Here is a 223,514-nt window from a genome sequence, read left to right as displayed (position 1 = left end):
ACTATTTCAAACCAAACTATCAGCAACACGCAAACCAAAGATGAATAGCGTGGTAACCGTAACTAGGACACTGAGGATGCTAGATCTACGTGTTTTCGTCGTCGGTTCGCCATGACGACCGGGTGTGCGAGACAATGAGGACATGGCATATTCTTCCTCCCCTAATAACGGTCGATCTGGCGGAGAGCGGCGAGGTCAGGGCCGTAAGGGATGGTCCGGTAAGTCGGGCAGACGCGGCGGTTGGAACTCGAATGGTCGTGGCGGGGGCGCACGTCGTGACGGTGGTGGATCGTGGTCCGGTAGTCGCGGTCACGGACGCGGGGAAGACGGCGGTAACCGGCGTCGCGATGGCCAAGGATCTGGGTATCGTCGCTGGGACAAGGACCGTCAGGGCAATCACGGGGACTTTAAGAGGGGACATCGCAAGAACTTCCGTAATGATCGTCGCCATGGTGATCGGCCGGATCGTCGCAGCGATGAGGCTTTGGCGGACGAGAAAGTGACCTCAGCCGCCGATGAGCCTATGGCTCCGTTAGACTTTGATGAGAAGGCGCTACCTGCGTCGGTGCGCGCGGAGCTGCGCGGTGTTCCAGCTGATACCGCTCACATCATCGAAGGGCATTTGGTCGCTGCTGCTGAGCTGCTCGACGAGGATCCGGCTCAGGCTAACGCTCATGCTCAAGCGGCTCGTCGACACGCTCCACGACTACCTGTACTGCGTGAGGTGGCTGCAGATACTGCGTACCAGGCCGGTGAGTACTCGTCGGCCCTCAACGACTACCGTGCGCTTCGCCGCATGACTGGTAATGACAACTTCTTACCGGTAATTGCTGACTGCGAGCGCGCCCTCGGGCGTCCCCAAGCCGCTTTACGTCTCATTCGAGAGGGTTTGGAAGCCGAGTTGTCCCCCTCACAGCGGGTCGAGCTGGTATTGGTGCAGGCGGGTGCCCGTCGTGATCTTGACCAGAAAGCTGAGGCCGTCCGGTTGCTCCGCGACGCCGTGAAGAATCTCAAGGCGCCTACGGAGGCTACCGCTCGTCTGCACTATGCGTATGCCGAGAGTTTGCTCGAAGACGGGGACACCGAGGGGGCGCGAAAGTGGTTTGTGTCTGCCCGCAGCCACGATCCCGCCAATTTCTTGGACTGCCAGGACCGCATCGACATTCTTGACGGCAAAGACCCAAGTGAGGCTCCGGAGGCTGCCGACGACATGGTTTTCATCGAGACGGACGACGGGGAGGCCCAGCAATGAGTGGCGCTCTCATCGACGGGTATGACGCTGCTCTTTTTGACCTGGATGGAGTCGTCTATCTGGGACCTCACGCCGTACCGGCCGCCCCGGAGACGATTGCGGAACTGCGTCGTAGAGGGGTGAAGGTTGGTTTCGTTACCAACAACGCAGCCCGTTCGGCAAGAGTTGTGGCTCAGCATTTGACAGATATCGGTATTCCTACGGATACCAGCGATGTCGTCACCTCGGCTCAGGCCATCGCAGATCTCGCGGCTGAGAGGCTGCCGGACGGGGCTAAGGTGCTTGTCGTTGGCACTGAGGCGTTGCGCGAGGAGGTGCAAGCTCGCGGGTTCGTCCCAGTGGGTTCGGCGCAGGACGATCCGGTGGCCGTCATTCAGGGTTACGACCCGCACATCGAGTGGTCTTTGTTGGAGGAAGCAGGATTCGCTCTGCAGGCCGGAGCCACATGGTACGCGGCCAATCCGGACATCACCCGTCCCACTGATCGCGGGATCGTCCCCGGGATCGGCGCTCAACTTCAGGTTGTTTCGACATCCTGTGAGGCTGAACCAGTGATCGCCGGCAAGCCTTACCGTCCGTTGTTAGAGGCCACCGTTTCGCGTCTGCGGTGTAAAACTCCGATTTTCGTTGGGGACAGGCTGGACACCGACATCCGTGGTGCCAATGCGATGGGGATGGACTCCTTGTTCGTCTTTACCGGAGCTCATGGCGTCGCCGATCTGTTGGCGGCAACGCCTGAGGAGCGACCGCATAACATCGCGGCCGACCTGTCGGGCCTTTTGGAGCCGGAACGGGAAGTTGAGGTGTCGCACGAACACGCCCGTTGTGGTGACGTTGAGGTCTCATTGACGACTGGCGGCGATGTTATCGCGACCGATGTGCCCACCGATGTCTCCGGACAGCTTGACACGGTAATGGCCATGATGGGCCTGATCTATCAATCCAGCGCAACTGTTCCCGACAAGCCTGCGGAGCCATTCGACAAGCTACACTGAACGGTGTTCAATTAATCCTGGCGGCCGACAACCGGGGCGGTCGCTTCATCCCGCGTTGGGAGGAACACCAATGTCGTCACATAAAGGCTTTCAGGCTACTGATCTGGCACTCATCGCCGTGTTCGCGGCTCTCATCGCAGTGCTGGCCGTCATCCCACCGATATTCATGGTGGGGGCGGTACCTTTCGCTTTGCAGATGATTGCGATCATGCTGACACCGATGGTTCTGGGCAGCGTCCGCGGCGGATGTGCCGTGGCGCTGTACATCCTCGTCGGCGCGTTGGGGCTTCCGGTCTTCAGCGGAGGCTCCAGCGGAGTCGGCGTTCTCATCGGCCCAACCGGAGGCTACTTGTGGGGCTGGTTGCTGGGAGCGTTTGTGTCGGGCGCAGTGGCGACGGTGGTGCTGCGTCGGCGTCCACGCAAGTCAATGCTTCCAGTGTGGCTGTTCCTTGTCGCACTTGTGGACCTGGTGGTGGTCTACCTCGGCGGTGTCCTCGGGTTGATGGGTTTTGCGAAGCTGAGCCTTAATGCGGCGCTGACTACCAATGTCGCGCTTTTCGGGCTGGACTTGGTTAAGGCCATTCTGGCCTGTCTCATTGCTACTGCTGTGCTGACCGCGTTCCCCCGTTTCATGCCGTGATTGAGTTCAGGAATGCAGGCCTCGACGTTGATGAGTATGACGTCGAGGGTCATCGTCGGTGTGTGACGGTCCTGAGCGGGGTTAACCTCACCTTGTCTGAGCGGCGGGTGGGTGTGGTCGGTCCCAACGGGGCTGGCAAGTCGACCTTGCTCAAACTCGTCAATGGCTTGATGGAGGTCACCAGCGGCACCGTCACCGTGGATGGAATTGATCCGACGATTGACGGCAAAGCTGCGCGGCGACGGGTGGGATACATCTTCACCAACCCCATGAGTCAGCTTGTCATGTCAACCCCTATCGCTGACGTCGAGTTGTCCTTGCGTCAGCGCATCCGCGACCGCGCTGAACGTCACGAAACCGCCATGAGAATCCTGGCTGGCCAGGGGCTAGAGGACATAGCCGGGCGCAGTGTTCATGCCCTGTCAGGTGGAGAGCGGCAGTTGGTGTCTTTGGCGAGTGTTCTTGCCGTGGAACCCTCGGTCATCCTCGCTGACGAGCCGACGACCCTGCTGGATCTGCGTAATCGAGAGATGGTTCGCCACGCCTTTGAACGTCTCGAGCAACAGATTCTGTGCTGCACCCATGATCTTGAGCTGGCGGCGTCGTTCGATCGAGTGTTGGCGGTCGAGGGAGGCCGGGTAGTTGATGACGGCGATCCCAAAGAGGTGATCGCGAGATATCGCAGACGAATGATGATCGAGGGACAGTCGCGATGAAGGCTGATGTCTCGACTTTCTTGGGCGGTTATCGTCCTGGCCACAGCCTGGCTCACCGGATGCCGGTCTGGCTGAAATATCTGCTCGTCCTGGTCGTTGGCGTCACCCCATTCTTTGTCAAGAAATGGTGGTTCTCCCTGAGTTGTTTGGTGATGGCCATAGCTATTGACGTGGTTGTTGCCAAGATGTCAGTCCGCACTGCGCTGTCTATTGGTGTACCACTGTGGATTGCAAACGCCCTCATCCTTGCGTACCACTGCGTGTTCACCACTTGGCAGCGAGGAGTGATTTACGTCGCGGGGCTGCTCGCGTGTTTATATATTGCTCGTTTGGTCACCTGCACAACAGATCCTGGTGCTCTTATGGATGTCATCGTCACGATGGTGCATCCGTTACGTCCGCTGGGGGCCAAGCCCGAGAAGTTTGCGCTCACCCTGGCGTTGATGTGGACCACAATTCCTTACCTCATTGGTTCGGTGGGGCAGGTGAGGGAGGCCGCCAGAGCTAGAGGACTGGAGCGTTCCAGCTGGAGATTCCTTATCCCGATGTTCATCGGTGCAGTGGGCCATGCCTTGGAGATGGGAGAGGCCCTCAAAGCTCGCGGTCTCGGTGACGAGGAGTGAACGCACCAGAACACCATATGGTCAAAGTGTGAGACGCCAGAAATGGGTAGCTGGCGGCGCGGAAGTTGGCGACCTTCATATTCGAGGCGCATGGTCCCATTAGTTATCCCAGCGGTCAGTATCCGTTTTTCCTGTCGGCGGGTAAGACTCAACGGCCAGTTTTTCGCGCGATTTGCAGCTGAAAACTGTAGGTTCCCTGATTGCGGGTAGGCCACGTCAGTGGGAGGTGGCAGGCTTAGCGCGTGAGACTCGACCAGGCCCTCGTCAATGCCGGACTTGTGCGTTCGCGCACTTTAGCCACGCGCCTGGTTCGAGAAGGGCGGGTGACCGTCAACGGAGTTGTCGTCATCAAACCCGCCACGAAGGTCAACGAGTTCGACGCTTTGACTGCCGAGGAGGAGGTGTGGGTCTCCCGAGCTGCTCACAAACTCCTCGCAGCTTTGGACACCCTGGGCGTCAACGTTCCCGCCCGTGTCCTTGACGCCGGAGCCTCAACCGGTGGATTCACTCAGGTTGTGCTTTCGCGGGGAGCCCAACTCGTTCACGCCGTCGACGTCGGTCATGACCAGCTCTCTACGGTGCTACGCGACGATCCAAGGGTGATTGTTCACGAAGGACTCAACCTGCGCGACCTCACTCCTGATGACCTGATGATGGACGGGACCTTCGAGCCGATGGAACTGGTGGTCGGCGACGTTTCCTTCATCTCCCTCACAATGATTATGGAACCCCTGTCGGCAGTGATGAGCGCGAACGGGCTCATGTTGTTGTTGGTCAAGCCTCAATTCGAAGTGGGACGCAAGGCCCTTGGTGCCCACGGTGTCGTCACTAATCCACAGCTACGCGCTCAGGCTGTTGCCACCGTCATTGATAAGGCTGACCATTTGGGATGGTCAGTGCGTGACGAGTGCGATAGCACCTTGCCTGGTCAAGACGGAAACGTTGAACACTTCGTTCTGTTGGAACGGTCTGGTCGTCGAAAGAGGATCTGACTGGTCGTACCGGACCGCTACTGTGGTGACGTGAACGACACGAGCCCTTCTCGATATGTTGTCGTCGTCACCCATGCCACTCGTGACGACGCTTTTGACGCGGCTGCTGAGTTCATCGCGGAGATGGATACCAGGAGCATTAACTGTGCCGTTCCCGACGACCAGGTTGAGCCGATGGCAAAGAAGTTGCCTGGAACTGTGGTCCAGGGACTCGCAAAGCTCAACCATGAGGCGGAGGTTGTCGTTGTCTTCGGTGGGGACGGCACGATCCTCCGGGCCGCCGAGTGGTCCCTGCCGCGTCACGTCCCCATGATTGGTGTCAATCTGGGCCATGTCGGATTCCTTGCTGAACTCGAACGCTCCGACATGGCAGATCTGGTCAACAAGGTCTGTTCACGCGACTACACCATTGAGGATCGCCTGGTCCTCAAAGTCACCGTCACCGAGCACGCCGGGCAGCATCGCTGGAACTCTTTCGCCCTCAATGAGCTGTCCTTGGAAAAAGCAGCACGACGGCGCATGCTCGACGTGCTGGCGTCGGTGGACGAACTGCCAGTACAACGCTGGAGCTGCGATGGGATCCTGGTCTCCACCCCTACTGGATCCACTGCCTATGCGTTCTCCGCCGGCGGCCCAGTGATGTGGCCCGATCTCGACGCCATGCTTATGGTGCCAGTCAACGCCCACGCCCTTTTTGCCCGTCCTCTTGTCATGAGCCCAGCTGCTCGCGTCGACCTTGACGTTCAGCCCGACGGGTCCGAATCGGCGGTGTTGTGGTGTGACGGACGCCGTTCCTGCACGGTGCGACCGGGGGAGAGGATTACCGTCGTGCGTCATCCCGATCGGCTGCGGATCGCTCGCTTGGCCGCACAACCGTTCACCTCTCGTCTGGTCAAGAAATTCGAGCTGCCGGTCAGCGGGTGGCGTCAAGGGAGAGGACGCAACCATGCGGGGGAGAACTTGTGATTCATAGTGTTCGGATTCGCGGGCTGGGCGTCATTGACGAAACCGTTCTGGAACCGTCTCCCGCGCTGACGGCGGTGACCGGCGAGACAGGGGCCGGCAAGACGATGGTGGTTACTGGTATCGGGCTGCTGCTGGGGGACAAGGCCGACACTGGACTGGTCCGCCGAGGTCGTGATCGCGCGGTTGTCGAAGCCGTCCTTGACGCTCCTGACGCAGGGCACATTCATGACTTGGGCGGAACAGTTGAAGACGATGAAGTTATCTGTGCCCGCCACATCACGACGCGCCGTTCCCGGGCCTTGCTGGGGGGAGCCCAGGTTACTGCCAGCCAGTTGGCCCAGGTTGTTGGAGACCAGGTGACCATTCATGGCCAGTCCGAGCAGGTCCGGCTGGTGGATGCCTCGCGTCAACTCGACGTCGTAGACCGTGCCGCCGGGAACAAACTGGCAGATCAGTTGAGTCGACATTCCGAGTTATGGGCGCACTTTCGCACTGCGTCCCAGCGACTGCGTCGTCTCAATGAGGATCGTGCCGGGGCTGAGATGGAACGCGAGGTGCTCTCACGTCGGGTCAGAGAGGTCGACGCCGTGGACCCACAACCCCACGAGGACGATGACCTCATCGCCGAGATGGCCGATCTGCAAGCGGCTCAATCAATTCGAGACGCGCTGCGCAGGGCCGACACCCTTATCAACGGTCTGGAAACTTCGAGCGGACCTCAACCGGGAGCGCTGGCTTTGTTGGAGCAGGCTGTCCACGAGCTCGACGGCACCGGAGACGTCGATCCGGAGGCTGCTGAGCTGGCAGAGCGCGCCCGTCAGATGTCGTATGACATGACTGATCTCGCCGCCTCGGTGGCCGGCCATGCGGCCCATGCTGAGTCCGATCCGCAGCGTCTGGAGGAATTGGGCGGACGGCTAGCCGCGATTCAGCACCTGTTGAGATCTCGCACGACGACCCTTGATGATCTGCTCGAGACCACCGCTGCTGATCGACAACGACTTGCTGAACTTGATCCTGCTGCCACTGACCTCGATGTTCTGGGCCGACAAGTGGAGCAGTTACGGTCCCAGTTGCGGGAATCTGCCGACCGTATTAGCGCTGTTCGACGTCGCACAGCTGTACGGTTGGCCGCCGAGGTGAAGCCGGAGTTGGCGGCTTTGGCCATGCCGCAGGCTCGGCTGGAGTTTCGTGTCGAACCAGCCCCGATGGGGCCACGCGGGGCCGACGCAGTGACGATCATGCTGGCAGCCAACCCCGGGGCGGACCCGGCACCGCTGTCCAAAGCAGCCTCAGGTGGAGAGCTTTCGCGGGTGCGACTTGCTCTGGAGGTCGTTGCCGCGCAAACCCAGACCCCGCAAACCTTCGTCTTTGACGAGATTGACTCGGGAGTCGGTGGGGCTGTGGGTATCGAAATTGGACGGCGGCTGCGGCAACTGGCACGACGTCACCAGGTCATTGTCGTCACCCACCTGGCTCAGGTTGCCGCTTTTGCCGACAGACACGTCGTCATCACAAAGGCCTCCGACGGAGCTGTTACGAGTTCAGGTTTGCGAGAGGTGAGTGGGTCTGACCGCGAGGTCGAGTTGTCCCGGATGATGAGTGGAATGGTGGATTCGGAATCAGGTCTGGAGCACGCTCATGATTTGTTGCATGAGGTGGCTGGGCAAGGCTGACATGGTGAGGCGGAATGCCTGTTAGTCGAGCTGCCTTGGCCGAAACCGTGGATCATCCGTTAGGCTGGAGGTCCGTGGGCACCGACAATCACTCCAGCAAGCACGTTTTCGTTACCGGAGGAGTCGTCTCCTCCTTGGGGAAGGGGCTCACGGCCTCCTCCCTTGGGTCTCTTCTCAAGGCTCGTGGCCTCAAGGTTACGATGCAGAAACTTGATCCCTATCTCAATGTCGATCCGGGGACGATGAATCCATTCCAGCACGGGGAGGTTTTTGTCACAGAGGACGGTGCTGAGACTGACCTGGACATCGGCCACTACGAGCGGTTCCTTAACGAGAACTTGTCTGGACAGGCCAACGTCACCACCGGCAAGGTTTATTCTGCGGTGATCGCGAAGGAGCGTCGCGGTGACTACCTGGGTGACACCGTCCAGGTGATTCCTCACATCACCAACGAGATCAAGGAACGTATGTTGGCGATGGAGGAGGGCAATCCTGACGTCGTCATTCATGAGATCGGCGGCACCGTCGGCGATATCGAGTCGCTGCCGTTCTTGGAGGCTGCCCGCCAGGTTCGCCACGAAATCGGTCGGGAGAATGTGTTCTTCCTGCACGTGTCCTTGGTTCCCTACATCAAGCCGTCCGGTGAGATGAAGACCAAGCCCACCCAGCACTCCGTGGCGGCCCTACGGGAAGTCGGTATTCAGCCTGACGCCATTGTCTGTCGCGCCGAGCGCCCGCTGGGCAAAGGTATCAAAGCCAAGATTGCCCTGATGTGTGACGTTGAAGGCCAGGCTGTCGTGTCCTGTCCGGACGCTCCGTCGATCTACCTCATTCCCAAGGTTTTGCACCGTGAGGGCCTCGATGCCTATGTGGTGCAGAAGCTCAGTCTGTTCTTCCGCGACGTCGACTGGACGACGTGGGATGATCTGCTGGATAGGGTCCGTAAACCGCGTAGTGAGGTGACGGTGGCGCTGGTCGGCAAGTACATCGACCTGCCGGACGCCTACCTGTCTGTGACGGAGGCTCTGCGGGCCGGCGGATTCGCCAACAAGGCCAAGGTGAATATTGTGTGGGTGGCTTCGGACTCCTGTGCGACCTCCGACGGTGCTGCCCGGCAGCTCAAGGATGCCGACGCTATCTGTGTCCCCGGCGGATTCGGTATCCGTGGCGTTGAGGGCAAAATCGGTGCTATCCGCTACGCCCGCGAGCACAAGGTGCCCTTCCTCGGGCTGTGCCTGGGTATGCAGTGCGCGGTCATCGAGGTCGCTCGCGACCTGGCAGGTATCGAGAACGCTGCCTCCAGCGAGTTCGACCCGCAGACTCCCGACCCTGTCATCGCGACGATGGCTGAGCAGGTCGACGCTGTGTCCGGCAAGGGAGATCTGGGCGGCACCATGCGTCTGGGGGCATACCCAGCCAAGCTGGCCAAGGATTCCTTGGTGGCTGAGCTCTACGGCACGACGACGGTCTCCGAGCGTCACCGGCACCGCTACGAAGTCAACAATGCCTACCGAGAGCGTCTCGAGCAGGCAGGTTTGCGGATCAGCGGTACCTCTCCTGATGGGGGTCTGGCGGAGTTTGTGGAACTCGATCGTCAGGTCCACCCGTATTTCGTCGCGACTCAGGCCCATCCCGAGCTGAAGTCTCGTCCGACCCATGCCCATCCGCTGTTCCGTGGACTTATCGCTGCCGGTATTGAGCACGCCAAAGCCGCTGGCAAGCCCAAAGAGGCTGCCATCAAGGAGGCTGAGAAGTGAATCACCAGCGCTGGGACCACGACGAATGCTGGCAGGTTGTTGACCACCAGGTGAAGGCGACCGGTCGGGTATGCGACTTCGTCGATGACGCGGTCGTCACCCCGTCGGGGGAGCACATCAATCGTCAGTACATGAGTCATCCCGGCGCGGTGGGCATTATCGCCCTTGACGACCAGGACCGTGTCGCGGTGGTCAGACAGTATCGCCACCCGGTGCGGATGGTGCTTGTTGAGCCTCCCGCCGGCCTGCTTGACGTCGAGGGCGAGGACTTTTTGGCAGCAGCCCAGCGCGAACTGGCCGAGGAGGCCATGCTGGCAGCTGATGATTGGCGCATTCTGGTTGATATCGTCACCACTCCGGGAGGGTGTCAGGAATCCTTGCGGATTTACTTGGCTCGTGGACTTCACAAAGCGCCACGCCCCGACGGTTTCGTGTTGGAGGGTGAGGAAGTGTCGATGAAGGCCGGATGGGAGCCACTGGACGATCTTGTCGAGGCGATCTATGCCGGAGACTGCCAGTCACCGACCTTGGTTACCGGAGTCATGGCTCTTGACCTGGCCCGTCGTAGTGGCCGGATCGATCAGCTGCGTCCTGCTGATTCGCCGTGGCCGATTCGTCAGCGTCCCGGTGGCATTAATGGAGTTCTTTCCGCGTGACGTCGTGCGTCGGTGACCAGGCCGAGGATTATTTGCGCCATCTGGTCGTCGAGCGAGGATTGTCCGACAACACGGTCCAGGCTTATCGGCGCGACCTTGCACGCTATGAGGACTTTCTTGATTCGCGCGGGATACGCTCTTTGCGGCAGGTGACCCGCGTCGACGTTGAGGAATTTCGTCGACATCTTGGCGATCTGGAATTGGCACCAGCATCGGTGACCCGGTGTTTGGTTGCGGTGCGCAACCTCCATCGCTTTGCGACCGGTGTTGGGCAAACCTCCACCGACGTTACTGCCGGGATTTCTCCGGGAACTCGCTCTCGCAGACTGCCCAAAGCTCTCTCCGTGGAGCAAGTCGAAGCGCTGTTGGCGGCACCTGATACCGAGACAGTTGAAGGCTTACGCGACGCTGCCTTGTTGGAATTGCTCTATGGCACGGGGGCGCGTGTCTCGGAAGTGTGTGCCCTCGACGTTGATGACATCCGTCCGGTCCTCGATGATCCAGATCTGGGGCTGAGAATCATCGGCAAAGGTAACAAAGAGCGCATCGTCCCGCTGGGTAGTTACGCCGCGAAAGCGGTACATGCATGGCTGGTGCGTGGGCGTCCATCCTGGGCTGGAGTCGGGAATGGCGATCATGCTCTACTGCTCAACACGCGGGGGCGGAGGCTGTCTCGGCAATCAGCGTGGGCGGCTATTCGTCGGGCCGGACAGGCGGCGGGCCTGAACGTTGAACATTTGTCACCGCACAGTTTGCGTCATTCCTACGCCACCCACTTGCTTGACGGCGGGGCTGACGTGCGAGTGGTGCAGGAGTTGTTAGGTCATTCTTCGGTGACGACGACCCAGATCTACACCTTGGTGACCGCAGACCACCTCAGGGAGGTCTATCGGTCTTCCCACCCACGGGCGGTGTGACATATCCCCATCGACCGGTAAGGCTCAGGCCTGTGGTGAGCGTTGGAATGAAGGATTCTTCTGAAGGCGGCCAGAGGTGCTTGACCAGGGTGATAACGGCTTATGACAACCCACGAGCGAGTGTGAGTAGCGTCATTCACGTGGCGAAGACATCTACGCTGTGGCTCGATTGTCTGATCTGCCCACTATCGTTAATGGAAGCACGGAGTCTTTCCGTGATGCCGAGAGGAAGGTCACCACGTGTCCGAGACAGACCCTGAACCGCTGTTCCGCGTCCCCGGGCCGGGCCGGGAGGCCCAGGAGGCTGCCGAGAACTCCGTCGGTCCGACCGGACGCCCGTTGCCCGACCTTCCTGAACCGACGCCGGTTCCCGATGGCCCGAAACACGCCACCGTTATCTCGATGTGTAACCAGAAAGGTGGAGTCGGCAAGACCACCACGACGATCAACCTGGGTGCCGGTCTCGCGGAATATGGCCGCAAGGTGCTGCTGGTCGATTTTGATCCGCAGGGGTCCCTGTCGGTGGGGTTGGGAATCAACCCACATACTCTCGACAAGTCGATCTACACCCTCCTGATGACCCGGGACGACGACATCCACGATGTCATTCAGCCCACCGAGACCGAGGGGATGGATCTTCTACCAGCCAATATTGACTTGTCGGCGGCAGAGGTACAGCTGGTCAGCGAGGTGGCTCGCGAGCAGACCCTCAAGCGAGTCATTGATCGAGTCCGCGACGAATACGACTTGATCCTGATCGACTGCGCGCCTTCGCTCGGGTTGCTCACCATCAACGCTCTGACCGCCTCTGACTACGTCATCATGCCGCTGGAGTGTGAGTTCTTTGCGCTGCGCGGTATCGCCCTGCTCACCGACACCATCGAAAAAGTGCAGGATCGTCTCAACCCAGATCTGGAAATCCTTGGCATCCTTGGCACGATGTTCGATGCGCGTACCCTCCATGCGCGCGAGGTTATGGAGCGCGTCGTCCAGGCTTTCGGAGACGTCGTCTTCCACACCGTTATCAAGCGCACCATCAAATTCCCCGAGACGACCGTTGCCGGAGAACCGATCACTACGTACGCCTCTTCGTCATCGGGGGCTCAGGCCTATCGCGATCTGGCTAAGGAGGTTCTGGCCCGATGCCGCGACGAGTGAGCCTGCCAGGGGCCAACGAGCTTTTCCGGCCGACCACTGATACCCACGAACCGCAGCAGGCAAAATCCTCCAAGAAGACGACGGCTAATCCGTCCCAGCCCAGTTCTGCTGGGCGACGACGCGCAGGTAGCGGGAGAGTCCGCCATGATGAGAAGATCACCGTCTACGTTTCCACCGAGGAACTCATTGCTCTGGAGACCGCCAGACTGACTCTGCGATCCCGGGGAGTCAACGCCGACCGTGGCCGTATTGTGCGCGCCTCGGTCGCCATGGCCTTGGCCGATCTGGAGGAGAATGGTCAGGACTCCCAACTGGCCCGTCTCCTCACCACTGACTGAATAAGGAACGATATGAGCGACGAGCAAGGCATCCGGCTTCAAAAGGTGCTGGCCCAAGCCGGGCTGGCGTCCCGCCGTGGCGCAGAACAGATGATTGCGGATGGACGAGTTGAGGTGAACGGTGAACTCATTATTGAGCAGGGCCGACGCGTCGACCCCGAGCGAGACGAGATTCGCGTCGACGGATCCCGCATTCCTACCGCGCGACGTCACGTGTACTACGTCCTGAATAAACCGCAAGGTGTGGTGTCAACAATGGACGACCCAGAGGGCCGGCCCTGTCTGTCCGACATCGAGGGCGTTCCACATGGCATTCGCCTCTTTCACGTCGGGCGGCTCGACACCGAGACCTCAGGTCTTATTCTGCTGACCAACGATGGCGAATTTGCTAACCGTATGACTCACCCGTCGTATAAGGTGCTCAAAACATACCTGGCTGATGTTGAGGGCCGAGTCACTGACAAGGTCATCCGCCGTCTGACCAAGGGCATTACTTTGGAGGACGGCCCGGTCAAGCCCGACGCCGTCCGACTTGTGCAGGCCGAAGAGGAACACTCCTTGGTTGAAGTCAGCCTTCACGAGGGCCGAAATCGGATCGTGCGCCGCATGATGGACTCGGTTGCTCACCCGGTGCGTCGACTGTCGCGAACCGCGATTGGTCCGGTGCGACTAGGGCGTTTGGGACGCGGCGATATGCGCGAACTCACCCGCGATGAACTGGGGAAGCTTCTCGACCTGGTCGAATTGTGAGGCTGCGCTGAACACAAGACTTTGTCATCGGCACGGCTCGGGTAGGGTTACGCAGGTGACTTCGAATAAGCATCGTCTGGTCAGCGCCGCCGCACTTGCCGCCGTAGTGTGTGTGTCGTCACTGGCTCTCGCCTCGTGCAGCAAATCATCCACTGACGCCACTCCCTCCCCGAGTGCCTCTCCAAGCGCCTCGGTTTCGACTTCTGCGAGCGCCAAGGCCTCGGCCACTCCGACCAAGAAACCAACCATGGTCACGAACTTGGATCAGATCAAGGTTTCCGGTGAGGACGGCAAGGCGCCCAAGATTGAGGGGGCCTGGCCGCTGGCAATCGCCAAGACCCAGTCGAAGGTGCTCAAGAAGGGCAACGGGGAGACGGTCAACAAGAACGCCACCGTCAAGGTGAATTATGTTGGCGTCAACGCGCGCACCGGCAAGATGTTCGATTCCTCCTACCAGCGTGGAGCTACCGTGGACTTCCCGTTGGCCGAAGGTGCTGTGATTCCGGGGTTCTCCAAGGGTCTCACCGGTAAGCACGAGGGCGACCGAGTACTCATCATGATCCCGGGGTCCGACGGCTACGATTCCCAGGGCGGTGCTCCGCAGGCCGGCATTATGAAGGGTGATTCCCTGATTTTCGTGGTCGACATTGTGGGTGTACCGCTGACGAAGGCTAAGGGTGCGGCTGTCACTCCGGCGTCGGGACTGCCGACCGTCAAGGAGGTTCAGGGAGTTCCCGTCGTGACAATCGGCAACGCCAAGAAGCCGTCGAAGCTGGTGGTTCAGCCCCTCATCAAGGGAGATGGCAAAAAGGTCACTGGCAATGACGCGATTGACGTCAAATACCGCACCTATGCCTGGTCGACAAAGGAACTCATCGAGGATGGGTTCTCCGAGCAAGCCATTACCGGTTCCATGACTTCGGTCATTTCGGGGTGGAAGAAAGGCTTGACCGGTCAGACTGTCGGTTCGCGAGTACTGCTCATCGTCCCGCCAGCCGATGCCTATCCGAATGGCAACACCAATCCGCCGGTGAAGAAGGGCGAGACCTTGGTGTATGTCATCGACATTCTCTCGGCTCAGAAAGAGTCCTGAGACACCGAACTAAGTCGCTGACTCGTCGGTCCTGTGATGACAGGGAATTCATGCGCCGTCACACCTCGTCAAGGGAAAGGACTGCGTCGCTCCACCATCCCACCGGGCCGTCGAGACGAGCAGAATCCAGTGGGGTTGTGATCGCCGGGGGAGTGGGAGGAGTGAGAGCTGCAGCACCGATGAGCTCATGGGGGTCACTGACCTCTGGGAGTGCCAAGGATCGACACAGCCATGCCAGGATTCGGCTGCGGTCGATCCCGCAATGAATCAAGTCAGTCAGCCCTACAGCTCCTGCTGACTTCGAAAGACGCTTCCCCGCCGGGCCTGTGACGAGACCTGTGTGTGCATAGGTGGGCGCGTCAAACCCCAACAGTTCGGCCAGATGAGACTGACGTGGTGCCGAGGACCACAGATCCCTGGCTCGAACCACCTGATCGACTCCTTGGAGTCCATCGTCGACGACGACCGCGAGGTTGTATGCGGGAGTGCCGTCATTGCGTACCAGGACGAGATCATCGACTCGTCCCCGGCAACGTCCCCGAGCCAGATCGGTGACCTCATAAGAATCGGCGTTGCTGGCCAGACGGATGGCTGGCGGGCGCTTTATCGCACGCTGTTGACGCTGAGAGGCGGTCAAGAATCGGCACGTGCCCGGATAGGGCCGCCAATCAGCCTCATTAGGAGCTGTGGCCGCTGCCGCGATCTCCTTACGAGTGCAATAGCAGGGGTATGTCTGCAAGCCAGATACGGCGTCTGTATAGAGATCGAGGCGCTTCGACTGCCGAACGACCGGCCCGTCCCAATCGATTCCGAGTGTTTCCAAGTCCCGTAACTGCGTCGAGGCGATGTTTCCGGCAGCTGCTACTCGCGCCTGGTCCAGATCCTCAATACGCACCACGAACCGTCGTCCTGAGGAGCGGGCCAGCAGCCAGGCTGCCAACGCGGTGCGGAGGTTTCCCAAGTGCAAAGCCGAGGTAGGGGATGGGGCGAATCGCCCCGCTGCCGCCGATGGCTGCGCTACGGAATGGATCGCGGCAAAATCGGTCACGAAGGGCAGTGTAGGCAATTGGTGCCACGGAAGACATGGGTAGGCTGTAATGCTGGAAGGAGGGTGCCGATGGCTGCGCAGCGTTCGGAAAGGTTGGTCAACCTCGTTATAGCTCTCCTGGTCACCGATCGTCCCCTCACCCGTGCGCAACTGCGCGACATGATCGAGGATTACCGCAAGGTCTCCGAGGTCGCTTTCCAACGCTCCTTTGAGCGTGACAAGGAGGAACTGCGTCGCATTGGCATAACGGTGGAGTCCGTGACCCTCGACACCTTCTTCGGCGACGAGGTCGGCTACCGTATTCCCCGCGCTGATGTCGAGCTACCTCCTGTGCAGTTCACCCAGGCCGAGGCCGACGCTCTGGCCACTGCGGCGAGGGTGTGGCGCGAATCCGTTCTCGACGAATCCTCCACCTCAGCCTTGGTGAAGCTACGCGCTGCTGGTGTTGAGCCCGACACCGAAGCCGGTATTGCCACACAGGTTGTCACCGGAGCTGACGCGCCATCATTTTCCGATTTGTGGCGCGCCACCATCGATCGATCCCGGGTGAAGTTTGGGTACCGAGGGGGTAAGCAGCGTACCGTCGACCCGTGGCGTATGGCTTTGCGACGCGGTCGGTGGTACCTCGTCGGACGTGACGTCGACCGCGACGAGCCACGACTGTTCCGGCTGTCGCGAATCAGTTCGGCGGTGACGACCGTCGGGGAACCCGGTGCCGTCACCAGCCCGGAGCCTGAGGTCATTGAGGCCCACCTTAATCGTCTGGAACCGCCGGAACCTGAGGAGGTCGACGTCACTATGGCCGTCGCTCCCGGTGTGCGTTTGGGAGTGATGACGACTCGTGCGCAGTGGAATGAACCGGTACCCGAAGGCTACGAGGTGGTCACCGGCTGTTTCGGCGGATATGACGAGGCTGCCACCGCAGTGCTGCGTGCGGGGGGACGCATCATCCTGCTGGCCCCTGAGGAGGCTCGCACAGTTCTGGCAGAGCGTATTCAGGCGGTATTGCGGTTGGAGGAGGGTTCCTCATGACCGCACGTACTGATACCGCGCGCCTGCTCGCGCTCATTCCATATTTGCGTTCCCATCCCGGAGTCGCCGTCACCGAGGTTGCTCGGGTTTTCGGTGTCAGCACTGATCGAGTGATCGCGGATCTCAAGATTCTCTGGATGGTCGGCTTGCCAGGCGGTATGCCTGACGATCTGATCGACATTGACATGGACGCGGTCGACTCCGATGGCACGATCACGATCACGAATGCTGACGCGCTGCCGCGTCCCATGAGGCTGACCCCTGACGAGGCATGGTCGTTGCTGGCCGCGTTGCAGGTCATCGCCGATCTGGCAGACGACACCGTCCGTCCAGCCGTGGAATCCGCAGTTGAGAAACTGCGGCAAGTGTGTCCGCAATCTGGTCCAGACCCGGTGGAGGCTAGCCTGGAGGCCGATTACGATCCGCGCTCAGAGTGGTTCACTGGGGCTTGCGCCAACAAGTGGCGCATTGAGATCGTTCACAAACGAGGCGACGATCCGACTCCGCACACCCAGATAGTCGACCCGGTCCGAGTCGAGGTTCGCGACGGTCATCGTTATCTCGTCGGGTGGTCGATGTCTCGCAAACAGTGGCGAACCTGGCGCCTCGACCGCATTGTGACAGGCAAGAGGGTGGGACACGCCACAAATCATGGCCGTCCCCCTAAGACACTTCAGTGGTTTTCTGATGTCGTCGACGAGGTGACGCTGACCCTCGCCCCGCAGGCCGGGTGGGTTGCTGAATACCATCCAGTTCGGCACGTCGACAAGGATGCCGACGTGTGGAAGGTGACGTTCGCTGTTGCCTCACCGACCTGGCTGGCTGAACTCATGGTTGGTCTGGGATCCGATGTCCTTGCCGTAGATCCGCCGCGTGCGGCAGCCCCAGCGATTCAGCTGGCACGCGCGGCGGCCCTGGCCAATGGCATTGAGGTGCCCGACACTGAGGTGTCCAACGGTATTGAGGTGTCGCAGAGCGAGACCGGGGGTGAATCCTGATGTGGTGGGTGTGGGTCCTGGTGTTCGCTTTTCTGCTGTTCATCGTCGAGATCGTGGTTGGCCCAATCTGGTTGTGGCGCAAGGTTGCTGCGCTGATGGGCGACGTAGAACGGGCGACCGGCAGACTCGATGAATTGGCTCACATTCTGGAGGATCTCGACACCACTGCTAATAAGGGGCCGGGAAGGTCCAAGGTATCGTAATCGGCGTGGTAGCCTGAACGCCGATCGTCGAGTTGGTGACTGCCCTGTGTGGTACGGGGTTAGGTGCCAGCCAAGTCTGAAAGGAGAGCCGCAATGGCTCCTCTGCTCATCGCGAATGAGATGACCATCCTCATCATCGTCGTCCTCGCGCTTGTTCTTTTCGGCGGTTCCCGCATCGCCGGCGTCGGTAAGGGTGCCGGTCGCGCCATCCGTGAATTCAAGGAAGAGACCGCCGGCCTCGACAAAGGCAAAGATAAAGAGGCCGAAAAGGACATCAAGGCCGTCGAGGCTGACGTCGCCAAGGACCAAAGTAAGCCGACAGAGTGACTCATGGCCACGGATACTCCGGTCGAGCAGGCTGAGAGCGAGCAGGATCACCGTCGATTCGCGCGGTTCCGCCCGCCCCAGGCTGGGGAGGGCGGCACAATGTCGCTCCTGGACCATATTCGGGAGCTCCGCTACCGGATCATCGTGTCGTTCATCGCGGTGGTCATCACAAGCTCCGTGGCTTTCGTGTTTTACCGGCCGTTGGTTGAGATCGTCATGTATCCCTACCAGCAGGCCGCCCATGCGATCAAAGCAAAAAACCCGACGGCTTCACTGCAGGTCGTCAATACCGGTGTAGCCGCCCCGTTTCTGTTGAACTTGAAGGTGGCCATTGTTGCCGGACTCATCGCCGCCTGCCCCGTCTGGCTGTACCAAATCTGGGCTTTCATCGTTCCGGGCCTGCTGGTCAAGGAGAAGAAATGGGCAATGCGATTCTTGGGGTCGGCCATCCCGCTGTTCTTGATTGGTTCAGCGCTGGGGTACTGGGTTCTTCCCAAGGGTATCGCCCTGATGTTGAATTTCACCCCGGACGGCATGGGTATCACCAACCTCCTGGACATGAATGCTTTCCTGGCTCTGGAAATACGTGTCATCCTGCTCTTTGGGGTGAGCTTCCTGCTGCCAGTGGTCCTGGTTATGCTCAATTTGATTCACGTACTGTCGTCGGCCCAGTTGAAAGCGGCTCGTAAGTGGTCCATTTTTGGTTTCTTCTGCCTGGGTGCCTTCGTCAATCCGTCGGGTGACCCCATCTCCATGTGTGCCCTCGCTGTCCCGTTGAGTGTGATGTACGTGATTGCTGAGTGGATATGCCGCACCAACGAACGCAAACACAAGACTGACGACATGGGAATCGACAAGTCCGAATTCGAGATTCAGGTTGACTGAGACGGGCTAGTTCACGCGGCAGGGGCTGCTGTACCGCGACACGACTACTGGTCAGCTTTGGATGGTGTCGTTGTCGGCTTGCTCTGACGGTCGTACCTGGTCGCTAGGTTGGAAGTATGAGCGAGACTCTTGACCGGTTCATCGCAGCCTTGTCCTTTGAACCCGACGACTACCAGGTGGAGGCCTGTCAGGATCTCGACGACGGCGCAGGCGTGTTGGTGGCGGCCCCCACAGGTGCTGGCAAGACAGTGGTCGGGGAGTATGCCACTGATCTGGCTCTGGCCTCGGGTCTGAAGTGCTTCTACACCACCCCCATCAAGGCGTTGTCGAACCAGAAATTCCATGATCTCGTGGCTCGTCACGGCGAGGACCAGGTGGGTCTGCTGACCGGTGACACCACTATTAACCCGCAAGCCCCGGTGGTCGTCATGACGACCGAGGTGTTGCGGAACATGATCTATCGGAATTCCCGCACCCTCGACACCTTGGGATGGGTGGTTCTTGACGAGGTGCATTATTTAGCTGATCGTTTCCGTGGCCCGGTGTGGGAGGAGGTCATCCTCGGTCTGGATCCGCAGGTCAAGATTGTCGGACTCTCAGCGACCGTCTCCAATGCTGAGGAATTCGGAGAATGGCTTGACGAGGTGAGAGGGGATGTTCGGGTCGTAGTCTCCGAACGTCGTCCTGTCCCGTTGACCCAGCACGTGGCCGTCGGGCGACGTCTCCATGATCTGTTCGATCCGAGCCGCCACAACGAGGTTAATCCGGAGTTGGTCGCCATCGCCAAGGAGGAGTCCAGGTTCCACCGTGACGACTCTCGTCGCCCCCGAGGTCGCTCTGGTAAGGGGAAACGCAGTGTCTCTTATGGCAGTGGCAAGTTTGGGGGAGCCTCTGCCCAGCGTCGCGGACCAGGCGGGCGTGACAGACCGCGCGGTCCTCGCAATCAGCCCAGTCGTATCCAAGTCGTGCGATCCCTTCAGAAAGCCAACTTGCTGCCCGCCATCATCTTCGTGTTCTCACGAGCCGGGTGCGATGCCGCAGTGAGCCAGTTGCTCAACACCGACGTGGTGCTCACGAGTGGCCAGGAGGCCCACCAGCTGCGCCGTATCGCCGAACGCCATGGCCAGGGGCTGACTGACGAAGAGCGCCGTGCGGTGGGCTGGAACCATTTCGTGGCGGCCTTCGAACGCGGAATTGCCGCCCATCACGCCGGATTGTTGCCGGTACTTAAAGCCATTGTCGAAGAAGGGTTCGCCGCAGGGTTCCTCAAAGTCGTTGTTGCCACGGAAACGTTGGCCTTGGGTATCAATATGCCTGCCCGCACCGTCGTGTTGGAAAAACTGGTCAAGTACAACGGTCAGACCCATGCGGACATCACCCCGGGTGAATACACCCAGCTCACTGGCCGCGCTGGACGTCGTGGTATCGACACCCAAGGACACGCCGTGGTGTGCTGGCAGGCCGGTATGGACCCTCGGGCGGTGGCAGGGTTAGCTTCTCGACGCACCTATCCGCTCAATTCGGCCTTCGTCCCGACCTATAACATGGCCGTCAACCTCGTTGGGTCCATGGGGCGTGACAAAGCGCGCAGGCTGTTGGAGCATTCCTTTGCCCAGTTCCAGACTGATCGCAGGCTGGGAGGTTCAACGGTGCGCAGCCGTCGGACCCAAGCCGAGATTGACAGTTACCTCAAAGCTGCCCACTGCGACCACGGCGACTTCGTGGAGTACGCGCGTATGCGTGAGGAGATTCGCGAACTGGAACACGAGCAGGCTCGTCTGCGCAAGGCGGACAAAACCGCCCAGGTCGCCGATTCCCTGTCCCGTCTCGATCCTGGCGACGTCATCGCGGTACCTTCTGGTCCGCACGCCGGATGGGTTGTTGTCGTCGATCCCGGTACCCATGGCAGGCGGCGTCCACACCCGCTCGTCATGACCCCGAATCGTACGATGATTCGCCTCGGTCATGAGGATATTGACGCCCCCGTCAACAGGGTTGCCGGAGTCCAGGTTCCGCGCCATTTCCACCCAGGAAATCAGGCGGATCGGCGGTCCTTGGGCAAGGCTTTTGACCGAGTACTCACCAGATTGACAGAGCCGGTTATCCAACCGAGACGCCCTGAAGTGGACGCTGAATTGGCTGAGCGCATCAGCGACCTGAGGACTCGAATGAGGCACCATCCTTGCCACTGCTGTCCAGATCGGGAATCCCACGCTCGCTTCGCCGAGCGTGCCATGAGGCTAATGCGGCGCAGCGAAAGGGAGCTGGCGAAAGCGCGTGCCAAGGCTACGTCCATTGCGACCCAGTTTGAACGAATTGTGCTCGTTCTAGAGGCGCTGGGATACCTCGGGGAAGGGGGCCAAGAGGTCACCGACGCTGGCCGAATGCTGTCAGGAATCTATTCCGAACTCGACCTTGTGACAGCCGAGGCCATTCGGCGTGGTGTTTTCGACGAGTTGGACTGTCCCCAGCTGGCTGCGGTGTTGTCGACCATTGTTCATGAATCCCGCCCTGGCGATCGCGGCCACCTGCACCGGATGCCCGATCACACCAGCGAGTCTGCAGAATCCCGGCTTCGCGCCGTGCGTGCTGAGATCGGCTTACTGGAGCGCGATCACCGTATCGAGCGCCCCCGTGATCTGGACATCGGGTTCGCGGAAACGGCCTATGCCTGGGCTGCCGGGGCCGGATTGGAGACTGTGCTTGACGACATGAGTGCCGGCGACTTCGTGCGGCGGGTGCGTCAGGTCTGCGATCTGGCAGGTCAGATCGCTCATGCCGGAGTTTCTGAGGAGCTCGCCCATACCTGCCGACAGGTGGTGGGGGCTATGCAGCGTGGTGTTGTCACTCTGGACCAAGAGGAGTAAGGCCGTCGCAGCCGGTCACAATCAGTGGCGGTAGCCTGTGGCCATGGCTGTGGCTGTGCGTGTCATCCCGTGTCTCGACGTCAAGGACGGACGAGTCGTCAAGGGAGTCAACTTCGTGGGTTTGCGTGATGCCGGTGATCCGGTGGAATTAGCAGCCGAGTACGGACGCCAGGGAGCCGACGAAATCACGTTTCTCGACATCTCCGCGTCGAGTGAGGCGCGAGCCACCACTCGCGACATGGTCACCAGATGTGCGGAGACGGTTTTCGTTCCCTTGACAGTGGGCGGTGGAGTGCGTGGGGTCGCCGACGTCGATGTCCTGCTGCGTTGCGGTGCCGACAAGGTGGGTATCAACACCGGCGCCATCGCACATCCGGGAATTATCGACGAGATTGCCGATCGATTCGGCAATCAGGTCATCGTGCTGTCGGTCGACGCTCGTCGCGAACCAGACCAGCCGTCTGGATTCGGTGTCACAACTCATGGCGGACGTCGTTCAGCTGGCCGTGATGCCGTCGAGTGGACTCGTCAGGCTGTCGACAGGGGAGCCGGCGAGATTCTGCTCAACTCGATGGACGCCGACGGTACGACCGGCGGGTTCGACATCGAAATGATCGAAGCAGTGCGTCGGGCGGTCGATGTCCCGCTCATAGCTTCAGGCGGCGCGGGCAAGGTGCATGACTTCGTTCAGGCGGCGCGGGCCGGTGCCGACGCCGTGCTAGCTGCATCGGTGTTCCACTACCGCACCCTGACTATCGCCCAAGTCAAGGATGCTTTGCGCGGGGCTGGCTTCGAGGTTCGCTGAGCGGACAGAGACATGAGACGGAGCCATTGTGGTAGTCATGATTCATGGATTGCCTTTTCTGCTCCATCGCTGCGGGGGACATCCCTGCAACGATCGTTGATTCTGACGACACCTCGGTCGCGTTCCTCGACATCGAGCCCTTCCAAGATGGCCACACCCTTGTCATTCCACGAAAGCATGTCACGAGCGTTCTTGATGATGATGGGGAATTAGCCCGTATCAGTCCGATGGTGACGAAAGTGGCTCGCCACCTCGTCGATTCATTGGGCGCATCTGGGGTCAACATTGTGTCGAATGCTGGTGAGGTCGCTGGTCAGAGCGTCCACCATCTTCACGTCCATGTCATTCCACGATATGACCGCGAGCCTGGTATTGACGCCATGCGCTCGGCCATGCCACGGCGTCCCGTCGAGGAAGTCGCTGCCCTCGTGGCCGACAACACCAACAGCGAGTAGTCCTCAAACAGTCAAGTGTTCATAATGTGAGACGTTTGTCCGTAAATGTTGACGGCTGGCCGTTCATGCACAAAGATCAAGGCCATGAGCGGCCAGCTTCTTGTTATTGGCTAGCGTCCTCATCCTCGGATAGGGCGCTCCCTCGTATGCCTGATCGGCAGCGAGGGTTTTTTCTTGTTCGGGGTTAGGCACCACCAATGGAAGGGCACCGTTTCACAATCACGGATGGAGGATGACATGGCCGACAAATCCCGGCAGCAACGAATGATGACTGGCGCACAGATCGTCATTGAGAGCCTTGAGAAACTCGGTGTAGATGTTGTCTTCGGGCTTCCGGGCGGTGCCATCATGCCGACTTACGACCCACTGATGGATTCCGTCAAAGTGCGTCACATCCTCGTGCGTCACGAACAGGGGGCTGGCCATGCCGCCGAGGGGTACGCCGTTGCGACCGGAAAGGTGGGTGTGTGCATGGCGACCTCGGGGCCAGGCGCAACCAACCTCGTCACCCCGCTCTACGACGCCTACCTCGATTCGGTGCCACTGGTGGCCATTACTGGTCAGGTGGGCAGCAGCCTGATTGGAACTGACGGCTTCCAAGAGGCTGATATTCGCGGCATCACAATGCCGATCACCAAGCACAACTTCCTCGTCACACGCGCTGAGGACATTCCGCTGTCGATCGCTGAGGCCTTCCACATCGCGTCGACCGGACGTCCCGGCCCGGTCCTCATCGACATCACCAAAGACGCTCAGACCTCGGTCGTTCCCTTTAAGTGGCCTAAGCAGTACGACTTGCCTGGCTACAAGCCGACCACTCGTCCGCATAACAAGCAAATCAAGGAGGCCACCGAGCTCATCCGTGCTGCTCACCGCCCCGTGCTTTATGTCGGTGGTGGAGTGGCGAAGGCCGATGCCGCTGGCGAATTGGCTCGCGTGGTGGACATCACGGGAATCCCGGTTGTGACCACCCTCATGGCCCGCGACGTGTTCCCGGCCAGCCATCCGCTGGCTCTGGGGATGCCGGGTATGCATGGTGCGGTGGCGGCGGTGGGGGCGCTGCAACGCGCTGATCTGCTTATTGCTGTCGGTACCCGCTTCGATGACCGTGTGACAGGACGGCTTGACACGTTCGCTCCCGACGCGAAGGTCATCCACGCCGACATTGATCCTGCCGAGATTGGCAAGAATCGTCATGCCGATGTTCCGATCGTCGGCGACGCTCGGCTTACTTTGTCGCGGTTGGCTGAATCCCTAGAAGGCAAGGAATTGCCGGACATTTCGGCGTGGGTCCGCCAGCTGCAGCGCATGAAGGCCACCTATGCGCCGTCGTGGGAAGAGGTCCCCGAAGGCGAGATCTCACCCCAGCAGGTCATTCAGCGCATTGGTGCTCTGGCCCCCGAGAACACCGTGTTTGTGACGGGAGTGGGCCAGCACCAGATGTGGGCCTCCCATTTCCTGCCACATGATAAGCCGCGTTCTTGGTTGACTTCCGGTGGTGCTGGAACGATGGGGTATTGCGTTCCGGCAGCTGTGGGGGCCAAGGTGGGACGCCCGGATGCCACTGTGTGGGGTATCGATGGCGACGGCTGCTTCCAGATGACGAACCAGGAACTCGTCACGGCTGCTCTTAACGGTGCCCCGGTGAAGATCGCTGTCATCAACAACAATGTTCTGGGCATGGTCCGACAGTGGCAGAACCTCTTCTTCAATTCCCGGTTTTCCCAGACAGACCTGCACTCGGACCGTCTCCCGGATTTCGTGAAGCTGGCTGAGGCCATGGGTTGTGCGGCCTTCCGAGTGAGCGATCCAGCCAAGGTCGATGAGACTATCAAGGCGGCCAACGAGATCAACGATCGTCCGGTGGTGGTGGAGTTCGTTGTCCACACCGACGCCATGGTATGGCCTATGGTGGCTGCCGGAGCCAGTAACGATGACATCAAGATCGCCCGCGACCTTGCCCCGGTGTGGGGAGACTCTGGCGACGAGGTCGCACCCGTCGACGACAAGGACGACGCAGACGACGAAACCGAGGAGAACTGAGATGACCGAACACGTGCTGTCGGTGTTGGTGACGAACCGTCCGGGCGTGCTGACTCGGGTGTCGGGCCTGTTCGCCCGCCGCGGTTACAACATCGAGTCTTTGACGGTTTCGCCGACTGATGATCCCGGGGAGTCTCGAATGACGATCGGGGTGAGCGTTGTCTCGGCTCAAGCACTCGAGCAGATGGTCAAGCAGCTCAACAAACTCATCGAGGTCCACAAGATCGTGGAGCTGAGTCCCGGAGCGGTGACCCGCGAGCTCATCCTCGTCAAGGTGCGCTCCAATGTCGAGAATCGATCGAAGATCATCGACACCGTTGGGCTATTCCGAGGCAAGGCCGTCGACGTCTCATTGGATTCACTGACGATTGAGGCGACTGGGGGACGTGAGAAGCTTGATGCGTTGCTACAGATGCTCGAGCCGTTCGGAATCATCGAACTCGTTCAATCTGGACAGGTGGCCCTCAATCGTGGTGCCACCGCCCTCGGGGCAAAACGCTCCGCGTGACCAGAAGTGCTTCAGACCGCAACAGAACAAGGAGAGAAAGACAACATGGCAAAGATCTACTACGACGACGACGCTGACCTGTCCATCATCCAGAACCGCCAGGTTGCCGTCATTGGTTACGGCTCCCAGGGACATGCCCATGCCCTCAACCTGCGTGACTCTGGGGTTGATGTGCGTGTCGGCCTGCGCGAGGGTTCCTCGTCGATCGCCAAGGCCGAGGCTCAGGGCCTGCGTGTGCTGCCCATCGAGGAGGCCTGTGAGGAGGCTGACCTCATCATGGTTTTGGCCCCCGACCAGAACCAGCGTCAGCTCTATGCCGAGCAGATCGCTCCGCACCTCAAGGACGGCGACGCCCTGTTCTTCGCCCATGGTTTCAACGTTCACTTTGGCTACATCAAGGCCCCTGCGGGTGTCGACGTCTGTATGGTCGCTCCGAAGGGTCCCGGCCACATCGTGCGTCGTGAGTACGCCGACGGGCGCGGTGTCCCGGTGCTGGTCTGCGTTGAGCAAGATGCCTCGGGTAAAGCTTGGGATCTCACCAAGTCCTACGCCAAGGCTCTTGGCGGTCTGCGTGCCGGTGGTATCGAGACCAGCTTCCGCGAGGAGACTGAGACCGACCTCTTCGGTGAGCAGGCAGTGCTGTGTGGTGGTCTGTCCCACCTCATCGAGGCCGGATTTGAAACCCTCGTCAATGCCGGGTATCAGCCGGAGATGGCCTACTTCGAGGTGTGCCACGAAATGAAGATGATCGTTGACCTCATCATCGAGGGTGGTATCTCCAAGCAGCGTTGGTCGATCTCCGACACCGCCGAGTACGGCGACTATGTTTCGGGTCCGCGCGTCATCGACGATCACGTCAAGCAGAACATGAAGGCTGTTCTGGACGACATCCAGAGTGGTGCCTTCGCCAAGCGTTTCATTGCCGATCAGGACGCCGGTGCCGTGGAGTTCAAGGAGCTGCGCGAGAAGGAGGCCAAGCATCCGATCGAGGCCACCGGTAAGGAGCTGCGCAAGATGTACTCTTGGCTGGCTGTCACCGACGACGACTACACCGAGGGCAGTGCCGCTCGCTGACTTCGCTGAGAGTTCCTGACATCTGTGACCACGAGGGCCCGTAGTTCTGCGGGCCCTCGCGCCGTGTTCTGAGCACCTCGCTGCGCTGTGTTATAGGCTCTTCGCACTTGGGGTAGGTGGGGTTGATGGCGTGGGCGAGGTAGCCCGACCCCACCGCTATGCCGTGCCAGTGTTCCCAAATGGTTCCGTTGCCAGGGTGTCAACAAGGTGGCACCTGTGTGGCTAGGTGTAGAGCAGATCGCCTGTGCGTCCACGATGACCATTGAACTCGGCAACGGTCTAGGGCGTCACCAGCCACACGAACCACATGGAACGAATCCATCACTGTGGTCGCTTCGGGTATTTCTTCGGCCGCAGCAGTTGTGTAGCCGGTAAACCCATCGGTCGCCACCACTTCGATACCCTCACGCCAGGGGTGGGGGCGGGCAGCAAGCCAGGGTTGAAACGCTTTCTTAGAGCCTCCTGGAATTATGTCGCCTAGCCGGCCCGGTGCCCTGGCGTACTGGGGTGAGGTCGATGACCACGGTCACATACTTGTCGGCAGTACCGGTGTGGGATCACACGCCTTCTGGATAGACAGTGTGACAACGTCCATCGTCGAGGGGCCTCGACCCCTACCCCCCAAAAAACGCCATTCCATCACCCACCCACACCTCGTTTGTGATGAGCCTACAAACCTCTTTGCAAACTCCTTATCGACCTCGATCTGAATAAGACACAACTCCAGGAACAATCCAGCATCAGCGCTGCCACCATGGCAAAACTCGGAAAAGGAGAAAATGTAACTAATGAAATGCTCGCCCGGATTTGTGAAACGCTCGAGCGACATTGCCGACACCTGCTTAGTTGTGCCTAGTTGAGTGTGATCTGCATGGCAGGTCGCATCTCTTAAAGTGAGCAACCAGACGAATGTAATTGGACATTCGTTAAAGAAGCCTGACCTTAGCCGTCCCTGTCTGTGAGAGCAGCCCGCCACTCTTCAACAATTTGAGGAATTTCTGTTTCCACTTCTGCCCCGACTATCAGATTGTCAATTGCTCCCCTCTGAAGGAGATCAACAATTCGACATAGATAACTCTTGCCTTGCTCCATCCATGTCGAGTATGCATCAATGAATAGAGTCAACTGAATAGGCATCCCAGTTTGCCCCTCAGCATCGGCTCTTTCATATCCGTCGAGATCTGCGATATAGACTGCGTCACTGATTTTTGACCCGAAAGTTGTCGTATAGTAGTAACACTTGAATTCCCAGAGTGCGACTTGGTTAACGCAATCAGGAAATGCGCCGTCCATACGGCGGCTCATTGAACCTACGACTACACCATCCTCTGTAAAAGCAGGAACTTTCCTCGGGTTCGGATCAAAATAATCCCCCCTAAGGTAGTAGGAGATTAGAATATTCGATGTAGCCGTCAGAAAATCAATGTCCCGCTTGTCGCCTTTTTGTTTGTTGTACGGCGCAATTGCAGGTACGCCGCCTCGAACTCTATATAGCCTGGAGTTTTCGAGAACATTTTTAGCTGAGAGGTGTAGCCGGTAGTGTACTCGTCCGCAGTTTTTTCGAACAGGCTCTTTGCCTGGGCTGCACTCTGAAGATGCCGTGCAACGTCTCCCTCAATTAGCTCTGCTTGGAACGCAAAGTAGTCAACAAGATCACCGATTGAGACGGACGTGTCATCGGACTTCTGAAGTGGTACTGCGCTTAGTCCCAATGCTTCCAGGCCGCGCGTGATGGTTTCAGCGTCATGTCGCATAACAACTTTCCGCCGAGAATACCCGAGGTGCTCAGATAACACACGGACGTAGTGCCAGAACTCGGGTGGCATTTGGTTCCAAGGTGCAGCGCTCTTCATTAGACGTCTGTTGCCTCCATGGCAATTATTAGGTCGGACGTGGAAACACCGAGAACAGAGGCGAGCTCGATCAGCTCAGCGACGTCGACCCTCCTAGCACCCGCCTCCACATTCGAGACCCACGACTGGGGCACGCCCAAGGCGGATGACACGTCAGACTGCGTCAACTTGCGCTGTAGACGCGCAGACCTGATGGCTTGCGCAAGTGATACGCGGCGAGCGCGTAGTAGGTCGCTGTCCACGTGCACAGTCTATGAAGCGGTATCCAATTATGTGAAAATCGGATATCAGACTAAGGTGGGGATATGTCGATAGCGCCTCGGAAACCTCCTGCTCAGCTGCTGAAGTGGGTGGGCAATAAACAACGTATGGCCTCTCTGATCGTGGGGAGCTTTCCACATGAATTTAGTACTTACTATGAGCCGTTTCTGGGTTCAGGAGCTGTACTTGGCGCGTTAGCACCTGATTCTGCGGTAGCCTCAGACGTTCTGAAACCACTGATCGATATCTGGCAGATGTTGGTAGATGCGCCTGACGAGTTGATTAATGCTTACGACTTCTATCGGTCGCAGCTTGAACGGGGAGTTGATAAGGCTATTGTATATCGGGAAGCCCTGGACAGGTTCAATATGTCGCGAGATTCGCGTGACTTCATTTTTCTGACGCGATCCTGTTATGGAGGTATTGTCCGATTTAGAAAAACAGATGGATATATGTCTACCCCCGTCGGGGCGCACATGCCTATCACAACTGAGAGTTTTGCTCAAAGAGTCGTGGCATGGCGAAAGCGCATCTCGGGTACGAAGTTCTTTCACATGGATTATCGTGAAGCTTTTGAGCTTCCTAAGGCTGGAGATCTGGTCTACTGTGATCCGCCATATGTGGACACGCAAAAGATTCTCTATGGTGCCCAGTCGTTCGATTTCATGGATCTCGTCGAGCGGATTCGCAATGCAAAAGAGCGTGGCGTCTTCGTAGCACTGTCTATTGATGGCTCAAAGAGAAACGGCAAGCATCAAATTCACCTCGACCTACCTGAGGGTCTGTTCGAAACGGAAGTCGCGGTTTCGGTAGGAAAATCAATGCTTCGTCGATTTCAGTTGGGTGGAAGTGTGTTAGATAGTGAGCATGTAACGGATCGCCTGTTGCTCACCTATACTCCTGAAACTGGCGAGGATACGCTTTTCTAGTTGTTGCGCTTCATGAGGTTGTTGACGCTACCGGGGTGACGGAGGGGCAGGCCCGCGTCAGGATAGGAGTTGCAAACATAACCGGCTCATCGCAAACGAGGGGGGTAGGTGGGGTTGATGGCGTGGGCGAGGTAGCCCGACCCCACCGCTATGCCGTGCCAGTGTTCCCAAATGGTTCCGTTGCCAGGGTGTCAACAAGGTGGCACCTGTGTGGCTAGGTGTAGAGCAGATCGCCTGTGCGTCCACGATGACCATTGAACTCGGCAACGGTCTAGGGCGTCACCAGCCACACGAACCACATGGAACAGGTCTATGACCGCAACCGACTCTGGGATCTCTTCAGCGACTCCACCCTGATAGCCGGTGAACCGGCACCCCAGCAATTGCGATGAGCCTGTTACACCTTGCGTCGGGTACAAACGGTTCAATATCAGTTCAGCCGCGCGAGGACAGGCGACAGGCGACGATGGCCGCCATGTCGGAGGCAAGCTGGATCTCGGTGGCATTGACTTTGGGATGGGTAAGCCACGCTAGCCGGGTGGTGTCGACGGTGCCGTTGATGTCCCGGGGCGGGAATCCATGGCTAGGAGGCATGTCGTCGATGACGACCACACCGCCTACAGCGACCGCCTTAAGAATCTCGTCGACCTGGCGCACCCGAGCCACTCGAATCGGGACCGACAGCAGACTGAAAGGTCCGCGCTCCAGCAGATCGTCCCAGGTGCCCTCGATGATGTCGATGTCGAGACCGGCCAAGACTTCGCGGGCACGGGCGCACACTGTCGGATCGGGTTCGTAGCTGACGACCTTGGTACGTTTGCGCGCGCCTAAGCGCAACCAGGCTGCCCCGGCACCAGAACCCGTCTCGCATTCCCCGATGGAACCACGCACCCCGGCAGCCAAGGTGGCCATGAAACGACCGGTTTCATTACGAGTGGTGGTGAAGTAGCCCATCTCCAGCGCATTGTGGAGAGCCTTCGTCACAGGTGCAGGAGTCTCGGGAATAGGTAGCACGGGGGATATTCTGCCAGCACGCGGAACCCGTCTGATCGACGACTGGGCACCGGAAACCCTCGGACTTTGCAGACCAAGGCTGATGACGTGTCTTACAGCCGCTCGGCGATATCTCGCCCGATCTCGCTGGTGATACGTGATGGTCCAGTAGCCCGGGCAGCTATGTCGTCGGCGACAGCCTTGCGGATGCGCCCAGCGTCATTGGGGCGGCCCAGATGGTCCAAGAGCAAGGCCATCGAGAGGATCGCCGCAGTCGGATCAGCCTTCCCCGTCCCAGCGATGTCGGGGGCAGAACCGTGTACCGGCTCGAACATCGACGGGTAGTCACCGGAGGTGTTGATATTCGCGCTGGGAGCCAGGCCGATACCGCCTGTCACTGCCCCAGCAAGGTCTGTAATGATGTCTCCGAACAGGTTGTCGGTGACGATGACATCAAAGCGCTGGGGTTCCTTGACCAGTGCGATGGTCACGGCATCGACGTGCATGTAATCGGTGGTGACTTGCGGGAACTCCGCAGCGACCTCATCGACGATTCGCCGCCACAAAGATCCGGCATTGACCAAGACATTGTGCTTGTGGACCAGAGTGAGATGACCACGGCGAGCGGCGGCTCGAGAGAAAGCGTCACGCACGACCCTCTCGACTCCGAAAGCTGTGTTGATACTCACCTCAGTGGCAATTTCGTGAGGGGTCCCAGTCCGCACCGATCCACCATTGCCACAGTAGAGGCCTTCGGTGCCTTCCCGGCACACAACGAAATCGATCGGTCCAGCGTCAGTGACCTCGGAGGCCAGCGGAGTCGGGGTGCCGGGATACCAGGTTGACGGACGCAGATTGACCCCTTGGTCAAGGGCGAACCGAAGTTTGAGCAACAAGCCTCGTTCCAAGAGTCCCGACGGCACCTCGGTAGATCCGGGAGCGGCGCCAACAGCTCCCAGAACGATGGCGTCCGCCTTCGAGATTTCGGCCAGGGTGGAGTCATTGAGGACCTCTCCGGTGGCCTTCCAATGGTCGGCGCCGAGGTGGTATTCGTGGGTGGTGAAGGCATCGGAGCCGATGGCCCTTTCCAACACGCAGAGAGCCTGCTCGGTGACCTCGGGGCCGATTCCATCGCCGCCGATGACAGCGAGGCGCGTCACGTCGTTCGTCATGTCTGAAACCCTACCGGGATAGTCCACGATGCGATCACGCGATGTCATGAATTGGAACGGGGGGTTCTTCCGCGGTGTAGCTTGTGGTCATGAGTTTGCGCTTTGCTTCTGCTGACGATCTGACGTGGTCCTCCGACGAGCGGATCGCGCTGGAACATGCCAATCCCCGGTTTGGTGAGGTGTTTATCGACCATATGGCCGTAGCCACCTGGCAGGTCGGTGAAGGTTGGGGAGACGATGGCGTGGTTGCGTACCACGGTCTCGACGTCAATCCCGGCTGTGCCGTGCTCCACTACGCCCAGGAAATCTTCGAGGGTCTCAAGGCCTACCGCCATGCTGACGGTTCCATCTGGCTTTTCCGACCCGACCAAAACGGTAAGCGTTTTGCCCGGTCAGCTGAGCGTCTCGCCTTGCCAGAATTGCCGGTCGATGACTTTGTCCATGCCTGTGTGCGATTGGCGCAGGTCGATTCCCGTTGGGTTCCTGAACCCGGAGAAGATGGCGAGAAATCCCTTTACCTGCGTCCGACCATGATTGCCTACCAGGACTTTCTTGGCGTAGCTCCGGCGACGAAGGTTCTGTTCTTCGTCATGGGTTCCCCAGTGGGTGCCTACTTCGCCGGGGGAGTGAAGCCGGTGCGAATCCTCATCGAGCGCGAACAGGCTCGTACTGCCCCAGGTGGCACTGGTGAGGCGAAGTGCGGTGGTAACTATGCCGCCTCGCTGCGCTCCCAGATTGAGGCCCAGGCGCGCGGCTGTGCCCAGGTGCTTTTCGTCGATGCAGTGGAACACCGCTGGATTGAGGAGCTGGGTGGGATGAACTTCATGGCCATCAGCAAAGATGGACAGCTCATCACCCCCGAGCTCAGCGGCACGATCCTGCACGGCGTGACCCGTAGGTCCATCCTCGAGGTGGCCCCTGACCTTGGTCTGGAACCCGTGGAGCGCAAGCTTGGTATCGACGAGATGCTTGACGGAGTGCGGTCGGGGGAGTTTCCGGAGGTCTTCGCGTGCGGCACTGCTGCGGTTGTCACGCCGATTGGGTCCTTCCTCGATGGTGACAATGAGGTGACGGTTTCGCAACCAACCGGAAAGACCACAATGGAGATCCGTCGCCGTCTCCTTGACATCCAGTTCGGCCGTGCCGAGGACACTCACGGCTGGCTCAAGCGGGTGTGCTGAACACCGTGACAACTGTGGCCGGTTCACCGCTGGTGAATCGGCCACATCTGCGTCAAGGATTTCCGAGTTGACGTTCGCCGATGGTGTCAATAACCGATGGTGTCAATAACGATGTCACGGGGCTGGAAATCCGCCCCGATCGTGAAGGCATTCGCCAGGGCCTCCTGGGCGCTTGGAATGACATCAGGGGTATCGGTGAGCAGAGTCGCCACCGGCTGGCCAGCGACCACTCGATCGCCGGGACGAACGCGCAGCATGACCCCGGCGGAGGCCTGCACTGGGTCCTCTTTGCGGGTTCGTCCTGCCCCTAGACGCCAGGCAGCCACTCCGACCGACATGGCGTCAATTCCAGTGACGACGCCAGCCTCAGGGGTGATGACATCCTGGGCATGGCGGGCCACCGGCAACGGAGCGTCTGGATCGCCGCCCTGGGCGCGAACCATGTCGCGCCACACGTCCATGGCTTTTCCGCTGGTAAGCAGGTCGGCCGGGTCGGTGTCGTCTAGACCGGCAGCCTTGACCATTTGACGAGCCAGGGCGACGGTGAGGTCTACGACGTCGGCGGGTCCACCGCCGGACAGCACCTCGAGAGCCTCTGCTACCTCGATACCGTTGCCGCAGGCATATCCGAGTGGAACGTCCATCCTGGTCAGGAGGGCAGTGGTGCGCACTCCGGCGGCCTCTCCAAGACTGACGAGACGGCGTGCGAGCTCTCTGGCGTCCTTCTCAGTCTTCATGAATGCCCCCGAGCCTGTCTTCACGTCGAGAACAAGGCTGTCGGTGCCCTCGGCGATCTTTTTACTCATAATGGACGAGGCAATGAGTGGAATTGATTCGACGGTGCCGGTGACGTCACGCAGGGCGTAGAGCTTCTTGTCTGCGGGGGCGAGTCCGGGGCCGGCAGCGCAGATGACGGCACCGACTGTGTTGAGTTGGGCGACCATTTCGTCGCGGGAGAGGTCGGCACGCCAGCCCGCGATCGCCTCCATCTTGTCGAGGGTGCCGCCGGTATGGCCCAGGCCGCGACCAGACAATTGCGGAACGGCTGCGCCACAGGCGGCGACGAGGGGAGCTAGTGGCAGAGTGATTTTGTCACCGACTCCGCCGGTGGAATGTTTGTCGACGGTCGGACGCGACAGCCCGGTGAGTTTCATCCGCTCGCCGGATTCGATCATGGCGGTCGTCCAGGTGGACAGCTCGTCGTCATCGAGACCCCGGAAGAACACCGCCATCGCCATGGCGGACATCTGTTCATCGGCGACAACACCATCGGTATAGGCGCGAATAAGCCAACGGATTTGATCGGAGTTGAGGGTCTGGCCTGCGCGCTTGGCGCGGATGAGATCGACGACGGAGTAGGTGGTCATGCTGGAAAGTATGGCAGTCTCAGTCCGTTCTCGGTTTGTAGATGCAGCGGTTGTGTCGCGGATCGCCATTAGTCTTGAGGTATGCGTATTGCTCGGTTTGTGACAGCTGGTTCCGACCCCGCCTTCGGGATTGTCGAACTCGCCGCCGACCACGGAGATCACCCCGACACTATTGCCGTGATTACTGGAGATCCAGTAGCGGCTCCAGTCCAGTACACCGGTGCTCGTCATGATCTTGCCGATGTTCGGCTGCTGTCTCCAGTGATTCCGCGTTCCAAGATCATCGGAATCGGTCGTAACTACGCTGACCACGCCAGCGAGCTGGGTAACGAGGTGCCGTCTGCGCCCTTGCTGTTTCTCAAACCGAATACCTCAGTGATTGGACCTGATGAGGCCATCATTCGACCGGCTGCGTCTTCGAATCTGCACTACGAGGGAGAGCTGGCCATTGTCATTGGTCGTATCTGCAAGGATGTCCCTGAGCAGAGGGCCCAGGAGGTTATCTTTGGGTTTACCGTCGCCAACGATGTCACTGCTCGTGACCTGCAGAACTCCGATGGTCACTGGGTGCGTGCTAAAGGCTCTGACACCTTCTGCCCGCTTGGTCCCTGGATGGTGACCCATTTCTCCGTTGCCGAGGCCTCGCACCGCCAGATTGTCACCCGTCTGGATGGCGAGGAGGTTCAACGCGGTAACACTGACCAGATGATCCACACCATTCCCCAGATCATTTCCCACGTATCGTCTTCCATGACACTGCTGCCCGGTGACGTCATTCTCACCGGAACTCCTGCCGGAGTCGGGCCGATGGAGCCTGGTCAGCGCGTCGAGGTCGAGGTTGAAGGAATCGGAACTTTGGCCAATACCCTCGTGGAGGCATGATGGCGACTCGCGCCGTTCCCCCTCGAGGGGCGTCTTCACGCGATGTGCTCCACCGTGGGATGGTGACCGATCCTGAGCCGGGGGTCGACTACACCCGGGCCCTTGTTGATTCCTCGGCTGGCCCGGGGTCGGGACTCGTCGGCCTGATCGGACTTCTGCTGGGGTACGCCATCGTCGTACCAGGGCTGCTGTACGCCTTTCTGGGAGTCGGTTTCTTCCTGGAGCGCAACCCTGGCGAGGAGTTCAGCGCTTACTACACGCGGGCGGCTGGTTTTCACACCGTTGGGGGTCTCATTGCCACCCATCTTGCTTTGGCGAGCCTCATCGTTGTCGTGTTGATGCTGGCGCGGTACGTGAACCATCGTGCGCCTCGATGGGTGGCGTCAGTCCAGCCGGGCATTAGATGGCGGTTTGGGCTGATTATGGCTTTGGTTGCCGTCGTTGTGCTTAATCTGACCCAGCTACTCGTGCGGGGTGGAGCCGATACTCACGTCACGGTTCCGAGGGATTGGTGGATATGGCTGCTGGCGATCATCATTACCTCGCCCTTCCAAGCCGTTGCCGAAGAGCTGTTCTTCCGGGGCTACCTCATGAACGTCATCTCCGGACTGGCCTTGAGCCTGCCGGACAAGGCGGGTAAGTGCCTCTCGGTCATCGTCTCCGCCCTCATCTTCGCCTTAATGCACGGCACTCAGAATGCCTGGCTTTTCGCCGACAGATTCGCCTTCGGATTGATTGCAGGATGGCTTGTCATTGTCACCGGCGGGTTGGAGGCAGGGGTGGCGACCCATGTCGTCAACAACCTGTTGGCCTTCGGATATGCAGTCTTCTTGGGTGGAGTCTCGAAGGCTCGGGGCATGACCTCGATGGGATGGGTCGATGCGGCTTGGGACATTGGTGGGTTCCTGGCTATTGCCCTGGCCGGGTGGTGGATTGGGAGCCTCATGAGAGTCGCTCGTAAGACACCATCACTGATTCGTCCTGATTTGCAATGTTGAGGGGGAGTCAGTTAAAGTTTTCCGACGTTGCGCCACTAAGGTTCATCAAGGTGGAACGGCAGTGGGGTATAGGGTAATTGGCAGCCCGACTGATTCTGGTTCAGTTAGTCCAGGTTCGAGTCCTGGTACCCCAGCTCGGGAGACCGAAATCATGAAGTTGCGAAGGCAACAGAATGATTGCTAGGGTTTCTCAGCCTGGTTCTCACACGACCCAGGAATAACAGAAGAAGGTTTCAATTCCTGAAATTGACGGGAATTGATCCCGGAATGGCCCCGTAGTGCAGCGGCCTAGCACGCGGCCCTCTCAAGGCTGAAACGGCGGTTCGAATCCGCTCGGGGCTACCACTAGCATGACCCAGGTCCAGGAGGATCTGGGTCATGTCATTGTGCATTGTGTCGTGGTGGATTGTGTCGTGGCATTGTTCAGCACCGTTGGTACTCAGATACTGCGCTCAGGTATTGCGTGCCCAGATAGTGGATGGCGTCGAATAGTGCACGAGATGGAGACGCCGCCCATGGGCAGGTACCGTCGGCACGACTGCCCGGGCCATCATCGAAAGGAAACTCCACCCGGCACGTACTGAGATGTGGCGCATACCAAGACGTCGGTGGTCTCACTTGGCAGAGCGACGCAGCACCTCCGAGAGACGCCCACCGGCAGCAACCACAGCAGGGGCGTGGATACGGCCAGGCTGGCGAGTCAGGCGCTCGATTGGCCCGGAAACCGACACAGCTGCGATGACTTTCCCAGAAGGAGAGCGCACAGGGGCAGAAACTGAGGCGACTCCGGCTTCGCGTTCACCCACCGATTGAGCCCAACCGCGCTTGCGCACGGCAGCCAAAGTGACCTCGGAAAAAGCGGAGTTGCTCAACTCACGGCGAACCTTTTCAGAATCCTCCCATGCCAGCAAGATCTGGGCTGCGGATCCAGCATCCATCGACAAGATGGATCCCACCGGAATGGTGTCCCGTAACCCCGTCGGGCGCTCGGCGGTGGCGGCACAGACGCGGTTACTGCCTTGACGGCGGTAAAGCTGGGCGGATTCACCGGTGATGTCACGAAGTCTGGCCAAGATAGGTCCAGAAGCAGCTAAGAGACGATCCTCGCCCGCTGCTGCGGCAAGCTCAGAGAGACGCGGTCCAAGGATGAAGCGGCCCTGAAGGTCGCGACTGACGAATCGATGATGCTCCAGCGCGCGGGCCAGGCGATGAGCCGTCGGGCGGGCCAGACCCGTCATCTGAACCAATCCTGCCAGGGACGCTGGACCCGTCTCCAAGGCAGCCAATACGAGGGCAGCCTTGTCCAGCACGCCCACACCACTTGATTCGTCCATATGGCGATACTAGCGTTCCAAATCCTGGCCGTCGAGTCAGAATGGGAACTTGCCAAGTGGCGGAGCTGATGACGTCACAGTAGCAGTGTTCACAAGCCGACAAGTAATGAAAGGGAAAGTGCGATGGGGAGGACGCTGAGCGAGAAGCTCTGGGACGCCCACGTTGTCAGACACGGACAGAACGGGGAGCGCGATCTTCTCTACATCGACCTTCACCTTGTTCACGAGGTGACCAGCCCCCAGGCCTTCGACGGACTGCGGCTGGCAGGCCGTAAGGTTCGTCGCCCAGATCTGACGATTGCGACCGAAGACCACAACATTCCGACCCTTGACATTCTCAAACCGATTGCCGATCCGATCTCGCGGGCTCAGGTTGAGACGTTGCGAAAGAATGCCCCTGAGTTCGGCGTGCCTCTGCACTCCCTCGGTGACGTGGACCAGGGTGTCGTACATATCATCGGGCCTCAGCTGGGCCTCACACAACCGGGCATGACGATCGTGTGTGGTGATTCCCACACCTCGACTCACGGCGCTTTCGGTGCGCTGGCCTTTGGTATCGGCACCAGTGAAGTTGAGCACGTGCTGGCCACTCAGACCCTGCCTCAGGTGAAGCCGAAGACGATGGCGGTGACGGTTGATGGGCAGCTTCCGGAAGGAGTGACTCCGAAGGATCTCATCTTGGCCCTTATCTCCACAACCGGTACCGGGGGCGGTCAGGGCCACATGGTGGAGTATCGCGGCGAGGCCATCGAGAAGATGTCGATGGAGGGCCGCATGACCATCTGCAATATGTCGATCGAGTGGGGAGCTCGCGCCGGCATGGTTGCCCCCGACGAGACGACCTTCGCTTACCTCAAGGACCGTCCGCACGCCCCCAAGGGCAAGCAGTGGGATGAGGCAGTCGAATATTGGCGCACTTTGCGCACTGACGATGACGCTACTTTTGACGCCGAGATTCACCTTGACGCCTCTCAGCTCACGCCTTTTGTGACGTGGGGAACGAACCCGGGTCAAGGGGTCCCGTTGGACGGAGTTGTCCCGGCTGCCGATGACTTCCATGACGAGGTGGACCGCAGCGCAGCCGCTCGGGCTTTGGAGTACATGGACCTCACCCCGGGCACAAAGATGCGCGATATCGCCATTGACACCGTTTTTCTGGGGTCATGCACTAACGGTCGTATTGAAGATCTTCGACTGGCCGCCGAGGTCCTCAAGGGACGCCACATTGCCGAGGGAACTCGGATGCTCGTTGTCCCTGGGTCAGCCCGAGTACGTCTGCAGGCCATGGAAGAAGGTCTGGACGAGATCTTTACCCAGGCTGGAGCCGAGTGGCGCGGGGCTGGTTGCTCGATGTGCTTGGGAATGAACCCCGACCAGCTGTCACCAGGAGAGCGTTCCGCCTCCACCTCGAACCGCAACTTTGAGGGTCGTCAGGGCAAGGGCGGACGAACCCACCTCGTCTCACCGGCCGTCGCTGCTGCCACCGCTGTCATCGGACGGCTTGCCAGCCCTGCCGATCTGTCACCCGTTGCCCAGGAGGCCTGAGATGGACGCATTTACCACCCACACCGGAGTTCCCGTCCCGCTGCGAAGGGCGAACGTCGATACTGACCAGATAATCCCGGCGGTCTACCTCAAGCGCATTACCCGCACCGGTTTTGAGGACGGCCTGTTTGCTTCCTGGCGTTCGGAGCCCGACTTCGTGCTGAACAAGGAGCCGTGGCGCACCGGATCAATCCTCATCGTGGGGCCCGATTTCGGGATCGGATCCTCCCGAGAGCACGCAGTCTGGGCCCTCCAGAATTACGGATTCAAAGTCGTCATCGGATCTCGGTTTGCCGACATCTTCCGTAACAACTCCGGAAACAACGGACTGCTGTTGGCCCAGGTGGACCCCGAGACCGTGGAAAAGCTGTGGGACTTCGCCGAACAGAAACCTGGGGAGGAGCTCACCGTCTGCCTCGAGGACAAGACGATCAGCCAACCTGACGGCACCTCCTATCCATTCCAGATCGACGACGTTACCCGTCAACGTCTGCTCTCCGGCCTGGACGCCATTGGCGAGACTCTCACATACGCCGACGACATCGCCGCCTACGAGGCTCGTCGACCATCCTTCCTGCCGACGACATTGTGACCCGGTGAAACCGACGCAAGCCGATAAGGTGAGCTAGTCCGTATCACTTAGGAGAGACACCGTGGTGCTGCCCGCCGTGACTAATCCAGCCGACACCCCTGGTCACGCGTTCCGGATGGGTGCGCGGGTGCTGTGCCCGCTGGCCCGTACCTTGACGCGATTCGACCATCACGGTGGTGAGAATCTGCCCGGACCAGGGCCAGTCCTCATCGTCAGCAATCACGTCTCTAACTACGACCCCGTCGTGTTGGGAGCCTTCTTGATTGCTCATGGCCGTTGGCCACACTGGTTGGCCAAGCGGGAGCTGTTCTCAGTGCCGATCGTTGGGTGGTGGGCCTCTGCCACCGGTCAAATCCCGGTGGACCGCAAAGGCCCGAATCCGGCGAAGGCTCTCGACTACGCCAAGGCTGCTCTGGACAAAGGCATGACGGTGGTGATGTATCCGGAAGGCACGATCACTGCAGATCCCCTGCACTGGCCGATGACGGGGAGAACAGGTGCAGCGCGGCTGGCCCTAGAGACCGGGGTCCCCGTCATCCCGATCGGGCAGTGGGGTCCTCAAGAGGTTATGGGATACAAGAAGATGACCTTCCCTAAACTGTGGCCCCGCAAGACCATGAAGCTGTACTGCGGGACTGAGGTTGAGCTGTCTGATCTGCATGGCTGTGAAGATTTCGCGGCGGCCAGAGAAGCTACCAATCGCATTATGGACGCCATCGACGCCCAGGTAGCTCGCGCTCGCGATGAGTTGCCGCCTCCGGACCGCTATGACATCCGCAAGGGGACGCGGGTTCCCAAGTAGGTTGCCTCACTAGGTTGTCCCAGTAGGTTGTCCTGCGCGGCCAGTCGCCGACCCTCAATACATGGTGGGTCGGTAGGCTGGAATGCCGATATAGCGAAAGGACTTCACATGAATCGCACCCACGTTGCTGTCATCTTCGGTGGGATGAGTTCGGAGCATTCGATCTCCTGCCTGTCAGCGGCAAACGTGGTAGCTGCGATTGACCGGGACCGATATGACGTCTCGGGTGTGGGGATCACCCCTGATGGGGTTTGGGTACGCTATGGGGTCGACGAGATCCTCGATCTGCCTAACACCGGCCAGCTTCCGGTCGTGGAGGTGGGGAATCGTTCCCTGGTTTCGGTTACACAAATGCCAGAAGGTGCCTGCATTGTCGACACCCAGGGCAATACCGACCCCATCCAGGTCGTCTTCCCGGTACTCCACGGACCTTTCGGTGAAGATGGCACCATCCAGGGGCTGTTGGAGATGGCTGGGGTGCGCTATGTGGGGTGTGGTGTTGCGGCCAGTGCCAACTGCATGGACAAGCACCTCACCAAGATGATCCTGGCTGAGGCTGGGGTTCTGGTAGGACCCTATATCGTCGTGCGCGACCACGAGTGGCGAGAGGATCGCAATGGTGTCCTTAAGGCTGCCTCCCGTTTGACCTACCCGCTGTTCGTCAAACCAGCCCGTGGCGGGTCCTCCATTGGTATCTCAAAAGTGGCAAGCCCCGACCGGTTGGAAGCTGCCATCGAGATGGCTCGACGGCACGACAAGAAGGTCCTCATCGAACAGGGGATTGTAGGCCGAGAAATCGAGTGCTCCATTCTCGATGGCCACCACGGGGCTGTTCCTCGAGCCTCGGTACCGGGTGAAATCGTCGTCCATGACCCCGACGGGTTCTACGACTTCGAAGCCAAGTACCTCACCGGGGAGCAGAAAGCGTCTGTCCAGCCACGAGCCGCGCTCGACGACGAGACCCGCGCTCGCGTCCAGGAAGTAGCGACCAAGGCGTTCAGGGTTCTTGGCTGCGAAGGACTTGCCCGTATTGACACCTTCGTGACCTCGGACGGCGCCGTCTACGTCAACGAGCCCAACACCATGCCCGGATTCACCCGAACCTCGGGATTCCCCCTCATGTGGCAAGCCAGTGGCATGACCTACGCCCAAATCGTCAGCGAGCTCATCGAACTGGCCTTAGAACGCCCACTTGGACTTCGCTGATTACCGGCGGGGTCGATGACTGACAGGGCTGATTACTGACAGGGGCGCACGACCGGCATCTTTTTGACGGCAGTTGACAAATCAACCAAGGCGTCGGCTTCGGGCGCATACATGGCCGGAACGCTTACTTCGATGTTGCCGGCCCTCCCGATGGTCGTGAATCGCCAGCCTTCCTCGATCTGCTCGGCGAACCAGCCCACATCGTTGATGACGTCACAGCGAGAGGTCGGTTCCAACGCAGAAGGTTTGTCCACACCACAACGAAGCACTATGCGCGGGTCACCCCAGGTAGCCACCGTCGTATCGTGATCCTCGAGCCCCACCCCGGCAACCGTCTGAGGCAGATCAGCCATGACAGCCTGACATCCGGCAGCGGCCGAACCGCTGGGAGACGGATGGGCAATGGGCTGCTGGCCTGAGCACGCCGCCGTGCCAGCCAGCACAGCTAGCAGGGCGGCACATCGGGTTGCATGATGGATGGGCACGCTTTCACGGTAGCGTGTTATCGACAACCAGCCCTCAAGGAGATCCCATGGCCACCACGACGACCATTTCCCAGGTGGGGGAGTTCCCGCTCATTTCCGCCCTCGTCAAGGATCTACCCATGAGCCGGGCGGTCACTCTTGGGCCAGGGGATGACGGTGCTGTCTTCCAGATTGACGGTTCTGCCGTGGTATCTACCGATGTCCTGGTAGAAGAGGTACATTTCCGTCGCCGCTGGTCGACAGCGAGTGATGTTGGCCGGAAGGCCGTCGCTGTTAATGTCTCCGATATCGAGGCGATGGGCGCTGTCCCGGTCGCCCTCGTTGTCGGTTTCTCTGCGCCAGGAGATCTGGCGGCTTCCTGGGCCCAAGAGTTCATGGCGGGAATGGCCGCCGAGGCTGAGAAGGCCGGAGTGAGCGTCGTGGGAGGAGATACGACTGCTGGTCCGGTTATCAGTATCGCTGTCACCGTCATCGGTCAAACGGCGGGAATGGCTCCAGTGCGTCGTGACGGCGCCGTTCCGGGTGACGAAGTAGCAGTTATCGGGCAGCTCGGCCTGGCCGCTGCTGGGCTGGTGCTGCTCGGCCGCGGTTTCCGCTCCCCGCGTGCGGCAGTTTCGGCCCAACGGTGCCCTGAAGTCCCTTATCGGCAGGGACGAGTGGCCGCTGAGGCTGGTGCCCACGCCATGATTGACGTCTCAGACGGTTTGTTGGCCGATCTGGGTCACATTGCAGAGCAGTCTGGATTCGCCATCGACATCACCACCTCGAGTCTTGACATCGAGGAATCGGTTCGCACCGTCGGTATGGCAACCGGCATGGATCCGCTCAACTGGGTTCTCGCTGGAGGAGAGGATCATGCCCTGGCAGCGACCTTCACTCCCGGCACTGTTCCGCAGGGATGGACGGTTATCGGACGGGTGCTTCCTCCCGGCGAAATGGGCGACCCCACGGTTCTCGTCGATGGCCAGCCATGGCAGCATGAGCGAGGCTGGACGCATTTTCAGTCCTGAGATGACCACGGCATTCACATCCACGGCGCGATATGCCTTAATCATCTGACTCTCCGCCTCGCCTGCCGGATGGTGGCTGCCATGGTTGATAACGTCAATGACATGGCGACTCGTGCGTCTTCCCCAGCTCGGTCCCGAAATACGACGGCGAAGAAATCGTCGCGTAGTTCGGGAACACGCTCGAACAGAAGTAACAAAAAGACGTCGACCAGTTCGAGAAGCAGGTCGACGCCACCGAGTGCACCCAGTTCCGCGAATCCGGTGGCCCGAGCGTTGTCGGCGACCTGGTCGGGTATTGCGCGCGGACTGGGGACCATGGTCCGCAGCATTGGTGGACGTCCAACTGAGCCGGAAGTGACCCGAGACGGCACAGGTCTGGTGCTGCTGGTGCTATCTGCCCTGATCGCTGCCGGATTTTGGTTCGATCTTCCAGGTGGATTCGGCAATGGTCTGCGAATGGGGGTCGCAACGATCTTTGGGTCGTTATCATACGCCTTGCCATTGTTGGGTCTGGCCATGATGTGGCACATCCTGCGTCACCCGGCGACCAACGGCACAGGTGGACGCGAGGTGCTGGGTTGGGTGTGTTTCTTCCTCGGCCTTCTCGGAGTCATCAACATTGCCCACGGACTTCCGCGTCCAGATCATCCTGAGGCGGTCCGCTCTGCCGGAGGTATGCTCGGTTACATTTCTTCGAGCCTGCTGGCGGATCTCCTGACGAAGTGGGTCGCATTGCCTCTGCTCATTCTCGTGACGGCTCTGGGGATTCTGCTCATCGTGGGCCGCCCCCTCGTCGACTGGATAGCGCGAGTCCGCAGTGCCTCCCACCGAGCAGTCGTCAACCCTCGCGAGATCGAGTCTCGACGGGCCTATGACAGCCCGCTGGTGGGAGACACCCTGGTCGATATGAATCCCGACGAGGTTGCCACGCAGCAGATGACCCCTGTCAAGGATCGTCGTTCCAAGAGGTCCAAGAGCAGCGCCGAGCGCACCAATGAGAGTCTCGACGCTATTTTTGACGCTGAGATCGTCGACGAAACGTCCTCGGACTCTCAGAAGGGTTCTGCGGCCCCCGAACGTGGGAGTGACAACGAAGTGGCCCAGGAACCCACAAGTGCCGGGTTGCCGCAGGGATTTACCGTTCACGAGCACGCTGATCTCGAACCGCCGGCGCACCAGCCGATTCCGGCTCGCGTCGAGCAATTGCAGCTGTCCGGTGACATCGCCTACACCTTGCCCGCTTCTGAACTTCTTCGTCCCGGCACGGTGCCACAGGCTCGTACTGAGGCCTCTGACGCCGTCGTGTCCAAGTTGTCGTCGGTCTTTGACGAGTTCGGGATCGACGCGCAGGTCACTGGATACTCGCGTGGCCCGACGGTCACTCGTTATGAGGTGGAGCTCGGGGCTGCTGTCAAGGTCGAGAAGGTCACCGCATTGAGTAAGAATATTGCCTACGCGGTGGCGTCTCCGGATGTGCGTATTCTGTCGCCCATCCCTGGTAAGTCAGCGATCGGTATCGAGATTCCCAACCGGGACAAGGAGATCGTCTCCCTGGGCGACGTCCTACGTTCCTCGAAGGCCCGCAGCGATCACAACCCCTTGGTTGTAGGGCTGGGCAAGGACGTTGAGGGTGGATTCGTCATTGCGAACGTCGCGAAGATGCCCCACCTATTAGTGGCAGGCGCGACGGGTTCTGGTAAGTCGAGCTTCGTCAACTCCCTCATCACCTCCGTGATGATGCGAGCTACCCCTGATGAGGTTCGCATGATGCTTGTTGATCCCAAGCGAGTGGAACTCACTCAGTATGAAGGGATTCCTCACCTGGTGACCCCCATCATCACCAGCGCCAAGAAGGCCGCTGAGGCTTTGCAATGGGTGGTTCGCGAGATGGATCAGCGTTACGACGATCTGGCCGCCTTCGGCTTCCGCCACGTCAAGGATTTCAACAAGGCTGTGATGGCAGGAGAGGTCACTCCTCCGCCTGGTTCCGAGCGGGTGCTGGCCCCGTATCCTTACCTGCTAGTCGTGGTGGACGAATTGGCCGATCTGATGCTGGTGGCCCCGCGCGATGTCGAAGACTCCATCGTTCGTATCACTCAGCTGGCTCGAGCCGCCGGCATCCACCTGGTGTTGGCCACCCAGCGTCCATCAACTGACGTGTGTACCGGCCTCATCAAGGCTAATATCCCGTCGCGATTGGCTTTCGCAACCTCCTCAATGACGGATTCTCGAGTCATCTTGGACCAACCGGGTGCTGAGAAGCTGGTCGGTCAGGGTGACGGACTGTTTCTGCCGATGGGAGCGTCCAAGCCTGTACGTGTGCAGGGTTCCTGGGTGTCGGATTCTGAAATCCACCAGGTTGTCGCTCACGTGAAGTCTCAGATGGAGGCCCACTACCGCGATGACGTCGCTGCCCCGACAGCCGAGAAGAAGGTTGCCGAGGATATTGGCGATGATCTGGAGCTTGTGCTCGAGGCGGCCAAGCTCGTCGTGGAGCTGCAGCTCGGATCGACGTCGATGTTGCAGCGCAAATTGCGTGTCGGATTTGCCAAGGCCGGTCGTCTCATGGACATCTTGGAGACCCGCAATGTTGTCGGTCCTTCAGAAGGGTCGAAGCCTCGCGAGGTGCTGGTACGCCCTGACGACCTTGACGATGTGCTGGCACATCTGCAGGCCGAGGCCTGACCAATCAAATATGGGGTCCACACCATGTGGTGTGGACCCCGGTAGTTGTGAGACACCTGATGTATCACTCAGTAGCAGGCAGTGGCTCCTTGTCGTAGGTCTGCCATGCATCCGGGTGAGAATCCAGGAGGAAGTAGATCAGTATCCAAATCTGGCCAACGAGCGGGATGAGGTTGATAAGTACCCACCAACCAGAGCGATTGGTGTCGTGCAGGCGGCGCACTTGGATCGCCAATGAGGGGATGAGCGTGCCCAGACCCCAGATAGCGTACAGGACCAGATACAGTGACGACTCGTGTCCTGGAGATGCCGTGACGGCGTTGATGGCCTCCAAGACGGATGAAACCAGTACCAAAAAGAGGAAGGTCCACCAATACTCGGAGCGCGAGGCCCGGCCACGGAAAACAGCGTAATTCTTGAAGAAGAGCTTGATGGCGCGGCCGAAACTCACGTGCGGTCTGCGGTGGTCTTGGCCGGAGGGATCGTTATATTGAGAGTAAGGGTCCGGGACCTGATAAGGGTTGCCAGTTGAAGGCTGTCCGAACGAGTCGCGTCCGTCATTCGTAGGGGTCTGGCTGGGCCATTGGGGGGGGTTCGACTGTGTCATCTGGGTTCCTTATTCGCTAATGAACATCGGGAATGCTCATACTACCGGAATGGGGGGGTCCGCCACAGAGCGAAATATAGATGAACGAATGTATGTTCCCGGCATTAAAGATAGTATTTTTGGATGAGTTTTGGCGTGCAGGCGACCAAGGGTGGGCGTAGCCGGGTTCGAACCGGCGACCTCCAGCGTGTAAGGCAGGCGCTCTGACCAACTGAGCTATACGCCCCGGGCGCTTCATTCTAACGAGTCACAAGAATGTCGCGAACTCGTGCAAGTGTATCGAGGCCGGAACATGCCTGCATCATCCGGGCCAGTGACGGCGGACTTGTCGTTGTGTCCCTGTAGAGTTGATCGACGTGGCATTGGTAGATCTTCAGCAGACCGTCGAGGAGCTCGACACGTCCCTTTCCTCGATTGAAAACGTCCTCGACCCCGAAGCCAAGAAGGCCGAGATCGCGGATCTCGAAAAGCAGGTGGCCGCTCCCAACCTGTGGGACGACCAGGAAAACGCTCAGCGGGTAACCTCCCGGTTGTCTGCCCTGCAAGCTGAAATTGAGCGTCTGGCTCGGCTTCGTTCTCGGATCGAGGACGTTCAGGTTCTGCTGGAGTTCGCCGCTGAGGACGAGGACTCTGAGTCTCTGGAAGAGGCGACCAGCGAGACAGCTAAACTTCGACAAGAGATTGACGCCCTCGAAGTTCGTACCCTGTTGTCTGGCCAATACGACGAGCGTGAGGCCGTTGTGACGATTCGTTCTGAGGCTGGTGGGGTCGACGCAGCTGATTTCGCCGAAATGCTGCTGCGGATGTACTTACGGTGGGCTGAACGCCACGATTACAAGGTCGAAATCCTCGACACCTCATATGCTGAAGAGGCGGGTATCAAGTCAGCGACTTTCGTCGTCCATGCTCCCTTTGCGTACGGAACCCTGTCGGTGGAGCAGGGGACACACCGTCTGGTACGTATCAGCCCCTTCGACAATCAGGGACGTCGCCAGACCTCTTTCGCTGGTGTCGAGGTACTGCCTGTCGTCGAGGAGACCGACCACGTTGACATTCCCGAGTCGGACCTGCGCGTCGACGTCTTCCATGCCTCCGGCCCGGGTGGGCAGGGTGTTAACACCACTGACTCGGCTGTCCGACTGACCCACCTTCCCACCGGCATCGTGGTGAGCTGTCAGAATGAGCGATCTCAGATCCAGAACAAGGCTGCTGCCCTTCGAGTCCTTCAGGCCAAGCTGCTGGAGAAGGCTCGTGAGGAGCAGGAAGCCGAGATGAACTCGCTGAAGTCCGAGGGCAATTCGTGGGGTGCTCAAATGCGTTCCTACGTGCTGCACCCGTACCAGATGGTCAAGGACCTGCGCACCAACTACGAGGTTGGCAATACCGAGGCAGTCTTTGATGGCGACATCGACGACTTCATTGACGCTGGCATCCGGTGGCGCCGTAAGAACGAGACAGACTGACGGGACACACGTGATTACCTTCGACAACGTCACGAAGACCTACTCCGGACAGAGCCAGGCTGCTTTGTCCGGCGTCAACGTCGATATTGACAAGGGAGAATTCGTCTTCCTCGTTGGCCAGTCCGGATCGGGCAAATCGACTTTTATTCGGCTCATCCTGCGCGAGTACCGGCCGACGAAAGGAACCCTCTACGTCGCTGGCAAAAACCTCAACCAGCTGAGGTCGTGGAAAGTGCCGGCCCTGCGTCGGCAGATCGGCACAGTCTTCCAGGATTTCCGCCTACTCCCGGGCAAGACCGTCTATGAGAACGTCGCCTTCGCGATGCAGGTCATTGGGAGGCCAACCAAAGAGATTCGCAATGTCGTTCCCGAGACGTTGGAACTCGTCGGGCTGGAAAACAAGGAGAAGCGGATGCCCGACGAACTCTCCGGTGGTGAGCAGCAGCGAGTTGCACTGGCGCGCGCCTTCGTGAACCGTCCGAAAATCCTCATTGCCGATGAGCCGACCGGAAACCTTGATCCTGATACAGCTGTGGGCATTATGAAGGTCCTTGATCGTATCAATCGCACGGGTACGACGGTTGTCATGGCCACTCACGATCCGACGATCGTTGACCAAATGAGACGACGAGTCATCGAACTCGACTCCGGACACGTCGTCCGAGACGAGAACGAGGGCGTTTACCGTAACTCCTGACATCCCCGATACCAGACAGAACGAGGACATATATGCGTCACACCTTGCGAGAGACATGGTCTGGACTGCGCCGCAACGCGACGATGACCCTGGCCGTCATCGTCACGATGTGGGTTTCCCTGTCCCTGTTCGGGGCGGCCTTGCTTGCCAACCAGCAGGTCGATCTGCTCAAGGGCAAGTGGTACGACAAAGTCGAGGTTTCGGTCTTTTTGTGTGTCGACGGTGTTTCAGGGGCACAATGCTCGGGAGAGAAGGCTGCCACTCAGGCCCAGAAGGACGCCATTCGTCAGGCATTGGAGAGCAATCCGCAAGTTTCGCACGTCTATTACGAGTCCAAGGGTGAAGCCTTTCAGGAGTACCAGCGGATCTACGCGGACTCTCCGGTGAGGGACGTTCTGACTGAGGACACTATCCAGGACTCCTACCGTGTCAAACTTGTCGATCCGCAGAACTATGAGGCAGTTGTGACGGAGGCGCAAAGTCTGCCTGGTGTGCAGTCAGTCGTCGATCTGCACAACGTGTTGGACCCGATATTCATGTGGATGAATGCCCTGAAATGGGTGACACTCGGGATGTCGGTGCTCTTGCTCGTTGCGGCAGCCTTGCAGATTGGCAATACTATGCGGATGGCCGCTTTTGCCCGGCGTCGCGAACTGGGAATCATGAAATTGGTGGGGGCGTCAAATACATACATCCTCATGCCGTTTCTCCTCGAGTCTCTCATCTCGGGGCTCATTGGAGCGCTGCTGGCTTGTCTGACCCTTGCTGTGGGTGCCGATCTGGTTGTCATGGGCAAGATGGCTCACTCCATCACGACGGTCGCGTGGATTGGCTGGCCTCAGGTGTGGACGTCGATTGCCTGGATGATTGTGGTGGCGATCGTGCTATCTGCGGCACCGGCCTACATCGTGACTAAGAAGTATCTGAGGGTCTGAGTTTCTCCATATAGGATGGAATGTCCTGTGTTGAAGGAGGTCTGCCATGCCCAGGGAACAGGGAGTCAAAGTCGTTGCGCGTAACCGTCGGGCTACCCACGATTACACCATCGGTGACACATGGGAGGCTGGACTCGTTCTGCAGGGCACCGAGGTGAAGTCTTTGCGCGCAGGCAAAGCCACGTTGAGCGACGCTTTTGCGCAGGTTGACGAGCGCGGTGAGGTGTGGATGTACAACCTCCACATTCCCGAATACGCCTTCGGCACGTGGCGCAACCATGACGTCATGCGCAAGCGCAAGTTGCTGCTCAACAAACGTGAGATTGCCAAGCTTTCCAGAGAGGTTGACGGCCCCGGAAAGACCATCGTTCCGCTGCAGTTGTATTTCAAGGACGGGTACGCCAAGGTCGAGATCGCCGTTGGCACCGGTAAAAAAGAGTGGGATAAGAGGCAGGCCATTCGGGAGCGCGACGCCAAGCGTGAGGCACAGCGGGCGTTGGCGAATCGCCTTCGTCATCGCAAGCGCTGAAGTGGTGAAGGCCGCCACCGCACTCTCAGTGTGGTGGCGGTCGTGTTGTAGTCACATCGTGAATGTGAGTTGGCCAAACATACGATCCGGTGTATAAATATGCGCATGAGCGCAAAAGAATTCAACGTCGCCGTAGCCGGGGCGTCCGGATACGCCGGAGCTGAGGTGGTGCGTCTGCTGGCGGGACATCCTGGGCTGAGGATGGGGGACCTTGCCGCGCACAGCCAAGCTGGCCTCTCGGTGGCTCAGGCGATGCCGCACCTGGCGGGGGTAGCGGGGGAGCGAACTCTTTGCGAGATTGACGTCACCCGGTTGGCACGTCATGACGCCGTTGTGTTGGCCCTTCCTCATGGTGCTTCCGGAGAGATCGCCAACGGTCTTAGCACGGTCAACCCGGATATTGTCATTGTTGATGCTGGTGCGGACTTCCGGCTGGCGTCGGCGTCGGACTGGCAGCGCTGGTACGGCGGTCATCATGCCGGTACCTGGACCTACGGTCTCCCAGAACTTCCGTTGGCCAGCGGCGGGTCTCAGCGCAGCAATCTTGTCGGCGCGACGCGGATTGCTGGCCCCGGCTGCAATGCCTCGGCCGTTGCTCTTGGGCTGTCGCCGCTGGTGAACCTCGTGGACACCTCTCAGACGGCAGTGACCCTGGTGGTCGGAACCTCGGGAGCCGGGAAGTCGAGTCGTCCAGATCTCACGTTTTCCCGCATGAGCGGGGGAGCCCACCCCTATTCCGTCGGTAATGCTCATCGTCACATTCCCGAGATCATGCAGTCTTTGCGCACTTCCGGTGCCAAGGACCCGCATCTGAGCGTCAGTGCTGTCCTGGTACCGATGACCCGGGGAATCTTGGCGGTGTGCACCGCACCGTCGCAGTGCTCGACCGAGACCCTTATGGGGCGGCTTCATGAGGTTTATGACAATGAGCCGCTCATTCACGTCACCGACACCCACCCCGATACCCACGATGTCGTTGGGTCAGCGCTGGTACATATCACTGCCGCCGGCGACCTCGACAACGGTCTGGCCACCGTCATCGTCGCCCTCGACAATCTCGTCAAGGGAACTGCGGGCGCCGTCATCCAGAGCCTCAACCTAGCCCTGGGACTCCCTGAAACTCAGGGGCTGCCCATGGTTGGCCTTAACCCCTGACAGGAGTATTCATGTCCGTTACCTTTCCGCTAGGTTTTCGCGCTCGTGGTATTCGTGCCGGGCTGCGGAACGCCCCAGTACCCGATCTTGCCCTCATCATCAACGACGGTCCGCGCGACTGTGTTGCCGGAGTGTTCACCACCAACCGTGTCTGTGCTGCACCCGTGCGGTGGTCACGTGAGGTTGTTGCCGATCACAAGGCACGTGCAGTCATTGTCAACTCGGCTGTTGCCAACGCCTGTACTGGAAATGACGGGCTGGCCGACTCCAAGCGTGAAGCCGAATATGTCGCTGCCCTAGTTGGCTGCGAACCGCATGAGGTAGTTGTGGCCTCAACGGGGGTTATCGGAGTGCGCCTGGATATGCCGTCAATCCTCAAGGGTGCTGCGATTGCGCATAGCTCCCTGGGCAAGGGAGATGTCGTTGACGAGTCGGCGGCACGAGCCATCATGACGACCGATACCGTTCCCAAAACGGCCACCGTGGAGAACAATGGTGCACGATTTGGCGGAATCGCCAAGGGTGCGGGCATGTTGGCTCCCCAGCTCGCAACGATGCTCGTCTTCGTGACCACTGACGCCGTCGTGGATGCTGAAGAGTTTCAGGATGCCTTGGCCCAAGCCTGCGAGGTCACGTTTAGCCGAGTCGACTCCGACGCTTGTATGTCGACCAATGACACTGTGGTCGCGATGGCGTCCGGGGCCTCTGGGGTTACGATGTCCAAGGAGGACTTGGTCTGTGCTCTGACGCAGCTGTGTGCGAACTTGGCCCGGCAGCTGGTTGCCGATGCCGAGGGATCTCACCACGACGTCAAGGTGACGGTCCGCGGTGCGACAACCACGAAGGCGGCCGTGGCAGTGGCTCGTGAAGTCACCCGATCCAACTTGGTGAAGACCGCCATCGCCGGTAACGACCCCAACTGGGGACGAATCCTGGCAGCTGTCGGATGTGTACCAGAGAGTGTCGCCCCCTTCGACCCTGACGCAGTGGATGTCTCGGTCAATGGCATTCAGGTGTGCAGATCGGGGGGTATTGGCGACGACCGAGATCTCGTCGACATGAGTTCGCGCGAGGTACACATCGACATCGAACTACACGCCGGTGAGGCTGAGGCCGCCGTGTGGACTAACGACTTGACCCACGAATACGTCGAAGAGAACAGCGCATACACATCATGACCCTCGCTCTTGACATTCCTCTCAACGACTCGCAGTTTTCGGCCCAGCGGAAATCTGAGGTGCTGGTGGAAGCACTGCCTTGGATTAGAAGGTTCCAGGGCCGGACCGTGGTCGTGAAATATGGCGGCAATGCCATGGTCGATCCCGGTCTACAGCAGGCCTTCGCCGACGATATCGTCTTCATGGCGTCGGTGGGTATTCGTCCAATCGTCGTCCATGGCGGCGGGCCTCAGATCAACGCCATGCTGGCCGAATCCGCGACACCGGTGGAGTTTCGTAATGGATTGCGCGTGACCTCCCCAGAAGTGATGGATGTCGTCCGGATGGTACTTGTCGGCCAGGTTGGACGTCAGCTGGTCAACCGGATTAACACCTACGCACCTCTGGCAGCCGGGATGTCCGGGGAGGATTCTGGGCTGTTGTCGGCGCGCAAGTCACGAGTCATCGTCGACGGGGAACAGATCGATATGGGTCTGGTTGGAGACATCGTTGACGTCAACACTGAGCTCATCAACTCCATGCTGGATCGGGGGCAGATTCCCGTCATTGCCCCGGTAAGTCCTGAGGTCGACGAGGCTGGCCGCCCGACAGGGCAGGTGCTCAACGTCAACGCCGACACCGCTGCGACGGCTATCGCCCAGGCTCTACGCGCCGAAAAACTCGTCATGTTGACCAATGTGGCCGGCATTTATGGCACCTGGCCAGACCCCCACACCCTCATATCGGAGATTTCGGCTACGGACCTACGCGCCATGATTCCCCGACTAGGGGAAGGCATGAGACCCAAGGGTCAAGCTCTCCTCGACGCGATTGACGGGGGAGTCTCGAGTGCAGCAATCGTTGACGGGCGGATTGAACACGCGCTGCTGCTCGAGATCTTCACCACCAAGGGAGTCGGAACCATGGCACGCCGTGATGACTACGCCTGAAAGGAAGCCAATGACTCACGACCAGACGTCTAACACTTGGCAGGGGCGGTACCGTCACAGCCTGCTCGGCGTATTCGGTAGCCCCCAGATGTGTCTGGAACACGGTCACGGCTGCGTCGTTGTCGATAGCGACGGCAAGGAATACCTTGACCTGCTAGGCGGTATCGCCGTCAATGCCTTGGGTTATGCCCACCCGGCATGGGTCGAGGCAGTCAGCCGCCAAGCCGCCACACTCGCTCATGTGTCGAACTTCTTCACTACCGGGCCACAGCTCGACCTGGCCGAGAAACTCTTGTCGCTGGCCAATGCACCGCAGGGATCGGCGGTTTTTCTGTCGAACTCAGGGACTGAAGCCAATGAGGCCGCCGTCAAGATCTGTCTCGCTCGCACACCTGGCGGTCGAATCATCGCGCTTGAACATGCCTTCCACGGTCGGACCCTGGGCGCCCTGTCGTTGACGCACAAGATCGCCTACCGTCAGCCTTTTGGGCCCTCAGCGGTCGACGTCACATTCGTTTCTCCAGAGGATTCTGACGCTCTCGCCGTCGAATTGGACAGGGGGAACGTAGCCGGCGTCTTCGTCGAGCCGATACAAGGAGAAGCTGGGGTTGTGCCGCTGTCGGTCGAATACCTGCAGCAGGTTCGCAAGTTGACGGCCTCGCACAATGTCCTGATGGCCGTCGACGAGGTGCAGTGCGGAATGGGACGTACCGGTCAGTGGTTCGCTCACCGTGAGGCTCACATCACTCCCGACATCATGACCCTTGCCAAAGCCCTGGGCGGAGGATTCCCCATCGGGGCGACGATGACCTTCGGACCCGACGTGTCTGGAATCCTTACTGCTGGTCAGCATGGGACCACCTTTGGCGGGAATCCGCTGGCATGTGCTGCCGCGTTGTCGGTTATCAGCACCATCGAGTCCGAGGATCTGCTGTCCCACGTCCGTCAGATCGGGGCCTTCCTGACGACAGCCTTAAGACACTGCCATCCGCGCGTCACCGAGGTCAGGGGGAGAGGTGCCCTCATCGGTGTCCAGCTCGACTCCGCCATCGCTACGGACCTTGTTGTTGCAGCCCGCGAGGCTGGATTCATCGTCAATGCCGCCAATCCATCGACACTAAGACTTGCTCCTCCCTACATTCTCACCAAGGAAGAAGCTCAGACCTTCGTTGCTGCCCTTCCAAGCCTCATCGATTCAGTAACAGCCTGACACCTCCTGTGGAACGCGACAGGTTGACGGGAGTGGGTGCGGAGGTAGGTAAGCTACAACGACGTACCCGAGTGAGGAGTTCTTCGTGACCACTGAACCGCACGACCACACCCAGAACAGCCCTGACCGTCCGATGGCGTTGTGGGGTGGACGCTTCTCTGGTGGGCCGTCAGAGGCATTGGCCGCCCTGTCCGTGTCGACTCAATTTGATTGGCGGCTGGCACGCCACGACATCGCCGGTTCCAAGGCTCACGCCGGTGTTCTCCACACCGCCGGACTGCTCGATGATGACCAGTACCAGGGCATGATCGAGGCCCTCAACACACTCGAAGAAGATGTCGTTTCCGGGCGATTCGTTGCCAGTCCTGATGACGAGGACGTTCACACCGCGCTGGAGCGTGGTCTCATGGAGCGTGCCGGAGATGATCTCGGTGGCCGCTTGCGTGCCGGGCGGTCCCGCAATGACCAGATCATTGCCCTGCTGCGACGATACCTGCGCGAGGAGTCTCGCAGTATCGCTGGCGAGGTGCTGGGACTGGTCAATGTGCTGGCCCGTCGAGCAGAGGAGGCTGGTGACGCTGTTATTGCCGGACGCACTCATATGCAGCACGCCCAGCCGGTGCTGTTGGCCCACCATCTGCTTGCTCACGCCTGGCCTTTGGTGCGCGACGTGCAGCGTTTCCGCGATCTCGACGCCCGAATGGATTGCTCCCCCTATGGCTCGGGGGCCCTCGCCGGGTCGTCACTCGGCCTCGATCCGGAAGCCGTCGCCCGTGACCTCGGTTTCTCCTCATCGGCTCCCAACTCGATCGACGGCACTGCAGCCCGCGACGTCGTTGCCGAATTCGCCTTCGTTGCAGCTCAGGTAGGCGTCGACCTCTCTCGCCTCAGCGAAGAAATCATCATCTGGAACACCCGCGAGTTCAACTACGTCACCCTTGATGACTCATTCTCGACAGGGTCATCCATCATGCCGCAAAAGAAGAACCCCGATATCGCGGAGTTGGCACGCGGCAAGGCCGGACGACTCATCGGCGACCTCGCCGGCCTGATGACCTCCCTCAAAGGAGTGCCGCTAGCCTACGCTCGAGATCTGCAAGAGGACAAGGAGCCGGTCTTCGACCAGATCGATCAGCTCCATCTGCTGCTTCCCGCAGTGACCGGAATGATAGACACTGCGGTCTTTAACACGGAACGCATGGCCGAGATGGCGGGCCAGGGATTCTCCTTGGCTACCGACGTCGCCGAGTGGCTGGTGCGCCAGGGCGTGCCGTTCCGCGTCGCCCATGAGCTGTCCGGGGCATGCGTGCGACAGGCGGAGTCGCAAGGTAAAGAATTGGCTGATCTGACTGACGAGGAGTTGGCAGCGATCGATCCGCGTCTCACCCCGCAGGTACGACAGGTCATGACGGTCGAGGGGTCAGTACGCTCCCGGTGTGGGCGCGGTGGAACTGCCCCAGTGCGTGTCGCCGAGCAGATCACCGAGTTGCGCGACGCTGTTGCTCAGTTGAGTGAGTTTGGACAGGAGGTCTCGTGATGAGTACCCCGTGGCAAAAAGACACGTCTTCTTTGCGGGTGACGAACGAGCAGCGTGACAGGGTTCTGGACCACATCAACGACGCTTACGCCCAAGGGGTAATAGACGACTCAGACCGCGAACGGCGCGTCGAAATGGCCTTATTGGCGCGAACTCGTGCCGAACTTGACCAGAGTTTCCGTAACCTGCCGTCTTTCAAACCATCCGTTCCGGAGGCTTTCAGGGCACCGTTGCCTGACACTCGCGAGAACAGACCGACGAAGGGCGTTGGGCTGTGTAGTCTGTCAAGTTTTGTTGCAGGACCCATCGGTCCGGCCATCGGCGTTGGGGTGACAAGGAAGGGTTCTTGGGCGCGGCGCAGCGTCACACGCCAGCTCGTTACCCAGGTCGGATTCCTCGGCTTGGGGGGTGTTGCCCTTGTGCTGTCGGGTTTGTTCTTTTTTGGCCACAGCGTGCTCGTCGATGTGGTTGGGCTGGTGTGGGTGGCCGTGACTATTGTCCAGGCCGTTCGTGGATTTCAAGGACGGGACTGAGACGCGGTTATGGAGTGAATGCCCGCAGTCTGCCTCGACAGTTCGCTTATCAGTGCATGAACACATGGCAGACGTCGCAAGGCGACGGCTGGCGAGGGGGTGAACGGTGTGAACTTCTGGTGCGGTGCGACGTTGAAGATCGCCGCTGGCGGACAGGTTCCATGACTGGGCAATGTTGAGATAAACTTAGCCGGTACAACACCATAGAGGGGATGACTGGTTTCGACTTGGAATGGTTGTTCCAGGAGAAGCGGGCCGAGGACCCAAGGTCAACTCGTTAACGATCCTTGGAAACCTATAAGTGCCGAGAACACTCGCACTGACTTCGCTCTCGCCGCCTGATCGGCGATCGAAGGGTCAGCCCGGATGTAGCCTTCCGTCCGGAGTCTGGCCTCGTTAAGAAGGCTTGCTGTACAGCTGTGGTCACGGGGGCTGTACGGGGCTTTTCCGTGACTGGGCTTGTCTGCACCATGTCGATGTGAGTGCAGGAGCCGAGTAACAACGACAGCATCGACTGCGCCCGGAGAATGTCTGGACTGTCTTTCAAGGACGCGGGTTCAATTCCCGCCATCTCCACCACTAGGAGGCTCATTTTGATACAAAGTGAGCGTCCTTTTGTATTGCCCGGAAGGGTTGCGTTTTGTCTTGTCAGGGGTGGTTTTGGGGGAGTGGCAACGTGCTCAGAGGACGCACGGTTGCTGTTCAAAAGTCTCTACTGGAGTCAATTTGGCTGCCTGGTGGGTGGCCTCCTGCTTCGAGCGCCTGAGCGCGTCAAATTGTGCGGAGCATCGTCAAAATGTGTAGGGTCTACGTCAATTGGTATGGGTTAGGGCGTCAAAAAGTCCTGCGAGTACTAATCCATGAACGACTAGTGTGCAGCCAGAGCTACTTCATTTCCGGCATAAAGGCAAGGATTGATGCCTGGTTTGTGTATCATAAGGCGAAACAATCTATTGAAAGTTCTTCAGTGAAGACCAAGCAGTATTTGGGTGAGATTGGCTCGGATGGGCGCCGCCAGATGCAAGATTTTGAAGACATCAAGAGAGGAATCGCAATGAAATTAAAAATCATGAGCCTGCTGGCTGTGTGTGCGCTTGCGCTTGCAGGCTGTGCTGGCGGAAAAGAGGAGTCTAAGGTGCCTGAGGGTTGGGTGACGGATACTGTGGCAGATTTGGTAGAGTTTGCATATCCTGAAGATTTTGATAATCCTGATGGCTACTTGCATGGGTGGAGTAACGTTCATGCGTCGGAGAACCTGTTAAATTATGTGGTCGGTAATCACGATCCTGAGCAAAAAACTGTTGATGATATCGAAGGTCAATTTAGGGCTGATACTGGCGGAACCGTTGGCGGTGGTGGTACACGCCATACTGAAATGGAAATTGATGGATATAAAACTGTAGTTATGGATTTTTGGATGAGCAAAAAATATAAGCTTCCTGCTCGTTTGTATATGATTCAGATTGATGATGATACGGCTGTAGTAGTTGGTGGTTTTTTTGAGGAGTCTCGTAAGGCTGATTTGGATAAGGTGGGCGAGTCTATTCGTGTGTTGAAGTAGTTCGTGGGTTGTGGAGCTCTGTGAGGGATGAGTATGTGGAGGGGCTTGGTCGGTTGGCGTTGAAGGATGTGTATCGGCCTCGTGGTGAGCGTGCTGCTTTTAATGATCGGCGGTATGTTTTGTGCCTGATCTAGGAGTGACGCCTGCTGCAGGGATTGCGCAACGGTAAGTTTGTGTAGTTTTTGAGTGCTAATCCAGAGAATTTTTCGCTGTGGCGTATATGCGCAGATGTACGCAACCCAAGCGAAAGGCTACCGCGATTCTGAACAAGACTAAGTATCGCGGCGTGTCACGATGCCGTTGTCGCAGGGGGAGGACAGGCAGACTCGAACACTCCAGATGATAGAAAGTGGTCTGCGTCTAGCATCTAGCCGATAGGTCGTTCTTTTCCTAGCTTTAGGCGAAAACTTCTAACGGATCAGATGTAAATGCGCATTGAGTGCGATGGTCACGACCTGTGGTCATCCGGGAATTGTCTCAAATAGATCTTCGACTTTGCAGTTGAGTGCAGTTGCGATTTTCATGAGTACGTCCATGCGGAGGGGTTCGTTTTTGCCGAGTTTGGCTAGCGAGTTGCTGCTGATGCCTGCGGCTTCTTTGAGCTGGACTTTGTTCATGTTTTTGTCGATCAGGATTTTCCAGAGTTTGTTGTATTGGATTCTCATGGGCGTTCCTTTCGGCTCCATTTCTCGCCGAATAGTGCGTGTTCGTTGTTGTCAAGCTTGAGCACCTTTGTATCCTCCAGTAAATTCGTCGTTGATCGCCTCCATCTGGCTGTTGATGACAATTTCGATTTGAGCTAGCACAGTGTTTAGCTGTTCTTGATAGCGGTGGTTCGCTTCTTGTTTCTCTTTTTGAAGTTTGGCGCGTTTATCGAACGCGTCGTTTTCGTCTTGCAGTTTGTTGATTCTGCGGTCAAGAGACGTATATGCGTCAAGGAACTCTTGTGTGAACGCTTTGGAGGGTGGGATGGCGTCCATCTGAGAAATTAGCCGAGCTTTCTGGCCTTTGTATTCTTCGAGCGCTTGAGTTACTTGCGTGAGTGCTTCTTGGAGTTCTTTGCTGAGGATTGTCTGGATCTTGGTGTGGAACTTTTCAATCTTTACGAGCTTGGTCAGGTTGGCTTCTGGGAAGAATTTTTGAAGGCTCTTGAGGTCTGCTTCGGTTGGATATGCGCAACCACCACACTGCAAGCCTTTCGCGATGGTAAGGATCTTTATTGCGAGACCGCGAGCAGAATGTTCGGTATACCGGTCGACAAACACGGCGTCAACAGCGAGCTGCGCCAGAAAGGTAAAATCGCGGTTCTCGCCTGCGGGTACGGCGGATCGGTAGGTGCGCTGAAAGCCATGGGAGCCTTGCGCATGGGGTTAGCCGGACACGAGCTACGACCCATTGTGGACGCGTGGCGAGCCGCGAACCCCAACATCGTCGACTTGTGGGCGCAGATCAATTCCGCTGCGATTGAAGTCATCTCTACCCGCCAGCCCACACGTGTCGGGCCACTGACATTTACGGTCGAGTCCGGGATCTTCTTCATCGAGCTGCCATCCGGGCGCAGGCTCGCCTACGTGAAGCCCCGGCTTGGTGAGAACCAGTTCGGCGGCACCTCGATCCTCTACGAAGGTACGAGTACCGGACGGAAATGGGGCGCGCTGGAGACCTATGGTGGCAAGGTTACAGAGAACATCGTCCAAGCCATTGCCCGCGACCTGCTCGTCTACGGCATGTACCACGTCGCGAATGGTAAGCATCGGATCGTGATGCACGTCCACGACGAGATTGTCGTCGAAACCACCACCGCCAGCGTGGACGAGATTTGTGCTCTCATGGCTACTGTGCCAGATTGGGCGGAGGGGTTACCGCTCGCGGCTGACGGGTATGAGTGCGACTTTTATCGTAAGGATTAACAGTTAGAAGCTGTGATTCCAGTTTTCTGGTAGGCCCAAACTGGTGGGGTTGACAAGAGGGTTTGCTAAGAACTCGTTGTTAATGAGGCTGCTGATTTTGTTTGGCCAGGTTGTTCCTGGAGATGTGACGCGGATGAGACCCGCCATAACAGTGAGGACACCGAATATTTGTCCGCTTTGCCCGAGGGGCAGCGACGCGAATTGCGGGAGCGTTCGTAATGCTGCCGTCGGTGCCGGGGCGAAGGATTTGTTCCACAGCCTGGCGTGGTGTGCACAGAAGTTACGGACGATAGTCAGTTGTTCCATCCATCGCACGAGCGGTGATTGGAGTTTGGTTTTGCGTTGCTGGTTTTTCGACAGTGCTGTCAAGTCGGTGATGAGTCCCATGTCCTCGGCGATTTTTCGCTGGTCAGATGCCGGTAATCCTTCGTAAAGGCGTGAAATGTCAGCGAAATCGAGCACCTCAGCTAGTACCCAAAACGGGTATTGGCTGTCGTAGGAGTCTCGGTAATGCTTGATTGCTTCATTGTTTCTGCCTGCACGGTTGATGCGTTTGTCGAGTGTCGTCATCCATTTCGTGTGGTTAAACGTCGGGCGAAACCGTTGCGGATCGGTGTAAGCGAGTGGGTCGGTTGCGGTCAGCGCTTCCCCTATGCGGGTGCGCATCGCAATTTCGACGCGTTCCATTCCGTCATGTACAAGTGCACGTAGTTTGCGATCTGCTTCGTAAAGCGCAACAGCATCACTGAAACGAGTGCCCGGTGTGAACGTATCTTGGCGTACGTCGTGTGCCGAGACGTGTCGGGCAGGATACCAATACGCTGATAGCCGGTAATAGCTGACGAAACTAAGCCATTGGGATGCGACGTCGGTATCGACTTGCATACCGCGAGAACGTAGCAGATCGATGTGTTGAGCGATTGTCGCTGCTCGTTTTACCGGCTTGCTCAATATGTTGGCTCCGACCCTGAATAGAGATCCAGCCCACTCCCGACCGAAGTCGAGGCGGGCTGAACGATTGAGTCAAGTATAGCTCGATCGATGCTCCGGGAGTCAACTGGAAGGTGATTCCGCAGGCGCAGGTTGCGGTTGCGGCTCCAACACCCCGGTGACCTTGGTTGAGAACAACGAAGACCGGCCCTGGACTCCCACCTGGGCGGGTAGCGGAACCGGTCATGTTGCCATTCAGGTTATGTCACAGCTCAGAGCCGTGCCAATCCAGTTTTCGGTGTGTGGTTGAGCTACTAACTGTGCCAGCAGATTTAGCTGACTATCGAGAGGCTATCGCTCAGGCACTCCAACGCGGCACCCGGCGAGCAATCATGACCGAGACCCCAGACCCAAAAGGGCAAACCAAGGAAAAGGACACCTAATAGATAGTGACGATGCAATCTTTACCCGTGTGACCTATATCGGGTTCGCCCACCTGGGACTGACCCGCAGGCAAATCGACCTGACTATATTCGGTGAACTATCAGATCTGGTGAACTGCTGGGGCATCGTAACCGGCAGAGCCGTACCGAAACGCATCTGGTTTATTGATGATGTGCTACCTGATGGGGTCTAGGCGTCGTCTGGGGTGAAGATGTCTTCTATCTTGCAGTTGAAGGTTTTCGCGATAGTAAAGGCTAAGGGCAGGGAGGGGTCGAAGCGGCCTTTTTCGATGGAGATCACGGTTTGGCGGCTGACTCCGAGTAGTTCGGCTAGTTTTTCTTGTGACCAGCCGGCCTGTTTGCGGAGCGTGACGAGATTGTTTTTCATGACTTACCTGTGTTTCGCCCACAAATAGGAAACCCCATAGACAAGGAATTCGAACACGACGATTCCTGCCAACACGAATGAGACGTTACCTGATGTTACTGCTGCGCCGATTCCTGCTGCTGCGATGGTGATTAGGAAAGTGTTCGTGGCTGCGAGCGAGTGCCAGTGGTGCTCCACGGCTTGTTCTGGATGGGCGGTCGCCCCCGGCAGACTTGAGCGGTCAACGATTAGTATCCACACCAAGGCGATGAGAGGACCGGCCAAACAGGCTGCGAGTATCGCCACCGCCGCCCATCGGTACGGGCCAGTCGGGTTGACTGCCACCCGGAACACGGCGGCACCAATCGCCAGTAACGCCCCTACGGGCACCGCCGGGAAGATCGCTGGAATCTTCGTTTTGCGCACATACCCCCACGTTGGTTGTTTGGTAGTTACCTCTTCCATGATGGGCTCCATTCTCCTGATCTGCTCTAACACCCACCACCCTAATGTCAAAGACGCTTTACGTCAAGTGTGTTTGACAGGTTTTATGAAGGGATCCCTCTCCTGGCTGATTCGTCTTTTGGTTGACTTCACGGCCGATCAGAGTGATGTATAGACGTGCAAACGATACAAAACCCCTAGTCATACAAGGAAAATCTATGGCAAGGATGGAACGGGTCACCGCGCCACCCCAGAGTGCACGGGCCAGGAAGGTCGCGGCGTATGCCCGCATCTCGATGGAAAACGACCGCACCCCAAAGTCGCTGTCGGCACAGATTTCCCGCTACTCTGAGCTGATCCAATCCACCCCCGGCTGGGAGTATGCGGGCGTCTACGCCGACTCAGGTATCTCAGGCACCACCACCAACCGGCCCCAATTCCAAGCCATGCTCGCCGCTGCCCGCTCCGGTCAGATTGACCTGATCTTGACCAAGTCGATCTCCCGGTTCGCCCGCAACACCCGTCGACCTGCTGGAAACAATCCGGGCACTGAAAAACCCTCGGCGTCGAGGTTCGCTTCGAAAAAGAGAACATCTCCACGTTCTCCGCTGATGGGGAGCTGGTGCTCACCCTGCTCGCCTCCTTCGCCCAGGCCGAGTCCGAGCAGATTAGCCAGAACGTGAAATGGCGGGTGAGGAAAGGCTTCGAGCAAGGCAAAGCCAACGGCTTCCACCTCTACGGCTACACAGACTCCCCGGATGCGACCGACGTCGAGATCGTTGAAGACGAAGCGAAGGTGGTGCGGTGGATTTTCGCCCACTACATGCTGCCGACCTCGTGTGAGGCGATGGCCGCACAGCTCATCACCGATGGCCGTGTTCCGCACTTAGCCAGCAACAAGATGCCCGGCGAGTGGGTGCGTCACATCCTGAAAAATCCCTCCTACACCGGCGACCTGTTGCTTGGCCAATGGGCGACCCCGGACGGCAAACCCGGCAGGGCGGTGCGCAACACCGGCGAGCATCCCATGTACCTGGTCGAAGGGGCGATCCCCGCGATCATCGACCACGGCACGTTCACCACAGTGCAGGCCGAGATCGCTCGCCGCCGTGACTTGGGGGCACGCGCCAACTGGTCGATCGACACGGTGGCGATGACCTCGAAAATCAAGTGCGCCGCCTGCGGCTGCTCCTTCGTGCGCACCGCCCGCAAGCCCCGCACCCAGAACTCAATCACCACCGAACACTGGATCTGCACCGAACGCAAGAAAGGACGTGCCACCAGTTGCAGCACCAGCGAAATCTCCGACACCGCCCTCAAGACCTTCATCGCCACCATCCTCGGTATCGACGAGTTCGACGACGACGTGTTCACCGCCCATCGACCACATCGACGTGGCCGGGAAAGACCACTACACGTTCCACTACACCGATGGCACCACCAGTAGTCATACGTGGCGGCCAAACCTGAAGAAGTCCTCCTGGACCCCGGCGAAGAAAGCCGCCTGGGCCGAACTCGCCAAAGTCCGCTGGGACAATGCCCGCAAACTCGGCATCGACGGTCGCAGCGCATCCACCCCTCCGGAAGCTCTCGCGAAGTACCGGGCCGTCGCCAAAGCCGAAGCCGAAAGGCTCCGCGCCGAGCGGAGTGAACGCTAAATGGCGCGCACCATCACCGCGATCCTGGCCACCCGCCGCCTACACACCGGCACACCCTTGGGACAGACCACGATCCGTAAAGTCGCAGGCTACGCCCGCGTCGCCACCGATCACGAGGACCAAGTGACCTCCTATCAGGCGCAGGTCGACTACTTACACCCGCTACATCACCGACCACGCCGGATGGCAGCTCGCCGGAATCTACACCGACGAAGGCATCACCGGCACCACCACCAAACACCGCGCCGGATTCCAATCCATGGTCACCGACGCGCTAGCCGGGAAGATCGACCTGATCGTCACCAAGAGTGTCTCCCGATTCGCCCGCAACACCGTCGATTCTCTGACCACCATGCGCCAGTTGAAGGACGCCGGAATAGAGGTGTTCTTCGAAAAGGAGAATACCTGGACGTTCGACGCCAAAGGCGAACTCCTCATCACCATCATGAGTTCGCTCACGCAGGAGGAAGCACGCTCCATCAGTGAGAACGTCACCTGGGGGCACCGGAAACGCTTCGCCGACGGGAAAGTCACCGTCCCGTTCAGCCGGTTCCTCGGCTACGAGCGAGGCGAGGACGGCAACCTCGTTATCAACCAGGAACAAGCCAAACTCGTCCGCCACATCTGCACCCTCTACCTCGACGGCGGCTCCCTGACCGGCATCGCAAAACAACTCCAAGCCGAAGGCCATCTCACCGCATCCGGGAACCCGAACTGGTCGGCCCACCACGTGCGCAGCATCCTCACCAACGAGAAATACAAAGGCGACGCGCTACTTCAGAAGTCCTACATCACCGACTTCCTCACCAAGAAGCAAGTCAAGAACCAAGGTGAAGTACCCCAGTACTACGTCAACAGAAACCACGAGCCGATCATCACCCCAGCCGTGTGGGACTTCGTCCAAGCAGAACTCGCCGCCCCCGCCACCGGGCGACGCTCCTCCTCCCGGCAACGGAGCTTCTCCGGCAAAATCAGATGCGCCCAGTGCGGGGCCTGGTACGGCTCGAAAACCTGGCATTCAGGCACCAAATACGAAAAAACGCATCTGGCGGTGCAACCACAAATACGCAGGCACCACCCCGTGCAGCACTCCGCACGTCAGCGACGAACACATCACTACCGCCTTCCTCGACGCCGTCCACCACCTCCTCGCCAACCGGGACCAGGTCGACGAGCTGGTCGACCAGGCGGTGCGTGCCGAACTCGACACCACCGACCTACAGATCAGCGACCTCGACAACCGGCAAGCCGCCTACCGCTACTACAAGGAACAGCTCGCCACCCTCGACCCAACCAGCATCGAGTTCACCCCATACCTATGGCACACCCTCGTCGACCACGCCACCGTCATCGCTGACGGCGCTATCGAGATTCACTTCAAAGCCTGACACCCAGCGATCTATGCCGTGGATCCACGTCACTTAGTCTCGGTGGAGCCATAGTCGCTTCCGTCTGAGCAAGAGGCAAGCGCACCTAGGCATCAGGGAAAACCAGCGCACATAAGCGAAGTGTCCCCATGCACCGACCCTCGCGGGTTCTGCACCCACCCTCACGACTTTTGCACCCACCTAGAGCCATGTATCAAAATGAACGTCTAAGTAACCAGAAAAGGAAGCGTTGAAGTCTATTTCGGTGAGGACTGAGTTCGCGTTTAGTTATGTTTCCTGACAAGCAACGCAGATGAGGCTCTCATAGCTGTGCTTCATGAGGTTGTTGACTGTTGATTCAACGAACGGCCTGCCTCTACGTGGTCCCGTCATCATCAACAACCCCACGAGCGTGAACGCTTAGTGCGTCTTGGCGTATGCGGCAGCGGCATCTTGTACCCAACTAAGACGTGCGTCATCAATGTTGGTAGGAACGGTGCAGTCCGCGCCGAGCATGGTGCCGACCTGACCCGCTTCATCAAGAATCCTGAACACTTCGGCTTCAACTTCTTCTCGAGTCCCCTTGGCAATGACGCCATTTTGCTCGAATCCACCGAATACGGGCTTTCCGTTGAAGATTTTCTTGCCTTCGGTGAGGGAAACACCTTCTGCGTGGACAGCCCAGTTGTATGCAGCGGCTTCATAGTCTGAAAAGGTGTCTAGGTGATTTGGCTTCCCCATGTATCCGCAGATGTGGAGAACGTTCATCGAAGAGTTTTTATTGGCTCTTTCTAAGATGTATTTATCAGCGGGGGATATTATTCGTTGATATTGTGCTGGCGGGAAGAAGTCGTTTTGATTGTTGACGGAAAAGTAAATACCGTCGATACCGACCTCTTTAAACAGTCGATCGTTAAAGTTCGCTACTTCCTCAGAAATCCTGTCGACGCAGGCCTTAAACTCAGCTTCGTCTTCAGCTATGAGCCGCTTGATCTTGCTTTCCATGAAGGAGTTACCCATCATAAGGTTGCCGATACGGGCAAAATTGGACCGGAGGATGTAGGCTGGTCCGAAGCTTGTAAAGAGTATAGGTGCTTCGCTATTGGCATATATCTCTTTTACTCGCATGGCTAGCTCTATTGACTTCTTTTGCCAGCGGGAGTTGATTCCTTGAGGGAGGACAGTCTTTAAGTCAGAGGCATGCTTGACCTTAGCCATTTTCAGTGGCATAATCATGAGAGAGTCGTTCATGATTTTTAAGAGATCAGGGTGAAAATTTGCCAAAGCTTTGCGGTGGCTCTCGATATTTCTTTCGAAAAGTTTGGACTTAGTTAGACCCAGATTCATATTGAAAAGCATACGGCTATCTAAAAAGTGATGATAGAAAGCAACAGGAACTCTATCAACCTCTTTACTGGCCAGAAAGTTTTCAATCCTTTCTCTTTTGTTCATTGTGTCCTCCTTTTCTCATGCGTCGTGTAAGTCGTGTTCTTGTGTATCGTGAAAGTCGTGTGGCGGATAGGATTCTTGCCGTGCAGCTCAGGGGTTACGAATTGTCAGTGTATGGGTTGACGTACATGTTGTGATTTCATAGGAACTCACAAAATGGAATATTAAATCGTGGGGACGTCGTGCTCGACCGACAGGTAAGCGCCGCTTGTGTGGCTGGCTGGAAGACGTATCTGACGCTGCCGGTGGAACCTTGCAACTTAGATACGTGACCACAGGTGATCGACGGCGACATGGGAATGCAGTCGCACGCCAGTAACGAGCGTCTCGTCATCAGCGTAAAAGGCGGGGTGGTGATTAGGCACTCCGCCTCGTCCGCCATCGACCGGTTGGAGCTGCCCGTCGACGAAGTGGGTGTCTTGCACGCCGAGACCCACGTAGACGCCGCCGAACGCATTGATGAATTCAGACACGTCGTCATAGCCGAGGGTGGGATGTGGCTCAAAAACATTGTCTGCACCGACGACATCGGTTAAAGACCCTGTGACTGCCTCTACCCATTCTGGGGTATTTGTTACAGCAGGCACAGGCTGCAGGAAGTCCACTTCGGCGCGGCACCCCATCGCGGCGGCACTGCCCTCAGCTAGATCACGAACCTGCTGCTGGGCTCGGGCCATGACGGTATCGCTGAGGGAACGAATGGTGCCCCACAAGGTTACCTTGCCACCGACGACGTTGAACCGGCCGACGTCCTCCACGTGGCCGACACTGATAGTCATGGGATCAGTGGCGTCGTTGCGACGGTAGATCTGACCAATCCCGGTGAGAATCGCGCCAACGGCTGGCATCGGGTCGTGCCCCGCCCACGGCGTTGAGGCGTGTACCTGCTCACCGGTAACCGTGATGCGCATCATGCACGACGCTGCGAATTGGTTTCCCGAACGGATCGAGACCGTACCCTTCGGCTGAGGCTGCACGTGCATACCGAAAGCCATCGTCGGGTTCAGTCCGTCCAAAGCTCCAGCCTCAAGCATGGCCTTTGCGCCGCCAATCTCATTGACTGGGGCGCCTTCCTCGGCCGGTTGGAACACTGATACGACAGTGCCGGGTAGCCGGTCAGTCTGTTCACTCAGCACCCGCATGGCCCCCAGCAACATGGCCGTGTGACAGTCGTGTCCACAAGCATGTGAGACTGGAAACGGTCCGCCAGGATAGTCATGGTCAACCTCCCGCGAGGCGAAGTCGACGCCTGACTCGTCGGGCACCGGAAGAGCGTCGATGTCAGCGCGCAACACTATGACACCGTCGCCGCTTTGGCCACCCCGTAAAATGCCTACCACGCCATGCCCGGCGATCCCGGTGCGGATGTCGTCTATCCCCATTTGTTGCAGAGTTTTGGCAATAAACGAAGCGGTGTTCTCTTCACGATTGGAGAGTTCTGGATGGGCGTGTAAGTGGTGCCGCCACGAGATCATATCGGGTCCGGTCTCACTGGCACGACGGTCAAGATCTGCCAGGAGTTGTGCGCGTGAATCAGCAGTCATGGAAATCCTCACAGTTGACATGTCAACGGGTGTCTTTAATATAACTCATATCAAACTTGAGGCAAAGGACGAAGCGGGTTGCTAAGGCATAAATGGAACACTTGGTGAACGCGCAACACGTGGTGACCGCAATGTCAGCGCTTTTCGCGACGATGTGACGATTCGTTGTCGACCACGCCGCGAAACCGCCATCGCGGGTGACACAATGGGTGTCGTGAGACTCGCGAATCCTCTCAAGGCAGGCGACCTGCTGGTGGCAAGTCGCCAGATCGACGAGGGCATTTTCCACGAGTCTGTTGTCTACCTCATTGACGTAGCCTTTGATGGAGTACTGGGCGTCATCGTCAATGAGCCGTGCACCCCGGGAACGCTCCGTCGTCAACTACCGGGCTGGGTTCATCTGACGACTCCACCGCAGGACCTTTTCCTTGGAGGCCCGATGTCTCCCAGTGGAGCCATCTGTCTTGCCCGTGTGCAGCGGTCTAGCGAGGAGCCGCCGGGATGGCGACGGGTCCAAGGCATGACTGGCCTGCTCCACCTGGACACCCCGACCGAATTGGTGGAGGGAGCGTTCACCGATATCCGGATTTTTGCTGGATACGCGGAATGGGGTCCGGGCCAGCTTGAGGCTGAACTCATTCGCGGTGACTGGATTCGAGCTATCGCGCACCCGGAAGATGTCTTTTCCTCAAAGCCACGAGGTCTGTGGCGAGCCGTCCTGCACCGCCAAAACGGCGCAGCAGCTATGCTCGCTACTGCTACAGATACCCCTGCCCTGAACTGATCGATGGGCACAAGTCACTGAGGGCTACGATATCGATCATCCGGGAATGAGTGAGGAGGTCTGTGGTGGGTGCGACCGATGAGCAAGGGCCAATTCTCGTCGTGGATGACGACCCGGCCTTGGCCGAGATGCTTCAGCTCGTCCTTGCTAAAGAGGGATTCTCGACTGTATGGGTTGGCGACGGCAATGACGTCATGAACATCTTCCGACAGTGCAAACCTGCACTTGTTCTGCTCGACCTCATGCTTCCAGGACGTGATGGCATCCATGTCTGTCACGACATTCGACGTGAGTCCGGGATCCCGATCATCATGCTGACAGCACGCTCTGACACCACTGACGTCGTTCATGGGTTGGGAGCAGGTGCCGACGATTACGTCTCAAAGCCTTTTCGCTCTGCTGAACTTGTTGCCCGTATTCGTGCCCGTCTGCGTACTCCGCAACGCGATGAGGGCGGAATTATCAGCGTCGGGGACCTGACTATCGACCCAGCGGCCCATGTCGTGCAGCGCGGTGGGGAAGAGATTTCCTTGACGCCGCTGGAATATTCCCTGCTTGTGACGATGGCTCAGCATCCCAACAGGGTTTTCAGCCGAGAAACCCTGCTTCGAGACGTCTGGGGATACACAAGTAATGCTGACACCCGTTTGGTGAATGTTCACGTGCAGCGGCTGCGCTCAAAGGTGGAGATAAACGCTGATTGCCCGCGCATGATCGTGACCGTGCGTGGGGTCGGATACCGCATTAGTGCCCCCGGGGAGGAGAGCTGATCCCCCGAGTGCGGCGTGCTGGCCGCTGCCCACGCCCTAGTTGGTTAACATCCTGGCTTGCTGGACCACGGCGACTGTGGTGGTCATCACTGCCGTTGCGCATGGTGATTATCACGTTGTCGAGCAGTTTGGTCATTCTTATCGTCGGTGGGTTTTTCCTGATGCGCCAAGCCACCGCAGGAATCGTTGAGGCAAAACGCGCTTCAGCCATTGCGGAGACGACCACGACAATTAACCGTATTCAAGGTCAGCTGCGCGACACCGATCTGAGAACTGCCTCCCTTTACGAGCTTCTCAATCAACTTGCCGACGACGCCGCAGAACAGTCTGGGCAGTATCACGTTCTCATTCAGGGGCCTGTTTCCGGACTCATCTCCCAAGGAGTCTCGCCGGACTCCGTCCCCGCTGAGCTCACCGCGAAGGTAGGGGAGTCCAACGGTATGTGGACTGCGCCGACCACAGTTCATTACACCGATCACCTGCGTCCTGACGCTCCTGCAATCGTCGTCGGCTCCACCCTATGGTCCCCTGGAGCCAGCCAGTCCATTCCGGTCTACCTCATTTTTCCCGAGACCCAGGAGGTTGCTACCGTCGAACTGCTACGCCGCAGCGTCATCAGTGTCGGAGCCCTCATGGCTTTGGCTATTGCGCTTGTAACCTATGTCGCGACGCGTCATTTATCTCAACCTATTCGACAAGCTTCGATCACAGCCTCGAGACTGGCTGGCGGGGCGCTGGATGAGCGGATGGCAGTGCGGGGAACCGATGAGCTCGCGACCCTTGCCAGGTCGATGAATGACATGGCAGCTCAGTTGGATCGGCGAATTGGCGAATTGGAGAGGTTGTCGACGCTGCAACAGCAGTTCGTTTCGGACGTTTCTCACGAGTTACGCACCCCCATGACGACAATGCGGATGGCCGCCGACATGATTGAGGCCGATCCTGACGACCCAGTCCAGGCACGCTCGGTGGAGCTGATGCGAACTCAGATGGAACGCTTCGAGATTCTGCTGGCCGATTTGCTGGAGATCTCCCGGTATGACGCGGGCGCTGCCCAGCTGACGTTGGAGGACTGCAACATTAGCGAGCTCGTGCGTGCCGAGATTACCGACGTGACTCCGCTTGCAGAACGTCTAAGAGTTCCCATCACACTGAGCGCTGAGACAACTCAGACCGCTGAAGTCGATCCACGACGCATTAGCCGGATCATCAGAAACTTGTTGTCGAACGCTGTCGAACATGCCGAGGGAAAACCCGTTGAGGTGACCGTTGTCGGCAACGACTGTGCTGTGGGCGTTGCCGTTCGTGACCATGGAGTCGGGTTCGAGCCATGGCAGGCAGACAAAGTGTTTGGTCGATTCTGGCGTGGAGATCCCTCCCGAGTACGCACCGTGGGAGGTAGTGGTCTTGGCCTGGCTATTGCTCGTCAGGACGCCGAGCTCCACCACGGCTGGTTGACGGCGTGGGGACGTCCCGGCCAAGGAGCCTTTTTCCGACTTGTCCTTCCGAGAGAGGCTGACGGAGTCATCGTCGAATCCCCTCTGCCAGCCGCACCGAGTGATGTCGGCGACACCGAGTCAATGGAGGAGCGATGACATTGCGTCCCACACGCCGCGCGGTGCTGTCGGGGGCCGCCCTCCTGCTAGCAGGGTGCGCCGAGGTGCCATCCACGGGACCGGTCAAGCGTGTTGACAATCCCAATGATTCTGCTGCTCAACGGGAGGGGATTGATGTCGCTCCCGAGCCTCCTGCGGACGGAGCGTCAATTGACCTTGTGGTAGGCGGTTTTCTGCAAGCCATGATGAGCGCCCGCGACGACTATCGCGTCGCCCGTGCCTACCTCACGAAAGACATGGCGGACCGCTGGGATCCCCATGCCGGAGCAACCATCTATGAGGCCACCAACCACAAACCGACGAGCACGGTGGCGACGGCCTCTCTCCAGGCTCCAATCGTTGGGACGATTGATGGCGACGGTCACTATCACCCGGCCCATTCCCAAACCCTGAAACATGACTTCGGCATGGCCCAAGAAGCGGGGCAATGGCGAATATCCCACCCGCCCAAAGGGCTGTTGGTCTCGCAATACACCTTCCAACGCGCGTGGTCGACGATTCCGATCTATTTCTTGGCTGCCGATGTGGACCGTCTGGTTCCCGACATCATTCACCTGCCGAGTTTGGCGGCCACCCCTGACGCAGCACTCAGGGCGATGGCGGCAGGAGTGCCGGAACACGTGAAACCAGCACTTCGAACGGCATTGCCATCAGAAGTGAGAATCCTCGGCACGACCTCAGTTGACGCAGTAGGCGTCGTCACTGTGCCATTGAGCGCGTCGGCTGCTCAGCTCTCGGAGGCTCAGCGTCGGCTGCTGGCCAGCCAAGTCAGCTGGACCCTCAGCGGGTTCGCGGCTATCTCGCGTATCCGATTCACCGCAGGTGGGTCTTTGCTGCCCCTCCCTGAGGCTGCTGAGGACAACACCGTGTCGGCAGATCTCTACGCCGACTTCATACCGCTTCCTACAGCCGTTTCCCCGACCGTTGTGGCTGTCGTCAAGGGCCAGATGGGACGTGTCAACACATCCGGGCAACCCTTTCAGATCATGCCCGGAGCACTGGGTAAGAATGCCCGCCCGAAGACCGGCGTATCAGCTGTTGCCTCGACTCAATTCGCCATGCCCGGTGCCACTGTGAGTGACCCAGGTGGAGTGTGGCGCGCCGTCTCGGCAGATCGACGATCACTGCTGTCATGGCGGGAAGGCAGTGCCCAGACTGATGTCATTGCCACAGGGAAACATCTGCTCCGTCCGCAAATTCTCGTCGATCACAGCGTGATGACATTCTCGACCATCGATCCGACACTCATCGTCGTTGGCCCGGACGGAACCCGGTTGTCGACCGTCGTTGACCTTGGGGGCCGAACAGTGACGTCGTTCAGCGTCTCACCCGACGGCATCCGTGTTGCCCTGGTCCTCACGCACGGGAAGAAGTCTGGACTGGGTATCGGCCTGCTTTCCAGAAAGGATAACGTCGTCCATCTCGGCCACATCGTCGATATGCCGCTGTCCTCATCAGACGCGAATCTGTCAAGGATCACCGACGTCGCCTGGCTTTCTCAAACCCGGTTGTGCCTGCTGGGCAGCGCAATAAAGGCTGGGGTGACGGCACCATATGAGGTGATCGTCGATGGCTCAGGGGCGACCTCTATGGGGCCGCTCAGCGGAACGGATGTGCAATCCGTGGTAGCAGTACCGATGAAAACCGGAACCGAAGCTGTCGTACTCACTGCGGACGGAAAGCTCCTTCGTCACGAGGAGAGATTCCGGTGGCGCCAGATTCTGCAAGGGGCTAGTGCAGTCGCGATGACAGCTTGACTCTTCCGAAAGACCACGATGACGCGCGACACTGGTTCATTGTGAAGTCACTCGATTGCTTGGCCGACTTGCTGCTGGGGGCATGTTGTCCGGGCTGTGGAGAGCCGGGCGTCGGTGTGTGCGCGGCCTGTCGGAGCGCAATTCACCCAACTCCACGGGTCATTACTGATGGCCCGCCTCCTGTCATTGCCTGTATGGGTTATCACGGTCCCGTTCCTGGGATCGTCACAGCTCACAAAGATCGTGGTGCCACATGGTTAGCCGACGAACTGGGCCAATGGCTGGCCTATGGACTTGCTCCGGCGATAGCGGCCGCCCCCGGCCACGTCGACGTCGTTCCGGTGCCCTCATCGGCGAGGGCAGTGCGGCGACGAGGTGCTGACCATGCTGCGGATATGGCGAGATCAGCTCTTCGGGCCTTGGGCGCTGGCAATGCTTCGCTCGCTCAGGTGCTGCATAGAACTCGACGGGTGGCCGATCAGCTTGAAGTCCGTGATGAGGATCGCGGCACCAATCAGAGCGGATCAATGAGGGCTGTGGCAGGAGAGGGAGATGTCATTTTGGTTGACGATGTTCGTACCTCAGGGGCAACGATTGACGAGGCCTGCCGAGCTTTGAACCAAGCGGGCCGAACAGTGCTGTCGGTTGTTGTGCTTGCCGACGCTGCAACCCCAATGAGATGGCCGTGACAGTATCGGGACATGACCATGATGAGTTGACTGGCGTTGAACCTTGCCAAATACCTGTTGTGAGGCCCTGTTATGGGCTAGCGTAAATGCATGGCACGACCGATTGACGCTCTGACCTCCGCCAGGGGGATGGCGAACGGTCGTGCTTTGTGTATCAGCGTCGGAAACACCGATGCGAACCCCACCACAGGAGGTTGTCATGGATGTCATCGTTTCGGGACGGCACTGCCACGTCAGTGACGACGTGCGCACCCAGGTCGAGGACAGGCTCTCCGGGGTCGAGAAATTAAGGGACCGGGTCCAGCGCGCTGAGGTGGTTTTCACTGCCCAGGGCACCAAGGGCCCCAAAGATCAGGCCATGACGTGCGAAATCACACTGCGGGCAAAGGGGCCGGTAGTGCGAGCCGTTGGGCAGGCAGAGGACAAGATGGTTGCTTTTGACATGGCAGCCGACCGACTCCGCACCCAGCTCGTCAAGGCTGCTGATCGTCGTCGCAGTCGCCGTGGACTGCGTGTCTCGCAGGTTCTGGACGTCCCGCCCGAGGAAAGCACCGATGATGCTCCCGAGATTCTTGCCACCAGGAAGATCGCGGGTGACGTGGAAGTTACCGGGGACAGCCCCATCTATGTCAAGGAAAAGGTCTTCCAGGCCGTACCCCTGACTCTTGCCCAGGCTCTCGACGAGATGGAACTGGTCGGACACGACTTCTTCCTCTACCTCGATCAGGAATCCAAGCGACCCAGCGTCGTTTATCGACGTAAGAAGGGTTATAACTATGGCGTGATCCATCTGGATCTCGACAAAGAATGATTTTTGATCGTCACGACGCGACATCGGCGGCGGTGCGGGATTATCCGTACCGCCGCCGAATCGTTGGTCGTAGTGGTCAGAAAAAGGAGGGTTACGACGAGGATCTGCACCCCCCAAGTGGTCATGGCGGAAAACCGTTGTTCTTGGTTTGGCCACAGACCCTCTAGGATAGGGGAGGCGGCTTTACTGGGCCGCTCGTCCGGCATGGGCTTGGACGACACGATGTCTACTCCTTGAAGGACCCTCCCTGTGAACCTCATGGATCGCGTGCTGCACGCCGGTGAAGGCAAGATCATCCGCCGACTCAACCGCATTGTTGGCCAGGTCAACAGCATCGAGGAGGATTACGTCGCCATGAGCGATGACGAGTTGGCGGGCCAGACTGCCGACTTCCGTCAACGTCTCGACAATGGTGAGAGCTTGGATCGGTTGCTCCCAGAGGCTTTCGCAACGGTGCGTGAAGCGTCCCAGCGAGTGCTCGGCAAGCGTCACTTCGATGTGCAGATTATGGGTGGGGCGGCTCTTTACCAGTGCAATATTGCTGAGATGAAGACCGGTGAAGGTAAGACCCTTGTCGGTCTTCTACCTGCCTACCTAGAGGGCTTGCTCGGCAAGGGTGTCCACGTCGTGACCGTCAACGACTACTTGGCTCGAATCCAGTCCGAGCAAATGGGGCGCGTACATCACTTCCTGGGCCTGACGATTTCAGCGATTCTGTCCGACATGGCCCCCATGGAGCGCAAGGAGGCGTACAAGTCTGACATCACCTATGGCACGAATAACGAGTTCGGCTTCGATTACCTGCGCGACAACATGGCCAGCTCGCTGAGTGACTGTGTGCAGCGCGGCCACCACTTCGCCATCGTCGACGAGGTCGACTCGATCCTCATTGACGAGGCTCGTACCCCACTGATTATTTCCGGGCCTGCTGAGGAGAACAAGCAGTGGTACCCGGAATTCGCGAAGATCGTCGCGAAACTTCAACGTGACGTTGACTACGAGGTTGACGAGAAGAAGCGCACCGTCTCCGTCCTCGGACACGGCATTAGTGTGGTGGAGGAACGGCTCGGCATCGAAAACCTCTACGAGTCGGCCAATACTCCGCTTATCGGGTACCTCAACAACGCCATCAAGGCCAAGGAACTCTTCCATCGCGACAAGGACTACGTCATCATTGGCGGCGAGGTCCTCATCGTCGACGAGCACACTGGTCGAACGTTGGCAGGACGGCGTTATAACGAGGGTCTTCACCAAGCTCTCGAAGCCAAGGAACACGTCGAGATCAAGGACGAGTACCAGACCCTCGCAACGATCACGCTGCAGAACTATTTCCGTATGTACGACAAGCTCGCCGGAATGACGGGTACTGCCAAGACCGAGGAGAGTGAGTTCCAAAAGATCTATGGTCTGGGCGTCATCCCGATTCCGACGAACCGGCCTATGATCCGCAGAGACCAGAAAGACCTCATTTACCGTACCGAGGATGCCAAGTTTGACGCCATCATCTCTGACGTTGTTGAGCGACATGAGGCCGGTCAACCGATTCTGATCGGTACCGCATCGGTGGCCAAGTCAGAACTGCTTTCGGATAAGCTGAAACGCGCTGGTGTTCCTCACAAGGTGCTGAATGCCAAGCATCACGAGTCTGAGGCTGCGATCGTCGCTCTGGCTGGCCGTAAGGGAGCTGTGACGGTGTCGACCAATATGGCTGGCCGTGGTACCGACATCATCCTGGGCGGGAACCCAGAATTCCTCACTGAGCTGGACCTTCGTGACAAAGGACTCGATCCGGTGGAGGATGAAGAGGCCTACCGAGCCGCGTGGAAGACCACTCTTGCCCGATACGAGGAGCAGTCCAAAGCCGAGCACGAAGAGGTCGAGAAACTCGGTGGCCTTTACGTCATCGGCTCTGAGCGTCACGAGTCCCGCCGTATCGACAACCAGTTGCGTGGTCGTTCCGGCCGTCAGGGTGACCCGGGCGAGTCCAGGTTCTACCTGTCGTTGCAGGATGAGCTCATGCGGCTGTTTAAGCCAGAGGTCATCGACCGTGCCATGGTGACTCTCAAGATGCCTGAGGATATGCCCATCGAATCGAAGTGGGTATCTCGTCAGATCGAGAGTGCTCAAAAGCAGGTCGAGGCTCAGAACTTCGAAATGCGTAAAAACGTCCTGAAATACGACGATGTCATGAACCGCCAGCGCCACGTCATCTATGGCGATCGGCGCAAGGTTCTTGAGGGAGCTGACGTCGAGGCTGAGCTGCGCGCTACCACTGACCGAGTTGTCGAGGCCGGTGTTCGTAAATACACCGACGGTTATTCCGAGGACTGGGATCTTGAGGCCATGTGGAACGAGATCGGTACCGTCTATCCCGTTGGGCTGGATATCAGTGAGTATGCCGACTGCCAAGATGCCGAGGAGCTTGTTGAGGACTTCAAGGCCGACGCCCAGGAGGCGTACGACCGGCGCGAAGCTGAACTTGGTGAGGCGACAATGCGCCAGCTTGAGCGTGAGGTCTTGCTGACGGTGCTCGATCGCAAGTGGCGCGAACACCTCTACGAAATGGACTACCTGCGTGAAGGCATTGGGTTGCGCGCGATGGCGCAGCGAGACCCCTTGGTTGAGTATCAACGTGAGGGCGGCGACATGTTTAACTCGATGATGGACTCCTTCAAGGAGGAGGTCGTCGGGTTCCTGTTCAACCTCGAAATTGAGACTGGTCCGCAGGTCGGTCTGGTGACTGACGGTGACGGAAAGCCGGTGACGGGCGATTCGGTGCTGCCTCAGCAATACCGTCCGCGTCGATCGCTCAGCTACTCGGCTCCCGACGAACAGGGTGAGGCCACGACGACCTCTGAAGGTGGTGCGCCGAAGAACCCCAAAGCTGAGGGCAACCGTGCCAGTCGTAGGGCTGCGAAGAAGTCCAAGAAGAGCCGGAAGAAGCGGTGATGTGAGTGATTGGTCGGCACTGGTGCGAGAGTGTTGACACCGCCCGGTGCTACGCCATTCCGACGGCCTCCTGTGTGATGCGTTTTGCGCTGAGGAGGGCGGCCACTTTGGGATTGACAACGAGTTCAACGGCGTCGAGGTGCCAGACGTGCTCGTGCTGAACGAGGTTGGTGGCCAATGGTAACCTTCTGCCTCGCAGATCTATCAGGCCGACCCCTTCAACATGATCGTCGTCGAAATTGACGTGGGGCACACCAACAAGGAGCATTCGGCTCCAGCCCGGACCACGGGGCCACCCGCGCATGGTCGCCGCCGCACAAGGGCTGGAAGCTTGCATAAGCTGATACATGGGGCGTCGCCTAGCCATAGTCTCAATGATGATGATGTGAATGGCACGGGTCAGTTTGACAGCTTGTTGATAAGCCTCCGGATTGCTTTCTGTCGCGCTCGGCGCTGGCGCTGCCGAGACGATACGTAATTCATCGGGCCACCAGTCCCGGTCAAGTTCCAGGAAGATGTCTGAATACTGGCGTTGTGCCGAAGGCGTGGCTGATGGGATCGTCGTCATAAGCCCTAGGACAGCGCATGACATGCCTCGGAGGGAAGGGTCGATGAGAAATCTGTGGACAACTCGCGTGAGCGAATTATTCCAGACCCTCGGGTCGCCCGAAACAAGATATGACTTATAAGCTTCCGTTGTGAGCTGAGTACCGGTGCACCAAGGGCTACGCTGACCTAGGAGGGTTCAATTGTCGACGTCCACTATCGTTTTCATCCCGACGAGTGCGAAAAGAGCTCACGAGCTCGTTACTGCGCCCGGCAAACAGGTCACGGCCTTCACCGTTAACAAGGAGCTGCGTTCCATCCTCGACGTTACTGATCCGGAGGAAACCGAACACGCTGCCATGGTCATCGGGTCAGTATGGGGCTTAGCTCATACCGGTCGCCGACTGGTCCTTGTCGCTCATGTCCCTGCCGAGCAAATTACCGATCACGAAGAGGTCGACAATGGCGGAGTGACGTTGACCCGTCTCGAACCCTCCAACGTTACGGCGTGGTTTGCCGATGACGATGATGCTGACTCACGGGTTGCCGCGGCAGCAGTCAAGGGTATGACCATTGACGACGCATGGAATGACGTCACCGTCCAAACTCTCATCGGTGAGCACGAGCTGTCCTGGCATGACATCACCGAGGAGCTTCCGGCGGTCGGCACCGATCCCGAAGGTTTTCCCGGAGTGGAGTGACGTCGACCGCCGTGGCAGGCAAGGGTGATTTCAGTGAGAGACTAACCAATCGTCGCCCGCCTGCTGCTGCATGGTAAAGGCCTGAGTGATATGTGGGCCGGCGGCCTTTTCCAATTTCTTGCCCACCAGCGGCACTGACACAGTGAAGGTGCCAGTGTAAACGACCTCGGTGCCGGTGCCGTCGGGGCGTACGCAGGCACGTCCGTCAGCCTTGGCTGGCATACCTTGAGGAACGATCTGTAGGGTACCTTCTCGCGATCCATCCGAATGAGCAGGCTGCCAGGTCAAGGTTTGCTTGGCAGTGAGGGTGGGGCCGACGAACTTCGCCACCTGGCTGGGAGCCGGCATGGCCACGTCCAGAATCAGCGCGTCGTCAGTGACAACGGGATTGCTGGTGGTGGCTCTCGTGCGGCGGTAGACGTCCTGCCACCATGCTGGATCGCTCATCATGGCGACGACTTGGTCGGGGGTCGCGTCGAAATGGGCCCGTGAATTGATGTCCATATCCCCATGATGCCTGACGATGGCGACACAGTTCACACATAACCTTGCCTGGTGGGTCACGCGGAGCCATCGACCCTTGTAGAGTTCTTCTCGAGGACTACATCGAGGTGGCCTCGCCACCGTGACGAAGGTGATGTGATCGTGTCAGAGACGGACAGAGTCATCCCGGCTCTTGTCGCATCGGTACTCGACCAGCAAGCTGCGGGAGATCATTGCTGCGAAGAAGCGATTCGTCAGGCAATGGAACGGCAGATAGAGCTTGCCGCGAAGCCTGGCCCAGTTCGCGTCGACGTCATCGTTGACCCGCCGTGGTCCGATGGCCAGGTCAACTGTGTGCAAGTCGTCATGGATGATCGCCCTTTCCTCGTGGACACTGTTGTCTCGTGTCTGCTTCGTCATGGGTGGCGAGTTGAGGACGTTCGGCATCCGATTTTTGGTGTCAAACGTAACGCAGAGGGAGTTGTTGAGAGGGTCGAGGCTCCCGGCTGCAAAGGCTTTGAACCGGAATCGTGGATACATATCGATGTCAGGGCACCGCTTGGTGTCGACACCGGTAAGGCTGCCGCTGAGCTCGATGATGATCTTCATCGTTGCCTCCAACAGGTCGTTCGGGCTACCGACGATTGGGCAGCCATGCATGAGGCGATGGTGCGAACAGCTGAGCTGGTGAGTGCCTCCGCCGGACCTGCCGATGACCGCGACTCGACTCATGAGCTCTTGGAATGGCTGGCCGACGACCACTTCATGTATTTGTCTTATGAGGAGTTCCGGGTTGACGGGGACACCATGACTCCGGTTCCGGGTACCCGGCTGGGCATTGCCGACGATGAACCACGATTTGACGCGGTCCCACGCAGCGATGATGAATCCACCATCGTCGTGACCAAGGATTCTGTCCGTTCGACGGTGCGGCGCAACGGATATTGGGACTACGTTGGCGTTCGGATTCGCGATGACCATGGCACTGTGGTGGGCGAACATCGCTTCATTGGTCTGCTGGGGTCCGCAGCCTATACCGAGTCGGTCACGCACATTCCGGTCCTTCGGGCGAAGGCTTCCCGAATCTTGGCCCTGTCGGGGTACCGAGCCAACTCTCACGGCGGCAAGGCCGTTATCCGTACCGTTGCCGAGTTTCCACGTGACGACCTTTTCGAGGCTTCGGCCGAAGAACTCGTGCCACTCATCATGACGATCGTCAACCTACGCGAGAAACAGCGTCTGCACGCATTGGTTCGCCGTGGCCCGTGGGGGCGTTTCTTCCATCTACTTGTGTTTATTCCCGCCGATCGTTTCGACGCCAACACGGTTGGCGTTGTGGAAGGGATCGTCGCGAAACGTACCGGGGCTGTGGACATCGACTCGACCACCATGATGGGCGAGTCCTCCCTAGTCCGGATTACGTTAACGGCCAAGGTTGCTGACGGTGAGGTTCTGCCTCCCATTGACGATGACGAGTTGCAGGCTGAGCTCGCCGACGCCACCTCGAACTGGGATGACGAATTCGTGGCCTTGGCCAGTGGTATTGACAGTAACCGTCGCGGAATCGATTTTGGTCCTGAGTACAAGCAGGAATTCACGGCTAAACAGGGGATGTTGGATCTCGAGCTGCTCAATGGGCTGGCCGATGACGATCTGGGACTGGTGATGTACCGTCCGAATGATCCCGCCGATCCCTCTGATCTGCGCCTCAAGATCTTCAATCAGCACGCACCGATGACGCTGTCCCAGGTCATGCCGCACCTGTCGAGCCTGGGCGTCCAGATCGTCGACGAACATCCTCACCGGATCGTATTACGCGGTCGGGATATCTGGTTGTTCGATCTTGGGCTGCAGACCCCCCGGGGGCCATGGAAGGACTCCGATCGGCAGCGGTTTACCGAGGCATTTGCTGCGTCGTGGCGCGGAGAGTGCGAGTCTGACACTTTCTCCGGTCTCGTGACCGAAGCGGGCTTGTCGTGGCCCCAAGTGGCCATGCTTCGTTGTATCGCCCGGTATTTGCGGCAAGTTGGTAGTCCGTTCTCGCAAACGTACATGGCGAAAGCCCTGCGGGCGAACCCGACTCTGGCTGGCGACCTGGTGAGAATAGTCGAGGCCAAGTTCGATCCCTCGGCATACGATGACGGTGCTGACGCCGGACCCGAGAGGCTGGCCACGGTGGAAGAGCTGTCGCAGACCTTCCTATCTCACCTCGACGAAGTCGCCTCCTTGGACCACGATCGCATTCTGCGCATGATGTATGCCGTTATCAAGGCCATGATCCGTACGAACTGGTGGCAGGATGATCGACGCGCGCTAGCTTTCAAGGTGCGCCCGAGTGTGCTCGACTTCGCCCCGGCGCCTCGTCCTAAGTTTGAGATCTTCGTCGACTCGCCGCGTGTTTCGGGAACTCACTTGCGATTCGGCGCGGTAGCGCGAGGCGGTCTTCGCTGGTCGGACCGGCCGGAGGATTTCCGGACCGAGGTCCTCGGCTTGGTCAAGGCCCAGATGGTCAAGAACTCGGTCATCGTTCCTGCCGGAGCCAAGGGGGGTTTCGTACCCGCTCATCTGCCTGATCCGACGACCGATCGTGCGGGATGGGCTGCGGAAGGCAAGGAGTGCTACCGCATCTTCGTGTCGTCGCTGTTGTCTCTGACCGATAATGTCGTGGAGGGCAAGGTCGTCGCACCTGCCCATGTGGTACGTCACGACGGGGACGATCCCTATCTCGTCGTTGCCGCTGACAAGGGCACGGCGACCTTTTCGGACACGGCGAACGCTATTGCCGCTGAGCACGGGTTCTGGCTCGGTGACGCTTTTGCCTCGGGTGGATCGCATGGTTACGACCACAAGGCCATGGGCATCACAGCTCGCGGCGCATGGGAATCGGTGACTCGTCATCTGGCAGATTTGGGGATTGACCAAGCGGCTGACGACTTCAGTTGTGTCGGGATCGGCGACATGTCCGGTGACGTCTTCGGCAATGGCATGTTGCTGAGCAAGCACATCAAGCTGGTTGCGGCCTTCAACCACCGACACGTCTTCGTTGATCCGAATCCGGACCCCGCAGCCTCGTGGCAGGAACGTCGCCGTCTTTTTGATCTTCCGCGCTCAAGCTGGGGCGATTACAACTCGTCTCTTATTTCTGAGGGCGGTGGTGTCTGGGATCGTACTTTGAAGTCAATCCCGGTGAGCCAACAAATGCGCGAGGTGCTCGGCATTGAGAGCTGCGTTGAAACAATGACACCCGACGATCTCATCTCGGCAATCTTGCGAGCCCCAGTTGACTTGCTATGGAACGGCGGAATCGGAACGTACGTGCGCGCGACGAGTGAGACCGACGCTGAGGTTGGCGATCGCGCCAATGACCCGGTGCGCATTACTGCCAAGGAAGTGAGAGCCAGGGCCGCTGGTGAAGGCGGAAACTTGGGATGGACTCAGGCGGGCCGAATCGAATATGCCCGCAACGGAGGCCGGATTAACACTGATTTCATCGACAACTCTGCTGGCGTCGACACCTCCGACCATGAGGTCAATATCAAGATTTTGCTTGATGCCGAGGTTGCTGCGGGCCGCCTCAGCACCCAGGAGCGCGACGAGATACTGCCGGCCATGGCCGAGGATGTCGCTTCTCTGGTCTTACGTCATAACCGCTCGCAGAACCTTGCGTTGGCCAACGCACTGAGTCCGTCGGGTCCGACTCCCGGAGTCATGGAAGCCTGGATGTGCGAGCTCGAGGAGTCTGGCCATCTCGATCGGGTCGTCGACACCATGCCCTCGACTGCTGAGATGAATCGTCGGATGGCTGCGGGGGAGGGGCTGGCCAGCCCGGAGCTGTGCACTCTGCTGGCATGGACGAAGATCGCGCTGTGTGACGCGGTTCTGGCTACGGACCTTCCGGAGGATCCTTTCGTGGCTGATCGTCTGGTGAGGTATTTCCCTCCGCTGCTGCGTGAGAGGTTCGCTGATGGGATGCCCAGTCACCGTCTACATCGTGAAATCATTACTACCGAGGCCGTTAACCGGTTCGTTGACTCCCAGGGCATTACGGCCTACCACCGCTTGCATATGCAGACCGGGGCTGACATTGCTCAGGTCATCCGTTGTCAGTTGGCGGCTCGGTCGGTTTTCGGACTGGGGAGGGTCGAAACGAACCTCAGCCACCTTGGATTGGACGCCATCCGTATCGCGAAGATCAGGCTTGCGCTGAGAGATCTTGCGATGGTCGCCACGCGATGGTTCCTCAACCACGGTGGTGCGGACGATATCTCCGCGACCATTGAGACATATCGTCCCGGCGTTGAGAAACTTGTTGATAAGCTCTCACGGCTGTTGGGAGACGGCGTCGGCACCTGGCAGGAAAAGCTTGACGAGGTTATGGAGTTGGGGCTGGATCGTTCTGACGCGGCGGTAGTCGCCTCTCATGATTGGGGCCCAGTGTTGTTGAGCGTTGTCGAGATCTCGAATGAGGGTCATCGCCTTGATGAGGTTGCCGAGGCTTACGTGACGCTGGCGCGCAGGGTGGACATGATCCGGTTGACCCGTCTTGTCGAGCAGTTACCTCAGGACCGCCCGACCGATGCTCGGGTGCGGGCAAGTCTGCGAGAAGACCTCCTTCAGGTAATGTCGCAGGCAACGCGAAGGGCCTTGGAACGCGGAACGGACAAGGTTCTAGCGAATGGCGGACGTATTGTTGAAGCGATGACGACAACCCCGGATCTCGCGCACTGTGTCGTGATGGTTAGCGACTTGCGGGCCGCTGTGGGGCAGGAGGCTAAACAATGAGGATCGATCTCCATACCCATTCCACGATTTCAGACGGGACGGACTCCCCGACCCGCCTCATGATGAAAGCTGCCACGAGTGGTCTGGACGTTATTGCTCTGACTGACCACGACACCTTTGATGGGCTGGAGGAGGCTCAGGCAGCTGGGCAACGGTTCGGCGTCCGGCTGCTTCCCGGTCTTGAGATGACGTGTCATATTGGTGACCGCGATGTCCACCTTCTCGGTTACGGGTCGCGTCCTGACGATCCCGCTCTGAGTAAGGAGTTGCAGATCACTCGTGCCTCGCGACTGGGTCGTCTAGACGCCATCTGCCAGAAACTTACTGAGGCCGGAATGGCCTTGACGACGCAGGACGTGCGTGGAGCTGCTGGCTCGGCCTCAAGCTTGGGCAGGCCACACATCGCCGACGCCATGGTGGCCAAGGGATACGTCGAAGATCGCGACGAGGCTTTCCGAGACTGGCTTTCTGACGGTAAACCTGCATATGTGCCGCGGCACAGCGTGGCGCTGGAGGAGGGTATTGACCTGATCCACAACGCCGGCGGCGTCGTCATCCTCGCCCATCCGTGGGGTAGAGGAGCTCAGCAGGTTCTCACCCCTCAAGTCATCGCTTCGTTGTCTGCATATCACCAGCTTGACGGTATTGAGGTGGAACACCAAGACCACGATCAGGTAACCCGGCGAATGCTTTTTGACTTGGGTGGACGGCTCGGATTGGTCCGCACTGGCGCCAGCGATTACCACGGCTCGGGCAAGAAAGGTCACGAACTGGGATGCAATCTCACCCGTGAGACTGCCTACCGGGAGCTTGTGACGAGGATTCAAATGCGCGGTGGAATTCTTCGCGTCCGGTGAGACTGCTACAGTGACCGCTATGACGACTGCACCTGCGAATGCCACCTCATGGTGGCGTCGCTGGGTGCGGCACTGACGATGTAACGGCCGCCCTCACTCGGCGGCGTCCCCTCGTCGCCAAGGAGAGAGCGGCGAGGAAGGATTATCGATGACCGGCGACGTCTCTGAGATCGGTTCGAACGCTGCTACCTTGGCGCGCTCACAGGCTCGCAGCGACAAAGTTGAGGCCGATTTAGCCATTCACCCCGAGAAATGGCGGATTCTCACTGGAGATCGTCCCACCGGAAGTCTGCACATCGGCCACTACTTCGGGTCCCTGGCTAATCGGGTGCGTCTACAAAACAAGGGTATCGAGTCCTATCTTGTCATCGCCGATTACCAGGTCATTTATGACCGTGATGGCGTCGGTGATCTGCAGACCAACGTGATGTCAAACATCGCCGACTATCTTGCTATCGGCATCGACCCGAGCCGTACCACGATATTTACTCACTCGGCTCTGCCAAGCCTCAATCAGCTGCTGCTGCCCTTCCTATCCCTGGTCACCGACGCTGAGCTGCGTCGCAACCCAACTGTCAAAGACGAGTTGGCCACCTCAGACCGCCCGATGTCGGGTCTCATGCTCACCTTTCCAGTACACCAAGCCGCCGACATTCTCTTCTGCAAGGCAAACCTTGTCCCGGTGGGCCGAGATCAATTACCGCACATCGAGCAGACCCGTGTCATCGCCCGACGTTTTGACGAGAGATACGGACGTGCTGACGTCTCCAAGCCGGTCTTTCCCGAGCCTGAAGCCTTGCTGTCGGCGACCCCACACGTGCTTGGTCTGGACGGCACCAAGATGAGCAAGTCAAAAGGCAACACCATCGAGATTGGTATGACCGCCGATCAGACGGCCAAGCTCATTAAAAAGGCCAAGACGGATTCCGAGCGTCACATCACGTGGGACCCGGAGAACCGTCCGGAGGTCTCGAATCTGGTACTGCTGACGGCACTATGCGAGAACGGTGATCCGGCCACCATCGCTGAGGAAGTTGGCGACGGTGGTTCAGGCACCTTGAAAAAGCGGCTCACCGCTTCTCTCAATGACTATTTCGCACCGATTCGTGAACGTCGAGCGGAACTGGCGGCCGATGAAGGCTATCTCCGTGAGGTTCTTCGAGCTGGTAATGCGAAGGCCGCAGTCGTGGCAGATCAAACACTGACAGAAGTGCGCAAAGCTATGCAGATGGTGTACTGACGCTTAGCATTCGCCCAGTGTTGTAACGATTCTCGGAACCTCGTCAGAACGTGATGCTTTCTTGGGCGTTGAGTTCGGGATGGCGCGCCTTGTTACGTTTAACGGCTGGCCACGCGAGGAACATGACCGCAATGTATATCAAGGATGCTGCCAGCACGATTCGGTTCTGAGGATCGAGCACCATGAGAGCCGTGACTCCGACGAGGCTGACGATGCCGAAAATCCCCGTGATCGGGTATCCCGGCATATGAAAACCGGAATCAGCGATCAGACCTTGATTCACTCGTCTGCGCAACCTCAGTTGGCACCAGAAGATCGTCGCCCATGTCCAGATCACGCCCACCGCAGCGGTGTTGATCGATATCTCGAAAGCGCGTTCGGGAACGATGTACTCCAGCCCGACGCCGAGGAGGAAAACGCTTGCAGTCAAAAGGATTCCACCGGCGGGTATCTTGTATCGGTTGAGGGTGCCCGCGAATTTTGGAGCTTCTCCCGCAGCTGCCAATGATTTGAGTACCCGACCCGTCGCGTACAATCCGGAGTTGACCGACGAAAAAGCTGCGGTAATGACGACCACATTCATGGCGTCCCCTATCCACCCCACTCCCATAGCTGAAAAAGCTGTGACAAAGGGGGATTCGTCAGCAGAGTATTCGTTGTATGGCAGCAACATGGCTAGCAAAGCCAAGGACCCTAGGTAGAACACGATGAGCCGGAATACGACCGCGTGGACAGCTTTAGGGATGACCTTGCGAGGATTCTGAGTCTCTCCGGAGGCAGTGCCAACTAACTCGATGGTGGCATAGGCGAAGATGACACCTTGGATGACAAGGATCAACGGCAGGACCCCCTGCGGGGCGAATCCGCCGTCAAAGTTCCAGAGGTTTGACACCGCCGCTCGGTGGCCGCCGACATTGACGTGAGCGGCAACGAGACCAATGGCGACGACAATGAATGCCGTCAAGGCCAACACTTTGAGTAACGCGGCCCAAAACTCAAATTCTCCAAAAGCCTTGACGCTAATGAGGTTGACCGTCACAAGGATGACCAAAGCGATGAGCGAGGGTATCCACATTGGTAGATCGGGCCACCAGAATTGCAGATACGTACCTATGGCGGTCAGCTCGGCGATGCCCGAGGTCATCCAGTTGAGCATGTACATCCAACCGACCGCGTAAGCCCAGCGGTCGCCGAGGAGTTCTCGAGCATAGGACACGAAAGAACCGCTAGAGGGACGATGAATAACCAGCTCACCGAGCGCTCTCATGACAAGGAAAGCGATGAGTGCGCAGAATGCGTACGATATGAGGACTGCCGGCCCGGCGCTGCGTAACCGACTGCCTGCCCCAAGAAAGAGACCGACGCCAATTGCCCCGCCGATCGCCATCATCTGAACCTGGCGATTACTCAAGGTTGCGGCATACCCCTGGTCGCCGCGATCGACGACTCCGTTGGTTGCTGCGCTGGTAGTTTTTTGCTGGTCTCCACACGTTGCTCCGGCGGGGGTTTGCGGAGCATTATCACGTAACCGCTGCGGTGCGTGGGTCATCGACGACCTTCCAGAATGCCTGATTGAGTTGGTATGCGGAACCTTCCAGGACATTGGAAAGGCCACATGTTTCGATCAGTGTAGAAGGTAGTGAGGTCACTTTTAGAGCTTCATCCCCGATCACATCGTGAATCACCAGGCTGCTTGGACGTCAGTTATGCAAGGCATTCCGAGCTCGCCGGTGCTGGGGGCGTGCCGCGCGCTCAGTACTCACGACGTGGTCACTGCCCTTGCGTTGTTCCCGTCGGGTTTCGTGCTTGGTCTCGCGAGGCTGGCGAGTATCTGCAGCAGAGCCTCTAATCACCTTGCCATTGCGGCGTCGAATGCGCTTACGGCGTGGCCTGTCATTGTTCCTGGCACTGGAGTCTTTGCGAGAACGACGACCGTCGCCGTGGTCACCATGGTTGTGGTGGTCCTCATGCTTGCGGTGACGATGGTCGGCGTCAGCTAGAGAACCCTTGGTGCCCTGGGGAATATCGAGGTCGGTGTAGAGGTGAGGGGAGGTCGAATAGGTCTCAACCGGCTCAGGGATACCGAGGTCGAGCGCCTTGTTGATGAGCTTCCAACGGGTGACATCCGCCCAGTCAACGAGGGTGACAGCGACACCTTTGGCCCCGGCGCGTCCGGTACGACCAATGCGATGGATGTAAGTCTTCTCGTCCTCGGGACACTCATGGTTGATGACGTGTGAAACTCCGGTGACGTCTATGCCACGGGCAGCGACATCGGTGGCGACAAGAATGGTGGCATCACCACTGCGGAATCTCTTTAGGGCCTTCTCACGAGCGATCTGGGTGAGGTCTCCATGGATAGCTCGGGCTTTGAAACCACGATCGTCGAGGTCGTCAGCCAGACGCTGACAGGCGCGTTTGGTACGGCAGAAGATGATGACCTTCTCAACGTCGCGAGACTGCAGGACGCGTCCAATGATCTCGATCTTGTCCATGGGGTGAGCTTGATAGACAAACTGCTGGGTGTCCGGAACGGTCGCCTGGGCGTCGGCACCCTCGGCACGCACATGCACCGGGCGGTTGAGCTGGGAACGAGCCAGAGCCATGATTGGCGCCGGCATGGTCGCCGAGAAGAGCATGGTCTGACGGGAAGTCGGGGTACGACCGATAAGGTTCTCGACGTCGGGCAGGAACCCTAGGTCAAGCATCTCGTCAGCCTCGTCGAGCACCACGATACGTACGTGGCTCAGGTCAAGATCCTTGCGCTGAGACAGGTCGAGCAGACGTCCTGGAGTACCGACGACGACGTCGACCCCCCTCTTGAGGGCGTCGACTTGCGGGTCGTAGCCGACTCCGCCGTAAACCGTGAGGACTCGCGCGCCGCGGACGGAGGCGGCAGTCGAGATGTCCTTGGAAACCTGGAGAGCGAGCTCACGGGTAGGGCACATGACAAGAGCCTGCGGCTTGCCCTTATGCTCGAGCTTGCCCCAGTCTTCGTCACCGGGAAGCGTGATGCGCTGCAGGATGGTGATACCAAAGGCGAGGGTCTTACCCGTGCCAGTGCGAGCCTGTCCGATGAGGTCGGTGCCCTGAATCGAAATCGGGATCGACATAGCCTGGATGGGGAACGGGGATACGATTCCCACCCCCTCCAGCGCCTGACAGATATCTTCTCGGACGCCGAGATCGGCGAAGGAGGTGGAAACGGAAACAGTGGTCTCGGTCAGTGTCATGGCCTCTTCGTGCGTGGACCCGTCAAGGCCCGGTGTCATTCTTGAGTCGTTGGTCATTCTTGAGTCGTTATTCGTGACGTCGCCGCAGGAGCAACGGTGTCACGCAGTGTTAAATGTGTTGGTTTACAGTGTGGGTTGTACTTTTTTGTAACGGTGGACATTTCGGTGCCGCAGCCAACACACCACGGGGCATTCTACCTCCAGTGCCGTTGACCCTCTAAAATCTAGGGGCGTGAGCATCGACGACACGAACCCCAATGACTCCAGGGTTGTGACGGTTTTCTGGTCCGTTGTGGCTTCCTGTGCCTTGCATGGATTCTCCGCAACGGTGTCCGCTATGAGTCTGGCTCCCGGTCTGCCAGAACGGTTCCTCCTCGTCGATCGCAGCGCTGAGGTGCAGAAGGTCTTGGCGGAAGCCAGAACCCACCTGACAGATAGCGCAGTTCTGGCAGAGGTGGAACCCCTCATTGGGTCCGTTGAGGAGTACGTGCCCTCTCGATCGTGGTCTCAGGTCTTGTTGCGCGATCACATCATTGTTGAACTCATCGCCGACTTCCTGGATCGGGTCGAGCCAAATCTCGAACCCGAACTCTGTCCGGCTTGTGGATCTTTTGGACCCTGGCTAGGACGCGGCACTGGAAGCCGCGTGCCTTGGGATACTGCGATGCGTCATATCATCGCCGCACAACACAATAAGTCGGCGGAGTCATTGTTCGCGCGCCGTCTCGTCGGAGAGGTACTGTCGGTGGCTCAACGCCTGTTCGCCCGTTATCAAGCACTGACCTCGGCTCTGACGAAGGCTGGCGGGGGAGAGTTCGATGACCTCGATCTTATCAATGAGGTCATGGCCGGTGTCTTGAGTGCCCACGACGAACGCATGATCGATCTTGGCCTTGAGCCGTGAATGATGTAGGACGTCGGTAGGTAAGAGTGGGAGCTTCTGTCATGATCGGAAGCTCCCACAACGTTTAACTGTGTGTGGTGTTTACCTGTGCGTCGGGTCAGAGGGTTCCAAATCCTACCTGACGGCTGTTGGGCTGCCCCAGGTCGAGATAGGCGATTCCACGGGCGGGAACGAGAACTTTGCGGCCCTTGGCATCAGTCAGGGTAAGGACGGCGTCGGGTTCGCGGATACTGTCCCTGAGCTGCTGCTCGATGGCCTGTGCGCTTTCCTGGGCGTCAATGCTGACTTCACGTGCGGTGTTAGTGATGCCGATCTTGATCTCCATAGTGACAAACCTACCGTTAGATCAAGCGTCGCGACGCCACAATGCCACGGTGATGTTGTCGTGGCCGCCGCAGCTATTGGCGTATCTGATAAGTCCGGCGGCGAGACCTTCAGGGTCAGGACGTCCCTGGTCATTGTGTCGCGCTGTGCTCACCAGGTCAGCGATGAGCGCGGTAAAGTCGTCAGGATCGGGAACGTGATTCCACAACCCGTCACTGCATACCAAGAGCCAGCCAGAATGCTGCGGCTGATAAGCCACTACGCGAGGAGCAAGGTCGGTGGCACAGGCACCAACCCATTTGGTGATGGCATGGGCGCCGGGTCCTGCTTCGGCCTCTTCGCGGGGCATCCCCAGATCCATTTGCGCTTGAGCTACGGAATCATCGATAGACAGTCGAATACAGTCGCCGCCGTCAGGGAACCAGTAGGTTCTGGTATCACCGATGTTGCCAACGACAATGCGTTCCGGTGTCGCCACAGCGACGGCAAGAGTGCACGCACCAACGGGAGGTGTTGCATTCACCACTGCCTCGTGAGTCTTCCGGAATGCCCGCTCAAACAAGGCAACGACGTCATTGTCATTGTCCGGCATTCCCTGCCCCATTGTGGCTGTCAGGTAATCACGGGCCGTATGAGACGCGATTCTGGCACATTCCTCAGCACCCTGCGTTGAGGAAACACCGTCAGCGACGACGAGGACGACATGGCGCCCGGAGCTGTCGATACCAAGGGCCGCAGCGTCCTGGTTCGTGTCGTGGTGCAGCCCAATGTGCGATGCGCACGCAAGATCGTCGCGAGCTGCAGCCTCATCGGTGAGGTCCACTCGTGTGATGGCGGAGGTATCGGGCGTCACAATTTTGGCCGCTGACTGATCCGATTCATTCATGAAAGTCCTCAGGCTGGGCGGTTGTCGTCCGCATGGCTCCGACCGGGTGTAGCGCTCGCTGTGGCACGGCGGTGGTGGTAAATAGCGGTAGCGGTAAATATACGTCAACCGACATCTAACCACGACGGTGCGGACGCATCTCATTGGCCCGGAACCATCTTCTCCACTTTCTCACACGCCGGGACGATCGGCCAGAAAGGGGCCTTTGACAGCGTTGTTCTGTCAGAAGTAGGCAGTCAGACGATAACTGTGTCTCAGTCCAGTGGTGGGATGTGTGTCATGCACGGATGGGATGACGCTCAAACTCAGGTGCTTGACGATGAGGCTGGCACAGTTCTCGTCATGGGAGGGCCGGGGACCGGTCGTACCAGCCTGTGCCTTGAAGCGGCGGCTCGGTACGTTGAAGCTGGCGGGTCGGTGTCTGATGTTTTGCTACTTGGGCAGACAAGACCGGCTGCTCAGTTATTACGCAACGGACTAGCGCGACGACTCGGCGGTGCCCATCTGGATCCTCATGTCATGACGGTTCATGCTTTGGCACGGCGCATACTTGCATATCGGCAGTTCTCGGGACACTTGTTGACTGCCCCCGAACAGGAGTTCCGTATGAGGGAGCTGCTCGCGGTTCATGACATGTCGGATTGGTCGGAAGAGTTGCGGGCGTGTGCAAAGACCTCTCAGTTTGCGTCTGACGTACGTGTTATGGCGGCGCGACTGCGTCAAGAAGGGCGCGACCCTCAGGACCTCACTGCTGCTGGAATGAGATGGGGAGTGCCGGAATGGAAAGTCCTAGGACCGTTCCTGGCGGACTACCTCGATGTTCTTGATTTGGAAGGAACAGTCGATTATGCCGAGGCAGTTCACCGTGCTCGGATTGCTTTGACGCGTCCAGAAGCATCCGCCGCCGTGAGGTCACGGGTCAAACTGCTTGTGTGTGACGACCTCACTGAATGTGATGTGTCCCAGATCCACCTCATCGCCCAGATTGCTCAATGCCATGTCCGCTGTGTGCTGGCTGCGGACCCGGATCAGACGATTTACGGTTTCCGTGGGGCTGTTGCAGACCGTCTCGATGACGTGATCGATGAGTTCCCAGAGGTATCAGTTCATCACCTGCAGACCAATTACCGGAACCATAAGCATATTGCTGATGTTGTTGAGTCCTTGCGTACGGGTATGCCGACGCTACCGTCATCGAGGCGTCTGCGACGCCGGGCAAACAAGGTTGTGACTGCAGAGACGGGCACAGTAGCTGCTGTTCGAGCTGGCAGTACGACCCGGTTGATAAGAAAGATAGCCGGAAGTCTTCGCCATGCCCATGTGGCTGATGGTGTCCCCTGGAATGAGATGGCCGTAGTGACTCGTCATGGGGCCGAGGTGGGAGTGATGGCGACAATCCTTACCTCCGAGGGCATACCGGTCATCCGCTCCCGAGACGAGCACGCGTTGTCTGATGTACATGGTGTCACTCAGATTCTCAATGCTCTTGAGGCGGCAGTGTGTCTCGCAGCAGGATCTCAGCCGAGCCAGCGAGAGGTGGCGGCCCTGGTAGAGAACCCATTGGCGGGGATCGATCGCAACGTTATCCATCGGCTTGAAACGTGGTGCCGACTTGTCCGCGGTGATGAGCTTAATTGGCAGATACTCCAAGAACTGGCTACTGATACAGGTGCAACAAAGAAAGAGGTGGACGGCGACGCCGGTGACGGTGGTGGATCTGATAACGACATCGGTACGACCACTGCGTCTACAGGGGTCTCGAGTAACACTGCGTCTCCGGTGCGCGAAAACACTGTGCCACCGGTGGGCGAAAACACTGCGTCTCCGGCGCGCGAAAACACTGTGCCACCGGGACTGCAAGAACGCGCCCAGCCGCTCGCGGCGTTGGTGCGGCGAGTTCAACGGTCGGCCCGCATTTTGGACTCTGGCGGAACGTGCCATGAAGCTCTGTGGGCCTTGTGGCAGGGGGGTTCGTGGGCGCGGACGCTACGCGATCGCGCCTTGGCCGGCGACGCGTCTGCCAATCGTGATCTCGATGGACTGTGCTCGTTGTTCGACATGGTTGAGTCGGCTAACACCATGCGTGGTGTCTCAGGGGCACGTCGTCTCATTGACATAGTGAGACGAGAACAGATTCCCGCAGACCGGGCCCGTGAGTCCGACCAGGATCGCGATGGGGTCACGGTTGCCACTGCGTACCGTGTCAAGGACAGGGAATTCACTGTGGTAGCGGTCTGCGGCCTGCAAGAGGGCAACTGGCCAGCCGATAACCACACCGGTTCGCTGGTCGGGGCAGATAGGTGGTCTCCAGATGGTCCCGTGGCGGCACCTGGATGGTCGGAGAACCTTCGTGCTGAGACCAGGTTGTTGCTTGTGGCGTGTTCACGAGCGACAAATCAATTGCTGTTGTGTTCTGTCGAATCTCCCGACGACGGTATTCGCCCTTCTGGGATATTGATGAGGATTCCCCACCTGGAAGACAGCGCCGCTGTCTTGAACACCGCAAGCCTGACCGAGCTTGTCGGCGAACTACGCCGTGTCGTCGGGGACGAGAGCGAGTCACCCGCGCTGCGAGGCGAGGCTCAGAAGCTTCTCGATGAACTGCGCGTTGCCGAGCACTATGGACATCCTCTTGTGCCACAAGCTGATCCGCACACGTGGTGGCGCAAAGGAGTCCCCCCGCAAGCCGATATCAGTGGTGAAATTGAGCTGGGAGCCTCGCACATTGGGGAGTTGCTCACCTGCCCGCGGCGGTGGTTCATGTCTCGTCGTGCTGGGGCTAGTAGCGGTGCTGCGCTGCGTGCAAGTATTGGCACGCTCGTGCACCGGATCTGTTCGGAAAACATGGATGAATGGTCCTTGCCCGGGGCAATTGCCGAGTTGGAAGCGGCATGGCCCAGCATCGAATTGGCCGCGGAATGGCAACGAGACAGTGAACTCGACGGCGCAAAAGCCGCACTGAAGCGTTTCGACAGTTGGTTGGCCTCGCGTAACCGAGAACTCATTGGTACTGAGGTGCGAATCGACGGCACGATCGTAGTTCCGTCTGGTATAGCCCGGGTGCGCGGAAGCATAGATCGGCTGGAACGAGACGCAGAAGGCGCGTGCTACGTGGTGGATCTCAAGACCGGAACGAGCACATCGGCTGAAACGAAGAAGGCCCACCATCTACAAATTGGGGTGTACCAAGCTGTCGTCCAGTCCGGCGGAGTCGCTGACCTTGGTAAAACATCAGTCAGTGGCGCGGAATTAGTTCATCTTCGGATAGGGGCGGGCAAAGGGCACGTGAATGCAAAGATTGACCGGCAGAATGGGCTTTCTGAGGTTCCTTGGCCCGAGCCTACAAAGCCAGTCGCTGGCTGCCGAAACTGGATCGAGGCGAGTGTCGACAAGGCGATCAAGATCGTCAAGTCGGGCAAGTACTCCGCAATTGTCAATGCCGGGTGCAGCCATTGTCCTGCCAGAGCTGGATGTCCAGCACTGATTCCGAGGGACGCTTCAACCAATGAGTCTCGACAGCAAAGGAGCGCCTCATGAGTGATCCTACTGACGGCAACGTCGACATCGCAGCTCTGCTTGGGATTCCCATCTCCAGTGAACAGGGGAAGGCCATTATGGCCCCTCTCAAACCGTGCGTCGTTGTCGCTGGAGCGGGTACAGGCAAGACAACGGTGATGGCTGCTCGGGTCGTCTGGCTCGTTGCGAGTGGTCTGGTCAGGCCCGAGGAAATCTTGGGACTGACGTTTACCAACAAGGCCACATCCGAACTGTCGGAGCGGATTGAAAACAACCTCACTAGCGCAGGTCTTCTCACCCCTGAGCAGCCCAGGCCCACAGTGTCGACGTATGACAGTTTCGCCAGCACTCTGGTAACCGATTACGGGGCGTGGGACGGCATCGATACCGGGGCCCAACTCATAACGGGGGCCAGGGCTTACCAGCTAGCGATGGAGGTCGTCTCAGAGCTGGACAGGCCACCGCTGATGAGCACTCATCTGGCTCCCACGTCTATTGCTCAAGGGATCGTGTCACTGGCGGGAGCGATGGCTTCGCACGACGCGAGTGAGGACGAGGTGCTAGCCGCGGACGCTCGGTGGCGCCAGATGCTTGTCGACGCCCCGACTCGGCGTGATGGCGAACAGTACGCCAGCGTGAAGAAGAACCTTGTCACGGTGGACGAACGCGATGACTTGCTCAACCTCGTACACGCCTACCAAGATCTCAAGCGGCAACGCGGATTTGTCGAGTTTGGCGACCGCATGATGCAAGCTCTGCACCTCGTGAGACATCATCCGAGAGTCGGGAAAGAATTGAGAGCCCGATACCGTGTTGTTCTTCTCGACGAGTATCAGGACACCTCGTCTGCACAAGCAGATTTGTTAACTGCCCTCTTTTCTGGTCCCGATGCCGATCATGGAATGGGCCATCCGGTGATGGCCGTCGGTGATCCGCTGCAGGCCATTTATGCGTGGCGCGGGGCAGCCGCGAGCAACATCCTGGATTTTCATCGGCGCTTCCCGGACGCGACGAATCAGCCTGCGACCATGTTGTCCCTGACCACGAACCGACGATGTGCCAACCAGATCATCAACGCGGCGAATGTGGCGTCGAAAGAATTGCGCGAATCACTGGCGGCATCGCTGGAATCTGCAGGAGGCTGCCCGGGTGACGATCAAATCGAACTTGCGGTAGGTAGGCCCTTGGTTGCGCCAAGGGGTAACCGGCACGGGGACGTCAGCGCTACTGCATATGTGACCTGGGCCGATGAGTGTCGACACTGCGCTGACATGCTGGTGGAGGCCAAAGAACGCGGAGAGATCGCACGATGGTCCGACGTCGCGATTCTGGTAAGACGGAACAGCGACATTGCCGACCTTTATGACGCGATAAGTTCTCGTGACGTCTCGGTAAGGGTGGCAAACCTCTCCGGGTTGTTGTCGCTTCCGGACGTCGCGATGGTGGTGGCTCACCTTCGGTTGCTGGTCGATCGCCACGATGATGCTGCGATGGCCACTCTGCTCGCTGCTCCTCGACTTGGACTAGGGACGGACGATCTCGCATTGGTCTACCGACGGGCTCGGGCCTTGACCAAGGCACAAGCCATCGCCGACGGCCTGGATTCCAAAGACGTCGATGTCCATCTGGACGGTGCCGTCATGGAAGATCGACCGGTAGGAGACGGACGAGTGCAATCTGCACTCAAGCGTCTCGCTGCAGAGATCCGCGAGGTTGATGCTCATCGGGGGGATAGCCCTGACGACTTGATTTTGCGTATCGAAGTCATTACCGGACTCGTCGACGACATCGCTGCCGACGCTCCAGAGCGGGGTCAGGCGCGTCGTAGCCAACTCGACGAGTTGTGGAACGAAGTGCGAGAAATACGCCGAGGTGATCCCGACATGACCGTCGCGGGGATCGTTGCGTGGCTTGCGGCCGAAGAGGACTACGGGCAAGGTCTTAGCCGAGTCTCTGAGGACCAGAGCGACGCCGTCACGATATCGACTGTTCACGCAGCCAAGGGTCTGGAATGGCCATTCGTGATTATTCCTGACATGGCCAAAGGCGTGTTTCCATCCGGATTGAGTCCCGACAATTTCGTGACCAAGGCCGCTGTCATGCCATCTTTTGCCAGGGGAGATGCAGATGAGATCAGTCACCCCGCATCCGGAAGTGAAGCCGACGCCAAGGCTTACGTCGCGGCGCTGAAGGACGATTCTCAATCATCAGAGGCCAGGTTGGCCTATGTGGCCCTCACAAGAGCAAAAGAGAGACTGGTGGTGTCATGGCACAAATGGGACCCTCGACGCACAAAGGGTTGTGAACCCGGTTATTACGCAGATCTTGTGGCTGATCTGCTCGGCGTGAAGTGGCCTGCGCTTGACGAAGAGCCTCAGGAAGATACCCAAGAAGGGATTCCATGGCCTGATCTGGCCGATGAAAGCGCCATCGCACCAATACCAACGGAGTGGTCACGCAGCGGTGGACATCCAGCTGTTGACGATCCTGAGGACGCTGATCGAGTGGCGTCATGGCGATCTGATGCACAGGCTTTGATCGCAGAGGCTCGACGTCAGCGCGATGGAAACCACGATCTTGTCATTCCATCGCGGCTGACAACCTCTCAGATGGTCGGGCTCCACTCGAATCCGCAGAAGTTTTGGGCGGATCTGCGACGCCCTATGCCTCGACGTGCGGATAAGGGAGCGAACATTGGAACGGCATTCCACGAGTGGGTGAGTCAACGTCTTGCACCCACCGAACCGGCCCCACTTTTTGCTGCCGAAGAGATTGCCGATTTTGATACCGAAGAGATTGCCGACTGGCCGGACGGCGACGCGGAGCGGTGGCCGGAAGACAGTGCAAACACTAAGCCAGCAGACAAGCGCAGATTGCAGACGCTTTGCGAGGCGTTCGAGAACTGTCGATGGGCAGATGCCACATTTTTGGCGGTGGAGAAGCCGTTCGTCATGACGATTGGGAACATAGTTGTTCGGGGACGTCTTGATGCGGTGGTGAAAGACCCCGATCATCCCGGTGATGAGCTCGTTATTGACTGGAAAACGTCGAAGCCGAAATCAGCCGACCCTCTTCAGTTGTCTATTTACCGTTTGGCGTGGGCCCAAGCCCGAGGGATAGACCCATCTCGGGTGCGAGCGGTCTTTCACCACGTAGGTGCCAACAAGACCGTCGCGGCAGACCCATTGCTGGACGCCGATCAGGTGGCCGCAATGTTGCACGAGGCGGAACGCACATCAGACGGTTAGTAGAACCTGGCCTTCGAGTCGTCCTCGGCAACCGGATTACAGTGACACTGTGACTGAGGCCAGCGAGATGCACATCGTGGCTCGACCCATGCTGGATCGGTGCCATTCGGACCGCGACGACAACGAGGCCAATCGAGTTCGGTGGGAAAATCCGAAGGCCCGGCTGTTGCTCATCGATCCGCACGACAAGGTCGTTATGGCCAGCGGACGACTCGTGGCTGGCCCTACCGTTGGGGAGCGTGACGATCAGAGGGACCTGTTTCTCGGAGTTGTCGGTGACGTGCCCTGGTTCGCCCGACGAAATACCCAGGCGCGTCCAGAAGCGCGCAGTCTGCGTAGCGTCGACCTTGAGCCGACCGATCGTGAATTGGTGATGTCAGCAGTTGCCGCTCTCGCCTGGCACGAGAGCAATCCAACATGCCCGCGCTGTGGGCGGCCAACACGCATTACCAGTGGCGGCCCGGCTCGGGTTTGCCCGGACGGGCATCAAGTCTTCCCGCGCACGGACCCGGCGATCATTGCTGCGGTCCTCGATACCGAGGACCGTATTGTGCTGGCCAGACAGCATTCCTGGGCCGCACATCGTCGGTCCGTAGTCGCTGGATTTGTCGAGGCTGGGGAACCCGCTGAGCATGCTTTGGTCCGCGAGGTCGCCGAGGAGACGACCCTGACAATTACTGCGGCACGCTATGTGGGTTCGCAGGCATGGCCTTTCCCACGCTCACTGATGTTCGGTTACGTTGCACGAGCAACCGGGTCTATTGATGTGGCCGAGGACGAGCTGGCAGAGGCCGACCTGTTCACCCGCGATGAGGTGCGTCAACAGGTCCAGTGTGGCGCGCTGCAGCTGCCACCAACCTTGTCGATCGCCAGGGCACTCATTGACGCTTGGTTGGCGCGACGGCTCCCTGAACCGGAAAGTGGGTTCGACTTATCGTCTCCGCTGGCTTAACTGACCCGACAGTTCCGCCGGTCATCATGCGCGATTCTCTTCCCACCGGCGCTGGATACCAGAGCGGCGGTCGTTCGCTCGGTCGATGGCTCGTTCCACAGATTCTTTCGTCCCAACAACTGTGAGATGTTCGCGAGCCCGAGTGATGGCCGTGTAGAACAATTCCCGGGTGAGGAGCGGGGATTCAGGCGGCGGTAAGATCACCGTGACATTGGTGAATTGACTGCCCTGAGCTTTATGAACCGTCATTGCCTGTAGGGGCTGCAAAGACGGGATGAGGGAGCAGGGTAATCGCCGAGGAGTACCGCCCGGGCCGGGAAGAGTCACGATGGGAACCGGTCGGGTCTCCACAACAACTCCGCAGTCGCCATTGTTTACTCCCAACTGAGCGAGGTTGTGCGTGACCATGGCGGTTTCACCGAGGGCCCATCGGCTCTGATCGATGCCAGGGAGGACATCAGCAAGGACAGACACCATGCGCTGAGACCACTCGTCGACGCCATAAGGTCCTTCCCGATGAGCACACAGCAAGCGATGGGCGTCGACCAGTTTCAGAGCAGCTGCGTCTGATCCTGACCGGGCCAGCTCGAGCATTCGCGACCCAGTGTGTGTGATGACGTCCGCGACTGCTGGAAGGTCAGTCATAGTGATGTCAGCCGGATCGGCGTTAATCCAAGAAATGCTTGGCACGACCGCCCCTGCCGTTGCCGCACCGTGGCCAAGCGCGGCTTTGCTGAGAACCATTAAAGCGGTGCTTTTATCACCTTCACGAACGGCTTCCGACAGATCGGCGATATCTCCTCGCGAGCGGTGGTTTCGGGTGAGGATCGTGACCGGAAGACGAGTGTCGAGCGCACCAGCCGAAGACACAATGTCAGCCAAAACGCTTCCGGCGTCCACCGACACGAGCTGGCCTGGGTCTCCTACCAGGACAAGGCGAGTCCCGGAGCCAATAGCGGCTAGCAGACTGGCTGCCAGAGGGAGCGAGAGCATAGACGCCTCGTCGACGACAATCACCCCGAACGGAAGTTGGCGCTGCTCGTCGTAGCCGAAGGACGATCCTGGCCCCTGCCATTTCAAAAGAGAATGGATGGTTGTGGCATCAGCAACGACCGGTTTGAGGTCATCAGGCATGTGTGCTGACATCTCCGAGACAGAGTCGCGAAGGCGGGCCGCAGCTTTACCGCTGGGGGCTGCGAGGGCGATAGCCCCGAGGTGAGGATCCGCTTTCTGAAGCGAAGCCAATAGTGCGCATACTGTCGTCGTCTTGCCCGTTCCAGGCCCACCAGCAAGGATACTGATCCGATGAGTGATAGCCGCAATGGCGGCTTCGGCTTGGGCTGGGTCCAGGATGATGTCGGCGGATGCAAGAGCGGCGCTGACCTTTGAGACGATCTGGTTGGCAGCTACGGGCCCTTGACGTGGAGGGTCGGCAGCTAATAAAGCCAAATCACGTGCGACGTTGTGTTCAGCCTGCCAGTACTTTTCCAGGTAGAGCAGGTCATCGTCCAGGCGAGCCGGCAGCCGGTTGAGTGGATCGTTGCGCCCGGCAATGACGGGGCTGTCTGCCAGCGCAGACAGCCACGTGTCGGGGTCAGGCCATTCCAAAGCGTCAAAGAGGTCAGCCTGGTCGCTGTCGTCAATGTTCGGAATGGCGGGGTCGAGGACCTGGCGTCGGATGGATCCGGCGATCTCACGAGGATCCCAAAATACGGACCCACGACGTAGCTCGCGGCACGACAACGCGATAGCTAAACCTACGTCAGGGTTATGCTCTCCGCCAATACGGCATACCAGATTGGCAAGGTGAATATCGCTTGGTTCCAGAACGCCGGCGCGCGCGAAAGGTTCCAACCTGTTTCCAGCCCCGACAGGTATGAGTTCAGGCATGGCGACCTCCCAAACACTCGCTGATAGCCTCGATGAGATCCGGCTTTGGATGCCATGTGAACACTCCTTGCGGCATCCCGGTCTCAGGAGCTGAGCCGCCGGTCATCCCTCGAACGAAGAGATATCCGATAGGTCCAAGATGGCGGGCAGGGTCGTATCCGGGAAGGCTCGACACCAAGAATCGATGCAAGGCCGCTGAATACAGCAGTCCCTGTAGGGGATAGTGAGAGCTGAACATCATGGCGCGCATAGTGTCGGTGTCGTACATCTCGGCTCGTAGCTTTCGAGCGCCAGGAACTCGGTTTGTCTTGTAGTCGACGACAAGGTAACGATCATCCGGCCGTCTCAAAACCGCGTCAATTGAGCCAGTGAGGAAACCTCGCAGAGTCTGGTCACTGTTAGGTATGTGGGACAGTGCATCTCCGTATCCACTGATCGGATCATCCGACGGAACTAAGCCCGGATCCCTGAGCAGAGCCGCTAGGTCGGCCATTGTTTGTGCCGTCTTGGATTGGCACATCGCCAACTCGAAATTCATCTCTGCAAGTCTGTTGTCGGGGGAGAAGCTCGCCAGTGTCATGCCCTGTGCCAGGTCACCAAGATCTGTCCGAAGAACCTGTTCCAAGCCGGCTGCAAGAACTGGCGCAGGAACGTCCGGTAATGGCGCTGTCCGTAGGATTCTTCGGGTGATAGCGAGGACCTCGTGAGACAGGTTCGAAGAACTGGTGTCGATGTGCTCGAGTACCTCGTGTACCACAGTGCCAAAGGATGTGCCGCCGGGAAGTCCGCAGAGTCCGGTAGCAGTGATGTCGGTGGATTCATCTTCCTCAGGCTCGTCGGTAAGCGTGGCCGCCAGGGGAGTAAGGACACCGCCATGAATCTCGGTAGTCAATCCTGAATATGAGGTTCGAACGAAGTCAAGCTCCAAAGGTCGTGTCAGCTGGCGTGGTGACGCGACGTCCCGATATTTGATGCTCGGTGTTCGACTGAGGTGTTTCTGATTGGCCGGTGCGGTAGCCGTCATGATGGGTCCTGAGTTGAGCCAGGGGAGGATCCTCGGATTAGTTCCTTCCCTGCCAAGGCCAAGTTCGCCACTAGAACGATCCATCTCGACCAACCGCTGGAAAGCCGATCCTTGATTACGAGATGAGCAGGGCCACCACCACAACCGAACGGCCGATCGGGCTCGGGTGAGAGCTACGTAAAGAAGCCGAAGATTCTCGCCCCGTTCATCTTCTTGATGGCTCTCAACCGCCGTATCGCGATCGGGACCTTGGGAAGAAATACTAAGAACTCGGCGATGTCCGTCATGCCAGACGATCGGCCCGCGATTACTCAGACTCCAGCCATGAGAAATGTCAGGTAGTAAGACAACTGGAAAGCCCAGCCCTTTCGCCTCGTGGATGGTCATAACATTGACGGCCTGTTGGTCGCTGTCGAGACGACGAGGCTCGTCGTCTCCGACGCGTTGTTGCTGGTCACGAATCCATGCCGCTGCCGCAGTCGGCGTCAACGCAGCGTCGCAGCTTGCGGCGTGGGCTTGTTGCGCCACCTGACGAAGGTCTGTGACGTAGCGCTCACCGTCGGTCATACTGACCAGACGAGCCAATACCCCCGGCCTGTGAAGTGCTGCTTCAACGGTGCCCCAAACTCCGGTGCTGGGCCACACGCTTGCCCACCGGGCCACATCGATGGCCAAATCAGAACGTACCCTCGAATCCGATGCGGCAAGATCGGCAGGAGTGGCACCAATGAGGTCGGACAAACACAACCGGGTGCGCAGTCTTTCGTCGGTGTTGTCGAGGGCTTCCAAGAGGGTGACGAGATCTTTGGCAGCCTGGGACGTCCACACCGGCGAGTCGCCGGAAAAGACAGCAGGTTGGTTGGCTTGTGACAAAGCGGCAGCGATCGCAGCACCCCTTCTGCGCGTCCTGACCAAGATGGCGATATCGTTGGGGCGAAGTGGTCTGTCTTGGCCGTCGTCATCATGGATGACGGTGCCGCCCTCCAACATCATGATGACTTGGTTGACCACATCCTCAGTAACCATGCGCTCCGAGGTCGCAGCGTCCATCCGAACATCTGCCGGGGCTTCAAGACAACGGATTTGGAAGGGCTGAGACCAGCTGTATCGATGATTGTGCGTGGTTTGAGTGCCGATCCGAGATCTCTGGTGGTCGGCGGTGACCGGCTCCATGGCGATTCCTCGCCCTAGTTGTGCGTTGCCGAAAAGGGTACTGATGGCCTCGACGATGGGCTTGTCAGCCCGGTAATTGACGTCGAGATGGAGGACGTGTTCAGCAGATTCCGCAGCGTCCTGATAAGCGTAGATGTCGGCCCCGCGGAACGCATAGATGGACTGTTTGGGATCACCAATGAGCCACAGGTTGCTGCGTTCATGGAAGGCCAGACGCAGTATTTCCCACTGTAAAGGATCGGTGTCCTGGAACTCATCGACCATCACCAATGCAAAACGTCGTGCCAAAGTTTCGCGTGCTAATTGGCCTCGGACAGGGTCTCGCAGCGCTCTGAGTAAATCTGCGATGAGGTCGTCAAAGGTGTGAACCGCCCTCGCCCGGGAACGCTTTCGTACTTCGGCTCGCACGGATTGAGTCCATTCAAGATCAGGTGATACGACGTCGGTGTGTGGCGCAATTGGTACCTCACCATATTTGACGGCGACATCCCTTGACAGCTTGCGCTTGTCATTCACAGATGGAGGTTGGGCAACGTCGAAATACCGAGCCAGGTAAAAGTCGTCAGACACCTCGGTAGCTAGCGGGGTGAGGTCAGCCATGAGGACTGACGAGGGATCATGATCTGACAGGATTCCCAGCTCGACGAGCATCCGAGACGCGAATTCGTGGGTGGTTGTAATAACAGCACGGTCAAAGGAGTCCAGGGCTGCTCGTACCCGGTCCAGTCCTTCCGTCCCGAGATTCATCAAGGATTCATCGCAGGCATCATTGGACGGTCTGTCACCTGCCAGCAAGGCCGCAGTGCTGACAAGACGTTCATACACTCGCCCACGCAGTTCCCGAGCTGCTGACCGGTTGAAGGTGACCAGGAGAAGATTCTCAATGTTCTTCACCATCCCGGTTGCAATCGCCTTGGCGCATACTGCCGAGATTGTCCAGGTTTTCCCAGTTCCCGCACTCGCCGCCAGAAGGACAGTTCCTTGTGGTAGTGGGTCAGTGATGCTGAATGATGTCTTCGTACCCATGTCATGCTCCGGGGCGGGCAATACGAGCCATCGCCGGTTGACAACCCCTTGTCCCTTGGGATGCCGCAATGATGGGGTTGAAAAGCCAGCCAGACAGATTTTCAAGGGTGGTGCCAAGTTCGTGACATCTCGTGATGAGCTCGTTGACGTCAGGACCGAGAAACGCTGCCCAGTTCGGGTCGTACTCCTTCGACCACTTTTGTTGCAGTGGAGTGGTTTGCCAATTGCGACGTGGCATGGGAGACAGACCTACCAGGGCATGGGCTAGTTTGACGGGTAACGGGATGAGCTGTTGATTACTCCACCACGCTAGACGCGCCAGACCGGCGAGAATATCGCGTGCACGAACGGGATCAGGGGCCATCATCTTCCAGACCTCATCATTGGACACCAAAGCTCCGCACCATCCAGTCTCGTTAGTGGCAATCGTGACTGCCAGGACATCAACCCACAGGTCAAGAAGCGGCCTGGCATGTGCGCGACTCGCTACAGCATGGACGATCTGCTTGTTTCTCACCCCGACTCGACCTCTCAGGGTAACCGTATGCATGGGATCGACGATGAGTCCGTCAGGCCATGTCAGTGGCGGCGTGTCGCCGTCAGTGAGATCAAGGTTGATTTCGACGAACCGTTCATCATGGTCACCACGAAGATTATTGGCCGTTTTCGAGATATTGCTCGCCTGCTGCGCCAAGGCATCGACCAGATTCTGTCCATACCGACCGGGGGGAGTTGATCCTCGTAGTCGCTCTGCGTCAATGGCGTCTTGCGGATCCGAACCATGTTCAAGGTCCGCGAGTATCCGAGAACGAATCCAATATTTGTCCAACGGCCCTGGGGCAAGGGGCAGGTCAGTTGGAAGATCCGTGTTTCTGTCATTGGCCGGAGCACCTGCCCGTGCTCGAAGCAATGTTCGGGCAGGGTGAGACAACGCCAAAGTGAGATCAGTTGGCGACATCCGTGATTCGGGAAGCTCCGTCACCGGAGGTAGAACAATGCGGTTACGGCGTGATCGCGAACCAGGTTGGCATCGCGCTGCTTCTGCCGCAGTCTGGTCGAAGCTGCGCCACGACGCTCCGGTGCTGTCACTGAACTCATCAGGGGAGAAGGGCTGCAAACCGTGGTTGACGACGCAGTGTGCGGTGGCGTTCTTTGCCTTGAGTGCCTCGGTCAAGGTGGTCGTAAAGGGACCAGGCAGCACAGGGAGGTTGGTCACAGCGTTTCGATCCTGTCGCACAACGATGAGACGGTTCTTTGCGGACAGGGCGACATCGAAAAGATCCTGACGTGCTCTGGTACTTGGGTCGAGGCAGTCATCGCGCAGCCCGTGAAGCTGGTCGGTCCGAACGACGTCTTGATCGGGGTCAACAATGATGACGACCTTATGGTCGACAGGAGAAAGATCACCAGGCCGACAGACGTGAAGCGAGCCGTCAAACCATGAATGACGGATATGGTATGTCCCTGACAACCACGTCAGAAGGTCAATGATCTCCTGGCGATTAAAATCCCTGTCCTCGGAAGCTGAATCAAGATTGGCCAGAAGGGAGAGGGTATCCAGTACCGATCGGGGAGCATCGCTAGGTGCGGCGGTCAGGTTGTCAACGATGTCGCTGATACGAGTGGACCACACTGTCAGTGGTGCGGGGACCTCGGTATCGAGGAACGCTTTACGCAATCGCGAGACCAGCTCGGCCAGTTTCCCCACGACTGGAATCGTGGTGGATCCAACATCAGTAATGGGTGTGACAGTACCCAGATGGGTGGGAGGGGCAGATGACATCGCGATAGCGAGAACCATGCGCTCAATTCCAGCCAACCAGGTTGACTGCCTAATTCGTGCTAGCCCGGCCTTTTCGCGAGCTGCTGGGTCTACTCCCCAGCGAATGTCAGCCTGGCTTATCAATCGTTCGATCGTTTCCTGGTCATCGTCGGAAAATCCGAAACGTGCTCTGATAACAGGCATGGCGCAAAGATTGAGAAGATCTTGTCCGGTCGCGCGGGCAGTTGCCAGCCCAAGGACGGTGGTGACAGCTTCGGTCACTGGATTGACGCGATTCTGGGGCGGCGGTGTCGTAAATCGAATTCGATTGGCCGGATGATTGGTCTGCGCCATGGTGCTCGCGGACAACAAATGCGCCGCATCCTGACGTCCCGAGCACACCACGACGATGTCCCTTGGTTCCACTGTTTCGTCGTCGGCCAGGACTTCACACACGACGTCGCGAACAACCTCTGCTTGCCGGTCTGGCCCATGACAGTTGTGAATGTCAACCGGGGCAAGTTCGTTGGCCGGTGCCTCCGTCGTATCCCCGAGAACGGGAAGTGATGACGAGACCCACCTCGCCGTGGTTGCGGCGCGTAGGCGATCGAAGGTGCGCCATGGGTCATGGGGTTGAAGGGCATGATCGAGGTGGATGATCGTGATGGTGCGCGACACCGCCAGAGCCTCGGCCAACTCAACGTCGTGCTGAGGTACCGCTGCCGACGAGAACCAGACAATAGGCGCACCGCACGAGGCTTGTCGTCCTCGCAGCGCGTCAACCAACGCCTCATGCCTGGTCACCGGGTCGGTAACCGGGCAGGGTTCGGCGAGCAGGGTGCGCCACAGCGGAGCCCACCAGGATCGGGCTGGGTCCAACGGGCTACCGGTGAGGTCGACGTCATACTCATTGTCAGCTTGGGTGCCGTGGCCGCGAGCCCAGATCCGCAAGACATCATGGGAATCTCGGGCAATTGCTGTCAGCGCCTCTGCCGCCTGCCGGGCTGTTGTCCATGATGCGCGAGGAATGCCTTGGCGTCGACAGGAATCAAGGTGGGTAGAAACGATTTCGAAACCCGGAGAATCGATGATGCGTGCGATTCGTAAGGCTAACGGTCCAGGACGCCACGGATCGTCAGCGCGATCAATCCCGAGGACGTCTTCTTCGAGGCCGGTTCTCAGCTCGAAGGGAGTCGTCGATGGGATTCCAGCAGCGATGCCATAACGACAAGCATGAGACTGCAGCAGAGCGCGGGAATGAGCCGTGCTGGGTGCTACAAGGATTGGACGAACGAAAGGATCCTCAGTGGGTTGTGACAAAGCCGTCGACACAGCTTCGCTGACGTGGCCCCAGGAATGAACGACCTTCACCGCACCTGCCATCGGGGCACCTCCTTGTGACGACTCGACTGGGTCTGGGACTGTTGAAGAGCTGGTAAGTCAGTATAGGAACGCCGTCCGACGAGTTTTCGTGACAGCTGATGGCACACACGCAGAACAGACCATCGTCAATCTGTCGGTGCGTGTCCCTATGGTGATCGCTGTGAGAACTCAACCGGCAGATGTGATCTTGGCAGCGCTGGATCCTGAACAGGCGAAGGTCGCCAAAACCTTTGACGTTCCAGTCTGCGTCATCGCCGGTGCCGGGACGGGAAAGACTCGCGCTCTCACGCACCGTATCGCCTACGGAGCTGCGACAGGAAAACTCAACCCGCGTCGAACCCTAGCAGTGACCTTCACCACCAAAGCTGCCGGCACTATGAAGGGACGCCTTGCTGACCTTGGCGTGGTGGGTGTCCAGGCGCGCACCATTCACTCAGCCGCGCTGCGACAGATCAAGTTTTTTTGGCCGCGCGCCTACAACTGCGAATTGCCGCCAGTGAGTGAAGCCCGATTCTCCATGCTTGCCGAAGCGACCCGACGTATCGGCTTGGGAAGTGACAAGGCGCTGTTACGAGATTTGTCTGCCGAGATTTCTTGGGCAAAAGTCTCGAATGTTTCCTGTGACGATTATGCAGCTTTGGCTCGAACAGAAGGGCGAGTGGTGGCGGGGGTCTCGGCTACCGATGTCGGCAGGGTGTTTGCTGGATACGAGGCGGTCAAACGTGAGCGTTGCGTCATTGACCTTGACGACATTCTGTTGTGCGCTGTCGCCATGATGGTTCAGCACCGCGACATCACAGCGGAAATCCGAGCTCGCTATCAGCACTTCGTCGTTGATGAGTATCAGGATGTTTCTCCCATTCAGCATAGATTACTCGAGCTATGGTTCGGTGATCGCAATGACGTCTGTGTCGTCGGGGACCCGCACCAGGCTATTCATTCCTATGCTGGCGCGAGGGCCGATTATTTGTTGGATTTCGTGACAGATCATCCGGGTACGAAACGCATTGACTTGGTGCGGAATTATCGGTCTTCTCCGGAGATCATCCGGTTAGCAAATGAAGTTCTTGTCAACCGTCTGTCTTCGGAAGAAGCCGCCGAACATGGCAGGGGAGTGAATCTGGTAGCTCGACGACCTTCGGGGCCTGAGCCGGTTTTCCAAGTTCTCGGTGATGACTCTACTGAAGCTTCGGCAATTGCTATGTGGATTGAATCTCGTCACGCTGCCGGGATCCCGTGGTCTGAGATTGCCATTTTGTACCGGATCAATTCGCAGGCCGCCCATCTCGAAGCTGCACTGAGCGAGCGGTCCATTCCGTATTTGGTCAGGGGATCCGAGAGGTTTTACGACAGACCCGAGGTACGTCGCGCTATGGACGCGCTTGCCCGGCTGGTCGCCGACGAACCCGACGCCGATGCGCTGCCAGCCTTCGACCGGCTCCTTGCTGCTCAGGGATGGACCGCCACACCGCCCCAAGGGGAAGGCGAGTTAAGGCAGCGCTGGGAATCCCTGCAGGCGCTTCATGATTTGGCTGCCTCGATCGTCGATAAGGAGAAGGCGCGTCTGGCAGACGTGGCTGCGGTGCTTTCCCGGCGGAACGCAACTCAGGAGGTCCCGGTCGGCGAAGGGGTCACCCTCGCCACCTTGCATGCCTCCAAGGGACTCGAATGGGACGTTGTTGCCCTGTACGGAATGAGCGACGATATGGTGCCGTTCATTATGGCGGAGACTCCTGCTGAGATTGCCTCGGAACGGCGTCTGTTGCATGTCGGGATTACCCGCGCACGCCGAGATCTGTGGGTTTCGTATTCGTGGTCAGGATCGAACCGTGATCGACAGGGGATTTCGCGTTTCCTGCGTGGGTTGTCTGGGGCTGGGGAGGCGTCCAACAAGCCACCACGTCACCGCAGACGACGCACAACCGTTGCGAGGTGTTCGGTCTGTGGTGAGGCCTTGATGGCCGGCCGAGATCGCAAGCTTGGCCACCACATTGCGTGTGAAGTGGGGGTCGACCCGGCATTGGTCGAGAGACTGCGTGAATGGCGCAGTGGACGAGCAGAGACTGATCGTGTCCCCGCGTTTGTCATTCTCACCGACGCGACCTTGCTCGGCATCGCCGAGAATCGGCCATATTCGGTTGAGGGATTATTGCAAGTTCCTGGGATTGGGCGACGCAAGGCCGATCTTTATGCCGCTGATCTCATCAAGGTACTGCACGACGCATCTTCAGGTGACCAGCAATGACATCCGGGTTGAATCGGCACATGGAGACTGCGCTCGCCGGCGGTGGTACGAACGTGGAGAGACTTTAAGTGACGTCGGTCTGAGTGATCGTGCAGAGCCCTAGCGGTAGTCTCGATGCGGTTGACCAACCAGGCAGTCACAACCGGGTCATGGTTGTCTCCGATCGCCGTACGGGCTATCACTACCCAGTCTGGGTCGTGCGCCGCCAGCGCCATGTCTGCGCAGTGCTGGCATCCTGGGTTGCGATCATTAACCGGTCCGACGACACCCCAACGATGGCGTCCCCAGGCAATGATGGAAGCTATGCCGGCGCGTTGACACTGTTCAGCGATGTCACGGCCTCCCAGCAGGGTCCTCGGGCATATCACGACAACATCGGCCTCGGGACAGGACGCCCCGGACACCCATCGAAGGTTTCGAGAGCTTCGAGGTTGCTGATCGCGCATCCACGTCGTCACCTCGATATGTCTCGCCGATAGACCGCAGACGATGTCTTGGGAGATGTAGCCGTCACTGATGACTGCTACCCGAAGTCCGCTCGGTCGTGTCGCCAGTCCAGACTCATGAAGGCGCTGCGCGACGTTCGCAGGGACGTCGATGTTCCCGTCATAGGTTGCTTGGACTCCCATCAGTCGAAATGATCGACCGTCTGGAGCAAGTAGACGCAACCCACCCGGTACAGGAGTCCAAGGACAATCAAGTTCAACGCGCATACTCTGAGGATTTCGGAAACCCCGAAGCGTGGGGAAGGGCCGCCGGGACGACGGGCAACACATCACTGCAGACGGGCAACACATTGCCCTTCACGGACAACATATATCGGCGTTCGAACAACACTGAACCTGGCACATCAGGCCAGAGATCCGGGATATAGAACCCCCGGACCACTACGATGTGCCTTCCCCTGCACACCCGAGATCCGGGGGTTGTCTCCAAATGTAGGACAGGTCATGGTTCTCGTCAACCGCGTACCGAGCAGATTCCATTATGCATGTAAATAGAGAACAGTCTGCCGCCGGAAGTGTCCTTCCTATCGGGCATGATGGGTCTCATGGCTGGCAGGGCAACCACCGATGAAGTCATCGCAGCTCGCGACGGTAGGCCGGAAATCATTATTCGACGCAGTTCGCGACGCCACCGCACCTTGAGTGCGCGGATGGAGGGCAACTCCGTTCTGGTCATGGTTCCTATGAGTATGCGGAATGCCGAACAGGACCGTCAGGTGCTGGAACTGGTCGACAAAGTGACTCGATCTCAGGCCCGACGATGTTCCGGCCCGACTTCGGATGAGCTGACACGTCGTGCTCGTCGGCTGTGCCGAACCCACCTTGAACCGCGTGTGGGGCACACTATCGGACTCACCTCAGTGAGGTGGGTGTCGAACCAGAACACCCGGTGGGGATCATGTACGCCGACCACGGGAGAAATCAGACTCTCAGACCGGATGATTGGATTTCCCGCTTGGGTGATAGACCATGTACTCGCCCACGAACTGTGTCATCTGGTAGAAGCCAATCACACCCGGCAATTCCACGAGCTGCTATCTGGATTCCCCGATGCAGAGCGTGCAGAAGGTTTCCTCAACGGGTACGAGTGGGCTGTTGCCGGAGGAGTCACTTCCCCTGGACAGTAGAACCTCGTGCCTCATTCGTCCTGACCGTGATCGCGCAGCAGCTCCTCCAGCTCAGCATCCAGATCGTCGCCGCCTTCAGCGCTGTCCTGACGTTCGCCTGAGACATAGCCCAGCGGGTCGTCGAGGTCTGCGGTGGTCGGAACGATGTCTGGGTGGTTCCACACCTGATCGCGGCCGACTGTGCCACGAGCATCACGGAGTGCCGCCCACAAGTTCGCAGCGTCACGAACGCGACGAGGACGAAGTTCCAGACCAAGCAGGGACTGAAAGAACACCTCAGCCGGTCCTGAGGTGGCGCGACGTCGACGTACCGCTTCGGCAAGTTGATCGTGGCTAGGAAGCCACGTGCGGGCGACCTGTGACGTCACCTCGTCGACCCAACCCTCGATGAGGGCGAGCAACGTTTCCAATCGCTCAAGGACGCCTTCTTGCTCCGGGGTGCGAGTCGGCTCGAAGAGACGCCCCTGCAAATGCTCGGACATCTCCTGGGCCTTCTCAGGGGTCAGCTGGGACAGGTCGTCGATATTGATGGCGTCCTCAATAGCCGAGGAATCGATACGGATCTCGCGCGCATAATGCTCGACCAGGGCTAACAGCTGCGGTCCCAGCCAACTCACCGCATTGAACAGCCGCTGGCGCGCCGACTCACGCAGTACGAGATACAGCTCAACGTCTCGTGGATCGAGGTCAAGATCATTCCATGCTGCGGCAATATTGGTCGGGAGCAGAATGACTTGAGGCACCGACAATACCTGGAGACCAATTTCGGTTCCCGTCACTGTTGAGGTTGACAGTTCACCGAGGCCCTGAGCCAACTGGGCTCCGTAAAGCATGGCTGACATCCGACGAAGTACCGGACCCATCATCTGAGTCAAAGCGGCCATCGGGTCGTTGGGTTCACCAGACGACATCAGTCCACTCATCGCCTCGGTCAAGGACACTAGCACCGGCTCGACGACGGACTGCCAAGAGGAAAAGGTGTGCTCAATCCACTCCGCACGGCTCCAACAGGCCGGCTGCGTGCTGACCTGGGCAAATTCGCATTCCCTGTCCAGCCAACTCTCGGCAAGACGCGATGCGTCCAGTAAGGCAATACGTTCTTGCTGACCCGGCGTCGGATCAGGGCCGTGGGATGCCGTAATGTGCCGGGCCATGTCCTTGATGTGAGACCAGTCGACCGGTCCACTACTCGGATCGGCTCCCGGCATACCGAATCCGACCTGACCGCCGAACATCTGCGACAACTGGGTCATGAACGAGGCGAAGTCACCATTAGCGGGCAAGCCTAATTGCTGCATCATGCGTCGCAGCTGCTCGGCCATCTCCTCGGGGTCGGGCTGCCCAGGATTCTGGGGTCCATCATTCATTCCCGTCTCCGTTCGCTCGTTGTGGTGTCCTAGTCAAGTCTAGAGCGGTCACCGGCGCGGAAAAGTGATTGCCCATTACGGCTACCATGGCCATCATGTCCGAGTCGACCACGCCCAATCCACCGGTGCATGACTCCGATACGTCCACAGTGGTTAGTACTGCGGTCGGTACCGGGGAGCACAAAGGGGAGCGATTTCTCACTCGCTGGACGGCGATCTCGTCAGCTCTTGTGGTGCTGTTGTGTGTGTTGGCCCTGATTTTGGTACCCATTCCGTTCGTGGCTAGGTCCCCCGGACAGACCGTGAATCTGCTCTCGACGAACGAGCAGGGCAAGCCAATGATCCAAATCGATGGCCTGACTACCCGGCACAGCCAAGGTGAGATCAAGATGACCACAGTGTCGGTCACACGGGCGGATTCGCGTCTAAGCCTTCCAGAGGCCTTGGTCGACCACATTCGTCCAGACCACGATGTCTTACAGCGGGAGGCCGTCTACCCACCAGGCCAGTCCCCTCAGCAGGTGAATGCTGACGAGTCATACATGATGGACACTTCCCAGCGTGACGCCGCCGTGGCGGCTCTGCGTGCGGCTGGCCTGCCCGTCACGGAAATGCCGATGGTCAATGCCGTGAGTGCGGCTGGTCCGGCCCGTGGAAAGTTGCAGCCCGGTGACCTCATTGAGAAGGTCGACGGGAAACCGGTGACCTCCGTTCTTGACGTCGGCAAGGCGGTGAGCAGGCACACTGTGGGTGACACCGTGGTGTTCGGGGTACTGCGGAACTCCACTGCCAAGACGATTGCCGTAACGACGGTATCGTCAGTCAGTGACCGCAAATCTCCCGCCGTCGGTATCACAGTCGATACTGGATACCGATACGCCCCGACGATTACCTATGGAATCCCGGCAGATATCGTCGGTCCTTCGGCTGGTCTGGCCATGGCGCTATCGATTTATCAAATGGTTGCTCCTAATGACCTCATTGGTTCGTTACGGATAGCCGGGACCGGGACTATCTCTCCGGACGGCAACGTGATTGCCATTGGCGGCATCCAGGAGAAAATCGCCGGAGCCGAGCGGGACGGAGCCAAGACCTTCCTCGTTCCGGCAGGCAATTGCCGGGATGTCACAGGGGTTCAAACGTCGATGCGTCTCGTCAAGGTTTCGAGCCTCAAGGATGCCATCGCGGCCATCCAGAAGATTCGCGGTGGTGGAACCGGAGTACCGCATTGCTGAATGATGAGGACGAGAATATGAGTCAGGACGCCGATAATGCCGAGGCCGAGACGTCCTCGGTCAATGATGCTTTGGTGGCATGTTTGACTGAGATCGAAAGGTTCGTGGGGACATCGAGTTGGGGCGGGCCACCTCGTCTGTTTGCCTTGGTGCGCACCGTCGACCTCATGAAGGCTGAACCAGCCCTCGTCGGTCAACTCGCAGTCGGCAGTCCAGACAGCCTTTCCAGTATCGAGCAAGATGACTTCCGTCCTGGAGAGGATTTGGCTCGTGCTCTTGCTGGGACGGCGTGGGGTGAGGCGGTAGACGGGGCAGCTATCTGTGTCGAGCGGGTGTTTTTGTCCGACCAGTATGCCAACGAGATTCCGGACGACCCGGACAAGGCTGCGACCTTCGTTGCAGCCCATCCACAACATCAAGAGGTTCGGGTTGTCGCTGGCGCGTTGCGTGATGGAAGCCACTACGGGGTCGCGCGGCTCGTCGATCATCCGCAAGACCTACTCGGATCGGTGAATCTCGTCCCAGCCTTGGAAGCTGCAGTCCTCGGTACGTTGACGTGACAATCAGTCACGAGGGCGTCTGACAGCCGGTAATGTGCGCGATGTCGGTAGTGTGCCGCCACATCTAGGAGACGATCATGACGGAGCTACAGTCCGAAAAATCATCGCTTAGCAATGAAGTGCTTAGTAATGAAAACCGTACAGCTGTGAAATATGAGCGGTCACCGCGAGGAACGATGAGAGGCCGTCCGGTCATCGTCGCGATCATGCCGGACATCCCCCGGGCTGTACTGGCGACTGGCGTCGAACACGCTAAGGCCATGGGCAGCAAGATTGTCTTCGCTTATGTTGCGACCGATCGGGTACCGAATCCGTCTGACCCCGATCAGAGCCATCCACTCGACCCGACCGCTCAACGCATTTCGATGATGGCTGCCAGGTCCTCGATCCAGGGTGCCTTAGACGCTTTCATGGCCGATTACCCGGAGATGGAGTGGGAACTCATTTATCTGCCGGGATTGCCGGATCAACAGCTTGCACACCTCGCTCACAACATCGGCGCAGGGTGCTTCGTGCTAGGTACCCGGCGTCCCGGGTTTCGTGCTGGGCTTCAGGAATGGCTCGACGGGTCAGTGGCAGTCCAGTTGGGTCGCCGGCAGCTTCGCCCGGTCATCATCGTTCCGCTGCGAGGTGAAGACTGGGATGAGCCGCTGTGCCAGTGATGGCGGGCAGGCGATGAGTGACGGCTATGAGGCTTGTCAGTCTTGAGACGTCCCCGGCGCTTGCTCACAGAGTGTCCCCTTGGTGTCGGCAGAAGATTACGTCAACGGTAGTGACGCACAAACGCATATGAGTAAGGCCGCATATGAGTAAGGCCGGTTCATGGGGGTTTACCCTTGTGAACCGGCCTTTCGGTGGTAGCGGGGACAGGATTTGAACCTGTGACCTCCGGGTTATGAGCCCGGCGAGCTACCGAACTGCTCCACCCCGCGTCGGCTCGTTTCACTATACAGATGACATCGATGTCGTACAAATCGACCCTTGCGAGGCCCCTGATACTGGCTGCACTCCCGTCTTGGCGTGCTGTGGTGCTGTGCACATCCGATATCGATGTACACGCGATGATTCGGGGAAGGGTAAAGTTCGCCGGCGAGCGTGTAGCTCAACAAAGGAGCATAATTAGACGATGCGAGTGCAGTTGAAAGCTGCGGGAGTTGCCGCAGCAGTGGCCCTGTCAGCTACCGGAATTGCCGGTTGCCAGTCAACCGATGAGGGAGCTTCAGCGGAAGAGAAAGTCATCACGATCGGGGCGACAGCCGCTCCATCCACATTGGACCTGATGACGAACAATGCCGCCGCGATTCCACAAGTCCTTCTGTACAACGTGTATGAGACCCTTGTTCGCGTCGACGATTCCGGCAAGCTCGTGAGTCTGCTCGCAAAGTCATGGCAACTGTCTGGAAACGGACTCCAGCTCACCTTCCATCTCGATCCCGCAGCGCATTTCGCTTCCGGAAGCCCGGTGACCTCTGCTGCGGTGAAGTCATCGTTGGAGCGGATGGCGAAGTCGACGGCTAACCAAGACAGCTTAAAAGCAATCAAGGCCATCCGTACGCCTGATGACAACACCGTCATCCTTGACCTGGCCCACCGCGACAACTTCTTGTTGTTCAATCTGGCTAGCACCGCAGGTGTCATCATCGACCCCGAAGTGAAGGATCTTGCCACTCAAGCGCAAGGTTCTGGCCCCTATGTTGTGAGTGAATTCACACCAGGCCATTCAGTGACGTTGTCTCCATCCCCGAAACCGTGGCATGAGGGGGGACGCCCCACCATCAAGTTTTCGTACTACTCAGACGCAACGGCACAGACGGCCGCCCTGATGTCTGGAGACCTTGACGTCATCTCCGATTTGACGACCCCCGAAGCTCTCTCGCGGTTCACTGGAAACTCGGATTATCGGGTACTGCGCGGAACCACGAATGGCGAGGTCGTGCTTGGCATGAATAACGACGTGAAAGCGTTGTCGGACAAACGAGTCCGACAGGCCATTCTTATGGCAATCGACCGTAAGGGATTGCTGGATTCTGTCTGGGATGGTCAGGGAACTCTCATTGGCTCAATGGTCCCTCCCACTGATCCCTGGTACAAAGACCTGTCCAAGACTTGGCCCTATGACCCGGCCCGGGCACGCAAGCTTCTTGCCGAAGCCGGGTATGCCAATGGGCTGAAACTCAGGCTGCGTACTGCGGCCTTGCCCTATGCCACGTCAGCGTCTCGGGTAGTCACTTCCGATTTGGCTAAAATCGGTATCACTGTCGAAACTGAGGAATTGGAATTTCCGGCCCGCTGGCTTGATGTCGTTTATAACCATGCGGACTACGACTTGACGATCGTCGCCCACGTGGAAGCTCGCGACATCGTCAACTGGGCCAACCCCGACTACTACTGGCGCTACCACAACAAGGAATTCAACCGTCTCATCCAATCTGCTCAAACCGGCCCCGCCGAACGCACCAACGAGAACCTGATGAAGGCGAGCCAGATTCTGGCGACTGACGCTGCCGGGGGATTCCTCTACCTCATGCCGAAGATCACTGTCAGCAAATCTGACATCACCGGGTTGCAGCACAACGCTGCCTCGCTGAGCTTTGACCTGACCAAGGTCAGGAAATCGAAGTGACCTTCCTGAAACGTGTGCTCTTGCCCTTGGGGGAGTTGCTGGTATGGCTGCTGGCTGCGTCGCTGATCGTTTTTGCCTTGCTCACCTTGCTACCAGGCGACGTCGCTCAGGTCATCCTGGGCACCAAAGCCGATCCAAAGGCCGCAGCAGTCGTGCGTGCCCGGTTGGGCCTAGATCTCCCATGGCCCCAGCGTTACTGGGATTGGCTAAGCTCCTTGCTCAGGGGGGATCTGGGTACCTCCATCGTTTCTGCTGAACCGATCGGTCCCCGCATTGCTTCGCGCCTGGCGGTGACGGGTTGGCTCGTCGGACTGTCGTTGCTATTGGCGTTAGTGGTCTGTCTGCCGGTAGGAATCTATGCGGCTGTTCACCGTCGTCGATGTCGCGGATTTGTAGCCTCAGCGCTGTCACAGATTCTCATGAGTGTTCCGGCATTCCTGGCTGGAATCCTTCTCATCGTCTTGTTCTCGGTGACTCTTGGCTGGCTGCCGGCCGGAGGTTATGTCCCGCTGCACGAGGATGTCGGGGAATGGGCCTCTCATCTCGTGTTGCCGGTATTGTCCCTGTCCATCGTTCAGGCTGCAGTCATGACTCGCTATGTACGCAGCGCCTTCATCGACGTGCTTGCCGACGATCACCTACGCACTGCACGCGCCGTCGGCTGGCGGCTGCGGCCTGCGCTTCGTCGTCATGGGTTGCGCAATGCCTCGATCAGCTTGGCTACTGTCCTCGGGCTGCAGGCCAGCGCAATGCTTGTAGGATCGATCGTCGTTGAAGAAGTGTTTGTCATTCCAGGTTTGGGGTCTTACCTGCTGGATGCGGTGAGCACCCGCGATCTACTCGTCGTCAGCGATGTCGTCATGATAATCGTGGCATTCGTCTTGGTGATCTCTTACCTTACGGATCTCCTCATCGTGGCCCTTGACCCCCGGCTGCGTACGAGTTCTACGTCCAAGCAGTGAAGGAACACTTATGCGGAGGGCAAGTCTGGTTATTGGTTGTGTTCTGGTCGGCTTGGTGATCGCGGCAGGAATCATCTCTACGGTGTGGACACCATATGATCCCAATCTGGCCGTGCCAGCGGATCGCCTTCTTGGCCCCAGTAGCCAGCACTGGTTAGGTACTGACGGGTTCGGGTCCGATATTGCCTCTCGGATGTTGGTGGGTGCGCGCACCTGTTTACTCGTCGGCGTGGTGTCAGTTGTGATCGCCGCTGGAATCGGCGTGCCGTGGGGCATGACTTCTGCAATGCTTCCTCGCCCCTGGTCCACGGTCGTCGGACGAGCCTCTGACCTGCTCTACGCTTTCCCGGCACTGTTGTTGGCCATCATCCTGGCTGCGGCGGTGGGCGGGTCGACCCTGACCGGCATGGTGGCGATTGGTATCTCGACGATCCCGGTTTTCGCGCGTATCACGAGAACGGCTACTCGACAGATTCTCGCCCAAGATTACGTCGTTGCGGCGCGAAGTTCGGGAATGACGTGGCATTGGGTGGCCTACAAGCATGTGCTCCCCAATATCGCTCCGCTGATCGGCGTCCAAGCTTCGGTTTCCTACGGCACGGCGATCTTGGCGGAGGCCGCACTGAGTTATCTCGGTCTGGCCACTCCCGCAACGGTTGCCACATGGGGACGAATGTTGCGTGATTCCCAGGCGTACCTGTTCGACGACCCCGGGTTAAGCGTGGCTCCGGCGCTGGCGATTGCCGGAGCCGTAATGGGATTCACTCTCCTGGGAGACGGCTTGCGCGATTTCTTGGATCCCAAATTGCGGGAGGTCCGCTGATGTCACTTCTGGAAGTCAATGATCTCGTTGTCGATTTCGGACGGCACCGTCGCGTCGCTGTTGACCACGTCAGCTGGTCTCTGGACCCTGGTGAACGTCTCGGTCTCATTGGTGAGTCCGGATCAGGGAAATCCGTTACCGCCTTGGCGATCATGGGTCTGCTCCCTGACAACGCCCACATCTCAGGATCAATCCGTTGGCGTGGCCAGGAGTTCATAGGGGCTAGTGATCGGGCTATGTCATCGTTGCGAGGCAGCAGTATCGGCATGGTTTTCCAAGAACCCATGACAGCCCTCGATCCGACAATGAAGGTGGGACGTCAGGTCGGCGAAGTTGCCTTGCTGCACCGTACTGTTGCGCGCGGCCAGGCTCGCAGCCGTGTCCTTGAGATGCTGGATGAGGTAGGTATTGAGGACCCGGTTCGAGTGGCTGACTCCTACCCACATCAGCTCTCCGGTGGTCAGCGACAGAGAGCTCTCCTCGCCATGGCCTTGATAAATTCTCCGGATCTGCTCGTGTGTGACGAGCCGACGACGGCCCTTGACGTTACGGTACAGGCCCGCGTCCTCGCGACCATTGACGAGGTTCTTACGTCAGTGGGTGCAGCTTGCGTGTTTATCACCCACGATTTGGCGGTGGTCTCCCAGATCTGCCATAACCTCATCGTCATGACTTCGGGCAAGATCGTGGAAACCGGTTCGACGCGCAAGGTGCTGTCCGACCCTAAGCACCCCTACACTCGCCGGCTGCTGCGAGCCGCCCGACTCGATCTCGTTGAACCTGGTGCCACCATCATGTTGGAGGATTCATGATCTCCGAAATTGAGGTTGAGGATCTACATCTTCATTTGGGACCACGCAGCAGCGGAATTGACGCCTTGGACGGCGTGTCACTACACGTCGACAGGGGGGAACGACTCGGTCTGGTGGGGGAGTCCGGGTCTGGAAAGTCCACCCTTTTGAAAGTCATGATGGCGTTGCGAGAGCCAGATTCCGGTGTGGTTCGGTTTCGAGGCCGACCCTTGAGTGACGCCGCTACGGTGCGTGATTTGCGCCGCTCAGTCGCGATCGTCTTCCAGGATCCCCGGTCATCCCTCGACCCCCGTATGAATATCGGTCAGGCCATCACTGAGCCGCTGCGGTCCCCGGTTGCACTCCGAATGACTCGCCAGGAGCGCAAAGACCGATTGACAAAGGTCATGACCGACGTCGGCTTAGACCCAGAGGCTACCAGCCGCTTTCCCCACGAGTTTTCGGGAGGTCAAAGACAGCGCATTGCCATCGCCAGAGCGTTGGTTACTGAGCCTGACGTCTTGCTGGCCGACGAGCCGGTTTCGGCTCTCGACGTATCAGTGCGTGCCCAAGTTCTCAATTTACTCAACGACTTGGTGAGTGAGCGCGGACTGACGATGGTCTTTGTTTCTCATGATCTGACGGTGGTGCGCCATCTGTGTGACACCGTTGCCGTCATGAGCGCTGGACGTATTGTCGAGAGAGGTCGTCTTTCTGAGGTCTACCGTGACCCGCAGCATGAGGTCACCCAGGAACTGTTGGCAGCAATTCCCCACCTCCGCGTGGACGATTCCACCCTCTGAGACGAGCGCAGTAGTACGTCCCTACCCTCTTCATAAACTGATCGCCATGAAGGCGCTCCTGCTCGAAAATATCCACGATGAAGCCGTTAGAACACTGAAACAAGCTGGTTATGAGGTTGAGCGGGTGAGTGAGGCCCTCGAGGAGGACGACCTCATCAGCGCTCTTGATGGGGTTGATCTACTGGGTATCAGGTCACGAACTCGCATCACCCGTAGAGTGGTCGAGGCTTGCGGAGACAGCCTTACTGCTGTAGGTGCTTTCTGCATTGGCACGAACCAGATGGATTTGGCGGCCATGGCCCAGATCGGTGTTCCAGCATTTAATGCGCCCTATTCCAACACGCGATCAGTGGTTGAACTGGCCATGGGAGAGATTATTGCGTTGGCCCGTCGCCTTGGCGACCGTAACACGCAAATGCACAACGGCGTATGGCGTAAATCAGCTATCGGCTCCCACGAGATTCGTGGCCGTCGTCTCGGGATCATCGGATACGGAAATATCGGTCAGCAGCTGTCCGTGGTGGCTGAGGCCATGGGTATGCAGGTCTTCTTCTACGACATTGCTGATGTTTTACCCATGGGCAATGCCCACAAGTGCGAGTCCATGGAAGAACTGTTGGGCACTGTCGAAACGATCTCGTTGCACGTGGACGGACGTCCGAGCAACAACAACCTTATTGGTGCGCGAGAATTCGCCATGATGAGGCCGCGCTCGCTGTTTCTCAACCTTTCTCGCGGCAAGGTTGTCGATATCGACGCCCTGGTCGACAACCTGCGGACCGGCCACATCGCGGGTGCCGGGATTGACGTCTATCCAGAGGAACCGGCCTCGGGTAAGGAGCCGTTCCTGTCCCCCCTAAGGGAGCTGGATAATGTCATTCTGACTCCCCATGTTGGAGGTTCCACCCAAGAAGCGCAGATTGATATTGGTCGTTATGTAGCCGGAAAGCTCATCGATTACGTCGAGGACGGGGCGACGGGGATGAGCGTCAATATTCCAGAAATCACACCGTCCCCGCGTACCGGTGCGCGTATTGGCCATCTTCACCGCAATATCCCCGGTGTCATGGCTAAACTCAACCGACTTGTCGCAGATCATGGGGGCAATGTCACGTATCAGGCTCTGGCGACCAAGGGAGAACTGGGTTATTGCGTCCTTGACATCGCAGAAACTGACCGCGGGTTATTGTCCAATGTCACGAATCTCGAGGGAACGATTCGAGCTCGGATTCTGTGATATCCGGCTAAAGCAGAGACGAAAGGGCGTCCCTCAGCGGTGGCTCCTTCGGTTTTGGGATCGCTCTAGAGTGGTTGAGTCCGTGGCTCAATGCTCAGGCTGGACCATCGCCAAGGCTTCGTCGTGAAGGAATCCGTTTGACGCCATGGCGTTTCCCGACCAGGGACCATCGTTGCCGTCAAGTCCGGTGAATCTTCCACCAGCCTCGGTGACGATGACGTCAAGAGCAGCCATGTCATGCAGGCCCAATTCCGGTTCGCATGCCAGGTCAACTACTCCCTCGGCCACCATCATGTATGACCAGAAATCCCCAAATGCTCGGGTGCGCCATACCGACCTCATCAATTCGCCAAACCCACGGCCACGGCCGGCTTCCACCCATCCGTGGAGGGAGGAATAGGACAGGAAAGCGTCGTTAAGGTTACGCACATTCGATACGTGAATGGGTGTTGCCGAAGCGAGTGACTTCCCGGTCCAAGCTCCGGAATCCTTGGACGCCCACCAGCGGCGTTTCAAGGCTGGAGCCGACACCACAGAGGCGACGATGTCGTCTTCAATACTTAACGCGATGAGGGTTGCCCACACCGGAACACCTCGCAGGAAATTCGCGGTGCCGTCAATCGGATCGATAATCCAGCGGCGCGGGCTGTCTCCAGTATCGGCGCGTTCCTCACCATGTACGGCATCCCGGGAGCGCATCCGAGACAAGGTGCGGCGAACCGAATCTTCAACTGCCAGATCGGCGTCGGTCACTTCAGAGCGATCAGGTTTGGTGGAAACCGTCAGGTCACGGGCACCGAATCGAGACATGGTCAAAGAGTCGGCATCGTCGGCAAGGATGTGTGCCAGACGGAGATCGTCGGTGTGGTCAGCCATATCCTCACCCTAGTGGTGTGCAAATGGCATTGAGGGCACCAAAACCCGGATGGCTCGCTGTTGGTGTGTTCTTCGCAATTGAAGGTGTAGTCGGGTAGCGGTTCACCGGCTACATCCTCACGTATGAATAGTCGCTCTCCTGCAACTCTACCGGCAGAGGAGGCCGCGGTCGCCGCGCCGTTCATCGCGAGGCGGCAGCGTTGAGCAGACGGCGCAGCGAATCCACCCGAGATTGCTGCACCATTCCCGCCATGAGTGCGTCATTAATGGCGCATTGGGGGCTGTCGTCGGCGTGGCGGCATCCGCGTGGACAGTCGAGTGCAACCTTGTCAAGTTCTTCGAATCCAGCGAGGATGTCCTCGGGGTCGACGTGGGACAAGCCGAATGACCGCACCCCGGGGGTGTCGATGATCCATCCGCCCTGTGGCAACGGGATGGCCTGTGCACTGGTGGAGGTGTGTCGGCCGCGCCCGGTGACGTCATTGACGTGTCCTGTGGCTCGGTGCGCACCGGGAATCAAGGCGTTGATGAGTGTCGATTTTCCGACACCCGAATGGCCGACGAGCACGCTGACCTTGCTGTTGAGCAGCTCATGCAGGTCGCGCAGATCACTGCCAGGTCGGCTGGTGACGACAGGGACACCCAACGTTGAGTAGAGTTTGACGAAATCGTCTCCCGACGCCAGATCGGCTTTCGTAAGACAGAGGATGGGGCAGACCCCGGCAACATGAGCGGCCACCAGGATTCGGTCGATCATTCCTGGGCGCGGTGGCGGATCAGCGAGGGCGGTGACGATGACCACTTGGTCGGCGTTGGCGACGATGGGACGTTCATAAGGGTCGGTGTCGTCAGCTGTCCGGCGCAAAACGGTGACCCGAGGCTCGGTGTAGACGATTCTGGCAAGTGTCCCCTCACTACCCGAGACGTCCCCGTCAAGACGTACCTTGTCGCCGACAATCACTGCCTTGCGACCCAGCTGCCGTGCCTTGGCGGCAATGACCTCGACGCCGTTATCAAGACGGCAACGATAGCGACCTCTGTCGATCGTGATGACGGTCCCGATGGGCAGTGACGAGTGGTCCGGGCGCTGTTTGGTTCGTGGTTTGGTTCTGCGACGAGGCCGGTCGTAGGAGGACCACTCGCCGGTGTCGATTCCCGAGGACGCTAGACGGCGCGGTGACACTCAGCCCTCCTTGACAAGATCAGCCCACATCTGTGGGAACTGTGGCATGGTCTTCGATGTGCATGCAATGTCGTCGAGTTCGATCCCGGCGACTGCCAAGCCCAAGAGCGCCCCAGCGTGAGCCATCCGGTGATCGGCATGGCACCCGAACACTCCACCATGCAGCGAGTTGGCCCCATGACCGTCGATCTCTAACCCGTCGTCGGTCTGCCGGACAACCGCACCGAGACCAGACAATTCATGCTCAAGAGCGGCAAGACGATCGGTCTCATGGCCACGAATATGGGCAACCCCACGGATTCGCGACGGCCCGTGGGCAAGGCAGGCCACGGCAGCGACCACAGGGGTGAGTTCGCTGGCCTCGTGCAGGTCAACATCAATGGGTTGGAGGTCGTGCCATCCGCACGCTTCTATCGTCATCGACCCTTCGGCATGAGTGGCCGAGGCTCCCATTGACTGGGCGATGCGGATGAACTGTGCGCCGGGCTGTGTGGTGGAAGCCGGCCACGCCGGTACCGTCACGGATCCGCCAGCCACCATGGCCGCAGCGAGGAAAACGGCAGCATTGGTGAGATCGGGTTCGATAAGGTGGTCAAGAGCGTGAATCGGGCCAGGCCGTACTACCCAGTGGCAGGGTTCGTCATTAATCACCGTGACTCCACGCTCAGCCAACATCTCGCAGGTCATGGCGATGTGGGGAGCGGACGGCACCGACGTGCCATCGTGGCGAAGATCAATGCCGTGCGGAAAATGGGCGGCGGCCAGCAATAACGCTGAGATGAACTGGCTTGACGTTGAGGAATCAATCGTCACTTCAGGGCCATCCAGGCGTTCGGGAGCTGTCATGGTGAAGGGAAGCTGGTCGGCGTCGACAGCAACACCAAGCTGACGCAACCCGTCAAGGACGGGTCCGATGGGACGTCGAGAAGCCTGCTTGTCACCAACAAATCTGGTGGTTCCCGGCACAAGGGCGGCAACCACGGGCAGGAACCTCATGACGGTCCCGGCAAGACCACAGTCAATCGTACCTCCCGAATGTGCCACACCAGGTACCACCCGGACCGAGGCCGGTCCGGCGGGCTGGATGTCCGCACCGAGGCGCTTCAACCCTGCGGTCATGAGGTCAGAGTCACGTGAGGTGAGAACACCGTCGAGAACACTGGGTCCGTCGCCGAGAGCGGCGAGGACAAGGGCGCGGTTGGTCTGGGACTTCGATCCCGGGACGACGACACGCCCCGCGAGACGATGGTCGACTCGCGGGGCGGTCCAGGAGTACTGGTCAGTCAACAATCTTCTTCTGAGCCTTCTTCGCCTTCTTCTCGGCCTTTTTCTGAGCCTTGGCGATTTCCTTTTGAGCCTGATCCTGGGCCTTCTTGAGTTTCTTGCGAGTCGACTTCGACAGGTCGTCAACGGAGGAGCTGATGGCCTTGCGCTGGCTGCTGGCAGCTGACGAGACGCGACGCTGAGTGTCAGCAGCGCGCCAAGCCAGGCTGGGACGACCAGCGGTATCGCGGGAAGCCATCATGGCTCCGCCCAACAGAGCAATGTTTCGCAACAGGACTGACCGGGCTGCGGCACGCTCGTCCTTCGGAAGGGACTTGTCCGGAATGGAAGCGAGCACGTGCGGAATCATCGTGGCGGCGACAACCCCAGCACCGAGACGACGGGCAAGACCCGTCGCCATAGCGACACCGCCAAATGCCTGCGCAGTGCCGGTAGCGCGAACCAGGGTCCTGGTGTCTTCAGGGATGTAAGCGCCGACAGATGACGGCAATGCGCGCTGCACCACAGGAAGGAGACGGTCAACAACCGGCTCGGCATCCTCAACGAAAGAATCGGGCTTCATCGCGGAGTTTGTTCCCTTGACGATGAAGTAACTGGCGAACATGGTCCGGCCCAAGCCTCGGATGATACTCATGCACATATGTCTACCGCGCCAAAGGCGTCCATGGTAGCCAGATGGGCAGTATTTTTCGTCAGATGCGCATGTGTGGTGGGAATAGATCACACTTTGTGATGTGTTGACCGGCTATGAACGCTGTTCTTGCCGAGCCGAGAACCGGGTGCCGCTCCGGTCGTCGCTGTGCACTAAGCTTGACAGTGATGACCACACGAGAACCCAAGATGGATCGACGCGGACACGCGCCGGGCACCGTGGACGTCGCCGAGGAAACCGAGGCTGAAAGAGCAGAGCGGTTCGAGCGTGATGCCCTCGAGTATCTCGATCAGCTTTACGGCGCCGCACTGCGGATGACTCGCAATCCTGCCGACGCTGAAGATGTCGTCCAGGAGACTTATGCGAAGGCGTTCGCCTCTTTTCATCAGTTTCGGCCCGGAACTAATCTCAAGGCCTGGCTGTATCGCATTCTGACGAATACCTACATCAACTCATATCGCAAGGCCCAGCGCAGACCGCAAACATCGGACGACCAAGACGTCGAGGACTGGCAGATCGCGCGGGCAGCGTCCCACGACAGCAATGGTCTTCGGTCCGCCGAGGTGGAGGCTTTGGAAGGTCTACCCGACCAACAGATTCTTGACGCTCTTGACGGGCTGTCGGACGAATTCCGACAAGTTGTCTTACTGGCTGATGTCGAGGGATTTGCGTATAAAGAAATTGCCGAGATCATGGGCACACCGATTGGAACCGTGATGAGTCGGCTCAACCGAGCCCGTAAGAGGTTGCGACACGAGCTGGTTGATGTCGCTGGGGCGCGGGGGATTGGCCCCCATGCCGGTCAGGTCGACGAAGAAGATCTCGGGCGCGCGGAACTGGTTAATAGTGCAGGAAAGGAGGGATCACAATGACGCAGCCAACTGGGGACGAAGAATCCTGTTGTTGGGTCATCGACCACCTCCAGGAGTTCCTGCATGGCGAGATGAACGAGCAGGATGCTGACGCCTTTCGCCGTCACATCGCCGCCTGCGAGAATTGCATGGACGAGACAGACATGGAGGCAGCCGTGTCCCGGGCTCTCAAACGCTGTAATCGCACCGTTGTTGCGCCAACAGAGTTGAGGACCCGCATTGTTGAGTTGCACGTGTCGTGCCGTTGGCAGGCGTGATTCCGCCTGCGATCACGAGACACTATGCATAATCACGAGACACAGCGCATGATGTGACCTCACAAGAAAATGCCCCCATCCCCCCGTGAACTGCTCCCCATTAGTTGGACTGAGAAATCAGACACCTACTAGTGGGGAGTAGTTCTTTGAGAGCACGAAGTTCCTTGACCGAGCATCAGCGTCTGCGACTTGTTGAATTGTTTGAGGAAGGTATGGGATACAGGGCAGCGGCGCGGCGAATCGGTGTCAACCAGGACCCGGTGAAAAAGCTTGCGCGTCGATTCACGCTTCATGGCAAGCTATGTCTTGTGAAAAAACCAACTAAGCAGCAGTTCTCTTTCGACGTGAAAAAGGAAGTCGTCGACCGGTTTAACGCAGGACAGTCGAAGATGGATCTTGCCCGCGAATTCGGGTTGTCGTCCGACCAGCTTGTCACGAGTTGGGTCCGTGCCTGGCGAACAGGTGGTGATCAGGCATTGCGCCCTAAACCGAAAGGACGACCCAAGGGTAGTTCACCTTCGAAGGTGATAACTGAGGAAGACAGGCTGCGCCGCGAGGTAGAGAAACTGCAGGCAGAAAACGCATACCTAAAAAAATTGCGGGACTTGAGGAACCAAAGGCGAGGCTAAAAGTCGAGGCTATCGTCACCCTCACGTCAACCCACCGCCTGGAGGACCTGCTCGCTGCAGCCGGTCTTGCCCGGTCGACGTTTTTCTATCACCAACAACGCCTCACCGCAGCTGACAAACATGCCCAGCTTAAGCAGGCTATCCGAGACATCTTCGAGCGGATGAACCGTCGTTATGGTTACCGACGGGTGCATGCTCACCTTCGACGCCAAGGATGGGTGGTTAACCATAAGCTGGTCTACAAGCTCATGGACGAGTTAGGGCTGAAATCCAAGGTCAGGGTGAAAAAGAAGTACAACTCATACAAAGGTACTGTCAGCCACATTGCAAAGAACGTGCTGGATCGACAAGTTCACACCCGATAAACCAAACATGGTGTGGGTCAGTGATGTCACGGAGTTTCGTGTTGCTGGTACCAAAGTCTATCTGTCACCGATCATGGACTTATACGATCACTCGATCGTGTCGTATAGCGTGTCGACCTCACCGAATACAGCGTTTACGTCGCAGTCTTTGCGTGATGCCATCGCACAACAATCTCCAGGAAAGGGTTTGCTGGTGCATACGGATCAAGGGTTCCAGTACCAGCATTCCAGCTGGCGCGAACTCATCAAAAGTATTGGTGGTGTGCAGTCGATGTCACGCAAAGGCAACTGCTACGACAACGCGGTGATGGAAAACTTCTTCGGACATTTGAAAACCGAGATGTATCACGGTGAGTCTTTTGCCGACTTGGCAAAGTTCTATCAGACCCTTGATGATTACATCTACTGGTACAACAACGACCGTATCCAACAACGACTCAAGGGCCTGGCCCCGATGCAATACCGCAGCCAGACCCTTGCGCCTCTAATCGCCTAGAATTAAACCAGTCCAACTTTCGGGGGCCAGTTCAATGGGATGGGGGCTTCGTCATCCCAAAAACTCAGGCGTTGGGACGCTTGCCGTGGTTGGCGCCCTTCTTGCGACGCGCACGACGCTTACGACCAGTCTTGCCCATGGCGCTCTCCTTCCTGAGGGGTCATAAACCTCCCTACTGATGAAGGAGGGTCCGCGCGGATGCGCGGCAACGACCGTCAATTCTGCCGTATGGAATGGACTTGACCCAAATCGAAGCGCACATTCGGCGACACGTTCGTGCCGGTTGGAACTGGCCCGATCCTGGTCACTAGAGTGACGACATGCCTGCCATGAATCGCTTGGTCGCTGAACGAACTACTCTCGCTGCTGCTGACATCACGTGGCTCGAGGAACTTGTTGACGACTGGCAGATGCTGGCTGATACGTCATTTTCTGATCTCATTCTCTGGGTTCCCGACAAGGATCCCAACGTTTTCTGGGCCGTCGCTCAGGTGCGCCCCGATACCGGTCCGACCGCACTAGAAGATGACGTCGTCGGCGACTCGATCGCCTATGACGACGAGAGTCTGGTGACCGAGGCGTTCATGAGCGCACAGATGTGTGAGACCAGCGACAACAAGCTGTCGGCAGGTATCCCCGTGGATGTCTGGGCCATTCCCCTCATCCGACATGATGAGGTCATTGCAGTCGTTGAGAGACATACCAACCAGATGGGAGTGCGAGCTCCTGGAACCACCGAGGACAACTACCTCGAAATCGCCGACATCCTCTCAGAGATGCTCCACCACGGCAGGTTTCCGCTCTTCCCGGACTCCGATCGCGCGCTGGCCCCCAAGGTCACTGATGGTGTTATTCGAGTCGCATCGACGGGAATGGTGACGTTTGCCAGCCCGAACGCCCTGTCGGCTTTCCGACGTCTGGGCCTGACCGGGGATCTGGACGGCGAATACTTCATTCCGACGGTCCGGGATCTGTGTCCCAAGGTGCGCGACGTTGGGCAATCCTTCACCGTTGATCTGGAAGGTCGTTGGCTTTCCGAAACCGATATTGAGAACTCCGAGGCGACTTTGCGTGCCCGAGTCATACCCTTGCAGACCTGGCTTGATGGACTCGAAGTTTCGGCCGGGACGATGATTCTCATCCGTGACCTCACCGAGTTGCGGGATCGAGATCGTCAGCTTGTCACCAAGGACGCGACGATCCGCGAGATTCATCACCGAGTCAAGAACAACCTGCAAACCGTGGCCGCTCTGCTGCGTCTGCAGTCACGACGGATGACCAACCCAGACGCCAAGGAGGCTCTCAAACAGGCCGTAGGCCGGGTTTCAGCTATCGCTGTGGTGCATGAGATCTTGTCCCAGAACTTCGAGGAGCAGGTGGCCTTCGACGAGGTTTCCGATCGTATTCTTCATATGGTCGGTGATGTCGCCGCCTCGTCGGGATCGGTCGTGGCTCGACGCGAGGGGACTTTCGGCGATGTTCCCGCTGAGACCGCTACAGCCTTGTCCTTGGCGACAACGGAGCTGTTGCAGAACGCGATTGAGCACAGCCTGGATTCCTCGTCAGGAAACGTCGTCGTGCGTCCTTATCGTGTCGAGGATTCGCTTGTCGTCGACATCATCAACGACGGTAATCCTCTGCCAGAGGGATTCTCACTCGACCAGCATCGCAGTTCCTTGGGACTGTCGATCGTTACTACCTTGGTCCAGGATCTCGGTGGCACCTTCACGCTCGAGAACAATCCGGACGGGGTGGGAACGTGCGCCAGGCTCGTGATTCCGCCTAGCCGGTTATAAGAGATACGGGTGTTCGAGCGGAGGATCAAATATTCGTGAACTGGTTAGGAACGGCGAACGCGGGAGCGAGACTGACGACGCTTGATAGCGCGCCTCTCGTCCTCGCTCATGCCACCCCACACGCCGTGATCCTGGCCTGCCTCCAGAGCCCAGGCCAAGCAATCGGCGCGAACCTCACACCGGGCGCAGACCTTCTTCGCCTCTTCGATCTGCGCAAGGGCTGGGCCAGTGTTCCCAATGGGGAAGAACAGCTCGGGATCCTCACTCAGGCAGGCAGCCCTATGGCGCCAGTCCATGCCTCTTCGACTCCTTCTCCCCGGTGCAACCCGGGGCACGTGCGATGTGCGGGTGGATAACCCGTCGGACCGTGCGGCCGACGAGTGGCCGTCCAGCGGGGCAACCATGAAAGTGTGGCAACCGCCAAATGGTTTGGCAAGAGCATTTACCGAAGGACGAACATCCTCTCACGAACCACTTGGACCTCATGAACGTTGGTCCAGGCGAGAACGGTTCAAAGAGTTCGCGGCCAGTTCGATTATGATACGGCGTCGGTCCACTCGTGCAGGAGTAAAACAATGATTCCCCCAAGTGAGCAGAATCCGCGATCGTCTGCGCTGCACCGAGGTCTACCAGCGTCGATTGTGGTCGGTGCGGTTGCGACCTGGGGAAGCACAGTTGCTCTTCTCTCGGTAGCTATCGCGGTGATGGTGAGCGGGCACAGCATCTTCAGCGCTGGAGTCGCAGCCATGCTCGTCATCTATGCCATCCTGGTGGCGCTGGTCGGGTGGTTGGCCATCAAGGGACGATCATCGGCTCAAGGGCTGATGGTTGCCAGCGGCCTGCTTCACGTCATTGTCTTGGTATCCCTGCAGCGTTCTGGCGGCCCGGCGTGGTTTTGGGTCCTTGCGGTCATCCCAGCGGCGGCCGTCGTGGCGGCTCTCCTGCCTCAGTCTCGAGCCTGGCTGCGGGACTGACAACCGTCACGTCTCAGTCATCCTCGTCGTCAAGTCGGGCGAGGAAGGTGGCCAGACGCTCCACCGGTACTTCAAATTCTGGGTTGAGGTCGACGAAGTGACGAAGCTCATCTGCCAGCCACGCAAAGGTGATCTCTTCATCCCCGCGCCGACTCTCCAGTTCCTCAATGCCCCTGTCGGTGAAATACATGGGCACCATCATGCACCATGAATACCCACAGCACGCGCCACGGCACCACCTCTGGTGAGATGGTGCCGTGGCGGGGTAGGTCAGGCCATGGCCTTCTTGAGCAGTTCCTGCTCCTCGCGGACGTGTACGCTGTGCTGACCCACTGAGGGAGCCGAGGCCGGCGGGCGTGTCACGGCAGTTAGGCCGTCGAGGAACCCAGGCAGCTTGTCAGACATCGCCTGTGGCAGGTGAGTGAGGATGTAGTACCAAGCCCCCTGATTCTCCGGTTCCTCCTGCACCCAACGGACGTCGGTGACATTGCTGTAGGGCTGGAGCACTTCGGCCAGTTCCTTGTCGGGCAGCGGGTAGAGCCTTTCCAGTGGAATGATCGCTAACTGACCGTCAAGTCCGGCAGCCTTGCGTTGTTTGACGAGCTCCCAACGCACCTTGCCCGAGCAGAGAATGATCCTCGTCACGGCTGACGGATCAGTAATGGACGGATCAGGCAACACCGGACGCCACTTTCCGGTGGTGAACTCCTCAGGATCCGAGGTCGCCATCTTGTTGCGAAGCATGGACTTCGGGGTCGCGATGACGACGGGTCGGTGCATATTTACGTAAGCGTGCTGGCGCAACAGATGACCGTAGCTGGCCGGGGTAGAGGGCTGGCAGACAGCCAGAGCGTCCTCACTGCACAAATTGAGGAAACGCTCCAGGCGAGCAGAGGAGTGGTCAGGACCCTGGCCCTCGAAACCATGAGGAAGGAGCAGGACGACACCGGACTTCTGGCCCCACTTCGAACCAGCCGACGCAATGAACTCGTCAATGATCGTCTGCGCACCGTTAACGAAGTCACCGAACTGGGCCTCCCACAGGACCAGGGAGTCCGGACGAGCGACCGAGTATCCGTACTCGAAGCCCATCGCCGCGTATTCGTTCAGCGGGGAGTCGAAGACGTCCAGATGGGCTTGCTCACCACCCAGATGGTTGACGGGAACATAGAACTCGCCAGTTTCACGATCGACCAGCGCCGCGAACCGTTGGGAGAACGTACCGCGTCGGCTGTCCTGACCGGCCAGGCGTACGTGGATACCGTCGCGTAGCAGGGAGCCCAGAGCGATCATCTCACCGGTCGCCCAATCGATACCGCCCTGTCGGATGTGCTTGGCACGGCGAGTCATCTGCTTTGCGACCTTGGGATGGGCGGTGAAGGTCTCGGGCAGGTTTTCGTGAGCCCTTGCGACCGCCTCCAAAATGTCGGGTTCAACCTTGGTCGGGTGTAAACCAGTGTGCTTGACCGGATAGTCCGGAACGCCACTGTAGGGTTCGGGCTTCGAGGTGGCATCGCGAACTTCCTTGAAGACCGTCTCCAAGCGGGAACGGAACTTCGACATCACAGCTTCGGCGTCCTCGAGAGTGATGTCACCACGTCCGATGAGGCTCTCGGTGTACAGCTTGCGAGTCGAGCGCTTCTCGGCGATGAGGTCGTACATGTGCGGCTGGGTAAAGCTCGGATCGTCACCCTCATTGTGACCGCGACGTCGGTAGCAGACCACATCAATAACGACGTCACGGTGGAACGTCTGACGGTACTCGTAGGCGATACGTGCAGCCTGGACGACGGTGGCAGGGTCGTCCCCGTTGACGTGGAGGACAGGAGCCCCAACGGCCTTCGCGACGTCGGTGCAGTAGGTGGAGGAACGTCCGTCACGAGGCGAGGTGGTGAATCCGAGCTGGTTGTTGACAACAACATGGATGGTGCCGCCGGTACGGTAGCCATTCAGCTGACTCATCTGAAGAGTCTCGTAGACGACCCCCTGACCAGAGAAGGCAGCGTCGCCGTGCATGAGGATCGGCAGTACCGGGAAATTATCAGGGTTACCGAGGGCGTCAAGCTTGGCTCGGCAGATACCCTCAAGGACCGGATCAACGGCTTCCAAGTGGCTCGGGTTAGCAGCAACCGAGGCCTTGACGGTGTTGCCGGAGGCCGCAGTGAACTCACCCTCATCACCGAGGTGGTACTTGACGTCACCAGAACCCTGGGAGTTTACCGGCTCAGCATTTCCCTCGAACTCACGGAAAATCTGTCCGTAAGACTTACCAATAATATTGGCCAGCACATTGAGGCGGCCTCGGTGAGGCATACCGATACACACCTCATCGAGGCTGTCATCGGCGGCGAGGCTGCACAGCGCGGCCAGCAAGACGATGGCGGACTCGCCGCCCTCGAGGCTGAACCTCTTCTGACCGACGAACTTGGTTTGCAAGAAAGTCTCGAAGATCTCAGCCTCGTTGAGTTGGTCGAGGATCTGCAAGTGCTTTTCGCGGGAAAGGGGTTGGTGCGCCTTCTCGAATCGATCCTGGAACCACTTACGTTGCTCATGATCGGCGATGTGCATGTATTCAATGCCCATTGTCGAGGCGTAGGAATCACGCAGAATCGTGAGGATCTCACGCAACGTCATGATGGCCCGGCGCTGCCCGGCAAAGTTCGCGACCGGGAAGGTACGGTCCATGTCCCACAGAGTCAAGCCATGACTGTTGAGCATGAGGTCGTGGTGGAACCGAGGTCGATATTCGATGGGATCCAGATCGGCCGACAGATGACCGAAACGACGCCAGGAGTCAATGAGCTCGATGACACGGGCTTGTTTGCCGACCTGGTCCGCACGACTGGCCTGACGGTCGCTGGCCCACTGAACCGGAGCGTAGGGGATACGCAGGGACTCAAAGATGTTCTCGTAGAAGCGATCGGCTCCCAGCAGTAGCTGATGTATGCGACGCAAAAACTCACCGGATTGGGCACCCTGAATGATTCGGTGATCGTACGTTGAGGTGAGAGTCGTCACCTTAGAAATACCCAGCTCCGCCATACGGGTGGGGGAGTTGCCCTGGTAGGCCGCCGGGTAGTCAATCGATCCGACGCCGAGGATTACGCCCTGGCCAGGCATGAGGCGGGCGATGGAGTGGTTGGTACCGAAACCCCCGGGATTCGTCAGGGATGCTGTGACCCCTTTGAAATCGTCAACGGTCAGCTCGTTGTTGCGCCCCCTGCGCACGATCTCCTCGTAGGCACGCCAAAAATCGAGGAAGTCCATTTGCTCGGCACCCTTGATGGCGGGCACCACGAGTTTGCGGGATCCGTCCTTGTTAACGACGTCAATGGCCATGCCCAGGTTAATCTGGTGGTTCTCGATGAGGTGCGGCTTACCATTAATCTCTGCGTAGGCATTATTCATGGCCGGAACGGTCTTGAGGGCCTGAACCATCGCGTAGGCCAAGATGTGGGTGTAGGAGACCTTTCCACCCTTGGCCTTACGAAGGAAGCTGTTAATCATGGTGCGCTGCTCGATGACCAACTGCATCGGCACGTCACGGACGGTGGTGGCCGTCGGCATGGTTAGCGACTGATCCATGTTCTTGGCGGTGCGCATTGGCGCACCTTTCATCTTCGTCACCGTCGGCTCGACGGTTTCCAGCTTGGCGCTGTGACGCGGTGCGTCAGCGGTCAAGAGCGGACGAGTTGTTTCGGTGGAGGTTTTAGCTGATTCGGGCTTCGTTGCCATGTCCTTGACCTTCGGTGTCGGGGTGGGGGCGGATGTCGCAGCGGGCTTGCGGGCCTCTACCTTTGCAGCTGGAGCGGGCTGCGGCTTCTTAACTGGCTCAGGCTGTCCGCCGGCCGCCGCTGCAGCAACCTCATCGGCAGGCTGCGCGGCCTCGTGCCGAAAAAACGTGGCCCAGGCCGGATCAACCGAGTTCGGGTCTTCCCGATACTGGTCACGCATCTCCTCAATAAGCCAGTCGTTGGCTCCGAAATCAAGAGAGTCGTTGGACTTGTCGTGTGGGGCGGGACTCACCACTGCCTTCTTCCGTCAAACCGTCGTGTCAAGCACTCGCGGAACCTACTGGGAAAGGCCCTTCGAGCTGCGCTGCTCCGTCTGCGTCCACGGGACCCAGACGTGATGATCGTAGCTGGATTGACCAGGCCATCCCAACAATTTGGGCACATCGGGAAACACCCATCCCCGATCACCAAAATGTGATATTGGTCACCGCTCCTTCAGGATAGCGTGACGTGGCGCGCTGGGGGCCGATGTCGGCTGAGCGGGACGGTGCATTCGAAGACTTGCCACCAGCGCAACAACGCACACTGCAAAAGTCACGATGGTCATGACATTGCGACCAACCAAGAGAATCGTGCTGGTACGACCGGGCGGCAAACCAATGATCCCGGCGTAATTGAGCGGGTAAAGCTGCTGGGTCAAGAACGCCGTGAGGAGAAGGAGTAACGCGACGACCCAGCACCATGTCCGAACCCACGGATTCGGGTGAGGAGGCTCCTCAGAAGTCTGCTCGCCAGAGACTCGATCGAGAATCATGGCAGCTGGCGCAGCCCACCACACGAAGTACTGGGGGGACAACGTTTTGTTGGCAACGATGAGAGCACCAATGATGACGAGGTCGGCCAGGACGGTGCTGCGGTGGTCGAGGCCGTCGCGACGCCACGAGACCAAGGCCAGCCCAACCGCCAACGCCACGGCGAGAGCCATGAGGATCGTCGAGATCGACTGCCATGCAGACACCCCAGAACCGAAAACCTCAAAGGCGTTGTACTTCGACATCTCGACTTTGTATCCGCCTGCCGGATTCTTAAAGTGTTGGTACATGGGGATGGTCGCCAACACCGATTCAACTTGGAGTCCACGACCCGACTGCCACGTCAAGGGGGATACCAGCCGACTCCATCCACCCGCCAACAACGAAGCCAAAGCAAGTGCGATCCCAGTCACCGCAAATGCAATGAGGCGACGAATGGCCGCCTTGTGCCGCGAGATCATCGGCAGAATGAGAAGGGCCGGCCACAACTTGACTGCAGCGCCCAAGGCGATCATGACTCCGCACGCGGCGGGATGACGTCGGTACCACAGAGCTGCCAATCCCATGCAGACAGCGGGCACCATGTCAAAACGGTTCCACATGATCGGCCCGAGAAACGGCACCAGGACTATCCACCACAGTGCGCCGGCACGGTGACCGTCGAGCCACATGGCCACAGCGAGTAAAGCGTCAAGGAGCAACATCGTGGTGGCGAACGCCGGTAAGAAGTACGAATCACCCGCAGACCAATGCAAGGCTTTCAGAAACCACACCACAGGAAGTGGATATTCCGGAAGAACAGCCGAATCGGGCTGACCGCTCTGCACCCACGACAAGTAATACTGCACGTCACCGGTGATGTAATTAGACGAGGGCTTGACAAAGACGTGCAACATAATCATGCGCCCGATGACCCACACCAGGAGGGCGCCGACCCCGGAAAACAGGGCGGCTCGGGATCTCTGGCGAGGGGATTCAGTCTCGAGGCATTGCACGAGGTGAAACCCTACCCGGTGAAAGCCGGTAAACATGATTTCACCCCGTTAGGCGCTCCCGGAGGGATTCGAACCCTCGCTCCCGCCTCCGGAGGGCGGTGCTCTATCCCCTGAGCTACGGGAGCCGGTGGGTCCATGGACCCCGACCGTCCGTCGACTCTAGCGCACTCGTGGGGTGGTTTGCTATTCATGGCTCCGAAGATGGACACCCGCCAATCCGGTCGTCAGCCTCTGGCAAGGTGGAAGCATGACGCATATGCACGTTGCCGGCTCGGTTCACGCCGACGTCGCGGCCGCCGGCCCCCAGTGGTTGACTGTGCCCGATGACGTCAACGCCCTGAACCCTGCCCTGTGGTCCGGATCCACTGGACGTGACAACGACGGTATCGTCGGCATTGCAGGCGTCCGCGTGACAGATCTGCTGGCCAGGTACGGCTCGCCGCTCTACGTCCTCGATGAGGCTGATTTCCGCCAGCGTGTCAGAGCTTTCCGCGATGCCTTCGCAGGATGGGACGTCTACTACGCCGGTAAAGCATTTCTCACTCGCACAATCGCCTCATGGATCCATGACGAGGGTCTGTGTCTGGATACCTGCACCGGCGGTGAACTCATCACTGCTCTTCAAGGTGGAATGGATCCGGAACGTATCGGTTTGCACGGGAACAACAAATCACTTGCCGAGCTGAAACTGGCCCTAAGCACCGGGGTCGGGCGGATTATCGTTGATTCGCTCGATGAGATTACCCGCATTGAGCTCCTGTGTCGCGAGAACAATTGGCACGCACGAGTCATGGTGCGGGTGACTGCTGGCGTCGAGGCTCACACCCACGAGTACATCGCCACCGCGCATGAAGACCAAAAGTTTGGTTTCTCAATCACCAATGGAGCTGCCATGGTGGCCATGGTGAGGTGTCATACCAGTGACGTTATTGACCTTCTTGGCATCCATTCTCACATTGGGTCGCAGATTTTCGACACCGCCGGTTTTGAGGTTGCGGCCCGGCGCACTATGAAGCTGCTTGAACAGTTCAAGCAAGCTACCGGAACCGCCCTGCCTGAACTTGACCTTGGCGGCGGATTCGGCATTGCCTACACCATTCAGGACTCTCCGGCCACCCCAGAGAGATTGGCTGAATCTCTCCGCGAGATCGTCACCCTGGAAGCTCGAGGGAGGGGGATGGAGGTACCCCACATCTCTCTGGAACCCGGTCGTGCCATTGTCGGCCCGACCACGATGGCCCTTTACACCGTTGGCACTGTCAAGCCTGTGGACCTGGACACCGGTGCTCAGCGAATCTATGTGTCCGTTGACGGGGGTATGAGCGATAACATTCGTCCGGCTCTTTATGCTGCGGAGTACTCTGCAGTCGTCGCCAACCGGGCCTCGACGGTCACCCCGGTGTTATGCCGTATCGTCGGAAAACACTGCGAGGCCGGCGACATTCTGGTTCGTGACGTTTACCTTCCGGGTGACGTTTCCCCGGGTGACGTCATTGCAGTTCCTGGTGCCGGAGCCTATTCCAGGTCCATGGCCTCGAACTACAACCACGTTCCGCGTCCTGCTGTCGTCCGCGTCGGTACGGGAACTCCTGCGGACACGTCGGTGTTGCTGAGGCGGGAGACTATCGACGATCTGCTCTCTCTGGACACAGGCCCGGTCAAGGCTGAGGTGCAGTGGCCGTGTTAGAAGACAAGAATAAGTGGCTCAACTGCCTTAACCAACGATCCGCTGACAACAACGAGAAGAGGATGAGATGACGAACACCGCCGGTTCCGCGTCAGCCCAGCCGATCCGCGTGGCCCTACTCGGGTGCGGTGTCGTGGGCTCCCAGGTAGCCCGGATGATTCAGTCACGCAGCGATGACATCGCAGCTCGGGTGGGCCGTGACGTCGAGCTCGCTGGCATTGCCGTTGCCCATCCTGATCGGCCACGTCAAGGCCTTGACTCCAGGCTGTTCACGGATGATCCGACAGCTCTAGTCAATCGCAACGACATCGACATCGTCATCGAACTTATCGGCGGTATCGATCCCGCTCGCCAGCTCCTGACGGCGGCCTTGGAAAAGAGGCATTCCGTCGTCACCGCCAACAAGGCTCTCCTTGCCGCCCATGGCGCACAATTACACGCAGTCGCTGAGGACAACAAGGTTGACCTCTACTACGAAGCCGCTGTGGCCGGAGCCATTCCGATCGTCAGACCACTGCGCGAGTCACTTGTCGGTGACCAGATCACCCGGGTGATGGGTATCGTCAACGGCACAACGAACTACATCCTCGACCAGATGACGACTACTGGAGCAGGTTTCGACGAGGCTTTGGCCCAGGCACAAGCTAGGGGATACGCTGAGGCAGATCCGACGGCCGACATCGAGGGATATGACGCGGCCGCCAAGGCAGCTCTGCTATCCGGGTTGGCTTTCCATACTCGTATGCGCGGCGACCAGGTATATCGGGAAGGCATTACGGCCATTACCCGCGAAGACATTGGTGCTGCGCGAGACATGGACTGCGTTATTAAGCTCCTAGCAGTGTGCGAGGCTGGCCCTGACGGTATCTCTGCTCGCGTTCATCCGGCTTTGGTTCCTGCCGCCCACCCACTAGGAGGGGTTTCAGGTGCGTTCAATGCTGTCTTCGTCGAAGCTCGCGAGGCCGGTCATCTCATGTTCCTGGGACCGGGGGCAGGTGGCTCTCCGACGGCCTCCGCTGTCATGGGTGATCTGGTAACGGTCGCTCGTAACTTGGTTCGAGGAGTCGCCGGACCGCCCCAGGACGTCTACGGGAAATTCCCGATTCTGCCCATCGACGAGGTTCGTACCAGATTCCACCTACGTCTGCAGGTACGTGACCAGCCAGGTGTCCTTGCTGAGGTCGCCAAGATCTTCGCGAGCCATAGCGTCTCCTTGCAGACCGTCCAACAATCAGCGGTGGAGGCTAACGATCGCGCCGACGGCTGGTCCGCGACCCTCAAGATCCTCACCCACGAAGCCCGAGAGTGCGACGTCAAGCAATGCGTCAATGAACTCACCGGGCACCATTACGTCAACTCTGATCCCCGCGTCATTCGAGTGGAGGGAATGTAATCATGGCCCAGCGTCCGTTCGGCGTCATTGAAAAGTACCGCGATCGACTCCCGCTGGACGGGATCGACGAGATCGTCACCTTGGGAGAGGGATCTACGCCATTGGTGCCGGCCCCTCGTCTGGGCGCTGAGCTCGGTTCATCGGTCTGGATTAAAGTCGAGGGTGCCAACCCGACTGGTTCCTTCAAAGACCGGGGAATGACAGTGGCCATGACGAAGGCCCTCGCTGACGGGTCGAAAGCTGTCGTGTGCGCCTCCACCGGCAACACCTCGGCTTCCGCCTCGGCCTACGCGATTCGGGCTGGCATGACCCCTGTGGTGCTGCTTCCTCAAGGAAAGATCGCGGCCGGCAAGCTTGCCCAGGCCGTTGTCCATGGCGGTCGCATTATTCAGGTTCTCGGTAATTTTGACGATTGTCTTCGTATCGCTCGCGAATTGGCTGAGAGTTTCCCGGTGTCCTTGGTCAACTCGGTCAACCCATACCGTATTGAAGGGCAGAAAACGGCCGCTTTCGAGGTTGTCGATGTGCTCGGCGACGCCCCCGACATCCACGCCCTGCCGGTCGGCAATGCCGGAAACATCACCGCGTACTGGAAGGGCTACCGCGAATACGCCGATGACGGTCCTGCCCGTCATACCCCGAGGATGTTTGGTTTCCAGGCCGCCGGAGCTGCCCCGCTGGTACTGGGTCACGACGTCGATAATCCGGAGACTGTGGCCACGGCCATTCGTATTGGTAGGCCGGCGTCGGGCCACCTCGCGCTGGCCGCTCGTGACGAGTCGAATGGACTCATCCAGGCTGTTACCGATGAGCAAATCCTCGACGCTCAGGCATTCCTTGCCGCTCAGGAGGGTATCTTCGTGGAACCGGCTTCGGCTGCGGGTGTCGCTGGGCTTCTTAAGCTGAAATCGGAAGGCAGACTGGAGTCCGGACAGCGCATCGTCATCACCGTCACGGGCAATGGCCTCAAAGACATTGACACTGCGCTGAGCCGCACCACTTTGTCCACTGAAGCCGTCGAGGCATCGACCGACAAGGTCGCAGCCCTGCTGGATTTCCAGTCCTGAGAGGTTGATGATGGCTGACAGCGTGCGGGTGCGTGTTCCTGCCACCTCAGCGAATCTTGGCCCTGGATATGACTGCATGGGTCTGGCCCTGGATCTTTGGGATGAAGTTGGAGTCGAGGTCCTTGACCGCCCGGGCGTAGAGATCGAGGTGACGGGAGAGGGTGCCGATACCGTCCCCCACGACGAGTCTCACCTCGTCGTTGCTACGTTGCGACAAGGTCTGGTGGAACTGGGTTACCCTCACCCCGACGCTGGCTTGCACCTAGTCGCTGTCAATGCGATACCGCAGAGCCGTGGTCTTGGGTCCTCGGCTGCGGCGATCGTGTCCGGATTGGCATTGGCTTGGGGTTTGGCACGTCCAGGAATTGCGCTAGACCGCACCGAGCTGCTGACGATGGCCGCAGCTATCGAGGGACATCCTGACAATGCTGCCCCCGCCATCCTTGGAGGAGCCCAGCTGGCGTGGTTGAGCGGGGATACCGTCAATCACATTGGATTGGCGGTTAACCCATCAATCATTTTCCGAGTTTTCGTTCCCGATCGCCATGTCCCTACCGCGCTGGCCCGCCAGGTTCTCCCCGAACGGGTTGATCGTGCTGACGCCATTCACCAGGTTTTGGCCGCTTCTCTCCTGGTGACGGCCTTGACGACAGCGCCGGAGTACTTGCTGGCCGCTACCAACGACTGGCTCCATCAGCCATATCGGCGCACCCTCATGCCCGAATCAGCAACCCTCATGGATACCCTGCGTTCCCGAGGTATCGCCTCCGTAATATCCGGTGCCGGCCCTACCGTCCTAGCTTTGGGGACTCGCGATCAGTTTGAGGCAGTTTACGACGTTGACGCTACGGGTTTCGCGGTTCATGATCTCGTTCTCGGCGAAGGTGTTCATTTCCTCTGACCTGTTGTGTGAGCGAGATCCGGTATGTGCGTTATAGTGGTTCCGTAAGCGCGTTCAACGCGCAATTCCCCACTGACGAGCGAGCCGTGACACGGCCATAGGCCCGTCCTTGGGGACCATGTCCTCGGCGTTCGAGGGCCTCGAACGCCGCACCTCGGCCGAGGGTCTCACTCAGCAGACCATCCCGGAACACCGTGGTGTCAGCCGCCCGACCCATTGTCGATTCCGACGGCAGGCCCGATGAAACCCGCCCGCCGGGAGTTGCACCGGCCGGGGCAGTTTGAAGGGACTTACGTGACTCAAACCTCACAGCCGGGCGGATCCTTAGATCTGTCCACGAAGTTGCTGCCTGAGCTTCGATCCATCGCTGCGCAGATGGGTATCAAGGGAGCTCGCAGTATGCGCAAGGCTGACCTTGTGGCCGCAATCTCTGATGGGGGATACCCCGGAACAGGGAAGTCAACCTCTCGTCATGAGGGGGGACAAGAGCCTCACAACTCTGGAGACAACGCCCGTCCGCAGCGTGCCCGGCGTCGCCACTCGCCCGAACCCGATACGCACGCCTCGCAGGCAGAGAAAACCCCGTCAGTGGGTGACCTCCTTGACGCTGCAGAGGCGCAAAAGCGCACTGCCGAGGCGAAGAAACCAGAGGACCGGCGAAGCGAGGACGCTACCAACGATCATCAGCACCGTGGCAATAGCGGCCGAGTGGAGTCGCCGCGTCGTCGTGCTCGCAACACTTCCCGCGACAATTCCAACGCTCACTTTGGCGACAACACCGTTAATGACGAAGTTGGCGCTCGGTTGGAGGCGCTGTCTCGCGGGAAGAATAGTGAGCGTTCCCAATTGGATCGCGGGACTCGCGGAGAGCGCAACAATAACGACTACGACTCGAACCCCAACGACGATTACGGGCGCTCGTCAGATTACGGAAATGGTGGGCGGCGCTCACGTCGCCGTCGTCAGCGCGATCGCCAGAATCGTCACAAGCGTTTCAATGAGCGGTACTCGGATTCCGAGCCGAATCTCCGCGAGGATGACGTCCTCGTGCCGTGTTCCGGCATTCTCGACATACGCGATCAATACGCCTTTGTGCGCACCTCGGGGTATCTGCCTGGATCCAATGACGCTTATGTTTCGATGGCAATGGTGCGTCGCCACGCTCTGCGCAAGGGGGACGTTATCGTCGGTCAGATGCGTGCTCACCGCGAGGGGGAGAGGCGCGAAAAGTTCGCACCTCTGGTCAAAATTGAGCAGGTCAATGGTGCTGATCCCGAGCAGATGAGGCAGCGTCCTGAGTTTTCCAAGCTCACCCCGTTGTACCCGCAGGAGCGCCTACGCCTCGAGGATGACCCCAAGAACATGACGGGGCGGATCATCGACCTGGTCAGCCCGATTGGTAAGGGCCAGCGTGGTCTCATCGTCTCGCCTCCTAAGGCTGGCAAGACGATGATTATGCAGTCGATCGCGAACTCCATCACCAAGAACAATCCTGAGGTTCACCTCATGGTTGTCTTGGTCGATGAGCGCCCCGAAGAAGTCACCGACTTCCAGCGCACCGTCAGCGGGGAAGTTATTGCCTCGACCTTCGATCGTCCTGCCGACGACCACACGCAGCTGTCCGAGTTGGCCATTGAGCGAGCCAAGCGTCTGGTGGAGCTCGGTCACGACGTCGTTATTTTGCTTGACGGCATTACCCGCCTAGGGCGTGCCTACAACCTGGCTGCTCCCGCCTCTGGACGTATCCTCTCCGGTGGTGTCGACTCAGCCGCTCTGTACCCACCTAAGAAGTTCTTCGGCGCAGCTCGAAACATCGAACATGGTGGATCCTTGACGATCCTGGCAACAGCCCTCGTTGAGACCGGTTCGAAGATGGATGAGGTGATCTTTGAAGAGTTCAAGGGGACCGGAAACATGGAGCTTCGCCTGCGCCGTGAGTTCGCCAACAAGCGGTTGTTCCCGGCTATCGACGTCGACGCTTCCGGGACTCGTCGCGAAGAGCTTATTCTTTCGCGCGAAGAGACAGCGATCATGTGGAAGCTGCGCCGCGTCCTGTCTGGGTTGGAGGGGTCTCAGGCCCTTGAGATGATGCTGTCGAGGCTGCGCAAGACTCAGACCAACGTCGAGTTTCTGTATGCAATCTCCAAGACCACTCCCAACCAGGAGTGACGGCATCAAGTAGACCAAGGCGAGTTAATCGGTGTATCGTCAATCGCCGGCTCCGGTTCACGTCCGGATGGATGAGTCAGGCGACCCGGGGCACGTTAGACAAGGAGATCGCACATGAAGCAGGGAATTCATCCCGACTACCACGAGACGACCGTGGTGTGCACCTGCGGAAACACTTTTACCACCCGCAGCACCGCACCGTCTGGCACCCTCAACGCCGACGTGTGCTCGAAGTGCCACCCGTTCTACACCGGTAAGCAGAAGATTCTTGACACCGGCGGTCGCGTCGCCCGATTCGAGCGCCGCTACGGCAAGAAGAACTGACGTCGCAATGATGTATCGCTATGGCGCCGGGCTAACGCTCGGCGTCATCGTTGTTTCAGGGGCCATGAGGCGGCTCCACTATCGTTGGCCAGGAGGGTCATGAGCGAATCCACGCAGCAAGCGGTTGACGAGGTTCGTCGTCGTCTGCGGGACATCGAAACTCAACTCGCAGACCCGAAGGTGCTCGCCGATCCTGCCGCAATGGGACGGCTTGGCAAACGCCACTCGAGATTGCGCCATGTCGTGTCGGTTGCCGATAGTATTGACCACCTGACCGCAGATCTCCAAGTCGCTGAGGATCTCGCTGACGAAGATCCTGATTTCGGGCAGGAGGCCGACAACCTGCGTCACCACCTCGACGCTGCGAGCGCCGAGCTGACAGAGTTGCTCGCTCCCTCGGACCCGCTCGACCACGAGGACGCCCTGGTCGAGATCCATTCCGGCGAGGGTGGCGAAGAATCTGCCCTCTTTGCTGCGGATCTGCTGCGGATGTACACGCGGTACGCCGAGAGAGTCGGATGGAAAGTCAGGGAGCTCACCAGCGAGTTGACTGATCTTGGCGGGTATCGCTCTGTCGTCATTGCTGTTGAGGGTGTGCCTTCTCGGCCAGCCTACGGTTACCTCAAGCACGAGGGAGGTGTTCATCGCGTGCAGCGAGTGCCAGTGACGGAATCTGCTGGACGCATTCACACCTCGGCGGTCGGCGTCCTCGTCATGCCTGATGTCGACGAGACCGAGGTCGACATTGATCCTGCTGACGTGCGCGTCGACGTTTACCGTTCGTCAGGTCCAGGCGGTCAAGGGGTCAACACCACTGATTCTGCAGTTCGGCTCACCCATCTTCCAACCGGTATCGTCGCGAGCTGCCAGAACGAACGCAGTCAGCTGCAGAATAAGACTGAGGCCATGCGGATGCTGCGCGCTAAAGTCGCCGCCTTGGCTGCTCAACAAGTCGCTGACGAGAACGATCGTATGCGTCGAGACCAGGTCCGCACTGTCGACCGTTCGGCGCGAGTACGCACGTATAACTTTCCCGAGAACCGGCTTACGGACCACCGCATTGGGTACAAGTCCCGCAAACTTGACCAAATCCTGTCCGGTGACCTTGGTGAAGTCCTCGACGCCCTCCATGCTGACGAGGTGAAACGGCGAATGGCCGGCCCGAATGACAGTCAGGAATCCTCGTGACAGATTCCAGCCCCTCGCTTCTTTTGGCGCGGGCAACGCGGCGCCTCACCACTGGAGGTATCCCGACCCCAGCTGCTGATGCACGAATGCTGCTGTGCGAGGCCCTTGACGTGCAACCCGCAAAACTTATCCTTGTCTCCAGCGTGAGCCCCGCTGACGAGGCCCGGTTTACCAAGATGGTGGATCGGCGTCGATCCGGCGAACCGATCCAATACATCGTCGGTCATGCCTGGTTCCGTGGCTTACGTCTGGAGGTCGGCCCGGGGGTTTTCATCCCCCGGTTGGAAACCGAATTGGTGACTGAGTATGCCGTTGATGAGGCGCGTCGTCTTGTCACGACTGGGGCCAGCCCGCGCGTTATTGATCTTTGTGCGGGGACCGGGGCTATTGCCCTCTCGGTTGCCAGCGAGGTGCCAGGAGCTCGAGTCAGCGCTGTCGAACTCGACGAGGCGGCCTTGATATGGACGCGGCGGAACCTTGCCAATTCTCGGGTGGAGCTTTTTGCCGGGGACGCCTTGGAAGTTCCGCGTGATGGACGCCGTTTCGATGTGGTCGTCACCAATCCGCCGTACCTGCGTCGAGTCGACGCCTCCGCCATACCTGCTGATGTCACGAATCACGAACCCGGGGTCGCGCTGTTTTCCGGTGACGACGGGTTAGATCTTCCACGTCGTCTTATCGACCGGGCGGCAAAACTCCTCGTGCCGGGCGGGTTATTCGTGATGGAGCACGATGACACTCACTGCACGGCGCTGACCGAGGCTATGGCGATGACGGAGCAGTGGGATGAGATAGCCGACCATGACGACCTCTCAGGCAGACCGAGGTTCGTCACGGCTCGCCGACGGTGCAAGGATAGATGTTATGGATGAGACTGACCCGACTGTGGTCGAAGATGATGATCTGACGGCATTCCCCGGCGTGGAGTCGACCGACAGTCAGTCCGAGCTTGTCGAGGGTGCAGACGAGGCTGAGGATACTGGGACCACTCCGCTTATTCTCGATGTCACGGACCCGGAGACGTGGGAAGAGGCCTTGGAGCAGGCAGCCGACGCTGTGAGGGACGGCGAGTGCATTGTCTTGCCAACCGACACCGTTTACGGCATTGGTGCCGACGCTCTCAATGCCTTGGCGGTTCAGCGCCTCCTCAACGCCAAAGAACGGGGTCGTGACATGCCGCCGCCAGTCCTGGTAAGTGATTCGGTCGCTTTGCCGGCGTTGTGCCAGCGCATTCCGGCCGCAGCGGAGGCTCTCGCAGAGAAGTACTGGCCCGGCGGATTGACACTGATTTTGCGTGCTCAGGACTCTCTTGGCATGGACTTGGGAGAGACGAACGGCACCTTGGCGGTGCGGGTGCCCGACCAGGAACAAGCCCGCGAGCTGTTGCGTATGACGGGACCGATGGCCGTCTCTAGTGCAAACAAGTCCGGGCATCCTGCTGCTCTCACAGCCCAGGAGGCCGCCGATCAGCTCGGTGTGTCGGTAGCTGTGTATCTGGACGCTGGCCCGAGTCGTGTTGGGGAGTCTTCCACCATCATCGACTTCGTGTCGACCTCCGAAGGCAAGATCGTTCGGCAGGGAGCCCTGTCTCTGGAAGCGATCCACGACGTGGCTCCTGATGTCGCCGGAATGGAAGACCTCAAGGACCACACCGACGAAGAGGCTTCTTCTGAACCCACTTCGAATGACGAGAACTAACACGCGGATATGCGCGAGTACATCCTGGTAATGCTGACATCAGGCCTGACGACATATTTGTTGTCGGGTCTGTGTCGGCAGGTTGCCTTGAGGTGGGGAGCCGTTGCCAAGGTACGTTCACGCGACGTCCATACCAAACCGGTTCCCTATTTCGGTGGGGTGGCGATGCTTGGGGGAGTGGCGCTGTCCTGCCTGTTGGCGCGAAATATGCCCTTCCTGGGGCGTCACCTTCTGGTGGCTGACGACGCCTTGACCATCTGCATGGCGGGAGCCGTCATCTGCATTGTCGGTGTTTTAGACGACCTTCTCGATCTACCCGCTCTGGCTAAAGCAGCAGGGCAGGTGCTGGCAGCCGGAATCGTCGTGACGGGTGGTGTCCGGATGTTCTGGATCCCACTTCCCAATTCGATCATCGCGTTGGGGACCCCAACCTCGATCCTCGTGACGGTGTTCTTCATCGTGTTGTGCGCCAATGCGGTGAACTTTATCGACGGTCTGGACGGCTTGGCCTCTGGCGTCGTGGCCATCGGGTCGCTCGCCTTTTTCTTCTACACCTATTTATTGGCCCACGAGCAGGACTTCGTGGTGGCGACGACGACGAGCCTCATCACAGCTACTACGGCTGGAGCATGTATGGGATTCTTGCCTCACAACTGGCACCCAGCGAAGATGTTCATGGGGGATTCAGGGTCATTGCTACTGGGTTTCCTACTCGCCACGTCCACGATTTCCCTTACCGGGCAGATCGATTCCACGGCGTTAACCGCTCAGGGCGGCGGACTCGTTCCCGCCTACCTTCCAATCGTCGTCCCACTCATGGTGCTCGCGATTCCCCTTCTCGATCTGGTGATGGGTTATGTCAGACGGACCTGGCGGGGAACGTGGTTCTTCGTTGCCGACAAGCAACACCTTCACCATCGTCTGCTGCAGCACGGGCACTCCCACGTCCGAGCTGTGTTGCTGATGTATCTCTGGACCACTGTGCTGACCTTCGGTACGGTCTTCATTGGTTTAGCGAGGACGTGGTGGGCCGTTACCATCGTCATCGTTGGACTCATCATGTGCGTGCTCCTGACTATGGCTAATTCCCGCCATCCGGTCGTCAAGGCTTGAGATTTCGACTCTGCGGCACATGATGTGTTACATTCCTCACCAAGACATACTTGGGCAGGTCAGTTACTCGACCCACAGCGTAGCGTTGCCGAGTTGAGATAGCCTGAATGATGATCGCTGAATCCACTAGACAGCGTTGCGGGGAGGGATGACGAGATGACGCATCTCGCCAGAGCTCACGCCACGAATAGTCCTATACCTTCGATCTCGAAAATACTGGCACCGATTTACAGGGCCGGTCTCGTCTGGGCCGCTGTGGGTGGGCTTTCCACGACGGCTGTGACGACGGTTGTCGTCACGCCTCATTCCGCTTCTGCTCTCAGCGGGCTGTTTGGCACGGCAATCGGGGTCGCTTTCTTGGCGTGCGGACGCGAAGTTCACCTCCTGGATCGCACTCGGTCAGTGTCGCTGACAGTAGGATTCTTTATTGTCCAGATCGCCGTTCTCGGCGGGCTGGCCGCCATCTTGGTGCCCTACCGCACCGGTCTCCTACCAATACCGTGTGCAACATCGGCCACAGCCGTCGCGCTCGCGTGGACCGTCGGAATCGTTGTCGCTGGACGACGTCCCCAACGTATTTATGAAGATCCTCAGGGGCAGAATTACTCTCATGCCGAAACTTCTGGGGCGGATGGAGGTCGACGATGAGCACTACCAGCCCTACGACTGCTAGAGTCACTCTGGATATGAGCATGAATCCAGCGAGGCGAACAGGTCGCTCCAGGCTGTCTTCCAACAATGACGCTTGGGGTGTCTTGAGCTATGTCTTGGCCGGGATGCTCTTTTACGGCGGCATTGGGTGGCTCTTGTCTAGTCACTTCCATCAGATGTGGATTTTCGCCGTTGGCATGATTGTTGGTCTAGCGGCGAGTGTCTACCTCATTGTCAAACGGTACGGATCCGTGCCTGAGCAGAACAACGACCGGGAGGGTCAGTGAACGAGATCATGTCTCCCCTGGAGTTCCAGACTCCAGGACTTGAGGACTTCGAGTTCGACGGGACCTTCGGGGTGGCTTGGATGGACAAGCCGTTCTGGCAGGTCATCATCGCCTTTTTCGTCGTTATCGCCTTTTGGGTATGGATGAGCAGAGGTCTCAAAGTTGTTCCCGGTAAACGCCAGGTCTTTGCGGAGTACTGTTACAACTTCATTCGTAACACGCTGGCGCGGGATACTATTGGGCATGGATTCGAGCCGTGGCTGCCGTACTTAGTCGCGCTGTTCAGCTTTATTCTCATCAACAACTGGTTCGGTGAACTCTTCGTCTTCATGTTCCCGACCTTCTCCCACATCGGGTATGTGTATGGCCTCGCCATCGTCTCATGGTTTGTCTACGTCATTGCGGGTTTCAAAACCAAGGGAATTCGTTATCTCAAGGATTCGATGCTGCCTCCCGGTGTTCCGTGGTACTTGTGGTGGCTCATCATCCCGTTGGAGTTCCTGTCGAACTTCATTACCCGTCCACTGACTCTGTCGTTGCGACTATTCGCCAATATGTTCGCCGGCCACCTCATTATCATGATTTTCGTCGTGGGCGGCGGATTCCTCCTCACCTATGAATCCAACCCGTTGTTCAACGTCGCCGGCGGCGTTTCCCTGATTCTCAGTTTCGCGCTATTCGCGTTGGAGCTGTTCGTGGGCTTCCTACAGGCCTACGTATTCACCGTGCTGTCAGCACAGTACGTGGCTTCTTCGATCTCGGACGGACACTGACAGTACAAAAAACCACCCCCAGACCTCGTCGTCACAACAACCGGCGACGAAGACAACGCCCCCACCAGGGGCATAATTCGGAAGGACACACCATGGTTCCCATGCTCATCGGTGGCTCGCTCAACTCCATCGGCTACGGCCTTGCCACCCTCGGCCCGGCTCTCGGCGTAGCTTGGATCTTTGCGTCCGTCATCAATGGCACCGCTCGTCAGCCTGAGGCTCGTCCAGCTATGATGACGACAGCATTCATCGGCTTCGCTGTGGTTGAGGCTTTGGCGCTGTTCGGCTTCGTACTCGCCTTCATCGTCAAGTGAGACCGGCCGTATGAACATTCTCGAAGTGGATTTGGGGCCGCTCGTCCCACACCATTCCATCGAGATCATCGTCGGCATTATCCTGCTGCTCCTTCTCACCTGGCTGATAGCCAAGGCGGTTGTTCCCCGTTTCGAGGAGCTCTATCAGGAACGCACCGAGACGATTCAAGGTGGGATCGAGAGGGCCGAAAAGGCCCAGAAAGAGGCTAAGGCCGCTCTGGAGAAATACCAGGCTCAGCTGGCCAACGCCCGGGACGAGGCCGCCAAGATTCGTGAGGACGCAAAGAGTCAAGGCGCGCAGATCGTTGACGAAATGCGTGCCAACGCACAGGCAGAAGCTCATCGCATTACCGAGCGTGCCAATGCGCAGATTCAGGCGCAGCGTGACCAGGCGGTTCGGGAACTGCGTTCTGAGATTGGCAGCTTGGCCACGACTCTTGCTGGTCGGATTGTGGGCGAGTCCCTGCAGGATGATGAGCGCGTCCAGGCCACCGTCGACCGCTTCCTTTCGTCGTTGGCCGAGGAACCGTCGGCTTCTGACTCTCGGACGGTGAATCGGGCATGAGTACAGTGGTGAGCGCGTCACGGCAGCTCGACGAAGCTGGCGATCAACTCAGTGCAACGGCTGAATTCGCTAGTGAGGTCTTCGCAGTCGTCGACCTCCTGGAGCGGGAACACGGTCTGCGTCGAGCCCTCTCGGACACAAGTTCTGAGGCGAAAGCTCGTCAGGGACTTGTGGACGCAATCTTCGCGTCGAAGATCTCTACTGACTGCAAGGGGCTTCTCGACGCGACCACCAGATGTCAGTGGCGGTCACCAGCAGCGTTGACGGGCGCTCTGGAGCGCCAGGGAGTGCGTGCTGTGCTCCGTGCAGCCCAACAGGAAGATCGTCTGGAGACGGTTGCCGATGAGTTGTTCCACATCAGTCGGTTGGTACATGGTCAATCATCACTCCAGGTAGCGATCGGTGATTCCAACCGGGGATTGTCTGACCGTCAGCAGCTGCTGTCGACCTTGATTGGCGACCAGGTCGACAACGACACCCTCATCTTGGCTCGCCGCGCGGTCGCGTCATCCAGTGGCACCTTTGAACAGGTCATTGACGGTTATGTGGACATCGCCGCCGAATTAGCCAAACGGAAGCGCGTCATCGTGACGACTGCCAGGGCACTGACTGACATCCAGCGTGCCGAGATGGTGAAGCAACTGGAACGGATCACCGGTAACCCGATCGAGCTGTCCGAGATCGTCGACCCGGCGGTGCTCGGTGGTGCGCTCATCGACCTCGGCGACGAGGTCATCGATTCGACGGTGGCCCACCGTCTGGACCAAGCCCGACGAGAACTGGGCTGACATTCGTGACCTTCGCCTCGGGTGTGGGGCGGGGAAGCTTACAAGGAGACGCAATGGCGGAACTGACGATACGTCCGGAGGAAATCCGTGACGCCCTGGACAGCTTTGTCCAGAACTACGAGCCTGAGACGGCGGCCCGTGAGGAGGTCGGTACCGTCGTCACCTCCGGCGACGGTATCGCCCAGGTTGAGGGTCTTCCCTCGGCCATGGCCAATGAGTTGCTGCGCTTTGAGAACGGGACGATGGGAATCGCCCTCAACCTTGAAGAGCGGCACATCGGCGTGGTCGTGCTCGGCGACTCCGACGGAATTGATGAGGGATCGACTGTACGAGGCACTGGCGAAGTGCTGTCGGTCCCGGTCGGTGAGGGTTACCTCGGTCGCGTGGTTGACGCGATGGGCAACCCGGTCGACGGACTTGGCGAAATCAAGAATATCGAAGGTCGTCGCGCGCTCGAGATTCAGGCTGCCGGCGTCATGGATCGTCAAGAGGTCCGTGAGCCGCTCCAGACGGGGCTTAAAGCCATTGACTCGATGATTCCGATCGGGCGTGGTCAGCGTCAGCTCATCATTGGTGACCGTAAGACCGGTAAAACGGCCATTGCTATCGACACGATCATCAACCAGAAAAACAACTGGGAATCGGGTGATCCCAAGAAACAGGTTCGCTGTATCTACGTCGCTATTGGCCAAAAAGGATCGACGGTCGCCGAGGTTAAGGGTGCTCTCGAAAAGGCCGGAGCGATGGAGTACACCACCATCGTGCATGCCCCTGCATCTGACCCTGCTGGATTTAAGTACATCGCTCCGTACGCCGGTTCAGCCATCGGACAGCACTGGATGTACCAAGGTAAGCACGTTCTCATCGTGTTTGATGACCTCACCAAGCAGGCCGAGGCCTACCGAGCTATGTCGCTGCTGCTGCGTCGTCCGCCGGGCCGTGAGGCTTACCCCGGTGACGTCTTCTACCTCCACTCCCGTCTATTGGAGCGTTGCGCAAAGCTGTCAGACGAACTGGGCGGCGGTTCGATGACCGGGTTGCCGATCATCGAGACCAAGGCAAACGATGTGTCTGCCTTCATTCCGACGAACGTCATCTCGATTACTGACGGTCAGATCTTCTTGCAGTCCGATCTGTTCAACGCCAACCAGCGTCCAGCCGTTGACGTCGGTATCTCGGTGTCTCGAGTGGGTGGGGCTGCCCAGGTGAAGGCTATGAAGTCGGTGTCCGGCACGCTCAAGATTTCCCTGGCTCAGTACCGGGATATGGAGGCCTTCGCGATGTTCGCCTCTGACCTGGACGAGACCTCCCGCCGTCAGTTGGATCGCGGTGCCCGACTTATGGAGCTGCTGAAACAGGGGCAATTCTCGCCATATCCGGTGGAGGAGCAGACCATCAGTGTCTGGGGTGGAACCACCGGCAAGTTCGACGACGTTCCCGTCGAGGATGTGCTGCGCTTCGAGCGTGACGTTCTCGATTACTTGCGCAGCCACGGGAACGTGCTGGCGACGATTCGTGAGACCGGCAAGTTCGACGACGATACCCAGAAGGAAGCTGCGGCCGCCTTCGAGGAGGTCAAGAAGGGATTCAAGACCTCTGACGGTAAGATGTTGGTTGGCCGTGAGGAGTTCGATCCGATGACTGACGAGGATATTGACCAGGTCAAGATCGTTCGCGCGAAGAAGGGCTGAGCCGTGGCCTCAAACCTGCGGGAACTGCGGGAAAGGCGAAACTCTGTCGCGACGACGAAGAAGATCACTCGCGCGATGGAGCTCATCGCCTCGTCTCGAATTATCAAGGCACAGAACACCGTCAAGGCGGCTAGCCCTTATTCCCTGGAGTTGACCCGGGCGCTTTCGGCAGTTGCCGCTCATACCCATGAGGACCATCCGCTCACCTCTGTGAACCCGGACCCGAAGCGTTCTGCGGTGCTGTTAATCACCTCCGATCGCGGCCTTGCAGGAGCGTATTCTTCGAACGCGATCAAGGCAGCGGAGCAGCTACACGCTGCTCTCCAACCCGAACAAGAGGTCGTCACCTACTTGTGTGGTCGCAAAGGAGTGCAGTACTTCGAGTTCCGTGGTCGCAAGGTCGAGCACGTGTGGAGTGGTTTCTCCGACTCACCGACCTACAGGCAGGCCCGGGAGATTGCAGATACGTTGATCGAGCAGTTCCTCCGCCCGACTGAGGAGGGTGGGGTTGACGAGATTCATATCGTGTACACCCACTTCGACTCAATGCTGACACAGAAGCCGAGGGTCGTGAGGCTACTGCCGCTGGCTGTCGTAGACCCGGAGACTACCCCAGAGGGGGAGCTCGAGGCTGGCGATCCTGGAGTCGGCACTGCCGATGAGGAGATCTTTCACGAATACAAGTTCGAACCAGATCCGGTCACCGTTCTGGATCAGTTGTTGCCCTTGTATGTTGCCAACCGAATCCATTACGCCCTGCTGGAATCGGCTGCCTCGGAGTTGGCAAGCCGACAGCGGGCGATGAAGGCAGCCACTGACAATGCCGAGCAGTTGATCCAGTCGCTAAGTCGGCAGGCCAACCAAGCGCGTCAGGCCGCTATTACCCAGGAAATCACCGAGATCGTGGGTGGCGCCGCTGCCCTTGCAGAGTCCGCCCCACAGGAGTGAGAGAGAACACCATGACTGCGACAGCTATTTCCCCTGAGACGAAGGATGAGGTTGCCGGCGTTGGCCGCGTTGTCCGCGTCATCGGCCCCGTCGTCGACGCCGAGTTTCCGGTCGGACAGATGCCGGAGATTCTCAACGCTCTTCACGTTGACACCGAGGTGATGGGGGAGACCCACACCATTACTTTGGAGGTTGCTCTACACATCGGCGAAAACGTCGTGCGTGCCATCTCCCTCAAGCCGACTGACGGCTTGCGCCGTGGTACCGAGGTCCGTGACACCGGGGCCCCTATCACCGTGCCCGTCGGCGATGTCACCAAGGGCCACGTGTGGAACGTGACCGGCGATGTCCTCAACGCTGACCCGTCAACCATTGAGGTTACTGAGCGTTGGCCGATTCACCGCGATCCGCCTGCATTCGAGGACCTGGAGCCAGAAACCGAGATGCTGCAGACGGGCATCAAGGTCCTTGATCTTCTTACGCCGTACGTCAAGGGCGGCAAGATCGGCCTATTCGGTGGTGCCGGCGTCGGTAAGACGGTTCTGATTCAGGAGATGATTTACCGTATTGCCCACAACTTCGGCGGTACGTCGGTATTCGCCGGTGTCGGTGAGCGTACTCGTGAGGGGAACGACCTCATCAACGAGATGGATGAGGCTGGAGTTCTCAAAGATACTGCCCTCGTGTTCGGTCAGATGGACGAGCCTCCGGGTACCCGTCTTCGCATTGCTCTGACTGGTCTAACAATGGCCGAGTATTTCCGAGATGTCCAGAATCAGGACGTGCTGTTGTTCATCGACAACATCTTCCGATTCTCACAGGCAGGTTCTGAGGTATCGACGCTGCTTGGCCGAATGCCGTCGGCTGTGGGATACCAGCCCAACCTAGCCGATGAGATGGGTCAACTGCAGGAGCGAATTACCTCGACTCGTGGCCACTCGATCACCTCAATGCAGGCCGTCTATGTCCCCGCTGACGATTACACCGACCCGGCACCGGCAACGACCTTCGCCCACCTGGACGCCACCACTGAGTTGTCTCGTGAGATCGCCTCTCGTGGTCTCTACCCAGCTGTGGATCCGCTGACGTCGACCTCTCGTATCCTTGACCCGCTGTACGTGGGGCAGGAACACTACGACACCGCCACCCAGGTCAAGCAGATTCTGCAGCGGAACAAGGAACTGCAGGACATCATTGCCATCTTGGGCGTCGATGAGCTGAGCGAGGAGGACAAAGTCACCGTTGCTCGCGCCCGCCGGATTCAGCAGTTCCTGTCCCAGAACACCTACACAGGTGAGAAATTCACCGGCGTCCCCGGATCGACCGTTTCCATGGCTGACACCATCGAGGGTTTCCAGATGATTTGCCGTGGTGACGTGGATCACGTTCCAGAGCAGGCCTTCTTCAACGTTGGCAACATGGACATGGTGATGGAAAACTGGGACAAGATGAAGAAGGAGGGCTGAGTCCCATGGACCGCCAGCCGCTTCAAGTCAAGGTCGTCTGCGCCGACGCCGAGGTCTGGACGGGGGAGTCGATTAACATCATCGTCCGGACTACCGAGGGTGATATTGGTTTGCTCCCCGGACATGAGGCCTTCCTCGCGGCACTCGCACCCTGCGCGGCCCAGATCATCACGCCTGACGGCGCCCGTAAGGTCATCGCCTGTGACGGTGGCTTCGTGGCCCTGGACAATGACGGGCACGTGTCGATCATCACTCAGTACGCCACGGATGTCGAGGATATTTCCGTCGAACAGGCTCATCGTGACCTCGAGGAACTCAGGAAAAAGATCAACGCAGACGAGCGCCCTGAGGACGATTCCCTGGTTATGCAGGATTTGACTCACCGCCTTCACCTGGCTCAAGCACAACTTGCTGCTGCCCGGGTCGCCGGCGCAAAGAAAGCCTGACAAGAGGATAGGGGCCGCTACGATCTACTCGTAGCGGTCCCTGTTTTCATGTTCGTGGGTTGATATTCTTGCTGGTTGCGAAACTTAGGGTATCCTTTGTAGACCACTCATGATCCAGTGGCTAGCGTTGACATATGCGCACGTCCAACGTATTCATCGGCATGACACCGATGTTGTCAACGTTGGAGATGGACGCTGTCGTCATCGGTCTCATCGTGTGTTGTGCCGTCATCTACATCATGTGGCTATTTGTCAGGCACCGCGTTCTCGTTAGCAGGCGCGGTGCTTTTTTATGCGGTTTACGGGTCATGGGCGGGTCAAAACCCGGGGGATGGATGATCGGCACTGCTCGATACGTCGACGGGACCTTCGAGTGGTATCGAGTCATCGATCCCCGTCCGGGTCCCACCATTGTGTTGAAGCGTGGCGGACTTTGCATGGTCGAGCACCATGCCCCCAACACCGACAGCTCGCTAGCACTCGCCGCCAACGCCTACGAGATCGTCACCCTTGAAACTGGGCACAAGGGCAAGTCCTCGGTGTGCCAGATCGCTGTTGAACCTGGCGTAGTGATGGGGCTGATGTCTTGGCTTGAAGCGGCACCCCCGGGGGGCGTCGAATACGCCACCGTGGGTCACCTCGTCTAATCATTCTTTGTCTCATCATTCCTTATGGGCGTTCGGGTTGCGTTCTCCACCGGGAAGCCACAGCACCTCGTCGGATGAATCTTGGCCAGCCTTGTTTGCTGCCCGTGACAGGATGAAGAGCAGATCGGACAGACGATTGAGGTACGTGATCGCCAGCTGGTTGACGCCTCCCGGTGTCTTCTCGGGATCATCCGACACGTCAGTTCCATACGCATCGGCAGCCTTCCACGCTGCTCGTTCCGCAGTACGAACAGCAGTCCGGCACACGTGCAGCTGAGCTCCAACGGGGTTTCCGCCCGGAAGGATGAACGACTTGATCGTTGGAAGGTCATCGCCGAAGTCGTCACACCACTGCTCAAGACGATCAACGCTTTCCTGGACCGTACGCAACGGTTCCCACTTGGGATTCGCGACAAGAGGGTTGGCGAGATCAGCACCGACATCAAAGAGTTCGTTCTGGACAATGCCGAGGGCCTCGCGTACCTCGTCGATGAGGACATGGGTCGTCGAGTCCAGAGCGAGGGCCAGACCGATATTGGCGTTCGCCTGATCGACGAGGCCGTATGCTTCGACGCGCAGATCTGACTTGGCTGCTACCGAGTTGTCGACCAGCCGGGTTGAACCGTGGTCGCCGGTACGGGTGTAAATTTTCGAGAGAATGACCATGGTCCCAGTTTACGGTTCATGCCCGCAAAACGATGGCTGGTGTGGGACCAGGGCAAGCTGCCGAAGCACGGCTGGCAGTGCAAGTGGCTCGAGGACGTGAAGCCAGCATTTCTGCTGTACGGGAAACACGTCATCGTTGTTGGTATCTGTATCGTTATTAAATAAGGTTTTCTTGGTCTCGATGTAGGTTTTGGGTAATCAATGGCTGTCCATGTCAACCATCCTGCAGGCAGTCGATCGTCCGCCACGATGGCACGGTGGCCTGAGGAGAATGCAGTGGTCTAAGGAGAATCATGACTCGTATCGTCCATAGCACCTTGTGCAGAGTATTTGCCATTGTTCTCGTCATCGTTGGTATTGGTGCCACGATTGGTGGGAACTTCGCCCACGGTTACGTCAGCGATCAGCTGTCTCAAGAAAAGATCACCATGCCCTCCGCAGAGGCGTTGACAACTCCGGAGATGAAGGACGCTCTCGAGGAGTATTCCGGTCAGCGCATGACGACCGGACCGCTGGCGGAAGCCTTCGCGAATCATTACATCTACGACCACATGAAGCAGACCGCTGACGGTAAGACATACGAAGAGGTCTCGGGGGAGTACATGAAGTGCTCAGCTGATGAGGCGTCAAAAGCTACCGATGAGTGCAAGGAACTCGAATCAGCTCGTCAGACACTGTTCATGGGCGATTCCCTGCGCGGTATGCTTCTTACCGCCTACGCATGGTGGCTGGTAGGCAGCGTTGCCATCTGGGTCGGAGTGGGCTGCATCATCCTGGGTGTTGTGCTCGCCATCCTCGGATGGGGAGTGCTGCGTACGAAGACACACGTAGGGAAGCGCCGCCGACCCACGAAATGACATAATGTATCTTATCGGACACGCATTCCAGTTTGCTTCTGCCAGGTTTGCTTCTGTTGGGCGAGGATGCACACTTGCGACACACTGCCTCAAAAGCACCGAGACAACACGCCGACGAACACATAAGGTCCGGCCTCGACCTGTCGCAGGTCGAGGCCGAATTATCATAAAACCGACTTAGAAATCAGAAGTTAATCATGTGTCCTTCGACACCCTCCGCAGCGTCCTTAAGAGCTTCGGACAGCGATGGGTGCGCGTGGATATTGCGTCCGATCTCCTCAGCTGTGATGTCCCACAGCTGAGCCAGAGTTAGCTCAGGCAGCAGCTCGGAAACATCGTGTCCAACGAGGGACGCACCCAAGAGCTCGCCGTGGCGAGCGTCGGCAACGATCTTGACGAAGCCGCTGCCATCGCCCAGCCCCCAGGCCTTGCCGTTGGCAGCAAATGGGAATTTGGACACCTTGACGTCGTAGCCCTTTTCTCGGGCCTGATCCTCGGTGTACCCGAAGGACCCCACTTGAGGCTGGCAGTACGTGGCTCGCGGGATCATGTCGTAATTGATCGGCATGGTCTCTGCTCCAGCGATGGTCTCAGCGGCGACTACGCCCTGGGCCTCGGCAGTGTGAGCCAACATGAGCTTGGCGGTGCAGTCACCGATGGCGTAAATGCCGTCGACGTTAGTGCGCATGAAGTCGTCAATCTCAATGGCGCCACGCTCGGTGAGTTTGACCCCGGTCTTTTCCAATCCGTAGCCCTCGACGCGCGGGGCGAATCCGACCGCTTGCAGGACGCGATCGGCCTCGATCACCTTGGATTCTCCGCCCTTCGCGGGTGAGATAGTGACCTTGACCTTGTCGCCCGAGTCGTCGATGGAGTCAACCTTGGTAGACGTCAGAACCTTGATACCGAGCTTCTTGTATGCCTTAGCCAGCTCAGCCGAAACATCTTTGTCTTCGTTGGGAACCATACGGTCGAGGAACTCGACGATGGTGACGTCGCAGCCGTAGTTGGCCAGCACGTAGGCGAACTCGGTACCAATAGCACCGGACCCGGCGATAACGATCGAGCCAGGGACAGTCTCCGACAAGATCTGTTCCTTGTAGGTGACGACACGATCGGACAGCTGGGTTCCAGGCAGAGTCTTCACGACCGAACCAGCAGCGATGATGACATTGTCGAAAGTGATCTCGTCAGTCACGGCGCCGTCAGAATCCTTGACGGAGATGGCCTTGGGGCCGGTGAACTCCCCCCAGCCATTAAATTCGGTGACCTTGTTCTTCTTCATGAGGAAGTGAATCCCCTTGACCATACGGGCGGACACCTGGCGAGATCGGCTGAAGGCCTTGCCGTAATCGACGGTGATGTCACCACCAATTCCGAAGGTCTTGGCCTCCTTGGTGACAATGTGCGCAAGTTCCGCGTTGCGCAAAAGCGATTTGGTCGGGATACAGCCAACATTGAGGCAGACACCGCCCCAATACTCTTTCTCGATGATGGCGGTCTTCTTGCCGAGCTGAGCGGCACGAATAGCGGCGACATAGCCACCAGGGCCAGCTCCGAGGACAACAACGTCAAAATGTGAGCTCATGGGTAACACTGTAGTAGAAAGGCCGATCTGTGAGGAAGGTCTCATTAAACAGTGTCCGCTCGGTGATGACAGGGCCTCCCTCCCCCATGGTCTCAACTCAGATCTGATATATCCTTGACGAAAGACTTGTTCCCGTCGAAAGGATCTGCTGTGGACAACATCACCCCGGCTGCCGTCGGTCGCCTCATCCGCGACGCCCGCAAGCAGCGTGGCATGACGCAGAACCAATTGGCGGAACTCCTCAAGACCTCCCAGAGCGCCATCCACCGGGTTGAGTCAGGCACACAGAACCTGTCACTCGAATACATCAACCGTATCGCTGAGGCGCTCGAGTCGCCCATTATCACTAAGCCTGGTAGTGGCACGATGAACTACCGCATCGAAGGCGGCCATCAGCTAGCGGGTTCTATTGAGGTACGTTCCTCAAAGAATGCCGCCGTCGCCCTGCTGTGTGGTTGTCTTATCAACCGTGGCCGCACCGTATTACGCGGGATTGCTCACATCGAGGAGGTCAATCGCATCCTCGAAGTGCTCACCTCGATCGGCGTCAGCTACGAATGGTCCGAGGACGAGCGCGATCTCACCCTCATTCGTCCCGCTGAACTCAACCTTGAGGACATGGACATCAAGGCTGGCCGTCGCACCCGAAGCGTCATCATGTTCCTCGGCCCGCTGATGAGGTTCTACGATTCGTTCAAACTCCCCTACGCCGGTGGCTGCAACCTGGGCGCCCGTACCGTTGAGCCTCACCTGCAGGTACTGCGAGCTTTTGGGCTTAACGTCGTAGCCACTGAGGGCTTCTACCACTGTCACGTGACGGATCGCAGCGTCAAGGAACGTCACATCGTCCTCACCGAGCGCGGGGATACCGTCACCGAGAACGCTTTGCTTGCAGCCGCCCAAACTCCCGGTGTGACAGTGCTACGCAACGCCAGTCCGAATTACATGGTTCAGGACCTGTGCGTGTTTCTACTCCAGCTCGGTGTCAAGATCGAGGGAATTGGTACCACGACCCTGCGTGTCCGTGGCGTCGAGAACATTGACGTCGACGTCGAATACGCACCATCGGAGGATCCAATCGAGGCCATGAGCCTCATCACAGCGGCGGTCGTCACCAAATCCGAGCTGACGATCACCCGCTGCCCCATCGAGTTCCTCGAAATTGAGTTGGCGATTCTCTCGGAGATGGGACTGGACTTCAGCCTGTCGCCCGAATATGTCTCCCACAACGGATTCACTCGGTTGGTTGACGTCACGGTTCGCCCGAGTGAACTGCGTGCGGTGGCCGACAAGATTCACCCCATGCCCTTCCCAGGCCTCAACATCGACAACCTTCCCTTCTTCGCCGTCATCGCAGCCGAAGCTGAAGGCCAGACCCTGATTCACGACTGGTGCTACGAAAACCGAGCCATCCACCTGCTTGATCTGGGAAAGCTCGGCGCCGACGTTCAACTTCTTGATCCGCACCGGCTTATCGTGCGTGGACCGACACGCTGGCGCGGTCGTGAACTCATCTGTCCGCCAGCTCTGCGCCCTGCGGTTTGCCTGCTGCTGGCTGCCCTGGCGGCCTCCGGTGAAACAACCCTGCGAGACGTGTACATGATTAACCGTGGTTATGAAGACCTGCCGACTCGGCTTGGGGCGCTGGGAGCCAAGATCTCTGTCTTCCACGGCTGAGCGGACACGTCCTCGGGCGACCAGTCCAACTCGTCACCGGGATGTTTCGAGGTGCGCTCGAGGACGGCATGAACGACCCCGGCAGTCTTACCGAGAGCAGATCCCAAGGACTCCCCTACGACGAGCTGCTCCGTCAGGACTGCCGTCGTCAGATCGCCCGCACCGTTGAAATGGCGGTCGATGAAGGGTCCGTGGGTCATCATGACCCTCTCCTTCGTGATCGCGACCATGGCAAGCTCGTCGTGACCTTCGTCACGATACGGTACCGACGTGACCACGACGAGTCTTGGTCCGGTAAGGCTGCGAGCAGCTGCGACGATCTCGTCAATGGTGCGTGGCATGGTGTCGGTCAGGATGCCGAGTTCAGCCATGTTGGGTACAAGCACATCGGCGTCCTCAACCGCCTCTTTTATAAAAGCCACCGTGTCAGCGGGCACGTACACCCTCACCTGGCCATTGTCCATATCGGCCATGACAGGGTCGCACACCCACATGGTATCGGGGCGGTGGTTTCGGCACTTCTCCACAGTTCGCAGTACGGCAGGACCAGTGAGAGGTGTGAGGTAGCCCGACAGCACCGCGTCGACATGCTTGAGTTCGCCGTTGGAGTCAACGGCGTCAACAATGCCGTTAATCTGATCGGCACTGATCGGGACACCGGCTACACTGGAACGACCATTGTGATTGGACAGCAGCGCCGTCGGCAGTCCCCATGCTCGAATGCCCATGGCACTCATCATCGGAATCGCAATACTGTTTCCGACGGTTCCCTGAACGACATAGGACTGCAAAGACAAGACAGTGCGGCTCATGTGTGGTCACTGTAGCTGCCATGGGGATCGCGAGAAGGCAGAATGGATAGCTGTGAGAGCTAGTGACTACCCATATTGCCAACATCCGTTCACCGTCCTCGCTCATCGAGGCGGCGCAGGCATGGCCATTAACAAGGGAATTGAGAACACCCTGGCGGCTTTTGGACATGCGGTAGATCTGGGTTGCACTCATCTTGAAACTGATGTCCACGCCACCAGCGATGGTGTCCTCGTGGCCTTTCATGACCCCGTTCTCGACCGGGTTACCGACTCCAGTGGTGCCATTGCGAAGACGCCGTGGCGTGAGGTCAAGCGAGCCAGCGTTGGAGGTGAACCGATTCCCACCCTCGATGACATCCTGGACGCTTTTCCAGAGTCTTTCATCAACATTGACATCAAGCATGACAACGCCACCATGCCCCTCATTGACGTTCTTTCGCGGCACCGCGCCTGGGACCGAGTCTGCATCGCCTCTTTCAGCAGTAATCGAATCCGAAAGTTTCGCCGATTGGCCTGCCAGCCCACCGCGACCGCAGTGGGACCCGTCGGAGTTGGGTGGGCCATCATCGCACCAAGCACCTTTCAGATGGCCAATACGCGAGGAGACGCGTACCAGGTTCCCCATCGTGTGAGTCGTTACGGTATTCCCTTGGTGACACCGAGCTTTGTTGCCGCCGCCCATCGTGTGGGCCGGGCCGTTCACGTCTGGACAGTCAACGAAGTGTCCGAAGCTCGAGAGCTCATGGACATGGGGGTCGACGGGATCGTCACGGATCGGCCCGACCTCATGTGCGAGTTCGCGCGCATTCACCAGCCCAAGGATGCCCCGACCCTCATCCCGCGATGAGCCGCAACGGCGTGCGTGGTCATCCGGTCATCGAGACGTTCCACCTCGTGCCGAAATCCGATTCTGTTCCCGGATTTTGTGGGTTGTGGGAAGCTGGACGTATAGATGGCGGCCCAACCAGGGCCTGACGCCTATGACCAGGAGGGAGCATCATGGCCGACCGCGCACTGCGAGGCATGGGGTTGGGATCCAAGAGCTTCGAGGACGAAGAGGGCGTTGAGATGGCCGAACGCCAAGAAATCGGCTTCGATTGTCGGAATGGCCATCACTTCGATCTCACTTTCTCGATCGAGGCGGATCTACCGAGCCTGTGGGAGTGCCCGCGCTGTGGCGCCGAGGCGTTGCGAAGTGACGGCACTGATCCTCAGCGCAAGAAGCAAAAACCGCAGCGGACCCACTGGGACATGCTGACTGAGCGTCGGTCGATTCCCGAACTCGAAGAGCTGCTTGCCGAGAGACTGGAGGAAATCCGAAAGGAAGATTAAATCCTTGTTCAGTTCGAGTAGATCTGAGGATCCAGGTCACGCGCAGTTTGACCTAGCGTGATGTGCCCCGCATAGAACTCTATGCGGGGCACATCAGGGTCTCATTGGTGTCAGTGTTTTGACCGACGTTCCTTGATCTCGCCAGCAACCTGTTCAGCCCGCTCAAGAGCAACATGGCCAAGATCCTTGAGCTGGTGAGACCGGTAGCCAACCCCCCACAAGGTCGTACGAAGCAGGGCTTCGACGACGATCTCCTTGCTCATTTTGGAGTTGCCGTATTCGCGTTCGATGAATTCAATCGGCACCTCGGCAACGGTCATACCCTTCTTGAGGGTACGCCAGGTCAGATCGAGCTGGAAGCAGTAACCGGCTGAGGCAACTTCATCCAGGCCAATGGTTCGCAGCGTATGTGCGCGGAAAGCGTTGAATCCGCCAGTGGGATCCTTGACATGGATTCCCAAGCACATCCGAGTCCACAGGCCGCCACCACGTGAGATGAACTCGCGGTATTTCGGCCAATTCACGACAGATCCACCCTTGACGTAGCGAGATCCCTTAACCATGTCGGCATGTTTTAAGGCCTCAAGAAGGAGCGGCAGCTGTTCAGGCTGATGGGAACCGTCGGCATCCATCTCAACGAGGACGTCGTAGCTCCGGTCAAGACCCCAGTGAAATCCAGCAAGGTAGGCGGCACCAAGGCCTTCCTTGCCTTTGCGGTGCATGACGTGAACATGGTCGTCGGCGGACGCAAGTCGGTCAGCGATCTCTCCGGTGCCGTCGGGAGAATTATCGTCGGCGACGAGAACGTCGACCTGCGGATTGGCGCGACGCGTGCGCGCGACAATCGTCTCAACATTTTCCGCTTCGTTATAGGTCGGAATGATGACGAGGACCTTATCGAGCCGGACCTCAGTGTCGGTGGCGGACATCCCTCTCCGATCTGTTGTGGCTTACTCATGCGAGCATATCGCGGTGCCGGCGAATCACCGACATCATCACCGTTCCGGCAGCTACACCGACAACGACCGCTCGCAGCCATCTCTCCATACTCACCGCCAGCGTCAGCCCTGACTCTAATGGCACCGTCACCGTGAAATTGGTATGCCCTCCTTCTTGAGTACGCAAGGCTACTGACCCATCTGGATTCACCAAGCCAGAAAAGGAGTTCGTCGTTGACACGATGATGTGTCGGCCGGTTTCGATGGCTCGGGCTCTGGTGATCTGCCATTGCTGGGGAGTTTGGGCTGTGTTGATAAATGACGAATTGTTTGACTGTACGGCCAAAATCCTGGCCCCATGTCGAATGGTGTCAGCAACGGTGTCGTCGTAGGCCACCTCGAAACAGACCACCACACCGACCGGTGTCTTTGTGCCAGAGATCGTGGAGTCGAGAACCCCTGGTGTCGTCCCTGGAACGGATTGCCGGCCAATATTGCCCAAGATTGGAATGAGTGGAAGAAAGAAAGACCTCGCAGGAATCCACTCGCCAAATGGCACTAGATTGCGTTTGTGATAGATCGACGTTGGTGTGGGCGATGACGACGGCCACCACATCGATGTCGTCTGCCGCTCGTCATCTCCGGGGCCGTCTGTCACGGCACCTACCAGGATCGGTCGTTGTGAAATGGCCAGTGCTCCCATCACGATCTGATGACTTTCGAAGTCGAGAATCGGGTCAATGTCAGTCGAGTTCTCCGGCCACAAGATCATGTCGGGTGCGCTCTTTCCCGAGGCACGTTGTTCGGCGACCGCCATGATCGTTTCAGACAGGTGATTGTCAGTCACAGAGCGGGCATAGCCCATGGCGTAGGGACCAGCGGTGCCGTCCACTCCCCCTTGGACGACCATAACCCGAATGCTGTCGTCATCGCTTCCGCGCGTCGCCACTACTCCTGACACCGTTGCCAAGACAGTCACCACAAGGAGTCCGGTCACAAGTCCTACGGCATTGCTAATTCGCGACCTTCCACGGGCGCCCACGACACGTGCCATGAGTGCTGCAGCCATCGCGACGAGAAAGCTCGTCCCCACCGTTCCGGCCCATCTCAAGGCTCCAGCCCACGGAGTGTCGACGACGGTCCAAGCCAGTCGTATCCAGCCGAAACCACCAAGCGGAACGGCGGCGGCACCGACTTCGGTCGCCGCCCAGACCACAGCCTGCCATACGGGTGCGCCTGGCAGCGTCTCGACCTCGCGGATAGCCCACCCAGCCAGCAGACACCACAACGCCATGACCGCTATGAGAAGCACCGCCACCGGCGGACCCATGACTCCAACCCACGCAATGGTGGTTGAGAACAGCCCCAGCCCATACAGATACCCCAGACCAGCTGAAGCGCGTCGCGTCGTGGACCGTACGAGCACTATGAGTGCGGCGACTCCAGGGATGACGAGAATCCACCAATCGAGTGGTTGGAATCCGGTCCCGGTGGCCGCACCAGCAGCAACTGCGGCCAGACCTCGCAGCCAGGCCGAGCGCGGTAGGTGGGAGCCGCGCGTCACCGGGTTCCCAACATGCCGAGTTCGTCAAACATCGTGTCGAGGACGACAACCGTCTCCGTTCCGCAGTGGCATTGCCGGCGGATACGGCTGAGCAGCTGGTCGAGGTGACTGGTATTCGGCACTTGAACTCGCGCCAGATAAGAAGCTGCACCGGCGATGGAGTGGCAGCCTCGCACTTCCGAGAACGTCTTCAAGATGTCGGGGATTATGTCGTCCTCTTCAGGATCAATGGGATTGAGGAAGATAAAAGCGGTAATACCAGCGCCAATGGCTTCTAGGTTGAGGGCGGCATGGTAGCCCCGAATGATTCCTTTAGCCTCAAGCCTCTTGACACGCTGCTGAGCAGCCGAGGTGGACAAGCCCGTCTGATGTCCGAGCTCGGTCCACGACATCCGCCCGTCTTCTTCCAACAAGCTGAGGATATGACGATCAGTGGCCTCTAAAGTTGGCGACCAGTCCTCGTCGTCCTCGTCGTGGTGCTTGGTCATGAGTCGCTCCTCCCAGTACCCGGCTCAACCCAGTGGGATCTCAGCACGTGAATGGTGGATCCAGCGAGCAAGTTTGGTGACGCAGATGCTACCCGGGATGGATGACCCTTACCGTCTAAGCACACCCTTTTAACGATCTCCAGATTGAACTCGGCAAACCAATCCTCGAGGTCCGCCACACCCGAATATGACTGGTTGGGAGTGTCATGCCAGGAGTACGGCAGATCGTGGGAGGTCGGCATACGGCCTTTGATGATCTTGAGTCGGTTACGCCAATAGACAAAGTTTGGTACCAACAAGATGAGCAAGGTGCCGATACGCGCCATTTCCGCAAGTACGACATCAGGCGAGACGACCGCCTGCAGAGTTTGTGACAAGATGACGACGTCGTAGGAGTCGTCATGGAACTCCCCCAGATCCTCGTTGAGGTCCATCCCCAATACCGGGACACCTGCTGACATTGCAGTGATGAGGGAAGATTGATCGAGTTCAACCCCGGTGCCCAAGCATTGTCGTGTGGTGATGAGGTGACGAAGCAAGGAACCGTCTCCACACCCAAGGTCAAGGACGCGGGAACGAGGTGGCACCAGGGCTGTGATGATGCGTTGGTCAGGACGAAGTGTCACAGCGTTGTCTCCCTGGTGCAAAGATGGCCGTCAAAGTGTGGTGCCCGCTGCGATGCCCCCATCGGAAGCCGGTCAGCGGTCAGGAAGGCCCTGACCAGGTCGTGATAGGGATCAAGCTTCAGCAGGAAGGAATCATGGCCCCATGATGACGCGATTGTCGCGAAACTCACCGGTAGCCCCGCGCCCTCAAGATGCCGGGCAATCCGACGAGAGTGAGCCGGAGAAAAACGCCAGTCGGTGTCGAAACAGATGATGAGGAAGTTGACGGGATCTGTCACCAGCAGGTCGGTAGCACCGGCCCGACCAAAGGGATCGAAGTAGTCCATGACCCGAGTTAGGTAGATGTAACTGAGGGGGTCAAATCGAGTGAGGAAAGCCTCTCCTTGGTGATCGAGGTAGGACTCGACGGCGAAGTTGATGCCGAATCCGCGTTCTACCGATCCTGACTGACGAGAACGACCGAACTTTTCCGCGAACGCGTCCTCGGACAGGTAGGTGATGTGGGCGAGCATCCGCGCGATCGACAATCCGGTGTCAGGGCGAACGTCATCGTAGGCTCCATCAGCAAAAGCCGGATCTCGCAGAATTGCCTCACGTCCGACCGCTGAGAAGGCGATGTTCTGAGCCGTTAATCCGCTCGACGAGGCAATAATGATGGCGTTGTCAAGGGTTGACGGGTGCGTCAACGACCAGTCGAGAGCCTGCATACCGCCCATCGAGCCACCAACAACAGTGTGAAAATGGTCCACACCCAGGTGCTTGGCGAGTCGTAAATGCACCTCGACGAAGTCGTGCATGTCGATCTGGGGAAAATCCAGTCCCCAGCGTTTCCCGGTATCTGGATTGATCGAAGCCGGCCCGGTCGTACCTGAACAACCGCCCAGCAAATTAGAAGAGATGACAAAGAAGCGATTGGTGTCGATCGCGCGTCCCGGACCAATTATGTTGTCCCACCACCCTGGGCGGTCTGCTCCTGGGTGAAAACCAGCCGCATGGGCGTTTCCGGTGAGAGCGTGACAGATATACACCGCGTTGTCACGGGCGGCGTTGAGAGTGCCGTACGTCTCGTAGGCGACGGTGACGTGGTCAAGGCAGCCCCCCGCAACCAAATGGAGCGGGTCATCAGGGGTGGCGACCGTCGCGTACTGGGTCTCGACGATTCCTACTCCGGGGCCTTCCGGGCTGGTTCTGGGTGCTGGCATACGCGGTGACATCATGACCATTCTGCCAGTTCTCGGCGTTGCGACCACCATATGATAACGACAGACCGCTGCGCTCTGAGCTGTCTAGAATTTGCCATGCGCGTTAACACCAAAGTCAAAGTCATCGGCAGTTAGCCCTCTTAATCGCTTGACCGCAAGTGCGGAAATGCCCTGCAATCAGCCTTCAGGAGCATTCACACCGAGTAGCTGGGCAAGGACGGTGATGACGCCATTTTCGTTGTTCGACGGAGCCACGTAGTTCGAAGCCTTGATGACATCGGGATGGGCATTGGCCATCGCAAAGGACCACTTTGCCAACGACATCATTTCAAGGTCATTGAGAAAGTCACCAAAGATGGCAGTCTGAGCCGGGGTGACACCAAGATCGGCCTGCACGGCTTCCACCGCACTGCCCTTATTCACGCCCGGATTCATGATGTCGACCCAATTCGGGGTCGCAAGGATGACCTGGTGGGCGCGCGCAATCCTCTGCATGCTCGGGTAGGTGACGTCCGAGGCCTCGCCAAAGTCATAGATCGACAACTTGATGACGTCAGCGGTGTGCTCGGTGAGGTCATCAACAACGGTATGGCTGTGGTAGTAAGTGGCGATATGAGAGACGAAAGGATCATCTCCTCGCTCCAGATAGGCGACGGATTTGGTAGCAACAACTAAACCGACATTCTGCCCATCGTTGGCAAGCTTCCTGACCTCTTTAACCACCTCATGACAAAGATTGGGATCGATGATCGACGAAGAGACGTCAACACCATCCCGGACGACATAAGTGCCGTTCTCCGCGATGATCGGCATACCGTCGAGACGGGAATGGAACATCGTGGAGAGTGTCGTGTACTGGCGTCCGGAGGCCGGCACGAAAACGACGCCTCGATCTTTCATGATCTCCAACAGTGGCCATAATTGGGTCGGGATGTCTCCCTGGTCGTTAAGAAGGGTGCCGTCCATGTCAGAGATGACCAGCTGTAGATCATCGGCGGGTACAGGAAACGGAGTTGGCTTCAACATATCCACCCGATCAGGATAGTGACGCCGATAGCTATGGCTAGGTGTAGTTGGTCATGATGTTGCTTACGCCTGTGGGGAGCAACGTCATGCGCAACTACACCTAGCTGGGATTTAGGTCCTCATTAAACACTTGTCGGGCTGACAGGATTTGAACCTGCGACCCCTTGACCCCCAGTCAAGTGCGCTACCAAACTGCGCTACAGCCCGATTGGATCTCTAGGCGATCCGAAGATGTACGCTAGCGTACTTCTGCTCTCCCAACCAAATCGGTCACTTTTTGTTGCGCTTCTGGCGCGGACGAATCTCAACATGCACAGGCGAGCCGGCAAAACCAAAGTCCTCACGTAACCGCCTAATGATGAACCGCACGTACCCGTGGTCGAACACCCCGGAGGTGAACAGTACGAAAGTGGGCGGACAGTTGTGGGCCTGGGTGCCGAAGAGGATTCTCGGTTGTTTGCCGCCACGCACCGGGTGTGGATGGGCGGCCGCCAGACGCCCGAGGAAGGAGTTGAGTTTGCCAGTCGATATCCTCGTCTCCCAACCCTCGGCAGCCGTCTCAATGGCTTTCTCAAGCTTGTCGACGTTACGGCCTTTGAGAGCAGAAATGTTGACCCTCGGAGCCCAGGTGTAGGCCTGCACATCCCGTTCGATCTCGCGTTCTAGATATCGACGACGCTCCTCGTCGGTCAGATCCCATTTGTTGTAAGCGATGACCATCGCACGCCCAGCCTCCTCAACCATGGTGAGAATGCGCAGGTCCTGGTCACTGATCGGCTGAGAGGCGTCAATGACGACGACACACACCTCAGCGCGTTCGATGGCGGCCTGAGTCCGCAGGGAGGCGTAGTACTCGTGCCCCGAGGCTGCCTTAACCCGCTTGCGAAGGCCAGCAGTATCAATGAATTGGTACAGCGTGCTGCCGACAGTCACAAGCTCGTCCACCGGGTCCACGGTCGTACCGGAAACATCCGAAACTACTGCACGATTCTGACGGGCCAGTCGGTTCAACAAGGAAGACTTACCGACGTTTGGCTTTCCGACAATAGCGACACGGCGCGGACCGCCTGGCGTCTCGTGGCTGGCAGGGCGTTCCGGCAGCACGTCGATGAGCGCGTCAAGCAGATCACCCGAACCACGTCCATGCACGGCGGACACTGGATGGGGCTCTCCCAATCCCAGATTCCACATCGTTGCCGCTTCGGCCTCGCCGCGCACATCGTCAACCTTGTTGGCTGCTACCACGACGGGCTTGCGTGACTGCCTCAGTACCTGAACGACGGCCTCGTCCTCATCGGTCGTCCCGACATTGGCGTCAACTACGAACAGAACAGCGTCGGCTGTCGAGATGGCCAACTCAGCCTGCTCAGCAATCATGGCTGCCATCCCGGAGGTATCAGAAGCCCAACCACCCGTATCGACGAGCACGAACTGACGACCGGACCACTCAGCGTCATATGACACCCGGTCGCGAGTCACGCCAGGGACATCCTGAACGACAGCCGCTCGGCGCCCAAGAATGCGGTTGACAAGGGTGGACTTACCTACATTGGGACGTCCGACGACAGCAACAACAGGCTTCGGAAGGGCCTCCTCGATGCCGTCGCGGGGGTCATCAAGGAACTCGGGCGAATCGGGCATGAGGACACACTCCTGTTAGGCGACTGAACAACGGTACACGCTCTGAGACCGGTCCAAATGCGGCTCAGCGCAGCGACTGAGGAACCAAATCGATAACGGCGTCGATGACCTGCTCCAAAGTGAGACGAGTGGAGTCGAGCAAAGTCACTCCTGAAGCAGGCTGTTCAAAGGTTGACACCGTCGAGTCGTCACGGTCGCGACGCACGATCGAGTCGATGACCTGGTCCATGTCGACTTTTTCTCCCAGCTCGGCTTGACGTCGGGCAATCCGGACAGCTGGGTCAGCCACCAGGAGCACCCTCACCTGGGCGTCGGGGCACACCACTGTGGTGATGTCGCGCCCTTCCATGACGATGCGTCCGCACTGAGCTGCGATCTGGCGCATCCGAGCCGTGAGGGCATCACGAACGGGCTGAATCGTCGCCACCGCAGACACGTTGGCACTGGTTTCCGGACGCCGAATCTCCTCGGTGACGTCTTCGCCATCAATGACAACCAGGTCGTTAGAGGCGCAGGTGTCGATATCCAGACGGCACGTGCGAGCCACGTCAATCGCACCATGTGGGTTGGTCTTCGGATCAATTCCGAGGTGGGCGACGCGACACGCCACCGCACGGTACATCGATCCAGTGTCGAGATGGGCCATGTCGAGTCGATTGGCAACCCCACGAGAGGTCGAAGACTTGCCGGACCCGCTGGGCCCGTCAATGGCGATGACAAGAGGCGAGGTTGACACGTTCTGCTTACCTTTCCGAAGCTAGTCCGAGATGAGACAACGGTTACGATCGCACCGACCAGCCATGATTGCGCATTGACACCCTCAACTGCTCAGCACGATCCGGGGCGACATCGATGGATAGGAAACCAACTTCGCGAGCGGGGTCATGCTCCACCGACAGGTCTTCGACGTTGACCCCGGCAGCTTCAACGTCGCCAAACAGCTTCGCCAAGGCACCCGGCGCATCGGGAATCTCAACCACGACGGCGGTCGTCTCCATCATCTGGTGACCGTGCTTACCGGCGATCTTGCGCGCCCCCGACTGACCAACTCCGAGGAACTCTTCCAGACGGTCCGGGTCGTCCAAACGAGACAGCAGATCGTCGAGGTCGTCACGAATGGCTTCCAGCTGACTGCGTACCTCGGTGCGATTAGAGGTGAGGATTTGACGCCACATGGCCGTCTGGGACCGCGCTATTCGAGTGACATCACGGATACCTGATCCAGCCAGCCTGAGATGTTCGGCACGAGCATGGCGCAGATTGGCCGCTGTAAGAATGCTCATGAGGTGAGGAAGATGGGACACTTCAGCGACCGCTCGATCGTGCTCGCCGGCATCCATACTCACCACACGAGCACCACATACCTGAGCCAGGGCAACGACCTGCTTCACATCGTCGTATCGATTGTCGGTGCGCGGTGTCACAACCCACGTGCGATCAACAAAGAGTTCGTCAGAAGCAGTCAACGGTCCGGCGTATTGGGTACCAGCCATCGGGTGAGAACCGACATAGCGGGCGAGGTCGACATCCTGGCCCGCCGCGAGGTCAGTAAGCTCGGTGAAAATCGCCCCCTTGACCGACGCGGTGTCCGTGATGACGGCGTGGGGGTGGCGGTTCAGACGTTCAACGATGGTTGAAGCCACAGCAGATGGCGGGGTCGCTACTACGACAATGCGATATGCAGCATCGTCGAGACCGTCCAGCTGGCCTGCGCCACGCCCGGCAGCTACCAGCGCGTTGCTATGATCGATGTCCCATAAGTGGACGTCAACACCGGCGGCGACAAGGGCCTTCCCGATTGACGCACCGATGAGTCCGGCGCCAACGATGAGAACGGGGCCTCCCAGGATTGGGGAAACCCCCTCAGGATTCGTCACTGTCGGCCTCCAATACGGTAACAGCATCGAGACGACGGAAATGGCGTCGGGTCGAAGCATGACGATCAAGTAACCCCACTTCGAGGTTCACCGGCTCAGTGTCAAGAATGCTGCCAGCAATACGAATGACCTCAGTAATCGTCGCATCGTCCGACAGATCGACGCAGCATTCAGAAGCCACCCCCATCACAACGGGGTCGGTACTGACGCGGACACTCCCGTCATAGTCAATGGTGTAGAAACGATCCTCGGACGGGACAAGACCAAGTTCTGCGACGGCCACCTGAACCTGGTAAGGCTTGACCTCGGGGAGAGCAAATACCTTGCCAATGGTTCGAGAGTACATACTTGCCAAACTGCTGCCAGTAACGTCAAGCCGGTCATAGGCGAACGCACGCAAATCTGCGAATCGAATACCTGCTACCCGTAAATCCTCAACTTCGTGGAACAACCCCACTGCAGCAAAGGCAAGCCGATCGTGGATCTCGGAGATGGACCTCATAGCCTTGGGAAGATGCGCTCCGCTTTGACGGGCCACTAAAACAATGCCGTGGGCACAACGAGCGAGGACAACGCCGTCGCCCCCGTCGCGGATGGAATCAGATACGAAACTGGCCCTGTCAGCCACCCACTGGCTCAAAGGAACGTATGCCGGAACCGTCATGACTGGGACTCCTGATGGTCGGTTTCAGCAGTGATGTCGTCGACAACCCTTTTCGCCAACATGGCAACTTCATCGGTCGCGATTCGGGTGACGCCAGTGGAATTGGCATAGGCAACGGTTGGGTAAAGACCACGAGACAAATCAGGCCCGGAGCGGGCGGAGGCGGTGTCATCACTAATGGCGGTGTGAAGAGCTCGAATAGCTAGCATGATGGCCTCGTCGCGATCCATCCCCACGCGGTAACCGTCACTGAGAACGCCGGTGGCGAACAGAGTCCCTGATCCCACGCAGGCGTAGGCGTGCTCCTCGGTACGTCCCCCGGTTCCGTCGTAGGAAAAAATGCGTCCCCGGTGAGCGAGATCATCCCACCCAGCCAGCAACGGCGTCACAGCCATACCCTGAGCCATCATTGTGCCATTCGAGCGCACCAAGCTTGACAATCTCGCGGCTCGACCGTCCATGCTGATACGTCGCCCTTGGATCTTTTCAAGATGATCGACCTCAGCTTGGAACAGGCGAATCATCTCCCCGGCCAGACCAGCTGCTCCTGCAACTCCGATCACACAGCGGTCATCGGTACCAAGAATTCGGTCAATATCTCGCTGGTTTGGGTGCCTCGTCATCGCAGATCCGAGGTCAGCAGCAGCTATCACTCCACCGCTACAACGGATGGCCAATGCTGTTCTACCATGCCTCAACAGCTCTGGAACGCTGGTGTCCACCGTCGTCGGAGGGAGCAGCTCAGGCGCCACACGCCTGAGCAACAAGGCGAACGAATCGGTGGGTGTACTCGAGGTGAGGTAATCCTCATCGAGATCGGACAGCGGCAGTGGCATGACCCTCCTCGTTACACATGTACTCGGGATTTCCAGCCTAGCTGACCGATTTGGGCACAGACCTTCATGCGGATACCATCGTTATCCGATACCAGTGGTACTGCCTTTGGTGCTTTTGCTCTCCTGGAGGACGACGTGATGCCTACCGCAGTGGAAAGACCTCATCGCGATGAGGTCAGAAAACGCATACTCGCAGCCGCTACCGAAAACTTCGAACGGGACGGTTACGCTGGCGCTAGTCTGCGTCGTATCGCGTCAGATGCCGGGTTCACCAAAGGGGCCGTGTATTCGAACTTTGGTTCAAAACCCGACCTCTTCGGTCAGGTGTGTACTGACAGGCTTGCCCATGGCGAGAGGGACGTCGTCGATGCTCTCTCCCCCATCTTGTCGAGTGGCGGTAATCCTGACGAGATCATGAGGCAAATCAGCGAGAAGCTTACGGAAATCCTTTTGGAGGATGCGCCATGGCAGGTCATTCTCGCTGAGTTCCGCGCTCTGGCGCGCCGTGACGACGAGATTGCTGAGGCGTACGCGAAGCTGCAGCAACAGCGGATCGCTCAGCTGGTCGATATGGCCACCGAGTACGGTGTATTTGATCGCGTCGAGGCCGCAGAGGCTGCCAACCCACGCAGTCTGGCCGTGGTGGTTCTCAGTTTGGTCAACGTGCTTGCCTTGGAGTTCTCCGTGGCCAGCGCGGTCATCGATCAACAGGTCATCACCGACGTCATTGAACGTTCGATCAGGGGGTTTCTTCAGTGATGCGTTTCTCGAAACGTCCTCGAGTCGACACCCAGGCTCTTGAGGACGCCTCGGGAGTCGTTCTCCATGCTCGAGACTTGAATGCCCAGGGACGGCAAGGGATGATCTTCGGACCTCTTGACATGGACCTCGCACCGCGTCAGCTTGGTGTCATTCATGGCCCAGCCGGTGCCGGAAAGTCGGCCCTGCTGCTCGCACTGTGTGGACGATTCCGCCGGACCCGAGGAACCCTCATTATCGATGGCATAGACGCGATCGCGGAGCCCTATCGCGCAATCCAGCGCACCTCCGTAGCCCGTATCGCCGACTATGTCGTCCCGGAAGATCGCTTGACTCTCAACGAGTCAGTCGCCGAGCGCTGCCACCTCGACGCTGTGAACCTCAAGACGGCCGAAAGCAGGGTGCGTCAGATCGAGGAAATCGTCGGTTTCCGCATTGACCGATCCTGCGAGTTCGAGCAGCTTGAGGCCATAGAGCGCGCTGTCGCTTCGGTGGCTCTGGCCATGCTGAAGGAGACGAAGGTCGTCGTCATTGACGACGCGGACGTCATGGTCCCGCACAACCAGCAGCGATTGTTATTCGAGATGTTCTCCAAGCTCACTCAGCTCGACGACTCGACCATCATCGCCGCAACAGTGGATGACGACATGGCCCCGCCTGGCTCCCTCGATGTTGAATTGCCGGCCCACAACCGCGTTCATGTCGTCACAGACATCCACGGGAACAACGATGTCGACAGTGATCTTCTTGGTCCGACAACCCCCGTGGTGACACAGATTCCCCTCGACGGTCAAGAAGAAGACCCTGAAACTGAGGTCGACACCAAACCTCAACCTGCCTATATCAATGACCCCGAAAACAACCCAGCGACGGAAATTTACCGTCCCGATGACTCCTCTCGGAGATAACGCATGCTGACTCGGTTTATTAGACTCGTACAGTTCGAGTTCCGGCGTTTCAAAGGACGCTCCAAGCTCGGCCTTATCTTCATCCTCATTATTCCACTGCTCTATGGTGGAATTTATCTTCATGCCAACTGGGATCTTTATGCCAATACCGACAAGATAAAGATTGCGGTCATCAACCATGACAAGCCAGCTACGTTCGATGGCCAAACCATCGAAGGTGGCAAACAATTCCAAGACACCCTGAAGGAAAACCCACGATTCGACTGGCAATTCCTTGGAGCCGACGAGGACAGGGCTTATGATGGCCTTCGTGACGCTGAGTACTTTATGGTGATCGAGGTTCCTGAAAACTTTTCGTCCAGCATTGTATCGGCTGGCGACTTCAAACCAGCTCGTGCAACTCTAAAACTCCATCGTGACGATGCCAACGGATTCATTATTGGTCTGCTGACCTCACAGGTTCAGACAGCTCTCGAACAGGCCCTGGACCAAAGTGTGTCCGAGACCTACTTCAATGCCCTCTTCGTCAACCTCGGCGTCATCAAGGATTCGTTAACGAAAGCGTCTGAGGGATCAGCATCCATCGATGATGGCATGAAGACTCTCAATGCTGGTGTCAACGAAATGAACACCAAGGTGTTGGGAGCCACCCAGGCACTAGGAGACTCCACTGCAACCGTTAACAAGGTCAATTCAGCGCTGGCAAATGCTGATTCAGCAGCTGCCAAGACATCAGCGGCAGTAGGCCAGACTCGGGCAGGTGCCCAGGCCATTACCGGCGCTGCACAAAGCGTCATGGCTGATACTCAGGCTGTCAATTCAGCGATGATACCGCTCATCAACAATGTAACGAAGAACCTTCCCAATTTGCAGAAGCAAGCCGGAAATCTTGTCTCCGCGACGGCAACTCTACAGAATCCTAATGGAAAGTCTGTGGTTGCCATTCAGCACGATGTGAACGCAGCAGGAAATAAGGCGTCCGCGCTTGTTTCTAAACATCCCGAACTTGCCGATGACCCTGATTACGTCGCATTGGTTAAGCAAATCAATGGCGCTGCAAGTTCAACGACGACCGTGTCATCCAACATTGCGGCGGTCGCGAACATTTCAGCTGGCCTGAACCTCAGCCTCAATCAGCAAAATGCAGACACCTTAGCAGACAATGCCAAGGCTGCGATAAATCGACTCAACAAGGACGCCCAGCAGGTCAACAACGGTCTCGAAACGATCAACGGGGCTATGGACACCGCAGATTCAGCTGCAAACGACCTCAATAAAGCCGTCAACAATGCCACTGACGCCGGCCGAGACATTACTGCGAAGGCTCCGGAAATTGCGTCTGGTGTCATGCAGTTGAGCAACGGTCTCGGGCAGCTCAAGGCTGGCGCTGACACCCTGTCCAAGGGCGCGACTCAGCTTCATCAGGGTCTCGACAGCGGAGCGAAACAGATTCCGGGCTTGTCAGACGACCAGCGCACCAACTTGGCCGATGTCATGAGCTCCCCGGTCGACGTCGAACAGACCGTCCTCCACTCCGCAGAGTATTACGGTCGCGGTCTGGCACCGATGTTCTTCTCCATCGCAATGTGGATTGCCTGTATCTCGACCTTCCTCGTGGTGCGTACCTTCTCTGGTCGCGCCATGACGGGTAGAGCTAATTCCCTGTCAATCGCACTCGTCGGCTTCGGCCCACCTGCGATCATCGCCTTGACCGGTTCCTACCTGATGGCCCTCGGCGTCTGGTTGGCCTTGGAATTGGATCCCGTCCACCCCTGGTACTTCTTAGGCTTTGTCACATTGACATCCCTGGCGTGGATGATGCTGGCCTTCTGGATGCGGCTTATTTTTGGTTCGCCTCAGACAGCTATCTTCCTCATCCTTTTGGTGCTGCAGCTGCCAACATGTGGCGGAACCTTCCCCGTGACGATGTTGCCGTCGATCTACCAGAAGTTGGCCGTTGTCATGCCGATGAAGTATTCCGTTGATGCTTTCCGCGTCCTCATATCAGGTGGACCGATGTCGACGATGGCGGTTGGATTCGCTGTCCAAGGTGGCATTCTCATCATCTCGACGATCATCACCTTGAGCCTTGTCTATCGTCATAAGCTATTCCGTATGCGTGACCTGCACCCGCCGATGATTACCTCGACCTCGACGGCTGACTTCGCCTTCTCAGTGAGGCCGCGATGAATGACGACTTGGCATCGCCCTTGGTACGGAGGACCCTTGTCGCCGACATCGTGTGCGTGATCCTTTTCGCAACAATTGGACGGGCCAGCCACGGGGAGGCCCTCTCCCCTGGCGGCCTGCTGCGAACCGGAACCCCGTTTGTTTTCGGTCTGGCCGTGGGATGGGTCATCGTCGTGACGGCTCGTTTTCCGGCACAGCGGTGGGTGGCTGGACTGGTCGTGTGGGCGTCAACTCTCATCGTTGGAATGGGGATTCGCTACTTCACGGACCAAGGAATAGCCGTACCCTTCATCATCGTGGCGGCAAGCTTCCTGGCCTTGACTCTCATCGGTTGGCGAGCCGTATTGATTGGAGTTAGGTCGTTACGTCGTCATAAGCAGCGGGTGTGACAAGGGCCGACGGGAATCATCCGCCGGGATCGGCGTTCACACTCGCTGCGCTACGAGGATGGTGCGACCCCGGAAACTATTTCTCTTCTTTCGGCAATCGCCACTGGTCGTGTTCAGTGATATTGCGTGGACGAGGACCGTGGTAGTCAGGGCCGTAGGCACCGGGGGCAGGTCGACGCTTGCGCATTGGTGCCATCACACCAGGGGCAAGACGACGAGAAATCACCAGAAACCCGGTGTGGCCCGTCGTGCCGTGAGCCGGACGGATGGCCAAACCCTCGGCGTGCCAGTCGCGGGTTGTTGTTTCGGTTGCGTGAGGCTCAGTCCAACCCCCATCAGCACGAAGAGTATCCATTACTCGCCCCATCTGAGTTGTGGTCGCGACGTAACAGCACAACACCCCGCCTGGAACCAGCACCTTGCCGACCGTCTCGACACACTCCCACGGAGCAAGCATGTCCAGAACCGCGCGATCGATCGGCTCTGACGTGATTCCGGTTACCACATCAGCGACCCTGAGATCCCAGGTTGACGGCACCTCACCGTAGAAGGACTCGACGTTTTTCCGCGCGACGTCCGCGAAATCCTGACGCCTCTCGTAGCAATACAAATGTCCGTTCGGCCCGATGGCGCGCAGTAGCGGGATCGACAATCCACCAGACCCGACTCCGGCCTCAAGTACCCGCGCCCCGGGAAAGATGTCGGCCCACATGGTGATCTGGGCTGCTTCCTTGGGATAAATAATCGCGGCCTCACGAGGCATAGAGACGGTGAACTCGCTGAGAATGGGCCGCATGGCCAGGAATTCAAGACCTCCAACGGAAGTGACGACGACCCCTTGAGGCCCACCGATAAGGTCGTCGTGTCGCACTGCCCCCTTGGTGGTGTGGAAGACGCCACCGGGCTGTAGGACGATCGAGTGCTTGCGTCCCTTGGGATCAGTGAGAGTAATCCGCTCCCCGGCGCGCAGGACTCCTCCACCTCCATTGGCTACCGGAGCAGCAGGTTCGCTGGCGAGGTGCCACAAGGTGACCACGTCGGCCAGTGACAGGCCGGCTAGATCGGGCCGGTGGACACGTCGCGGGCCAGGACCGGCCTCGGACAGGCCGTCGACAGTGAGCACAGCAGCCCCGGCGGTCGTCGCTGAGGCTGCCCCCTTTGAGGAGTCCTCGATCGCCAGGCACTCAGTGATATCCACGTCAAGCCTTTCGGCGGCCAGCAAATATGGCTCGGGAGCTGGCTTGGTCGTCTCCGGAGTGACGTCATCGAAGGTCACAACAGTGTCGAACAGGTTGCCAAACCGCTCGTGAACGGCTTTGAGCACCGGCTCGACGACGGCGTACGTCGATCCGGTAACGATCGCCATGGGAATGCCAGCATCGCGTATCTCGGTCAGCAGCTCCAGCACGCCCGGACGCCATGGAACATCACGTTCCCGGTTGAAGGTTGAAACCATCGCGATGAGCTGGCGGCGCACATCGTCGACGGTTACCTCTTCACCAATGTCTGCGACTATCGCCTCGCAGACGTCGGTCATCGGCCCACCTGTGAAGCGACTAGCCTTTTCGGTCTCCCACACGATTCCGTGCGCGGCTAGAATCGCCAGTTCTGCCTCGACCCATCGAGGCTCTGTGTCGACGAGGGTCCCGTCGAAGTCCCACAGGACCGCTGCAAAACGGTCAGCAGTCAAGGCGCGGGCGGACATCTCATTTGGCGTTGAAATAGTTGGCCTCCGGATGGTGGACGACGAAGGCGTCAGTGGACTGTTCGGGGTGAAGTTGGAACTCCTCCGACAGCTCCACACCGATCCTCGCCGGGTTGAGCAGTTTCACCACCTTGGCCCTGTCTTCGAGATTCGGGCAGGCGGCGTATCCAAAACTGTACCGGCAGCCGCGATAGGTCTGGTGATCGATGGCATCGGCGACAGAGGAATCGTCATAGTCAATACCTAATTCATGACGCACGCGGGCGTGCCACATCTCAGCAAGAGCCTCGGTCAGCTGAACGGACAGTCCATGCAATTCGAGATACTCCCGGTAGGAGTTGGCCTCGAAGAGACGTTGGGTGGCAACCGAGACCGCTTTGCCCATCGTCACCAGTTGGAAGCTGATGACGTCAGGTCCATATTCTCCGGCTTCATTGGCATCGCGGAAAAAGTCGGCCAGGCACAGTTTCCGGCCGTTGCTCTGACGCGGAAATGTGAACCTCGTGAGTTCTGTCGAGGTGTCCTCAGGATCTAAGATGATGAGATCATGATCGTGGGACAAGCACGGCCAATAGCCGTCAACCACACTGAACTGGGCGAGATTCTCCTGGCGGATGCGATCCAGTAGAAGGCGCAGACGCGGTCGGGCAACCTCATTGACCATACGGTCCCACGACCCGTCACTACGCGAACCCTTGAGACCCCAGCGCCCCATGAAAGTCGCACGCTCGTCAAGCCACACCAACACGTCAGCTAATGGAATTCCCTTCGAGATCCGAGAACCCCAGAATGGCGGAGTGGGGACCTCGACTGACCCGGGAACCGGTCGCGCCACATCGGCGCGAGAGTCATGGCCGTCTGAGGTCGTCTCGACGTCCTCGACAACAGCCTGCCTGACCTTGATACGTCGACGTCGAGGTGCCGGAAGCTCAGCTCCCGGAACCCCCTTCTTGACAGCCATCACCGAGTCCATCAGGCGAAGTCCCTCGAAAGCGTCCTTAGCGTAACGCACCTCACCATCGAACAGGTCGTTGAGGTCCTCCTCGACAAATGTCCGTGTCAGAGCTGCACCGCCGAGCATAACCGGGTATTTCGATGCCAACCCTGCTCGGTTCAACTCGAGGAGGTTGTCCTTCATGACCATCGTCGACTTCACCAGCAGCCCGGACATGCCAATGACGTCGGCATGATTGGTTTCGGCAGCCTCGATGATCGCGGTCACCGGTTGCTTGATCCCGAGATTGACGACGTGGTACCCGTTGTTCGAGACGATGATGTCGACGAGGTTCTTGCCGATGTCGTGAACGTCGCCCTTGACCGTGGCGAGCACAAGGGTGCCCTTGCCAGAGGTATCAGTTTTGTCCATGTGAGGCTCGAGGTGGGCGACGGCAGTCTTCATAACCTCCGCTGACTGCAGCACGAAGGGCAGCTGCATTTTGCCAGATCCGAAGAGGTCACCCACGACCTGCATACCGGCCAGCAGGTCCTCGTTCACAATGTCGAGGGCAGGTTTGGATTCCATGGCCTCGTCGAGGTCGTCCTCCAACCCCTTGGCGTTGCCGTCGATGATACGTTGCTTGAGGCGCTCGAATAGCGGCATGGCAGCCAGCTCAGCTTCGCGCTCAGCACGCATGGAAGCAGCCGTCACTCCCTCAAACAGTTCCAGGAACCGATTGAGCGGGTCGTAACCGTCATGACGACGGTCGTATACCAGGTCAAGGGCAACCTGACGCTGATCGTCAGGGATACGGTCAATGGGCAGAATCTTTGCGGTGTGGACGATGGCAGAATCCAGCCCGGCCTTAACGGCCTCGTGCAGGAAAACCGAGTTAAGGACGATACGGGCAGCCGGGTTGAGACCGAAAGAGATGTTCGAAACACCGAGGGTGGTTCGCACTCCCGGGTATCGCTTCTTGATTTGCGCTATGGCGTTGATGGTCTCCAAACCGTCGCGGCGGGTTTCCTCTTGGCCGGTGCCAATGGGGAAGGTCAGGCAATCGACCAGGATGTCGCCAATGTCCATGCCCCAGTTACCGACGAGGTCGTCGATCAGCCGGGAGGCCACTCGAACCTTCCATTCAGCGGTACGGGCCTGGCCCTGCTCGTCAATGGTGAGTGCGACAACTCCAGCACCGTTTTCCACGACCATTGGCATGACGCGCTGGTAGCGCGATCCAGGACCATCCCCGTCCTCGAAATTCACTGAGTTGATAATGCAGCGGCCAGGCAGATGTTCTAGCCCAGCTGCCAGGACGTCAGGTTCGGTCGAGTCAAGGATGATCGGCAGAGTGCAAGCAGTAGCCAGCCGAGCACTCAGCTCCGACATATCCGCTACACCATCGCAGCCGACGTAATCGACACACAGGTCGAGCAAGTGGGCTCCGTCGCGGATTTGAGCCTTGGCGATATCGACGCACTCATCCCAGTTGTGGGCCAGCATGGCCTCGCGGAAGGCCTTCGAACCGTTGGCATTGGTTCGCTCACCAATAGCCAGATAAGCGGTGTCCTGGCTGAGCGGGACATCGTTGTACAGGGAGGCCACAGCGTCAACGTGATGAACCTCGCGCTCGGGGACCCGACGCCCAGATACTCGATCGGCAATGGCGCGAATGTGGTCAGGAGTCGTGCCACAGCAGCCCCCGACGACCGATAAACCGTAACGATCGACGTAATCATCGAGGACAGGGGCAAGATCGTCAGGCCCGAGCGGATAGCGCGCCCCCTCAGCCGTGATCTCAGGCAAGCCGGCATTCGGCATACACATGATCGGCACCCGCGCGCCACGGGACAGGGTGCGCAAATGCTCAACCATCTCCGCCGGTCCGGTGGCACAGTTCAGCCCGATAGCATCGACTCCGAGAGATTCCAGCACTGTCAAGGCAGCACCGCACTCTGAACCCATGAGCATGGTTCCGGTGGTCTCGACGGTGAAGTCGACAAGGACCGGTAAGTCAGCATGACGCTCTGCTACGGCACGGTGCGCTCCAATAATGGCGGCTCGGGCTTGCAGCAGGTCCTGACAGGTCTCGATCTGTACTCCGTCGGCACCGGCGTCAATCATGGCACCGATAACCTGTTGATAAACATCGCGAATGGCTGCAAAACCAATCTGACGCAGGGTTGGCAGTTTGGTTCCCGGCCCAATCGACCCCACGACGTAACGCGGCTTGTCAGTGCGCTTGTCGGCGGCCTCCCGAGCCAATTCGGTAGCAGCTGACGCCAGTTCGACAGCACGCGAAGCGATTCCGTATTCGTTTAACGCCGGTAGGTTCACGCCGAAAGTATTGGTCTCGATGATGTCGGCACCAGCGTCCAGGTAGGCGTCGTGGATGCCGGATATCACGTCGGGACGGGTGATATTGAGGATCTCGTTGCAGCCTTCAAGTCCTTGGAAGTCATCTACTGTGAGGTCGCTGCTCTGCAACATCGTGCCCATCGCGCCATCAATGACGAGAACCTGCTGTGACAAAGCGGTGCGAAGGGTCATGGTTTCCAGCCTAGGTCTCGGACTAGCCTTGGCACTATGCGATTTCGACACATGGACCGGCCATGGGTCGTAGTGGCCTTCAGCGGCTGGAACGACGCCGGCTCGGCCGCCACCCAAGCCGCTACCCTCATCGCTGAGTATTCGCAGGCGAAGACTTGGCGAACTATCGATGGCGAGGAATTCCATGACTTTCGTCAGGCCCGACCCGCCATCACAGTTAGAAACGACGTCGAAATCGTCAACTGGCCACGCACGACAATCCGTATCGGCAGCTGGCAAGGCCAGCAGGTCGTCGTCGTCACCGGGCCAGAGCCGAGTTTCCGCTGGCGAACCTACTGCTTCCGCCTGCTGCGCCAACTACACAAGCTCAATCCGGCGGGTCTCGTGGTTCTCGGCGCGATGGCCACCGACGTCGCTCACACTCGACAACTGCCGGTGATGGTCTCGACGAGCGACCCGAGTCTCATCAGCACGCTGGGGGCCGAAAAACTCGAATACGACGGGCCGACGGGTATCCCCTTTGTCCTTGTGACACAGGCCCGACGTTTCAACTTCAATGCTCTTGGATTGTGGGTTGGGGTGCCACAGTACGCGTGTGAATCCCCGTGTCCACCAGCTGTACAGGCGCTTCTGGTCCGCATTGAGGAACTCACTGGGATTGCCGTGCCGCAGGCCGGTCTCGATGAGGACAAGCGGGACTGGGTTGAGGCCATCGACGAGGCGTTATCCGAGCACCCAGAACTGGTCGAGTACGTCACGTCCCTTGAGACTGAGCAGGATGCCGCATTACCTGAGGGGCTTACCGGCGACGTCCTGGCGGTGGAATTCCAGTCGTACCTGCGGCATCGCACAAATTGAAGTCACCGGTGAGGTCCTTGGGCAGCCAGGGCCTGAGCGCGCAGTGAGGTGACGACCTGGTCCGGGTCATCAGAGCGGTAGACAGCAGAACCGGCCACGAAAGTGTCAGCCCCGGCCTCGGCGGCACGCGCAATGGTGTCAGCCGAGACTCCGCCGTCAATCTGCAGCCAAATATCGGCCCCAGAGGCGTCGATGAGCTTGCGCGCCCGACGGATCTTGGCGAGCACGGGGTCAAGGAATTTTTGGCCACCAAATCCAGGTTCTACGGTCATCAGAAGGACTTGGTCGAATTCGGCGAGGTAATCGGCAATCTGTTCGACTGGGGTAGCCGGACGCAGCGCGATCGCTGCTCGTGCCCCCATGGCCCGAAGTTCGCGAGCCAGCTTGATCGGTGCGGTGGCAGCTTCCAGGTGGAATGTGACCGACTGGGCACCGGCCTCAACATAGTGCGGTGCCCACCTGTCGGGGTCCTCGATCATGAGGTGAACGTCAAACATGAGATCGGTGGTCCGACGCAAAGACTCAACGAACGGTGCCCCCATGACGAGATTCGGCACGAAGTGACCGTCCATGACGTCGATGTGAAGACCGTCAGCCGACGGGATTCGCTCCACCTCACTCGCAAGATTGGCCAGATCGGCGTTGAGAATTGACGGCGTAATACGAACTGTCATGGTGCCAGCCTAGAGGGTCATGCCGGGCCAGCCACACCCCAATCTCACGTCTTGTTGAATATCACTGCTTGCCACGTCTTATTTCTTCGAAATGCCAAGTGCCTCAACTGCCGACGCCAATGTGGTCTGGGCAGTTTTTGCATTCAGGGAAGAAGTTTGTATCAGCTGATCGTTGTTGAGCCAAACATATGCCTGATGCAAGGTTATCTCAGGTCCACCATCACTCGAGCTGACAGTAGTGGACAAACCTGCCCTCTTCGCCACAGACTCATAGCCCTTGACAGGGCTCATCTTCATAGTCATCTCCGTCTTGTGACCCTGCAATTCCATGGTGACCTTGCCACACTGAGAGAACTGCTCATTTTCAGTCTCATACGACTTCTTAAGACGGTCTGACATGGACGTAATGAACGTGAGTGCGACAGGTGATGACTGATCTCCGCCGAGCGCCGACACGGTATTGTTTAATTCGCTATCGGTGATACCGGAAGTGGCATTTTTAATGATGTCTCCGCACTTGGCAGGAGAAACCTTAGCCTGGTCCATAGATTTGAGTACCTGGTCAGTTTGGTCGGAGATTTGGGAGCTATTTACGACAGTAAATGTCTGATTGTTGATCTTGTTCTCCGAGATCGCGTTGGTGACATCATCCGTGCTCAAGCGCTTGAGTCCCGCAGACTGCTGATATGTAGGGTTCGCGCTGGTGGACGCTGAGCCGGCGTTAGCCGATGCACTGACGGATGCCGAGGTGGCGTTAGTCGATGAGGTCGATGATGAGTCATCTCCACACGCGGCTAGGCCGATGGTCATGACGCCTGCCATGCCAAGTAGACAGGTCTTCATCAGCGCTGTAGTCATCCTGAGATCTCCTGGTATACGTATTCGGAAGAATTTGCCTCACGGTCACAGACATCTAATCACGACGGCAGGCCCTGAGTCTACGAATCGCGTTTGCGGAACAGTGCGCAGAACATGCCGTCGGTGCCGTGCCTATGGGGCCATAACTGGATTGTCCCCGAGCCATCGTCGATGTCGGGAACCTCAGGAATCATGGCTGGAGCGTCCAGGAGATCAACGGGGAAATCTTGCTGCGCGAAATCGATCACGTTGAGGGTCTCGTCACGGTGAGGCGAGCAGGTGACGTACCCGATAACACCCCCTGATTTCGTGAGATCTACCGCCGAGGTCAGTAACCGACGCTGAAGCTGAGTCAATTCCCGGATGTCTGCAGGCGTACGACGCCATCTGGACTCAGGCCGACGCCGCAACGATCCCAAACCCGAACATGGCACGTCAGCCAGTACGACATCACATGATTGCGCGGGCAAGGGAGGATTGGTGCCGTCGGCGGTGAGTACCCGATGATCTCCTGGAATCGGGGCAAGTGCCTTTTCGACGAGTTCAGCTCGGTGCTGATGGATTTCAATCGCCGTCAGAGAGGAATTGTGCTGGGCGGCCACGCTGGCTAGCAACGCTGCTTTACCACCAGGTCCGGCACACAGGTCAAGCCACTGCCCGTAACAACCGTGACTCTCTGCGGCTCTCAGCAGTGCAAGGACGACGAGCTGGGATCCCTCGTCCTGAACACCGGCGCGCCCCTGTCGAATCACGTCCAAGTCAGCCGGGTTACCTAACCGGACAACTCCCCATGGCGAGTACGGCGTCGCAGTCCCTCCATCCACAAGGAGCTCCTGACGATCAGCCAGCCCGGGGCGAACAACTAAGGTTGGCACTGGCGGATCGTTGTCGGCTAGCAGGGCCGCTTCCACCTCGTCAGTTCCAAGGCGGTCTTGGAAGGCCTTGACGATCCAGATCGGGTGCAGGGTTCGCAAAGCCAAGACATCGGCATTCTTGTCTCCACCGATCTTGCTGGCCCATTCTTCTAAGCTGTGGGTGCTGATACGCCGTGACACCGCGTTGACAAGACCTGTCACTCTTTCCCCGATAACCTGGCCGGCCAAGTCAACTGATGACGCTACGGCGGCTCGGGTAGGAACTCTCATAGCAAGGATCTGGTGAGCAGCCATCCGCAGGATGACACGGACTCCCGGCTGAAGTTTGGCAGGATCTCGTCCTGACGCAGCAGCAACAATGCGGTCCCAGGTCCCCGTTCCGCGCGAGGTACCGTCGACCAGTTCGGTCGCGAATGCCGCGTCACGTCCGGTCATACCGGCAGCACGCAGCTGATCTGCCAAGGCTAGGTTGGCATAGGACCCACGAGTCTCGACGGCCAACAGCGCGGTGTATGCCACTCGTCGCGCCGGATCAGCCTTACGGCGTTTCTGGCCGTGCCGCTGACTCATCGCAGCCTGGTCCCGGCATCGATCTTGGCACCGCGCGCCCAATCTGCACCATTCATGACCTTCTTTCCGAAAGCCTGTACCTGGAGCAGTTCAAGTGGTCGCGAACCGGTCCCGAGAAACAGCTTTTTGCGAGTAGCGACGAGTTGTCCAGGTTGGGCAGTGGGAACGACTTCATCGGCACCAAGGCGGCGGGTCCTCAGTACCTTGAACCGCTTGCCATCGAGTTCAGCCCATGCACCTGGGGCAGGAGATGTCCCCCGAACAAGGCGGTCGATCTCTTCGGCGGATGCGGTCAGATCAATACGGACGTCGTTGGGATGAATTTGCGGGGCAACCGTCACTCCTTCTGCCTGTGGTTTTGGCTCGACCCCAGCTTCGATGTCCTCGAGAGCCTGAGTCACAAGCGGTGTCGAAGCCTGGGCCAGCTCGTCAAGAAGCTCACCAGCCGTCGTCACCTCGCCAATCGGCACATTCATCGAGCGATATACGGGACCCGCGTCGAGGTCTTCAACCAGGCGAAAGACGCAGGCTCCGGTCTCTTCGTCACCGGCCATGATGGCCCGCTGCACAGGGGCAGCCCCCCGCCATCGCGGCAACAGGGAAAAATGCAAGTTGATCCACCCATGTTTCGGCCCATTCAACAGATCCGCAGGGATGAGTCCGCCATAGGCGACAACCACGGCGACATCAACATCAAGAGATGCAACTGCGTCATGCCCCTCGCCGGATTTCACGCTGGTGGCCTTAATAACAGGGATTCCGAGCCTTTCGGCAGTCTTGGCAACCGGACTGGGACGCGGAGTGCGATGACGTCCGACTGCAGCGTCAGGCCGAGTCAAGACGGTAACAACCTCATGGTTCGGGTCGTCAGCCAGAGCCGTCAAGGCGGGAACGGCTACGTCCGGAGTGCCAGCGAAGAGTAATTTCACCTTTCCAGCCTATCGGTCGGGCAACGCTCATCGGTTTTACAAGAGATTCGCAGGGTCGATAACGACACGCAGGATGCCCTGCTCGTGGTTCATGGTGTGCTTGGAACGCAGACTGAACAGAGCCGTCGACAGCTCCCCCACTGTTACTCGCCCCAGCGCACGAACGACGATACGGTCGCGTTCGTTCTCTCCGGCTCGCCGTAGCTGAGGGACAGGGCCCAATATCTCAAGCTTGTCCCCCATAGCCTCCTTCAGCCGCTCGCTTGCCAGGACAACCGCTTGTGGCTCCCCCTCGACGATCCCACAAGGGGTGGCTGGCGGGAACTGAGCCTCTCGGCGGTCTTTGAGTTCTCCAGCTGCCCAACCGATCGGGTCATTTCGGACCATGGCCTGCAATGCGGCATCCTCCGAGGGGCCGACGATGACTGCCCTCCCCCCGTCACGAACTGACCTGACAAGAGCGAGAATCGTCATCCAACGACCCACGGTCTGCTCAACCGTCGACAGTCCTGGTCGTGATAGGGAGGACACCGCGTCAAGGATGACTGCGCAGGAATACCCAGATGCCGGCACCGGCTCAGCGCCCGGTGTTGCAATAACCAGTCGGGGAAGCGAATCCACGTTGTCCCGCACATGGCTGCCCGAGGAATCGACCACCGGGACGTCCGGGAAAGCTCGCCCCAGCTCGCTCGCCGTTGTGGTCGCTCCCACGATCCCGGATCGGACCTCCTTACAACCGCACTCAGGGCAACGCCACGGACTGAGACGGTTACCGCACCAGCTGCAATGCAGCTCAACCCCTGTCTCAACTCGCCGTCCCGTCACCGGACCGCCACACGAAGGGCACTTCACGGATGTCCGACACCGTGAGCACGACGGGGACAACAAGTCGCCAACTCTGGGCACTGAGACCAGAACAGGTCCACGCAGCAGACCGTCACGAATTGTTGCCATGGCTAAATCGGGCACACGTACCGATCGCGCCAACGGATCGCGGGCCAAGGCAATGTCGGAGTCACCAGGAATACGTACGGGAGCGCACACGGACCTTATCGTTTGACGGTCTGCCCCGATACCGACGAGCCACCCTGACTCCAACCATGACGCACTGCGAACCGAGCAGGAATAGCTCGCCAATAACAAGGCGCAGCGATCACTTTGGGACCGCAGGGCGGCGACATCTCGAGTGTTTGGGTAGGGGACTCGCGGTTCGTCATGCAGGTCAGACCCTTCACCCCACACCGCAATCAATCCAAGATTTGCAACAGGAGCCATCACCGCTGACCTGGTACCAATGACAACCTTGGCCGAGCCTCGGATAACGGCCAGGTAGTGCCGCCACCTCGTCGAGGCAGGTTGGTTAGCGTCGAGGACGGCAACCGTTCCCGATCCCAGGACGGCCTCGATCCTGGCACGCAGAGTGGCGACGTCCTCAAGTGTCGGGCAGCAGATGATCGCGCTGCGGCCCGAGGCAAGGGTGGCGCACACAGCCTGAACCAGGCCATTGGCCCAGTCTCCCACCCCCTCGTCATCTCCCGGTCCGCATACCGGCGTGACGCGCCAATGCACTCTTGGGCGCTCACCAGCCGCGACCAAATCTAGGAAATGACGTCCCCCGGACAGCACGCGCAAGGTGCCAGAAGGCATGGCCCCGGATGGCGCCGGCCACGGCGGTGGATGTGAAGCTTCGGTCGTCGCGTGGCGGCTCGGGATCGCCCATCTGAGCACCTCATCGAGGGTGCCAGCCCAGTGATCGGCAACCTTACGTGCCAGCCTGAGCTGGTCTGGGGTCGAGACAACCTGATCGGAGACGAGCTTCACGACCGGCACCAGCTTGACTCCTGGTTCCTGCTCATGATCGACCGACACCACGATGCCGTCGCACAGCCGACCAGCGAGTTTCACCCGCACCCGCACGCCCACCTGCACACGATCGACAAGCTCGTCGGGGATGAGGTAATCAAAAGGCCGGTCGAGATGGGCCAGACCAGAGGAAACGGCAACATGGGCTATCCATGAGGTCGATTCCAGTAGCGGTTCGGTCATGCGACTGATGTTACGATCCACCACCGACGAGGTATCAGAAGCTGGTGTTCTCTCAAAGGTGGGCAGCTGCGGCCAAGGCATCCGCGCGGTCTGTCAATTCCCAGGTCACGCCCGGCAGCTCGCGTCCGAAATGACCTCCGGCCACCAGCTGAGAGTAGATCGGACGCAACAAGTCGAGGTCCTTGATGATCGCACCGGGACGCAGGTCGAAAACCTCATTGACTGCACGCTCAATCTCGATATCGGGAACGTGGTTGGTCCCGAAGGTGTCGATACGGAATCCCACCGGGTGCGCGGCGCCAATGGCATAGGCCACCTGGCACTCACAGCGATCAGCCAGCCCGGCTGCGACAACGTTCTTAGCCACCCAACGCATGGCGTAGGCAGCAGAACGGTCGACCTTGGAGGGATCCTTTCCTGAGAATGCCCCGCCACCATGGCGCGCCATGCCACCATAGGTGTCAACGATGATCTTGCGGCCAGTGAGACCGGCGTCGCCCATGGGTCCACCGATAACAAACTTGCCAGTCGGGTTCACGAGCACCCTGATGTCCTTGTGCTCAAGGTCATAACGCTCCAGCACTGGATCGATCACCAAGCGACGCAGATCAGGAGTCATCGTCCCGTCAATGTCAATGCCGTCACGATGCTGGCTAGAGACAACGACGGTGTCCACCGCCACGGGTTTGTCGTTCTCGTCGTACCGGATAGTCACCTGAGTCTTGCCGTCAGGGCACAGGTAATCCAGTGCGCCTTCCTTGCGGACCTTCGTCAGCTGCAGGGACAAGGCATGAGCCATGTCAATAGGAAGGGGCATAAGAGACGGGGTATCCGTGCAGGCGTATCCGAACATCATGCCTTGGTCACCGGCACCCTGCGCGTCAATGAGGTCAGTGGACCCGTGCCGGGTTTCGTAGGCCGAGGTCACGCCTTGAGCAATGTCGGGGCTTTGAGCGTCAATCGCAACTGAAACCCCGCACGAAGCACCATCGAAACCCTTGGCGGATGAGTCATAGCCGATGTCGAGGATACGGGAACGAGCGATACCCGCGATGTCGACGTAGGCCTCCGTAGTGACTTCGCCGCAGACCATGACCTGACCGGTCGTCACGACTGTTTCCACTGCGGCGTGCGAGTGGGGGTCCTCGGCAAGGAGAGCGTCGAGAACGCCATCAGAGATCGCGTCAGCAATCTTGTCGGGATGGCCTTCTGTCACCGATTCAGATGTGAACAGACGAGTGGGCATGGTGTGTTTCCTGTCCGCACGGCCACAAGCCGCGCATTGTGTTACTGAGTGGCCAGCAGCTTCTGTACCTCGTCGAGGATGGCTACCGCCGCCAGCGACTTGGATCCAGTAATGCGTCGACCGAGTCCCTGCTGGTGAACTACGGTGACGTCAGTGCCAACCTCGCCAAACACCTTCCCCTCGCTCACATCATTGACGACCAGCAAGTCACATCCCTTGCGGGCGAGCTTGGCCTGCGCCAGCTCAAGCAGCTGAGTGCGGTCAGGTGCGGTTTCAGCGGCAAATCCGACAACGACCCGATTCGGTACCGATTGGGCACAGATACGGGCCAGGACATCGGGAGTTTGGTGGAGTTCGAGAGACGTCATCTCACCTACGACAGAATCTCCCTCGTACTTCTTGATCTTGATATCAGTCTTCACCGGCGCGAAATCAGCTGCGGCAACTGCCTGGATGACGACGTCAGCGTGTGGTGCCAGAGTATCCATGACCTCTGCAAGATCCTCAGTACTGTCAATCCGTGTCACCCCAACGCAAGACGGCACGGCGACATCGGTATGGGCAGCAACCACGTGAACATTGCCACCTCGAGCAGCAGCCACCTGGGCAATAGCTTTACCCATCCGCCCAGACGAGGAATTGCCCAGATATCTCACGGGGTCGATGGCTTCGCGAGTACCTCCCAGCGAGACGACGACACGTTTTCCGGCAAGATCTTGACGGCACATCGCGTCTGCGGCACCCGGGCAGGTCAATAAAAGTTGTACCAACTCGGCGATCTCTTCAGGATCAGGCAGCCGTCCGGGTCCGGAATCTCGACCGGTGAGGCGCCCGGATGCCGGGTCCTTAACAACGATGCCATGACGCCGGAGGGTCTTCACGTTGTCGACAGTGGCGGGATTTTGCCACATCCGTGTGTGCATCGCAGGAGCAAACACCACAGGCGCTGACGTAGCGAGAATCGTCGTGGTCAGCAGGTCATCCGCATGACCACCAGCCACTCGCGCCATCAGGTCGGCGGTCGCTGGGGCAACGACAACCACGTCAGCTCGTTCGGCCAGCCGAATGTGCTCAACGCCAGGCACATCATCGAAAACCTCGGTGTGGACATGGTGTCCGCTCAGTGCTTCCCAGGTCGGACGCCCCACGAATTCGAGGGCGGCCCTGGTAGGCACAATGTGGACCTCATGGCCGGCCTCAGAGAGTAGCCGCGAAAGCAGACATGCTTTATATGCGGCGATTCCTCCTCCGACACCGAGGACGACAACACTCACGCCAGGCTCAGATCAGGCGTTGGGATCAGCGAGATCGGCAAAGGGATCGTCGAGCTCAATGGCCGGAGCCTCTTGGGCCGCAGCGGCCTGCGCAGCGATCTCTTCAGCGTCCATCTCGTGCGCCTCAACGACGCCGGCATGGATTTCGCGCATGGCAATGGACAGCGGCTTCTCCTGGTTGGTGGTCTCCACCAGCGGGCCAACGTTCTCGAGCAAACCTTCCGCCAGCTGCGAGTAGTACGCATTGATCTGACGGGCCCGCTTCGCAGCAAAAAGAACGAGGCGATACTTCGAGTCGACGCGCTCAAGGAGCTCATCGATGGGCGGGTTGACGATGCCTTCAGGTGTGGTCTCGGTCAAGGAATGTCCTCCCAGTGTGGTCACAGACTTAATAACTCTACCAGAGACGCGACAGCGTGGTCTACGGTGTCGTTGACGACAACGGCATCAAACTCATCGGCGTTCGCCAACTCTACCCGGGCCGTCTGCAGCCGACGCTCCTGCTCTTCGGGAGTCTCAGTCCCCCGACCTATCAAACGATGAACAAGTTCATCCCAGGAAGGCGGGGCGAGGAACACCTGGGTAGCCTGCGGATAGGTTTTGCGCACCTGACGAGCGCCTTGAAGATCAATCTCAAGGATGACAGTGCGACCGTCGGCGACCGCCTTCTCAACCGGCTTGCGCGGGGTTCCGTAACGATGACTGTTATGGACGACGGCCCATTCCAGCAACCCATCACCGTCAACAAGGTCGTCGAACTGCTCCGGGGTAATGAAGTCGTAATCGATGCCGTCGCGCTCGGTGGGACGAGGTGGACGAGTCGTTACCGACCGCGAAATGACGATCTCTGGATGTTTGCGCGACAACGCGCTAACCACAGTGCCCTTGCCAACAGCTGTTGGGCCAGAGACAACGACCACCTTGACGGGGCCGTTACGGCGAATGCCACGGGCTTGTGGAATGACAGGGTCGCTGCTCATGGCAATACCATAATCGCCCATGGCGACATCGTGCCGCAGCGAAGGACGTCAGGGGCGACGATCAAACTCGGCGCGCAAGCCGGAAATCTGATGACGTCCCAGCCCACGGATACGGCGGTTCGGGGCAATCTCAAGACGCTCCATGATCTCGGCAGCCCGCTTCTCACCCACGCGGGGAAGGGCCTTCAGCAGATCAACAACCTTGACGTGAGCGAGCACGTCATCCCTGGCCGCCTCATCCAAGGCCGCTGACAACGACAGCTCGCCGGCGCGAACCTTCGCCTTAAATTCTGCTCGGACCCTCCTCGCCCGTGTCGCTGCTTCACGAGCAGCCGAAAGCTGTTGTGGTGAAAGAGTGGGTATGGACACGAGCCCCTCCGATCAAGTGCGCAGCTCTTCCGAACAGTACGGAAGGTCTCCACCAGTACCCCAGTGGAGACCTTCGGCACACTAGTCCGCTTAGCCCGCGTTTGGGTCCGATTTGTCGATATCTGTGTCCAATTCGTGATCTTTGGATGTCGGATGTTCTTCCGAGTCCAGATCCGCCTCGCCAGCCGATTTCGTGGGCCTCGCAGCGTTTTCGGTAGTGGTGTCCACATTGTCGGCCTCGGTAAGGGTCCGTTCCGGATCTGAGGCACTCTTCGTATCCAGCGACTCGGTTTCGTGCGAACCCTCGTCCTCTGACATCTCATCAGCCGCATGGTCGGTGTCCGCAGCCTCGGCTGACACATCTTCCACACGTGCCGGACCATGAGCGATAACGGCGTTCAACAAGCCGTTAAGGAATGGCACCGAGTCATCGGTTGAAAACTCCTCGCTCAGCTCAATGGCCTCAGAGATGATGACAGGGTTCGGGGTATCCGTGTGCAGAATCTCGAAGGCACCCAGCCGAGCAAGAACGCGATCGACCCTTGGCATACGGGCCAACGTCCACCCCTCAGACAGACAGTCGCTAAGGACAGAGTCCACACCCGCCTGCGACGCGACGACACCTCGAACCAGATCAGCCGCGAAGGGCCGCACCGGATTGGTGAACACACTTGGGCGAGCTGCCAAAACATCGAGGGGGTCGGTGCCCATAAGATCGGCCTCAAACAGGATGTCGAGGGCCTGCTTGCGGGCCTTGGAGCGCGTCGAGAGGTCAGCGTGTTTTTGAATATCTCCGCTGACACGCCTGACTTCCAGATCCCCGATCCTCTCGATAGGACCCTCGTCGTCAGGCGTGGAGGTGGTGTTCGTGCTCACTTTTCGGAAATACGACCGAGGTACTCGCCGGAACGAGTGTCAACCTTGACCTTTTCACCAGTGGTGATGAAAAGCGGGACCTGGATTTCACGGCCGGTTTCAAGAGTCGCGGGCTTGGTGCCTCCAGTAGAGCGGTCACCCTGCAGACCCGGTTCCGTGTAGGTGATTTCGAGCTCCACGGAGGCAGGCAAATCAATGTACAGCGGATTGCCCTCATGCAGGGCAACGGTGGCGGTCTGGTTCTCGAGCATGAAATCCTTGGCGTCCCCGACAACCTCAGCAGGAATTGGCAGCTGCTCGTAGCTGGTCTCGTCCATGAAGACGTAGGCATCACCATCTTGGTACAGGTACTGCATATCGCGACGATCGACCTCAGCCGATTCGATCTTGACGTCAGAGTTGAACGTCTTGTCAACGACCTTGCCGCTCAGCACATGCTTGAGCTTGGTACGAACGACGGTATTGCCCTTACCCGGCTTGTGGTGCTGGAACCAGATGACCGTCCACAGCTGGCCGTCAAGGTCGAGAACGGTGCCGTTCTTGATGTCATTGGTGGAAATAACCACAGGTCGGTCCCTTTCGAGATGGGTTGCGTTTATCACGGATCGGGATGGGGGCACGCTGGCCGACATCCCGCCCAAGTCTAGCGGACTGACGGCACCACTCTCTATCGCTGGGCCGTAGGCGTTCCATGACACGCCGTCGCGAACAGCTCGATACCGGCAGGAAATCATCTCGTCGCGTACCATTTACGACATTGTGACCTTGGCCGGACACCTGTTCAGTAACGTTGCCATCATGCACGACTTCGACCCCGCTGAGCTGCGCGCCCACTTTGATCCTGCGACGGATTCCGACCAGCATTCGCTGCGTGAATTCATTGACTTAGTTGCTGATGCTGGATACGTCGTTGACTCCGATGAACATGGTGATGATCCGGAACTTATCGCTCCTGACGGTTCCGCCGTGGAGACCTGGCATGAAGATTACCCCTATCCGACTCTCATGGACAGGCGCGAGTACGAAACTCAGAAAAGGTTGTTGCAGATCGAGCTTCTCAAGCTCCAATACTCCATTGACGACACCGGAGAGCGTCACGTCATCATCTTCGAAGGTCGCGACGCCGCCGGAAAAGGTGGCGCGATCAAGAGATTCAGCGAGCACCTCAATCCGCGTCGCTGCCGTACCGTCGCCCTTGACAAGCCTTCAGACCGCGAACTCGGTCAATGGAACTTCCAGCGTTACATCCAACACTTCCCTACCGCCGGCGAGATCGTGCTGTTCGACCGTTCCTGGTACAACCGTGGCGGTGTCGAGCGGGTCATGGGATTCTGCACTGACGAAGAACACCGGATTTTCCTGCACCAGGCTCCGATTCTCGAAGAGATGATGATTGAGTCGGGGATTCACGTCACCAAATTCTGGTTCTCCGTGACACGTCAAGAACAGCGCACTCGGTTCGCAATTCGACAGCTTGACCCAGTGCGCCGGTGGAAGCTGTCCCCCATGGATTTGGAATCCTTGGGGCGTTGGGACGATTACACCCGTGCCAAGGAGGAGATGTTCGCTGCTACAGACACTGACGCGGCACCCTGGATTTGCATCAAGTCCAACGACAAGAAACGCGCTCGTCTGAATGCAATGAGATATTTCTTGTCGAAATATGATTATGCCGGAAAAGATGAAGAGGTCGTCGGCCAACCCGATCCTCGGTTGGTTCACCGAGCCCGAGACATGGATGGAGACTGAATGAAGCAAGCCCGGCAAAGACTGCTGGTCGTAGTTCTGGCAGCTGGACTTATGACGTGCGGGTGCGCAGCAACATCTCTTGACGAGGATACTGGTGTCCCCATCTCCGCATCCACCACGTCACAGACACCACGAACAGTGTCACCGGCTGCTACGAGACCCCACAAGTCACCCCTGAAGTCGTCGCCTGCCAAATCTCCGGCCACGAAGGCCGTGTAGTGGCTCTTTGCAGTTGAGCAGTGACGGTTTTTACGTCTGTTCTTACCAGAGGTGTACCCCCGGGGTTAGCTTATAGCTAAGGAAAAATGGAGTTGGAATCTGCGTGATAGCCAACACGGCCTCGGTTGATCATGAGCGGACTGCGAGTCCTGAGGTGGTTTCTGAGGCGTGGCGTGCCGAGCAGGCACGGTATGACGCGCGGGTGAAGGCTGAGCGGTCTGATCCGGAGTGCAGGGCGCGGATTCACGCGTTGATCGCGGCGGTTAAGCCGTCGTTTGCTGCCCCGGTTGAACGTCCGCTGGCTGCCCCGGTTGAGCGTCGGGTGGCCGTGTGTTGCTGAGTTTGTGGTTGGCGTGGCACATATTCCGCGCCGTGAAAGGAACAGTGATGATGTGTGATGTTCACCGTCGCGTGGCCGGGGTGGCTGTCGCGGCTGTGGTGGCGGCCGCTGGTGTGGCTGCTGGTTCGGTTGCGTGGGCTGATAGTCCGGCCTCGGCGGGTCCGTCGTACGAGGTGACCGAGTGTGGTCATGTCGTCCAGGATGACGGGACCGTGTCGGGGTTTGTGGCCGTTGAGGTGTCTGATCCTGGCGAGGTCGGCTATGACTTGGTGTTCCATTACGGTGACCTGGTTTCTGACGAGGTGTATCACGGGTCTGGGTCTCAGCCGTGGACGATGCATTTTGACCGGTTGAACGACGATCAGGTCACCGATGAGTGCTCGGTTGATTTCACCGCCCATAAGCCCACAGTTCGCCCGAGTACGTCGAGCAAACCGGGTGCCTCTTCGGCCACGTCTGTCGTGACGGCTTCTGGCACACCGACTGTCGGGGTGGGCACACATGGCCGCTCTGGCCGGGTGGCGGCGGAGTCTGGCCGCCTAGAGGCGGGTGCCTCTAGCGGTGCCGTTGACGTTGATGATCGTAGTGGTGGGGCTTTGCCTCGGACGGGAGTGTGAGTGATGCGTCGTTGTTGTACTATAAAAGATAGGAGAAACGGAGTGGGAGTCTGCGGATAGCCCACACGGCCCCCGGTGGATTGTCCAGCGTGATGCGGACCGAAGCCGGGGGATCCTTTTATGTGTGGGGTTTCATCTGGGTTCAGGTGAGGCCCTTTTATGGTGTGTGGTATTAGAGGTGCCGGTGGAGTCGTGGGGTGCGTGATGGCGCGGGCGTCGCGGGCCGGGGCGGTTGTGGTTGGCGAGTTGGATGTGCTGTGGCGGTCAAGACGCCTCGCGTGCGGCGTTTCCGGTTGCTACTGCTCAGACGGGATCGTTGGGGCTGGTCCCTGAGGGGCCTGGCCTGGGGTAACGCCATTAGCGGGGTTTGAGTCTGCGGGCCCGGCCACCACCGATACGCGGTCGCCGCTGGCGTGCATTCTCGGCGGCGCGTCGTCGACGTTTGTGGTCCATCTCGCGGCAGTGCTGTTCGGCTGCTCGGGCTTGAGCGGCGATAGTGGCGCTGGCTTGAGTACGCAACGCCTGCCTCAACAAGGGGTATTTCTGGGGCGTATCGGGGGCTGGTGCGACTGGCCTGGCCATGGTGCGTCGAGTGTGAGCGTTCATGATGGTGAGAGCATCACCAAGGATGCCTGTGCGGTTTTCCCAATTACGGGGTGCCGGTGTCGCCAGGTCGTGTTGGATGGCCCATGCGGTGGCGTCTGCGGCCCACAGCATTTGTTCACGGCCCGGGTGGGAGTGGAGAAGCTGTATATCGGCCCTGGTGGTCTGGCGTGCTTGGGCGATAGCGGCATCGTCGTGGCGGTGACGTCGGGCATCGAACAGGTGGTCGGCGATGATCGTGTCTACGCCATAGGTGTGGTGTAGTTCGATGGCTAAGGACCGTAACACCCCGTGGCGGATACGAATGTTGACGGTCTCGTTGTTGAGGTTGTCGTGGCCTAGATACACCGATGCCAGGGTGGGGCTGCGTTGTGCGGTGAGCGCGTTGATGATGTCGATATTGTCGCGGCCTTGAGGGTTGCGGTGTTGGTCTGGTGCGGCGTGGAAGGTGTTAGAGCCGATTCCTTGGACAAGGGTGCGCCGGTAGTCGTTGAGGTCTCGGGTGTCGGCTATCACGGCTGTCATGAGGTAGATCGAGCCCACCTGGGGGATCGTGCGATAAGACTCGTCAACGAAAGCCACCAACCCGGGGCGGTTTTCGTAGAGGTCGCGTACTTGAGGATCGGTGACGATCCATGACAGACCGGGTGCCATAAGGGATTCTCCTTACTTGCACAGATGAACGCACGTGGTGTACTGTTTATTTTAGGAAAAACGGAGTTGGAGTCTTCGGACAGCCAACACGGCCCCCGGTGGGATGTCCGACGTGATGTGGACCGACACCGGGGGATCCTTATGTGTGGAGGGTTTCATCTGGGGTCAGGTGAGGCCCTTCGTCAACGAAAGCCACCAATCCAGGACGGTTCTCGTAGAGGTCGCGTACTTGAGGATCGGTGACGATCCATGACAGACCGGGTGCCATAAGGGATTCTCCTTACTTGCACAGATGAACGCACGTGGTGTACTGTTTATTTTAGGAAAAACGGAGTTGGAATCTGCGTGATAGCCAACACGGCCCCCGGTGGATTGTCCGACGTGATGTGGACCGAAGCCGGGGGATCCTTTTGTGTGTGGAGGGTTTCATCTGGGTTCAGGTGAGGCCCTTCTTTTAGAGGTGCCGGCCTTGGCGTGGAGTGCGTGATGACGCGGCGATCGGGGCTTCCGCCGCCGTATAGGTGCGCAGGTGAAGTGCTGCGGGACGTCGGCTGTTCATGCTTGAGGGAGTAGACGGGGTTCGGTTTCCAGCAGTCATGAGGTGATGCCGTGAGCCACAGATTGCCCAACCCCATCGCTATACCACACACGTGCTCCAAACAGTTGCGTTGCCGGGGTGTCAGCAGGTCAGCGCCAGTATGAAGGATTGCAGAGCAGATCACCTGCACGTCCACGATGACCATGCAGCCATTGTTGAAACTGGCACAGGTCCAGGACCTTGCCGGTCACACGGGTCACATGAAACAGGTCCATGACCACCACCGCCTCAGGGACCCCTTCGGTGGTGGCACTTTTGTAGCCGATGAATCACCATCCCAACTCCGCCACGCGGTCATCCGTCTCCACCCTCGTTCACGAAGAGCCAGTTTGTCCACAACTAGTACGGGTATTCGGTTTTTATCCACAGATCTGGAATTTCCTGACGGATTTCGGTGGTCTTCGACGACAACTGAAAGTATGAGAACGTTTCAAGACCAGATCAAGCGCCGTGGAGTTGTCCAGATTGACCGTCGCAGCGATATGCGAGGTCAGGCCGACCGCGCAGTGGCGCGCGGAGAAGCGGTACGAGTCCTGCCCGGAGTTGTTGCTGCCGCCTCCCTTGCCCGCGACCCTCAAACACTCATCCGGGCCCTTTCCTTATGGCATCGCGATGTTGTCCTTCTTGGCAAGGCAGCCCTCGTCCTGCTCGGGATGACGGCCCCTGGAACGACTCAACCGATGGACTGGCGAAGCATTGATGAAATCGAAGCCTTCTCGCCAACCCGCACCCTTATGCGGCCAAGAATTCGTGTTCACCGCTGGCACATGCCGCACCGATTCATCACTGTGCGGGGGAATATCCATCTCGCTACTCCTGAGGTCTCGGTTCTGGTACTGGCTATCCAGGAGGAATGGGAATGGGCCGCTGAAGCCCTGCGACAACGATTCGTCACCCCCGAAACCTGCTGCGAGGCTCGTAAGAGCCTGACAGGCCGGTACCCGATCTCCCACGTCGATACCGCCCTTGCTGACATCACACTCGCGGCGCGGTCGATTCCCGAGCTGGAGATAGACAGGTTGCTCAACTCAGCTCTTCCCAGATAGGGCGAGGAGGGGTTCATGCCGCAGCAGCGCGGGATAGCGACCGGGACTCGCACGCCGAGCCTTCCCGCACCGCCCATCCGCGACGCTTAATCCTGTAACCTCTCGTAGCATTCGACCAGCACGTCTTCGTTGGGATCAACAATCATCGCAACCTCACCGGGCTTACTGATACCGACGAACCTCAGTATCCGCCGTCCGGTCTCAGGATCGAGCCGGGTCTTCTTGTCGAGGTTCATCGTCTCGCGCAGATCCGCCCATTCAACCTCGTCAAAGGTGATAGGTAGCCCAATCCCTGACAGAATCGCCCGGGTGCGAGCTACGACCTCGTCGGATAGTCCTAGATAACGTCGAGACAACTCTGCGGCGAAAACCATCCCGACAGCGTCCGCCTCGCCATGTCGCCAGGTGAAGTGCTCGTGAGCTTCGACGGCATGGGCCAGGGTGTGCCCGTAGTTCAATCTCTCGCGGCCAACCCGGCCATGTGACGAGATCCGCTCATGCAGATCATCACTGACAACTCCAGCTTTCACCTCAACTGCCCGTGTCAGGACCTCAACAAAGGCTTGCGAAGTGACATCGAGAACATCCTGTCCCTCGACGACATCGAGAATCACGGGGTCATTGATAAACCCACACTTGACGATCTCTGCAAGCCCAGAGCGCACTTCACGAATAGGAAGGGATGTCAGGAGATCGGTGTCGCACAGGACTGCCGTCGGCTCGTGGAAAGCCCCAACCAAGTTCTTCCCAGCCGGGATGTTGATACCCGTTTTGCCACCGATCGCGGCGTCAGCCATGGCAAGCACTGTGGTGGGAATCTGAATGACGTCGACCCCGCGCATCCACGTTGCAGCTAGGAATCCGGCCAGGTCAGTGGTGGCTCCCCCACCGAGACCCACAATGATATCGCCACGGGTCATGCCCGCCTCAGCGAGGTCCTGCCAGGCATTGACCAAGACCTGAGGGGTTTTGGCAGCCTCAGCATCTGGCACCTCAATAAGGATCGGATCATCAAGCCGAAGCCGGTCTACCAGGCCCAGAAGCGGTTGGGGACACACCACTGCGACCCGGCGTCCTGCCACTAAACCGACTAATCCCTCCACTGCACGGGACCCGATGAGCACCTGGTAGGGATGTGCCGTCGCTACCTCGACACGATTCACGACTCTCCCTCCAAGTCAGCCAACTCGCCCACAATTACCTCCACAACCTGATCGGGGGTGAGCTTGTCAGTGGCGACCCGGATGGTTGCCGGGCGCTCGTACACGGCTCGACGTTCCTTCATAAGACGTACCAGCTGCGAATGCACCTGACTTCCCAACAGCGGGCGGCCAGTATCCTTCAGCCCGACCCGGTCAGCCGCAGTGCGGGCCGAGACGTCGAGCCACACGACGCATACCTGGTCCAGGGCCTTGCCGACCTCGGCGTCAACCGGTGCTCCCCCACCCAGGGAGACCACGCCACCGCCCTCGATCGCCGCAAGTGTCTCTCGCCTTTCCACCTGGCGAAAGTACGGCTCTCCCTCAGCGAGGAAGATCTCGGGAATATCGCGCCCCTCGACGTCTTCAATAACGGAATCAACGTCTACGAACTTCTCCCCGAGACGATCGGCCAGCAGCGGACCCACAGTCGACTTACCCGATCCGGGGGCACCAATGAGAACGATGACGCTCACGGGGCCACCACCAACCCACGTTCAGCCAGACGCCCCAGATACGCCTGAGCGTTGCGACGGGTCTCAGCTACCGAGTCTCCACCAAACTTCTCCAGAGCGCACTCGGCCACAACCAGCGCAACCATCGCCTCAGCCACGACACCAGCTGCCGGGACCGCACACACGTCAGAACGCTGATGATGAGACTTGGCAGCCTCGCCGGTGGTGGTGTCAATCGTCGGCAGGGCGCGAGGAACCGTGGCGATGGGTTTCATTGCCGCGCGTACCCGCAACACCTGTCCATTCGACATTCCGCCCTCGGTGCCCCCAGCGTGGTCACTCATGCGATGGATACCAGCCTTCGTTGGCTCCATCCAGTCGTGAGCCTGCGAGCCACGACGCCGGGCCAGCTCAAACCCGTCCCCCAACTCGACTCCCTTGATGGCCTGGATTCCCATCAGAGCCCCGGCCAAACGAGCGTCGAGTCGTCGGTCTCCCTGACTGTACGACCCCAAACCGGCGGGTACCCCGTATGCCAGCACCTCGACGACACCCCCCATGGTGTCGCCCTCCTTGCGACACGCCTCTACCTCGGCGACCATTCGCTCACTCGTGGCAGGGTCAGCGCACCGCACCGGATCGGCGTCGATACGGGCGAGATCTCCCGGCTCGGGACGCAAACCCTCAGGACACACGACCGGCCCAAGGGAAACGACATGGGAGAGTATCTCGACATCGAGGGCCTGCTTGAGAAAGGCCTTGGCGACAGCTCCCAGAGCCACTCTCGCAGCAGTTTCTCGGGCGGACGCACGTTCCAAAACTGGACGAGCCTCATCAAAATCGTATTTCTGCATACCGGCAAGGTCAGCGTGTCCCGGGCGAGGTCGCGTCAGGGCAGCCCCGCGAGCCTGCCCGGCCAACTCTTCGGCATCGACAGGTCCAGCAGCCATCACCGTGCGCCATTTGTCCCATTCAGAATTCCCAATGCGAATGGCGATGGGATCGCCCAAGGTCTCGCCATGTCGGAATCCGGCGATCAGCTCCAACTCATCGGCCTCAAAGGACATCCGGGCCCCACGACCCACTCCGAGACGACGACGTCGCAACTCCTCTGAAATCTCCTCGGCCCCAACGCGAACATGGGCTGGAATACCCTCCATCGTCGCGACAAGGGCAGGGCCGTGGGACTCCCCAGCAGTGAGGTAACGCAGCATGGGTCCAGTCTCTCAAAGGCGGACGCGCTCAGCCAGACCGTTCTGCGCTGTGGACCGTAACACCTCCATGGGCACGTCATGTCCCGTCATCAGTCGCACCTGATCGACGGCCTGTGCGGCTAACAGGTCGAGTCCATCAATGACCGTAAGACCAGCATCCTTCCCAGCCACCGTCAGCGGCGTCGGCCACGGATCGTAGATGACGTCGAAGACAGCGCGAGCACGGGCCGCAAGATCTTCGGCACGATCCAGGACTGACCCCGGTGGCACAGTCGACACGATGAGGTCACACCGTGGCGGCTCGGATTCGAACGGTACCCACGCGACGCGGACACCGAGGCGTTCGGCAAGGTCCAGTATCTCAGTCGACCGATCATGCGAGCGCGACATGATAATGGCCTCGTCTGCCCCCAGCTGGACCGCTGCGGCAAGACCCGATCGTGCCGTCGCCCCCGCTCCAAGCATGACCACCGTGCCAAGCTCAGTAACACCTCGGGATTCAAGGGCAGCTTTTGCGCCGGTGACGTCTGTATTACGGATGATGGTCCTTCCATCCTTGCGCACCCAGGTATTCGCCGCCCCCAGCAACTCGACGGTCTCGTCGATCTCACCTAACTCGATGAGGTCAACCTTGTGAGGCATCGTCACTGACAGGCCACGCCACGAATCATCGAGTCCATCAACAAAGGCACGCAGCCCTCCAGGCTCAACGTCAATGGCGTCGTAAGACCAGTTCAGTCCGAGCGCTCGATACGCAGCCCGGTGGATCGCCGGGGACAGGGAATGGGCTACCGGGTGGCCAATGACCGCGCAACGCATCGTCAACTCCCCCAAGATCAGCACTTGCCCTTATGTGCTTGGCACCATGCCTGGAACTTCTCCACGTTCTTCTCGTGATCCGCCAGTGTCTTGGCATAAGCCGTGGTCCCCTTTTCGGGATCGGTGACGACCCAGAACAGATAATCGCTCTTGATCGGGGTGACCGCTGCCTCCATCGAGGCCGCGCCAGGGTTATTGATGGGAGTCGGCGGGAGACCTTCGTAAAGGTACGTGTTGTAGGGAGAATCCTTGGCACGCTGCTCGTCAGTCGTCGTCAGCTTACCTTCCGCATGGTTGGCATACAGCACCGTCGCATCCGACTCCAACTTCATACCCTGATTAAGTCGGTTGTAGATGATACCGGCGACCATCCTCATGTCCTTGGGATCCTTGGCTTCTTTCTCCAGAATGGAGGCGACGATAAGAGCGTCATACGGGCTGCGCTTGATCGTCTGAGCCTGGCCCGTGAAATTCATGGTGTTGACCTGTTTGACGAACTGGGTCGTCTGCATTTGCAAGATCTCCATCGGCGTCGGGTTGGACCCCACCTCGTAGGTGTCGGGGAAGAGGAATCCCTCGGGGCGGCCCTTGGCCCACCCCGGCAGACCCAGGCTCTTGGTCTGCTTGTAGGCGGCTTTGAACTTGGCAACGGGCATCGTGGTGCCCTTGGCCATGATGGCGAACTGCTCTTCGGTCGTCAGCCCTTCAGGCAGGGTGACGCGGGTGCGCTGGATGTTATCTGGGTTACCCACGATGGATACAGCCTTGGCAGCGCTCATATGGGTCTTGAGTTTGTATTGGCCGGCCTGAATCGTGATATCGGACTCTGAGTCGCGAATGGCCTTGTTGTAGGCCTTGGTCGACTTGATGACGTCGTTGTCGAGCAGAATCGAACCCACCTCGCTCACCGACGCCCCTACGGGTACGCGCACCAAGATGTCCTTCTCGCCATCACCGATGTAATCGTCGACCGACTTGTACGAAATGTACGCGTCATAGACCTTGACGCCGACGAAAACACACCCGCCAACGAGGACCGCCAAGGACAAAATGACCGCCACAGCGCTGCGAACTCGGTACCAGAACTCCGCCTTGGGGTCATCGTGCTCGTCAAACGGTCCGCTCACGACTCCGCCTCTCCTGTCATCGTCGCCGATCGAGCCGACCGGACTTGCTCCAACACGTGCTCCAGTATGGCCACCGCAGCGGCTTGGTCAATAACGCCACGCTGCTTGCGCGCGGTGCGTCCGGCGTCGTGAAGAGCGCGAGCGGCCGTTCGGGTGGTCATTCGCTCATCCACCCAGCGCACCGGAATGGGACTGATGATCTTAGCCAGCTGTCGTCCAGCTTCCCGAACGTCCCGCGCGGCGATCTGTTCGGTACCGTCGAGGGCCACGGGAAGACCCATGATGACCTCGACGGGCTCATATTCGCCAATGATTTCAGCCAACCGCTGCAACGGTCTGTTCGCGGTCTGCACCGTCTCAACCGGGAACGCCAGGATGGCGTCGCGATCGCTCGCCGCCACACCGATCCGTGCTTTTCCCCAGTCCACAGCGATCCTCACCCCGCGCAGGGTGGTGTCAGGGCGTTCTTCGGGTTTCACAGCGCAGTCAGCTCGGTGTTGATAGCGCGAAGGGCTGCGTCAATGCCAGACGAGTCGCTGCCAGCGCCCTGGGCCATGTCGTCCTTACCGCCTCCGCGACCACCAATGGGGCCGGTACCGGCCTTGATGAGGGTACCTGCCTTGGCTCCGGCAGCTCGAGCGGACTCGGTCGTTGCAACGATGATGGCGGGCTTGTCGTCAGTACCTCCGATGAGAGTGACGACGGCCGGACGCTCCTTGACGCGAACCCGAACCTCAGAGGCTAGAGTGCGCAGGTCGTTACCCACCACCCCTGGCACCTTGGCCGCGATAAGGTCGAAGGCCCCGGCTGCGGCTGCCCCGGCCACGATGTCGTCAACCTGTCCCATCAGCTCGCGAGTACGGGCGGCGGCCAACTTGCGCTCGGCTTTCTTGAGATCGGCAGCAAGCTTGGCAACACGGTCGGCAAGCTGGTCAGGTTGAACCTTGAGCATTCCCGTGAGTTCGTTGACCAGAGCACGTTCGGCAGCCATGTGGTGGAACGCGTCGGTGGAGACCAGGGCTTCGACGCGACGAGTTCCAGAACCTACCGATTGTTCGCCCAGCAGGCTCAACATACCGATACGACCGGTGGAAGCCACGTGAGTACCACCGCACAACTCCCGCGACCATGGACCGGCCAACTCGACGACACGCACTATCGGCGGATACTTTTCACCGAACATGGCCATCGCCCCCATGGCCTTCGCCTCCTCCAGCGGCATCTGGGTATCAGTCACCTCGAAATCGTCATGAATCGCGGCATTGCACCGCTCCTCAATCTCATCTTTGAGGGAATCCGAAAGCCCCTTGGTGGCCGAGAAGTCGAAGCGCAAATAACCGGGCTTGTTGTAGGAGCCGGCCTGGGTGGCTGACGGACCGACGAGTTCGCGTAACGCGGCGTGGATGATGTGGGTGGCGGTGTGAGCTTGGCACGCACCGAACCGAGTGGTCGGGTTCACCTGAGCCGTCACCTGGTCGCCCACGGCTAGATCACCGTCCAGACGCACCTTGTGGACAATGAGGCCGGGAACCGGACGCTGAACGTCGAGAACCTCCAGATCGAAACCATTGGCGCGAATGAGACCGGAATCGGAATCCTGGCCGCCCATCTCGGCATAGAACGGCGTCTCGGCGAGCACAACCTCGACGACCGATCCCGACTCGGCAGCTGTAACCGAGGCACCGTTGGCGATAATGCCGGTGACGGTGGTCTCAACGGTCAGATCAGTGTAGCCAAGGAAGGGAGTCTCCCCGAGAGCGCGCACCTGGGAATACGCCTCGGGGTCGGTAAGCAAACCTTTCTTAGCCTTGGAGTCTGCCTTCGCTCGGGCACGCTGCTCGGCCATCAAAGTGGTGAACTTGTCACGGTCAACCTGCAGTCCTTGCTCCGCTGCCATCTCCAGAGTGAGGTCGATCGGGAAACCGTACGTGTCATGAAGTTGAAAGGCTTTGTCACCAGACAGCGTCTTAGAACCAGCGGCTTTGGTTTCGGCTACCGCCGCGTCAAGCATCGCAGTGCCAGCGCTGAGGGTGCGTCGGAAAGTCTCTTCCTCAGCGGTGGCGGCCCCGATGACGCGATCCCACTGAGTCAGGACGTCGGGGAAAGAGGCAGACATGAGGTCACGGGAGACCGGCAGCAGCTCCGGCAGTACTGGGTCTTCCACCCCCAGCAGACGCATGGCTCGCACGACGCGACGTAGCAGGCGTCGAAGCACGTAGCCACGGGCTTCGTTACCGGGGGTAACGCCGTCGGTCATGAGCATGAGACCGGAACGGACGTGGTCAGCGACCACGCGCAACCGAACGTCGTCGTCGTGGTTGGCACCGTAGTGTTTGCCCGACATATCCGAGGCTTTCTCGATGACGGGGAACACCTGGTCGATTTCGTACATATTGTCGACTCCCTGGAGCAGGTAAGCGATCCGCTCCAGACCGGCGCCGGTGTCGATATTGAGACTGCGCAGTGGGCCGGCGATGTCGAAGTCGTCCTTGGCACGCACCTCGGACAGGTCCTCGGTCTCAAAAACCAAGTTCCAGATCTCCAAGTAGCGGTCCTCATCGGCCTCCGGGCCGCCGTCGGGGCCATATGCCGGACCACGGTCAATGTAGATTTCAGAACATGGACCGCCCGGTCCAGGAATACCCATGTGCCAATAGTTGTCCTTGAGAGACCGGCCCTGGATGTGGTCCTCGGGAACCCCAACTGCGCGCCAGGCCTCGCGAGCCTCAACATCACCCTCGGGGTAATCCGGGTGAAACCCTGGACCCAACACTGTCACCCAGATGTTGGCTGGGTCGAAGCCAAATCCGCCCTGATCGGCAGGGTTGGTCACGAGTTCCCAGGCATACTGAATGGCCTCAGTTTTGAAGTAGTCGCCGAAGGAGAAGTTTCCCAGCATCTGGAAGAAAGTGCCGTGACGGGTGGTCTTGCCGACCTCGTCGATGTCGAGGGTACGAACGCACTTCTGGATGCTGGTGGCACGCTTCCATGGGGAAGGTTCAGTGCCCATAAGGTAGGGCTTGAACGGCACCATACCGGCATTGACGAACAGCAGGGTGGGGTCGTTGTACAGCAGCGAAGCGCTCGGCACCACTGCGTGACCCTTACTGTTGAAGAAGTCGACGAAGCGCTGTCCGATCTCCGCTGTTCTCATGCCTGGTCCTTCTTGACGTGGTCGCTGGTTGTGGCCTGTGGCGGTCGTCCCGTCAGATCTCAGGACACACCGCGTCCTAACCCTACTAGCCCTAGCGGCAGGCCACACCTCAGCACGTCACCGAATAGAGCGGGATGACAGGAGAGCGGGTTGGCGGCTGAGAGCACAATCTGGTTGAAGATCACTTCTGCCTGTCGATGTTGTCAACGCTACTCACCTCGGCCGCAGCGGCCTCATTGTCGATCTGAGATCGACGCTTACGGCGTTTGGGGCGACGAATAGTACGTCTCACTCCCTCACCGAACGCAGCCGCCTTGACCATTGGGGTCCCCACAGTTTGGGTGAATGTCTGAGCGAGTTGAGCAGCCTGACCCGTAACGACGGTGCCGTGTTCGGAAATCGTGTGAATGTCCTCGATGACCTGGTCGAGCTTGGAGATCTCTCCGTTGGTAATGACAACCGTTCCTTTCAGCTCCTCCAGGATAGGAACCGTAGACTCATCCACGTCACGGACGGTCTTGCGCACCTCGTCAAGGACGCCACCAAGTTTGAGCAATGGCACGGCGCACAACGCGACAAGGACCACCGCCGCGAGAGCAGCGATGAGTCCGGCGATCTGACCCAGAGTCATGACTTCTTCTTCTCCTCGGTGGTGTCTCGCCCGAGCAGCACTCGTATCTGGCTCAGACGTTGTGAAATGGCAGCTTCGTTCCCATGGTCAGTCGGGTGGTAGTACCGCGTTGAGGCGATGTCGTCGGGCAGATACTGCTGTTCAGCCACCCCGTGCGGGAAGTTGTGGGCGTAACGGTATCCGACCCCGTGGCCCAGATCGTGAGCCGATGAATAGTGCGCGTCACGCAGATGTGGTGGGACCTCTCCGCCCTTGCCAGCGCGGACGTCGGCCAAGGCACCGTCAATGGCGGTGATAACAGCATTGGACTTCGGCGCGGTGGCTGCGGCTATCGTCGCCTGAGCCAGGTTAAGCCGGGCTTCCGGCATCCCGATGAGCTGGACGGCCTGGGCCGCAGCGACGCAGGTCTGCAGCACACTCGGTGCCGCCATACCAATATCTTCGCTGGCCAGAATCACCAGACGTCGTGCGATGAACCGGGGGTCCTCCCCTGCCTCAATCATTCGGGCCAGATAGTGCACGGCAGCGTCGACGTCAGACCCTCGTACCGACTTGATGAACGCGCTGATGACATCGTAGTGCTGGTCGCCGTCACGGTCGTAACGCACTGCGGCCCGGTCCACCGCCGATGAGACGATGTGGCTGGTGATGGTGTCAGTGCCAGCCGCCTTTGCCCCGGCAGCAGCTTCCTCGAGATAGGTCAGGGCACGCCGAGCGTCTCCTCCAGCCAGCTGCAGCAGATCGGCTCGAGCTTCGTCGTCAAGGGTGTAGAACCCGTCGGCCTCGGTGCGCAGCCCGCGCGGATCGCTCAAGGCACGATCGATGAGGGTGGAGACGTCAGCCTCGGTGAGTGGCTTAAGCGTCAGCAGCAAGGATCGCGACAGCAGCGGAGAGATCACCGAGAAGGATGGATTCTCCGTGGTAGCAGCAATAAGAGTCACAGTTCTGTTCTCGACTGCGGGCAGCAAGACGTCTTGCTGCGCCTTGGAGAACCGGTGTACCTCATCGACGAAGAGGACGGTCGGTTTGCCCAGCGCCAACTGGCGACGCGCGGTATCGAGTTCTCGACGAACGTCCTTAACCCCGGCAGTGACGGCCGAGATTTCAACAAATCGCCGGTTCGTGGAATGAGACACCACCGAGGCAATCGTCGTCTTTCCGACCCCGGGCGGACCCCACAGAAAAACGCTCATAGCTCCGGTACCTTCAGCCAGCCGTCGCAACGGCGACCCGGGGGTCAGCAGGTGTTGTTGACCGACGATCTCGTCAATGGTGCGGGGACGCAGTCGAACGGCCAGTGGTGCGTCGGGGTTGGGAGTATCCAGGGACCCGCCGCTGGTCGCGTCGGGCTGTGCCGACCCGACGTTGCCAAAGAGATCCTCACTCACCGTGCCACCATATCGCCGTGCTGCGACACCTCGGCACCCACGGATGTTCGCAATAAAGAACAGGCGGCAACTGCCTAGACAGTCGCCGCCCGTCCTCAGCTGAGCACCATCACTTCTTGGGCGTACCTCCCTTGTCGTTGTGCCCCTCGGAACTCTTCTTCGGCTTGGCGTCCACGCCGGCTTCGCGACGCTGAGCCGGGGTAATGGGGGCCGGAGCAGCCGTCAGCGGATCGTAGCCATTGCCGGTCTTCGGGAAAGCGATGACGTCACGGATGGTCTCGAAACCGCCGAGCAGCATGACAAGGCGGTCCAGACCGAAGGCGATACCGCCGTGCGGCGGGGCACCAAACTTGAAAGCGTCAAGGAGGAATCCGAACTTTTCCTGAGCCTCTTGGGGGCCGATACCCATAACGTTGAACACGCGTTCCTGAACGTCACGGCGGTGGATACGAATAGATCCGCCGCCAACCTCGTTGCCATTGACGACGAAGTCATAGGCATAGGCGAGGGCCGAACCCGGATCGGTGTCGAAAGTATCCATGCACTCGGGGGTCGGGCTGGTGAAAGCGTGGTGAACAGCTGTCCAGGCACCACTGCCAACCGCGACGTCACCGGAGGCCTCAGCTTCCTTCGTCGGCTTGAACAGCGGAGCGTCCACAACCCAGCAGAAGGCCCAATCAGCCGGATCAAAGAGCTCACAGCGACGACCGATCTCCAGCCGAGCCGCACCGAGCAACTCCTGGGAGGGGGTCTTTGGACCGGCGGCAAAGAAGATAGCGTCACCGGGTTTGGCACCGACCTTCTCGGCAATGCCGGCCCTCTCTTCTTCAGAGATGTTCTTGGCAACCGGGCCGCCAAGCACACCCTCGTCAGAAACGGTGATGTAGGCCAGCCCCTTGGCGCCGCGCGTACGGGCCCACTCCTGCCAGGCATCGAACTGGCGGCGCGGAAGCGAGGCTCCACCAGGCATGACGACGGCACCGACGTAGGGAGCTTGGAACACCCGGAACGGAGTATTGGCGAAGAAGTCGGTGACCTCAGTGATCTCGTTGCCAAAACGCAAATCTGGCTTGTCAGAGCCATAACGGTCCATCGCCTCATGCCAGGTGATACGCGGCAGCGGAGTCGGCATATCGACACCGATGATCTTCCAACAGGCCGCCATGACCTCCTCGGCGAGAGCAATGACGTCATCTTGATCGACGAAGCTCATCTCGACATCGAGCTGGGTGAACTCAGGCTGCCGATCAGCGCGGAAATCTTCGTCGCGGTAGCAGCGGGCGATCTGGTAATAGCGCTCCATGCCCGACACCATGAGCAGCTGCTTGAACAGCTGAGGGCTTTGCGGCAGGGCGTACCAACAGCCTGGGGCCAGACGAGCCGGGACGAGGAAGTCACGGGCACCCTCAGGGGTGGATCGCGTCAAGGTTGGGGTCTCGATGTCGTAGAAATCGTGGCGGTCGAGAACCTCTCGAATAGCGTGAGTCACCTTCGAGCGTAGTACCAGGGCCTCATGCTGACGCGGGCGGCGCAGGTCCAAGTAGCGGTACTTGAGTCGGGCATCTTCTCCGACGGTGACATGCTCGTCGATTTGGAAAGGCAGCGGGGCTGACGGATTGAGAACCTCGAGTTCGGAGATCGCGACCTCAATCTCACCGGTGGGAAGGTTCGGGTTGGCGTTGCCCTCGGGACGAGCCTCGATGACACCTGTCACCTTGATGCAGTACTCGTTGCGCAAATCGTGGGCGCCCGAGGACTCCAGGATTTCGTCACGAATGACGACCTGGGCCAGACCTGATGCATCGCGAAGATCGATGAAGGCGACGCCGCCGTGATCGCGTCGGTGCCCGACCCATCCAGCGAGAGTCACCTCCTTGCCGATATCACTGGCTCGCAGGGTTCCGGCGTCATGGGTTCGCAGCACGTCTCATCCTTCCGTTGTCGCAGGCCACGTATAGACGGTACGGGCCGCCGACCAGCATACCGACAGCCACCTCAACCGTCATCCGGGAAAATCGCCGGAACAGCAGAAGAGCGCCGTGACGGCAATCCCCGCACCGCGCTAAATACAAGCGGGGCAACAGGGTCATCGCGGGGAATCAGGCCTCAATCTCTGGGAACCACTCGTGGATTTGCTTGCGCATGGCCTCGTTACCACCAGAACGCTTGTTGTTGTCGAGGATCCATTCGCGCAGGGAGCCTCCGGCAGCGTCATTGATCGCGTTTCGCGCCGTCTCGGGATCCCTTAAGACGTCCTTCAACATTGACACTGCCTCATCGGAGGTGCGGTAGAAGTACGGGTAGTCTTCAGGAACAGTCTTGCGGGCCCAGGCACTATCTGGGAAGACACCGACTGCGCCAGCGACCAGGGCTTCCAGGTACTCGAAGCCGTAGGCCTCATTCTTCGCGGTCGCAAGGAAAGCCGTCATGCGAGCCAAGGACTCCCAGTACTCCTCACGCTGACCGAATAGCGGGCCGACCGAGGCCCACTTCGGCGAGGACATCTTCATAGCCATGACGCTGGCGAGGTCACGCTGGCCCAGGCGGGCCTCCATGCGCACATCCATCTCAGAGGCAACACGGTTCATGACGTCAAGGAAAACCTTCGGACGCTTGTTGTCAGTCAGATGAATCGACGGGTACAAGACGGTCGGCACTTCTGAATCGACGTGCTCTCGGACCAGATCATCACGAATACCAGGCTGGATCCAGGCGATCCGGGCCTGGTGTGCCAGCGGGGAGATGGTCCAGCGCCGAACCAGCTCAGTCACCTCACCGGCCGTGCGCTCACCCGAGCACAGGGTCGGGAAGAGGGCGTAGGACAGCCCCATAGCCGCAAAATTCACCTTGTGGTGGTAATGAGACGGCGGTAGCCATTGCAGATTGAGGATCTTTGGTTCAGCACCTTCACGGTGCATTGTCTGGAAAACACCGACCGAGTCGATGACGTCGAGGTTGATGACGAGGGTTTCCAGCGGATCAAGGCTCGTCAACGTTTTCGCCTCGAAACCATTGCACTTACGGTCCTCGTGGTCGATAACGACGGCTCCCGGATACATGTGGAGAAGTCGCTCAACCAGCGCTGTTCCGCCTCCTCGTCCGATAAGTCGGCCCTGGTCGTCAACGATAGGGCCACCATCGAGGAAACCCATCTTGATTGCGATGGTCATTGGTCATCTCCCGTTACGCGTGGGCGGTGGCGCGGCTGTGCGCCAAGTTTGTGGGTATCACTCTAACGCCGGCCGTGGGACTGCGGTGGGCGAAGTGACAGCCCGAAACACAAAAAGGATGTGTTATCCCCTGGGCACTGTCCCGGTGAGAGTCTTCTGCAGGGTAGGAGCCTCGCGAACCACGAGCTCCGAGGCGGATAGGTTTGCCAGCGGTCGCAACCCGACGACGTAACGGGCCGTGAAGATTCCCAGCAACTGCGTGAGTCCCAGTGAGGCCCGAACCCCTGCCTCCTCTTCCCCGAACCGAGGTGCCAAGAGATTGACGACCGGCGCCAAGATGTGGTCGGTGTAGAACTCACGCACCGCATCAAAGGCGTCAGGCTGAGACAGGAGTGCCTGAACGACCCCCTGCATCTGCGGGTCCGGTTCGCCCAGCCCGAGATGACCATCCCAAGCTTCGATGAAAGCCACCACTAGGGCCTCCCCCAGATGGTCCGGGTCAGTGCGCGAGCACACCTCGGCAATGATCCGGTGCGGTCCGTTCGGCAGCGACATCGCCTCGTTGTAGAGGGCCTGCTTGGAGCCGAAGTAGTAGCTCACCAGTGACGTGTCCACCTCAGCTTCTCGAGCAATGGCTCGCAGACTCACCGACTGGTAGTCACCGGCGAGGAAGAGTTTCCTGGCGGCTGTCAGAATCGATGCTCGGGCAGCTCCGGCTTCACTGCGTGGCCCACGTCGGACCGCGTGAGCGCACTGGGACTGACTCGGGACGGACATGGCATGACCGTACTACTTCCCAAAATCTTTCGGAAAAACGGGGCCCACCAGCTGCACGATTATTTCGACAGTGATGAAATGGGGGTATGGACGCATATCATGGCACTGCGATTCCACTGACCGACCAGGACCTTCGCATGGGCCTCGACGTTGGATCGACGACCATTAAGGCCGTCGTCCTGGGCCGCGATGAGAAGATTCTCTTCGAGGACTACCGACGCCACCATGCCGATATTACCGGCAGTATGGCTTCATTGCTCGGTGACGCCGCCCAAGCCCTCCCCGGCGCCAAGGTAAGCGCGACGGTCACCGGCTCGGCCGGTCTAGGAACTGCCGAGGCCCTCGATCTCACCTTCATTCAAGAGGTCATGGCCGAGACCGCAGCCGTCCAACACTGGAATCCCGACGCCGACGTCCTTCTGGAGCTCGGCGGCGAGGACGCCAAGATCACCTACCTCAAACCAGTTCCAGAGCAGCGCATGAATGGTTCCTGCGCCGGCGGTACGGGTGCCTTCATCGACCAGATGGCGACCCTGCTCCACACTGACGCCCCGGGACTCAACGATCTGGCGTCGCGAGCCCAGACCATCCACCCGATCGCTTCCCGCTGCGGTGTGTTCGCCAAATCCGATCTCCAACCCCTCATCAACGAGGGCGCGCGTCACGAGGACCTTGCGGCCTCGGTTATGCAGGCCGTTGCCACCCAGTGCATCGCCGGTTTGGCTTGTGGACGTCCGATTCGCGGCAAAGTCATCTTCCTCGGTGGTCCCCTGCACTTCATGCCGACCCTGCGCGACGCCTTCGCCCGCGTCCTCGAAGGCAAGGTTGACGAGTACATCACTCCGGAGCGCGCCCAGCTCTACGTAGCCCTGGGAGCAGCTCTGAGCTCAATCTCCAAGCCTGTTGACCTTGCTGATATCGCTGAGCGTTCCCGTCACGCTCGTACCCACAACGGCATCTCCCAGTCCATGCCGCCGCTGTTTAAGAATGAGGACGAGCTGGCCGCATTCGCCAAGCGTCATTCTCAGGCCAAGCTCCCCCATCTTCCGCTGCATAACGCCCGCGGCAACCTCTTTCTGGGAATCGACGCCGGCTCTACGACCATCAAGTCGGTTCTCATCGACGAGTCACTCAACATCGTGGCCTCCCATTACGCCTCCAACGAGGGCGACCCGGTGAGCGCCGCAGTGCAGATCCTGGCCGATCTCTACGACACCATGCCCGCCGAGGCCACCATTGCCCGCACCTGCACCACCGGTTACGGAGAGGGGCTTGTCAAAGCCGCCTTGGGTGCCGAGGATGGCGAGGTCGAGACGATGGCCCACTACCGGGCTGCCGATCACCTGCTCCCAGGAGTCACCGCCATCATTGACATCGGTGGCCAGGACATGAAGTACCTGCGCGTCGTTGACGAGGTCATTGACTCCATCTCCGTCAACGAGGCCTGCTCGTCAGGGTGTGGGTCCTTCCTCCAAACTTTCGCCGCCGGTATGGACACCGACATCGAGTCGTTCGCCTCGATGAGTTTGCTCGCCCAACATCCTGTCGATCTGGGCAGTCGCTGCACCGTGTTCATGAACTCTTCGGTCAAACAGGCTCAGAAAGAAGGAGCCTCCCCCGCTGACATCGCTGCCGGGCTGTCCTATTCGGTGGTTCGCAACGCCTTGTACAAGGTCATCAAACTGACCGACCCGGCTCAGTTGGGTGACAAGATCGTCGTCCAGGGCGGCACTTTCCTCAACAACGCCGTGTTGCGTGCCTTCGAAAAGCTCACCGGGCGTGAGGTTGTCCGTCCTGCTGAAGCCGGCCTGATGGGTGCCTACGGAGCCGCTTTGACGGCCCGGGCCCGGTTCCATGCCGGTGAACCCACCACCTCTAGCGGTCTGCGGGAGCGTTCCGAACTCGATGGATTTGCCGTCGAAACCCATCGCGACGATTGCACCCTGTGCCAGAACCACTGCCAGCGCACCATCGCCACTTTTTCGGACGGACGTGTCTTTGTCTCGGGCAACCGGTGCGACCGTGGCGCCGAAGTCAACAACCGAAAGATGGCCAAGCTGCCAAAGTCCGAGCTGCCCAACGTATTCGAGGCCAAGTACAAGAGACTCTTCAGCTACCGACGTCTCACCGCCAAGAAAGCGTTCCGTGGCGATCTGGGGCTGCCTCGGGCCCTCAATATGTACGAGAACTACCCGTTCTGGTTTACGACACTCTCGGCTCTGGGCTATCGCGTCATGATCTCGGGACGCTCCTCCCATGCCTTGTTCGAGAAGGGCATGGAGTCGATCGCCAGCGAGAACATCTGCTATCCCGCCAAACTCAACAACGGTCACGTCGAGGATCTCATCGCGCGCGGCGTCAAGCGGATCTTCGACCCCTGCATCCGTTTCGAGCAAGTCAGCGTGGCTGACGCCGACGCCCACTTCAACTGCCCAGTCGTGGCCTCCTACCCCGAAGTCATCCGCGCCAATGTGGAGAATCTGCGCGAGAAGAACGTCGAACTCATCTCCCCCTTCCTCTCCCTGGCCGACCCGGACAAGCTAGCCGAGAGGCTGTCCGAGATCTTCGTCGAAGACGGGGTCACCGTCGAGGAAGCCCGCCAGGCCGTCACCAAAGGTCTTGAGGAAGACAAGGCGTTCCACGACGACGTCCGCAAGATGGGTGAAGACGCCTTGGCCTACATGGCCGAACACCACGTGCCCGGGATTGTGCTGGCAGGACGGCCCTACCACGTCGATCCCGAGATTCACCACGGCATTCCTGAGATGGTCAATTCGTTGGGGATGGCGGTCCTCACCGAGGATTCCGTGGCTCATCTGGGAGCTGACCTGCTGGAGCGCCCGCTGCGGGTACGAGACCAGTGGATGTTCCACTCTCGGCTCTATCAGGCTGCCGCCTTCGTAGGGTCGCGTCCCGATCTTGAGCTCGTCCAGCTGAACTCCTTCGGATGTGGTCTGGACGCGATCACGACTGACCAAGTTCGCGAGATCCTGGCTGCGCGGGACCGCATCTACACCACCCTCAAAATCGACGAAGTGTCGAACCTGGGGGCAGCTCGTATTCGGATGCGTTCCCTGCAGGCTGCCGCGAAGGAACGCGCCAGTCACAACCGCAAGCTGGTGACACACCCTCTGTCCGACGAGCGAGTGCCATTTACCAAGGAGATGAAGGCCACACACACCATCTTGGTGCCCCAGCTAGCCCCATATCAGACATCGGTCGCCGAGGCAGCTCTGCAGGCCTCCGGTTACAACGTCGAGGTGTTGGAGCAAGCGTCGCGAGAGAACATCGACTGCGGCTTGTCGGTGGTCAACAATGATGCGTGCTTCCCAGCGATTGTCGTCATTGGGCAGCTTGTTTCGGCGCTAAAGTCGGGCAAGTACGACCTGGATCACACCACCCTCTTCCTCACCCAGACCGGTGGTATGTGCCGTGCCACCAACTACATCGGTCTGCTGCGCAAGGCGCTCAAAGACGCCGGATTCGGAAACATCCCGGTCATTGCGGCCTCCCTCCAGGGCGTCGAGGACAACCCGGGCTTCTCCCTGACCGCTCCCCTGGTTCACCGCGTGGTACAGGCCGTCACCATCGGTGACCTGCTGCAAAAAGTACACCTGCGTACTCGTCCTTATGAGGCGGTTCCGGGGTCTGCTGACGAGCTCATGCACCGCTGGACAGCTATTGCCAGGGAGCATTTCCTTCACCACGGCCATTCCGAGACATGGGGGCGACGCACCTCGTACAAGGCGATCATCAACGGCATCGTCGACGACTTCGAACACCTCGGACTCGTCGACGGCCCGCGCAAGCCACGTGTCGGGGTCCTCGGCGAAATCCTGGTGCAGTTCCATCCCGACGCCAACAACCACATCATCGATACCATCGAATCCGAGGACTGTGAGGCCGTTCTCCCCGGCCTCATGTGGTTCGTCTACAACTGCCTGTCGGCAGGAGATTACAACTACAAGACCTTCGGTACCGACAAGTGGAGTCGTCACCTCAAGAAAGCCTTCCGTGGCCTACTGATGCAATACCAGAAGCCGGTGACTGCGGCACTGAAGAGGTCCACTCGGTTTGAGGTTCCAACCCCGATCACCGAACTCATGGACGACGCCCAACGCATAGTCCAGCTCGGTAACCAGGCCGGTGAGGGGTGGTACCTCGTCGGTGAGATGGTTGACATGATTCGTGGGGGGGTCCCGAACATCGCCGTCGTTCAGCCGTTTGCCTGCTTGCCGAACCACGTCACTGGGCGAGGTATCTTCCGTGAGATTCGCCGTCAGTTCCCACACGCCAATGTGGTGTCAATTGACTACGATCCCGGTGCGTCCCAGGTCAACCAGCTCAACCGAATCAAGTTGATGGCTGCCACCGCGCACGATCGCAACGATGCCGAAAAGCTCGACGCCAACGAGGCCGTGCGCCCCGAGCCGGGTGAGGACATCCCCACCTCCCCGCAGACAGCGCCACGTCTAGACCTCAACGGGACCCCGGTCATGCAGATGTCTTTGCACGTGTAGTTGGCCTTCGACAGCGGATGGTACCGTCACCGCCATGTACTTGACTGGCACTCAACGGCTCACAACAGATCGGCTCGTGCTTCGTCGGTTGACGGTCGACGATGCCCAACAAATGTACGACAACTGGGCCAGTGATCCGGAAGTAACCACATTCCTCACCTGGCCCACCCATTCCAGCGTCGACGTGAGCCGTTCCGTCGTCGGTTCCTGGGTCGAATCTTACGACGACCCAGGAACTTTCAACTGGGGTATCGAGCTGATTGAGGATGGGATCCTCATCGGGCAGACCTCGGTCGTCGAAACGAAGCTCAGCGTCGGCTTGGTCAATGTCGGCTATGTCATCGGACGGCGATGGTGGGGCAAGGGCTATTGCACCGAGGCCTTGATCGCGGTAATGGACTATCTGTTTTCCGTCGCACAGGCGAACAAGGTGGAGGCCAGTCATGATCCGGCCAATGTCGCTTCACAACGAGTCATGGAGAAGGCAGGACTGGTGACCGAAGGGCTTCGTCGAGCTTCTTGTCTGAGTGGATCGACTATCCGTGACCAGCTCTACCACGGCATCCTTGCCAGCGAATGGAAACTCCATCAGCGCGGCTCCACCTCGGAACATTCTGCTCAACAGCGCTCGACCATCTGATGAGGCGACGGCTCCCTGGTGAGTACCAGGGAGCCGTCTTGTTGGGCTGTCTTACCAGGAACCGACAACACCGGGATACAAATCTTCTGCCGGTGGGTTCCAGCTCGCGGCGTCGGCCTCCACCTGATCGCCGGAGCGAATGTCCTTGACAGTGTCGTGGTCACGATGATCGCTGTGTTGAGCGCCCGGGAACCACACAAAGGGAATTCCGCGACGGTCAGCATGTTTGATCTGTTTGCCAAATTTGTCAGCCTTGGGAGCCACCTCGCAGGGGATACCGCGAGAACGCAGCAGGTGGGCGACGGCCTCCGAGCTGGCGCGATCCTCCTCCGTGTTGACGGCCACCAGAACAGCCGACGGAACCGCCCGGGAAGACGTCAGCTCCCCCCGGGAAATAATCGGAGCCAACAGACGGGTCAGACCCAGCGAAATCCCCACTCCCGGGTAGACATGCTTACCGTCGGAGGCCAGGGACTCGTAGCGACCGCCCGAACACACCGAACCCATCGACTCGTGCCCGGAGAGCTCCGTCTCGTACACGGTGCCGGTGTAGTAGTCCAGGCCACGGGCGATCTTGAGGTTGGCAACCATACGTCCCGGGACGATCTTGTTGACAGCCGTAACGACACGATTAAGGGAATCCAGCCCCTCCTCGAGCAGGTCATTGGAGACCCCGAGTTCTCGCACTCTCGAGATGAAAGAATCGTCGGCAGACTGAATCGAAGCCAGGGCAACACACTTTCCAGCAACCTCGTCGGACAGGCCGAGCTCGTCGGTGAGAAGTTCACGCACCGCGTCCGGGCCGATCTTGTCGTACTTGTCGACCCGCTGGAGAACGGCCATGGGATCCTCAATACCCAGCCCTCGGTAGAAACCTTCGGAAAGCTTGCGATTGTTGACGTGCATGGTGACCGTCGGGAAACCCAACTCGGTGTGCAAGCGTTCAAGGGCCGACAGCATGACCAAAGGGGTCTCAACATCATGGTGCTCGGCCAGCGTCTGGTCACCAACAACGTCGATATCAGCCTGGGTGAATTCGCGGTATCGGCCCTCCTGAGGACGTTCGCCGCGCCACACCCTCTGAATCTGATAGCGACGGAACGGGAAGTGCAGGTGTCCAGCATTTTCCAGTACGTAGCGAGCGAAGGGAACGGTGAGATCAAAGTGCAGCCCTAGACGATCTTTCTCCGACCGGGACTCGCGCGGGTCGGCGTGCAGCCGATCGACGACGTAGACCTCCTTGTCAATCTCCCCTTTACGAGTCAGTTGCTCCATGGGTTCGACAGCGCGGGTGTGGATCGGCGCAAAACCATGAAGCTCGAAAGTTTCCTCAAGAATCCGGGTCACATGGTTCTCGACCATCTGTCCTGAGGGCAGGAACTCGGGAAAACCGGACAGGGGCTTGAGACGGGCCATTGGACACGATCCTTCGAAAAACGTGGGTTTGTCAGCGGGTTACCCCGCAGGGGCCATTCTGCCAGTCTGAGGACAATAGATCTCATTCACCGCTGTTCGATGAGACTATCCAGTGGGACGATTGAGGAACGGGTTGGATATCCGCTCCTGGGCCATCGCCGTCGGTTCTCCGTGCCCGGGAAGTAGGTGGGTGGAGTCGTCAAGGGGCCACACGACATCGGAGAGACTGCGTGACATCTGCGCCGGGTCTCCCCCGGGCATATCTGTACGTCCGATGGACCCAGCGAAGACGACGTCACCAGACATGACGATCGGGCCGTGCTCGGGGTCAATCATGCGAATCATCGAACTCCCGGGGGTGTGACCCGGGGCATGGAGGAATTCCAGATCGAGACCGGCGTACTCGTGGTGTGAGAATGGCTCCACGTCGAGGACTTCTTCAGGCTCACGCAGGGTTGTCGATCCATACCACTGCTCGATGAGAGGGCGAGCAAAATCAGCCAAAGCTGCCATGGGGTCAGTGAGCAGATGACGATCATCGTGCGGGCATAGCACCGGAATGCCGTATTCATCTGCGACGTGACGGGCAGATCCAACGTGGTCGATGTGGCCGTGGGTGAGCCCAATCGCCACCGGGGTCAGATGGTGGGTCTTCAGCGCGTCGCCGAGGAACTCTTCGGCACCCATCCCAGGGTCGATGACGACACACTCGGCCCCTGTTTCGCGCGCCAAAAGGTAGCAATTGGCCCGAAAAGGACCAGTGATGAAGGACACAATGAACACGTTTGGCATTTTATCGGGCAAGATGGAGCCTATGAGTCACGTAGAAGCTCCGCAGTCCTTCGGCCGCGTCGATGATGACGGCACCGTTTACGTCCGAACCAGTGACGGGGAGAGGCCTGTCGGCCAGGTGCCGGACTCCACCAGCGAGGAAGCCCTTGAATTCTTCGTGCGCCGCTATCATGCCCTCGAGACCGAGGTGTCGCTGCTGGAATCACGAGTGAACTCCGGGACCGCCTCACCGGAGGAGGCTCGCACGGCCGCGAGCAAACTCGTCACGGCCATCCGTGAGGCCAATGCGGTCGGCGACCTGGAATCGCTGGCAGCTCGGGTGGAGGCTCTCAGCCCCACGATCGAGGCCAAGGCAGAAAGCCGCAGGGAAGAGAGGGCCGAGGCCAAGGCCCGCGCCAAACAGGCCAAAGAGGACATGGTCGCCAAAGCGGAGGCCATCGCGAGCGGCACCGACTGGC

General features: G+C 58.9%; 200 protein-coding genes, 6 tRNA genes, 1 other RNA gene and 6 pseudogenes (1 of these 213 only partly in view). 126 read left to right on the top strand and 87 right to left on the bottom strand.

Annotated features, from left to right (window positions below; all coding sequences use genetic code 11):
• Positions 1-142 precede the first annotated feature (142 nt).
• The 15 genes from Q4B98_RS03710 to Q4B98_RS03640 all read left to right on the top strand — a co-directional run bounded on the left by Q4B98_RS03710 (position 143) and on the right by Q4B98_RS03640 (position 14,529).
• Positions 143-1,252 (top strand): hypothetical protein, encoded by a 1,110-nt coding sequence (locus Q4B98_RS03710; protein ID WP_303195509.1) that lies wholly within the window; start codon positions 143-145, stop codon positions 1,250-1,252.
• Positions 1,249-2,247 (top strand): HAD-IIA family hydrolase, encoded by a 999-nt coding sequence (locus tag Q4B98_RS03705; RefSeq protein ID WP_303195508.1) that lies wholly within the window; start codon positions 1,249-1,251, stop codon positions 2,245-2,247. The genes Q4B98_RS03710 and Q4B98_RS03705 overlap by 4 nt, the downstream gene beginning before the upstream one ends.
• A gap of 70 nt (positions 2,248-2,317) precedes the next feature.
• Positions 2,318-2,887, top strand: a complete 570-nt coding sequence (locus tag Q4B98_RS03700; RefSeq protein ID WP_303195506.1) for a biotin transporter BioY — start codon at positions 2,318-2,320, stop codon at positions 2,885-2,887.
• Positions 2,884-3,603, top strand: a complete 720-nt coding sequence (locus Q4B98_RS03695) for an energy-coupling factor ABC transporter ATP-binding protein (RefSeq protein ID WP_303195505.1) — start codon at positions 2,884-2,886, stop codon at positions 3,601-3,603. Before Q4B98_RS03700 ends, Q4B98_RS03695 begins: the two co-directional genes overlap by 4 nt.
• Positions 3,600-4,226, top strand: a complete 627-nt coding sequence (locus Q4B98_RS03690) for an energy-coupling factor transporter transmembrane protein EcfT (protein WP_303195503.1) — start codon at positions 3,600-3,602, stop codon at positions 4,224-4,226. Before Q4B98_RS03695 ends, Q4B98_RS03690 begins: the two co-directional genes overlap by 4 nt.
• 242 nt (positions 4,227-4,468) lie before the next feature.
• Positions 4,469-5,218 carry a TlyA family RNA methyltransferase gene (locus tag Q4B98_RS03685; RefSeq protein WP_303195501.1) on the top strand — a complete coding sequence of 250 codons (750 nt, stop codon included), beginning with the start codon at positions 4,469-4,471 and terminating at the stop codon, positions 5,216-5,218.
• 30 nt (positions 5,219-5,248) lie between these two features.
• Complete coding sequence (locus Q4B98_RS03680) at positions 5,249-6,184, top strand: NAD kinase (protein ID WP_303195499.1); 936 nt, start codon at positions 5,249-5,251, stop codon at positions 6,182-6,184.
• Complete coding sequence (gene recN, locus Q4B98_RS03675; protein WP_303195498.1) at positions 6,181-7,860, top strand: DNA repair protein RecN; 1,680 nt, start codon at positions 6,181-6,183, stop codon at positions 7,858-7,860. The genes Q4B98_RS03680 and recN overlap by 4 nt, the downstream gene beginning before the upstream one ends.
• Positions 7,861-7,934: 74 nt before the next feature.
• Positions 7,935-9,617, top strand: coding sequence for a CTP synthase (locus Q4B98_RS03670; RefSeq protein WP_303195497.1), 1,683 nt, complete (start codon positions 7,935-7,937; stop codon positions 9,615-9,617).
• Complete coding sequence (locus Q4B98_RS03665) at positions 9,614-10,273, top strand: NUDIX domain-containing protein (protein WP_303195496.1); 660 nt, start codon at positions 9,614-9,616, stop codon at positions 10,271-10,273. The genes Q4B98_RS03670 and Q4B98_RS03665 overlap by 4 nt, the downstream gene beginning before the upstream one ends.
• Positions 10,270-11,190 (top strand): site-specific tyrosine recombinase XerD, encoded by a 921-nt coding sequence (locus Q4B98_RS03660; protein ID WP_303195495.1) that lies wholly within the window; start codon positions 10,270-10,272, stop codon positions 11,188-11,190. Before Q4B98_RS03665 ends, Q4B98_RS03660 begins: the two co-directional genes overlap by 4 nt.
• Positions 11,191-11,430: 240 nt before the next feature.
• The gene (locus tag Q4B98_RS03655) at positions 11,431-12,348 is read left to right on the top strand and encodes a ParA family protein (protein ID WP_303195494.1); all 918 of its coding nucleotides are present in this window, start codon (positions 11,431-11,433) and stop codon (positions 12,346-12,348) included.
• Positions 12,333-12,686: a hypothetical protein gene (locus Q4B98_RS03650; protein ID WP_303195493.1), complete on the top strand. Its 354-nt coding sequence runs from the start codon at positions 12,333-12,335 to the stop codon at positions 12,684-12,686. The genes Q4B98_RS03655 and Q4B98_RS03650 overlap by 16 nt, the downstream gene beginning before the upstream one ends.
• A gap of 12 nt (positions 12,687-12,698) precedes the next feature.
• A complete protein-coding gene (locus Q4B98_RS03645; protein WP_303195491.1) occupies positions 12,699-13,436 on the top strand; it encodes a pseudouridine synthase in 738 nt (245 codons plus the stop codon).
• The gene (locus tag Q4B98_RS03640) at positions 13,399-14,529 is read left to right on the top strand and encodes an FKBP-type peptidyl-prolyl cis-trans isomerase (protein ID WP_368492286.1); all 1,131 of its coding nucleotides are present in this window, start codon (positions 13,399-13,401) and stop codon (positions 14,527-14,529) included. Before Q4B98_RS03645 ends, Q4B98_RS03640 begins: the two co-directional genes overlap by 38 nt.
• A gap of 58 nt (positions 14,530-14,587) precedes the next feature.
• Here the strand turns inward: Q4B98_RS03640 and gluQRS are convergent, their stop codons facing one another.
• Positions 14,588-15,577, bottom strand: coding sequence for a tRNA glutamyl-Q(34) synthetase GluQRS (gene gluQRS / locus Q4B98_RS03635; RefSeq protein ID WP_303195489.1), 990 nt, complete (start codon positions 15,575-15,577; stop codon positions 14,588-14,590).
• A 69-nt stretch (positions 15,578-15,646) separates the two neighbouring features.
• Here gluQRS and Q4B98_RS03630 point away from each other — a divergent pair, with 69 nt between their 5' ends.
• The 11 genes from Q4B98_RS03630 to ilvC all read left to right on the top strand — a co-directional run bounded on the left by Q4B98_RS03630 (position 15,647) and on the right by ilvC (position 26,774).
• Positions 15,647-16,609 (top strand): YafY family protein, encoded by a 963-nt coding sequence (locus Q4B98_RS03630; protein ID WP_303195488.1) that lies wholly within the window; start codon positions 15,647-15,649, stop codon positions 16,607-16,609.
• The gene (locus tag Q4B98_RS03625; protein ID WP_303195486.1) at positions 16,606-17,607 is read left to right on the top strand and encodes a WYL domain-containing protein; all 1,002 of its coding nucleotides are present in this window, start codon (positions 16,606-16,608) and stop codon (positions 17,605-17,607) included. The genes Q4B98_RS03630 and Q4B98_RS03625 overlap by 4 nt, the downstream gene beginning before the upstream one ends.
• Positions 17,607-17,810, top strand: a complete 204-nt coding sequence (locus Q4B98_RS03620; protein WP_303195485.1) for a hypothetical protein — start codon at positions 17,607-17,609, stop codon at positions 17,808-17,810. The genes Q4B98_RS03625 and Q4B98_RS03620 overlap by 1 nt, the downstream gene beginning before the upstream one ends.
• Positions 17,811-17,903: 93 nt before the next feature.
• Entirely contained in the window at positions 17,904-18,137 is a 234-nt protein-coding gene (locus Q4B98_RS03615) for a twin-arginine translocase TatA/TatE family subunit (RefSeq protein ID WP_303195483.1), read from the top strand.
• Between the two features lie 3 nt (positions 18,138-18,140).
• Positions 18,141-19,022 carry a twin-arginine translocase subunit TatC gene (tatC, locus tag Q4B98_RS03610; protein WP_303195482.1) on the top strand — a complete coding sequence of 294 codons (882 nt, stop codon included), beginning with the start codon at positions 18,141-18,143 and terminating at the stop codon, positions 19,020-19,022.
• A 116-nt stretch (positions 19,023-19,138) separates the two neighbouring features.
• Positions 19,139-21,889 (top strand): RNA helicase, encoded by a 2,751-nt coding sequence (locus tag Q4B98_RS03605; RefSeq protein WP_303195481.1) that lies wholly within the window; start codon positions 19,139-19,141, stop codon positions 21,887-21,889.
• 43 nt (positions 21,890-21,932) lie between these two features.
• Positions 21,933-22,694 carry an imidazole glycerol phosphate synthase subunit HisF gene (gene hisF, locus Q4B98_RS03600; RefSeq protein ID WP_303195479.1) on the top strand — a complete coding sequence of 254 codons (762 nt, stop codon included), beginning with the start codon at positions 21,933-21,935 and terminating at the stop codon, positions 22,692-22,694.
• A gap of 44 nt (positions 22,695-22,738) precedes the next feature.
• Positions 22,739-23,149 carry an HIT family protein gene (locus Q4B98_RS03595; protein ID WP_303195477.1) on the top strand — a complete coding sequence of 137 codons (411 nt, stop codon included), beginning with the start codon at positions 22,739-22,741 and terminating at the stop codon, positions 23,147-23,149.
• A gap of 225 nt (positions 23,150-23,374) precedes the next feature.
• The gene (locus tag Q4B98_RS03590; RefSeq protein ID WP_303195475.1) at positions 23,375-25,192 is read left to right on the top strand and encodes an acetolactate synthase large subunit; all 1,818 of its coding nucleotides are present in this window, start codon (positions 23,375-23,377) and stop codon (positions 25,190-25,192) included.
• A 1-nt stretch (position 25,193) separates the two neighbouring features.
• Positions 25,194-25,700: an acetolactate synthase small subunit gene (gene ilvN / locus Q4B98_RS03585; RefSeq protein WP_303195473.1), complete on the top strand. Its 507-nt coding sequence runs from the start codon at positions 25,194-25,196 to the stop codon at positions 25,698-25,700.
• A 45-nt stretch (positions 25,701-25,745) separates the two neighbouring features.
• Positions 25,746-26,774, top strand: a complete 1,029-nt coding sequence (gene ilvC / locus Q4B98_RS03580; RefSeq protein ID WP_303195471.1) for a ketol-acid reductoisomerase — start codon at positions 25,746-25,748, stop codon at positions 26,772-26,774.
• Between the two features lie 262 nt (positions 26,775-27,036).
• Here the strand turns inward: ilvC and Q4B98_RS03575 are convergent.
• Positions 27,037-27,313 (bottom strand): annotated as a pseudogene (locus tag Q4B98_RS03575) (transposase); the annotation flags it as partial.
• A gap of 155 nt (positions 27,314-27,468) precedes the next feature.
• Between Q4B98_RS03575 and Q4B98_RS03570 the strand changes: the two are divergent.
• Positions 27,469-27,630 (top strand): helix-turn-helix domain-containing protein, encoded by a 162-nt coding sequence (locus Q4B98_RS03570; RefSeq protein ID WP_368492300.1) that lies wholly within the window; start codon positions 27,469-27,471, stop codon positions 27,628-27,630.
• An 86-nt stretch (positions 27,631-27,716) separates the two neighbouring features.
• Here the strand turns inward: Q4B98_RS03570 and Q4B98_RS03565 are convergent, their stop codons facing one another.
• From Q4B98_RS03565 to Q4B98_RS10525, 3 genes are all read right to left on the bottom strand, one after another.
• Positions 27,717-28,067 (bottom strand): hypothetical protein, encoded by a 351-nt coding sequence (locus Q4B98_RS03565; RefSeq protein ID WP_303195469.1) that lies wholly within the window; start codon positions 28,065-28,067, stop codon positions 27,717-27,719.
• A 119-nt stretch (positions 28,068-28,186) separates the two neighbouring features.
• A complete protein-coding gene (locus Q4B98_RS03560; protein WP_303195467.1) occupies positions 28,187-28,627 on the bottom strand; it encodes a DUF2240 family protein in 441 nt (146 codons plus the stop codon).
• Entirely contained in the window at positions 28,627-28,869 is a 243-nt protein-coding gene (locus tag Q4B98_RS10525) for a helix-turn-helix domain-containing protein (protein ID WP_368492285.1), read from the bottom strand. The genes Q4B98_RS03560 and Q4B98_RS10525 overlap by 1 nt, the downstream gene beginning before the upstream one ends.
• A gap of 63 nt (positions 28,870-28,932) precedes the next feature.
• Between Q4B98_RS10525 and Q4B98_RS03555 the strand changes: the two genes are divergently transcribed.
• A complete protein-coding gene (locus Q4B98_RS03555; RefSeq protein WP_303195466.1) occupies positions 28,933-29,817 on the top strand; it encodes a DNA adenine methylase in 885 nt (294 codons plus the stop codon).
• A gap of 220 nt (positions 29,818-30,037) precedes the next feature.
• On the opposite strand, the pseudogene Q4B98_RS03550 reads toward Q4B98_RS03555, so the two are convergent.
• From Q4B98_RS03550 to Q4B98_RS03540, 3 genes and pseudogenes are all read right to left on the bottom strand, one after another.
• A pseudogene (locus tag Q4B98_RS03550) lies at positions 30,038-30,185 on the bottom strand (transposase); the annotation flags it as partial.
• A gap of 67 nt (positions 30,186-30,252) precedes the next feature.
• Positions 30,253-30,831 (bottom strand): SAM-dependent methyltransferase, encoded by a 579-nt coding sequence (locus tag Q4B98_RS03545; protein WP_303195464.1) that lies wholly within the window; start codon positions 30,829-30,831, stop codon positions 30,253-30,255.
• Positions 30,832-30,923: 92 nt separating this feature from the next.
• Entirely contained in the window at positions 30,924-31,982 is a 1,059-nt protein-coding gene (locus tag Q4B98_RS03540; RefSeq protein WP_303195462.1) for a 3-isopropylmalate dehydrogenase, read from the bottom strand.
• A gap of 89 nt (positions 31,983-32,071) precedes the next feature.
• On the opposite strand from Q4B98_RS03540, the gene Q4B98_RS03535 reads away from it, so the two are divergent.
• Positions 32,072-33,163 carry a branched-chain amino acid aminotransferase gene (locus tag Q4B98_RS03535; RefSeq protein ID WP_303195460.1) on the top strand — a complete coding sequence of 364 codons (1,092 nt, stop codon included), beginning with the start codon at positions 32,072-32,074 and terminating at the stop codon, positions 33,161-33,163.
• Between the two features lie 86 nt (positions 33,164-33,249).
• On the opposite strand, the gene Q4B98_RS03530 is transcribed toward Q4B98_RS03535, so the two are convergent.
• Positions 33,250-34,530 carry a thymidine phosphorylase gene (locus tag Q4B98_RS03530; protein WP_303195459.1) on the bottom strand — a complete coding sequence of 427 codons (1,281 nt, stop codon included), beginning with the start codon at positions 34,528-34,530 and terminating at the stop codon, positions 33,250-33,252.
• A gap of 81 nt (positions 34,531-34,611) precedes the next feature.
• On the opposite strand from Q4B98_RS03530, the gene Q4B98_RS03525 reads away from it, so the two are divergent.
• From Q4B98_RS03525 to Q4B98_RS03510, 4 genes are all read left to right on the top strand, one after another.
• Positions 34,612-35,412 (top strand): fumarylacetoacetate hydrolase family protein, encoded by an 801-nt coding sequence (locus tag Q4B98_RS03525; RefSeq protein WP_303195458.1) that lies wholly within the window; start codon positions 34,612-34,614, stop codon positions 35,410-35,412.
• A 59-nt stretch (positions 35,413-35,471) separates the two neighbouring features.
• Entirely contained in the window at positions 35,472-36,410 is a 939-nt protein-coding gene (locus Q4B98_RS03520; RefSeq protein WP_303195671.1) for a CPBP family intramembrane glutamic endopeptidase, read from the top strand.
• Positions 36,411-36,472: 62 nt separating this feature from the next.
• Positions 36,473-36,544, top strand: a tRNA-Gln gene (locus tag Q4B98_RS03515).
• A gap of 135 nt (positions 36,545-36,679) precedes the next feature.
• Positions 36,680-36,755, top strand: a tRNA-Glu gene (locus tag Q4B98_RS03510).
• 269 nt (positions 36,756-37,024) lie between these two features.
• On the opposite strand, the gene Q4B98_RS03505 is transcribed toward Q4B98_RS03510, so the two are convergent.
• On the bottom strand, positions 37,025-37,744 hold the full coding sequence (locus Q4B98_RS03505) for an IclR family transcriptional regulator (RefSeq protein WP_303195457.1): 720 nt from the start codon (positions 37,742-37,744) through the stop codon (positions 37,025-37,027).
• A 123-nt stretch (positions 37,745-37,867) separates the two neighbouring features.
• On the opposite strand from Q4B98_RS03505, the gene leuC reads away from it, so the two are divergent.
• From leuC to Q4B98_RS03485, 4 genes are all read left to right on the top strand, one after another.
• The gene (gene leuC / locus Q4B98_RS03500) at positions 37,868-39,289 is read left to right on the top strand and encodes a 3-isopropylmalate dehydratase large subunit (RefSeq protein ID WP_303195455.1); all 1,422 of its coding nucleotides are present in this window, start codon (positions 37,868-37,870) and stop codon (positions 39,287-39,289) included.
• Position 39,290: 1 nt separating this feature from the next.
• The gene (leuD, locus tag Q4B98_RS03495; protein WP_303195454.1) at positions 39,291-39,881 is read left to right on the top strand and encodes a 3-isopropylmalate dehydratase small subunit; all 591 of its coding nucleotides are present in this window, start codon (positions 39,291-39,293) and stop codon (positions 39,879-39,881) included.
• Between the two features lie 115 nt (positions 39,882-39,996).
• Positions 39,997-40,683 (top strand): 1-acyl-sn-glycerol-3-phosphate acyltransferase, encoded by a 687-nt coding sequence (locus tag Q4B98_RS03490; protein ID WP_303195669.1) that lies wholly within the window; start codon positions 39,997-39,999, stop codon positions 40,681-40,683.
• A 108-nt stretch (positions 40,684-40,791) separates the two neighbouring features.
• On the top strand, positions 40,792-41,889 hold the full coding sequence (locus Q4B98_RS03485; RefSeq protein WP_303195453.1) for a D-alanine--D-alanine ligase family protein: 1,098 nt from the start codon (positions 40,792-40,794) through the stop codon (positions 41,887-41,889).
• A 32-nt stretch (positions 41,890-41,921) separates the two neighbouring features.
• Here Q4B98_RS03485 and Q4B98_RS03480 read toward each other — a convergent pair whose 3' ends face one another.
• Positions 41,922-42,374: a DUF3515 domain-containing protein gene (locus tag Q4B98_RS03480; protein ID WP_303195451.1), complete on the bottom strand. Its 453-nt coding sequence runs from the start codon at positions 42,372-42,374 to the stop codon at positions 41,922-41,924.
• A gap of 47 nt (positions 42,375-42,421) precedes the next feature.
• On the opposite strand from Q4B98_RS03480, the gene Q4B98_RS03475 reads away from it, so the two are divergent.
• Positions 42,422-43,384, top strand: coding sequence for a thiamine-phosphate kinase (locus tag Q4B98_RS03475; RefSeq protein WP_303195450.1), 963 nt, complete (start codon positions 42,422-42,424; stop codon positions 43,382-43,384).
• A gap of 41 nt (positions 43,385-43,425) precedes the next feature.
• Here the strand turns inward: Q4B98_RS03475 and Q4B98_RS03470 are convergent, their stop codons facing one another.
• Complete coding sequence (locus Q4B98_RS03470) at positions 43,426-43,680, bottom strand: amidase (RefSeq protein WP_303195667.1); 255 nt, start codon at positions 43,678-43,680, stop codon at positions 43,426-43,428.
• Positions 43,681-43,699: 19 nt separating this feature from the next.
• Between Q4B98_RS03470 and Q4B98_RS03465 the strand changes: the two genes are divergently transcribed.
• Complete coding sequence (locus tag Q4B98_RS03465; protein ID WP_303195449.1) at positions 43,700-46,069, top strand: DNA translocase FtsK; 2,370 nt, start codon at positions 43,700-43,702, stop codon at positions 46,067-46,069.
• A gap of 64 nt (positions 46,070-46,133) precedes the next feature.
• On the opposite strand, the gene Q4B98_RS03460 is transcribed toward Q4B98_RS03465, so the two are convergent.
• Both Q4B98_RS03460 and Q4B98_RS03455 read right to left on the bottom strand, forming a co-directional pair.
• Positions 46,134-46,520, bottom strand: a complete 387-nt coding sequence (locus Q4B98_RS03460; RefSeq protein WP_303195448.1) for a DUF805 domain-containing protein — start codon at positions 46,518-46,520, stop codon at positions 46,134-46,136.
• 308 nt (positions 46,521-46,828) lie between these two features.
• Positions 46,829-46,902 (bottom strand) — tRNA-Val (locus tag Q4B98_RS03455).
• Positions 46,903-47,032: 130 nt separating this feature from the next.
• On the opposite strand from Q4B98_RS03455, the gene prfB reads away from it, so the two are divergent.
• From prfB to Q4B98_RS03395, 12 genes are all read left to right on the top strand, one after another.
• Complete coding sequence (gene prfB / locus Q4B98_RS03450; protein ID WP_303195446.1) at positions 47,033-48,139, top strand: peptide chain release factor 2; 1,107 nt, start codon at positions 47,033-47,035, stop codon at positions 48,137-48,139.
• A 10-nt stretch (positions 48,140-48,149) separates the two neighbouring features.
• Positions 48,150-48,836: a cell division ATP-binding protein FtsE gene (ftsE, locus tag Q4B98_RS03445; RefSeq protein WP_303195444.1), complete on the top strand. Its 687-nt coding sequence runs from the start codon at positions 48,150-48,152 to the stop codon at positions 48,834-48,836.
• A 32-nt stretch (positions 48,837-48,868) separates the two neighbouring features.
• Positions 48,869-49,771: a permease-like cell division protein FtsX gene (gene ftsX, locus Q4B98_RS03440; protein ID WP_303195433.1), complete on the top strand. Its 903-nt coding sequence runs from the start codon at positions 48,869-48,871 to the stop codon at positions 49,769-49,771.
• 46 nt (positions 49,772-49,817) lie between these two features.
• Positions 49,818-50,300: an SsrA-binding protein SmpB gene (smpB, locus tag Q4B98_RS03435; protein ID WP_303195432.1), complete on the top strand. Its 483-nt coding sequence runs from the start codon at positions 49,818-49,820 to the stop codon at positions 50,298-50,300.
• A 99-nt stretch (positions 50,301-50,399) separates the two neighbouring features.
• Complete coding sequence (argC, locus tag Q4B98_RS03430; protein WP_303195430.1) at positions 50,400-51,455, top strand: N-acetyl-gamma-glutamyl-phosphate reductase; 1,056 nt, start codon at positions 50,400-50,402, stop codon at positions 51,453-51,455.
• Between the two features lie 11 nt (positions 51,456-51,466).
• Entirely contained in the window at positions 51,467-52,633 is a 1,167-nt protein-coding gene (gene argJ, locus Q4B98_RS03425; RefSeq protein WP_303195429.1) for a bifunctional glutamate N-acetyltransferase/amino-acid acetyltransferase ArgJ, read from the top strand.
• Positions 52,630-53,562, top strand: coding sequence for an acetylglutamate kinase (argB, locus tag Q4B98_RS03420; protein WP_303195427.1), 933 nt, complete (start codon positions 52,630-52,632; stop codon positions 53,560-53,562). The genes argJ and argB overlap by 4 nt, the downstream gene beginning before the upstream one ends.
• A gap of 10 nt (positions 53,563-53,572) precedes the next feature.
• Positions 53,573-54,772 carry an acetylornithine transaminase gene (locus Q4B98_RS03415; protein ID WP_303195425.1) on the top strand — a complete coding sequence of 400 codons (1,200 nt, stop codon included), beginning with the start codon at positions 53,573-53,575 and terminating at the stop codon, positions 54,770-54,772.
• An 85-nt stretch (positions 54,773-54,857) separates the two neighbouring features.
• Entirely contained in the window at positions 54,858-56,309 is a 1,452-nt protein-coding gene (gene argH / locus Q4B98_RS03410; RefSeq protein WP_303195423.1) for an argininosuccinate lyase, read from the top strand.
• The gene (locus tag Q4B98_RS03405; RefSeq protein ID WP_303195421.1) at positions 56,309-56,842 is read left to right on the top strand and encodes a DUF1707 domain-containing protein; all 534 of its coding nucleotides are present in this window, start codon (positions 56,309-56,311) and stop codon (positions 56,840-56,842) included. Before argH ends, Q4B98_RS03405 begins: the two co-directional genes overlap by 1 nt.
• A 208-nt stretch (positions 56,843-57,050) precedes the next feature.
• Positions 57,051-57,421, top strand: a transfer-messenger RNA (tmRNA) gene (gene ssrA / locus Q4B98_RS03400).
• Positions 57,422-57,809: 388 nt separating this feature from the next.
• A complete protein-coding gene (locus tag Q4B98_RS03395) occupies positions 57,810-58,403 on the top strand; it encodes a hypothetical protein (protein ID WP_303195419.1) in 594 nt (197 codons plus the stop codon).
• A gap of 461 nt (positions 58,404-58,864) precedes the next feature.
• Here Q4B98_RS03395 and Q4B98_RS03390 read toward each other — a convergent pair whose 3' ends face one another.
• Together Q4B98_RS03390 and Q4B98_RS03385 are read right to left on the bottom strand one after the other, a co-directional pair.
• A complete protein-coding gene (locus tag Q4B98_RS03390) occupies positions 58,865-59,068 on the bottom strand; it encodes a helix-turn-helix transcriptional regulator (protein ID WP_303195417.1) in 204 nt (67 codons plus the stop codon).
• 51 nt (positions 59,069-59,119) lie between these two features.
• Positions 59,120-59,668, bottom strand: coding sequence for a hypothetical protein (locus tag Q4B98_RS03385; protein WP_303195415.1), 549 nt, complete (start codon positions 59,666-59,668; stop codon positions 59,120-59,122).
• Between Q4B98_RS03385 and Q4B98_RS03380 the strand changes: the two genes are divergently transcribed.
• The gene (locus tag Q4B98_RS03380) at positions 59,642-60,313 is read left to right on the top strand and encodes a hypothetical protein (protein ID WP_303195414.1); all 672 of its coding nucleotides are present in this window, start codon (positions 59,642-59,644) and stop codon (positions 60,311-60,313) included. The genes Q4B98_RS03385 and Q4B98_RS03380 overlap by 27 nt on opposite strands.
• Before the next feature lie 3 nt (positions 60,314-60,316).
• Here the strand turns inward: Q4B98_RS03380 and Q4B98_RS03375 are convergent, their stop codons facing one another.
• The 3 genes from Q4B98_RS03375 to Q4B98_RS03365 form a co-directional block, all read right to left on the bottom strand.
• Positions 60,317-61,264, bottom strand: a complete 948-nt coding sequence (locus Q4B98_RS03375) for an Abi family protein (RefSeq protein ID WP_303195412.1) — start codon at positions 61,262-61,264, stop codon at positions 60,317-60,319.
• A gap of 612 nt (positions 61,265-61,876) precedes the next feature.
• Positions 61,877-62,074, bottom strand: coding sequence for a helix-turn-helix transcriptional regulator (locus tag Q4B98_RS03370; RefSeq protein ID WP_004014542.1), 198 nt, complete (start codon positions 62,072-62,074; stop codon positions 61,877-61,879).
• A gap of 3 nt (positions 62,075-62,077) precedes the next feature.
• Positions 62,078-62,518, bottom strand: coding sequence for a hypothetical protein (locus tag Q4B98_RS03365; RefSeq protein WP_303195406.1), 441 nt, complete (start codon positions 62,516-62,518; stop codon positions 62,078-62,080).
• Positions 62,519-62,664: 146 nt separating this feature from the next.
• On the opposite strand from Q4B98_RS03365, the gene Q4B98_RS10520 reads away from it, so the two are divergent.
• From Q4B98_RS10520 to Q4B98_RS03350, 5 genes and pseudogenes are all read left to right on the top strand, one after another.
• A complete protein-coding gene (locus Q4B98_RS10520) occupies positions 62,665-63,180 on the top strand; it encodes a recombinase family protein (RefSeq protein WP_368492284.1) in 516 nt (171 codons plus the stop codon).
• Positions 63,069-63,593, top strand: a pseudogene (locus tag Q4B98_RS10515) (recombinase family protein); the annotation flags it as partial. The gene Q4B98_RS10520 and the pseudogene Q4B98_RS10515, both read left to right, overlap by 112 nt.
• Before the next feature lie 57 nt (positions 63,594-63,650).
• Positions 63,651-63,944: a recombinase zinc beta ribbon domain-containing protein gene (locus Q4B98_RS10510; protein WP_368492299.1), complete on the top strand. Its 294-nt coding sequence runs from the start codon at positions 63,651-63,653 to the stop codon at positions 63,942-63,944.
• Entirely contained in the window at positions 63,892-64,155 is a 264-nt protein-coding gene (locus Q4B98_RS03355) for a hypothetical protein (protein WP_303195681.1), read from the top strand. Before Q4B98_RS10510 ends, Q4B98_RS03355 begins: the two co-directional genes overlap by 53 nt.
• A 133-nt stretch (positions 64,156-64,288) precedes the next feature.
• Entirely contained in the window at positions 64,289-65,512 is a 1,224-nt protein-coding gene (locus Q4B98_RS03350) for a recombinase family protein (RefSeq protein WP_368492298.1), read from the top strand.
• 430 nt (positions 65,513-65,942) lie between these two features.
• Here Q4B98_RS03350 and Q4B98_RS03345 read toward each other — a convergent pair whose 3' ends face one another.
• Together Q4B98_RS03345 and Q4B98_RS03340 are read right to left on the bottom strand one after the other, a co-directional pair.
• On the bottom strand, positions 65,943-66,974 hold the full coding sequence (locus tag Q4B98_RS03345) for a uroporphyrinogen decarboxylase family protein (protein WP_303195403.1): 1,032 nt from the start codon (positions 66,972-66,974) through the stop codon (positions 65,943-65,945).
• 257 nt (positions 66,975-67,231) lie between these two features.
• Positions 67,232-68,515: a M20 family metallopeptidase gene (locus tag Q4B98_RS03340; RefSeq protein ID WP_303195402.1), complete on the bottom strand. Its 1,284-nt coding sequence runs from the start codon at positions 68,513-68,515 to the stop codon at positions 67,232-67,234.
• A 205-nt stretch (positions 68,516-68,720) separates the two neighbouring features.
• On the opposite strand from Q4B98_RS03340, the gene Q4B98_RS03335 reads away from it, so the two are divergent.
• The 7 genes from Q4B98_RS03335 (at position 68,721) to secA (ending at position 77,891) form a co-directional block, all read left to right on the top strand.
• Positions 68,721-69,299 carry a YqgE/AlgH family protein gene (locus tag Q4B98_RS03335; RefSeq protein ID WP_303195401.1) on the top strand — a complete coding sequence of 193 codons (579 nt, stop codon included), beginning with the start codon at positions 68,721-68,723 and terminating at the stop codon, positions 69,297-69,299.
• 65 nt (positions 69,300-69,364) lie between these two features.
• Positions 69,365-70,069: an MtrAB system response regulator MtrA gene (mtrA, locus tag Q4B98_RS03330; RefSeq protein ID WP_303195399.1), complete on the top strand. Its 705-nt coding sequence runs from the start codon at positions 69,365-69,367 to the stop codon at positions 70,067-70,069.
• Positions 70,070-70,158: 89 nt separating this feature from the next.
• Entirely contained in the window at positions 70,159-71,664 is a 1,506-nt protein-coding gene (mtrB, locus tag Q4B98_RS03325; RefSeq protein WP_303195663.1) for an MtrAB system histidine kinase MtrB, read from the top strand.
• Positions 71,661-73,442, top strand: coding sequence for an LpqB family beta-propeller domain-containing protein (locus tag Q4B98_RS03320; protein ID WP_303195397.1), 1,782 nt, complete (start codon positions 71,661-71,663; stop codon positions 73,440-73,442). Before mtrB ends, Q4B98_RS03320 begins: the two co-directional genes overlap by 4 nt.
• A 194-nt stretch (positions 73,443-73,636) precedes the next feature.
• On the top strand, positions 73,637-74,131 hold the full coding sequence (locus Q4B98_RS03315) for a ComF family protein (RefSeq protein WP_303195661.1): 495 nt from the start codon (positions 73,637-73,639) through the stop codon (positions 74,129-74,131).
• A gap of 172 nt (positions 74,132-74,303) precedes the next feature.
• Positions 74,304-74,942, top strand: a complete 639-nt coding sequence (gene raiA / locus Q4B98_RS03310) for a ribosome-associated translation inhibitor RaiA (RefSeq protein WP_303195395.1) — start codon at positions 74,304-74,306, stop codon at positions 74,940-74,942.
• 258 nt (positions 74,943-75,200) lie between these two features.
• Positions 75,201-77,891, top strand: coding sequence for a preprotein translocase subunit SecA (gene secA, locus Q4B98_RS03305; protein WP_303195659.1), 2,691 nt, complete (start codon positions 75,201-75,203; stop codon positions 77,889-77,891).
• Between the two features lie 49 nt (positions 77,892-77,940).
• Here the strand turns inward: secA and Q4B98_RS03300 are convergent, their stop codons facing one another.
• Positions 77,941-78,459 (bottom strand): hypothetical protein, encoded by a 519-nt coding sequence (locus Q4B98_RS03300; protein WP_368492297.1) that lies wholly within the window; start codon positions 78,457-78,459, stop codon positions 77,941-77,943.
• 181 nt (positions 78,460-78,640) lie between these two features.
• Between Q4B98_RS03300 and Q4B98_RS03295 the strand changes: the two genes are divergently transcribed.
• The gene (locus Q4B98_RS03295) at positions 78,641-79,138 is read left to right on the top strand and encodes a hypothetical protein (RefSeq protein WP_303195392.1); all 498 of its coding nucleotides are present in this window, start codon (positions 78,641-78,643) and stop codon (positions 79,136-79,138) included.
• Positions 79,139-79,168: 30 nt separating this feature from the next.
• Here Q4B98_RS03295 and Q4B98_RS03290 read toward each other — a convergent pair whose 3' ends face one another.
• Positions 79,169-79,642, bottom strand: a complete 474-nt coding sequence (locus Q4B98_RS03290) for a DUF2505 domain-containing protein (RefSeq protein WP_303195391.1) — start codon at positions 79,640-79,642, stop codon at positions 79,169-79,171.
• 48 nt (positions 79,643-79,690) lie between these two features.
• Between Q4B98_RS03290 and Q4B98_RS03285 the strand changes: the two genes are divergently transcribed.
• From Q4B98_RS03285 to trpS, 3 genes are all read left to right on the top strand, one after another.
• Positions 79,691-84,403: an NAD-glutamate dehydrogenase gene (locus Q4B98_RS03285; RefSeq protein ID WP_303195658.1), complete on the top strand. Its 4,713-nt coding sequence runs from the start codon at positions 79,691-79,693 to the stop codon at positions 84,401-84,403.
• Entirely contained in the window at positions 84,400-85,260 is an 861-nt protein-coding gene (locus Q4B98_RS03280; protein WP_303195390.1) for a PHP domain-containing protein, read from the top strand. Before Q4B98_RS03285 ends, Q4B98_RS03280 begins: the two co-directional genes overlap by 4 nt.
• 148 nt (positions 85,261-85,408) lie before the next feature.
• Positions 85,409-86,500 (top strand): tryptophan--tRNA ligase, encoded by a 1,092-nt coding sequence (trpS, locus tag Q4B98_RS03275; protein WP_303195388.1) that lies wholly within the window; start codon positions 85,409-85,411, stop codon positions 86,498-86,500.
• A gap of 43 nt (positions 86,501-86,543) precedes the next feature.
• Here trpS and Q4B98_RS03270 read toward each other — a convergent pair whose 3' ends face one another.
• Positions 86,544-88,049, bottom strand: coding sequence for an amino acid permease (locus Q4B98_RS03270; protein WP_303195386.1), 1,506 nt, complete (start codon positions 88,047-88,049; stop codon positions 86,544-86,546).
• A 151-nt stretch (positions 88,050-88,200) separates the two neighbouring features.
• On the bottom strand, positions 88,201-89,790 hold the full coding sequence (locus Q4B98_RS03265) for a DEAD/DEAH box helicase (protein ID WP_303195385.1): 1,590 nt from the start codon (positions 89,788-89,790) through the stop codon (positions 88,201-88,203).
• Between the two features lie 280 nt (positions 89,791-90,070).
• On the opposite strand from Q4B98_RS03265, the gene Q4B98_RS03260 reads away from it, so the two are divergent.
• A complete protein-coding gene (locus Q4B98_RS03260; RefSeq protein ID WP_303195656.1) occupies positions 90,071-90,637 on the top strand; it encodes a hypothetical protein in 567 nt (188 codons plus the stop codon).
• Between the two features lie 97 nt (positions 90,638-90,734).
• On the opposite strand, the gene Q4B98_RS03255 is transcribed toward Q4B98_RS03260, so the two are convergent.
• Both Q4B98_RS03255 and Q4B98_RS03250 read right to left on the bottom strand, forming a co-directional pair.
• Positions 90,735-90,962 carry a DUF3107 domain-containing protein gene (locus Q4B98_RS03255; RefSeq protein WP_303195383.1) on the bottom strand — a complete coding sequence of 76 codons (228 nt, stop codon included), beginning with the start codon at positions 90,960-90,962 and terminating at the stop codon, positions 90,735-90,737.
• Positions 90,963-90,983: 21 nt separating this feature from the next.
• Positions 90,984-91,847: a PP2C family serine/threonine-protein phosphatase gene (locus tag Q4B98_RS03250; protein ID WP_303195381.1), complete on the bottom strand. Its 864-nt coding sequence runs from the start codon at positions 91,845-91,847 to the stop codon at positions 90,984-90,986.
• Between the two features lie 270 nt (positions 91,848-92,117).
• On the opposite strand from Q4B98_RS03250, the gene Q4B98_RS03245 reads away from it, so the two are divergent.
• From Q4B98_RS03245 to nudC, 3 genes are read left to right on the top strand one after another with little or no spacing between them, the layout of a single operon-like run.
• Positions 92,118-95,384 carry an ATP-dependent DNA helicase gene (locus Q4B98_RS03245; RefSeq protein ID WP_303195379.1) on the top strand — a complete coding sequence of 1,089 codons (3,267 nt, stop codon included), beginning with the start codon at positions 92,118-92,120 and terminating at the stop codon, positions 95,382-95,384.
• Positions 95,381-98,611 carry an ATP-dependent DNA helicase gene (locus Q4B98_RS03240; RefSeq protein ID WP_303195377.1) on the top strand — a complete coding sequence of 1,077 codons (3,231 nt, stop codon included), beginning with the start codon at positions 95,381-95,383 and terminating at the stop codon, positions 98,609-98,611. The genes Q4B98_RS03245 and Q4B98_RS03240 overlap by 4 nt, the downstream gene beginning before the upstream one ends.
• A 49-nt stretch (positions 98,612-98,660) precedes the next feature.
• Complete coding sequence (nudC, locus tag Q4B98_RS03235; RefSeq protein ID WP_303195375.1) at positions 98,661-99,563, top strand: NAD(+) diphosphatase; 903 nt, start codon at positions 98,661-98,663, stop codon at positions 99,561-99,563.
• A gap of 24 nt (positions 99,564-99,587) precedes the next feature.
• On the opposite strand, the gene recD is transcribed toward nudC, so the two are convergent.
• From recD to Q4B98_RS03220, 3 genes are read right to left on the bottom strand one after another with little or no spacing between them, the layout of a single operon-like run.
• Positions 99,588-101,453, bottom strand: a complete 1,866-nt coding sequence (gene recD, locus Q4B98_RS03230; RefSeq protein WP_303195373.1) for an exodeoxyribonuclease V subunit alpha — start codon at positions 101,451-101,453, stop codon at positions 99,588-99,590.
• Entirely contained in the window at positions 101,446-104,676 is a 3,231-nt protein-coding gene (locus Q4B98_RS03225; RefSeq protein WP_303195371.1) for a UvrD-helicase domain-containing protein, read from the bottom strand. Before Q4B98_RS03225 ends, recD begins: the two co-directional genes overlap by 8 nt.
• A gap of 1 nt (position 104,677) precedes the next feature.
• Complete coding sequence (locus Q4B98_RS03220) at positions 104,678-107,821, bottom strand: exodeoxyribonuclease V subunit gamma (protein WP_368492283.1); 3,144 nt, start codon at positions 107,819-107,821, stop codon at positions 104,678-104,680.
• Positions 107,822-107,969: 148 nt separating this feature from the next.
• Between Q4B98_RS03220 and Q4B98_RS03210 the strand changes: the two genes are divergently transcribed.
• Complete coding sequence (locus Q4B98_RS03210; protein WP_303195653.1) at positions 107,970-110,066, top strand: ATP-dependent DNA helicase UvrD2; 2,097 nt, start codon at positions 107,970-107,972, stop codon at positions 110,064-110,066.
• A gap of 1,039 nt (positions 110,067-111,105) precedes the next feature.
• On the top strand, positions 111,106-111,699 hold the full coding sequence (locus Q4B98_RS03205; RefSeq protein WP_303195652.1) for a M48 family metallopeptidase: 594 nt from the start codon (positions 111,106-111,108) through the stop codon (positions 111,697-111,699).
• Positions 111,700-111,710: 11 nt separating this feature from the next.
• Here the strand turns inward: Q4B98_RS03205 and Q4B98_RS03200 are convergent, their stop codons facing one another.
• On the bottom strand, positions 111,711-113,066 hold the full coding sequence (locus Q4B98_RS03200) for a zinc-dependent metalloprotease (protein WP_303195369.1): 1,356 nt from the start codon (positions 113,064-113,066) through the stop codon (positions 111,711-111,713).
• Positions 113,067-113,152: 86 nt separating this feature from the next.
• Between Q4B98_RS03200 and Q4B98_RS03195 the strand changes: the two genes are divergently transcribed.
• From Q4B98_RS03195 to Q4B98_RS03185, 3 genes are all read left to right on the top strand, one after another.
• Complete coding sequence (locus tag Q4B98_RS03195) at positions 113,153-114,301, top strand: PDZ domain-containing protein (RefSeq protein WP_303195368.1); 1,149 nt, start codon at positions 113,153-113,155, stop codon at positions 114,299-114,301.
• Positions 114,298-114,861, top strand: coding sequence for a PPA1309 family protein (locus Q4B98_RS03190; RefSeq protein WP_303195651.1), 564 nt, complete (start codon positions 114,298-114,300; stop codon positions 114,859-114,861). Before Q4B98_RS03195 ends, Q4B98_RS03190 begins: the two co-directional genes overlap by 4 nt.
• A 176-nt stretch (positions 114,862-115,037) precedes the next feature.
• Positions 115,038-115,523 (top strand): universal stress protein, encoded by a 486-nt coding sequence (locus tag Q4B98_RS03185; protein ID WP_303195367.1) that lies wholly within the window; start codon positions 115,038-115,040, stop codon positions 115,521-115,523.
• Between the two features lie 193 nt (positions 115,524-115,716).
• Here the strand turns inward: Q4B98_RS03185 and Q4B98_RS03180 are convergent.
• Positions 115,717-115,793 (bottom strand) — tRNA-Met (locus Q4B98_RS03180).
• A gap of 194 nt (positions 115,794-115,987) precedes the next feature.
• On the opposite strand from Q4B98_RS03180, the gene Q4B98_RS03175 reads away from it, so the two are divergent.
• Genes Q4B98_RS03175 through serA form a run of 6 tightly spaced genes read left to right on the top strand, consistent with a single transcriptional unit; the run spans position 115,988 to position 122,100 of the window.
• On the top strand, positions 115,988-117,484 hold the full coding sequence (locus Q4B98_RS03175; protein WP_303195366.1) for an ABC transporter substrate-binding protein: 1,497 nt from the start codon (positions 115,988-115,990) through the stop codon (positions 117,482-117,484).
• Positions 117,481-118,446 (top strand): ABC transporter permease, encoded by a 966-nt coding sequence (locus Q4B98_RS03170; RefSeq protein ID WP_303195364.1) that lies wholly within the window; start codon positions 117,481-117,483, stop codon positions 118,444-118,446. Before Q4B98_RS03175 ends, Q4B98_RS03170 begins: the two co-directional genes overlap by 4 nt.
• 10 nt (positions 118,447-118,456) lie before the next feature.
• On the top strand, positions 118,457-119,269 hold the full coding sequence (locus tag Q4B98_RS03165; protein WP_303195363.1) for an ABC transporter permease: 813 nt from the start codon (positions 118,457-118,459) through the stop codon (positions 119,267-119,269).
• On the top strand, positions 119,269-120,081 hold the full coding sequence (locus Q4B98_RS03160; RefSeq protein WP_303195362.1) for an ABC transporter ATP-binding protein: 813 nt from the start codon (positions 119,269-119,271) through the stop codon (positions 120,079-120,081). The genes Q4B98_RS03165 and Q4B98_RS03160 overlap by 1 nt, the downstream gene beginning before the upstream one ends.
• Positions 120,078-120,863 (top strand): ABC transporter ATP-binding protein, encoded by a 786-nt coding sequence (locus Q4B98_RS03155; RefSeq protein ID WP_303195360.1) that lies wholly within the window; start codon positions 120,078-120,080, stop codon positions 120,861-120,863. The genes Q4B98_RS03160 and Q4B98_RS03155 overlap by 4 nt, the downstream gene beginning before the upstream one ends.
• 46 nt (positions 120,864-120,909) lie before the next feature.
• A complete protein-coding gene (serA, locus tag Q4B98_RS03150; protein WP_303195358.1) occupies positions 120,910-122,100 on the top strand; it encodes a phosphoglycerate dehydrogenase in 1,191 nt (396 codons plus the stop codon).
• Between the two features lie 87 nt (positions 122,101-122,187).
• Here the strand turns inward: serA and Q4B98_RS03145 are convergent, their stop codons facing one another.
• From Q4B98_RS03145 to Q4B98_RS03130, 4 genes are all read right to left on the bottom strand, one after another.
• Complete coding sequence (locus tag Q4B98_RS03145; protein ID WP_303195356.1) at positions 122,188-122,976, bottom strand: inositol monophosphatase family protein; 789 nt, start codon at positions 122,974-122,976, stop codon at positions 122,188-122,190.
• 181 nt (positions 122,977-123,157) lie between these two features.
• Positions 123,158-124,159, bottom strand: a complete 1,002-nt coding sequence (gene rsgA / locus Q4B98_RS03140) for a ribosome small subunit-dependent GTPase A (protein WP_303195354.1) — start codon at positions 124,157-124,159, stop codon at positions 123,158-123,160.
• Positions 124,160-125,449: a 3-phosphoshikimate 1-carboxyvinyltransferase gene (gene aroA / locus Q4B98_RS03135; RefSeq protein WP_303195352.1), complete on the bottom strand. Its 1,290-nt coding sequence runs from the start codon at positions 125,447-125,449 to the stop codon at positions 124,160-124,162.
• On the bottom strand, positions 125,439-126,083 hold the full coding sequence (locus Q4B98_RS03130; RefSeq protein ID WP_303195351.1) for a DoxX family protein: 645 nt from the start codon (positions 126,081-126,083) through the stop codon (positions 125,439-125,441). Before Q4B98_RS03130 ends, aroA begins: the two co-directional genes overlap by 11 nt.
• Before the next feature lie 179 nt (positions 126,084-126,262).
• On the opposite strand from Q4B98_RS03130, the gene Q4B98_RS03125 reads away from it, so the two are divergent.
• From Q4B98_RS03125 to Q4B98_RS03110, 4 genes and pseudogenes are all read left to right on the top strand, one after another.
• Positions 126,263-126,967 carry a sigma-70 family RNA polymerase sigma factor gene (locus Q4B98_RS03125; RefSeq protein WP_303195349.1) on the top strand — a complete coding sequence of 235 codons (705 nt, stop codon included), beginning with the start codon at positions 126,263-126,265 and terminating at the stop codon, positions 126,965-126,967.
• Entirely contained in the window at positions 126,958-127,224 is a 267-nt protein-coding gene (locus tag Q4B98_RS03120; RefSeq protein ID WP_303195649.1) for a zf-HC2 domain-containing protein, read from the top strand. The genes Q4B98_RS03125 and Q4B98_RS03120 overlap by 10 nt, the downstream gene beginning before the upstream one ends.
• Before the next feature lie 276 nt (positions 127,225-127,500).
• A pseudogene (locus Q4B98_RS03115) lies at positions 127,501-128,714 on the top strand (IS3 family transposase); the annotation flags it as partial.
• A gap of 320 nt (positions 128,715-129,034) precedes the next feature.
• Complete coding sequence (locus Q4B98_RS03110; protein ID WP_303195348.1) at positions 129,035-130,510, top strand: sensor histidine kinase; 1,476 nt, start codon at positions 129,035-129,037, stop codon at positions 130,508-130,510.
• 44 nt (positions 130,511-130,554) lie between these two features.
• On the opposite strand, the gene Q4B98_RS03105 is transcribed toward Q4B98_RS03110, so the two are convergent.
• Positions 130,555-130,806 carry a WhiB family transcriptional regulator gene (locus tag Q4B98_RS03105; protein ID WP_303195346.1) on the bottom strand — a complete coding sequence of 84 codons (252 nt, stop codon included), beginning with the start codon at positions 130,804-130,806 and terminating at the stop codon, positions 130,555-130,557.
• A 279-nt stretch (positions 130,807-131,085) separates the two neighbouring features.
• Here Q4B98_RS03105 and Q4B98_RS03100 point away from each other — a divergent pair, with 279 nt between their 5' ends.
• Positions 131,086-131,484, top strand: coding sequence for a hypothetical protein (locus tag Q4B98_RS03100; protein WP_303195344.1), 399 nt, complete (start codon positions 131,086-131,088; stop codon positions 131,482-131,484).
• Positions 131,485-131,497: 13 nt separating this feature from the next.
• Here the strand turns inward: Q4B98_RS03100 and Q4B98_RS03095 are convergent, their stop codons facing one another.
• From Q4B98_RS03095 to Q4B98_RS03080, 4 genes are all read right to left on the bottom strand, one after another.
• Entirely contained in the window at positions 131,498-131,674 is a 177-nt protein-coding gene (locus tag Q4B98_RS03095; protein WP_303195342.1) for a DUF6104 family protein, read from the bottom strand.
• An 80-nt stretch (positions 131,675-131,754) separates the two neighbouring features.
• Positions 131,755-135,513, bottom strand: coding sequence for a multifunctional oxoglutarate decarboxylase/oxoglutarate dehydrogenase thiamine pyrophosphate-binding subunit/dihydrolipoyllysine-residue succinyltransferase subunit (locus Q4B98_RS03090; RefSeq protein ID WP_303195341.1), 3,759 nt, complete (start codon positions 135,511-135,513; stop codon positions 131,755-131,757).
• 189 nt (positions 135,514-135,702) lie between these two features.
• Complete coding sequence (locus tag Q4B98_RS03085; protein ID WP_303195647.1) at positions 135,703-136,926, bottom strand: glycosyltransferase family 87 protein; 1,224 nt, start codon at positions 136,924-136,926, stop codon at positions 135,703-135,705.
• A 152-nt stretch (positions 136,927-137,078) separates the two neighbouring features.
• Positions 137,079-137,150, bottom strand: a tRNA-Arg gene (locus Q4B98_RS03080).
• A 122-nt stretch (positions 137,151-137,272) separates the two neighbouring features.
• On the opposite strand from Q4B98_RS03080, the gene lysA reads away from it, so the two are divergent.
• From lysA to Q4B98_RS02975, 21 genes are all read left to right on the top strand, one after another.
• On the top strand, positions 137,273-138,712 hold the full coding sequence (lysA, locus tag Q4B98_RS03075; RefSeq protein ID WP_303195339.1) for a diaminopimelate decarboxylase: 1,440 nt from the start codon (positions 137,273-137,275) through the stop codon (positions 138,710-138,712).
• A gap of 67 nt (positions 138,713-138,779) precedes the next feature.
• A complete protein-coding gene (locus Q4B98_RS03070; protein WP_303195337.1) occupies positions 138,780-140,105 on the top strand; it encodes a homoserine dehydrogenase in 1,326 nt (441 codons plus the stop codon).
• Positions 140,106-140,107: 2 nt separating this feature from the next.
• Complete coding sequence (gene thrC, locus Q4B98_RS03065) at positions 140,108-141,172, top strand: threonine synthase (protein WP_303195336.1); 1,065 nt, start codon at positions 140,108-140,110, stop codon at positions 141,170-141,172.
• A 10-nt stretch (positions 141,173-141,182) separates the two neighbouring features.
• Positions 141,183-142,073, top strand: coding sequence for a homoserine kinase (thrB, locus tag Q4B98_RS03060; RefSeq protein ID WP_303195335.1), 891 nt, complete (start codon positions 141,183-141,185; stop codon positions 142,071-142,073).
• Positions 142,074-142,367: 294 nt separating this feature from the next.
• Entirely contained in the window at positions 142,368-144,242 is a 1,875-nt protein-coding gene (rho, locus tag Q4B98_RS03055; protein WP_303195334.1) for a transcription termination factor Rho, read from the top strand.
• Between the two features lie 114 nt (positions 144,243-144,356).
• Positions 144,357-144,566 carry a 50S ribosomal protein L31 gene (gene rpmE, locus Q4B98_RS03050; RefSeq protein ID WP_303195332.1) on the top strand — a complete coding sequence of 70 codons (210 nt, stop codon included), beginning with the start codon at positions 144,357-144,359 and terminating at the stop codon, positions 144,564-144,566.
• 99 nt (positions 144,567-144,665) lie between these two features.
• Positions 144,666-145,754 carry a peptide chain release factor 1 gene (gene prfA / locus Q4B98_RS03045; protein ID WP_303195330.1) on the top strand — a complete coding sequence of 363 codons (1,089 nt, stop codon included), beginning with the start codon at positions 144,666-144,668 and terminating at the stop codon, positions 145,752-145,754.
• Positions 145,751-146,626 (top strand): peptide chain release factor N(5)-glutamine methyltransferase, encoded by an 876-nt coding sequence (prmC, locus tag Q4B98_RS03040; protein ID WP_303195329.1) that lies wholly within the window; start codon positions 145,751-145,753, stop codon positions 146,624-146,626. The genes prfA and prmC overlap by 4 nt, the downstream gene beginning before the upstream one ends.
• Entirely contained in the window at positions 146,610-147,452 is an 843-nt protein-coding gene (locus Q4B98_RS03035; protein ID WP_303195645.1) for an L-threonylcarbamoyladenylate synthase, read from the top strand. The genes prmC and Q4B98_RS03035 overlap by 17 nt, the downstream gene beginning before the upstream one ends.
• Positions 147,453-147,461: 9 nt before the next feature.
• Complete coding sequence (locus tag Q4B98_RS03030; protein ID WP_303195328.1) at positions 147,462-148,565, top strand: MraY family glycosyltransferase; 1,104 nt, start codon at positions 147,462-147,464, stop codon at positions 148,563-148,565.
• A 156-nt stretch (positions 148,566-148,721) separates the two neighbouring features.
• Positions 148,722-149,213, top strand: coding sequence for a cyanate permease (locus tag Q4B98_RS03025; RefSeq protein ID WP_303195327.1), 492 nt, complete (start codon positions 148,722-148,724; stop codon positions 149,211-149,213).
• Positions 149,210-149,503: a hypothetical protein gene (locus tag Q4B98_RS03020; protein ID WP_303195325.1), complete on the top strand. Its 294-nt coding sequence runs from the start codon at positions 149,210-149,212 to the stop codon at positions 149,501-149,503. The genes Q4B98_RS03025 and Q4B98_RS03020 overlap by 4 nt, the downstream gene beginning before the upstream one ends.
• Entirely contained in the window at positions 149,500-150,276 is a 777-nt protein-coding gene (atpB, locus tag Q4B98_RS03015) for a F0F1 ATP synthase subunit A (RefSeq protein WP_303195323.1), read from the top strand. The genes Q4B98_RS03020 and atpB overlap by 4 nt, the downstream gene beginning before the upstream one ends.
• Before the next feature lie 92 nt (positions 150,277-150,368).
• A complete protein-coding gene (gene atpE / locus Q4B98_RS03010) occupies positions 150,369-150,590 on the top strand; it encodes an ATP synthase F0 subunit C (protein ID WP_303195322.1) in 222 nt (73 codons plus the stop codon).
• A 10-nt stretch (positions 150,591-150,600) separates the two neighbouring features.
• Positions 150,601-151,155 (top strand): F0F1 ATP synthase subunit B, encoded by a 555-nt coding sequence (locus tag Q4B98_RS03005; RefSeq protein ID WP_303195320.1) that lies wholly within the window; start codon positions 150,601-150,603, stop codon positions 151,153-151,155.
• A complete protein-coding gene (locus tag Q4B98_RS03000) occupies positions 151,152-151,943 on the top strand; it encodes a F0F1 ATP synthase subunit delta (protein ID WP_303195319.1) in 792 nt (263 codons plus the stop codon). Before Q4B98_RS03005 ends, Q4B98_RS03000 begins: the two co-directional genes overlap by 4 nt.
• A 53-nt stretch (positions 151,944-151,996) precedes the next feature.
• Positions 151,997-153,634, top strand: coding sequence for a F0F1 ATP synthase subunit alpha (gene atpA, locus Q4B98_RS02995; RefSeq protein ID WP_303195317.1), 1,638 nt, complete (start codon positions 151,997-151,999; stop codon positions 153,632-153,634).
• Between the two features lie 3 nt (positions 153,635-153,637).
• Positions 153,638-154,582, top strand: a complete 945-nt coding sequence (locus Q4B98_RS02990) for a F0F1 ATP synthase subunit gamma (RefSeq protein WP_303195315.1) — start codon at positions 153,638-153,640, stop codon at positions 154,580-154,582.
• A gap of 11 nt (positions 154,583-154,593) precedes the next feature.
• Positions 154,594-156,048 (top strand): F0F1 ATP synthase subunit beta, encoded by a 1,455-nt coding sequence (atpD, locus tag Q4B98_RS02985; RefSeq protein ID WP_303195313.1) that lies wholly within the window; start codon positions 154,594-154,596, stop codon positions 156,046-156,048.
• Positions 156,049-156,053: 5 nt separating this feature from the next.
• Positions 156,054-156,494, top strand: a complete 441-nt coding sequence (locus Q4B98_RS02980; RefSeq protein ID WP_303195311.1) for a F0F1 ATP synthase subunit epsilon — start codon at positions 156,054-156,056, stop codon at positions 156,492-156,494.
• Positions 156,495-156,628: 134 nt separating this feature from the next.
• Positions 156,629-157,141, top strand: a complete 513-nt coding sequence (locus Q4B98_RS02975) for a DUF2550 domain-containing protein (RefSeq protein WP_303195310.1) — start codon at positions 156,629-156,631, stop codon at positions 157,139-157,141.
• A gap of 15 nt (positions 157,142-157,156) precedes the next feature.
• On the opposite strand, the gene Q4B98_RS02970 is transcribed toward Q4B98_RS02975, so the two are convergent.
• Entirely contained in the window at positions 157,157-157,807 is a 651-nt protein-coding gene (locus tag Q4B98_RS02970; protein ID WP_303195309.1) for a cob(I)yrinic acid a,c-diamide adenosyltransferase, read from the bottom strand.
• A gap of 18 nt (positions 157,808-157,825) precedes the next feature.
• Between Q4B98_RS02970 and Q4B98_RS02965 the strand changes: the two genes are divergently transcribed.
• Both Q4B98_RS02965 and Q4B98_RS02960 read left to right on the top strand, forming a co-directional pair.
• On the top strand, positions 157,826-157,972 hold the full coding sequence (locus Q4B98_RS02965; RefSeq protein ID WP_303195308.1) for a hypothetical protein: 147 nt from the start codon (positions 157,826-157,828) through the stop codon (positions 157,970-157,972).
• A gap of 128 nt (positions 157,973-158,100) precedes the next feature.
• Complete coding sequence (locus tag Q4B98_RS02960; protein ID WP_303195307.1) at positions 158,101-158,664, top strand: hypothetical protein; 564 nt, start codon at positions 158,101-158,103, stop codon at positions 158,662-158,664.
• 184 nt (positions 158,665-158,848) lie between these two features.
• Here Q4B98_RS02960 and lpdA read toward each other — a convergent pair whose 3' ends face one another.
• Positions 158,849-160,252: a dihydrolipoyl dehydrogenase gene (gene lpdA / locus Q4B98_RS02955; RefSeq protein WP_303195306.1), complete on the bottom strand. Its 1,404-nt coding sequence runs from the start codon at positions 160,250-160,252 to the stop codon at positions 158,849-158,851.
• A 150-nt stretch (positions 160,253-160,402) separates the two neighbouring features.
• Between lpdA and Q4B98_RS02950 the strand changes: the two genes are divergently transcribed.
• Positions 160,403-161,929 carry a UDP-N-acetylglucosamine 1-carboxyvinyltransferase gene (locus tag Q4B98_RS02950; protein ID WP_303195305.1) on the top strand — a complete coding sequence of 509 codons (1,527 nt, stop codon included), beginning with the start codon at positions 160,403-160,405 and terminating at the stop codon, positions 161,927-161,929.
• Here the strand turns inward: Q4B98_RS02950 and pdxY are convergent.
• Complete coding sequence (gene pdxY, locus Q4B98_RS02945) at positions 161,866-162,741, bottom strand: pyridoxal kinase (protein WP_303195304.1); 876 nt, start codon at positions 162,739-162,741, stop codon at positions 161,866-161,868. The genes Q4B98_RS02950 and pdxY overlap by 64 nt on opposite strands.
• A 52-nt stretch (positions 162,742-162,793) precedes the next feature.
• Here pdxY and Q4B98_RS02940 point away from each other — a divergent pair, with 52 nt between their 5' ends.
• Positions 162,794-163,588, top strand: coding sequence for a glycerophosphodiester phosphodiesterase (locus tag Q4B98_RS02940; RefSeq protein WP_368492282.1), 795 nt, complete (start codon positions 162,794-162,796; stop codon positions 163,586-163,588).
• A gap of 152 nt (positions 163,589-163,740) precedes the next feature.
• Positions 163,741-164,073, top strand: a complete 333-nt coding sequence (locus Q4B98_RS02935) for an RNA polymerase-binding protein RbpA (RefSeq protein ID WP_303195302.1) — start codon at positions 163,741-163,743, stop codon at positions 164,071-164,073.
• Between the two features lie 110 nt (positions 164,074-164,183).
• Here the strand turns inward: Q4B98_RS02935 and Q4B98_RS02930 are convergent, their stop codons facing one another.
• The 12 genes from Q4B98_RS02930 to prcB all read right to left on the bottom strand — a co-directional run bounded on the left by Q4B98_RS02930 (position 164,184) and on the right by prcB (position 174,935).
• Positions 164,184-165,002, bottom strand: a complete 819-nt coding sequence (locus Q4B98_RS02930) for a polyprenol monophosphomannose synthase (RefSeq protein ID WP_303195301.1) — start codon at positions 165,000-165,002, stop codon at positions 164,184-164,186.
• Between the two features lie 25 nt (positions 165,003-165,027).
• Positions 165,028-166,575 carry an apolipoprotein N-acyltransferase gene (gene lnt / locus Q4B98_RS02925; protein ID WP_303195300.1) on the bottom strand — a complete coding sequence of 516 codons (1,548 nt, stop codon included), beginning with the start codon at positions 166,573-166,575 and terminating at the stop codon, positions 165,028-165,030.
• Complete coding sequence (locus tag Q4B98_RS02920) at positions 166,572-167,063, bottom strand: Lrp/AsnC family transcriptional regulator (protein ID WP_303195299.1); 492 nt, start codon at positions 167,061-167,063, stop codon at positions 166,572-166,574. Before Q4B98_RS02920 ends, lnt begins: the two co-directional genes overlap by 4 nt.
• Positions 167,060-167,710 carry a methionine biosynthesis protein MetW gene (gene metW, locus Q4B98_RS02915; RefSeq protein ID WP_303195298.1) on the bottom strand — a complete coding sequence of 217 codons (651 nt, stop codon included), beginning with the start codon at positions 167,708-167,710 and terminating at the stop codon, positions 167,060-167,062. Before metW ends, Q4B98_RS02920 begins: the two co-directional genes overlap by 4 nt.
• Positions 167,686-168,912, bottom strand: a complete 1,227-nt coding sequence (locus Q4B98_RS02910; RefSeq protein WP_303195296.1) for a homoserine O-acetyltransferase — start codon at positions 168,910-168,912, stop codon at positions 167,686-167,688. The genes metW and Q4B98_RS02910 overlap by 25 nt, the downstream gene beginning before the upstream one ends.
• Before the next feature lie 156 nt (positions 168,913-169,068).
• The gene (locus Q4B98_RS02905) at positions 169,069-169,917 is read right to left on the bottom strand and encodes an HAD family hydrolase (RefSeq protein WP_303195644.1); all 849 of its coding nucleotides are present in this window, start codon (positions 169,915-169,917) and stop codon (positions 169,069-169,071) included.
• Between the two features lie 133 nt (positions 169,918-170,050).
• A tRNA-Pro gene (locus Q4B98_RS02900) sits at positions 170,051-170,124 on the bottom strand.
• 63 nt (positions 170,125-170,187) lie between these two features.
• On the bottom strand, positions 170,188-171,558 hold the full coding sequence (der, locus tag Q4B98_RS02895; protein ID WP_303195294.1) for a ribosome biogenesis GTPase Der: 1,371 nt from the start codon (positions 171,556-171,558) through the stop codon (positions 170,188-170,190).
• A 64-nt stretch (positions 171,559-171,622) separates the two neighbouring features.
• Positions 171,623-172,294, bottom strand: a complete 672-nt coding sequence (gene cmk, locus Q4B98_RS02890) for a (d)CMP kinase (RefSeq protein WP_303195291.1) — start codon at positions 172,292-172,294, stop codon at positions 171,623-171,625.
• Between the two features lie 43 nt (positions 172,295-172,337).
• Positions 172,338-173,462, bottom strand: a complete 1,125-nt coding sequence (locus Q4B98_RS02885) for a prephenate dehydrogenase (RefSeq protein ID WP_303195642.1) — start codon at positions 173,460-173,462, stop codon at positions 172,338-172,340.
• Complete coding sequence (gene prcA / locus Q4B98_RS02880) at positions 173,422-174,099, bottom strand: proteasome subunit alpha (RefSeq protein ID WP_303195290.1); 678 nt, start codon at positions 174,097-174,099, stop codon at positions 173,422-173,424. Before prcA ends, Q4B98_RS02885 begins: the two co-directional genes overlap by 41 nt.
• Entirely contained in the window at positions 174,096-174,935 is an 840-nt protein-coding gene (gene prcB, locus Q4B98_RS02875) for a proteasome subunit beta (RefSeq protein WP_303195288.1), read from the bottom strand. The genes prcA and prcB overlap by 4 nt, the downstream gene beginning before the upstream one ends.
• Before the next feature lie 138 nt (positions 174,936-175,073).
• On the opposite strand from prcB, the gene Q4B98_RS02870 reads away from it, so the two are divergent.
• The 4 genes from Q4B98_RS02870 to Q4B98_RS02855 are packed head-to-tail and all read left to right on the top strand — an operon-like array spanning position 175,074 to position 179,181.
• Entirely contained in the window at positions 175,074-175,694 is a 621-nt protein-coding gene (locus Q4B98_RS02870) for a TetR/AcrR family transcriptional regulator (RefSeq protein WP_303195287.1), read from the top strand.
• Positions 175,694-176,602, top strand: a complete 909-nt coding sequence (locus tag Q4B98_RS02865; protein WP_303195285.1) for an ATP-binding cassette domain-containing protein — start codon at positions 175,694-175,696, stop codon at positions 176,600-176,602. The genes Q4B98_RS02870 and Q4B98_RS02865 overlap by 1 nt, the downstream gene beginning before the upstream one ends.
• Positions 176,603-176,605: 3 nt before the next feature.
• Positions 176,606-178,792, top strand: a complete 2,187-nt coding sequence (locus tag Q4B98_RS02860) for a YhgE/Pip domain-containing protein (protein WP_303195283.1) — start codon at positions 176,606-176,608, stop codon at positions 178,790-178,792.
• Positions 178,789-179,181 (top strand): DUF3054 domain-containing protein, encoded by a 393-nt coding sequence (locus Q4B98_RS02855; RefSeq protein WP_303195281.1) that lies wholly within the window; start codon positions 178,789-178,791, stop codon positions 179,179-179,181. The genes Q4B98_RS02860 and Q4B98_RS02855 overlap by 4 nt, the downstream gene beginning before the upstream one ends.
• A 76-nt stretch (positions 179,182-179,257) precedes the next feature.
• Here the strand turns inward: Q4B98_RS02855 and Q4B98_RS02850 are convergent, their stop codons facing one another.
• Both Q4B98_RS02850 and metH read right to left on the bottom strand, forming a co-directional pair.
• On the bottom strand, positions 179,258-180,886 hold the full coding sequence (locus Q4B98_RS02850) for an HAD-IA family hydrolase (protein WP_303195280.1): 1,629 nt from the start codon (positions 180,884-180,886) through the stop codon (positions 179,258-179,260).
• 1 nt (position 180,887) lies between these two features.
• Entirely contained in the window at positions 180,888-184,373 is a 3,486-nt protein-coding gene (metH, locus tag Q4B98_RS02845; RefSeq protein WP_368492281.1) for a methionine synthase, read from the bottom strand.
• A gap of 51 nt (positions 184,374-184,424) precedes the next feature.
• Between metH and Q4B98_RS02840 the strand changes: the two genes are divergently transcribed.
• Positions 184,425-185,231 carry a proteasome assembly chaperone family protein gene (locus Q4B98_RS02840; protein ID WP_368492296.1) on the top strand — a complete coding sequence of 269 codons (807 nt, stop codon included), beginning with the start codon at positions 184,425-184,427 and terminating at the stop codon, positions 185,229-185,231.
• A gap of 2 nt (positions 185,232-185,233) precedes the next feature.
• Here the strand turns inward: Q4B98_RS02840 and rpe are convergent, their stop codons facing one another.
• The 12 genes from rpe to efp all read right to left on the bottom strand — a co-directional run bounded on the left by rpe (position 185,234) and on the right by efp (position 196,494).
• Positions 185,234-185,905, bottom strand: coding sequence for a ribulose-phosphate 3-epimerase (gene rpe / locus Q4B98_RS02835; protein ID WP_303195278.1), 672 nt, complete (start codon positions 185,903-185,905; stop codon positions 185,234-185,236).
• Positions 185,906-185,983: 78 nt separating this feature from the next.
• Entirely contained in the window at positions 185,984-186,763 is a 780-nt protein-coding gene (locus Q4B98_RS02830) for a hypothetical protein (protein WP_303195277.1), read from the bottom strand.
• 80 nt (positions 186,764-186,843) lie between these two features.
• Positions 186,844-188,208 carry an RsmB/NOP family class I SAM-dependent RNA methyltransferase gene (locus tag Q4B98_RS02825; protein ID WP_303195276.1) on the bottom strand — a complete coding sequence of 455 codons (1,365 nt, stop codon included), beginning with the start codon at positions 188,206-188,208 and terminating at the stop codon, positions 186,844-186,846.
• Entirely contained in the window at positions 188,205-189,137 is a 933-nt protein-coding gene (fmt, locus tag Q4B98_RS02820; RefSeq protein ID WP_303195274.1) for a methionyl-tRNA formyltransferase, read from the bottom strand. Before fmt ends, Q4B98_RS02825 begins: the two co-directional genes overlap by 4 nt.
• A 36-nt stretch (positions 189,138-189,173) precedes the next feature.
• Positions 189,174-191,192 carry a primosomal protein N' gene (locus Q4B98_RS02815; RefSeq protein WP_303195639.1) on the bottom strand — a complete coding sequence of 673 codons (2,019 nt, stop codon included), beginning with the start codon at positions 191,190-191,192 and terminating at the stop codon, positions 189,174-189,176.
• A gap of 43 nt (positions 191,193-191,235) precedes the next feature.
• On the bottom strand, positions 191,236-192,429 hold the full coding sequence (metK, locus tag Q4B98_RS02810; protein ID WP_303195273.1) for a methionine adenosyltransferase: 1,194 nt from the start codon (positions 192,427-192,429) through the stop codon (positions 191,236-191,238).
• Between the two features lie 41 nt (positions 192,430-192,470).
• Entirely contained in the window at positions 192,471-193,703 is a 1,233-nt protein-coding gene (gene coaBC / locus Q4B98_RS02805; protein ID WP_303195271.1) for a bifunctional phosphopantothenoylcysteine decarboxylase/phosphopantothenate--cysteine ligase CoaBC, read from the bottom strand.
• Positions 193,704-193,715: 12 nt separating this feature from the next.
• The gene (gene rpoZ / locus Q4B98_RS02800; protein ID WP_303195270.1) at positions 193,716-194,063 is read right to left on the bottom strand and encodes a DNA-directed RNA polymerase subunit omega; all 348 of its coding nucleotides are present in this window, start codon (positions 194,061-194,063) and stop codon (positions 193,716-193,718) included.
• Between the two features lie 20 nt (positions 194,064-194,083).
• Entirely contained in the window at positions 194,084-194,683 is a 600-nt protein-coding gene (gmk, locus tag Q4B98_RS02795) for a guanylate kinase (RefSeq protein ID WP_303195269.1), read from the bottom strand.
• 48 nt (positions 194,684-194,731) lie between these two features.
• Entirely contained in the window at positions 194,732-195,052 is a 321-nt protein-coding gene (mihF, locus tag Q4B98_RS02790; protein ID WP_303195267.1) for an integration host factor, actinobacterial type, read from the bottom strand.
• Positions 195,053-195,142: 90 nt separating this feature from the next.
• Positions 195,143-195,928: a transcription antitermination factor NusB gene (gene nusB, locus Q4B98_RS02785; RefSeq protein ID WP_303195265.1), complete on the bottom strand. Its 786-nt coding sequence runs from the start codon at positions 195,926-195,928 to the stop codon at positions 195,143-195,145.
• Complete coding sequence (gene efp, locus Q4B98_RS02780; RefSeq protein ID WP_303195264.1) at positions 195,925-196,494, bottom strand: elongation factor P; 570 nt, start codon at positions 196,492-196,494, stop codon at positions 195,925-195,927. The genes nusB and efp overlap by 4 nt, the downstream gene beginning before the upstream one ends.
• A 232-nt stretch (positions 196,495-196,726) precedes the next feature.
• On the opposite strand from efp, the gene ppk2 reads away from it, so the two are divergent.
• The 3 genes from ppk2 to Q4B98_RS02765 all read left to right on the top strand — a co-directional run bounded on the left by ppk2 (position 196,727) and on the right by Q4B98_RS02765 (position 198,853).
• On the top strand, positions 196,727-197,677 hold the full coding sequence (gene ppk2, locus Q4B98_RS02775; RefSeq protein ID WP_303195263.1) for a polyphosphate kinase 2: 951 nt from the start codon (positions 196,727-196,729) through the stop codon (positions 197,675-197,677).
• Between the two features lie 322 nt (positions 197,678-197,999).
• A complete protein-coding gene (locus tag Q4B98_RS02770; protein ID WP_303195262.1) occupies positions 198,000-198,236 on the top strand; it encodes a hypothetical protein in 237 nt (78 codons plus the stop codon).
• Between the two features lie 32 nt (positions 198,237-198,268).
• Entirely contained in the window at positions 198,269-198,853 is a 585-nt protein-coding gene (locus Q4B98_RS02765) for a hypothetical protein (protein WP_303195261.1), read from the top strand.
• A gap of 357 nt (positions 198,854-199,210) precedes the next feature.
• Here Q4B98_RS02765 and Q4B98_RS02760 read toward each other — a convergent pair whose 3' ends face one another.
• From Q4B98_RS02760 to Q4B98_RS02750, 3 genes and pseudogenes are all read right to left on the bottom strand, one after another.
• Positions 199,211-200,110, bottom strand: coding sequence for a hypothetical protein (locus Q4B98_RS02760; protein WP_303195260.1), 900 nt, complete (start codon positions 200,108-200,110; stop codon positions 199,211-199,213).
• A gap of 139 nt (positions 200,111-200,249) precedes the next feature.
• Entirely contained in the window at positions 200,250-200,378 is a 129-nt protein-coding gene (locus Q4B98_RS02755) for a hypothetical protein (protein WP_303195258.1), read from the bottom strand.
• 385 nt (positions 200,379-200,763) lie between these two features.
• A pseudogene (locus Q4B98_RS02750) lies at positions 200,764-200,991 on the bottom strand (transposase); the annotation flags it as partial.
• A 136-nt stretch (positions 200,992-201,127) separates the two neighbouring features.
• Between Q4B98_RS02750 and Q4B98_RS02745 the strand changes: the two are divergent.
• Positions 201,128-201,739 (top strand): annotated as a pseudogene (locus tag Q4B98_RS02745) (hypothetical protein); the annotation flags it as partial.
• 101 nt (positions 201,740-201,840) lie between these two features.
• Here the strand turns inward: Q4B98_RS02745 and Q4B98_RS02740 are convergent.
• The 12 genes from Q4B98_RS02740 to Q4B98_RS02685 all read right to left on the bottom strand — a co-directional run bounded on the left by Q4B98_RS02740 (position 201,841) and on the right by Q4B98_RS02685 (position 215,604).
• Positions 201,841-202,917, bottom strand: a complete 1,077-nt coding sequence (locus Q4B98_RS02740; protein ID WP_303195257.1) for a 3-dehydroquinate synthase — start codon at positions 202,915-202,917, stop codon at positions 201,841-201,843.
• The gene (locus Q4B98_RS02735) at positions 202,914-203,429 is read right to left on the bottom strand and encodes a shikimate kinase (protein WP_303195256.1); all 516 of its coding nucleotides are present in this window, start codon (positions 203,427-203,429) and stop codon (positions 202,914-202,916) included. Before Q4B98_RS02735 ends, Q4B98_RS02740 begins: the two co-directional genes overlap by 4 nt.
• Complete coding sequence (gene aroC / locus Q4B98_RS02730) at positions 203,426-204,622, bottom strand: chorismate synthase (RefSeq protein ID WP_303195254.1); 1,197 nt, start codon at positions 204,620-204,622, stop codon at positions 203,426-203,428. The genes Q4B98_RS02735 and aroC overlap by 4 nt, the downstream gene beginning before the upstream one ends.
• Before the next feature lie 12 nt (positions 204,623-204,634).
• Positions 204,635-205,441: a shikimate dehydrogenase gene (locus Q4B98_RS02725; RefSeq protein WP_303195253.1), complete on the bottom strand. Its 807-nt coding sequence runs from the start codon at positions 205,439-205,441 to the stop codon at positions 204,635-204,637.
• A 17-nt stretch (positions 205,442-205,458) separates the two neighbouring features.
• Positions 205,459-206,568 carry an endolytic transglycosylase MltG gene (gene mltG, locus Q4B98_RS02720; protein ID WP_303195252.1) on the bottom strand — a complete coding sequence of 370 codons (1,110 nt, stop codon included), beginning with the start codon at positions 206,566-206,568 and terminating at the stop codon, positions 205,459-205,461.
• The gene (gene ruvX / locus Q4B98_RS02715) at positions 206,565-207,008 is read right to left on the bottom strand and encodes a Holliday junction resolvase RuvX (RefSeq protein ID WP_303195250.1); all 444 of its coding nucleotides are present in this window, start codon (positions 207,006-207,008) and stop codon (positions 206,565-206,567) included. Before ruvX ends, mltG begins: the two co-directional genes overlap by 4 nt.
• A 35-nt stretch (positions 207,009-207,043) precedes the next feature.
• Entirely contained in the window at positions 207,044-209,722 is a 2,679-nt protein-coding gene (gene alaS / locus Q4B98_RS02710; RefSeq protein ID WP_303195248.1) for an alanine--tRNA ligase, read from the bottom strand.
• A gap of 181 nt (positions 209,723-209,903) precedes the next feature.
• Positions 209,904-210,353, bottom strand: coding sequence for a DUF948 domain-containing protein (locus tag Q4B98_RS02705; protein WP_303195246.1), 450 nt, complete (start codon positions 210,351-210,353; stop codon positions 209,904-209,906).
• On the bottom strand, positions 210,350-211,741 hold the full coding sequence (locus tag Q4B98_RS02700) for a replication-associated recombination protein A (RefSeq protein ID WP_303195244.1): 1,392 nt from the start codon (positions 211,739-211,741) through the stop codon (positions 210,350-210,352). Before Q4B98_RS02700 ends, Q4B98_RS02705 begins: the two co-directional genes overlap by 4 nt.
• A gap of 109 nt (positions 211,742-211,850) precedes the next feature.
• Positions 211,851-213,665, bottom strand: a complete 1,815-nt coding sequence (gene aspS / locus Q4B98_RS02695; RefSeq protein WP_303195242.1) for an aspartate--tRNA ligase — start codon at positions 213,663-213,665, stop codon at positions 211,851-211,853.
• A gap of 175 nt (positions 213,666-213,840) precedes the next feature.
• A complete protein-coding gene (locus Q4B98_RS02690) occupies positions 213,841-214,911 on the bottom strand; it encodes a glycosyltransferase family 1 protein (protein ID WP_303195240.1) in 1,071 nt (356 codons plus the stop codon).
• Between the two features lie 123 nt (positions 214,912-215,034).
• Positions 215,035-215,604: a TetR family transcriptional regulator gene (locus Q4B98_RS02685; protein WP_303195637.1), complete on the bottom strand. Its 570-nt coding sequence runs from the start codon at positions 215,602-215,604 to the stop codon at positions 215,035-215,037.
• Positions 215,605-215,774: 170 nt separating this feature from the next.
• Here Q4B98_RS02685 and Q4B98_RS02680 point away from each other — a divergent pair, with 170 nt between their 5' ends.
• Together Q4B98_RS02680 and Q4B98_RS02675 are read left to right on the top strand one after the other, a co-directional pair.
• The gene (locus Q4B98_RS02680; protein ID WP_303195239.1) at positions 215,775-220,208 is read left to right on the top strand and encodes an acyl-CoA dehydratase activase-related protein; all 4,434 of its coding nucleotides are present in this window, start codon (positions 215,775-215,777) and stop codon (positions 220,206-220,208) included.
• A gap of 34 nt (positions 220,209-220,242) precedes the next feature.
• On the top strand, positions 220,243-220,848 hold the full coding sequence (locus Q4B98_RS02675; RefSeq protein WP_303195238.1) for a GNAT family N-acetyltransferase: 606 nt from the start codon (positions 220,243-220,245) through the stop codon (positions 220,846-220,848).
• A 51-nt stretch (positions 220,849-220,899) separates the two neighbouring features.
• Here the strand turns inward: Q4B98_RS02675 and hisS are convergent, their stop codons facing one another.
• Both hisS and Q4B98_RS02665 read right to left on the bottom strand, forming a co-directional pair.
• On the bottom strand, positions 220,900-222,264 hold the full coding sequence (gene hisS / locus Q4B98_RS02670) for a histidine--tRNA ligase (RefSeq protein ID WP_303195237.1): 1,365 nt from the start codon (positions 222,262-222,264) through the stop codon (positions 220,900-220,902).
• 105 nt (positions 222,265-222,369) lie between these two features.
• Positions 222,370-223,047 (bottom strand): MBL fold metallo-hydrolase, encoded by a 678-nt coding sequence (locus Q4B98_RS02665; RefSeq protein ID WP_368492280.1) that lies wholly within the window; start codon positions 223,045-223,047, stop codon positions 222,370-222,372.
• Here Q4B98_RS02665 and Q4B98_RS02660 point away from each other — a divergent pair.
• Positions 223,025-223,514, top strand: the 5' end (the start) of a protein-coding gene (locus Q4B98_RS02660) for a DUF349 domain-containing protein (RefSeq protein ID WP_303195233.1). The gene runs 809 nt beyond the window's last position; 490 of the gene's 1,299 nt are visible here — the first part of the coding sequence; the start codon lies at positions 223,025-223,027; its stop codon lies beyond the right edge, outside the window. The two genes, Q4B98_RS02665 and Q4B98_RS02660, sit on opposite strands and share 23 nt — an antisense overlap.

Origin of the sequence: Cutibacterium sp. (genome assembly GCF_030525615.1) — a bacterium.
Taxonomy (GTDB): Bacteria; Actinomycetota; Actinomycetes; order Propionibacteriales; family Propionibacteriaceae; genus Cutibacterium.
This window is presented reverse-complemented; position numbering and strand designations above follow the sequence as displayed.

Excerpts from the sequence above, each read along its gene's own strand:
- Q4B98_RS03710 (WP_303195509.1), top strand. The coding sequence starts at position 143 with ATGGCATATTCTTCCTCCCCTAATAACGGTCGATCTGGCGGAGAGCGG.
- Q4B98_RS03705 (WP_303195508.1), top strand. The coding sequence starts at position 1,249 with ATGAGTGGCGCTCTCATCGACGGGTATGACGCTGCTCTTTTTGACCTG.
- Q4B98_RS03700 (WP_303195506.1), top strand. The coding sequence starts at position 2,318 with ATGTCGTCACATAAAGGCTTTCAGGCTACTGATCTGGCACTCATCGCC.
- Q4B98_RS03690 (WP_303195503.1), top strand. The coding sequence starts at position 3,600 with ATGAAGGCTGATGTCTCGACTTTCTTGGGCGGTTATCGTCCTGGCCAC.
- Q4B98_RS03650 (WP_303195493.1), top strand. The coding sequence starts at position 12,333 with ATGCCGCGACGAGTGAGCCTGCCAGGGGCCAACGAGCTTTTCCGGCCG.
- Q4B98_RS03645 (WP_303195491.1), top strand. The coding sequence starts at position 12,699 with ATGAGCGACGAGCAAGGCATCCGGCTTCAAAAGGTGCTGGCCCAAGCC.
- Q4B98_RS03640 (WP_368492286.1), top strand. The coding sequence starts at position 13,399 with ATGAACTGGGGAAGCTTCTCGACCTGGTCGAATTGTGAGGCTGCGCTG.
- Q4B98_RS03630 (WP_303195488.1), top strand. The coding sequence starts at position 15,647 with ATGGCTGCGCAGCGTTCGGAAAGGTTGGTCAACCTCGTTATAGCTCTC.
- Q4B98_RS03625 (WP_303195486.1), top strand. The coding sequence starts at position 16,606 with ATGACCGCACGTACTGATACCGCGCGCCTGCTCGCGCTCATTCCATAT.
- Q4B98_RS03620 (WP_303195485.1), top strand. The coding sequence starts at position 17,607 with ATGTGGTGGGTGTGGGTCCTGGTGTTCGCTTTTCTGCTGTTCATCGTC.
- Q4B98_RS03615 (WP_303195483.1), top strand. The coding sequence starts at position 17,904 with ATGGCTCCTCTGCTCATCGCGAATGAGATGACCATCCTCATCATCGTC.
- tatC (WP_303195482.1), top strand. The coding sequence starts at position 18,141 with ATGGCCACGGATACTCCGGTCGAGCAGGCTGAGAGCGAGCAGGATCAC.
- Q4B98_RS03605 (WP_303195481.1), top strand. The coding sequence starts at position 19,139 with ATGAGCGAGACTCTTGACCGGTTCATCGCAGCCTTGTCCTTTGAACCC.
- hisF (WP_303195479.1), top strand. The coding sequence starts at position 21,933 with ATGGCTGTGGCTGTGCGTGTCATCCCGTGTCTCGACGTCAAGGACGGA.
- Q4B98_RS03595 (WP_303195477.1), top strand. The coding sequence starts at position 22,739 with ATGGATTGCCTTTTCTGCTCCATCGCTGCGGGGGACATCCCTGCAACG.
- Q4B98_RS03590 (WP_303195475.1), top strand. The coding sequence starts at position 23,375 with ATGGAGGATGACATGGCCGACAAATCCCGGCAGCAACGAATGATGACT.
- ilvN (WP_303195473.1), top strand. The coding sequence starts at position 25,194 with ATGACCGAACACGTGCTGTCGGTGTTGGTGACGAACCGTCCGGGCGTG.
- ilvC (WP_303195471.1), top strand. The coding sequence starts at position 25,746 with ATGGCAAAGATCTACTACGACGACGACGCTGACCTGTCCATCATCCAG.
- Q4B98_RS03565 (WP_303195469.1), bottom strand. The coding sequence starts at position 28,067 with ATGGACGGCGCATTTCCTGATTGCGTTAACCAAGTCGCACTCTGGGAA.
- Q4B98_RS03560 (WP_303195467.1), bottom strand. The coding sequence starts at position 28,627 with ATGAAGAGCGCTGCACCTTGGAACCAAATGCCACCCGAGTTCTGGCAC.
- Q4B98_RS03555 (WP_303195466.1), top strand. The coding sequence starts at position 28,933 with ATGTCGATAGCGCCTCGGAAACCTCCTGCTCAGCTGCTGAAGTGGGTG.
- Q4B98_RS03540 (WP_303195462.1), bottom strand. The coding sequence starts at position 31,982 with ATGACGAACGACGTGACGCGCCTCGCTGTCATCGGCGGCGATGGAATC.
- Q4B98_RS03535 (WP_303195460.1), top strand. The coding sequence starts at position 32,072 with ATGAGTTTGCGCTTTGCTTCTGCTGACGATCTGACGTGGTCCTCCGAC.
- Q4B98_RS03530 (WP_303195459.1), bottom strand. The coding sequence starts at position 34,530 with ATGACCACCTACTCCGTCGTCGATCTCATCCGCGCCAAGCGCGCAGGC.
- Q4B98_RS03525 (WP_303195458.1), top strand. The coding sequence starts at position 34,612 with ATGCGTATTGCTCGGTTTGTGACAGCTGGTTCCGACCCCGCCTTCGGG.
- Q4B98_RS03520 (WP_303195671.1), top strand. The coding sequence starts at position 35,472 with ATGGTGACCGATCCTGAGCCGGGGGTCGACTACACCCGGGCCCTTGTT.
- Q4B98_RS03505 (WP_303195457.1), bottom strand. The coding sequence starts at position 37,744 with ATGGACGAATCAAGTGGTGTGGGCGTGCTGGACAAGGCTGCCCTCGTA.
- leuC (WP_303195455.1), top strand. The coding sequence starts at position 37,868 with ATGGGGAGGACGCTGAGCGAGAAGCTCTGGGACGCCCACGTTGTCAGA.
- leuD (WP_303195454.1), top strand. The coding sequence starts at position 39,291 with ATGGACGCATTTACCACCCACACCGGAGTTCCCGTCCCGCTGCGAAGG.
- Q4B98_RS03490 (WP_303195669.1), top strand. The coding sequence starts at position 39,997 with ATGGGTGCGCGGGTGCTGTGCCCGCTGGCCCGTACCTTGACGCGATTC.
- Q4B98_RS03485 (WP_303195453.1), top strand. The coding sequence starts at position 40,792 with ATGAATCGCACCCACGTTGCTGTCATCTTCGGTGGGATGAGTTCGGAG.
- Q4B98_RS03475 (WP_303195450.1), top strand. The coding sequence starts at position 42,422 with ATGGCCACCACGACGACCATTTCCCAGGTGGGGGAGTTCCCGCTCATT.
- Q4B98_RS03465 (WP_303195449.1), top strand. The coding sequence starts at position 43,700 with ATGGTCCGCAGCATTGGTGGACGTCCAACTGAGCCGGAAGTGACCCGA.
- ftsX (WP_303195433.1), top strand. The coding sequence starts at position 48,869 with ATGCGTCACACCTTGCGAGAGACATGGTCTGGACTGCGCCGCAACGCG.
- smpB (WP_303195432.1), top strand. The coding sequence starts at position 49,818 with ATGCCCAGGGAACAGGGAGTCAAAGTCGTTGCGCGTAACCGTCGGGCT.
- argC (WP_303195430.1), top strand. The coding sequence starts at position 50,400 with ATGCGCATGAGCGCAAAAGAATTCAACGTCGCCGTAGCCGGGGCGTCC.
- argJ (WP_303195429.1), top strand. The coding sequence starts at position 51,467 with ATGTCCGTTACCTTTCCGCTAGGTTTTCGCGCTCGTGGTATTCGTGCC.
- argB (WP_303195427.1), top strand. The coding sequence starts at position 52,630 with ATGACCCTCGCTCTTGACATTCCTCTCAACGACTCGCAGTTTTCGGCC.
- Q4B98_RS03415 (WP_303195425.1), top strand. The coding sequence starts at position 53,573 with ATGACTCACGACCAGACGTCTAACACTTGGCAGGGGCGGTACCGTCAC.
- Q4B98_RS03405 (WP_303195421.1), top strand. The coding sequence starts at position 56,309 with ATGAGTACCCCGTGGCAAAAAGACACGTCTTCTTTGCGGGTGACGAAC.
- Q4B98_RS03390 (WP_303195417.1), bottom strand. The coding sequence starts at position 59,068 with ATGAGAATCCAATACAACAAACTCTGGAAAATCCTGATCGACAAAAAC.
- Q4B98_RS03380 (WP_303195414.1), top strand. The coding sequence starts at position 59,642 with ATGTTCGGTATACCGGTCGACAAACACGGCGTCAACAGCGAGCTGCGC.
- Q4B98_RS03370 (WP_004014542.1), bottom strand. The coding sequence starts at position 62,074 with ATGAAAAACAATCTCGTCACGCTCCGCAAACAGGCCGGCTGGTCACAA.
- Q4B98_RS03365 (WP_303195406.1), bottom strand. The coding sequence starts at position 62,518 with ATGGAAGAGGTAACTACCAAACAACCAACGTGGGGGTATGTGCGCAAA.
- Q4B98_RS10520 (WP_368492284.1), top strand. The coding sequence starts at position 62,665 with ATGTATAGACGTGCAAACGATACAAAACCCCTAGTCATACAAGGAAAA.
- Q4B98_RS10510 (WP_368492299.1), top strand. The coding sequence starts at position 63,651 with ATGACCTCGAAAATCAAGTGCGCCGCCTGCGGCTGCTCCTTCGTGCGC.
- Q4B98_RS03345 (WP_303195403.1), bottom strand. The coding sequence starts at position 66,974 with ATGAACAAAAGAGAAAGGATTGAAAACTTTCTGGCCAGTAAAGAGGTT.
- Q4B98_RS03340 (WP_303195402.1), bottom strand. The coding sequence starts at position 68,515 with ATGACTGCTGATTCACGCGCACAACTCCTGGCAGATCTTGACCGTCGT.
- Q4B98_RS03335 (WP_303195401.1), top strand. The coding sequence starts at position 68,721 with ATGGGTGTCGTGAGACTCGCGAATCCTCTCAAGGCAGGCGACCTGCTG.
- Q4B98_RS03320 (WP_303195397.1), top strand. The coding sequence starts at position 71,661 with ATGACATTGCGTCCCACACGCCGCGCGGTGCTGTCGGGGGCCGCCCTC.
- Q4B98_RS03315 (WP_303195661.1), top strand. The coding sequence starts at position 73,637 with ATGGGTTATCACGGTCCCGTTCCTGGGATCGTCACAGCTCACAAAGAT.
- raiA (WP_303195395.1), top strand. The coding sequence starts at position 74,304 with ATGCGAACCCCACCACAGGAGGTTGTCATGGATGTCATCGTTTCGGGA.
- secA (WP_303195659.1), top strand. The coding sequence starts at position 75,201 with ATGGATCGCGTGCTGCACGCCGGTGAAGGCAAGATCATCCGCCGACTC.
- Q4B98_RS03300 (WP_368492297.1), bottom strand. The coding sequence starts at position 78,459 with ATGACGACGATCCCATCAGCCACGCCTTCGGCACAACGCCAGTATTCA.
- Q4B98_RS03290 (WP_303195391.1), bottom strand. The coding sequence starts at position 79,642 with ATGGACATCAATTCACGGGCCCATTTCGACGCGACCCCCGACCAAGTC.
- Q4B98_RS03280 (WP_303195390.1), top strand. The coding sequence starts at position 84,400 with ATGAGGATCGATCTCCATACCCATTCCACGATTTCAGACGGGACGGAC.
- trpS (WP_303195388.1), top strand. The coding sequence starts at position 85,409 with ATGACCGGCGACGTCTCTGAGATCGGTTCGAACGCTGCTACCTTGGCG.
- Q4B98_RS03270 (WP_303195386.1), bottom strand. The coding sequence starts at position 88,049 with ATGACCCACGCACCGCAGCGGTTACGTGATAATGCTCCGCAAACCCCC.
- Q4B98_RS03265 (WP_303195385.1), bottom strand. The coding sequence starts at position 89,790 with ATGACCAACGACTCAAGAATGACACCGGGCCTTGACGGGTCCACGCAC.
- Q4B98_RS03260 (WP_303195656.1), top strand. The coding sequence starts at position 90,071 with ATGAGTCTGGCTCCCGGTCTGCCAGAACGGTTCCTCCTCGTCGATCGC.
- Q4B98_RS03255 (WP_303195383.1), bottom strand. The coding sequence starts at position 90,962 with ATGGAGATCAAGATCGGCATCACTAACACCGCACGTGAAGTCAGCATT.
- Q4B98_RS03250 (WP_303195381.1), bottom strand. The coding sequence starts at position 91,847 with ATGAATGAATCGGATCAGTCAGCGGCCAAAATTGTGACGCCCGATACC.
- Q4B98_RS03245 (WP_303195379.1), top strand. The coding sequence starts at position 92,118 with ATGTGTGTCATGCACGGATGGGATGACGCTCAAACTCAGGTGCTTGAC.
- Q4B98_RS03240 (WP_303195377.1), top strand. The coding sequence starts at position 95,381 with ATGAGTGATCCTACTGACGGCAACGTCGACATCGCAGCTCTGCTTGGG.
- recD (WP_303195373.1), bottom strand. The coding sequence starts at position 101,453 with ATGCCTGAACTCATACCTGTCGGGGCTGGAAACAGGTTGGAACCTTTC.
- Q4B98_RS03225 (WP_303195371.1), bottom strand. The coding sequence starts at position 104,676 with ATGGGTACGAAGACATCATTCAGCATCACTGACCCACTACCACAAGGA.
- Q4B98_RS03220 (WP_368492283.1), bottom strand. The coding sequence starts at position 107,821 with ATGGCAGGTGCGGTGAAGGTCGTTCATTCCTGGGGCCACGTCAGCGAA.
- Q4B98_RS03210 (WP_303195653.1), top strand. The coding sequence starts at position 107,970 with ATGGTGATCGCTGTGAGAACTCAACCGGCAGATGTGATCTTGGCAGCG.
- Q4B98_RS03205 (WP_303195652.1), top strand. The coding sequence starts at position 111,106 with ATGATGGGTCTCATGGCTGGCAGGGCAACCACCGATGAAGTCATCGCA.
- Q4B98_RS03200 (WP_303195369.1), bottom strand. The coding sequence starts at position 113,066 with ATGAATGATGGACCCCAGAATCCTGGGCAGCCCGACCCCGAGGAGATG.
- Q4B98_RS03195 (WP_303195368.1), top strand. The coding sequence starts at position 113,153 with ATGGCCATCATGTCCGAGTCGACCACGCCCAATCCACCGGTGCATGAC.
- Q4B98_RS03185 (WP_303195367.1), top strand. The coding sequence starts at position 115,038 with ATGAGAGGCCGTCCGGTCATCGTCGCGATCATGCCGGACATCCCCCGG.
- Q4B98_RS03175 (WP_303195366.1), top strand. The coding sequence starts at position 115,988 with ATGCGAGTGCAGTTGAAAGCTGCGGGAGTTGCCGCAGCAGTGGCCCTG.
- Q4B98_RS03165 (WP_303195363.1), top strand. The coding sequence starts at position 118,457 with ATGCGGAGGGCAAGTCTGGTTATTGGTTGTGTTCTGGTCGGCTTGGTG.
- Q4B98_RS03160 (WP_303195362.1), top strand. The coding sequence starts at position 119,269 with ATGTCACTTCTGGAAGTCAATGATCTCGTTGTCGATTTCGGACGGCAC.
- Q4B98_RS03155 (WP_303195360.1), top strand. The coding sequence starts at position 120,078 with ATGATCTCCGAAATTGAGGTTGAGGATCTACATCTTCATTTGGGACCA.
- serA (WP_303195358.1), top strand. The coding sequence starts at position 120,910 with ATGAAGGCGCTCCTGCTCGAAAATATCCACGATGAAGCCGTTAGAACA.
- Q4B98_RS03145 (WP_303195356.1), bottom strand. The coding sequence starts at position 122,976 with ATGGCTGACCACACCGACGATCTCCGTCTGGCACACATCCTTGCCGAC.
- Q4B98_RS03130 (WP_303195351.1), bottom strand. The coding sequence starts at position 126,083 with ATGTGCATGAGTATCATCCGAGGCTTGGGCCGGACCATGTTCGCCAGT.
- Q4B98_RS03125 (WP_303195349.1), top strand. The coding sequence starts at position 126,263 with ATGACCACACGAGAACCCAAGATGGATCGACGCGGACACGCGCCGGGC.
- Q4B98_RS03110 (WP_303195348.1), top strand. The coding sequence starts at position 129,035 with ATGCCTGCCATGAATCGCTTGGTCGCTGAACGAACTACTCTCGCTGCT.
- Q4B98_RS03105 (WP_303195346.1), bottom strand. The coding sequence starts at position 130,806 with ATGGACTGGCGCCATAGGGCTGCCTGCCTGAGTGAGGATCCCGAGCTG.
- Q4B98_RS03100 (WP_303195344.1), top strand. The coding sequence starts at position 131,086 with ATGATTCCCCCAAGTGAGCAGAATCCGCGATCGTCTGCGCTGCACCGA.
- Q4B98_RS03095 (WP_303195342.1), bottom strand. The coding sequence starts at position 131,674 with ATGTATTTCACCGACAGGGGCATTGAGGAACTGGAGAGTCGGCGCGGG.
- Q4B98_RS03085 (WP_303195647.1), bottom strand. The coding sequence starts at position 136,926 with ATGTTGCACGTCTTTGTCAAGCCCTCGTCTAATTACATCACCGGTGAC.
- lysA (WP_303195339.1), top strand. The coding sequence starts at position 137,273 with ATGACGCATATGCACGTTGCCGGCTCGGTTCACGCCGACGTCGCGGCC.
- Q4B98_RS03070 (WP_303195337.1), top strand. The coding sequence starts at position 138,780 with ATGACGAACACCGCCGGTTCCGCGTCAGCCCAGCCGATCCGCGTGGCC.
- thrC (WP_303195336.1), top strand. The coding sequence starts at position 140,108 with ATGGCCCAGCGTCCGTTCGGCGTCATTGAAAAGTACCGCGATCGACTC.
- thrB (WP_303195335.1), top strand. The coding sequence starts at position 141,183 with ATGGCTGACAGCGTGCGGGTGCGTGTTCCTGCCACCTCAGCGAATCTT.
- rpmE (WP_303195332.1), top strand. The coding sequence starts at position 144,357 with ATGAAGCAGGGAATTCATCCCGACTACCACGAGACGACCGTGGTGTGC.
- prfA (WP_303195330.1), top strand. The coding sequence starts at position 144,666 with ATGAGCGAATCCACGCAGCAAGCGGTTGACGAGGTTCGTCGTCGTCTG.
- Q4B98_RS03030 (WP_303195328.1), top strand. The coding sequence starts at position 147,462 with ATGCGCGAGTACATCCTGGTAATGCTGACATCAGGCCTGACGACATAT.
- Q4B98_RS03025 (WP_303195327.1), top strand. The coding sequence starts at position 148,722 with ATGACGCATCTCGCCAGAGCTCACGCCACGAATAGTCCTATACCTTCG.
- Q4B98_RS03020 (WP_303195325.1), top strand. The coding sequence starts at position 149,210 with ATGAGCACTACCAGCCCTACGACTGCTAGAGTCACTCTGGATATGAGC.
- atpE (WP_303195322.1), top strand. The coding sequence starts at position 150,369 with ATGGTTCCCATGCTCATCGGTGGCTCGCTCAACTCCATCGGCTACGGC.
- Q4B98_RS03005 (WP_303195320.1), top strand. The coding sequence starts at position 150,601 with ATGAACATTCTCGAAGTGGATTTGGGGCCGCTCGTCCCACACCATTCC.
- Q4B98_RS03000 (WP_303195319.1), top strand. The coding sequence starts at position 151,152 with ATGAGTACAGTGGTGAGCGCGTCACGGCAGCTCGACGAAGCTGGCGAT.
- atpA (WP_303195317.1), top strand. The coding sequence starts at position 151,997 with ATGGCGGAACTGACGATACGTCCGGAGGAAATCCGTGACGCCCTGGAC.
- atpD (WP_303195313.1), top strand. The coding sequence starts at position 154,594 with ATGACTGCGACAGCTATTTCCCCTGAGACGAAGGATGAGGTTGCCGGC.
- Q4B98_RS02980 (WP_303195311.1), top strand. The coding sequence starts at position 156,054 with ATGGACCGCCAGCCGCTTCAAGTCAAGGTCGTCTGCGCCGACGCCGAG.
- Q4B98_RS02975 (WP_303195310.1), top strand. The coding sequence starts at position 156,629 with ATGCGCACGTCCAACGTATTCATCGGCATGACACCGATGTTGTCAACG.
- Q4B98_RS02970 (WP_303195309.1), bottom strand. The coding sequence starts at position 157,807 with ATGGTCATTCTCTCGAAAATTTACACCCGTACCGGCGACCACGGTTCA.
- Q4B98_RS02965 (WP_303195308.1), top strand. The coding sequence starts at position 157,826 with ATGCCCGCAAAACGATGGCTGGTGTGGGACCAGGGCAAGCTGCCGAAG.
- Q4B98_RS02960 (WP_303195307.1), top strand. The coding sequence starts at position 158,101 with ATGACTCGTATCGTCCATAGCACCTTGTGCAGAGTATTTGCCATTGTT.
- lpdA (WP_303195306.1), bottom strand. The coding sequence starts at position 160,252 with ATGAGCTCACATTTTGACGTTGTTGTCCTCGGAGCTGGCCCTGGTGGC.
- pdxY (WP_303195304.1), bottom strand. The coding sequence starts at position 162,741 with ATGAGCCGCACTGTCTTGTCTTTGCAGTCCTATGTCGTTCAGGGAACC.
- Q4B98_RS02935 (WP_303195302.1), top strand. The coding sequence starts at position 163,741 with ATGGCCGACCGCGCACTGCGAGGCATGGGGTTGGGATCCAAGAGCTTC.
- Q4B98_RS02930 (WP_303195301.1), bottom strand. The coding sequence starts at position 165,002 with ATGTCCGCCACCGACACTGAGGTCCGGCTCGATAAGGTCCTCGTCATC.
- Q4B98_RS02920 (WP_303195299.1), bottom strand. The coding sequence starts at position 167,063 with ATGACCAAGCACCACGACGAGGACGACGAGGACTGGTCGCCAACTTTA.
- Q4B98_RS02910 (WP_303195296.1), bottom strand. The coding sequence starts at position 168,912 with ATGGTCATGATGTCACCGCGTATGCCAGCACCCAGAACCAGCCCGGAA.
- Q4B98_RS02905 (WP_303195644.1), bottom strand. The coding sequence starts at position 169,917 with ATGTTGAAGCCAACTCCGTTTCCTGTACCCGCCGATGATCTACAGCTG.
- der (WP_303195294.1), bottom strand. The coding sequence starts at position 171,558 with ATGCCCGATTCGCCCGAGTTCCTTGATGACCCCCGCGACGGCATCGAG.
- Q4B98_RS02885 (WP_303195642.1), bottom strand. The coding sequence starts at position 173,462 with ATGCTGTTACCGTATTGGAGGCCGACAGTGACGAATCCTGAGGGGGTT.
- prcA (WP_303195290.1), bottom strand. The coding sequence starts at position 174,099 with ATGACGGTTCCGGCATACGTTCCTTTGAGCCAGTGGGTGGCTGACAGG.
- prcB (WP_303195288.1), bottom strand. The coding sequence starts at position 174,935 with ATGCCACTGCCGCTGTCCGATCTCGATGAGGATTACCTCACCTCGAGT.
- Q4B98_RS02870 (WP_303195287.1), top strand. The coding sequence starts at position 175,074 with ATGCCTACCGCAGTGGAAAGACCTCATCGCGATGAGGTCAGAAAACGC.
- Q4B98_RS02865 (WP_303195285.1), top strand. The coding sequence starts at position 175,694 with ATGCGTTTCTCGAAACGTCCTCGAGTCGACACCCAGGCTCTTGAGGAC.
- Q4B98_RS02860 (WP_303195283.1), top strand. The coding sequence starts at position 176,606 with ATGCTGACTCGGTTTATTAGACTCGTACAGTTCGAGTTCCGGCGTTTC.
- Q4B98_RS02855 (WP_303195281.1), top strand. The coding sequence starts at position 178,789 with ATGAATGACGACTTGGCATCGCCCTTGGTACGGAGGACCCTTGTCGCC.
- Q4B98_RS02850 (WP_303195280.1), bottom strand. The coding sequence starts at position 180,886 with ATGTCCGCCCGCGCCTTGACTGCTGACCGTTTTGCAGCGGTCCTGTGG.
- metH (WP_368492281.1), bottom strand. The coding sequence starts at position 184,373 with ATGACCCTTCGCACCGCTTTGTCACAGCAGGTTCTCGTCATTGATGGC.
- Q4B98_RS02840 (WP_368492296.1), top strand. The coding sequence starts at position 184,425 with ATGGACCGGCCATGGGTCGTAGTGGCCTTCAGCGGCTGGAACGACGCC.
- rpe (WP_303195278.1), bottom strand. The coding sequence starts at position 185,905 with ATGACAGTTCGTATTACGCCGTCAATTCTCAACGCCGATCTGGCCAAT.
- Q4B98_RS02830 (WP_303195277.1), bottom strand. The coding sequence starts at position 186,763 with ATGACTACAGCGCTGATGAAGACCTGTCTACTTGGCATGGCAGGCGTC.
- Q4B98_RS02825 (WP_303195276.1), bottom strand. The coding sequence starts at position 188,208 with ATGAGTCAGCGGCACGGCCAGAAACGCCGTAAGGCTGATCCGGCGCGA.
- metK (WP_303195273.1), bottom strand. The coding sequence starts at position 192,429 with ATGCCCACTCGTCTGTTCACATCTGAATCGGTGACAGAAGGCCATCCC.
- gmk (WP_303195269.1), bottom strand. The coding sequence starts at position 194,683 with ATGAGCAGCGACCCTGTCATTCCACAAGCCCGTGGCATTCGCCGTAAC.
- ppk2 (WP_303195263.1), top strand. The coding sequence starts at position 196,727 with ATGCACGACTTCGACCCCGCTGAGCTGCGCGCCCACTTTGATCCTGCG.
- Q4B98_RS02760 (WP_303195260.1), bottom strand. The coding sequence starts at position 200,110 with ATGGCACCCGGTCTGTCATGGATCGTCACCGATCCTCAAGTACGCGAC.
- Q4B98_RS02755 (WP_303195258.1), bottom strand. The coding sequence starts at position 200,378 with ATGGCACCCGGTCTGTCATGGATCGTCACCGATCCTCAAGTACGCGAC.
- aroC (WP_303195254.1), bottom strand. The coding sequence starts at position 204,622 with ATGCTGCGTTACCTCACTGCTGGGGAGTCCCACGGCCCTGCCCTTGTC.
- Q4B98_RS02725 (WP_303195253.1), bottom strand. The coding sequence starts at position 205,441 with ATGCGTTGCGCGGTCATTGGCCACCCGGTAGCCCATTCCCTGTCCCCG.
- alaS (WP_303195248.1), bottom strand. The coding sequence starts at position 209,722 with ATGAGAACAGCGGAGATCGGACAGCGCTTCGTCGACTTCTTCAACAGT.
- Q4B98_RS02705 (WP_303195246.1), bottom strand. The coding sequence starts at position 210,353 with ATGACTCTGGGTCAGATCGCCGGACTCATCGCTGCTCTCGCGGCGGTG.
- Q4B98_RS02690 (WP_303195240.1), bottom strand. The coding sequence starts at position 214,911 with ATGACCATCGCAATCAAGATGGGTTTCCTCGATGGTGGCCCTATCGTT.
- Q4B98_RS02680 (WP_303195239.1), top strand. The coding sequence starts at position 215,775 with ATGGACGCATATCATGGCACTGCGATTCCACTGACCGACCAGGACCTT.
- Q4B98_RS02675 (WP_303195238.1), top strand. The coding sequence starts at position 220,243 with ATGTACTTGACTGGCACTCAACGGCTCACAACAGATCGGCTCGTGCTT.
- hisS (WP_303195237.1), bottom strand. The coding sequence starts at position 222,264 with ATGGCCCGTCTCAAGCCCCTGTCCGGTTTTCCCGAGTTCCTGCCCTCA.